The following is a 230,686-nucleotide window of genomic DNA, read 5'->3' on the forward strand; positions in this document are numbered from 1 at the left end:
ATTTTAAATCATTAATTTGTTCTTTCGTTAATGGATCCTTATATTGTACTGATGCCATCTTCGGATTTTCACCGTTAACGATAACATTTTCACTCGGAATTTTTAAAGTCTCAAGTTCTTTCTTTAAATCATCTACTTTTAACGCTTGTTCACTTTTAACGTCCACTCGCGAACCACTCTTAAAGTCGATACCTAAGTTTAATCCCGTCATCAGAACGATAATGCCACCAATAATAATTGAAGCAAGTGATAATCCAAGTAATGGTTTTGCTAATTTTACAAAATTAATATGTTCCCATGCTGACTTTAAATCCTGTACGTCTAATCCTTCTGCAAGATCATGACGATGTTTACGATTAACACCAAAGAATGAGAACTTCTTATCAAACATCCCTGAATTTACTGCAAGACGAAGTAAGAAACGTGATAAGAATACTTGCGTAACAAAAATCATAATAATACCGAGTAAGAGCATAGTAGCGAAACCTTTAACGCTACTTGTACCAAGGAAGAATAGGACAAGTGCAGCAAGAACTGTCGTTAAGTTCGCATCTAAAATTGTTAAGAATGAAGAACTAGACCCTTTCTTAAACGCCTGTTTAATGCTTCTTCCGATGCGTATTTCATCTTTAATACGCTCATACATAATGATGTTTGCATCTACCGCCATACCGACACCTAATACAAGCGCGGCGATACCAGGAAGTGTTAATACACCTGAAATCATATTGAAGGCAATCATTGTTAACCAAATATATGCTGATAATGAAATAACCGCAATAATACCAGGTAATCGGTAATAGAACATCATAAATAAGAAGATTAATCCAACACCGATAGCAGATGCAAACACTGTATCATTCAGTGCATCCTGTCCGAACTGTGCTCCTACTGATGTTGAATATACTTCTGTAAGTTTAACCGGAAGTGATCCTGAGTTTAATAAATCCGCGATTTGTTTTGCACGAATTAAACCGTCTTCACCGTTAAATCCACCTGAAATTTCAACGTTCTGGGAATTAATTTCCTGAGATACTCCAGCCGCACTTACATATTTCGGTTGTTTACCTTCTTTTTCTTTTTGTGCTTCTTTTTTGTAGCTGTCTTTACCTTCTTCAAAATCCATCCAGATTACCATTATGTTTGGATCTTGTTTAGAAATTTTCTTTGTAATATTTGCAAACTTTTCTGCAGACTTTAATTTTAACGTAACTACTGGTGCGTTACTCGTCTGATCAAAGCTTTGTTTTGCGCCACCTTGAACTAAATCTTTACCGCTGAGTAATAGTTTATCATCCGCGTCACGAATCGATAAGTTTGCGCTTGTCGATAATATTTTTCGTGCTTCATTCTGATTTTTAACACCTGCAAGCTGAACACGAATTCTATCTTTATTCTCGATTTGTATCTTCGGTTCACTTACTCCGAGAACGTTCACACGTGATTCTAACGTCTTACTTGTTGCTTTAACAATTTCCGGTGTAATTTTATCGTCTTTTTCAAGCTTTTCAACTTTATAAAGTACTTCAAATCCACCTTGCAAGTCCAATCCAAGATTGACTTTATTCATAATATCCTTTGCCGTTACGCCCATGCTACTGAATAATAATATTGTCAGCAGTAATAGCGCGACAACTCTGCTTCGTTTCTTCACACTTTCACCTCGATATTCACTTTGATGTAAAAAGTATACATCTAATTGTTGTCCGAATCAAAAATAATTCTAGCTTAAACCTTTAATTGCCTGTTTCTCAAATGTCATTTCTGTACCTTTATTGTTAACGATAATCGTAACAACTTTGTTATCGACAGTTTTTACAGTACCGTGTAATCCACCAATTGTAACAATTTTATCGCCTCGCTTTAAGTTTTTAAGTAAGTTCTGCTGTTCTTTCGCACGTTTTTGCTGCGGCTTAATCATAAAAAAGTAAGCGACAGCGAAAATCGCTACAAGTGGTAATAAATTTAATAGTAATGCTTGTGTTTCTGTACTCATTGAATTGCCTCCTAAAAGTTTTTCGGATTTTCTACATTTAATCCGTATTCTTCAAAAAATTCTTCTTTAAAATCTAATAATCTGTCATTACGAATGGCTTCACGTACTTGCTCCATTAAATTCAGTAAGAAATGCAGGTTATGAATTGTAGTAAGCCTGATACCAAACGTTTCGTCTGCTTTAATTAAGTGACGTAAATACGCTTTCGTATAGTTTTTACAAGTATAGCAGTCACACTTCTCATCAAGTGGTGTAAAGTCGCGTTCGTACTTCGCATTTTTCACGACGACACGTCCTTTAGATGTCATACATGTTCCGTTACGTGCAATACGTGTCGGTAATACACAGTCGAACATATCGATGCCTCTTATCGCACCTTCAATTAAAGCATCAGGTGAACCGACACCCATTAAATATCTCGGCTTGTTAAATGGCATTAATGGTGTCGTATGTTCTAACATACGATACATAATTGGCTTAGGCTCTCCAACTGATAGTCCTCCTATGGCATATCCAGGGAAGTCCATTGAAATTAAATCCTTTGCAGATTGTGTTCTTAAATCTTCATATTCTCCACCTTGTATGATTCCAAATAATGCCTGATCCTGTGGACGCTGATGCGCTTTTAAACAACGTTCTGCCCAGCGAGACGTTCTTTCGATACTCGCTTTTACGTATTCGTATGTTGCAGGCATTGGTGGACATTCATCAAATGCCATCATAATATCAGAACCAAGATCATTTTGAATATGCATAGCTTTTTCAGGACTTAAGAATAGTTTTGAGCCATTTAAATGATGCCTGAAATGTACGCCTTCTTCTTCAATTTTACGCATGTCACTTAAGCTGAATACTTGGAAACCACCGCTATCTGTTAATATCGGCCCATCCCAGTTCATAAATTTATGCAATCCTCCTGCTTCACGAATAATATCGCTACCGGGACGTAACCATAAATGATATGTATTACTTAAAATAATTTTAGCGTTCATTGCTTTTAGTTCTTCCGGACTCATCGTCTTAACCGTTGCCTGTGTACCTACCGGCATAAACATCGGCGTTTCAAATGAACCGTGAGGTGTATGCACAATACCGAGCCTTGCGCCTGATTGTTTACAAGTTTTTATATGTTCATATGTTACAGCGTTCATAATTCTCTCCTTTAATAAATAAACATCGCATCACCGAAGCTGAAGAATCGATATTCTCTTTCAACCGCTTCATTGTATGCTTTCATTATATATGCTTTCGTTGCAAGACTTGATACGAGCATCACTAATGTCGATTTCGGTAAATGGAAATTCGTAATCATCGCATCAATGGCTTTAAATTGATAACCAGGATAAATGAAAATATCCGTCCATCCACTTTGTGCTTTAAAGTGACCTGTCTCATCTGCAATTGTTTCTAACGTTCTCGTCGATGTTGTACCAACAGTAATAATTCTATTACCATTTGAACGTGTTTCGTTCAGTAAATTTGCAGTTGCCTCTGTCATTTCATAATATTCACTATGCATCTTATGACTTTCTACATCATCTACACTTACAGGTCTGAATGTCCCTAAGCCAACATGCAATGTTATATATGCAATATTTATGCCCTTTGCTTTTATCGCATCAAGCAATGCTTCTGTAAAATGCAATCCAGCTGTCGGTGCTGCAGCACTACCAGTAGCACGTGCATAAACAGTCTGATAACGGCTTTGATCATCGAGTGTTTCCTTAATATATGGGGGGAGTGGCATTAAACCGAGTTCATCTAGACGTTCCTGTAATATACCGTCATACGATAACTTCATAATACGGCCACCTTGCGACAGTTCCGCGACACATGTTGCGATAATTTTACCTTCTCCAAAAGTTACGCGTGTACCAATTGTGACGCGTTTTGCCGGTTTAATGAGTACTTCCCATCCATTATCATGCTCTGTTAACATAAGCATTTCAATTTTAGCACCCGTGTCTTCCTTTACTCCAAATAAACGCGCCGGCATTACTTTCGTATCGTTTAATACTAACGTATCTCCTTCGTTCAAATAATCAATAATTGATTTAAACGTTGTATGCCCTATTTCACCTGTTTGTTTATTCAGTGTTAGCAGCCTGCTTGCAGTTCTATCTTTAAGCGGCGTTTGTGCGATTAAAGCCTCAGGTAAGTTAAAGTCAAATTCATTTACATCCAAAATTATTTCCTCTTTTCGTTATCATATGGCACATTGAGATGTTCATATGCACGCACTGTTGCGACACGGCCTCGCGCAGTACGCTCAAGCAATCCTTTTTGAATTAAATAAGGTTCATAAACATCTTCTAACGTTATACGTTCTTCACCGATAGACACTGCAATTGTCTCTAAACCTACAGGTCCTCCGTTATAACGTTCAATAATGGCATTTAATATTTTATGGTCGATATGATCCAGCCCATATTGATCAACTTGCAATAAGTCGAGTGCGTGAGTTGTTGTTGCAATATCGATATGTCCATCATTTTTTACTTGTGCAAAGTCACGGACACGTCTTAATAAACGATTTGCAATACGAGGTGTTCCTCGACTTCTTAGTGCAATTTCATGTACTGACTGAGCATCGATCACAACATCAAATACATCCGCAGTACGCTTAACGATATGTGACAAGTCATTAATTTCATAATAATCCAGTCTTAAATGCACACCGAAACGATCTCTTAAAGGCGCAGATAAACTCCCTGCTCTTGTCGTAGCACCTACTAGCGTAAATGGCGGTAAATCGATACGAATACTTCTCGCTTCCTCACCTTTACCAACAACGATATCTAAGCAGAAATCTTCCATGGCAGGATACAGCACTTCTTCAACAACTCGGGATAATCGGTGTATCTCATCAATAAATAAAACGTCACCAGCATTTAAACTTGATAATATCGCCGCCAAGTCACCTGGTCTTTCAATAGAAGGCCCTGATGTAATTCGAATATTAACGTCCATTTCATGTGCGATAATATTTGCCAATGTCGTCTTCCCAAGACCAGGTGGTCCATATAATAACACATGGTCCAGCGATTCGTTACGTAACTTTGCAGCCTGTATAAATACATCTAAATTTTCTTTAATTTTATGTTGTCCAATATATTGTGACAGTCGCTCTGGACGTAAAGATAATTCATCTTCAATTTCTATATTGTTGATTGCGTTTATATCAACGATTCTATCATCCAAAAAAACACATCCTTTTTATGAAACAAGCATTTGTAACCCTAGTTTTACATATTCGTCGACTGTACTGAAATTTTTACCTTTCAGTTGTTTTTCAATTTTAGTGATTTCTCGTTTTGAATATCCTAAAGCTTCAAATACGAGAACAGCTTCGTCCAGTAAGTCGTTTGAAACGTGATCAAACACATCCGTTTCATCGGTAATGACAAGCTTACCTTTTAAGTCTAATATAATTTGCCTCGCAGTTTTCTTCCCGATACCCGGAAACTTAATTAAATAGCTTTCATTCTCTGATTCAATCGCCTTAATAATTTCCTGTGGTGTACTCGTCGCTAAAATCGCAAGTGCAGACTTCGGACCGATACCCGTAACTTTGTTCAATGAATTAAACATCGCTTTCTCTTCTTCATCTTTAAAACCATATAGCAGTTGCGCATCTTCTCTTACGACGAGTTGTGTCTGTAACGTAACAGATGCGTTTAACATATGATTAAAACGATAAGGATTCGGCGTTAAACATTCATATCCGATGCCACCGACTTCAATTACTAAATGCGTCGGTAATACTTTTGTTATATTACCCTTTAAATAAGCGTACATAGAACCTCCTACAAACTCATGCCCAGCAGTTTTACATCGTTTACATATTCTATTGCTGCAATCGCATCAATAAATTCATTAATTGTCATATTCACCGCTGTCGCATTGAGAGAAATTGTAATCGTTGTTTTTTCTTTAATTGGAATCGTCTGGTGTATTGTTAATACAGACCCATTATGCAGTGCGATAAATGAAAGTATTTTACTTAGTAATCCAACTTTATCATCGACCTGCATCATTATCGTAATGTTTTTCTCACGTGTCGTATCGTCCACCGGAAAAATTGTATCCTTATATTTGTAGTAAGCACTTCTTGATAAATCAAATTGTTTTACTGCATCAAATATTGACAGTTTCGGATTTTTGTCCAGTGCATCTTTTATACGTAACGTTTTCTGTACAGATTCCGGTAAAACATCTTCACGTATTAAATAAAATTTCTTCTGTGTTGTCATTCACTACACCTTCTATTCAATAAATTCAAATTCCCCACGTAGAATTCTTACTATATCACCGTTTTTAGCACCTCGTTCACGTAAAGCATCATCAATACCCATCGTACGCATTTGGCGTGCAAATCGTCTAACAGATGCATCACGTGTAAAGTCTGTCATCTTGAATAAACGCTCAATAGAGTTTCCACTCACGACATAAGCGCCATCATCATCACGTGTAATCTCAAAGTGGTCAACTGATTTTTCATGTTTGTACATAACACGGTGTACAGCACCAGCTTCTTCATCAAGATCATAGTCAACGTCTTTCGTTTCATCTAATAAATCTGCAGTTTTATACAGTAATGTGTCGATATTCTGATATGTTGCGGCACTTAGTTCTATAATTTCAACATCTTCTTCTAATTTAGATTTAAATTCCTGTAAATACTCTTCAGCATTTGGCATATCCATCTTATTCGCAACAATAATTTGAGGACGTCGTGCAAGTTTTTCATTATATTGTTTCAGTTCTTTGTTGATTGTCGTATAGTCCTCGTATGGATCACGTCCATCTGTTCGACCCATATCAATCATATGAATAATAACGCGTGTACGCTCAACATGTTTTAAAAATTGATGTCCAAGTCCTACACCTTCTGACGCACCTTCAATTAATCCCGGTAAATCGGCCATTACAAAACTGCGGTTATCTTTCGTCTGAACAACACCGAGATTTGGTTTAATCGTCGTAAAATGATATGCACCGATTTTCGGCTTCGCTTTTGAAACGATAGATAATAACGTTGATTTACCAACACTTGGGTAACCTACAAGCCCTACGTCTGCTAATAGTTTTAATTCTAGTGAAACTTCAATTTCTTCACCTGGTTCACCGTTCTCGCAAAAATCTGGTGCCGGGTTACTAGCTGATGCAAAGCGTGAGTTTCCTCGACCACCGCGACCACCACGTGCAACGACAGCGCTTTGTTCATGTGTTACTAAATCCGCAATAATTTCTCCTGTTTCAGCATTTTTAATTACTGTGCCAGGTGGAACTTTAAGAATTAAATCTTTAGCACCTCTTCCGTGCATGTTACTTGTTTGTCCGTTCTCACCTTTCTCTGCTTTAAACATACGTTGAAATCTGAAGTCTAGTAACGTTCTAAGTCCCTCGTCTACCTGGAAAACGATTGAAGCTCCTTTCCCTCCATCACCACCAGCTGGTCCTCCTAGTGGAACATATTTCTCTCGGCGATATGCAACGATACCGTTACCACCATCTCCTGCTTTTAAATTAATTTTGACCTGATCTATAAACATTTAGACACCTCTTTTAATTTCATATTTGTATTCTATTAATGATTCGCTCATTTCTGTAACATTTTCAGATGCTGATTGATTGATAATATCGCCAGTTAATACAAATAATAATTCAAAACTACTATTTGATTCAAACATACTAATCGTCAACAGACTTTTCGTCTCGATACGCGATTTGATATCTTCAAACACTCGACTGAATATTTCGGCAACGTGCTTATCATACGAACCAATTGCACTGGACAGCATATCGATTTCAAAGTCATAATCCAATAGCTCGAATGAAACACGATGCGTAATATATACTTCTATCGTCTGCGCTAATGGTAACTTTAAAAACTGCTGTTCGGCTTTAAAAGCTGAAACGAGTGATTGGATTAAACGATCACGCGCTTCATGTTTATCAAGACGCGTATATATATCTATCAACTGCAATTGGTTCGCAAAATCATGTTTAATCTTATAATAAATATTTGTGCTGTCCATCATCTACACCCCTACAATAGTATAACATGGAATAACACTTTGTATACGTCAGACGAACAACATTGTCTTCGTTAAAAAAAGGACAATGCACAAAATCAACGATAGATTCTGACGATGTCCTCATAATGTACGAAAAAAAAGACTTGAGACAATTGTCCCAAGTCCCGTAATTCACATTATTTCGCTTCAGCGTATACTGATACTTTCTTTTTGTCGCGTCCGAAACGTTCGAATTTAACAACGCCGTCGATTTTAGCGTAAAGCGTATCATCTCCACCACGACCTACGTTTTCACCAGCGAAAATTTTAGTACCGCGTTGACGGTATAAAATTGAACCACCAGTTACGAATTGACCGTCAGCACGTTTAGCACCTAAACGTTTTGATTCAGAGTCACGACCGTTACGTGTAGAACCTACCCCTTTTTTCGATGCGAAGAATTGTAAGTTTAATTTTAACATGAGTTACACCTCACTTATAATTTAATTTTATATACTGTCCGTATTCTGCTTCAATCGTCTGTAGTGACACGAGCATTGCCTGAATAATGAGTTGTGCTTCTTTATTGTTCAGATCTACAACCCTTGCAGTAAAGTAACCACCATCATCTGCATAATCAATGTCCGGTCTTTCATCCGTCAAACCTAATACTGCGTTCATACTACCGAATACGACTGCCGATGCTCCTGCACAAACAAGATCTTGTCCATGTGGTGCGCTATCTGCATGACCTTCCATAGTAAACTCAGTAACTTGCCCTTCGTCATTGACGAAGACGTTCACATTAATCATTACGCGTTAATCGCTTCAATAACTAATTTCGTGTATGGTTGACGATGACCTTGTTTACGTTTGTAGTTTTTCTTTGGTTTGTATTTGAATACAGTGATTTTTTTACCGCGACCGTGTTTTTCAACTTTCGCTGTAACAGTAGCACCTTCAACTACAGGTGAACCAACTTTAACTGTTTCTCCACCAACCATTAATACTTGATCAAACGTGAATGTTGAACCTTCTTCTGCGTTTAATTTCTCAACCCAGATTTCTTGACCTTGCTCAACTTTTAATTGTTTTCCACCAGTTTCAATAATTGCAAACATACTTGCACCTCCTATTATTTATAAGTCACGCCATCTTCAGGTGGATTGCTCACTTAAACCCAAAGTTGTGCGGTTGTATGTAGCCTGAAACTACTCAACTTCAATATAATATCATTTGTATTACTAATAGTCAATTTCTAATTTGAATATTTATCTAATAATTTAAGCAGTAACGGAAATACGATAACGATAAATAAAAAATTAAGTAAAAGCGTCGGAACTAAATGTGTCAATATAAACGTGAAGTACCCGGTACTAATAAAACCGAGAATCTTCATAATAATAAACATAAAATGTTCAAACAGCATAACAAAGAATAATAACAATACAATCATCATCATAATATCTTTATAGAAAACTTTAAACAACTGATCCATAAGTAATACTGAAATAATAAAACCAAATGTATACAATCCATATATATTACCAAGATAAACGTCGCATAAAATACCTGTAAAGATACTTAGTATAAGCGCAATTTTAGGGTTTTTGTAAACGGTAAGTATCAATAAATAAATCAGAAGTAAATGTGGTATGAAATACAAATCCGTTTGAAAAATACGTAGCGGCACATATGTAGTGATTAAATTATTGAGTAAAAGCAATATAATTGCGATAACCGGATAAATCATTACCTGCATTACTCGCCACTTCCTTCAAGCGAAACTGCTTTCGGGCTTTTTTTAGCAACATATACATGCGTTAACCCTTTTAAGTCTGCACTCGTTTCGATATATGCAATCTGACTTAAACCGTATTCATCATTTTCAACTTTTTTTACTTTACCGATTAATATACCTTTTGGAAATTGTCCACCAAGACCACTCGTTACAACTTTCGTACCTGATTTTACTTTTACGTTATTATCAATATCTGAAATGACAAGTAAATTTTTCTTATCATCAAAGTGGTCAACCATACCGAAGATTTCTTCACTGTCCTGTTGTAATGTGACACTAATTTTACTTGCTTTAACACTGGATGTAATCATTTCAACTTGAGCAGAATACTGATTCACTTTCTTTAATCTTCCAACTAAGCCTTCAGTCGTTATTACTGCCATATTTTCTTTAAAGCCAGTAGCTTTTCCTTTATTGATTACCATCGTATTCATCCATTGATCATGGTTGCGGCTAATAACTGTTGAAATTTCTGGTTCATATTCAGCAATGCTTTCTGTCTTTAACGCCTGGCGTAATTCCTGATTTTCTTTCTCGAGTCTATAATTATCCGCCTCTACTTGTGCGAATCCTTTAATCTTTTCCTTTAATTTCTTGTTTTCTTCATTCGCATCCCACATATTGACAACGTTTGCGAAATTCGTCGTAATAAACATCGCAGGATATGAAACAACGCGCTGTCCAGCTGCAACTGTATCACCTGCAAATGATTCTGCTGTTGTAGTCGTTCGTTCTCGCACCGATACACCTACTAGTACGATAAACACAATTAGTCCAAAGAGCATAAAGACTAATTTATTTCTTTTATAAAAGTTAGGCAAAGTTAACACCTCGTTATAGAATATTCAATATATTATAAGATACCATATTTAAGCTTTAATCTGATTATTTTTTCATTATTTTCGTCAATTATTTTTTCGTCTATCTTCCCATCTCTTACTGCCGCTTTAACTGAATGGATTAAAGCATCGACATCTCCAACATGACTGCCAATTAACACCATCGTCTCTCCTGCCTGAATAGCACGCACAACTGCCGTATTCAGATCATACTGATTCGTTATTGCACCCATACTTAAGTCATCTGTAATAATTACACCATTATAATTTAACTTGTCTTTTAATATATCATCAACGATTCGATTACTTAATGATGCGGGATTTTGACGGTCTATTTCAGGGTATAGAATATGACTGATCATCATCATATCAATCTTTTTATCAATCTGATATTTAAATGGGATAAGCTCAGATGCTTCAAGCTCGCTTAAATTTTTATTGCTGACCGGTAGTGCAACATGACTATCTGTCACCGTAGCACCATGACCAGGAAAGTGTTTCCCACTCGTAATAACACCTGCACTGTTGATTCCTCTTTTAAAAGCATCACTCATCCGAGTAACAGCTTTTGCATCTGTTCCGAAACTTCTATTACCGATGACTTTATTATTTGGATTACTCCATATGTCCAGCACTGGTGCAAAGTCAAGGTTAAAGCCGTGCGCTTTTACAGCATCGCCAACATATTTACCTCGACTAAAACTATAGTCCAGATCATTTGTTAACCCGATTTCATATGCACTTTCAATATTTTGAACAGAAGCTGGTAAACGATTAACAACGCCGCCTTCCTGATCAATACCGATAAACATTGGTAATCGTTGCGTCGATTCATTCAGTGATGAAGTTAACTGCCTCACTTGAGGTGTATTGGTGATATTGCGTTTAAATAGAATAACACCGCCAACATTTTTGTTCTGATATTGCTTCAATGTAGCGTTATAATCTGTACCATCGAATCCTAACAGCATCATTTGCGCAATTTTTTCATCCAGCGATAGCTGGTTTAAATAATAATATGTAAAATCTATTTGTTTCAGTGGTTTCACTGAAAGCGTAGAATTTTGTTCACTTTCGATTGAATGTGTATTACTACATGCTGTTAACAGCATGCATAAAACAACTACATAAAAATAAAAAAATCGCTTCACTAATATACCTCCATAAAAATAAAAAGAATAGGATGTCCCTATCCTTTACTCAATATAACATTAATATGAAGAAATATCTTTTAATTCAATGTGCTGATTTTTATCTAACAATGCTTGCTGTAATGAGCTTTCATCATTAAAAACAAGAACTTGGGAATCCCCGAACTTATACAGTATATATTGATCACCACGTTTACCAGCGAGATATTCATCGTTATATCCCATTAAAGATAAGCCTGAAACGGCCATAAATTCACTTTTATCCATAAAGTTAAATGCCGTTTTTACTTGTGATAACGGAATATTACGAAATAATGCATTATCCTCTAAAGTATATGTTGCAGCTGCCTGATTTGTCTCTTGTACATCAGAATGATGCTGAAAAGGATTTAACTGCACAACGAAATAAATAACGATACAAACAATTACAATTAATATTAATTTAATGATCATTTTTATGAACTTGAACACTTCATTCCCCTACTTTCAGTTATAACTATATATGAAGTCGTCCATTTGTTCATCCGTCTTTAGATTGAATTGATGTTCCATCACAAAAAATATATGAACTGTTCCGTCTTCAATCATCGTTATTTCACGAACAAACTTAAAGCCAAGCGCAATATACAGATGAATTGCCCTCTCATTAAATTTAGCAACTGTCAGACGGAATGTATGTACACCAGCTGTATCATAATAAAATCGCATAATCATACGAATAAACGCCCTTCCGTATCCTGACCCGATATAAACAGGATTTAAAGCAAACCCGATATCCAGCGTATGTGATTGTTCTGGCATCATCTCTATTTGTGCTTCATCACCATCACAGAAAAATCCAAACAAATCGTCACCTTTTAATACAGCATAATAATGACCATTTAAAAATACCTGAATGGCATGACGTTCGCCATTCAGGTTATAGTATTCATATTCTGTTCCAAAATCCCAATTACTGATTTCACTTGCCTTATCTTCATCCATCTTAACGATTTGTAACATATCATGACCTTCCTGACTGTAATGCATACATTTTAGCATATTGGCCATTCAGTGCAATCAGTTCCTCATGATTTCCATGTTCAATAATTTCCCCTATATCAAGAACGATAATTTGATCCGCCTGCTTTATCGTAGACAACCTGTGCGCGATCATAAATGTCGTTCTTCCTTCCTTCAGCACATCCATTGCTTCTTGAATCATCGCTTCTGTTTCAGAGTCAATGCTCGCTGTCGCTTCATCCAATATTAAAATTTTAGGGTTAAATGCAAGTGCTCTTGCAAACGAAATAAGCTGTCGCTGACCACTGGATAGTGTTGCGCCTCTTTCTACTACAGGTGTATCGATGCCTTGTTCTAACGACTGCAGCACACGATGCCCACCGACACGCATTAAAGCTTGTTCTGCAACGTCACGACTGATTCTCGCGTCACCGAGTGTAATATTACTTAAAATTGTACCCGTATATAAATATGGGTCCTGCAATACAATACCCATACCTTCTCTCATTGATGATTTCGTCACTGTAGATGTATCAATGCCATCAATCATAATTTTACCAGATGTCGGATCATAAAATCTGAAGAGCAAGTTCATAATTGAACTCTTTCCAGAACCGGTATGCCCAACAAGTCCGATTGTCTGGCCAGGTAGAGCATGAATATTAATATTTTTCAGTACGGGCTCATTTGGTTTATAACCAAATGATACATTATCAAATACAACGTCACCGTTCGTTATATTAATTGTATCTTTTTCAATCGGCTCAGGTGTTTCATCCATCATTTCAAACACTCTGTTACTTGATACACGGGCTTGTTCAAGTACATTCAGCTGATTCACGATATTAAACATCGGGTTGAATAAACGTGTCAAATAATCAACGAGAACATACATCATCCCTGCTGTTAATGTGGCCTGCTGTGATAAAAATGATTGCCCGAATATATAGATCATTATTAAAAACACGCCTGAACGAATGATTCCCATTAAGTTGTGACTCGTCAATGAGTCTAATTTAATGATACGCTCATAGTTTTTTAAGTACTCTCTATTCAACGCATCATATTCTGCTTTAATTTTTTCTTCCTGGTTAAATGCCTGTATCATCGTCATCCCATTAATCGATTCATTCAGCATCGCATTCATATCACTGTTACGTTCACGAACAATATGGTTATATCGGTCTGAAATTTTACGATAGAACATCAGCCAGAAAAATAATAATGGTACTACTATTAATGCGACGAACCCTACTTTTACGTTAAAGAAGAAAATCACGATTATAATACCGATAATATTTGTAAATCCTGCGATATAAGTCGGTAACATAACTGTAAACAGTTCTAATATCGTCTGTGTATCATTCGTAATTCTCGCAACAACTTTACCGGCTGGCAAATTATCGAAGTACTTAATCGGTAATTTCTGAATATGTTCAAATAAATTCGTTCGTAAATGCTTAATAACATTTGAACCTGCTGTCTGAAACACTAACGTCTGATAATAACTGAGTACTGCATATATTATTGCGATTATAAAATATACAGCAAGCAATTTATAAATAGGTATCATATTAATATATTCGCCCGCCGTTTTAATATGATCATCAATAATACGCATCCCGATAACCGGCCCGATAAGTTCTGCTGCAACGGCAAAGAACAAAATAATAAACCCGATTATAAAACGACGTCGTTCTTTTAATGCTTCCTTTAAGAGACGTTTCGTTGTACTCATTACGATACACCTCCTAACTGTTGTCTGTTAAATTGTTGCTTGTACCATCCATCCTGAGCGATAAGTTCCTGATGTGTACCTTCCTGAATAATAATACCGTCATGCAGCACGACGATATGATCTGCATGTTGTACTGCAGACAAGCGATGTGTAGAGATTATCGTCGTCTTTCCTAGTCTTTCTGATTGAATATTGTTAATAATTGCTGTTTCCGTCTTTGCATCTACTGCACTAAGAGAGTCATCAAGAATCAATATGTCCGGATTTTTAATCATTGCACGCGCGATTGAGATACGCTGCTTCTGACCACCGGAAATTGCGATTCCCTTCTCACCTACTAAAGTATCAAGCCCCTGAGGCAATCGTTTCACATCTTCAGTAAAATTCGCCAGACGTATTGCTTCTGCAATTTCCGACTCAGTAGCATCCTCTTTTCCGAATTTAATATTTTCTCGAACCGTTCTTGAAAATAATATATTTTCCTGAGAGACATAACCGATTTTATCTCGCACTTCTTTTCTTGTAAGGTGATTTAAATGAATATCACCGATTGTGATAGAACCGTTACCGAGTGGATATTCTTTTAATATTTGCTTTATGAGCGTTGTCTTACCACTTCCCGTTGGGCCGACGATACCGAGTGTCTCGCCCGTATCGAGCTTAATATTCACATCTGTTAAGTTAATCGATTCACTCGTTGGATACTGGAATGTTACACGACTGAACGTAACATTATGATCATCTGGTACGATATGATCGACTGGATCAACCATTATATCATCTGCATCAAGCGTTTCCATAACACGGTCTAAAGATGCATTACCGCGTTGCATAATATTAAATAACATGCCAATTGCAAACATTGGCCAAACGAGCATGTTTAAGTATACGTTGAATGAAATTAATTCACCGACTGTAATTTCACCTTTATTAACGAGTAAACTTCCGTAGCCTAAAGCAATAACAAAACTTAATGCCGTAATGATAATTGTTACAGGTTTAAATAAAGCATCAAGCTTTTCTACATGAATAAATTTTTGAACGACTTCACTTGTCATCGCTTTAAATCGATGATTCAAATGTTCTTCCTGCGCGAAAGCTTTCGATACGCGTATACCTTCAATTGATTCAAGTACACTGTCATTCATATCACCGAATGCATTCTGACTCACCGTATATCGCTCATGAATCATCTTACCGAGACGCTGCTCAATATATGCTAATAGTGGTAACGGTATTAATGCAACAAGCGTCAGTTTCCATGAAATGAGCACCGCCATTGTTGCAATAATCGTAATCATGTAAGTCGTACTATCAACTAAAGTTAATATACCGAAACCGACAGTCATTCTGATTGCACTTAGATCATTCGTCGCTTTCGCCATTAAATCTCCAGTTCTGTTCTGTTCATAAAAGCTCGGGCTCATCGTCAAAAACTTTGCCATCAATTTTCTGCGCATCATACTTTCTAACAACTGAGACCCATTAAATAATAAGTAGCGCCATAAAAAGTTAATCACATAACTTAATATAATCGTTACTGAGAAAACGATGAGAATAAACTTAAATTTATCTTCTGTCATCGATTTTAAATTGACAGCATCTATCGTCTGCCCGATTAGCCATGGCGGAATAATTTCCACAACATTTGCAATGAGCAATACGATTATTGCAATAATATAACGTTTTTTCTCCTGCTTAAAAAACCAACCTAATTTCCATAAAACACTAAACATAATTCATCTCCTTTCTCTTTGAATATAAAAAAGCACACACCTCCTTAAATGAAAGCGTGTGCGCCTTATATTCAGAGAGAGATCTCCCTGCAATTACACTGACATGTATGCCGGGAGGAAAATATTAGATTTGTCCTGCAATGTTACGAAATAACGTAATTTGTTCATTGTATTTTCCTCCTTTCCTTATAAGTTATGTTAATCATAATTTAATCTTCAGAAAATTTCAATAGTTTATACTAATAAATTTCGTTTTTCGAGATAAATTAATAATCAGCTTGATAAATTATACGGTACTTTGAACGGTCAAGTGTTATGAGACGCTTTAAATCTCTGTGCAACTGAAACATGTACTCAAAATAAATATCACCATATTCATACGATCCGAAAAACGGTCCAGTATAGTACGGTAATATTTTTGGTGCGCGTTCAGGACTTGAGTGAATTTCTCTTACTGCATTCATCAAATAATGCAAGTCGAATTCCGTCACTTCACATCGTCCTGGATTATCCAGCTTATATTTCTTATCAAAGTATCCATGTAAAGCATTGAACTTACGATAATATGCAAATTCAATCAATTCTTTCGTAGACATTTCCTCAACATAAAAATACATGTCTAATCCCATTAAAGTATCCCCTTTTCCTTTATACTGACAAAATTGCCATCACCAATAATAATATGGTCCAGAACATCGATTCCAAATAATTCTCCGCATTTAATCAGTCGTCTTGTTGCTTCTATATCTTCATAACTCGGCTCAGGATCACCAGACGGATGATTATGTACGATAATAATAGATGCAGCACTTCGTTTAACCGCTTCTTTGAAGACTTCCCTTGGATGAACAATCGATGCATTTAATGATCCGATAAATATCGTAGATTCATAAATAACCATATTTTTCGTATTAAGTGATAACACGACGAAATGCTCCTGCGTCATGTAACGCATACGTTCCATTAATAAGTTGGCTGCACATCCCGGAGACTTTATTTTCAATCGAGGATCGCTCGGAATAGAATGCATACGTATACCGAGTTCCACTACAGCAAGTATTAATGCTGCTTTTTTTTCACCAATCCCTTTAATCGCGATAAGCTCCTGAAATGTCATGTATCTTAATTCTTTAATACTTCCTGTATGGTGCAGTAACTTGTTCGCAACCATATAAACACTTTCATCTCGCACACCGCTGCCAATAATGAGTGACAATAATTCCTGATTCGTCAGTTGTGCTGCACCATGAGATAATAATCGTTCACGCGGTTTATCACTTTCTAAAGCAATCATATGCATTATATAAATCCTCCAAAATATATAATCTGAATGTCGCGGTATAGCTGTAAAACGATGAGAAAACTAGTCGTAATAAAAGGAACGAGCGGTATTTTTTTAACACGTTTTTTGTATATTAAAAAACAAATACTTGCAAAACCTCCAATTAAATACGTCATAAAAAACATCGCAATAAAATACGGTACAGGTAAGAACAATAAGAGGATAACAAAAAGTTTAATATCACCATAACCGATACTTTTCGTTAAATAATAAAAAATGTGTAACAACAATATAACAATGAGCTTCGTAATAATGTCACCTATTGTAATAACGGAAATCATTTCATTCTGAAAAGTAAATAAATATAAGTATGTGAATAATAGACTGAAAAAAAGAAGATGTAATAATACATTCGGGATTGTAAAAGTCTTAGTATCAATAATTGATAGCGGGATTAGAAAGATTGTTATCGTAATGACTGTAATGAAATGTATTGGAAGTTGTATTGACATAATATAGATAAATAATAATCCCATCAGTAGTTCACTTAAAAATAAATGAAAAGGTATCGGATGTTTGCAGTATCGGCAGCGCCCTCGCAATAAAATATAAGAAATTACAGGGAAAAGGTCATAAAAAGATAGCGTATGTTTGCATTGATTACACCGAGAACGTCGATTAAAAAAATCATTTTCTGTTAAACAGCACATAAATGAACTCATTATTGCACCAAGTGAAAACATTATAATTTCCATAACTCACCTCGCTTCCACAATTAATATATATTAAAGTTATTAATCTGTAAAAAACGCGTTTTTTAAAAATAGTGTGTATTTTAATACAGTAATTAAAAAATATAATAACCAAAATTAAAAAACTGCATAAAATTCATGCAGTTTTTTAATTTTGATATGATTTTTAAATATTTATACATACATATAAATGATGAGTCCAGTCAGACAAATGACAAGCCACAATAATGAAATTTTCCACACAAACTTCAACCATTTATTATATGGGATACCTGCAACAGCTAATAAGCCCATTAAACTCGCACTTGTCGGAATAATATTGTTACTGATCGCATCTCCATATTGAAACGCTAATACTGCAATTTGACGGTTAATGCCTAAAAGATCACTTATTGGTACCATAATTGGCATCGTCGTCATCGCCTGTCCAGAACCAGATGGAATAAAGAAGTTTAGTACGAGCTGCGTTAATAACATTGCCACAACAGAAAATGCGGCCGGTAAATGATCAATGAAATCTGTCATATAATACACAATCGTATCGATAATTTTACCCGACGAGAGCACGACAACAATTGCTTTAGCAAAACCAACAATCATAGCGCCGAATAATATATCTTTCATACCCGCTAATAGTGCATCAAACGTACCGTTAACACCTAGTCCTCCTACGAGGCCGACGATGATTCCCATAATAAGAAAGTTCGCACTCATTTCAGTTAAAAACCATCCATACTTAAATATACCGTATACATTAATTACAATCGTAAGCGTCAATATAATTAATATTACTGCATGACGCTTTCTGAACGAATCAAACTTCGTATCAAGGACATCATCATCCATCGTACGGCGTTCTTCTACATCAATGTCATGTAATAAACTTTTTTCCGGATACTTCTTCACTTTATTCGCATAACGCATCACATATAATATACCTGTAATAAGTACAATTAAATAGATGATAGTACGATATCCCCAACCAGAAAAGAGCGGTACTTCAGCAATGGACTGCGCAATCCCTACTGTAAATGGATTTAACATTCCCCCAAGAAAACCAATGCCAGCTCCGAGTGCAATCATTGCTGCACCAACCATCGCATCATAACCAAGAGCTGTCGCAAGCGCTATACCAATCGGTACAAAAATAATCGTCTCTTCACTTAATCCAATTGAAAACCCTAATACACTGAACAATGTCATCGTTATTGGTATGAGCCATTTTCCGTGATGTCCGACACGATTCATCAAACTATTGACACCTGTAGTAATTGCATCTGTGCGATGAATAACACCGAAAGCACCACCTACAATAAAGATATAGAAAATGATTTCCGCACCTTCGATTAATCCATTTGGGACCGCGCGGAAAATATCAATAAAATCAACGGGATGCTGCGCCACTTCATGATAGGATCCATTTATTACTTCTGTTCGGTTATCCACTTCTTTACGGTCAAATTCACCAGCCGGAATGATATACGTCATAAAAGCCGCAAAACATACGATGAACAGTAATAGCAAGTATGTATGCGGCATTTTTAACTGCTTTTTCATATAAATTTCCTCCCTTTTGAATACTATATTCCCTATTCACTTTAAAACATTCAAAATTTTTAGAAATTTATTACTAAAAAAGCCGACTGTTTAAACGTATTAAACAGTCGGTTCAGTATATTATTTTTTTAATTTGTCTTTCACTGCACTAATAAAATACAAGCTTCCGGTCACGAGCAATAAATCACCGTCATAATTTTTAATAAAGTCTGCATAATCTTTAACTTTAATACGCTTATCATGTTCTACACTTTCATATAAAGTATCAAGTGGTAATGCTTTCGGGAAATCAAATGTCGTAACGTAAAAATGTTCGCTAATTTCTTCAAGTGATTTTAACATGCGTCCAATTGGCTTACCATCAATTGCTGAGAATAACACATCAATTTTACGGTCTGGATAATATTGTCGCATCGTCTGTACAAGTACTTCAATCGATTCCAGATTGTGCGCACCATCCAGTATGATCGTCGGTGTCTCCTGAATTTTCTCAATTCTACCTGTCCATGTCGTATCTTCAATCGCTTTAACGGTATCATTAAAGTTGAGTAAAATCATGCCACGGTCATACATTTCAAGCAAAGTTGCGAGTGCGAGTGCTGCATTTTCCTGCTGGTGTGCACCTATCATATTCAGCTCAATCGCTTCTAGTTCATAATCTTTATATCGGAACGTGAATTCATTATTATTTGAGACGACTTGTATATCACGCCCAAGCTTAATCCCTTTAATATGTTTTTCTGCCACAACTTGATTAATAAATGCTTTTGCTTCTTCGTTTTTAACTGCATAAACGAGTGGTACACCAACTTTTATTACACCCGATTTTTCCCTTGCAATATCAACATACGTATCACCAATAATATTCGTGTGATCTAAACCGATAGATGTTAATACAGACATTACAGGAGTGAACACATTCGTTGAATCGTGTTTCGCGCCAAGACCCGCTTCAATGATTACAAAATCAACAGGACGCAGTTGTCCGAAATAAACAAACATCATCATCGTAATAATTTCAAACTCTGTCGCAGTTCCTAAGTCAGTTTCTATGTCCAGCTGCTCGCTTATCGGTTTTACAATTTCAACAAGTTTTACGATTTCTTCATCAAGAATCGGTTTCCGGTTTAAGCTGATACGCTCATTGAACGTTTCAATATAAGGACTTGTAAATGTGCCGACTTCATAATGATTCGCAAGTAGTGCATTTTTTAAATAACTGACTGTCGAACCTTTCCCGTTTGTGCCGACGACATGTATACCTTTAATATTATTTTGAGGATTATCAAGACGTTCAAGCATCCATTCCATACGTTTAACACCAGGTTTAATGCCGAATTTATAGCGTTCGTGTATCCAATATAAACTTTCTAAATAATTCATAGTCATTACTTCCTATTCAATTGGTTTAGACGTTCCTGAACACTATTGTATTTTTCTGTATATAGTGCCTGCTTCTCTTTTTCTTCGTTTATGATTTTTTCAGGTGCTTTAGAAACAAACTTTTCGTTGCTTAACTTCTTATTCACGCGATCAAGTTCTTTTTCCCATTTATCAAGTTCTTTTTGTAAACGAGCGATTTCTTTTTCCATATCGATTAAACCTTCTAAAGGTAAAATGACAGACCCACCTGTTACAGCTGTCGTAATAACTTCTTCAGGAATTTCTACTTCCGTTGAAATCGTTAATTCAGATGGATTACAGAAGCGTTCAATAAATGGACGTTCTGTTTCAAGTCGATTAGAAATTGCTTCAGAATTCGTTTTAATCATCATCGGAATTTGTTTGCTCATCGGCGTATTTACTTCACTGCGCGTATTACGAACGGCACGAATAATTTCCATTAATTGTTCCATATCACGTTTAGACTGTTCATTCGATAACTCAGGTTTAACAACCGGCCAGCTTGCAGTAACAATTGAATCACCTGTTACTGGTAAGTTCTGCCAAATACGTTCTGTTACAAATGGCATAAACGGATGTAACATACGCATAATTGAATCAAGCGTATACGCTAATACTGAGCGTGTCATTTGTTTTTGTGTCTCATCTTCACCGTTCATCGGAATTTTACTCATTTCGATGTACCAGTCACAGAATTCATCCCATATAAAGTTATATAGCACACGTCCTACTTCACCAAATTCATACTTCTCTGCAAGACGTGTAACGTCTGCGATTGTTTCATTTAAGCGCGTTAAAATCCACTCATCTGCTAATGATTTCTTACCAGACAAGTCAATATGTTCAGCTTTGAAATCATCACCGATATTCATTAAACTGAAACGTGATGCATTCCAGATTTTGTTGATGAAGTTCCATGCCGCTTCAACTTTTTCAGTAGAGTAACGTAAGTCCTGTCCTGGTGAAGAACCTGTCGCCAAGAAGTAACGTAAACTGTCAGCACCATACTGATCAATAACATCCATTGGATCAACACCGTTACCTAATGACTTACTCATTTTGCGACCATCTTCAGCACGGACTAATCCATGGATTAACACATCATCAAATGGACGTTTACCCGTAAACTCTAATCCTTGAAAAATCATACGCGCTACCCAGAAGAATATAATATCATACCCTGTTACGAGTACATTCGTCGGATAAAATGTTTTATAGTCAATCGCCTCAGTATCTGGCCAGCCAAGCGTTGAGAATGGCCAAAGTGCACTTGAGAACCACGTATCTAATACGTCTTCATCCTGCGTCCAGTTTTCAATATCTTCCGGCGCTTCTTTTCCTACATAAAGTTCACCTGTTTCATTATGATACCAGGCTGGGATTTGGTGTCCCCACCATAACTGACGAGAAATACACCAGTCATGAATGCCTTCCATCCAACGGTTAAATGTACCTTCAAAACGATTCGGTACGAATTCGATACGTCCGTCTGTTTTTTGATTGTTTAATGCTTGCTCAGCAAGTGGTGCCATCTTAACGAACCATTGCGTTGAAAGATAAGGTTCTACAACTGCGCCACTACGTTCAGAATGGCCGACTTGATGCATATGACGTTCAACTTTAACGAGTTCACCGCTTTCCTTTAAGTCAGCGATAAGTTGTTTACGACATTCGAAACGATCCATACCTTCATATTTGCCACCTAACTGATTGATTGAGCCATCAGTATTCATCACATTAATACGTTCTAAATTATGGCGGTTTCCGATTTCAAAGTCATTTGGATCGTGTGCAGGTGTCACTTTCATTGCACCAGTTCCAAAGTCCATTTCAACATATTCATCTGCAAGTACAGGAATTTCACGTTCCATTATCGGTAAAATAACGTTCTTACCAATCATATGCTTATAACGCTCATCTTCTGGATGAACGACGACAGCTGTATCGCCTAGCATCGTCTCTGGACGCGTCGTTGCAATTTCAATAAATCCTGAACCATCAGCTAAAGGATAGTTAATATGATAAAAAGCACCTTCCACCTCTTCATGAATAACTTCAATATCACTTAAAGCTGTACGTGCAGCGGGATCCCAGTTAATAATACGCTCGCCACGATAAATAAGACCTTTCTCATACATCTTAACGAACACTTCTTTAACAGCATCACTTAACCCTTCATCCAGTGTGAAACGTTCGCGAGAATAATCTAAACCAAGACCAAGTTTCGCCCACTGCTCACGAATGAATCCTGCATATTCTTCTTTCCATTCCATCGTATGCTCTAAAAACTTAGTACGGCCAATATCATGTCTGCTAATACCTTGTTCACGTAATTTAGCTTCTACTTTTGCCTGAGTTGCAATACCAGCATGATCCATGCCTGGTAAATATAATGTGTTATAGCCTTGCATACGTTTCATTCTCGTAATAATATCCTGTAAAGTAGTATCCCAGGCATGTCCAATATGTAACTTACCTGTTACGTTTGGTGGCGGAATCACAATCGTATACGGCTTTTTCTGACTATCACTCTCTGCTTTAAATAATTCTTTTTCTACCCATTCTTTATAACGTCCTTGTTCAACTTGCTGTGGATTATATTTCGTTTCCATCTTCATTCCTCCATTAATCGTCAAAATAAAAAATCCATCCTATATAAATAGGACGGATTTTCCGTGGTACCACCTAAATTCAGCATTGCTACTGCACTCAAAAGATTAACGCTCTTACACGTATTTACCTACTTTATTCAATAAATAATTATATCGGGCTACCTTCATAAATTAGTACTATGCATTCTCACCAACCATGCACTCGCTTAAAATACACCTTTACTACTCTTCCCATCAATATATGAACTTAAAATTATTGTATTAGATTCATGAAATATTGTCAATTTTTAATCGTGTACTTCTAATATCTCTCGCTTTTAGATACATCGAAATTAATGGTGTAACTATAAGTAAAATGATAAAGATTCTAAAGATATGATAGCTTGAAATCATTGCTACGTTTGCATGTGTTTCAATGCCTACAATAATAATCTGTGCCATGCCTCCTGGTGCTGCACTTAAGAATAAATCATTAAACGATTCATCCATAAATAAATTTAACATTACAACAATGATAAATGTACCTGCAATCAATAATAAATTCTGGATAAGTACACCTATAAATAAATTACGATTAATCTGTGATGATAAGTCATAAATTTGCAGTCCGATACGTATACCAAAAAACATTTGCGCTAAAATAATAAGCGGTGACGGAATTAAGAAATCTAATCCAGTATACAAGTTCCATATCATTAAAACAGCAATCGGCCCCATCATATCAGGAACAGGAAAATGAATCATCTTAAAGAAATATCCCGCGATGATCATTGCAATGACGAGCATGAATACTGTTCCAACATTCAGCACTTCAAACATTGAAGCGGTTTCTACTGCTGTATTACTGGAGTGCCCCGTCGGTAAAAATGAAGAAATAAACGGTACAATCATTACAACAATTAAAATTCTTGATGTTTGTGCTAATGTCACAACGAGTAAGTTAGCGTTTTTATTCTCTTCAGCCATCATAATCATCTGGTTCAGTGCACCAGGTATTGCAGCGAGTAATGCAGTTTCAGTCGTACAGTGTGTAAAACGCTTGAACAGTTGTGCAATTAATATCGCTAATATTATGACTAGGAGGCTCATTAAGAAAATATAAAATATCTCATCATGTATATCAACTACAATTTCTTTCGTAAATGAGGCACCAATTTGTGCACCTAAAATATATAAGCCTACTTCACTTAACCATTTCGGCCATTTGTATTCAATGCGAGTATACTTTCGCAGTAATATACTGGCTATAATCGGCCCAAAAAGCCATGGCAATATCATATGCACGAAAAAAAGTATACATCCAGCGAGTAAACTCGTGATAAACAATATTAAGTAATGCATCATTTCACCATCCTATATCGTCATATACATTATACCATACAGGGGTATAAGACCAACTTAACTGCTCACAAAAAAACCCTATCAATGATATATCATTGATAGGGTTAGTATGTTTATTTGGCTGAAATATCTTGGTTATCTTTTTTTGCTTGTTTTTCTATAATATCTTTTCTTAAACTAAGTGCAATAGGAATGCCTATTAAAAGAGTACCAATTTTAATTATTCTATTATCAAAAAGACCCGAAAAAAGTAACCAAATGCCAATAATACAAATAACAATCAGCAGTGCAATTTTAATCTTCATATATAGCCTCCTAGTTTAATATTTCTAGCACTTTAAACATTATCAATATTTTGTATATATTTCAATTTATTAAATCTGAACATTTAAAATATTACTCCCAATGATTTTTATATGTTAAAATGTAATTTTACAATCACATTCAAAAACTAATTTATATTTAAAAAGAGTGATAGCATTATCTTCAGCCTAACACTCCATTTTCATATACAATTGTTCCCCGATGTTGTTCCTGAAATTCTATTTAATTATTTCACTTTTAAAAGCGCTTTATCAAACGCATCAATCGTCTGTTTAATATCTGCTTCAGTATGTTCTGTTGATAAGAACATTCCTTCAAATTGAGAAGGCGGTAAAAATACGCCATTGTTTGCCATTTCTTTATACATTGCCGCAAATAATTTTAAGTCAGACTTTGAAGCAATTTCGAAGTTTGTCACTTTTTCTTCATTTAAGAAAAAGCCGATCATACTACCAGCACGGTTAATTGAAATCGGTACATTATGCTTAGCGAACACTTCTGTTAATCCCGCTTCAAGCATATCTCCTAAATGATTAAAGTATTCATAACTTTCAGGTGTTAATTGACTTAAAGTATAATAACCACCCGTCATCGCAAGTGGATTTCCACTTAAAGTTCCAGCCTGATATACTGGTCCACTTGGCGCAATATGTTCCATAATATCTTTACGTCCACCAAATGCACCGACCGGTAATCCACCACCAATTACTTTTCCTAAACATGTTAAGTCCGGTGTAACACCGAAGTATCCTTGGGCACAATTATAGCCTACTCGGAAACCTGTCATTACTTCATCGAATATTAATAATGCACCGTATTCCGTTGTAATCTCACGTAATCCTTCTAAAAAGCCTTCAACTGGCGGTACTACTCCCATATTACCTGCTACAGGTTCTACAATGACACCAGCGATATCATCACCAAATTGTTCAAATGCAAGTTTAACAGCATCCAGATCATTGTAATGAACTGTAATCGTGTTCTCTGCTGTTCCTTTAGGCACACCAGGAGAGTCAGGTAAACCTAACGTTGCAACACCACTACCAGCTTTAATCAATAATGAGTCACTATGGCCGTGATAACATCCGATAAATTTTAAAATTTTATTTTTACCAGTAAATCCTCTTGCTAAACGAAGTGCTGCAAGTGTTGCCTCCGTACCACTTGATACCATACGCACCATTTCAATTGAAGGTACACGTTCAATTACAAGTTCCGCCATTTTATTCTCAAGTTCTGTAGGTGCTCCGAAACTTGTACCATTAAGCACTGCTTTATTCAATGCACCAGTAACAGTTTCATTCGCATGACCTAAAATTAACGGTCCCCAGCTTAATACGTAATCAATGTATTCATTTCCATCGATATCGTAAATCTTTGATCCTTTACCACGTTCCATAAAAATCGGATCCATATCCACACTTTTAAATGCACGTACCGGACTGTTTACACCGCCTGGCATTAAATTTACTGCTTCACTGAATGCTTGTTTTGATTTATTATAATTCATTAGTAACCTCCTTCGTCTAAATATTTGCAAATGTCTTTAGCAAAGTATGTAATGATCATATCTGCTCCCGCACGTTTCATAGAGAGCATCTGTTCCATTACGATACGTTCCTCATCAACCCAGCCGTTCATACTTGCTGCTTTCGTCATTGAATATTCACCACTCACATTATACGCAACGATTGGTACATTTGAGTTATTACGTACATCGCGAATAATATCTAAATAAGAAAGCGCCGGCTTAACGATCATCATATCGCATCCTTCTTTTAAGTCACTTTCCAGCTCAAGCATCGCTTCAAGGCGATTTGCAGGGTCCATCTGATAAGTTTTACGATCACCATGACTCGGCGCACTTTCTGCAGCATCGCGGAATGGTCCATAAAATGCAGATGCATATTTGATGCCGTAACTCATTATCGGAATATTGACAAACCCGGCATCGTCAAGACCTTTACGGATTTCTTTTACGAAGCCATCCATCATATTACTTGGTGCGATAATATCCGCGCCCGCTTTCGCCTGTGACACAGCTGTCTGCACGAGTAATGGTAATGTTTCATCATTAATGACATCATGTGTATGATCATCCAGCACTCCACAATGACCGTGGTCTGTATATTCGCATAAGCAAGTATCTGCTAATACGAGCATATCAGGATAAAGTGATTTTACTTTACGTGTCGCTTTCTGAATAATTCCTTCATCATCATATGCACCTGTTCCACAAGCATCTTTATGATTTGGAATACCGAATAAAATGACTGCACGAATGCCAAGTTTATACGCTTCATGCACTTCATCATCCATGATGTTAAGACTCAGTTGATAAATGCCTGGCATTGATGGGATTTCTTTTTTTACATCGTCTTTTTCAACGACGAAAATTGGATATATTAAATCGCGTTTATGTAATGAAGTTTCTCTTACCATATTACGCATATTCACTGAGCTTCTTAATCTTCTATGACGATCAAAATTCATTGTTAATACCTACCTTTGTTTAATTTAGTAATAGTTTCAAACATATGCTGCATCGTTTCTTTTTCGCTAATGATATGTTCAATATTAAAGTGATCTAATGCATTGCTCGTTATTTGACCGATTGCAATTACACGCACACTTTCAGTAATCGTATACCGTCTGAAGTATGCCTGTACTGCAGACGGGCTTAAAAACATAAGCCAATCAACTTTATTATCTAGTATAAATTGATGCACACATTTGACGTTTTCTTCATTAGGTCTTGGTTCATATAACTCTATTCTATCGACAGTTGCAATATTTTTCAAAGTATCATACATATTTGTGCGTGCTTTTTTTGAAATTGGAAGACAAATTGTTTTATGATGAAACAATTCACCCATTTCATCTATAAAATGTTCCTGCTGATAGCGGGTTGGTATAAAATCAACATGTATGTTCAACTTTTGTAGCGCTTGTGCCGTTTTAATACCGATTGCAGCAACTTTATCAAAAGTAACGTTCGGATAATATTTAAAAAACAGTTGTACCGCATTTTTACTCGTAAAAATAAGCCAGTCATATTGCTCACGTATCGTAGATGTCAAAGGCAGCGCACAAATTTCAATCAATGGTTTATGCAATACTGTTAATCCTTCATATTGTTCATTACGACTTCCTGTGTTCAATACAACCGGCTTCATTTAGATCAATCCTTCTTATGCGTCTTGATTTAATGTTTCAATAATGGTCTTCGCACCATTTTGCTCCATCGCCTGAGCGACAAGCGTTCCAACTTCAACAGGGTCAGTTCCTGTTTGAGTTACTTTATATTTTTCTTTACCATCTGTACTCATAATTAGTCCGGTAAACTCGATATTGTCCTGTACAATCGTTGCATGGCCCGCAATCGGAACTTGACAGCTACCATCCATTAACTTTAAAAATGTTCTTTCCGCTTCTGTACAAACTTGTGTCGCTTCACAGTGTACAGATTGTAATAATGCAAGTACTTCTTCATCATCACTGCGACACTCGATGCCGAGCGCGCCTTGCCCGATTGCTGGCAGCATAAGTTCAGGCTCTAAATATTCTGTAACGATTGATTTATCCCAGCCCATTCGATTTAAACCTGCAGCAGCTAATATAATTGCATCATAATCTTCATCACGAAGTTTCTGTAAGCGCGTATCGATGTTACCTCGAATCCACTTAATTTCAAGATGCGGATATTGTGCTAATAACTGTGCGCCTCTTCTTAACGATGATGTTCCGATAATGCTGCCGGGTGCAAGGTCATTTAATGGAATGTGATTTTTTGCGATGTAAGCATCACGTGCATCTTCTCGTGCCGGAATACATCCTAACGTTAAACCTTCAGGTAATACGCTTGGAACATCCTTCAATGAATGAATCGCAAAATCGATTGTTTTATCGTAAAGTGCTTGTTCAATTTCTTTAACAAACAATCCTTTACCGCCAACTTTTGAAAGTTGGACATTCACAATTTGATCGCCTTTAGTGACGATTTCCTTAATTTCAATTTCAAGATCAGGATGCTTTTCCTTTAACTGATCGATAAACTGCTGACTTTGTGTCAGTGCAAGCTTACTTCTTCTAGACCCTACGATAATCTTTCTCATAACTTCCTCCTAATAAAATAACTGATGGAAACCTGAAAATCTCGAAACAACGATATAGTTAATCAGTAAAATTAAAAATAATATGATATTCGTATCCATAAGCTTCGACATGCTTATTTTGTTTACACGATGTACATAAATGTAAATAAAATATCCGACAAGTAAAACGAGCGAACCGATAACTTTCGAATCATACCAGATTGAAACACCTTCAAATGAAAGTCCCCAGTAGATGCCTAAAATTAATGAAATAAGCAGCATCACCGATCCGATAATCGCAAAGATTAATGCGAGTTGGCTCAAACTTGATAAATCACTGATTCTAAAAAAGTTACGATTGAATTTCTTCTTTTTAAGATAATTCATCTGAACGATATATAAAACAGCATGCAACGAAGAAATGAGAAACATCACATAGCTGATAATCGCCAGTGCAACATGAATCCATAAAAGTTCATTCATCATATGTGATACCGTCGTATCTTCATAAAACTCAACCGGATAAAACGTATGTATCATCATAAAAATAAAACCGATTAAGTTCATCATAAAAATAAAAAATTCTGTTTTAATGAAGCGCGATAAAACGATAGAAATTAATATAATCAGCCAAGTATAAAAGTAAAACCCTTCCGTTAGTGTTTCAAACGGCATTCGACCAACGATAATTCTAAACAAAAAGATAGAACATGTTTGCAATATAAAAACAAACCATAATATAAAATAACCAACTTGTTTCATCTTATTTGATTTCTGTACAAAATCAAAGAAATAACAAGCAATACTTATCATATAGATTATAAGTATTGCTTCGTGCATTCTCATTAATAATAATTCATTCATCACATCACCTATTGCTTAGGACTGAAGACAAAACTACTTTCTGATCGATGCACGATCGGTTCATTTTTCTGTACGCTTTCAACTTCATTCGTAATATTGAATATATCCTGGAAGAACTGCAATTCCTTCTCACGATTTTTAGAACCACTAATTTCCTTCGCTTGAGAAATCGGATCTTTTAACATTTGGTTGATGATGCTTTTCATATGTTTAGAAATGACTTTACGCTCTCTGTCCGTTAAATTCGGCATTTTACGGTCAATGCTTTCCATCGTTGTTTCCTGAATGCGCAATGCTTTCTCACGTAATGCCGTAATAACCGGAACGACACCGAGCATATTAATCCATTCAATAAACGCGATGACTTGTTCATCTATCATCGTATAGATGACTTGTGCCGCACGTTCACGTTCTGCTAAATTTGCATCTACTAAACCTTTTAAATCATCTACATCATAATTAAATACTAAATCCAGTTCATTTACTTCAGGGTCAATATCACGTGGTACTGCAATATCAATAAGTACGATTGATTTGTTTTTACGTAGCTGCATAATATCCTGCATCATCGGTTTCGTAATGATAAAATCTTTTGCGCTCGTAGAAGAAATGACAATGTCACTTTCTATTAATGCACATTGCAATTCCTGCATCGACTTCTGACTACCACCATAACGTTCAGCTAATGTCTGTGCCTTTTCAGCTGTTCTGTTGATTACCGTTATATCCGTTGCACCTGTTCCCATTAAATTCTGAAGTGCAAGTTCAGCCATCTCGCCGGCACCGATAATTAAGATCTTTCTGTCTTCTAAGTTGCCTAGTATTTTTTTGCTCAGCTCAACTGCTGCATAACTTACAGAAACTGCTTTAGAAGAAATGTCCGTTTCTGCGTGTGCACGTTTAGCAAGTGTAATTGCATCTTTAAACAGCTTATTAAAGATTGTACCTGTTGTACCTTCACTTTGCGCCAGAAGGAAACTATCTCTTATTTGCCCTAAAATTTGTGTTTCCCCAAGAACAATTGAATCAAGTCCTGTAATCACTTTAAACAGATGATTAATTGCTTCATTCCCCACTTTGACATCTGTAATTGATTTTACAGTTTCGATATCTACATCAAACCATTCTGCTAAAAATGATTTTACATAATATCTGCCTGTATGCACTTGATCCGTAACTGCATAAATTTCAGTACGGTTACATGTCGAAAGGATTACACCTTCTAATATTGATTTTTGATTAATAAGTGCAGACAGAGCCTGCTGAATTGATGATTCACTAAACGCCAGCTTCTCTCTCAAACTGACATCTGCTGTTTTGTGATTAACACTCACAACAACAATATGCATATTAACGCCCCCAATTTTGCCATTGTTTCTATTATAACATCTATGTCCAAATATGCCCGAAATCCAACTTATTTCACAAAAATTTCACAATTATAAATACTTTTCAATGGCATTGAAAATCATCGGATTTTTATCTCTGCTTAATGCTGTATAACTGATTAATGTATCTTCTGGATCCATATCAAGATCCTGTTTAATTACTTTTAAATGTTTCTGAATTTTCCCTTTAGGAATTTTGTCCTCTTTCGTTGCAATTACGATTGTAGGAATGTCGTAATGTTTCAGGAAATCATACATTAGTCGATCATCTTCAGTTGGATTATGACGAATATCAACGAGTTGAATTACGCATGCAAGCGATTCACGTGTCGTAATATACGTTTCAATCATTTTACCCCAGCGTTCGCGCTCGCTTTTGGAAACTTTCGCATAACCATAACCCGGTACATCAACAAACACAAGTTGATTATCAATGTTAAAGAAGTTCAGCGTTTGCGTTTTTCCGGGCTTTGAAGAGATACGTGCCATGCTTTTACGACCGATCATCGTATTGATAAATGAAGATTTACCAACATTCGAACGTCCTGCTAATGCAATTTCCTTTAAACCAGTTTCAGGGTACTGTTCTGGTTTTACAGCACTTATTAATATTTCTACGTTATTTGGATTAATATTCATATTGACTCCCTCTCTTTCACCTCATCTATTATACATGAAATATATTCAAGATGATAAAAAAACCGAACAATGCATCACTCATGCATCATTCGGATATCATTTATAATTCACAGCACTGTGTCATCAAAAACTACGCAGACGTTACAGCGTTGGCTAATAAATTACCTTCTGCATCGTACAGTTCAGGTGATGCGCCATCTTTAATAGATGATTCAGTAATAATCACTTTCGCTACATCATCCCTTGAAGGTACTGTAAACATAACGTCAAGCATACATTCTTCAATAATTGAACGCAGACCACGTGCACCTGTGTTACGCTCAATTGCAAGTTCACTAATCGCTGTTAAAGCTGTTTCAGTAAATTCCAGTTCTACATTATCGATTTCAAGCATTTTCTTATATTGCTTCACGAGTGCATTTTTAGGTTGTGTTAAAATGTTTTTTAGCGCACTAACATCTAACTGTTCTAAATTCGCAACGACTGGAATACGACCGATAAACTCAGGAATTAATCCGTAACTTTGTAAGTCTTCTGGTTTGATTTGTGACAGTAAAGTTTCCTCATCAAAACCTTGCTCCTTAATACCTGTAAAGCCGATCACTTTCTCACCTAAACGACGTTTAATGACTTCATCGATACCATCAAAGGCACCACCTAATATGAATAAAATATTCGTCGTGTCGATTTGAATGAATTCCTGGTTCGGATGCTTTCTTCCACCTTGAGGCGGTACACTTGCAACCGTACCTTCCAGAATCTTAAGGAGCGCCTGCTGCACACCTTCACCACTTACATCACGCGTAATCGATGTATTCTCTGATTTACGGGCAATCTTGTCAATTTCGTCTACATAAATAATACCTTTTTCAGCGCGTTCGATATCAAAATCAGCAGCCTGAATTAATCGTAATAATATGTTCTCAACATCTTCACCAACATAACCCGCTTCTGTAAGACTTGTAGCATCTGCAATTGCAAATGGTACGTTTAATGAACGTGCTAAAGTTTGTGCAAGCAATGTTTTACCGCTTCCGGTAGGACCGATTAATGCGATATTACTTTTTTGGATTTCTACACCATCGTCATCAGTTGATGGGTTAAAAATACGTTTGTAATGATTGTACACTGCAACAGCTAAAGCTTTCTTCGCTTTATCCTGTCCGATAACGTATGCATCAAGAAGTTCCATCATATCGTGAGGTTTCGGAATTTCAGTAATTTCCTCCTGTTCGACAGATTTTAATTCTTCAGCAACGATTTCTGAGCAAAGCTCAATACATTCATTACATATATAAACGCCACTTCCTGCGACTAATTTCTTTACTTGATCCTGATCTTTTCCGCAGAAAGAACATTTTAAGTTTTCATCTTCATTATTATACACTCAAAACACCCCTATTCTTAAAAGAATATACTAAACATTTACAATGATTGCAAATGTTTAAACTGAAATAAAAAACACGGACGAAACTCCTTAACAGCAGGATTCGCCGTGTTTTATTCATCCATATATGTTAATAAAGATTATTTTTCTTTAGATTCTGATACTAAAACATCGATTGCTTTTTGGATACGTAAGTCGTCTTTTAATACTTCTCCGTTACCAAGTGCCGCTTTAATATCTTCAACAGATAAACCGAATTGCTCACTCATTTTTGAAAGCTCAGCATCTACATCAGCATCTGATACTTCAATGTTTTCTGCTTTAGCGATTGCTGCTAACGTTAAGTTTGTTTTAACGCGTGCTTCAGCGTCCGCTTTCATGCTTTCTTTAAGTTGTTCTTCAGTTTGACCTGAGAATTGGTAGTAAAGATCTAAGTTTAAACCTTGTTGTGCAATACGTTGTTCAAATTCCTGCATCATGCGATCTAATTCTGTGTTGATCATCGCTTCAGGAATATCTACTTTAGCATTTTCAACAGCTTGAGCAATTAAGCTTTCTTTCATGTTGTTTTCTGCTTGTAATGCTTTTTGTTCTTGAAGATCTTTTTTGTATTTCTCTTTGTATGCATCAACTGAATCAACTGACTCATCTAATTCTTTTGCCATTTCGTCATCTAACTCAGGCACTTCTTTAGATTTGATTTCGTTGATTTTAACTTTAAATACAGCTTCTTTACCAGCTAATTCTTCAGCATGGTATTCTTCAGGGAACGTAACGTTAACATCTTTTTCGTCGCCAACTTTAGTACCTACTAATTGCTCTTCAAAGCCTGGAATGAATTGACCTGAACCGATTTCAAGGTCATAACCTTCTGCTTTTCCACCTTCGAATGCTTCATCGTTTACGTATCCGTCGAAGTCTAAGTTAACAACGTCGCCTTCAGCAACTTCGCCATCTTCTTTAACGACTAATTCAGCTTTACGTGCTAAATCTGCTTCAATCGCTTTGTTTAAATCTTCTTCAGTTACTTCAGTATCTTCTTTTTCCACTTCAAGACCTTTGTAATCTCCAAGTTCTACTTCAGGTTCAACTGTAACTTTAGCAGTAAAGATTAATTCTTTACCTTTTTCCATTTGCTCGATATCGATTTCTGGGCGATCAACCGGGTTGATTCCAGCTTCTTCAACAGCTGCAGCATATGCATCTGGTAAGATGAAATCTAATGCATCCTGGTATAATGCTTCTGCACCAAAACGTTGTTCGAACATTGGACGTGGCATTTTCCCTTTACGGAAACCTGGTACGTTTACTTGTTTAACAACTTTCTTAAATGCTTTATCTAATCCTGCATTAACTTCTTCAGCTGGTACTGTTACTGTTAATACTCCTTCGTTACCTTCTTGTTTTTCCCATTTAACTGACATGTGTTATTCCTCCACAAATTTCTGATTTTTTTCAACTCTTTCATTATAACATAATACATGATAGCTTCAACAATCTACAACTATTATTTTTTGCAATTGTATTATCTGTTCAATTTTTCGAGTTGTTCTATTTTGGTCATTATATCAACAGTTGGTGAATTACCCAAATCATCTGATTGTTCAAATCCAAATAAATTCAATATAAAGTGCGTATATGCAGCTGCAACTTCCTTCTCACTTGCGTCAAAGTATTCACTTTCAAAAGGATACATTATTAGTTGATGCTGTTTCATCAGCATAGAGACATGCGGTTTTACTGATGGCATTATTTCCTCGATACGCGTCTCAACTTGATGCATTATATTTTGGAATGGTGTTTGTTCAAGCCTTGTCAGATGTGTAATTTTTACTGATTCACTCATATTCAGCTTGTGTACTTTAACGCTACTTTCATTATTTGCCATCATTAAATATTGTAATATAAACGTGATGACGACAGGATGCAACGTACTCGATTCAAGTATATGAATAAATGACACTTGATACGCAAAGTCTTCACTTTGAATGAGCTTAATGATTAATGTACACTGCGCATCTTTATCGTCGCCCTTAAATGTTTGTATAAAATGTCTACTCGCTTTTCTGCGAGTCGAGAGTCCTTCTGATGCTTCATCATAAAAGGGCATTAACGTCATTAAAAGCTTATGATCCACATTTTCCTGTCTTAGCGCATCAATCAGTTCAATAACAGTCTGATACTGTTTATAATGAATTAAACATTCTATGAAGTACGGTACAATCTTATTATATGCAGGGTGTCCCTGGTTAAGTAATATACTCGCTTCCTCTCGTAATTCGAGATAACTTTCAAGCGCATATAAACAATCGAGCTTTAACAACTGATCATCTTCACTGAGTTCAAAATGTTTTTCCAGCGCATTGAATAAATCATATGCATCTTCATAACGTGCTGATTTCATCGCCTGTTTTATTTGACGACGTAAATGATCTTGTAACTTTGGGAAGATAATAATATCTGACATATTAATGCCCTACATTATAAATCGCTTCAATAATCAATCTTGACCATGACTCATAATTAGTTTCCTGCATTAACACATGCTCTTTTTTCCAGTCAATTTTTAAAGTATCCGTTTCGTTTACGAAAATTTCTGAAGCATTCACTTTAAGTTTAAATACTAAACCGATATGCACACGACCTACTTCAGTATCATCATCATTAATAAATCCGATCAATTCGAGCGCATTTAATGATACATCAGTAATCCCTACTTCTTCTTCCAGTTCACGACTGGCATTCTCTAGTAATACATCTTCAATTTGTGCATTATCAATACGATTCATATGACCGCCAATTCCAATAGAAGATAATCCGTGCAGACGGTTTTCCCCGCCACCTGAAAGTCGTTCATAAACAAGTACTTCATTTTGTTCATTTTCTAATATACAGTATGAAATTAACTGCTTATAATGCTCATCTTCTTCCATGTCTCCGCGACGTTTCACTTCATATTTACTCAACGTTTCATATATTTCAAGCGCACGCTGATCTTCCATAGAGATAAAACCATTAAAATGGTTCTTCTCGTGACTAAATATCGTCTCGCGATCAACAACGATAATTTGTTCATCAAATTTATTCATACTATTTCTCCTCATAACTAATTTATAGATTACTTTGATTTTATCGAAATTAATCTATGCTTTCAATCGATTTAGAAATGACTTACAAAGCATGATTATAATCTAAATGTAATCTTTGTGCAAAGGCTATAAAACAATATTTTAATCACTTAACACATTCATGATAAAATATACGTATAAAATTAATAAAGGAGCATTGTAAAATGGAACAGATCAATACATTAGAAACCGCTATTAAAGAAAGTAGAAATATCGTTTTCTTTGGCGGTGCAGGCGTATCAACAGAAAGCGGTATTCCTGATTTCAGAAGCGCTAATGGTATCTTTATGCAGGAAACCGGCAATGAACATTCCCCGGAAGAAATCATCTCTATCGATTTTTTCAAACAATTCCCGAAACAATATTTCGACTTTCATTTTAATAAACTTGTATATCCGGATGCTCAGCCAAATATTGCGCATCACTTCATAACACAACTTGAGCAAATCGGAAAAAATGTAACTGTCGTCACACAAAACATTGATGGTCTGCATCAATTAGCCGGCAACAGTAACGTCCTTGAATTACATGGAAATGTTCAGACAAATTATTGCACGCACTGTCGCAAAGTTTATATGCTGGAAGAACTAAAACGCGATGATGACGCTATACCGAGATGTCCTATTGACAATCATATCGTGCGACCGGATATTGTAATGTATGGTGAGGCACTGGATCAGACTGTCATTACTGAAGCAATCAAAGCAATACAAAACGCTGACTTAATGATCGTTGCAGGAACGTCACTCGCTGTTTATCCAGCTTCAACATTTGTAGACTTTTTTAACGGCAAAACGCTATCTGTTATTAATAAAACGCCAATTCGTACGATACGAAATGACGCTTTAATATTTGAAGATACTATCGGAAATATACTGAAATCAATAAAACTATAAAAAAAAACGCATCTCAACTGAGATGCGTTTATTAGCGTCCTGGGAGGGAATATGAACACTATTTATATAGAAGAAACTAATACTATTTTCGCATAAAATCAATAAAAATTAATTCATTGCAACATATATAAACATAACTAAACATAACTAATTTGACACGTGTCTGACACGTATAAAGCACCTCATCATTTAATGATCAGGTGCTTCGTTTATTTAGTCTAATTTTTGATAATTCGATTATTTAGTAGTATTTTTTTGCACTTACACATTATCATTCATCTCATCATAAAATTTACATAGTTTTTCACAAGTATCTAAAGTCAGTCCGCCAACTTCACGCTGCCCTTTTCTCAGTTTTGTAATTACAGCTCGACTTACACCAGTTTTGTTTTCAATCTCAGTTCCTTTAATATCGCTTTGTAACAGTTTTTCTATTTTTTTTCTCATATAATTTCAAATGCAATCTCGTATTTTATTATGATAGTAAACTTAATAATTTAATGATAATAAAAGTTATTAATAACAAGCTTAAAATCGATGATGTTTGTTTTCTTGTCATTTTTAACACCTCCATATATAATGAGGTAAAGGTCCCCTTTCGGGGAAGCCTTTAGCCTTTGAGATAATCAAGCACTGCAATTACTACTGCCGACCAAGCGAGTAAAGTGTTTGTTTTATCTCTTTTTTCTTGTTCTCGCTCTTTCCTGCGAGAATTACGAGATTGCATTTGTATCACCTCCATGTATATAATATACCATTATTGTAGACAAAAGTCAACAAAATATACTTATAATTTATCTTATGATTTATTTTTCTGCAAATAAAAAAAGCCTCATACTCATTAATTTGAGTACAAGGCTTATAATATTACTTATTTAATTGTTCCCCAAAGAACACCGTCTTTATTAGCGTTATGAGTTCTGATAGGCATATATATCCTATTTCCGTTTTCAGTCCAAGCTATCCAAACGTGACCGTCTTGTACCATAACTTCATCATATTTACGTGATTGACCTTTCTTTAATACTCCAGCTTGCTTCATGTTACGAAACGGTCCTGTATAACGTGTTCGAATGTTATGCGATGCTGTAAAAGTAGCGCTCTCTTTTTTCCATCGAGTACCGTATTTATTCGTCTGCCATATTGTAACATTTGGCTTGACTACAGATTTTTTAGGAGACTTTTTAACAGCTCTATTTACTACGCTAGTAACTTTATTTTTGGCATATTTAGGACGAATAAACCACATTTGAGTTTCATACGAATGCACTCGTTTAGTCGCTACTTCCCAGCCACGACCTCCTTTTACGATACCATCAGTCCAGCCACCATTAAGCCAGTTTTGCTCAATAACAGTTATGTTATAGTAATCTGCAGAGATTACGACACCAGTATGACCCCAACCATTCCCGAAGTTACTGCCCCAAACGACAACATCTCCAGGTTGAGCGATAAAGTTAATACTATTTTTATAAACAGTTGCAACACCTTTCAAATTATTAGCAAATGGTATATCTTTCGCACCTGCACCAGCCAGTCTAAAGCCTGTTACATAATGAAAATATGCTGCAGAATAATCGAAACATTGAAAGCCATAATATCCATCGAAGTCGTACTGTTTACCAATCGAATTATTGAGCCAGTTAATCGCTTCTTTTTTAGTTCTCATGTAATTACCCCTTTATATCATTATCGAGTTCATTTTTAATTTCCTGTGCCTTTACTGCTTTCTTAGTAACGTTGTTATTTTTCCACCACGACCACAGATAAGCACCAATTGCGACAATTCCACTAATCACAGTAGTGATTAACCCTTCGTCTAACTCAATAGGCTGATAACCTCTCGCTGCGAGTAATAAGTTAATGATCGTGATAAGTCCTACTACTAATCTAACGATTGCTAAAGTTTTTTCATTTTGCATAATTTATTTCCCTCCATTAAAAAGAGACATACTCGAGTGAGTACGTCCCTGTTATTTAAAAAATATTTGCGAAAATCCTAATGCTGCACTACCAAAAGTCGTAATACTACCTATTACTGCAACGATAATAGTAGTATTTGCATTTGAACGTTTTTCAAGTACTTCGTCATGTGCTGTAACTTTACCTTCTACTTTATCTACTCTTCTCGTGATATCTGTTACATTTGAATTTAACTTTTTAAGTTCATTATCAATGCTTTCTACCATTTTACTTAACGGCTTTTGAGTTTCAATAAATGTAGTGAGAATCAATTTTAAATCAGCATAATTAGTATCATGTTTATCTTCTACTTCGTTTATTCTCTGATATATCTTATTCTTATCACGTTCTAATATGATATGAAGTTGTTCTACAGTCTTAGCGTTTTCTGGCATAGTCGATACCTCCGACAAAACCACAGATTCCTAAACAGGAAGTCTGTATCAGAAATAATACGGGTGTAAGCCAATTTAATGAATCTGCCATACTCACGACCGTTAAGAAGAAGTAGAATATCGCACTGCCTGTACACCCTATTAGAACGAATAGAGAAAAATTTACAGACACAAGTCGCTTAGGTATAGCGTAACTTGCGAAAAGAATTATAGTCCCGAAAAGAAGTAATATGCACCCCCAAATCCACAGTGGTGCTACCTCGTTCAACTTCGAATAAAACGGACTGTCATTTATCGCATGCTTACTCTCAATGATCCAAAAAACTGCTCTCGCATCTATCATCAGCCCGAAAGCCAATAATAGAATACTCGATATGCGTTCTGATAAACTTAATGAATTATTCATAGATTCACTCCTTATTTACTTTCTAATTCAGCTAATCTTTTAAGTAGTTCTTCTTTTTCTAACTCTATTTTAGATTTTTCTGGAGCACTAACACTCATACCTTCTTTCTCGACTAAGTCTCCATCAACGAATTTAATTTTATCAATTTGATCAATCAGATATTCATCCACAATAAAAACCGTTCCAGGTTCATTAACTGTAAATGCAATTCCATATGCGAACGATTCTATATTTCCATTATCATCAACCTTTTTAATAAAAAGTTTAGTTCTTCCAGTTATCGCAACGCCGATTTCGTCATTGAGATTATCATATTTATTAATCAATCCATTCACCTCTATTCAATCTAAATATACCTTTCTTTTCACTCTCATTTACTAACTTGATTTTCACGTACCAGTCAAACCTTGAATAATCAACTACTTTTCCAAAATGCTGCTTCATATCTAACATAAACCTGAAACTATATTCGTTATAGCTATCAATATTTGTTATTTTTTCTCGTTGGACAAAATATGGTTCTGGATCATTTGCGCCAAAAGGAACAATCGCTATATCAAGATAGTTATATTCGCTTAAATCTGTAGTTGCATACCTGCATGAACCAGTGAGTTCTAGAAAATTGCCTCTATATCTATCTCTAATAACATATACAGATTCATAAGAGGTACTACCTGTGTAAACATTCATTCCATCGAACGAAGTATTAAATACTTGTATGTTCGCCATTAACTCATTCCGCATTTTTCCGTCTATTATCAATTCACGTCCATCGTATCCTGTTAAAGAAAATGCACCTTTATTAACGTGTACGCCACTAGGACTGATTTCGACATATTTATTTAAATCATCATAACTTACTGTTTTCAACATGTCTCCATCAATCCAAAAGTGACCTTCAGTACCTTGTACTTTAACGAGATTAGTATTTAATACGCCTGTATTAATTACATCAGCAACGATACCAGCACCAGTTATAGCAGTCTTATATGTTTTTCCTCCGTCTTCACTAATACCCATACCGTTATGCCTAATTTTAATCATCAACAGTGGATTGTTTTCGTCAATACCGATTACACCAGTAGGCAAATATTGAAAATATGATTTAGCTTCATTCAACAGATTTGTATAGTACATCACTGCGCCTGGTAAAACTGACTTAGGAAGTTTTCTATTGCCTTTCAAAGACGCAGTAAATTCATATAAAGCACTTCTTTGTTGAGCCTTATACGCTCTTGTTATCGCTTCATTTCCAACTGTATATTTTGCATCTATCAGTTCACCCTCTACATCGAAAATCTCTTCTATTTCGTTGATGCGAAGTTGTAGTTTAACTTTAAGTTTGTTACTAACACACCAAACGAAATCTCCTTCATTTATTTCAGAAGTCGTATAACCATGATGCTTTAAATCTACAACGTCAAAACTATTTGATATTTCATAGCTGTTCTCTACTTGTTTTTGACAAGCTTTACGAATGCTTTCTTTATCAGTAAATCTCTCATCTTCAATAGGCGGACCATCTATCTTACCGTAAATTTTAGCAAGAGGACTTAGATATTCAGATTCAGCCATATATGTACCGTCTTCATTTTGTTTACCAAATCCCCTACAATACGTGTGAAATCCACTTGAACTTATATCAATATTAAAATTACTCATGTTTAAATCTTCATGAAATACTTTATCTAACTCTCTGCCTACTTGATTATAGAGATAGACAGTTGAACTATCAGAAGAAACAACTTGTTCAGCATTGTAATACTTTAAACCTAAATTATGTCTTTCTTGCACCGTTTGACCTTTCGACAAATCAACAGATGTAGCATAGAAGTTATCAACTAGATTACATACTTTATTTGTACCACGATAAAGATTGTCGAAATACTCTACAGCAGTAAATGACTTTTTGGGCTCGTCATACTTTCTAACATCTGTATTATCAACAAAGAATTTTTTCACTGCTGTAATATCAACAGTGATGTTATTTCCATCGTCAGCATGTTTTTTAGGATCAATAACAACATAATCCTCGTTTTTAAATCGTATTAACCATCTGAAATCAATGTCAAAAATAAATGCATCATTTATTTTTGACGATAAAAAAGAGAGCGATATTTCACGCTCTCCGTTCAATCTTCTTGTTCTTTTTACTTCTGCATAACCAACGTATTGATTACCTTTTAAATCTGTAATTAAAAGCAATTACAACACCTACTTTGCAAATATTTCAATATTTACTTCTCTGATATAATATTCATCACCTATAACGCTATTAGGTAAAGATATGATGGGTCTAGGTTCAAATAAGTTATTACTTGCGTCTCTTGTCGGAATTTTAGCACAGTATACTTTACGTCTCCATCCTGGACGACTATCATAATACGCGATGTTCGACCATGTAGACTCCGAAATACCGCTTAACTGTAGTTGTACAGTTTTATTTTGCGGCGCTTTATACTCAATTTCTAATTTAACTATCGCCTCTTTCGAATTATAAGGTAATGTCTGCATGCCTAAACTACGATATTTATTATAGTTAGCTGTTGTTAGAGATGGATTTGTTAAATTATCTTTAACAGTAAATTTATGACCTAAAACGCCATCGTAAGCGACAATATTACCGTAAGTTAAACTATTGTGTGTCCAAAATGATGTGTCAGCTAAATCAGGTAAATCAAATCTTCTAGAATGCCCGAAAGCACCTGTTAAATTAACATATCCTCCACCTGAAATAATTTGACTATCAGAACCCATTTTTATAAATGCACTCGATACATAACTTGCCCCTTCGTCAACGAATACAGATGAATTTTCAGTATATCCACCAGTTACTTTCACTGTACTATTACCTTTGATTATCATTCCATACTTCATATAGTCACGACTATCGGCAGTTCCTAACAATTCGAATGTACAGTTAACAAAGTTAGTTGATTGATAACTATCTTTATCACTACTATCAATGTAGATTCGTCCTGTTTTCCCTGTCAAACTATCTCTAAAGTCACATTGCAAGAAATTTAAGTCAGTAGTATAACCTTTTTGAATTACATTGTAAGTATTTTGCCTAAATTTAACTTGATTGAAGAAACGATATGCACCACTCCAAGCATCGCCTATACGAGTAAAACTTACATAACCAACATCAAAGTTCTCAACGATCATATTACCAAATACACCTGCTGCACCACTTCCGAAATTGAACGCTGCATAACCAAATACATTATTAGCAATATCTATGTTTCCAGACTTATTACCTGTTAAACGAATGTTGTTGAAATCACAGTATTCTGCAGTATTCGTAAAATAGAACGCACTACAGTTTTCAAAAATGAATTGTGGTGCTTGATTATAGTTTGAGTTGTTACCGCTTGAAACTCCGAATATATTGACTGGTGCGTCAATAGTAATCATTGAAGTTATTTTATATTTTCCTGTTGGCACGTATATTGCATGTCCTGCAAACTGTCCGCCCTTTTTACAAGCGTTTATTGCATCCTTTAAAGCTTGAGTATCGTCAGTTACACCGTCCCCGACTGCACCGAATTCTTTAATATTAATAAATCCTGAAGTACGTTCGTCTACTTTACTAACATTTTCTTTTACAGTAACGACTGCTTGTTTAATAGGTTCCAATCCATCAAAATTTATGTTTGACTGTTTAACCCACTGTGTTCCGTCGAATACATAAACAGAGTTTTCATCAAGCACCCCACGCAATTCTTTTAATTCTGCATCTTGTGGCAAATCACTAAAAGTAGCAACTGCATCTTTCGGTTTGAATTCATTATTTTGTAGCCATTCTTCAAATGCAACACTCGATAATATTTCAACACCCTTACTCGCTATCATGTTTCTGATGACATCCCAATTGTTATTTTCAGAGTTATAATAATCAGAGTCTAACTTCGCATCAGTGTTTACAATCCAATTTTTAAATCTATCTTCATAAGTTGTCATGTTTATCCCTCTTTTTTAGTCATATTTAAATCTGAAATCTAATTCTATTTTTAAATTCGGACTGCACTTATATTTGTTCCATCCTTTAACGATTTCAAGCCATTCTATATTTGTACGATTCAATATATTTAAGTCATCCTTTTTAATATGAGGACCATTAATCGTGATTACATCTCCAGCCTTTAGATACCATTCAGATAATTGTTCAGGATTATATATAAATTCATTCCAATTATTATCTCTTATGAAAAATGTCGTTAATGGTGTTAATGCAGTAATTTTTATAATACAGTCTTGATATTCCTGTATCGTTTTTAAAGTCACATCTCCAGCATTCCAAAAACGTATATCAGTTGTATTTTCAAAAAGATATTTGTGCGTCGCTTCATCTTGTATGAGTCCCATACCTACATCCCATTTATCCTGCTTTAGATCAACACCATTATAGTGTATATCCATAGTCTTATATTGAGATATCTTATAAGGACTTCCGACTACATCTAATTCTATATTAAAATCAGACCATGTAAGAAGATTTGAAGGACGTTCTAAATCATATTTACCAGATACTCTTACCTTTAATAATTTATGTGGCATCATAGATTTTGAAACATAAAATACATCTAAATTGCGAAAGAATGAATATATTTCATCAACTTTTAAGTGGAAGTCTTTAGAATCTCTTGATTGTAAAAGCATATGAATAGAGGCACTACGCGAAGCATCACGAGTACCTCCATCAATATTACCTGGTAATCCAGGTAAAGTTTTATAGTGTGTTTCTTTCTCTATAGAAGAGACTAATAAATCTAAACTTTTAACGCCGTAACCTAGTTTGTCTTGAGGTAACTTAATTTCATTGAAATTCAAATCAAATATTTTAAACATTATAATGCACCTGCAATTCCATCAAATATTGATTGCTTCTTTGTTTGTTTACTATCATATTTGTCATAAGCACGTCCAATATCATCAGTAGATAATATTGGCTTAGCTTCAATACCTGTTAACTTTTGAAGCATTTCCATCAAGATACCATTCTGCTGAAGTACTGCATTTAACAATTCATCATTAGATGAATTAGGCATATTTAACTGATTAGGTCGTTTATTACCTATCGTTGCATTTCCTTGTATTTGATTTGCTGCCATAGCAATCATCTGCATTGCTTCACTTCGACGAGATGGGTCTGTTGGAATTACCCATTCAGGATAACCACCTTCAGCAATGTTATACCAACCGCTTCTTTTAATAAGGCCACCAGTTGCAAATCGTCTAGAACCTGTTGGTCCCCATCCACTACTTCCGCCTGGATTATCTCTTCTCCAATTTGAGTTATTGAAGAATGCTAACAGTTGGTCGTAACCACTTCTAATATTGGTATGTCCTTTAACTGCATACGCTCTAAACGTCTGTGGAATGTACTGTAATAACCCTTGTGCAGGATTACCACTTGCAGTATTCACATCCCATACTGCAGAAGATTGAACAATATTTTGATTACCACTTGATTCTCTCATGATTTGAGCCATGATTGAATTTACGTCTGCATTACTAACTGATACTTTCATCTGTTTAGCTGCTCTTCTAATCTCAGAAGACCAGTCTTTACCCATCGTATTTTTACCGTTTTTGACTACTCCAGAATAAAACTTCTCTGGATCTACTGTATTTGTATTCGTTATTGAATCTGTTGGACCTTTTTCAACTTGAACATGTAAGTGTGGTCCAGTTGTCCAAGCACCACTATTACCCGTCTTAGCAAATGCATCACCTTGATTAACTCTACCTGTCTTTAATACTTCAGATAAGTGTAGGAAGAATTGAGCGAACTTGCCACTTACTAATTTAGCGACTAACCCACCGCCATGGTTATGTTGTCGCGTTACAGTACCGCTTGTTGGTGCTTTTAATACTGTTCCAACTGGTGTTGCGTAGTCAATACCATAGTGTCGTCCACCGTTGAATGAAGATGGATAACCTGGTACAGCACCATTCGGACTATATGGTGTAGTTTTAGGGAATTTCATGAACGAAGAGGCATCTCCACCATTTCCGCCATCATCTAGCCATGTAGTGAATAATGCTTTTACACTTGATTTTAATTTTTTATACATACCGTTAATCATTCCGCTCAATATATCGCCTTTAGCAAAACTAAAGTCTACACCAAATGACTTAAGTACTTTATCTACTAACTTTCCAGGATTAGAAACGTAATCATATACATCTCCAATCGCATCAAGTGCCTGTTTACCGATATTTTTAGCACCTTTAATCGTTTTACCAGCAACATCTTTTGTAACATCGACACCAGTAGTAAAACCTTTACCTACTGCATCTCCAAGTTGGCTATACCATGGCTTACCTGTACCTTTTGCAAAACGTGGCGCATTTAAGAAGTTATAAGTGTCTTGACCATTTATAACCTGTGAGCCTTTAGGTAAGAATGTTTTTGTATCACGATTAGGTGTAAGTACTGTTTTCCCGTTTGGATAACGTATCATTTCATGTCTAAAGCCACCAGGACCGTTGCCACGTCCTTTATCTCCAACAGTCGCAAATGTATCACGTGTAAGTTTACCGTTTCTTGTGAGTGATCCTGTACCTGTGCTTAACTTGATTTCAGGTATCTTATCCATTCCGAGTTTAGCACCAACCCAGTTAACGCCACCGATTAACTTATTAAGTCCTCCTTTAACACCTTTAGTCATTCCACCGATATGACTCTTAACAGTATCTATATGACCTTTAATACCTTTACCCATCGATTTAAAAATACCAGTAACTTTATTTTTCATGGCCTCAGCTTTTCCGATGGTACTGTTTTTCATTCCATTCCATAAACCATCCATAGAATTCTTTAATTTTGTCATTGAATTCTTACCAGTATTATATATATTAGTGAAACGTTGCTTTGTACCATTATATATTCCAGTTAATGTATTTGTGAAAATATTCTTAATATTTGACCATGTATTAGATAAATTATTTTTCAAGGAAGTAAAAATATTTTTTCCAAAACTGAATATTTTATTGAAAGAATTTTTGGAGGTATTCCATATGAATGATAGCGAGACTTTAAAAATGTTTTTTACACCATTCCAAATCCCACTAAATAAAGACTTAAACAGTCCTCCGAATACTCGTACAGTACCAAGAATTTTCCCAACAAACCATAGATTTATTAAATTCCAAACTAACTGAATAGCACCTTTTGCAACTTGCTTAATTCCTTGCCATAAACCTTTCCAGTTACCTGTAAATAAGCTAGAAAAGATTTTAACAATTCCGAGAATAATATTGAGCGCTCCTTGAATAACTCCCTTAATATTATTCCAAGTTGAAATAATAATCGTTTTTACAAGGCCCCAAACAACTTTCATAAGTGGTAATATCAAAGTATTGAAAACAAAACTCATAACTTTGAAAATATTGTTCAAAGCGTTCATTATCTCAGTGCCATTTTGTTGCCAAAAAGTACGTATCTGATTTCCGATTGACATAATGAATATTTTTACTGCATTAAAGCCTGTCATCAGAATATTTTTAATACTTTTGACAACACCATCTACTACATTTCTAAATGTTTCAGACTTTTTATATGCTGTTACAAATGCGAATCCAAGAGCAGTTATTATTGCTATAGTAATACCTATTGGGCCTGTTAAAACACCTAAAAGCGTTCTTAATATAGCAAATTTACTTGTTAAAAATGCAAGTGGCCCTCCTGCTTGTGCTATTGCTGGTCCTAAAGGAGACAATAATTGCATTATAGAACCTAACGATCCTGCTAATATCCCTGCACCTGTAATAATAGGTCCTAAAGCAGCTAAAAACACACCGAATCCAATTACAGCTTTCTGAGCGCCATCACCTAAACCTGAAAACCAGGTTGATGCTCCTTTTACTGCTCCGCTCATACTTTTTAATATCTCTACTGCTGAAGGTAAAATCGGTTTTCCTATTTCTGCTAAAAAGTCTTTAAATGCAGTCTTAACATTACTTGTTTGAGTTGCTAAAGTATCAGATTCTCGTGACGCTTGACCTAACGCTCCAGATAATTTGTTACCATCTTCAACCATTTGCAATAATGTCAGTTGTTTTTGTTGTTCACTTAAATCAGCAAATGATTTACCATACAATTCATTAGCTTTAGCATTTCTTGTTGTCTCAGTTGACGATATACCTAGTGCAGAGTCGTTTTCATAGTTTTGTTTTAGATATGATTGTAATGAGTCTGTTACTTCTTCAATTGATTTGTCATAGAATGCAGCACTATCAGCAGCTGCCATTGTCGCTCTAGTAGTTAAATCTAGTGCATCTTCTGTATCTGCTCCTGTTGTTTTAGCAAATGCAGCCATTTGAGTAAATGAACCTCTTAGCGCGTTTGGTAATAATCCTGTTTTCTTACCTATTTCATCCAAAGAACCTTTTGCTTGCGCTTCGAGGTCTCCGAATACCTGACTAAACTGAGCGCCTGCAGCTTCATAATCTCCTGCTGCTTTTAATGCGCCTACGCCTACACCAGTTAAAGGTACAGTTAAGCCCATCGTTAAATTTTGACCGACACCGCGCATTTTATCTCCAACAGATGAAACCCTATTTCCTATGTTGTCTAATTGATTCCCTAAAATAGTCCATTTGCTTGAAGCAATCTCTTGTTCTCTTGTAAAATCTTTAAATTCTTGTGATGTGCTTTCGAGTTGATGCTCTAACATATTTAAATAATCAACTTGTTTGTTGTATTCTTGTCTAATTTTCGATGCTTCAGCAGTATGTGACTTGCCTGCTTGTGTTAATTCATCTAATTTTGACTTTAATCCACCAACGTTTTTTTGTTGACCCTTAATAGTACTTCCTAAATCATCAATTGCTTGTTCATAACTCTCTACACTTTTCTCTGTATACTTAAAATTATTTAAATTTGTCTTCAACGAGCCATTTAAATCTCTAAATGAACGCTTTATTGCACCTAATGATCTAGATATGCCTGTATCATCTAAATCTAAACCAATACTTAAACCTCTAATACGTTCTGCCATTTACTCACCTACCTTCGTTTTGACAAATAAAAAAGCCATTAACCGCCAAATGCTGCGATTAATGACTCTGTCTTTTTAGGTTTGTTCTTTTCTTCTACAATTTCCATGAAGAAAGAAAATGGCATGTCCAGTATTTCGTTTATATCTTTACCTGATTCGCTCATCATTTCATAAATCAACTTTTTCATATTTACCTTATGCTGAGCGTACGTTATACCTTCTATACCATTTTCGCTAGTTCCTTTTTTCTTTTTTCATCCATATGACCTTCAGCGATAAAAGCGATTTGACTCTGTAATTCTTGTACAGCATCTGGTGCATGCAATCCGTTCATTAACTGTTCTTTAGTGAATTGTTTGTTGTAAATATCTACAACCATATCAAACATCATATCGAATGCTTGTTTCTCACTTAATTTGTCGTTATTTTGCAGTTCATCCATAAGATCTACAGCTTCATACATTTTTTTAAACGGAATAAATGTTGGTGTTAAAAATGTGTCGAATACTGGTTTGTCATCTTTCATTTCTTTTACTAATTTAATAAAGTTTCTTTTCATGTTTATATACCTACCTTTTTATATTTTATAAATTAAATGTTTCTTTTAATGTTTTCTTAAAATCATCTGCGCTTGTATCAACGTTATTGATCACTGCATAAGCATTCACTAAACTATCTAAGTTATCTCGTTCTAGCACTGCGCCTTTGTGCTGCACTAAGATACTCGCATTGTTATAAATGCCTTCGAGCAACTTCTTATTTACTTTCTCTTTATCCATATATATGTCTCCTTAATTTTGCAAAATTATCAATCAAAAGATTGAAGGTACTCAAATTAATGAGTACCTAGTGTGTTATGCTCCTGGTAAAGTCTCTGTTTCAGTTGGATATGAAGTTCCAAAAATAGCTGTAAAAATTGCATCTCGTTGTGTTGTTGAACCTTTTTCATCTTTACCGAAAATAACAGATTTTTCTTCTGTAAATCCTGTAACTTTACGGTCCATAAATTCAGCTTTCATGTTGTCGCTTGAGAATTCTACGCCATCTTCTTTAGTTTTAGCGCTTTGTTCTGGCTTAGTGAACTTACCTTTAGGAAGTCCTACCCACTCTTTTGAGCCGTCTTCATGTGTTTTAGCAAATACTGCCCCAACATAAGGTGGATTATCCGTGTTACCGAAAGCGTAAAGCCCTGCTTCGTTCTTTTCTAAACCAAATAAAACGATCTTATCTTCTACAGGCAACTTATGGAATTGTGATTCAACTTCAACCGGTCCATTAGATGTCGCCATTTCAGCTACCTTGTTATCTCCATATGCTTTTTCGATAGATTGCTCTTGTGACACAGTGATTTCCTGTAAAAACTTAATACGTTCTGGTGCAGTACCAACGATTTTCGTTTCATCATTAGTATCTAATACACCATAGTAAAACTCATCAATACCAGTTGTTGCATGGTAATTTTTAGCCATATATTAATTCCTCCTAATTGTTCATTAAATTTTTTCGATAAAAAATACCCTCGTACCTTTTAGCACGACGGTATATTTTCAAATCCTTATCATATTCAGGTTGTGAATTTGATACGTTTTCCATATCTAATTGCTCTTTGATTAGTCTTGAAATGTAATAACTTAGATCCTTACAGACTTCTCTCGCATTGTAACTCGTTGAAAGTGGCGCATACACGTCTACCTGAATGAGATAGCTTAATGCGAGATTATCATTATCTGCATATTCTCTAGGTAATGTATCATCCACTTCACTCATTACAATGTAGGGCTTCGTCTGTTGTGATGGTTCTGGATAGTTATCAATCTTAATGCTTTTGTTGTCGACTAAAGATTTAACGTAAGTATCTGCAGACAGTAATATATATAATTCCATTAATATATCTCTCATCGAACATACCTGCTTATCTCTTTATTTAATACATCGTAGTATTCATTTTGTGCTGCACGTAATGCTCTTTCTACAGCACCTTTACCTTTTGGGTTAGGATTCTTAATAGTACCGAATTCATTCAAGTGAATAATTCTGAAACGATTATGAGGACCGCGCCAATGAATTTTGATAGTGCGTTTACCATTTAACCACATCGGATTACTTGCAGTGATTTCATCACGTGAATAACCTGTATCAGCGAATTCATCAAAGTTATCTCTTAAATACTTGATGAATACTTTAGATCCAGCTATCAAAGCCTTATCAATCCATCGTGTAGTATGCGCCCTGCCAAATTTTGAATTTAATTGTGACTCGAGTTCAGACAGTCCATTTACTTTAACCGGCATATGCTACACCTACAATCTTCATAAGCTCGTTTGATTCTCCTGTTAGTGAGAAGTGTTCAATGTTAAACTTGATACCTTCATACATCTCATCTAAAATTTCAAACACATCAGAACTATCTACTTGATAATCCTTACGTGGATTCCTGAAATTTAAGCTAATAATATGTTTTGAGTCAGTACCTTTTAAACGTTCTAAATCTTTAATACTCGATTCATATACGTCTGCTAACGTCATAAACACTTCTTTTTCACTCACAGTTGGGTACGGTCCATCATCTGTTACAGTACGATAAAACTTAACCGGTACATTTAAGTCTCCGTTAGATACTTTCGGACGGTTGTATTTCTGGAACATAATCTTTGTCATAATCAACCTCCTCCAAATTATCTAAAGCAAATGAAGTAATACGATGTAAAAAATTATCATCGAAGTACTCTAGTGCATCATTATAAGCGTATCTTGTACGCTCATAAACAAGTGAAGCACCTTGAGTATTAGTCATATCGAAAGGTTTGCATTTATTAACGATATCGTTATACGACTCTTCTAATAAAAATTTGATATGTTTATCTTCGAATGAGTGAAATATCTTTAATCGACCTTTCATTATCGCTACATGTTCATCAGTAATCATTCAATCACCTACTTCTTATCATCAACGCGAACTAAAGCAGTACCATGACCTTTTAACTTTTCGTTAATTTCATCAGCACGTTTTACAGTGCGGTCTACTTCTTCGCCCTTTTTTAATACTTTGTTTTCTTCTAAATCTTTAAAATCAAAACCAACTTTGAATTTCACCATCCTATTCACCACCTTTAAAATGAATTAAAAAAGGAGCGTGATATTACGCTCCTGGAAGTGTTTCACCTACTGCTTCTTCTGGTGCTGATGGCATACCTTCGATATTTAACGTATAAACATGTGCAACGTTATTATCTTCAGGTAAACCGTGCGCAAATTGCTTAGCAATAAATACATCACAATCTTCTAAAGCTAATGTTTGATCATAAGATTTAATTGATACTGCACCAGTTTGTACTGCGTAGTAACGACTTCCGACAAATGCGATTGCTTGACCATAAGGAACGAAATCAGATGGGACTACTTCGATTTGATATGGTAAAGCAGTTACCCATTGACCATTAGGTGTAAGGACAGTGTATTGCGCTTGAACAAAGAACTGTAAAGCTGGATGTACTGCAATAGCGATTTTACCTAAAACATTTAATGGCTTATTATTTTCATCAAATGATAATTTATTTGCTAAATTTGCTAATTCAGTAACGGTTGTTTTTTCATCTGCAAACGTTAATTCTCCGACTGGTGTTTTGTCAGCAGTTCCTGTAATATTTCCGTCTTCATCACGAGTGATTTCTTGATTTAATCCGTAAGGTTGATTAGCGCCTGAACCTTTACCAAGTACTACACCTTCTTCAATTTTAATTGCAATCGCTTCCGCTAACTGTTCACGCACATAACGTTCAACCCATTCAGGACCAAACTCAAGTAAATCTTTAGGTACGATAGCGAATGCAGTTAATTTATTTTGAGAGAATGAGTATTCAGTGAAGTTTGCAAGGATTTGTCCTTGAATTTTACCAAAGATTTCTCCCCATACTGCAGCACCCGATGGTTTACCAACAATGATACGTGTACGAAGACCAGCAACTTGGAAATTGATTTTAGATAATAATGGGCGGTTACGTTTAATATCTTCGAAAATACGTAATACAGTAGTTTCAGGCAAGATTTTTTCTTCTTTGAATGAATCATAGTTCGCTTCATCTTCAACTAAGTTAGTAAAGAATTGACGTTCTTTTGCAGTTAATACATTTAAACCACGATTTAAAGCAATTTCACCATCTAACTTTGCGTTTGCTACTTCTTGACGTGCTTCTACTAAAATACTTGCTGATAAATCTTCAGTATATGCTTTCATATACTCGTTATATTTTGCTTCTACTACTTCTGAATCTGCTCCATTACGAGCTGCTTCAAAGTATGCTTCTTTTAAATTCTGAATATTATTCTTTGTTTCATCTTTAAATGTAATTGTCATTTAAATTCCTCCTATAAATACAGTCTTTTGACTTTGTTTTTAATACTATTTTCTACTTTTTCTGGTAAATCGTACTTCTCTAATTCTTCCTGCACTACTTCTGTAACGATTTCTCTTACATTTTCTAAAGTGATTACGTCTTCATCTTTTGGCTCAGTTTCTTCAGGTGTTTCAACCATTTTTATCACATGATCTGGAGTTTTATTAAATTTAGTTAATTGCGACTTACTAGCACATGCGACTAATTTCTTCGAGGTGATAACTTCGTCAATTAATCCATAAGAAAAAGCCTCTTCTGCAGTCATCCATGTTTCCGCATCAAGTAAGGCTTTCAATGAATCAATATTTAATTTATCTGTCTTTGCTAGGTATGTTTCCATTAAAGTTCCCGTAACTTTATCTAATAGTTCTGCAATTTCTCGCATATCATTAGCGTTACCGAACATCCCACCCATAGCATTATGAATCATCATCATGCTGTTAGATGGCATTCTAACTACATCACCAGCCATTGCGATTACAGACGCAATACTCGCAGCTAAACCATCAATATTTACGATTACTTTCGCTTTATGGCGCTTTAACATATTGTGAATTGTAATACCTTCGAATACGTCTCCACCTGGCGAATTAATGTTTACAATGATTTCATCAACATCACCAAGTTTCGTTAACGTATCTTTAAAGTGGTACGCACTCTCTTCATCTGACCAACGCCACGATTCTGGAACGATTTCACCATAAATATCAATCTGACCAATATTTTCAGTCTTTGAAACATTTAAGATTCTTCCTGTCATTCGTTATCACCCCCTTTCGATGCTTCATTATCAGATTCATAGTTTTTAGTACGTAGGAATATATCTAATCCATCGAGTTGTTCGAATCCGAATAAGTCGCGTACTTCGTTAATTGTTGCAAAGTTTGAAGATATCAACTTATCAATAGATGTTGAATTCTTAACTGGATCTAATCTATTCAATCCAACTAATTTAATACGCTTACCTTTCAAAAATTCATCTTTAGTAAAGAATTTACTGTTTAACTCGTTTTCGATTTTCTTAACTAACGGTTTAATACAGAAATCAAGATACGCATCCATTGCATTTTCTAGGTCTGCCATATCGCCATGAATAAGTGACGGAGGTATACCGATTATTTTAGCGACATCATCGATAAATGTTTTTTTTACCTTACTGATATTCTCGGCATTACTATTACTTGATGATTGACCTTTTGTTATCTCTTCATATTCAAATCCAGGTATTCCAGGAATGATGGCCACACTACTTTTAGTAAAAGATTGATATATCTTATCAGCGTATTTCTGTAATCTCGACATGTTTTTATCATCAAGTTTACCGCCACCCTGACTAACCTTTAAAATACCTCTAATTTGATTATTCTTTAACTCTTGCTGCATCATTCTGCCGAATAACTCGCCATAATCACCAAACAGACCTTCTACATACTTTTGAAGTTTTTCATTGTTGTAATTTAAATAAATCACTTCGTTCATTTTGAATGATCGTTGGAATTTATAATCTTTTACAATCACATTTCTAAATGTATCATCATATAAAGCGAGTTCCACTCTTTCAAAGTCATCTGCTACAACTAAATCATCTGTATCAGTCTTGATAATTAGTACTTCATTATCATATATAAGTTTGTAGATTACTTTCTGCCAAAAGTCCGATGCACTGCTATCTGTATTTGGTCTAACGTTCAACTTATAATACAGTGTATTCTTAATGCTTTTATCTCCATCTTTTATCCAAAATTCCGTTTGGCTTATCGTCCTGGCAATAAAGTTGATACATGTATCTAAAGCTATTCGTTTTAAATATGACCTACTCGCTGAGTCTTCGTATATATCTAAATCAAGCATATCCCTAATTTCTAAATTACGTTTAAACACACCTTCAAATAGTCCCATAATTCACCTCCTAAAAGTATTTATCGATTAAATCAAATGCTTCTTCTAAATTTATGTCTACGATATCATCCGCTCTATATAAAGCATGAACAAACGCCATAAAACCGTCTGTTTTACGTCTAACTTCATCTTTTTTGATATATTCTTTGTTTCCGTTAGGTGTTATTTTTACAGCTACGTTATTCGTAAACCATCTCATCAAAGCATTGTCTCCATATATAACGTTATGCTTTGCAAAAGCTGTATCAATACGCGGCGCTAATAATCCGTGGATAGCTTTAGGATTGCGAATAACTTCTAACTCAATTCCTGCATCTTTAAATGCTTTTCTTACGATGTCTGTTCGATAGTTATCTGCTATGACTTTTTCTAGTCCATATTTTTCTCGCATACTTTCAAACCAGCGGACAATATAGTCAATCTCAATAACATCATCATCAACTATTGTAAGTAACCCTTCTTTCTCCCATTTTGGAATAGGAGGCTCTAAATTCACCGTGTCTAAGAACCCTTGTCTTACAAACGAATGACTTATCCAAATATAATCATCTCCATTCCGGAACAACAATCCTACACTAGCGAAATCTCGAATGTTAGCGAAGTCTAATCCGCCTATACAAGGTCTACCACTTAAATCTGGTATGGGTCTGTTTGTCGCTAATATTTCTTCCCATGGTGCTATAACTTTTTCAAGGTCTACTTCTGGCAAATTCATTCTTTTAGTCATAAATTCAGGACGATTCGAACGATTAAAAGGTAAATCATAATATTCTTCTTCAATCGTACTTTTCAATGTCTTTGCATAGTCGCTTAATGGCTTATGTAACATAGGATTAGCTTTTTCCCATTTCGTCATATCATCTACTTCTTTTGGATTGTCTAATTTACAGTAAAAAGGAAATAACCTACTATTTTTGACCTTGCCAGCTAAGACGCTTTTTATTTTGTCTTTCATAGAATCCATATAACCTTCACGTATAAAGCCATCAGTGCTGATATAGAATGTTCTACGATTCTTTTTCTTACCTAGACCACCACGTTTTACGTTTACCATTTCGGGACCCATGAAATAATGAATTTCATCAAAAATAACACATCCTTCACGACCACCGTCTTTTGTTTTCGTGTTTGATGTGTTATATCTTATTATCGACTTCGTAGACCTATTGAGTATTTCAGTCTTACTAACCTCATATGGTGCGTTCATTGTTTTCCCGGTCTTATTTCTATTATTTTCAATAAGTATATTTCTTATCTCGTCAAATGATGTTTTTGCTTGCTCTTCACTATTTGCCACGATTGATATATGGTATTCTTTAATGCCATGCAATGGTGTACTTAAAAAGTCACTTATAGCACTTATTAATCCGTTCTTACCACCGCCACGTCCCATGAATATCGCCAATTCTGTAAAGAATGCTTCATTCGTTGTTTTATCAATCAAGAAAATATTAGATATTATAAAGCGTTGAAAAGGCAATGTAGGGAAGTACCACCGTTCTATGAACTTGATACAGTTATCAATCATTTCCTCATCAAAGAAGACGTCATCTCTACTGTAAATGTATGTTTGAAGATAATTAAATAAATCAATACGTTCTTGATTTAAAATTATCTTTCCGTCCTTCCATTGATTTATATAGTAATCAACGTGCTTGTTTGTAATCATACATAATCATCAGACGGCGTGCTTAAATCCTCTTTTTCCTCTGGTAATAAATCAGAAAGTTGTTTGATAATCTTTTGGTATGCACCATCGCGAGCATTGAAAAGTTTTGCAACTGGACGTTCACGATCATAAGGCTCAACATTAGCGCTTTGTTGAAATTTCTCTACATCGCCATTTTCTCTTATATCCTCCCACATAAAATCTAGCAACACTCTTAATCGTGCAGCTTGTGTAATGAGACCATCCACAACTTTTAGTTTTTCTTGAGGTATATCTTTATATATTGCTTTTAAGCGATTCTTTTCCTGCACCACCAAAGATTCATCAATTTTCATTTTCATATTTATCACCTTCTTTCTGTCCATGGGGGTGGGGTTATACGCGAGAGACTGAAATTTCTTCGGAATCGAGCCCTGCCCCGTTTCCCACGAGTTCGCTTGAGGTCGAAAGTTTTTTGACGGGGGGTATGTTTTGATTTCTTGAAATTTCTCTTTTTGTTTTTATGTTTATATTTTGTGATTTACCATTTTTCGTCATTCCATTGTTTTTGACGCTTCTGATATCTATCATGTTTCTTGTTATGACACTTAATACATAACGTGATTAAGTTACTGTCTACTAATGCAAGTTCAGGTCTGTCTTGCAGCTCTTCGATGTGGTCAACGTCTAAGTACTTATGCTTAGTTCCTTGATTAAATCTATTCAAGTCAACTGTTACCTTGCCTTGCTTCTTGCACTCTTGACATTCATAGTTGTCACGCTTCAGTATCTCGTCTCGCTTACGTCTCCACGGTCTACTCTTATAAAACTTTATTCTTTCTTTCACTGTCTCATACATAAGAGTTAAGCTCCTTAATCTAGATACATAATGGATCACTATCCTTCCTGCTTATATCAAGCCAAAAGAAAAGACACGCATCAATAGGATTAAAATGCGTGCCTTCGTATATGTTATATCTTGTGTACAGTACCATAATATCTAACAATTGCGTAAACTTCTACATTATCGAAAGTTGATTTATACTATCCATCCAATCTTTAAAGCGAAGTTGTTTAACATCTTATTTCGTGCATGTAATGTAGCATTCTTACTAATTACTTTACCATCTGTGCGTAATGTAGTCAGATGGTGTGCGATATCTTCCCACTCGTACGCAGTATCAACTTCGTGCCAGTACCTGCATTCTATAATGACACGTTGTACATCAGTGCAATTACCATAAATATATTCTATTGCGTTAATAATTCTATCGATGTTTTGATATATTAAATCTGAATGTAGTTTAATCACTTGATTTTCAACTTGTGATTGAGGTAGTGCAGTAGACTTCGTACCTATGTTTTCGTCTACTTCTTTTGTAAGTAATGTATGCTTTCTGAGTTCTCGTTTAGACTTTAATTCATCGTATTTAATAAAGTATTCTTCTAACTTCTTAATGTCATTTGTGTTTAACATTTACTGACCACCTTTATTTAATATTTCTCTTACACGTTCTAGGATGTCTTTATCACAGGTCTTCTTCTTTGATGAACGTTCCATTAATCGTCTTACCTTTCCTACCTTTGATTTCGTCGTATGCATACTGTAGACACTCTTCTAAAGTCATACCATGTTGCATTGCTAAAATAATCAACGTTACTACTGTGTCGCCAATACCGTCTTTTAAAGCTGTTATATCTCCACGTGACATAGCAGCCGCAACTTCACCAGCTTCTTCATAAAATTTAAGCGCTTGTCTATCGGGATTACCATTATGTAAATCTTTATCCTTCGCCCACTGTTCCACTTGATTGATTAGTTTATTCATTATTATCGTCCTCCATCTTCCCACCAACAACATTCACGTCTGGTGCAATATATAATTTTGATTTAACATGTTTTACTGATTGATTATGTTCACGTACTAACTGTTTCGCTAGTTTGCGTGAAGTAACTGCATATACTAAATTGTCGTTAAAATCGTACACTGGCGTTACTGTCATTACGTTGTATAAGTCTGTCATAAGTTAGTCCTCCAATAATCTAATCGCACCAGCTACGTCCGGTGGATTAAGTTTTAATAATGCGACTACTTGAATGGTACGTTGCTTTGCTACTCTGTTGTATTGAATACTATCTACTAGCTCATCTAACTCATAATCGAGTAGTTCGTTAACAGATAGTGTAGAACGTGAGAGAGATTGACCGTATTCGGCTATCCCTTTAGCATTTTGTTTGTTTAAAGTTGAATGGAAGTCGTGTAGTATCTTATTTGGATCGTGCATTGTTGTCCTCCTCTAATTGCTGCATCAGTTTTAATACATCTGAAAAACCAAAGCCTTCTAAAAAATACTCACTATTTTCAAATGAGGCGTTTAATCTTTCTCTCAACTCACTCCATCGTTTTTCTAATCGGTCAATTTTCTCTTCCTGCAACTTCGCACATCTTCCTAAGTTGTCAATGACTTTACAACATTCATCAGCACGTTGTTTCTCATTCAGTAAATCTTCCACAAAATCAAAATGTTCATCGATTTCTGATTCATTAGCTACAATACCTAAATTCGTCCATTTGCCGTTTATATTCACACGAATGTAAGTTACTACTTCAGTCAACCAGTCCACGCTCCTTGTTCCAAATTAGGTCTCCTATGCTACCGTCTAAATTTTGCAGGTAGATGAATTTCGCTTGATATTCTTCAAATAAAGTATTTTCTTCTGATAATAAATCGTAAATGCTCGTGTTCTCATAAGCATAAGTTTCATGGTCATTAGATACTGTTACTATGTTTAATTTGGTTTCCTCCGTAATCTCAACTTCTTGTTCGACTTTAAACTTTGTTTCAAACTTAGGAATTTTCTTACCATTATCTGTTTGCACCCATCCATGATGCGCACTAATAAATACACGATAATCTTCATTAACACCATAGAAGTCTCCAGTCTTACCATTATCTTTAGCCCACGTTAATAGTTCTATTAAATCCATCTCTACTGTACGTTTAATTTTCATTCGTCATTCTCCTTTTCTCAATCTATAGTGAATATAAAAGAATTCTAAAGTTCTCCAATGGTCCCACTTGCGTTTTTTGCCAACCACAGACCAATATACTTTTCTGTATGGTGTTTTTCTCATCATTTATTCTCCTTTTCGAGTCGCTCCCCACTCGTGTTTTCAATATTTCGCACTACTTCAGCAAAATGTAGATATTGTTCGTAATCATCTTCAAAACCATTTTCATAAGCCTTAGACTTTATTGTTTCAATATGTTCTTTCAACTTATTCCACATCTTTTCATAGCCCACAATCCCTCTCTCCTTTCGTGAGGTTATCTATTAAACGATTCGCTCACTAGATGATTAAAATAATTCTTATTCACAACTGCATGATGCTCAGTATTTATAGCTTTAATTGGTCTATTAATAAGTGGCGCTGATGACATTGCAACTAATGATTTGCCGATTTTCACTTCTGTGTCTCCACTAATAACAGTTACCTCTCCATCATTCAAAAGTGTCTCAACATCATAATCAGTTAAATAGACAGTTATCTTTTTGTTTTTGAATTTATCAATCATCTATCATTTACTCCTTGTGATTTTGCGACTGACATTGATGTCACTCACAAAGTGTTTAGCACACGTTTCTAGTAGCTTTCTAGTTACTCTTCATCACTCCGTTCTACTCTGTTTTTCTAGAGGTTTGCTAGAGGATTTCTCTACAAACTGTTGATATAACTGGATTTATTCAAGTGGTTATTCAAGTGATAAAAGTTTAATTTTATTTCAATTCCATTCTTTTTTAACAAATTCATTAATTATTGTATATAAGTCACCAATTAATAATTTTTCGTATTTATTTTTCTTGTAGTCACTAGCGTGTGTTTGAATAATAGCACCGCTGTTATTTAGTACAAAAGTTACCCAAAATGTTTCTCTTACTGCTATTTCCATTGTAGGATTTCCTTTATAATCCCCTTCAAAGAAGGTTACACCTAAACCTTGTTTAATAAATGGTTCTGCTGTATTCATATAAATTTGTGCATTTGTTATCATTTTTATATCCTCCTCAATAAAACTTTTATTTTATCGTCCGATTGAACAGACGATTAAAGGACGTTAAAATAACTCCATCTGATCAACCTGCTGTAAAATACCTTTTTTATCTTTTGACCAAAGTAATATAAAATCATCATCTACTCGCTCGAATACCTGAATGTACTTACAGTCATATTTTTTAATACTTTCCAAAAATTCATTTACTGAACCTTTAAAGTCTCGACATGCAAACTGCTTTCTTAAACCGGTGCCATACTCAACTGATAAATTTCTGTATTTATCCATGTAGCACCTCTAGTATCCTCTGGCGTCATGTACCATACCTATGAAGTCTGTTTTGACATCGATAATCTCGCTTCTATTTTCATCAAATAAATCTTTCAATATATCAATAATTGGCGAAATTTCATGATACGACATTTTCTCAAGTTTTTTCTTTGAGTACTTTTCATCGAGTTCGATAACGAGCTCTAGGTCTTCTTGAAGTCCTAATACATAATTTATTTGTTTCTCTGTAGCCATATCTCCACATCCTAATAATCAAATATCGTTGCTTGTTCCATATCCGCCCTATGCAGTCCGTTTTCTTCACAGTATGCTATAAGTCCTTCTCCGTTCGTTATCGTTCCAGGATAGCGAATACGACCAAATTCAGTACGTTCTAACACTCTATACTTACCGTTCTGCATAGGAATGACTGTAGTTGCGAAATTACTCTCCTGATCAAGTAGCTTTATACGATGTAATAGTCCGTACATGATTACCACTCCTTACGACAACTTAATGTCGCCATTTGTCTGCTTACTAATCTTGATTCGTTCAGATTTCGGTAAATCTTTGTTATACAACGTTGCAATACGTTCTGCCATCAATGGTATTTTATTGATAAGCTCTAACTCTTCGTATAGTGCGTTTACACAACTTACTAAGCGTTTGTTATCAATACCAACGTTATATACTTTACGTATCGCATATACGATTTTATCGGTTGGTCTACTTGCTCTAACCTTAATCAGTACATCATCAATGAATGTATAAGCGTCTTCTTTATTCGTAACTCTAAACTTGCCATCAACAATTCCCTGTCCCGTACTTCTTCCATCCACCGTACCTAATGTTCTTGCTGCTGCAACTGCTCCAAGTTCGCTATACTCCATGAATGCTTTCAATTCCTTATAATGTTCGTTACCTTCTCTCATATGAAAATTGATATGGTCTTTAGTCGTCCACTTGCTGACTAATGTATTTGACTTCTGCAACGTATCCTGTTTAATTTCATTCTTGATAATAAACTCAATAGGACGTCCTAATATTTTTAGTGCTTCAAATCTATGCTGACCGTCTAATATTTCTCCATTAGGCTTTACGATAATCGGTGGCATTTCGTAACCATCTGCAATCTGTTGCGCTAGTTTACTGACATGTTTCAAACTTACTGCTCTGTTACTCTCGATAAACTTGAATAAATCATAGTTATCTGTCGTGTAAACACTGTATGCTGTTTCGCAATTTAATAGATTCATCTTTCTCCCCCTAATTAATATTTCGCTGACTTCCATATATGCTGATTAAATAGTCTTCCTACTTCGCCACCAGGATAACGTGTGCGTGGTTTAACAATGTTTCTGATTATGCTAGGTTTCATTCGCTCCTCAAACTCGCTATGCACCGGCTTACGTGCGTGTACGTGTCTGTTGACACGTCTATGTTGATATGTCATCTCAACCACTCCTTATATTCTGTTTTCAAATAACTCTGGAAATCTCTTCACATATTTCTTAGGCACTGGCTCTCCAGCATTTAATAAACTGATAATCATCTTCTTAACGTCTTTATCTGAATCTTTTTCGATAACCATATTTTTTTCTGTTTCTTTCTTGTATCGCTTCACTTTTTCTGTTGCTGCACGTTCGTATGACCAACCATACTCTCTAACTCTCTGCCAGAAGTATGCTTTATTAATTCCATTCTCGACTGCGATATTACTCCACCTCTTATATTCATCAGAAACATTATTCGTGCGTTTAGGTGGTGTCGTAAGCGCCTCTTCAAAAGTCATGCCGTCTCTTGAAATTCTCACTTTATAAGTATCAAGCGAAACAGCTGCTCTATGTTTATTCTCATCATAATAAATTCGTACTGCCGTTCTAGGTTTCATCCTGATCTATCCTTTCTTTCGTTTTCTTCGCACCTTCTTCAACTCTTCATAATCTATCCATTCTGTATTGTGTTCTTGTTGATAGTATTTCGGCGCTCTGCATATCCAAATTAATGTTTTATCTTGATATAAATATCTGAATAATTTCGCTTTTACTTTTGCGGTTTCTGTCGCCATTCCTTTGATGTCGATTACTTCGACAGTCCCGTCTGTATAAGTAACTTCGAAATCTGCGATGTACTCCATTTTTCGTTGCTTTTTAAATGCTGGTATTAATTCATATCTAGGTTGTAACTCGATATGTTCGATTAATGTGTTACGTTTTAAATAAACGTAATAGTCACGTTCTACTATCGAATCGAATATATGTCCGTCATACTCGACTTTTTTAGCGTTATATTTACTCATATTTCTGTCCTTTCAACATAGCGTTTAATTTAAAAGCGAAACTTTATACTCCTTATTTTCTCCACCAACTCTTAATAATTGTGTGAAATAATTTTTGCATTTGCCGATATATCTGGAAGCTTCTCTAGCAGAATTAAAAACAAGAATTTCGTTTGTTTCTTTTATTTCTAAAATCACCGGCTTAGCCCTATACTCATTACCTAAAAATCTATCTCTAGAGATTTTTTTGCTTTGTTCAAATAAACCAATTTCGTAAGCTTTACGTGTATTTTCCGAATAAGTAGCCCACTCCAAATTATCCACGTGATTATTTTCTTTATTTCCATCTATATGATTAACAGTCTCTTTATTGTATGGATTCGGGATAAAGGCTTCAGCTACTATTCTATGGATTCTCTTTGATGACTTTTTGCCACTCACGTTTAATCCGTATAAAACATAGCCCTTTTGATCTAAACGACCTTTAATTAACCTACTTTTATATTTAAAAGTTCTACCATCTTTGTAAGTTACTTTTCGTTCGACACTTCTAAGTCTTCCTTTATTACTAACTTCGTAGTATCCTTCATATCCATTCGCAGGTTTCCAAATCTCCTCCATTAACTTCGCCCCTTCAACATATTATTTAAACGTTCATCCACTTTCACCCAAGAATTTTCGAGATGATATAGTTTGTCGAAACTTTCTACACCCATCTGATGTTGGGAATAGTGGTGTTCTCTGCATAATGCGAGGACTTCATTTCCGTAATGATCTATATCGTTCCTGTTACGTCCTACACCAACTGCATAACGATGTGCAAGGTCAGAATTTTGTTTTCCACAAATCACACACGTTCGTTTTATCGTACTCATGTATAAGAATGTTCTGTCGTTTTTTAACATGTCACTCGTCTTATAATTCAGTGGTATATCATTCTCGAACACCCACATAATAATTAAGTCTATTAATTCGCTCGCTATCTTTCTGCTGCAATCACTTAATGACACGTTTAGATAGCCATTCATAAACGAAAGATAATCTTTGAACATTTCTCTCATGTATTCTCGGGGTTGCCCTGTAAATTGCTCTATGTCGTTGCATAGCGCAAATATCTTTCTTCGTTGCTTAACTGTTATCTTCTTACTGTCGATAATCTCTAAATTTACGTCTACTGCTATTTCGTTGTCGATTAATAGCATAGCTTCAGGTGTCATTTCGACACCTTCGACTAATGCTTGACCATTCTTATATTTCAGTATTCGTGGCATATCTACACCTCGATTAAAATAACCATCCATGTATCATTCAGTTCGCAATAATATATGATTCTTATGAGTTTTATATCATCTTGAATACATTCGCTAATTGTGTAAAAAATAGCGTTGCAACCAAAGTATTCATGTTGAACATGATTAATATACGTTTCCTTATTTATTTCTTTTAAAGTTACAAGCGTTTCAATTTCATCTCTATTTAATTCATCAAATCTACTACATATATGCACTATCCCTTCTCCGCCAGATGTAGCAGCGCTTCTAAATAATTCATTGTATTTTTCTAATGTTTTCATGTTTTTAAATCTTTCATCTAATTTATTCATTAACTTCTCCTCCTTATTAATTAGAATGGTAAATCATCATCGCTGATATCTATTGGTCCTGTAGCGTTCGCAAACGGATTGTTATTATTCGCATTTTGAGGAGGCGCTGCTGCATTTTTTTGTTGTGTCGTTTTCTGTTGAGCGTTCTCGTTCTTCCCTCTCGTTTCTAGGAATTGAACACTATCTGCTACTACTTCTGTTACGTATACTCTGCGTCCTTCTTGATTATCATAACTGCGTGACTGAATACGTCCGTCTACTCCTACTAATGAGCCTTTACTACAAAAAGTATTGACGTTTTCAGCTGTCTTTCTGAACGTCACGATATTAATAAAATCGGCTTCTGTTTCTCCGTTAGCGTTCTTAAATGTTCTATTTACTGCTAATGTGAAAGTCGTTACAGTCACTCCACTTGGTGTCACTCTCATTTCTGGGTCTTTGGTCATGCGTCCTACTAAAATTGTTCTATTTAACATATTCATTTTCCTCACTTTTAATTAGTATTTTTTCTAGCATTTCATCCGTAAATTCCTGAATTGGAATTACTTCTTTGTTATCGATCATCTGCTTGCAGGCAAGACCTAAAGAAACGATATAGTTATACGTTTCTCCGTCTCCGTCTTGCTTGAATTCCTTGCAAAGTTCTCTAAAGAATTGCATCGTTTCATTTACGTTCATCAGTAAAACCTCTGTATCTTTTTGTAGAATTCGAAATTCGCAGTACCTGTTGCACCATCTTTATTTTTGGCAACAATACACTCAACATCTGACTTCGAATGTTGCGCATCTTCTTGCTCTTTGTTGTAGTAATCAGGTCTGTATAACATAAATATCATGTCTGCATCTTGCTCTACTCCGCCAGCTTCACGTAAATCGCTCATTACTGGACGTTTATCGTTTCTACCTTCAACACCACGACTTAATTGTGAGAGTGCGATAATTACGCATTTATACTCTTTAGCGATAATCTTTAGCTTTCTCGATATATCCTCTACTTCAAGTCGTCTGTCTTTGATGTTTTCATCTGATTTCATCAACGTTAGATAGTCGATAATAATTACGTTATTATCTGATTCGTTCATCATTCGTGCTGCTTGATTCTGAATATCTTTAGGAGTTACCTTACTTCCATCGTTGATCGTGAAGTTCATTTTTTGGAATCTATCCATGAATTCAGTAATCTTTAACATTTCATCCTGATTAATCGACTCTGGATATTTAAACTTACTTAGATTTACTAATGTTCTTGATGCGATTACACGTTGTGTTATCTTCTTCGCAGTCGTTTCTAATGAAAACACTGCAACATTGCAATTATTACTTTCTAATTCGCATCCTATATTTAATGCAAAGGCTGTTTTACCCATCGATGGACGTGCTGCAACGATTACGAGTTGTCCAGGCTCGAAACCACTAATTAAAGAATCTAAATTCTTATAACCTGTCTTTAGTAATTTCGGTTTAACCTCTTGTAATAATTCTTCTTTAATCGTGCTTAAGGTTTCAGCTTTCGTATCCTTACGCTTTATCTCAATTTCGTTGAGATACTTCAATGTACTTTCTAAAAATAGTTGATTGTCACGAGTAGGCTGTTTTGAATAATTTTCAGTCGCTTCACGTATCTTTCGTTTTTTATATAATTCAAGTACGTCAATTTGATACTGAGTAAAGTGTGACTTCATTATCAACTTGTCATTTAATAACTTCTCCATTAATTTTTCGGGGAAGAAACTGTTGCCATATTTTTGTGATTGAGCGTATATGTCTGCTAAATCTATTTTGTTTTGTTGATTCGCATATTTAACAAAATTGAAACTGTAAGGGTCTGAGAACATTTCTTGTTTTAACGCTAGTTCTCCAAATAGTTCAGGGTTACGAAGTAATGCACCTACAACTAAATATTCAGCATTCGTTTCATTAATCATCTAAAGCACCTCTCAATCTCTTAAGATTAGCTTCGATGAGTTTCTGCTTCTCTGGATCAATAGGAGTATTCTTATTAATCTCGATTTCTTTCTGTATCTCCTCGTATTGCAGCAATGCATGATTTACACCTTTAATCATCTTTATTTCTGAAACTTTAGGCTCAAATTTACTCGTTCCGTAATGTTCGTATAGCTTTGCTTTAGTAAGTTCATAATCTGCATTCTGTAATACGTACAACCAGGCATCAGCTACTGTTTGATTAATATTGAATTTAGGATATAACTCTTTAACTAACTTCAATAATTCTGATACTTCTTTTTTATTCACTTAGACACCCCATTCATCTAAATTAAATTCATCGTTAGATGTCTGTTCTTTTTTATAACTAATATCTTGATTAAGATAACTTTCAAACTTAGTTGAGAATAATGTTTCAGGTCTTAGATATTTATTCATATCACTGTTTTTCCATTCACTACATTTGATGTCTATAACTTTCTTAAAATCATCTATAGTAAATCCTTCTTCTAATCTTGCATTTATAAATGATTGAGTTTTCTTAGTAGTGTGCTTGAATTCTTTCCCTGCTTTCAGGTTGAGATACGCGACTATATCTTTATTCTTTTCATTCTTCTCATTCTTTACATTCTTGTTTGTGTTGGTTTGTTGTTGGTTTGTTGTTGGTTTGTTGTTGGTTTGTTGTTGGTTATCATCGTCTTGCAATTGGTAAACTCCCCAATTAACAATGGTTACAACACTAAATTTGTTGTTGGAATTGATGTTGATAATTTGCAGACTTTCTAACGTCTTCATGTAGTCGTATAACGTTCTTTCTTTTATCTTTAAACGCTCTGACCATACCTTTCTACCGAATATAAATTGACCTGGTTTGAGGTGTACAATCTGATTTCCAACTAATTGATCGTGGTCTTTATGACTGGCAGACGTTAGGCAGTAGATGAAAACTTTAAGTATTTTTTCGTTATCAAATACTGCGCTGTCTGTAATCTTTCTGTGTAACTTAATCCAGCCACTCATTTAATCACTCCTGTTTCTTTTTAGAGTTGATTAATACTTCTAACTTCTTGATATATGCAGGTAAATCTTCTTTAAATACTTTCGTTTTATCTTCAATCTTTAACCAATGAAGTAACTTACTTTCCGTAGCGTCATCTCCACCAACTTTTACAGCTTCATCTAATTTCGTTTGTAATTCTTTGATGTCTTTATCATCTGCAGGTGTTTTCACTTGTTCAGGCTCTTTCTCGCCGTTATAAATATATAAACCTAGCCCGTGTAAAGCTGCTGCTTTAACGAAACAGCGCTTATGTGCTTTATTAATATCGAATGCTGCAACTGTATTTGGCGCAACTGGTTTATTGCGAAAATCTAATACTGGTAATAGTTCAGTTTCTTTCTTACCTTTTATCGTTACTGATACTTGAACAAAATAACCTTCGCTCGTTTTTAAATAAGGCACAAAAAAGTTATCAATAGGTACATCAGGATGAGGAAATTCTGTAATTTCAACTTTGAAATCAGGGTCAATCTTCTTTAGATATCCGTGCGCCCAACTCCACGAAAGGTAGCTTAATCCGTTCTTTTGTTCTACATGATCATTAACGTTGACTTTATTTAATTGCTCGAATAATGATTCAGTCATTATCTAATCACCAAACTTTCTGTAACCTTTAATTCTGCAGTTTCAATCTCTTTTCCTGCTTTAAGGTCGTTCAGTAGTTTCTTACTGTCTAACTTCGGCTCTTGTTCGATAAAATACTCGCTAGGCACTTTAGATACATCTAATTTTTCTCTATCGATTTGTGGAGCGTTATTCTTAATGTAGAAAGTGAATTCACTTGTTTTAAACTTCGTTTTACCTGTAAATAGCATTGCATCGTATAAGTAACGATTTAAACTTTCGATGCCACGTTCTTCCTGTTTGATACGTGCATCAATGACTTTCTTACGTTCTTTTAGTGCATCAATATGTGCTTTTTTCTCTAACATTACATATTTAATACCTTCTGCTTTTTTCTCGAATTCGAGTTCTAAACTATCTAATGTATCTTTTAAATCAACTTCGCTATATTCAGGGTCAATCATCATTGCTTTTACTTGTTCCAGATCACTGCTAATTCCGAATAAATTACTCATTTAAAAGACCTCCATTTTTCATTACATGCTTAATCTTTTCGTACTTACTGTATGCATCTTCTATACTTTCGCCTTCAGTTATGTTTAGACATTTGCATTTACATCTATATCTATCGTCGTGATGCCATACTTTTATATTCGCTAAATCTTCAATATTTTTATTGAATACAACTTCTATTTTTTCATCTGTGTAGCATCTTTCTTTAATCAATTCTTCTAATATGAAGAATAAATTTGGTAAATCAGTTATTTCATTCATATTTTCTCCATTTCCTACAGTCGTGAAATGTGCTACAATGTAAGTGTCTAATTTACTTGTGGCACATACTTAACTGTATGTGTTTTTTTATTTGTCCTCTTCTTCTTTCTCAACTACGATATAACTCTCATCTTCAACAGTTTTACTAAACTCTTCTTCCATCAACTGCCGCCAACTTTCGTTGTCGTGAATCATCTTCATCGCCACCTTTCAAAAAGCTACCGCCACCACCACATGTGTAATTCATACTCGCTCACATCCTTTATCGAACATACTGAAACTTAATCACTCCACCTGTATCATCAAATCTACTATGCACTACTCGTATATCTTCGTGCTTCGTATAATATTTCAAATCACGTTTATATCGCTTTATCTGACCTTTCGTGTAAGTTAGAACGATAATGTGACTAATCTTATTTATCGGTTTCGACAAAGTCGCTATTGATTACGAATAGTAGTGATAAACATGATAACGTGATGAATAAGCCTGAAGTTTCGAGTGACGTGAGATGAATACTTAATTGAGTAACAATGTAACTAACAGCTAGTAAAACAGTTGCAGTTGCTGTGAATAACTTCATCTGTCGCACTCCTTTATCATTAAATTTCGAACAAATACTCTCGCTGGCTCAACTTCGATGTAACGTTTATTACTGCCTTCAAAACGTCTGATGTACTGCTTAAATTCCTGATGTGAGTAGACTTTCTTCTCGAGATCAGCAAATGATATTCCGCAAATTCGAGGGAATTCATGTTTTGCGTCTGCAAAATCTGCATATTCTACTTTCTCAGCTTTTGGCAGTGCATTCTGAATAGCTGCAACGAGTTCAGCTTTAACATCTGATAAATCGATAGTTAGCATTTAAGTCACCTTCCTTTAAGCGATTTCTTAATTGCGCATATCTTTAATAAATTGAATTGCTCTGTCTACATCACGTCGTTTAATGTGATTATTAGGAGCATTACCTTTCATTCCTAAATACTTTTTAGTAGCAACTAATATTTTTGATTTAGCTTTACCGATGTCATAACGACGTTGTTCTTTTAAGCGTTTGTTGTGTTGTGCTAATTCGTAAATATCTGTAGTTGCGACATCTTCTAGTGTTAGTTGCGTTCCATTTGCATCCACATATTTTTCAGCTTTATCTTTTACCATGTATTTAATTGCTGTAATATCCTGTGGCGTTACGTACTCTCCTGTAAGTGTTTGCTTGATTTCTTTTAGTTCGTTTGATGTCTGCGTATTGTAATCAAGTTGTAAATTACTTACTTTCGCAATTTGTTCAACTAACATCGTTAATATTTCAGGATTGTTAATCATCTCAGTTGCTGTTGCTTTAGTGATGTACATTCCTTTGTTTCTGATTTGTGGTAACACTTCTGATGTCACCCAGCGTTTAAATCGTTTAGCCGATTCTAATTTGCTTCCAAAAATCATCGAATATAATCCTGATTCATTGATTAATATAGTTTTTGATACCAAAGTACCGTTTTGGTACTGCGGTAAAACTTGCACCATTCTATCTTCTTCATCTACGTGACGATTGATATCTCGACTGCCGTTTTTGTATCCTAAAATTTGAGCTACATCTTTACCTACAAAATATGGTTCGTTATCGATTTCTAAAGTCCTTACTGGTAATTCATCAAAATTAAATACTTGTAATTCGTTCATTTTCTATTCTCCTTTCTAACTCACTTCTTCAAACTCTAAGTTAAACTTAGATTTGTTCGCAAAAAAAATAATTTCGTCGGGTTCACAACCAAAAATAATACTTAGTTGAATGACTGACTTAACCCTGAACATAGAATTATCTTGTTCCCATGAGTTATAAGTAACTTCTGAAACACCTAGCTTTTCAGCTACTTGTTTCTGCGTCAACCCTAAATCAGCACGCCACGCTTTTATTGTTTTCTTCATTTTCTCCCCTCCTTTTTTGAAGTTAACTCTATATTACCCTAAGTAAAACTTAGATGTCAATAAAAATATTTTAGTTTTATTAAATTTATTTTTATTTTCTTATTGAAACTTAAATTAATTTAAGTATAATAATAAGTATAGGAGGTGTTAATAATGAGTTTTGCTACAACTATCAAAAGAATACGATTAGAAAAAAAGATGAATAAAACGCAGTTTGCTAAATTACTAGGCGTGAGCGATGCGATGATTCATCACTGGGAAAAAGGTACGAATGAGCCGCGAATGGGTAGAATTCAAAATATTTCTGAAATACTGAATGTACCACTAAGTGAATTATTAGATTTCGAGAACGAAGTTCAAAGTATTGAATTATCAACTGAAGAGACTGACATCGATTATTTCGGTAAAGTATCTGCTGGTAATTTCGAGAATGTTTCTATTGATGAAGGAACATTGAAAGTGCCATCTTCAATATTTAGGAGTTATAAACCTGAAGAATGCATAGGTCTTCAAGTTAATGGCGATTCGATGAATAAAGTTTTAGCAAATGGCAGTTATATAGTAGTAGTAGATTATAGAAGAACCGCTAATTATACTTTAAATACGAACGATATTTTAGTTTTGCGAGTTGGTAATGAATATACAGTGAAGCGCGTGAGAAAAACAGAAACTAAAATCCATTTAGATCCTGTATCGTTTTCAGATGAATTTAAAACAAACACATTCGACATCGACTCAGAAGACACAATTGAAGTTGTAGGAAAAGTGATATATAACTATCAGATATTCGATTGAAGAGGGTTCCCTCCCTCTCAATCTTTATCATAAATATAAATTAATATAAAGGAGATGTAAGAATGGCTAAGAAAGAAACTTATTATGATGCGAATGGTAATCCTGTTCAAGTCAAAAAGAAACGTAATCCATTTTTAATTGGATGTGGAGGGTTGTTGTTATTATTAATTCTTTTAGGTGCCTGCACTGCTGCTTTAGGCGGTAATAATGATGATGCAACAAAAGATACAAAGACAACAACGACTACGACAGATAAAAAAGAAGCAACAACAGAAGAAAAGAAAGATAATGCAACAGCACAACAGAAAGCAGCATTAGCTAAAGCTGAAACTTATAGCGATATGATGCACATGAGTAAAAAAGGTATCTACAATCAATTAACGTCTGAAGCTGATAAATTTAAGCCTGAAGATGCTCAATACGCAGTAGACAACTTAAAAGCTGATTACAAAGAGAACGCTTTAAAGAAAGCTGAATCATATCAAAAAGACCAAAACATGAGTGCCGATGCTATTCTTACACAGTTAACTTCTGAAATTGAAGGTTTTACTCAAGAAGAAGCGCAATACGCTGTAGATAATTTATCGAAGTAAAAATCGAATAATAAGGGTGTGTTTTGGCGTGCCCTTATTTTTTATACACTTTTTTATGAAAGGAGCTATAATATGGCTACATTTACAGTATATAAACGCATAAAAAAAAGCGGTTATTCGTGGCAGTATGACGTTAAGGACCCATCATTTAAAAACGGCAAGAAACGTAAGTCAGGCTTCAAAACAAAAGCTGATGCAACGAATGCTGCACTTGAATTGATTAAGCAGATTGATGAGGGTAATCATATTCAAGACGATAAACGATTTAAAGACTATTATAATAACTGGCTTGAAATCAATGGCAAACTCGAGTTATCTGATAAGCAAGTCTACTGGTATAAACGAGCTTTAACTTTATTTTTAGATCATTTCGGAGAAAATATACTCGTTAAAAACATTACACGTACAGAATATCAAAGTTTTATTACGAATTATTCAAAGGGGCACGTTACTGAAACAGTACGTAAAGTGAATAATTTACTTAAAGCATGTTTAAAAGATGCAGTATATGATGGCTACCTCAAAAAAGACCCTACACATAATATCAAATTTAAAGGTACTGTGGAAGCAAAGAAGGAACAAGCGAAGTATATGACTATTGAACAGTACGAAGCTGTTATAGACTATTTAAAAGACAAACACGAACGTAGTTCTATATTACTTTATATCCTAGCTATCACAGGCGCACGTTTTTCGGAAGTAAATAACTTAAGTTATTCTGACATCAGTATTAAGGATAGCACCATTCATTTACATGGCACTAAAACAGAAAATGCAGACAGAATTGTGGAAATATCAAAGAATGACGTTATTTTAATTAATAAGCACCTTTTAAGGCACGCTAAACGTTCTGATGATAAAATCTTCATGTTATCGCACACTGCTGTAAATAAGGTATTTAAAAAGCTAAAAACACATATCGGCATATCAGACGAAATTACACCTTATGCTTTAAGGCATACACATGCGTCATACCTCATTAGTAAACAGATACCAATCGAATATATTAGTAAAAGATTAGGACATGCTAACATATCAATCACTTTAGATATTTACACACATTTACTTGATGAACATAAAAAAATACAGGGTCAAAAAGTGAGAGAATTATTCTCTTGACACTTATTTGACACCTGCACTCTTGAAATAGCGTAACCACGCTAGGTTTTAGCGTCCTGGGAGGGATTCGAACCCCCGACCGACGGCTTAGAAGGCCGTTGCTCTATCCAGCTGAGCTACCAGGACAAATATTTAACACAAGATTAATTATAATCAACTTTAAGTCGTAAAGTCAACAACATTTAGAAAATAAAATAACTAATAATAACATCAATGATTGCGAATTACACAATAATAGGATTAATACATTGTTAAGCGACTGGAACAAAGGTGTTCTGTTGTTTCGTATGTTAATCGAAAGAAGATAGAGACTTATGTCTCTATTTCTTTTCTATAACAAAACGATTTCTTTATCAACAATCTCATGTTGTTGATTATAGAATGTAATCATCTGATTTTCCTCTTCGACTGTGAATACTGCATATGTTTCAGTGTCAGCACTTCTCGACTGAGCGATAGAGCCTGGATTGATACACACAACCCCTTCAATCGTTTCAACACGTTTTATGTGCGTATGACCATAAAATGCTATATTACAGTTCTCTAATGCTGCTGCTTCAGCAATGCGTTCACGATTTCTTCCTACTTGATAGAGATGTCCGTGCGTAATAAATGCATTAATATGCTGCATCTGTATTTTTTTTGAAGACTCAAACTGACTTCCAAAATCACAATTGCCAGCCACTTTTATATAGCATTTTAGTTCTGGGTCATGATAATCAAACTCTGAATCTCCAAGATGTATAAACAAATCAGCATCTTCATGAACAGATACGATATCCGTTAATATATTTTTCATATTATGATTGTCACTAACGATTACCCACTTCATAAGAACACCCCTTATAAAATTTGTGATTGCAATAACTTTTCAATCGCTTTCCCACGATGTGAAATTTGTGCTTTTTCTTCGCCTGTTAATTCAGCAGTTGTTTTCCCGAGACTTGGTACATAGAAGATTGGATCATATCCAAATCCATTATTACCACGACGTTCTGTTAAAAGCTCGCCTTCTACTTCACCTCTGAAAGTTTTTGTTACTTCTCCTGGAATGCTGACTGCAATTACACATACAAAACGCGCTTTACGGTCTGTCTGTCCTTCCATTTGCTGAAGTACAAGGTCAAGATTTGATTCATCTGTTGCATCTGCTCCTGAATAACGTGCCGAGTATACACCTGGTGCATTATTTAATTCGTCAACTTCAAGTCCTGAATCATCGCTAATTACAATTTTATTTAACAATTTACAAGCATGCTCAGACTTTAATGCTGCATTTGCTTCAAATGTTGTACCTGTTTCTTCAACATCAAAATCTTCAATCAGTTCTTTTATGCCAATGACTTTATGATTTTTAAATATGTGCTTAAAGTCATTAATCTTTCCTTTATTTCCTGTAGCGATTACGATTTCTTTCATATGTCCTCCAAATGTATAGATTCGACTTGTAGTTCAGGTTGTTTCAACCATTCTTGTGCAATTTCTTTAAAATGCGTTGCATCACCATTTACAAAAAATTGATGTTTCGTATATTGTGGTGTCGTCACATGTTCATTTCTGAACGTTAAAATGGCACTCACTTCTCTCGCAGTTTCAAGTCCCGAAGAAATTACTTTCTTTTCTCCATTAAAGTATTCCTGAATATAATGCTGTAATAATGGATAATGTGTACATCCTAATATAACAGTATCACTTTTATGCTTTTTATAATATGATAAAGTATTATCGATAACACGCATACTTTCGACCGGATCTTTATAACGTCTGCTTTCAACTAACGGCACAAAATCAGGACAGCTTATTCCATCTACATTTATTTTTGGATTAATCATATGTATTTTTTGTTTATATGCGTGAGAACGAATTGTCCCTTCAGTTCCAAGTACAAGGACATGATTATTGTTTGTTGTCATAATTGCAGTTCTTGCACCGGGTTCAATAACGCCTAATATGGGAATAGTGAACATATTACGTAACGTCTCTAATGCTGCAGCAGTCGCTGTGTTGCAAGCAATAACAAGCATCTTTATATTTTGTTCAATTAAAAATTCTGCCAGTTGAATCGTATAATTCAATACTTCTTCCTGTGAACGTGGTCCATATGGACAGCGCGCTTCATCACCTAAATAATAAATCGTTTCATTCGGAAGCTGTCGCATAATTTCTTTAGCGACTGTCAGACCTCCTACCCCTGAATCAATGACCCCTATCGGTTGATTCAATTTGTTCACCTTCTTCTGTTTTTCGGTAAAGCGCATGCGTATGTGCATAATAATCTGGCGCATCAAATTCAGAACAATTTACGAGTGATTGTAAATACTTCTGACGTTTTATAATAACATCATCGATTAACTTTTGCCCTTTTTTCGTTAAATGAATGTTTACTTTTCGTTTATCTTCATCGTCTTTTTTTCTAACTGCAAAGTCTTTCTGTACGAGTTGATCCACGAGTTCTGAAGTGGACGAAATAGCTAAATTTAAATGTTTGGATAACGCGCCAATTGTCATTGCGTCTGTTTCTTTAATCCATTGTACTGCCATAAATTGAATATCCGTAATATTATAGGCAATCAGTTCCTGACGCCCTTCATTTTTAATAATATCCGCTAATCTTCTCAATTCATATTCTAAAGCAATAATTTGTTGATCCATAACCTTCTCCTTTTGTATATAAAACTATCATATCAAATAAATACCCTAATTATTAATATTTATATCGCAATTTGATATAAAAAAGGAATGAGACATTGTCTCATTCCTGAATAATACTTTCATATTAATGTACTTGGTAGTCAGATCCGAAGAATGATTTGAACATCTGGAATGTTGCTTCTCTATTCATCGCTGCAATTGATGTCGTTAAAGGAATGCCTTTCGGACATGCAGTTACACAGTTTTGTGAGTTACCACATTCAGCAAGTCCACCTTCACCCATTAATGCATGTATACGTTCGTCTTTATTCATACTTCCTGTTGGATGTAAGTTAAATAAACGTACTTGTGAAATTGGTTGTGCACCCATAAATTTAGAATTTTTGTTAACGTTCGGACAAACTTCTAAACATACACCACACGTCATACATTTAGATAATTCGTAAGCTGTCTGACGTTTCTTCTCAGGCATACGAGGACCTGCGCCTAAATCGTATGTTCCATCAATCGGAACCCACGCTTTAACACGCTTTAAGTTATCGAACATTTTCGAACGATCTACCTGTAAGTCACGGATGACCGGGAATGTCGCCATCGGTTCTAAACGAATCGGTTGTTCTAACGTATCAATAATCGCAGAACATGATTGACGGGCTTTACCGTTAATTACCATTGAACATGCACCACATACTTCTTCTAAACAGTTCATATCCCAAGTAACAGGTGTCGTTTTTTCACCACGATCATTAATTGGATTACGCTGTATCTCCATTAAAGCTGCGATAACGTTCATGTTTGGACGGTAAGGAATGACGAAAGTTTCATCATAAGGTGCACTTGTTGCATCTTTTTGACGTTTAATATTTAATTTAATTGTTTTTTCTGCCATTACTATTTACCCCCTTTAGACTTCTTAGAGTAATCACGTACACGTGGTGGAATTAAACTTACATCAACTGGCGCATAAGAAAATTCTGGTGCTTCTTTTGGACCTTTGAATTTTGCCATCGTTGTTTTTAACCACTCTTCATCGTTACGCTCAGGGAATTCAGGCTTATAGTGTGCACCACGTGACTCGTTACGGTTATATGCACCGATCGTCATTACACGTGCTAACACTAACATGTTCCATAATTGACGTGTAAAGAATACAGCCTGGTTACTCCATAATGCTGTATCTTCCATATCGATATCATGGTAGCGTTCCATAAGTTCAACAATCTTCTTGTCTGTTTCAAGAAGTCTGTCATTATGACGTACAACTGTTACGTTCGCAGTCATAATTTCACCAAGTTCTTTATGAAGTTTATATGCATTTTCTGTACCTTTCATGTTCAGTAATGCATCGAAACGTTTTTGTTCTCTTTCTACTGATTCCTGATAAATCGATTCAGGAACATCTTCGTATGATTTTTCTAAACCTTTAATATATTTAATTGCATTCGGTCCTGCAACCATACCACCATAAATTGCTGATAATAATGAGTTTGCACCTAAACGGTTACCACCGTGTTGTGAGTAATCACATTCACCAGCCGCAAATAATCCAGGGATATTCGTCATCTGATCATAATCTACCCATAATCCACCCATTGAGTAATGCACTGCCGGGAAGATTTTCATTGGTACTTTACGTGGGTCATCTCCCGTAAACTTCTCATAAATTTCGATGATACCACCAAGTTTAACATCCAGCTCATGCGCATCTTTATGTGATAGATCAAGGTAAACCATGTTTTCACCGTTAATACCTAGTTTTTGATTCACACATACGTCAAAGATTTCACGTGTCGCGATATCACGTGGTACTAAGTTACCGTAATCAGGATACTTCTCCTCTAAGAAATACCAAGGCTTACCGTCTTTATATGTCCAGACACGTCCACCTTCACCACGTGCCGATTCACTCATTAAACGCAATTTATCATCACCAGGAATTGCTGTAGGGTGGATTTGAATAAACTCACCGTTCGCATAAATTGCACCTTGCTGATAAACAACCGATGCAGCTGATCCTGTATTGATCATAGAGTTTGTAGATTTACCGAAAATAATTCCTGGTCCACCTGTAGCCATGATTACTGCGTCAGATTTAAAAGATTGAATTTCAGATGTCGTTAAGTTCTGAGCTACGATACCACGCGCTTTACCTTCATCATCAATTACAGTACCAAGAAATTCCCATCCTTCATACTTCGTAACTAATCCTTCAACTTCAAATTTACGTACTTGTTCATCTAAAGCATATAATAATTGCTGACCTGTCGTTGCACCTGCATATGCAGTACGGTGATGTAATGTTCCACCGAAACGTCGGAAATCAAGTAAACCTTCTGGTGTTCTGTTGAACATTACACCCATACGGTCTAATAAATGGATAATACCAGGTGCTGCCTCTGTCATTGCCTTTACAGGTGGTTGGTTCGCTAAGAAATCTCCACCGTAAACTGTATCATCAAAGTGAATATAAGGTGAGTCACCTTCACCTTTCGTGTTAACTGCCCCGTTAATACCACCTTGCGCACAAACAGAGTGTGAACGTTTCACTGGTACAAGTGAGAATAAATCAACTGGTGTACCTGATTCTGCCACTTTAATTGTTGCCATAAGACCGGCTAGTCCCCCACCGACAACGATAACGTTACTTTTTGCCATTGATATGTCACTCCCCTAAATATCTATAAATTATACAAATGCGAATAATGCTCTTAAACCAATAAATGTAACGACGATAAATACAACTAATGACACGTAAGCCATTGCATTTTGAGATTTCTGTGATTGTGTAATACCCCAGCTCACTGCAAACGACCATAAACCATTCGCGAAGTGGAAGATTACGCTCACAATACCGACTACGTATAAAATTAACGTAATTGGATTACTGAATAAATCCGCCATCATATCATAATTGATATGGTGCCCAAGCGCTGCCTGTACACGTGTTTGCCATACGTGCACTGCAATAAAGATAAATGCAATCACGCCAGTAATACGTTGTAATAAGAACATCCAGTTACGGAATGTTGAATAACGTTGTACATTGTTTTTCGCCGTAAATGCAATAAAGATACCATAAATTGCATGGAATAAAATCGGCAAATAAATAACTAAAGTTTCTAAAGCAATCTTAAATGGTAAATTCCACATAAAATCAGATGCTTTATTAAAGCTTTCTGGCCCTGCTACTGCAAAGTGGTTAATAACTAAATGCTGAATTAAAAAGACACCTAGCGGAATTACACCAAGTAATGAATGTAGCCTGCGTAATGCAAAAGATTTGTCTGAACTTGCCAAGTGAGGTCCCCCCTATAAACTATTAATAATTTCACAAATTTAATAATACGCCTCTTAAGTAATGAAATCAAGAAACCGATTACATTTTATATTAAAAAAAGTTTGTGAAATTCATTGTTGCTCTTATTGTATCATTTATTAGTATAAATTTGGGCATGAAAATGATTCTCAATTAATGAATTTCACAAACAATTATTATGTTTTTATTCTGTTTTTAATGCATTATGAATTTCAACCGCCAACTTTTGTGGAATACCAATGGCACGAATCTCTTCGATTGAAGCTTCTTTAATTCGTTTAACCGAACCGAAGTGCTTCATTAGCATTGTTTTTCTTTTCGGACCCATGCCACTAATATTATCAAGTTGAGATGACAGGCCTGTTTTACGACGTGTATTACGGTGGAAGCTAATTGCGAATCGATGCACTTCATCCTGAATGCGTTGCAGTAAATAAAAACTCTGACTCTTTTTGTTCAAAGGAATGATGTCGTAATTTTCTCCATATATGAGTTCGCTCGTCATATGTTTATCGTTTTTCTTTAAACCCGCAACCGGTATATCAAGCGCAAGTTCATTCACCAATACGTCAATGACGCTTGTCATATGCCCTTTACCACCATCGACTATAATCAAGTCAGGTAACGGCAATCCTTCTTTCAGTACACGTGTATAACGTCGGCGCACCACTTCACGCATACTCGCATAGTCATCCGGTCCTGTAACCGTCTTAATCTTATACTTTCTGTAATCACGTTTACTTGGTTTACCGTCTATAAACGTTACCATCGCAGCAACAGGATCTACTCCCTGTATATTAGAATTATCAAATGCTTCAATTCGAATTGGTGTTTCAATTCCCATCGCATTACCCAATTCTTCAATAGCTTTAACTGTTCTTGATTCATCACGCTCAATAATATCAAATTTATTACTTAGCGCAATTTGTGCATTTTTAACTGCTAAATCAACCATTTCACGTTTTTTACCACGTATCGGCTGTAGCACTTTCGTATCTACAACAGAACGTACCATTTCCATATCAAGCCCGAGTGGAATGTGCACTTCACCAGGCAGTAAATTTTCTTCTAGTCTATAAAATTGGCCGATAAAGTTATAAAAATGACTTTTCGCATCATCAATTAAAGGAATCATCTGCACTTTACGTTCAATTAAGTTACCTTGTCGAATGAAGAAAACTTGAATGCACATCCAGCCTTTATCGACGCTAAAGCCAAATATATCACGCGTCGTCATATCACTTGTCATCATTTTCTGTTTAAACATTAATGATTCAATATGCTGTATAAGGTCACGATATTCTTTCGCTTCTTCAAATTCCAGGTTCTGAGCTTTAGCGCTCATCTTCGCTTTTAAATCTTCCACGATTGTTGTGTCATGGCCGCTTAAAAAATTAGAGACGATTTGAATATAATGCTGATATTCCTGCTGATCAACATCATATACACATGGGCCGAGACATTGTCCAATATGATAATAAAGACATAACTTATCCGGCATATGCGTACACTTACGGAAAGGAATAATACGATCTAATAACTTCTTCGTTTCATGGGCTGCGTATGCATTAGGATATGGACCGAAATATTTCCCGCTGTTTTTCTTTACTGTACGCGTAACGATCAACCTTGGATGCTTTTCGTTCGTAATCTTAATAAACGGATAACTTTTATCGTCTTTCAGCAATATGTTATATCTCGGATAGTGTTTCTTTATTAACGTCAGTTCAAGCAGCAGCGACTCTATTTCCGTACTCGTAACAATATATTCAAAATTACGAATTTCCATTACGAGTCGCGTTGTTTTCTCATCATGACTCCCCGTAAAGTAACTACGTACACGGTTTCTTAAGTTTTTCGCCTTTCCGACATATATGACTTGATCATTTCTATCTTTCATTAAATAACAGCCCGGTTCTGTCGGTAAAACTGATAATTTATGTTTAATATTTAATTCATACTGTTCCACATCATTCACCACACATTCCATTCATAAAAAATAGACAGAGACAATTGTCTCTGCCTGCACTTCAAATATTAGTAATGTTTTGCAAGCACTGCTTGTAATTGTTCTTTCGGTTGGAAACCAACAATTTTATCCACTGCCTGACCATCTTTAAATACGATTAAAGTTGGAATACTCATTACTTCAAACTTAGCAGCTGTTGCCTGGTTCTCATCAACATCTACTTTCACGATGTTCGCTTTACCTTCAACATCTTTTGCTAAGTCTTCTAATACAGGTGCAATCATTTTACAAGGTCCACACCAAGGTGCCCAGAAGTCAACTAATGTTACACCTTCTTTAATATTTTCTTCAAAGTTACTATCTGTTGCATTTATTAAAGCCATAATTAATTCCTCCATGTCAATTAAGTTTATAAATGGAGTATATCAAATAAAAATCATGGGGTCATTACTTTTGCTCACATATTATGCAATGAATAAATAAATGATTCCGCCTAAAAGCATTAAGACCGATACAACAATCAATACTTTTGCGAGTTTATACATATCAAAGTTATCCATACTGCCTCCTTATTTCAGTTCAACAACTGTAACACCGAATCCACCTTCCGCCGGCATACCTCCACGGAAGCTCGATACAGCTTTTGATCGACGTAAATATTGCTGCACACCTTTTTGTAGTGCACCCGTACCTTTTCCGTGAATAATCGTTACTTGTTCATAGTTGCTCAAAAGTGCCTGATCTAAATACTGCTCAAGTTTAATAAGTGCATCCTCATAACGTTCACCACGCAGGTCTAGTTCCATTTTAATCGTCTGGCGATTGCTTCTAGGAACGACGCGAATTTTATCTTCTTTTGGTGGTGCTTCTTTTTCCAGTTCATTTAACGGCAGCTTCATCTTAATGATACCCATCTGAACAACAGCTTCATCTCCATCGACATCAAGAATCACACCTTTTTGCCCATAACTGAGTACTTTAACGTGATCACCTTTAGCTATAACTTCATTTTTAGTCGATTTCTTATCCGCTTTTATTTTCGTTTCATGATACATTTTACCTAACTTAGAACGCTTTTCAATCAGTTCGTTCTCTTTAATATCAGCATTAGATTTTAAGTTACGCAATGTTTTGAGCAATGCATCAGCTTCTTTTTCTGCATTTTTAACAATTTTATTTGCATCCTGTTTCGCGCGTTCTATCAAGTTTTCTTTCTGCGTTAAATAGCTTTCAAAGTTTTTCTTCAGATCATTATGCAGTGACTGTACTTCCAGCTTCAGCTGTTCTGTGTATATACGGTCATCTTCCATCTGTTTAGCGTTTCTTTCTAAACTTTTGATCATATTATCAATTTCTGCATCGTCCATATGAATCATCTGGCGTGCATGTTTAATAATCGATAAACTCAAGCCTAACTTCTTCGCGATATCAAATGCATTACTTTTACCCGGTACACCCATTAGTAATCGGTATGTCGGACTTAAAGTTTCGACATCAAATTCAACACTTGCATTCATGACGCGGTCTCGATTATAACTGTATGCTTTTAGTTCAGGATAGTGCGTTGTTGCCATCGTCATTACATTTTGTTCAAGACACGTATCCAGTATACTCATCGCAAGTGCCGCACCTTCACTAGGATCTGTACCAGCTCCTAGTTCGTCAAACATAACGAAGCTATCACTTGTCATTTCATTTAAAATCGATACGATATTTGTCATATGACTTGAGAACGTTGAAAGTGACTGCTCAATCGACTGTTCATCACCGATATCACAGAACACCTCATCAAAGATACTGATTGCTGCACCTTCACGAGCAGGAATCATCATCCCGCTTTGCGTCATTAAAATAATCAGGCCAGTCGTCTTTAACGTAACAGTTTTACCACCTGTATTCGGACCGGTGATTATAACAGTTTGTGTGTCCCCAATAAAACTTATATTATTTTTAACGACAGTGTCTGAAGGTAATAACGGATGCCATGCACCTGGTAAATCAACTGTCCTTGTGTCTACAACATTCGGCATAACCATCTTATTACGATTACCATATTTCGCTTTCGCCATTAACACGTCTAAATCCGATAACACTTCAGTAGAATATGTCAGTGCGTTATCATGAACGGCTACTTCGTTCGTCAGTTCGTATAAAATCCTTTCAACTTCCTCTTGTTCACGATGTGTCACTGCACTCAGCTCAGTTGAAAGCTGTACGATACTGTTCGGTTCAATATAAAACGTCTGCCCACTACTTGAAGTATCATGTACGATACCTGGAAAATCCTGCTTATATTCACTACGTACCGGAATTACTTGACGGCCATTACGGATCGTGACAATTGCATCTGATAATTTTTTCTGATTATTTGAACTGCGCACAATATTTTCAAGTCGCTCTTTAATACGGCGATTAATACGATTCATTTCCTGACGAATCTCTGCTAATTTAGGCGAAGCATGATCAAATAAAGTCGTTTCATCACACTTCGACTGAATGCTTTCTGCAAGTTCTGTAACTTGAGGTAAACGTTTAAACGTTTCATACATCATCGGAATTTCAAGTTCGCGTTCTTCAAACAAGTTTGCAATATATGTTTTATAGCGATTTACAACTTTTATATTATTTTTAATTTTATTGAGTTCAGTAACTGACAGCACCGAGCCGATGACTGCCCGACGCACGAGCAACTGAATATCACTTAGCATACTCATACCTGGTTCTGTCTGGGTCATTTCGATTCGACGTGCCTCTTCCAGTTGTGACAGCATTTCGATTATTTGTGCTTTATCACGCGTTGGTGCCGTCATCATTACTTTTCTGCTTGATAATTCATTTTGTGTGAATGCATCTACACGCTCAATGATTTTATTATATTCTAATACATTTAAAGCTTTTTTATTCATAACATTACTTCCCATTCTGTATCCAAGATTTGAAGGCTTCACGTGACAGTGTGTTTATCACCTGTTCCTTTTTAACATAACCTTTAATCGCGGTGCTGACGCCATATTTCATTAAATCAAGCTGCTGAACGGCGTGTGCATCAGTATTGATAACAAGTTTTAAGTCTGGATATTGTTTTAAGATTTCACTCGATAAATCAAGTCGCATCGGATGCGCATTAATTTCAAGTACTGTGTTCGTCTTTTGTGCGATTTCAATAAGCTGAGCCATATTCACATTGTACCCATGGCGACGACCAATCAATCGTCCTGTCGGATGTGCAATATGTCTGACGTAAGGATTTTCACATGCATTGATTAATCGCTTCATAATTTCTGCTTCACTTTGATTCAGCGACTGATGAATTGCACCGATACAATAGTCTAACTGCGAAAGTACTTCGTTGCTGTAATCCATCTCACCATCAGCTAATATATCCATTTCAACTCCTGAATATATATCAATTTCTTTATATTGGCGGTTTAGTTCTTTAATGCGCTCATTCTGTTCTAATAATCTTTCCTCACTCAGTCCATTTGCAACGAACAAACTTTTGGAATGATCCGTAATCATCATATATTCATAACCTTTAGCAATACAAGCTTCTATCATCTGTTCAATTGTATGAGCCCCGTCACTATATGTTGTATGCATATGAATATCACCACGAATATCATCGTGTTTAATAATTTCATTAAAGTTGTCAAAATCAAATTCTGAGCCGTCATGACGCATTTCAGGTGGAATATATGGTCGGTTAAAATGATTGTAAATATCTGCTTCACGCTTCAGTTGTATGATGTTACCATCACTAGTTGTAATGCCATATTCACTGACTTTCTCATTTCTTTCCTTTGCAAGCTGACGAATTCTAATATTATGCTCTTTACTACCAGTGAAATGCTGCAGCATATGCGCATAGTTTGACCCATCTGTAAATCTGAAATCAACAGTCGTTACGACATCATCTTTAGCAACTTGAATGGTAACTTTTTCGTCTCCAGCAAGTTCTACTTTTTTAATAAATGGTAGTGCCGTCAATTGTGCTTTTACAATATCACGTTGATTTGTTTCTACAATATAATCGATATCTTTAGAATATTCATTACGTCGTCTAAAACTGCCTGTAACAGAATAACGATTGATTGCTTCAATTTCTTCTAGCGCGTTATTAATCATTTCAGTAAACTGATGTACTTGATAAATGCTTAACTTTTCAGTCATTGTCAGCATTTCATCTATACTAATCAGAATATTCTCCTCTGACTTCTTACCAAAACCAGGTAGTGCGCTAATTTCGTTATTGATACACGCATTTTTAAGTTCATCAATCGTTGTAATGCCAAGCGCATCATTTATTTTAACGATTTTTTTCGCACCAAGATTTCGAATTTTAAGCATATGAATAAGCCCTTCAGGAATTTGTTCCTTTAATGACTTAAGTAACGATGATTCTTGATGTAATCTAATGTCTTCAAGAACTTCTGCTACGCCTTTTCCGACACCTTTAATTTCTGTAAAGTCAGAAAGTGCATTAATGTCACCCTGAAAAGTCTCAAGATTTGCTGCTGCTTTACGGTAAGCTGATATTTTGAACGGATTCTCACCTGAAAGTTCAAGCAGCGTCGCAACTCGTTCAAGCTGTTTAATATAATCTTTCTTCGTAATATCCATAATACCCTCCAAAATAAAAGCCATAGACGATGTGCCTATGACTTTATGTAATAATAATACCTACATATTCAAACCAATGTTTTGCCAGTTGACTTAAAATCGGTGTATGATTTGCAATTAAATTTGCGATGAAGCTTTCTTCTAACTTTGCCTGTACACTCGTAACAGGTACCATTGATAATAAAAATATGACGATAAATAATAATAAATGAGATTCTATAAAGCCGAGTACTGCTCCGAAAATACGATTCATCTGATTTAACAGTGGAAGCTGTGCTATATAATCAAAAATCGTTGCAATAAACTGCAGTATTACTTTACATAGTATAAATATAATGATGAAGCTGACAACGTTATAAAATGTCATTTCATTCGTAATCATGTTTAAAAATTTCGACTCGTAGTTCCCTTCAGTAGATGGAAATGGAATCATTAACGTCATCTTCTGAGCAAGGTCCGCATAAAAGAGCTTTGCGATAATGAAAGATCCGAGCGTACCTATTAAATGCAGTGATTGTAAAATTAATCCTCTGCGTAAACCTATTACCGTACCTAAACATAAAAAGAAAATTAAAATTAAGTTAATCATTATCGTTGTTTCCCTCTAAACGACTGAGCTTTTGAAGTAGCAAATCGTGTTCTTCCTTTAATTTCACATAATCATCCATCACGTTGACTGCAGCGAGTACTGCTTTGCGTGACGTATCTAGCCCTGCATTATACTTTGCAATCTCACGAATACGTTCATCGACTAAACTTGCAACGTGACGAATATGGCTCGGTTCATCTTCACCGAGAATTGTATAGAACTGATCATATATATTTACAGTAATTCTATTCTTAAATTCTCCCATATTAACACTCCGTCATCGTTATTTATTTTAGTTTATGTTACCATTTTTACATAATGAATAACAATAAAAACATACTTAAATGTTAGAAAGTAGGCAAAAATGAGCAATAAAGTATATATATTGACTGAAAAAGAGGCAAAATTGATTGCGCAATCACTGCCACCTGCTGATAATACGCCATTACCTCAAGGTACAAAATATCGCACAAAAATTTCAGGTCATACTGTAACACTGTATCATTCAAATAAGCTGATGATACAAGGTGCAAACAGTGAAGCAATTGGCGCGTCAATTCTTACAAAAGCAGGCATTAATCATGCACAATCATCACAAAATAAATCCGCTGCAATAAAAACACATTCAATTCAATACGACAAGTTTAATTGTATTGGCAGCGATGAAGCCGGTTCCGGTGATTACTTCGGCCCGATGACTGTAGTTGCCAGTTACGTATCGAAGAAAAACGCTGAAATTTTAAAAGTGCTCGGTGTCATGGATTCTAAAAACTTGAAGGACAATCAAATTATAGAACTTGCCGAACAAATAATTCCAATCATCCCTCACTCACTGCTCGTACTTGACAATCCTAAATATAATGAGCGAAAACAGCTCGGCTGGTCACAAGTAAAAATGAAAGCTGTACTTCATAACGAAGCAATAAAAAATGTTCTGAAAAAAATAAATGAACCGCTTGATTACATCGTGATTGACCAGTTTGCAGTACAAGGTGTATATGAAAATTATGCAATCGGTACTATACCTGAGCGTAATAAAACAAAGTTCGAAACGAAAGGTGAATCTAAATCGATTGCTATTGCGGCAAGTTCAATTATTGCACGCTATGCATTTGTGAAATACTTCGAACAAATCATTAAAAAAACCGACATTTCGATTACAAAAGGTGCAGGTGCAAAAGTAGATGTTGAGGCTGCTAAAATCATAAAGCTAAAAGGTATCGATTATTTAGATTCCATTACTAAAAAAGATTTTAAAAATCGTGAAAAAGCAATAAAGCTCATAAAAAAATAAGCTGACACCGTCAGCTTATTTTTTATCCTCTTAATTTCGCACCATTTGCCTGTAGCTTTTCAATGACTGCTTCATAAATCGGTTTAATTTCTTCATCTGTTAACGTTTGTTCCGGATTTAAGAATTCCATACGAATCGCAACTGATTTCTTATCTTCAGCGATATGCTCACCTTCATACACATCAAACACTTCAGCTGATTTTAAATATTTAGAATCAACTGTCATAATTTCATCAATTAGCGCACCAGTGTCAAGTTTACGTTCTACTTCTAATGCAATATCACGGCTTGTTCCCGGGAACTTCGGAATCATATTGTAAATGATTTGTCCTTGATGTTCTGAAAGCAACGCTTTTAAATCTAATTCAAACACATATGTTTCTTTTAAATCATTAACTTTTTCAACAGTTGGGTGCAGTTGTCCGATAATACCGACTTTCATTTCATTTACGAAAATATCCGCACTACGCCCTGGGTGTAATAAGCTTTCACTACTTCTTACATAATTAAAAGTCAGACCAAGTCGCGCACTAATTGCTTCTACTATTCCTTTAACATGGAAGAAGTCTACTTGTTCTTTCTTACCTTGATGCATACTTGGCGTAACAAGTCCGGTAATGATACCTGCGACATGTTCTTCTTCAGAAGGTAGTAATCCATCCTGCTTAAAGAATGTATTACCAATTTCGTAAAATGCAACGTCTTTCATTTGACGTGCATTATTGTAGCTTACAACATCGATTAAATGAGGAAGTAAAGACTGACGTAACACTGCATGATCTTCACTCATCGGCATTAACAGCGCTGTTGTATCAGCTGATTTCAGTGCAAATTGTGTTGATTTTTCTGCTGATACGAGTGCATATGTGATTGCCTGATTCAACCCTAATCCTTGAAGTAAAGCTTTCACAGCGCGACGTTTCGTCTGGTAGTCAGTCAAACCAACTTGCTTATTCGTCATCGTTTCTGGTAATGTCGCAGGTAATGCATCATAACCGTAAATACGTGCAACTTCTTCAACTAAATCTTCTTTGATCGTTATATCTCCACGACGTGATGGGACGATAACATTAAACGCATCGCCATCTACTTTCGTCTCAAATCCAAGACGTTCGAATATGTTTTTAATTTCTGTGTTTGAAATATTAAAGCCGATCAGCTGGTTAATATCATCCGTCGAAATTTCGATACTAGTTGTGAAATCTGGTAATGCCCCCGCAGATACGACACCACTCATAACTTCGCCTTGCGCATTTTCCTGTAATAAATACGCTGCACGATCAAGTGCATCTAATACAAATTCTGCCGCAATACCTTTTTCAAAACGACTTGATGACTCTGAGCGTAAATTCAGTCGGTTAGCAGTTTTACGAATGTTCAGTGGTGCAAACATTGCAGATTCAATTAATACATTCACTGTACTGTCTGTTACTTCTGAAAAATCACCACCCATTACACCAGCAAGTGCAATCGGTTCTGAACCATTAGTAATAACGATGTCTTCATTTGTTAATGTACGTGATTTATCATCTAAAGTCGTCATCGTTTCCCCGTCAGCTGCAGCGCGAACTTTAATTGTAGTGCTGCCTATCTTGTCATAGTCAAACATATGTAATGGCTGACCGTATTCAAGCATGACATAATTTGAAACGTCTACTACGTTATTAATCGGACGAATACCCGCTTTAATTAATCGACCTTGAATATGAGCTGGCGATGGACCTATCTTTACATTTTTAACGATACGTGCTGCATAATATGGGGCAAGTTCAGCATTATCGATATGAATATCGATGAAGTTTTGTGCCTTTTCATCAGTTTCATTAAGATGCGTTTCTGGTAGTTTTAAAGGTGATTCATATAAAGCGCTCGTTTCGAATGCAGAACCTACCATACTCATACAATCACTGCGGTTTGGCGTTAAACCAAATTCCATAACTGCATCATTTAGAGAAAGTTCAGTTAACGCATCGCTACCTGGCGTAATACGTTCTTCAAATACGTATATGCCATTTTCGTATACTTCAGGTATTAAGTTAGATGCAATACCAAGTTCACTTAATGAACAGATCATACCATTTGATTCAACACCACGAAGTTTCGCTTTTTTAATTTTAATGCCACCAGGTAATCTACCTCCTGGTAAACAAACGATAACAGTCTGGCCAGTAGCTACATTCGGAGCACCACAGACGATCTGCTTAACTTCATCACCAACATTCACCTGACATACATTTAGCTTATCAGCGTCCGGATGTTTTTCAATTGACTCAACATATCCGATTACTAAATTTTTTATATCTTTCGTAAAGTCGATGATTTCTTCAATCTCAATCCCGCTTCTCGTAATTTTCTCAGCGAGCGTTTCTACCGGAACATCCACTTTAACATAGTCATCTAACCATTCTTTACTTACTAACATTAGGTTCTCCTCCATCTTCTAAACGTAAAAACTGACGAATAAATCTTAAATCATTTGTATAGAAATGACGTATATCTTCAATACCATACTTTAACATTGCAATACGATCTGGTCCCATACCGAAAGCGAAACCTGAATATTTACTTGAATCAAAACCTGCCATCTCAAGAACGTTCGGATGTACCATACCTGCTCCTAAAATCTCAATCCATCCGGTACCTTTACATACGTTACATCCTTTACCTTTGCACTTAAAACATGAAATATCAACTTCAACAGATGGTTCTGTAAACGGGAAGAAACTTGGACGCAAACGAATTTCACGGTCCTCACCAAACATCTTTTTCGCAAAGTATTCAAGCGTACCTTTTAAGTCGCTCATTTTAATATTTTCATCTACGACTAAACCTTCAATTTGTGTAAATTGATGTGAATGCGTCGCATCATCAGAATCACGGCGATAAACTTTACCAGGACAGATGATTTTTACCGGCCCTTCACCTTTACGCGCTTCTAATGTACGTGCCTGTACTGGTGACGTATGTGTACGCATTAACACTTCCTCAGAAATATAGAAACTATCCTGCATATCACGTGCTGGATGTGACTTCGGTAAATTTAATGCTTCAAAGTTATAGTGATCACTTTCAACTTCAAAACCTTCAACAATTTCGTAACCTAAACCGATAAATAAATCTTCAATATCTTCAACGATACGGTCTATAGGATGACTGCTGCCTGACGTTAATTTTTTACCTGGCAAAGTAATATCAATCGTTTCACTTTCTAAACGCTTATTCACAAGTTCCGCCTCAATACGCGCTTCCACTTCTGCAATTGCACTTTCTACAGTTTGTTTCGCATCGTTAACAAGTTGCCCGAACTTCGGTTTCTCTTCATTCGGTAAAGATTTCATCTCTTTCATTAAACCTGTGATTACACCTTTTTTACCGATATAAGATACTTTAATATCCTGTAGTGCTTTCTTATCTGTAATTTGTGATACTTTCTCAACCGCTTCAGCCTTTAATGCCTGCAATCTTTCTTTAAGTTCCATGATTTTCCTCCTTAAATTTAACCAATAAAAAAAGCCCTCATTCCTTATACAAGGGACGAAAGACTCCGCGGTACCACCCAAATTTGTGCATCATGCACACAACTCATTAAGTGATAACGGAACTACCGGTCTAACTTCTTATTAGACAGCCTCTCAGTTGAAAAGATATTAACAAATCGATTTCACTCGCACCAAATGTGAAACTCTCTGAACAATGTATTAACACCCCGACTGGTCATCGGCAATTTATTTCATTACGTATATTATATAGAATACACGATGTTTATTCAAGTGTGTAGCAAATCTGAAACAACAAACCATTAAATATATCAGAAAAATATTATGCTAAATTATAGCGAACATTTAACTATTGTATTATCATTAATTATTATACCAATAAACTTTAATGGAGGTTATACGATGATTAAGAAAAAAATTATTACATCCATCTGTACTTTCACATTAATCTACACTGTTCAGGCAAATGCACAAACGGTAAATACACAGTCACTACAAACGGTAAAGACGAATCTGGAAACACATCATGAAAATATTAAAACTGAAGTGAATACTGTTAAAGAAAATATAGACAACAAAAAGGAAACAGTAGAAAAAATTGAAAAGAAAGTCGAACAATTACCACAGGATGTAACAACAAAAATTAAAGATAATCAAGTTGAAAATCAGCCTATTCCTGAACAGAAGCTCGATACGTACATTCAGCTGCAAACATTAAAGGAAAAACAGGAATTAAGTGAACTCGAGTATAAAACTGAAGTATTAAAAATCGTAAATAAGACGCTATCACAATATTTATCAAGCCATGACAAAAATCAATTTGATTTCGAAGCGCTGAAGTTACAGTGATTTGATAAAAGTGTACTCTCTTCTTATCATAAAAAATTATTAAGCGACCTTGAAAAATTAAAGTTAGACGGCAAAATATCAAACGAAACATATAATCATAAAGTTTTTGACATCCTGCATGAACACTTACAGAACGATAACGAAAAAATAGTTCACGTTAACAATAAATTAAGTGAACATCAAGTGAAAGATAATCTGGCTGAAGGATTTATATCAAATCTATCAACACCAGTAAAAACAGAAAGTAAAAACGTTCAACCTACGAGTACATCAACTAAGACATTGCCTGAATTAGGAGAAGCGCAAAATAAACCGCTGATGATTGCTGCCGTAATCATCCTTATTATCGGTGGACTCATACTAATGCGTTCACGTAAGAAATAGTGAATTGCATTTATCACCTCCAAAAATCCACAAAAAAATGCTCACACACTTTCGTGCGTGAGCTATTTTATTACTCAATAATCCCCATCTCAAACGTCATACGTTTAAGCTTCTGAACGTCATCTTTCTTTCTGAACACAAGCGTACATATTGATTTATCCTCAATTAAATTAAAGTCTTCATCTTCCCTGGAGACTGTAACAATGACAATCTCACTTTGACGCTTCTTCCCCTTATAAATCACTTCAAAATTCCAATCTTGATCCATTTCGAATCTTTCTTTAAAAATTGCGAGTAATTCCTGTTTGTTTAACCGTACAATAGAGCCATCATCTTTTACAAACGTAGCAATCATTTCATCGTCAATAATTTCTTCAACCGCTTCGTAATCCTGGTTTCGCCACGATGCTAATAAATGTAAATAAGCCATCCCCTTCACTTCTCTCTATATATAATGTATTAACTTATAAACATTATATACATTTTATTAAATTAGGTATATAAAATTTTTATTTTAAATTAATACATCTTCATCAGGCGTTTTATAACGGTTATAAACTGTCGTACATAATGAACTCATACAAATGTAAACCGGAAATAATAAATCGTTATCTGTATAAAAGTATTGATATAAAAATATATTAAATGGTTCTATTTCACAAAGTGATACATTAATATTCCTGCACAAACCGCTACATTTAAACTTTCTGCTCTACCATGTATCGGAACGTATAAGTTTTCATCAGTTGCCGAAAGAATATCATTACTCACACCTTGTCCTTCATTACCTAAAACAATCATAAATTTATCAGCAGGTGTAATTTCTTTGTAGTCTCGCGCTGATTCAAGACTTGTACCATAAATTGTACCTTCAAACTTTTTCTTAACTTCTGCAAAATCCATCTCAACTACAGGTATATGAAACACACTTCCTTGAGACGATCGTAATACTTTATCGTTATAAATATCAACTGTTCCTTTTGCCATCATTACAGCATCAAGCCCTGCTGCATCTGCCGTACGAATAATCGTACCAACATTACCAGGATCTTGTATTCGGTCGAGATAAATGACACGATTCATTACAATCTCATTCATATCCTTCATATTACATACTGCATATATACCTTGTGGTGATTCTGTCTGTGATAATTTTTCAGCAACTTTAAATGTAATTTCATATTGCTGTTTACTACGTGCAACCATCGCTTCTGTTAATTTATCAGCATTCACTGTTAAAATCATTTCAATATCTACATTACTGTTTACCGCTTCTTCAACGAGATGTTCACCTTCGATTAAAAACTGATTCATTTTCTTTCTATCTTTACGGTTATGCAGTTTTGCAATCTGTTTAATTTTCTGATTTTGTACTGATTCAATTATTTCCATCTCTATACCTCTTCTTCTTTTATTAAAGTGAATCCTGGGCGTTCATGCGCCAATGACTCCATTACAGCTATCCAGTTTTCCCCTGCTTCATTAAATGTTCGTTCAAATAAATTGCGCTGTGCTTTATTTAACGTATCAATGAGTTCAATTCCTTTATCTGTCGGATATAATTCTTTCAATCTTTTATCCTGCGGCGCATATCGTTCTGTTATCAATGCTTTCTCTTTCAATACTTTTAATGTGCTCTGTGATCCTTGTTTTGATATTTCTAGTACTGTCAGTAGTTCCTTTACAGTAATACCAGGCTTCTTACATATAAAGAATAAAAAACGATGATGCTGGCGTTGCATACCGTATTGTTCAATTATTTCGTCTGCAGCACCGATAAAGGTTTTATATGCAAAATAAAATAACATATGTTCATAATCTTTGTTCATCGTCTAAAGTCCCTTCAATATATTAATTTCATTATACTAGGAAAAACTGAGAATACAACAAATAGGTCAATCATATTGACTTAATAAAATGATACGTTTATATTTATTAATAAAGGGAGGATGAGGTTAATGAAACAAAGAATTGGTCAATATTTATTAGATAGTTTACATGTAAACGGCGTAAATAAAGTATTTGGTGTTCCAGGTGACTTTACACTTGCGTTTTTAGATGACATTATTCGTCACGAAGGACTTGAATGGATTGGTAATACGAATGAACTTAATGCGGCATATGCTGCTGATGGTTATGCACGTGTTAATGGGTTAGCTGCTGTTAGCACTACATTTGGAGTTGGTGAATTAAGTGCTGTCAATGGCATTGCAGGTAGTTATGCAGAACGAGTACCTGTCGTTAAAATTTCAGGTGGTCCATCATCTATCGCTCAACAAGAAGGACGTTATGTACACCACTCATTAGGAGAAGGTGTATTTGATGCTTATAGTAAGATGTATGAACATATTACAGCAGCAACGACAACATTAACTGCTGACAATGCAATTGAGGAAATTGATCGCGTAATTCATACAGCATTAAAGGAAAAACGTCCAGTTCATATTCATCTGCCGATTGACGTTGCCTTAACAGAAATCGAAGTTGCATCACGTCCTAAAGCATATGAACATACGCCGCAAAACATAGAAAAATTCATTCAAGCAGTAGAAGAAAAATTAAAAACTGCTAAGCAGCCTGTCATTATTACCGGTCACGAAATTAACAGCTATAAACTACACGAACAACTAGAAGCATTCGTTAATAAAACGAACATTCCAGTTGCGCAGTTATCGCTCGGTAAATCAGCATTCAATGAAGAGAATGAACGCTATTTAGGCATATACGACGGAAAGATTGCTGAAGAAAATGTAAGAACATATGTCGATAACGCCGACGTTATATTAAATATCGGCGCAAAACTGACAGACTCAGCTACAGCAGGTTTCTCTTATAAATTTGATACAGATAATATTATTTATATTAACCAGAATGATTTTAAAGCAGGAGATATTGTAACCAACGATATTTCAATCGTCGATCTCTTAAATAGTTTAGCAAATATCGATTACAAAAACGAAACACAATACCCGACGTATAAACGCTCTGACATGCAGTATGAATTAAGTGATGCACCACTTACTCAAAGTAATTATTTTAAAGTGATGAATGCATTTTTAAAGAAAGATGATATCATTCTTGCAGAACAAGGTACATCATTCTTCGGTGCGTATGACTTATCACTGTATAAAGGCAATCAGTTTATCGGTCAGCCATTATGGGGATCAATCGGTTACACGTTCCCTGCATTACTCGGCTCATCATTAGCAGATACGAACCGTCGTAACGTACTGTTAATCGGAGATGGTTCATTGCATTTAACAGTTCAGGCATTATCAACGATGATAAGAAAAGATATTAAACCTGTCATCTTCGTTATTAATAATGACGGTTATACTGTTGAAAGGTTAATTCACGGAATGGAAGAAACATATAACGATATTCAGATGTGGGATTATAAGAAACTTCCAGAAGTATTCGGCGGTAAAGATAAAGTGGCTGTGCATGATGTTAAAACTTCTAATGAACTGAAATCTGTTATGGATAAAATCGATGCAGATACACACCATATGCATTTTGTTGAAGTACATATGGCAGTTGAAGATGCACCGAAGAAATTAATAGATATCGCAAAAGCATTTTCAGATGCAAACAAATAATATAGCACATTGCCCGGAATAGTAGTTCCGGGCAATTTTCATAGTGAATAATATTTCAGTACAAAATGAAATTTTGATATAATTATTATATAAAAATCTTTAAGGAGTGATCTCATTAATACTGAACTTATTATTTTAGTTCTCGGCTTACTGCTCTTTATCGCAGTCATGACCACAACATTATCAAGTAAACTTGGCCTCCCCTCTTTAATCGTCTTTCTTGCTGTAGGTATGGCACTCAATTCATTCATTATGTTCGATAATGCATTTTTAGCACAACTTATCGGAACGATTGCGCTCGTTATTATATTATTCGATGGTGGTATACAAACGACGAAAGTAACAGTAAAGAATGCAATTTCATACGCATCAATACTAGCGACAATCGGCGTATTGATTACAAGTGGTATCGTAGGTGCAGCAACTGTATACATATTAGACTTATCATGGAAGCAAGGACTGTTATTCGGTGCAATCGTCGGTTCTACTGATGCTGCAGCAGTATTTAGTATATTAGGTAATAAACGCATTAAACAAAAAATTAAAAGCATCTTAGAAGTAGAATCTGGTACAAATGATCCGATGGCGTTATTTTTAACGATTACGATGATAAACTTACTTACGATGCCAGATGCATCAATACTGACAAGTGTACTGCTCTTTATATGGCAGATGATCGGTGGTGCAATGTTAGGACTATTAATCGGATACGTTGCAGTGAAACTCATTAACTTTGTTGAACTTGAAGCGACAGGATTATACCCGATACTTGCATTAACTTTAGCATTTTTAACGTATGGTTTGTCTTCACCACTTAAAGTAAGCGGGCTGCTTGCAGTTTATGTATTTGCTTTATATTTAGGCAATCATCCACTCAGTTATCGCGCAAACATCATCAGATTCGGTGAAAGCTTTGCCTGGATGGCACAAATGACAATGTTTATCCTTTTAGGATTACTTGTATTCCCGAATCAACTACCAAGTATAATGATTCAGGGCTTACTTATTGCAATTATTCTCATGTTTGTTGCGAGACCAATCAGTGTATGGTTAACACTTTTCTGGACAGACTTAACAAAAAGAGAACTTACATTTATTTCCTGGGCAGGATTAAGAGGCGCAGTACCCATTATCCTTGCAACGTACGCACTACTTGCTGAAGTAGAAAACTCAGATATCATCTTTAACGTTGTATTCTTCGTCGTACTACTGAGTGCATTACTGCAGGGGATGACACTTGTTCCACTCGCCAATAAACTCGGCCTCAATCAAGGCGAAGCACATACTAGCCCGTATCGCTTTGATATGGTTGCAAGTGAAATTACTGAAGTAGATATACGTGAATATCTTGTTAAGTCTGGATCACCTTGGTCAAAGAAAAAAATTCACGAACTTGGTCTTCCTCGACAGTCAAATATTAATGCGGTAGTGAGAGACGACAAGTTGTACGTGCCTGATGGTAATTTTGAAATTCAGACGAACGATATACTATATATTATCGCAAGCAAGAAACTGCACTTAAGCATTCAGAAAGAACTTGCAAAATTAAAAGCGAAAAAAGAACGCCCTGTCAAATAGACAAGGCGTTTTATTATTGCTTCACAACTTTAAAGATGACAAATGACGGACGATGATTAATTTTCTCAATATCAACATGGCTCATTTGTTCACGAGAAAGGTCAGTATTCCCTGTTTCAACGATACGCTCAAGTTTAAAACCTGTATCAAGTAACGTGTTGAGCAACTCTTCCATCGTTCTGTGATATTTAGTTACATCCTGCTGTAACCATCTTATCGTACGTTCACCACTTTCAAAATAATGATCCATTTTATAATGATCATACATATCCGGAACATGAGACCACAAATCATCAGAACGCGTTGCAGTTGCAATAGGATGTTCACATGAGAAAATGAACACACCATCTTGCTTCAAATGATTATAAACTTTTTGAACCGCACCTTTATAATCTTTAATATAATGAAATGCAAGTGATGAAACGATCACATCATAATCCGCAATAGAATCAAATTCCATGAAATCAGCATTTAAGAAAGTAACATGTTGATCCTGTATATTATCTTTAGCAGCCTGAATCATATTATCCGAAATATCAATCCCCGTAATCTGAATCGGCGACTGCTCCATCATATACTGTACAAGCTGACCCAAACCACAACCTATATCAAGAACAGTCTTATTATACAAATTTGGGAGCAGCTCTTTAATTCTCGGCATTTCAATCATATCATTGTAGCTCGCTGGATTTAATCTGACCTCTTTGTAAGATTTAAAGAAATCATCATTATCATAAATGTTGTGCATATGGATTCTCCTTGAGTGATTATGGGTTACGAAAACAATTCATCTACTGTAACATCAAATTGCTTTGCCAGTTTAAAAGCTAATGACAATGTCGGATCATATTTGTCATTCTCGATTGCATTTATTGTCTGGCGCGATACACCCACACTTTTACTAAGTTCCGCTTGTGAGATATTTTTCTTTTTTCTTAATTCTCTAATTTTATTCTTCAATGATATCATTCCCTGAAACTATACTTATTTCTAATATAAAACAAATTAATAACAAATAATACAATAATAATTAATATATACCCTACTTCAGGATAGTCGCTAAACCATAATTTTCTATTATCCGAAAGACCTGTCAGTCTTAGCAATATCGCTAGAATTAATGCGTAGACAGTCCAAACTAAAGTGTTAGAAAAAACTTCTAACAGTATTTTAGATTGTCTTTCATCAAAATTTTCATTAGTAGAATCATTAATTTCTTTTGGTAAATAAATTTTAGTCACAAACCCCCAGATACATGCAAATAAAAACACTAATAAATAACCAAACATAATTTCCCCCCACTAAGAATATTTACGTTTAACAATGAAATAATTTAATAACAATAAAATAAGCGTACATGAAAAGTTAAAAACTTCAGTATTTCTAGAATAAAAATCTAAATCTAAATGCTTGAATACCATTAGTTTAATGATAAAAACTACAGACCATAAGAAGAGCAAATAAAAAAAGTATTTGAAAAAACTTCTACACCAATCCTAGCCCCTCTTTCATCATAAACAGAGCTATTTGAATCAAAATTTAGAAACTTAATAAAAAAATAGATAATGTTACGATTGCTATAAACCCTAATAATAATTCTAAACTATTTTATCACCTCAAATGTCAAATTCTTTTTACATTTTAATTTTATGTTTAGAACATAAAAATGTCAAATACTTTTGACATAATATTTAAAAACAAAAACGAGCTTCAATCAGCTCGTTTTTTTAATAAACATACATTTTTTAATTACGAACTTCTTCATAGTTCGGTACTTATAGCCTTGGATACTGCTTCTACCTTGTGTTAAGTGGTGAACTTCAACTAAGTTCGACACATATAGCCTCATTTACTGCTTCAGCTGCACCCTAAGTGGCGAACTTCTTCATTGTTCGACACCTACGTACTTAGTTACACCTTCAACCGCTCTCTAGGTGCCGAACTTCAACTAAGTTCGACACCTACGTACTCAGTTACACCTTCAACCGCTCTCTAGGTGCCGAACTTCAACTAAGTTCGACACCTACGTCCTCAGTTACTCCTTCAAATGCACTCTAAGTGCCGAACTTCTCCATTGTTCGACACCTACGTACTCAGTTACTGTTTCAACCTCACCCTAAGTGGCGAACTTCAACTAAGTTCGGCACCTATGTCCTCAGTCACACCTTCTAACTCGTACTAAGTGACGAACTTCACCATAATTCACCACTTAAACTATCAGCAATCTCCTTCTCTTAAATCAAATCCAACTTTCTATATCTCTTGTTTAATAATACGCTCAACCGTTGCATCATCCAGGCTTTCTACTACTTTCTTTAATAACATTACTGCTCCGTTATAATCTTCACGATGCATCATCGATACATTGCTGTGAATGTAGCGTGTTGGTACAGAAATTGTAATCGCTGGTACGCCATTGTTGCTTACGGCTACATGTCCTGCATCTGTATATCCACCTGTCAGATGATCATGCTGTACTTTAATTTCATTTTCCTGCGCAATTTGTTCAACATAGCGTCTGAATGAAACATGTCCGATATTCCATGCATCTGATAACAAAATGACTGGTCCTTCTCCCATCTTCGCTTGTCCAGATTGTTCCATGCCTGGCGTATTTGAACAAATACATACATCAATTGCTATTGCTAAACTTGGTTTCAGTAAATTCGCAGCAGTAATCGCGCCTCGAGATAATGTCTCTTCTTGTGTCACTGCTCCTGAATATAATGTGATGTTATGCTTAATGTCTTTCATCACTTCATATGCTGCAGCGCATCCAAATCGATTATCAAATGCTTTAGCCAGCAGATAATTCAGGTTTGCCATTACTTCAAACTCAGAATACGGTGTTATCGCATCTCCTACACTTACACCTGCATTTAATGTTTCTTCTCTATTCGCTGTTCCGATATCTATAAACATCGCGTCCGGATTTACTTTATTTCGTTCATCAGCTGGTAGTACATGCGGTGGCTTACTACCAATTACGCCTCGTACTTCACCTTTACGTGTTAATATCGTTACTTTCTGGCTTGTCATTACTGTACCAGACCAGCTGCCTAAATTCGTAAATTTAATAAATCCTTTTTCAGTTATCTCAGTTACCATAAATCCGATTTCATCAAGATGTCCAAGTAGCATTATCGAATGATTTGATGCCGCTTCTTTAACACCAAATATACTACCGGTATTATCCTGAATTGTTTTAATACCGTCATTCTCAAATAATCTTTTCATAAACTGCGTCATCGGCTGTTCAAATCCTGCCGGCGCGTTTACATCTGTCATTTCTTTTAATAATTGTAATTGCTGATCCATTATCTTATCCCCTTTATTTATATAAACTTACTTAACATTATACCAATTATCGTACCAACATAATTCCCAATAATGTATCCTAGCGTCCCTACAACTAGTATCGGTCCTATTAACTTATGCCAACCTTTTGCAATAGCTAATGCAGCGGCAGTTGTTGGACCACCGATGTTTGCATTGCTCGCGAGTAATATCTCTTCTAAATCTGCACTGATCCATTTACCCACGACTAAACTGATAACTAAATTTATAACTGCAATTATAAATACGAAGAGTAATAGCAATGGTGCATTCTGGATAATTAATGGGATTGATGCAGGGATACCTAATACAAAGAAAAATAAATATATTAAATATGTTCCAAATTCACTACTACCGTTCATTCGTTTAAAGAAGTTCGGAAATGTTAATATCAATAAAAACGTGAGTGTCGTTAAAATTAAATACTTATCCGTTACGAGCCCCGTTAACATATCATATGCTATATTACTATCGCGCTTCGGAAATAATGTCGCCAACCATTCTGATAGTTTAAATGAAACAGCTACAATAAAAAATGCTGCTCCGAAATTAAGTGCGATATCAAGTAACGATATTTCCTTTCTACCGAAATAATCTTTCTGCCCATCATTATGATTACTTTCAACAGCTTCGATATGCGGTGTTTTAAAACTTTTTCTGAAAAACTGAATAGTCGGTATAAGCATTAGCATTAATATAAATAATGCTGTCATTAAATTATCTGCAACGACTGCAGCAGATACAACATCTTTTGGTGGATTAAATTTCAATGTCATCGCCGCAAAATTAACACCCCCACCGATATAACTAGCACTCATCATACCGCTCAGTTTATCAAGATGTGGGATATGATCTTTTAATAGAAAAAATGCAACTATCGTTCCTGCTATCGTTCCTACTGAACTAATTAAAAATATTCCGAGTAATCGCCCGCTTTCTTTCCATATACCTTTAATATCTATTTGGAATAGCAGGAGTGGTAATGCGAGCGGAATAATATATGTCCATATTTGATCATAAACGACAGATTCTGTAGGTATAATTTTGAAATTGGAAAGCATTAGTGCAAATATTAATGCAATAATTGCACCAGATAATTTAGATGCCCACTTGTACTTTAATTCTAAAAAAATACTCAAACTACTGAAGATAACAATAATCGCCCATAATGTTAATATATCTTCTCCTGAAATTAACGCATGCATAAAAATACCTCCTCACTCAAATTTCATTCTCATTTTAATTTATCAGAATTTTCTTTGAATTAGAAGGTATTTATTTCGATTATTGAATGTTTACTACAAACTTAAGTTTTTTCGGTTAAACAATACGAGATTAATAATAAATAAACAAATAATGAAAATTATGCATATTCCGTAACTGAGCGAAACGTTCGCATCTCCACTCGCAATTTTTGCGCTATCATATAAACTGAATATTGTACCGTACTTCATCCATTTAATGTCACTCTTACAATTGTTCCATCAATTTTACGCTCTTTATATAAAGTATGAAACATTTGTGCATCTTCTTCTGTTTCAAACGTAATACTGTAATGCTGACGTGCATTTGTCTGAACATTATTCATGTCATCGATATCTACAATATGTCCATCTTTTATAATACATATCGTATCACAAGTACGTGCCACTTCCGTAAAACTATGAGAACTCATTAATATCGTAGTACCATTCGCTTTTTCCTCCTGAATAAGCTGCAGAAATATTTGCTGTACGAGGGGATCAAGCCCTTACGTTGGCTCATCCAGAATTAATATTTCAGGATGATGCATTAAGCTCTGAATAATTGCGACTTTCTGTTTCATCCCTTTACTCATCTTTCCGATTTTAATCGAATCATCAAGCTGTATACGACGTATAAGCTCGTCCTTTCTACTATGGTCATGTATACCACGTGCTTTTAACATAAAGTTTAAATACGCTTTTCCGGTCATATCATTCATTAAACTAATTTCACCTGATATGTAGCCCACATTAGATTGTATTTGTGCGCGGTCTTTAAATGCATTCAAATGATTGATTGTAATCGTACCTATATCTGGCTTTATAAATCCCATTAACATGCGGATTGTCGTCGATTTCCCTGCTCCATTCGGACCAAGAAATCCAAATACTTCTCCTTTTTTAATTGTGAAATTAATATTAAATACACCTTTGTTGTGCTTGAATGCTTTCGTTACTTGATTTACTTGAATCATTTGACCACCCCATTTCACTTTCAATATACGCTTCGTTCATGTTGTGGTCAATATAAAAAACGAAACATAAATGTTTTATGTTTCGTTTTAATCAAATTTTATTTCTTCTTACGCTTTTTATATGACACTACACGTGACTTCTTCTGGTGTTTATATTCAGGCATTTCAATCACTTTATATCCACCAATACGCCATAACCTAACTTCTGTATACAAAGTTTTAAGTAGTTGCGTTAACCTTTCAGTCGGGACTATCGATACCATTTGTCTTGCACCTAAATCGGCAACAAATTCAAATGCCGTTTCAAAACTGTCTGTCACACGAAAAGTTTCAACAATTTCATTGAACAGTGCTTCCACTTGTTGCGAATATATTTTTTCACCTTTCATATTACGTTTGAGTTCAACTTTTACTTCTTCCTTTGACTTCATATTTTCTACATATGAATTCTGAACGTATTTATAAATCTGCTGTGCATTTATTGGCATATAATATTCCATATTACTGAACATAACGTCAAGATCCATCTGCTGATGAGAATAAATTTCATGTTTTACCCAATTTCCTTTTACATTTGGTACTAAGTTAGGAAAGTACGTTGAAATGTCCTGTTTAATTGTATCAACTGTTATTTCTTTTCGATAAACTTTTTTATATACTTTCTGTATGAAATCAAGACGTACAAAGCCATATAAATTCATCATCCCGCGGTAAAACTTAATCTTCTCAATTTCAGGATTCATTATGCCCGATGCTTTTAACTTTTTGAAGTGTTCCAGCACATCTTTCGGTATGAACAGTATTTCATTGAATTCATGACTAAAAGCAAATATTTCTCGTGTTGCACCTTTCATATATGTAAAGTTATCATAGTTAAACTGCAGTGCATTTTCAATATTTAACTGTAATTCAAAGTCCATAAACTTTTGCATCTTCTGAATCATCGTAAAATCTTTGAAGAAAGCGTCGTTTATTACATTTATATTGGATAACTTATCTCCTTGATCTTCAAGTTGATAAAAACGAATGATACCGATAATATCTTCATCACGCAACGTCTGTAAATGTGATACCAACTTTTGATTCGACCAAGTTTCAATCATTTCATTAATCTTTGTTTCAATCTCAAGTTGTGTTTCATATTGATTCAGATTCTGTTTTAACATATCACTTTCATATGCAATTTCATCTTCTGTCGGCGCTTTTATTAATTCATATGCCCCTTTTAAATGTATTGTGTTATAAAGATTTATTAATTCAGTTTCAACCTCAAAAATTTTGCCGTTACTTGCCTCAACGAGACCCGCTTCGACTAAATTTGGTAATATATATTCTGTTTGAATACTATCTTTATTAATGGTATTTCCATTTGCAGCAAGTAGTGATAAATATAAATGTTCTGTTTCATTCAATAATGGAATGACTTTCTGCACTCTTTCTGTAGTAATCTTCATATGCTTCTCCTATGTATAAAAAGACTGAAAAAATTCAGTCTTTTATTGTAATGATATTACGATCAAATTTTATATTGTAAGTTGCTTCAAATGATTGTAATGCTTCTTGACTTGATGCATGCACGTGCGTAAACATTCTATCTCTTAATATATCTTCATGCACGTCTCTAAATTTATTCTGAACTTGTGAATCATTGATTTCATCTATCGCATAATAAAATCCGCCACGTTCATACTGTTCTATTAAGTCGTGTGTATCAATTTTCTCTTCACTGATGTACAGATGAGATTGTTGAAATTCAGGAAGTGTTTCAAACCATGATGCACCTTTTCTGCAGTTTACAACATCTCCGATAATAATCATTGCAGGATGCGTCACTTGTGCTTTTTGTACACGTGAAATAATATTCGTTAAATCTCCGGTTACTGTCTTCTGGAAACCATAACTTGCATGTCCGATGACAGCAATCTTTATATGTGCGTCATTTCTTGATAATACTTCAACAATTTCAGGTAAAGCTTTCATCCCCATATAAAGTGCAAGCGTTCCACCTTTCGCAAGTGCTTCAAAGTCAATTTCTCTTACACTGTCTTTTTGTAGATGTCCTGTTGAAAATGTTACATGCGGTGAATACGCGCGATCTGTTAATGGGAACCCTGCATAGAGTGCAGCCGCTGAAGCACTCGTAATACCAGGGATAATTTCGTACGGGATATTCGTAATACTTTCAACTTCTTCGGTCAGACGGCCAAATATTCCCGGGTCGCCTCCTTTTAAACGGACTACTGTCTCATATTGCTCTGCACATTCGTTTATAATCGCATTAATTTCATCTTGTTTCTTATACTTTACATCAGGATTTTTTCCTACATATATAAGTTTACATTCAGGTTTACTCAACTTCAGTAAAACTGGATTAACGAGCCGGTCATATATAATAACATCTGCCTGTTCAATTTTACGCATCGCCTTATAAGTAACAAGACCAGGGTCACCTGGTCCTGCACCGATAAAGTAAACTTTACCTAAATCCATATATAAAGTACACCATCTTCAACTTCTGTTTTATATGTTTTAACACAGCCATCCGCTTCATCTGGTGCCTGAACCTGGCCATCATTTAAATCAATTTTTCTGTCATGTAACGGACAGAATACATAATGTTCACTTACTGTCCCTTCAGATAAAGGTCCATTTTTATGTGGACAACGGTTACTGATTGCTTTAATATCACCAGATTCTAATAAGAAAATAACGATTTCTTCGTCTTCAACAAATACTTTCTTACCGATTTGAGGTTCTAGTTCAGATACATTGAATAATTTGATTTTTTCCATGACTATACGCGCTCCACTTCATACATTTTTCGTTTCTCTTCGTCTGATGCAATTGCCTTCCATGGCTCTTCCTGACGTGCTTTATTGGCATCCATTAAACGTTCAAATAATTCCTTTTGTTTCGCTTCATCAAGCAATACATCTTTTACCTGGTCGAATCCTAGACGTTCCATCCATGGTGCAGTACGTTCAGCATAAATACCTGTTTCACGGTAGTATTGCATCATCGCACCACATAATTGAATCACATCGTCTTCAGTTGCTACAGTTGTAAGTAATGTTGCAGCTTTAACTTCCGTACCACCGTTACCACCAACAAAGATCTGGAAGCCATTCTCAACACCGATGACACCGAAATCTTTGACACCAGATTCTACACAGCTACGTGGACAACCTGATACCCCGATTTTAAATTTATGAGGTGTATCGATATATTCAAATGTTGATTCAAGTCGAATTGCAAGTTGTGTCGTTAACTGCGTACCAAATCGACAGAATTCTTTACCGACACATGATTTAACAGAACGTAGTTTTTTTCCGTAAGCAGATGCTGAACGCATGCCTAAATCTTCCCACACTTGAGGTAATTCTTCTTTTTTAATACCATATAAACCGATACGCTGTGCCCCAGTGATTTTCACTAACGGTACATCATATTTCTTTGCAACTTCACCTAACTTAATTAACTGATCAGGATTTGTAACCCCACCTTGCATCTGTGGAATAACAGAGAAAGTACCATCATTTTGAATGTTTGCATGGAAACGTTCATTTGCATAACGTGAATCTTTTTCATCTTCATGCTCATGTGGCCAGCACATATTTAAGTAGTAGTTGACTGCCGGACGACATTTCGGACATCCACCTAAGTTTTTAAATCCTAATACGTGACGTACTTCTTTAGACGTTTTTAATCCTTTAGCACGAATTTGCGTTACAATCTGGTCACGTGAAAGGTCGGTACAGCCACAAATTCCAGTCGGTCCGCCCGCTTCAAATTTATCACCTAATGTATGAACGAGTAAATCTGCGATTTGTCCTTTACATTTACCACATGAACCGCCGGCTTTCGTATGCGCTGTAACTTCAGCTACAGTCGTTAATCCTTTTTCGTGTACTGCTTTAACAATTTGTCCTTTTGAGATTCCGTTACATCCACAAATCGTTTCATCATCACTCATCGTTTCAACACTTATTGCATCAACTTCCCCTGCTTTGTGTAATAACGATACTAATGTGAATTCTTCTATATCATCGTTTTTCTTCATCATATTGTAGAAACGGTTGCCTTCTTCAGTATCTCCATACAATACAGCACCTACAACTTTACTGTTTTCTACGAATACTTTTTTGTATACATTGTCAACACCGTTAAAAACTTCTATACCACGGATGTTTTCACCTTCGTATATTTTACCTGCTGAGAATAAATCACAACCAGAAACTTTAAGTGATGTAAATGTAGTAGAACCATGATAACCATCTGTTTCTCGACCTGTAATATGGTCAGCTAACACTTTACCTTGTTCATAAAGTGGCGCAACGAGCCCATAAACTTTAGAGTTATGTTCACAACACTCACCTACTGCATATACATCAGGGTCACTCGTCATCATATAGTCATCAACAACAATGCCTCGCCCGATTTCCAGTCCTGCTGCACGCGCCTGCTTAGTTACTGGACGAATACCTACAGCCATAACAACTAAATCAGTTTCAATAACAGTACCATCGCTTAAACGAATCGCTTCAACTCGGTCTTTACCTAATATTTCCTGAGTATTCCCCTGAAGTTTAAACTTCATGCCTTGTTTTTCTAAATCAGCTTTTAACATTTCGCCTGCTTTACGGTCTAACTGCATGTCCATTAACCACTCACCTAAATGAACGACTGTAACTTCCATACCTTGATCGATTAAACCACGTGCACATTCTAAACCGAGTAATCCACCACCGATAACGACAGCTTTTCTATGTGTTTTCGCCTGTTCAATAATATATTCCGTATCTTTAATTGTGCGCCATCCGATAACACCATCAAGCTTCACACCATCAATCGGTAGCATAAATGCTGTAGATCCAGTTGCGATTATTAATTTATCATAATCAACCTTAATCCCTTTTTTCGTTTCAACAAACTTCTCTTCTTTATTAATAATTTCAACTTTATCATCATTAATTAATGTGATACCTTGTTCTTTATACCAATCATAATCATTTAAAATTGTTTCTTCTACAGTCATCTTTTTCTGTAAAATATTAGAAAGCATAATACGGTTATAGTTCGGATATGGTTCCTCACCTATAACTGTAATATCAAACATATCGGGTTCACGTTCAATAATTTCTTCTATCGTACGAATTCCTGCCATACCATTTCCGACCATAACTAATTTCTGTTTCATTTGATTTGCTCCTTATTTAAAATTTCTTTTAGTTTATTTTTAAAGTTTTTACTCTTAACCGGGTTACTACCTTCTGTTGAAATCATGATACGCATCTCTCCATATATTAACGATGCCATATTAAAAAAGTTTGAGCGTTGCTGGTTCGTACAATCATTAACGAGCTGATGTTTTTCTATACGTTCCATTACGGCATCGTTCACTGCTTTGTCATTAGTAGCAATAAATACGATATCAAACGCGCTAATGTCCTGATGTTTAAACGGCTGTTGCACAATTGTCACATCACTTTGTTGTATAACGTCTGTAACTTCAGGTGCAATGACCGTCACGTTTGCACCTTCGTTCATTAAGCCCTGGACTTTACGTGTTGCGACTCGTCCACCGCCGACGATAAGTATATTCTTCTCATTTATATCTAGCATTACTGGATACATGTTACGCCACCTCTTGAATTTTCTGTAACACACCGCGTGTCATATCGAAATGTAAGTCGAGCGTATTTGTAAAGGTAATGTTGTAACCTGCCTCTATAAAAGGCTTACTTAATCGCTTAATTTTTCTGACGAGATGCCCATCAAATAAAAAGTATGGCATCAAAACAATCGGTGTTTCTTTATCCATCTTCTTCAGCATCTCTTCAAAACTTAAATTACCATATAGCATTGCAGGTATTAAGTTTTGGCCTGTTCGAACGCTCATCTGATTAACCATTTGTGTCAGTCGTACGTCGGGTTCTGTAAAACGTTTATTACCGTGTGCAGTAATCAATATCGTTTCATTTTTATACTGTGCGATAATGCGTTCTGCTACTTCATATACAAATGCCGTATCACCGAAGCAATCGGCAATAACATACGGAATATTCGTAGATGACAACACTGATTCCAATTGTGCTGGTATATCTTCTACCGCATGCATTGCTGGAAACAGAAGCATTGGTACGACAATAAGTTCCGTCATTCCTTCGGCAACCATGCGCCGTAACACAATCGGCACATTTTCGTCATCTTTTTCTAAAAATGCAACATGCTGGATTGGTTCAGGCCGTTGTTCAATTATATGTTGTACGAACGCCCGAAACCGCTCATTCTTATCCGGCATCTTTGAGCCATGTGCGATATAGATGATTCCTTTCATGTGCATTCCCCCCTTTAATAAAGATACATCTACATTATAACTTAATATGTTGTGAATATGTTCACATTGAGCGATGAATAGGGATTTCCCTATATAATTTATTTTGCAAGAAAAAACAAAAAAACCGTTCAATGATGAAAATCATCATTGAACGGTTATATTTGTTATTATTTTAAAGCAGCTTTCGCTTGGTTTACTAACTCAGCAAATGCTTTTTCGTCAGAGATAGCGATCTCTGATAACATTTTACGGTTAATATCGATACCAGCAACTTTTAATCCGTTCATTAAACGGCTGTAGCTGATATCGTGCTTACGTGCTGCCGCATTGATACGTGCGATCCATAATTTACGGAATTCACGTTTCTTTTGACGACGGTCACGGTATGCGTATTGACCTGATTTCATTACTTGTTGTTTTGCTACTTTATATAATGTATGTTTAGAACCAAAGTAACCTTTAGCTAATTTAATAACCTTCTTACGACGGGCGCGTGTTACTGTTCCACCTTTAACTCGTGGCATTATAATTCCTCCTTAGAAATATCCTATTATTATTTTACGTACGTTAACATTTGTGCTACGCGTTTTTGATCACCTTTAGAAACTAAAGCTGCTTTACGTAAACCGCGTTTTTGTTTTGTTGATTTGTTTGCAAATAAGTGTGAAGTGTAAGCTCTAGAACGTTTTAATTTCCCTGAACCAGTTCTTTTAACACGTTTCGCTCCACCACGGTGAGTTTTCATTTTAGGCATGTTTTTGTCCTCCTAGTTTTGTTTTTTTTCGACGATTGGCGCTAACATTAAGAACATTGAGCGGCCATCCATCTTTGGTTTTTGTTCAACAGTCGCAAGATCTTTACATTCTTCTGCAAATTTCTCTAATACGCGTTGACCGAATTCTTTGTGCGTAATTGCACGTCCACGGAAACGAATAGATACTTTAACTTTATCTTCTTTCTCTAAGAATTTACGTGCATTCTTAAGTTTCGTATTAAAGTCATGATCTTCGATTGTAGGACTTAAACGAATTTCTTTAATCGTAACAACTTTTTGCTTTTTACGAGCTTCTTTTTCTTTCTTCTGCTGTTCAAACTTAAACTTACCGTAGTCCATAATTTTAGCAACGGGTGGTTTAGCGTTTGGTGCAACAAGAACAACATCAAGATTTACGCGTTCAGCAATTTCGATTGCTTCAAACTTAGTTTTAACACCAAGTTGTTCACCATCATGTCCAATTAAACGTAATTCTTTCGCGCGAATTCTGTCATTGATTTGAGTTTGATCTTTAGCTATGGTTGACACCTCCTATATGATTTACGAAGACAAACAAAAAAGCGAATGCATTATGCACCCGCTATAAAATAGACATGTCTAACCATGTTATTTAAAACCCCGTAACTGCTTATGCGTCTTCAGGGCGAGAAGCGGGATGCTTCTACTTGTCCGTTTCGTATTCAACAGACTTAATAATAACAGGGTTATGCATCAATGTCAACATCTATTTTTTCATATTCGCTCATATCGTGATTTTGTGATAAATCAACTTTATTTAAAGGTATCTTTTTCGTTTTATATCTTAACTTATGATAGAAGAAAAATGCTAAGAAGATTGGAATTCCCATATACGTAATCATAAAGCCGTTAATATCAAAGTTACCATTTAATATCAGATCCGTATCCTGACCGATAATAACAAACAGGCATAATACAAATGCAAAGATCGGACCGAATGGGAACCACATTGCTTTATACTTCAATACCGATAAATCTTTATTCTGAGCATAAAATGCACGACGGAATCTGTAATGACTGATTGCGATACCAAGCCATGCGATAAATCCAGTCAATCCACTTGCTGCTACGATATATTCATACGCTCCACTCGCTACACGTTCAACTAAGAAGATAATCAGTACAACTACAAATGTTGCGAGTAAACTCGGAATCGGCACACCTTTATGATTTGTTTCTGAGAATTTACGTGATGCTAATCCATCTTTCCCCATCGCATATAACATACGTGTTGAAGCGTACATTCCAGAGTTACCTGCTGATAATATAGACGTCAAAATTACTGCATTCATAAACGATGCTGCAAAGGCAAGTCCTGCATTTTCAAAAACTAATGTGAACGGTGACTTCGCAACACTATCGCCGCCCATTAAATTAGGATTTGTATAAGGAATGATTAAACCGATGACTAATATCGATAAAATATAAAAGATTAAAATTCTCCAGAATACTTGTTTAATTGCTTTTGGAATTGTTTTTTCCGGTTCTTCAGACTCACCAGCTGTAATTCCTACAAGCTCTGTTCCCTGGAAACTAAATCCTGCAACTAGGAATACACCAAGTATCGTTAAGAAACTTCCCGTTAATCCGTGACCTACAAACGGTGCATCACCAGCTGTAAAGTTTTTAAATCCTAAATATTCTCCTCCGAGAATCCCGAAGATTGTCAGTAAACCGATTGCTAAAAATAATAAAACTGTTGCAACTTTAATGATTGCAAACCAATACTCACTTTCACCATAAACGCGAACTGATAACGTATTTAAAAATAATATAATCGCTAAAAAGATTAAACTCCACGCCCAACCCGGTAAGAAATTCATCGGTTCCCAGTATTTAATAACACTTGCTGCAATACTTACGTCAGCAGCAACGGTGATAACCCAGTTAAACCAATAGTTCCAGCCCAGTGCAAATCCTAGTGAAGGATCTACAAATCGTGTTGCATACGTTGAGAAACTTCCTGATATCGGTAAATATGTTGCCATCTCTCCGAGTGATGTCATTAAGAAAAATACCATTATACCGATAATCGTGAATGCGAGTAACGCACCACCTGGCCCGGCATCGCGAATCGCGCCACCACTTGTCATAAATAATCCAGTACCGATACATCCACCGATTGCAATCATGGATATATGTCTTTGTTTCAATTTCCTTTGTACTTCATTTGCACTCGACATAATAATACTTCCCTTCTCATTTAAAAATAAAAAAACTGGATGCACAATTGTGTGCATCCAGAAAATTATTGTTCATAATTTAGTAGCGCATCACAAATTGTGACAGTCTGTTACATATTATGCAACAGCCCAGAATTTAAGCTCATACACTTATCTTCTTCGGCGTCATTTCCTTTTACCTAGTTTCATATACGTGTATGACGTATCCACTTGGCTACTCTTAAATAACGCGACCTCTACCTCAACGAGGAATATTAAGTTATTGATAAATATACATGAAATAATTTGATAATACAAGCATAAATTTTATGCGATTAAATTTTTTTGTCATACACACTTATCTTTACCCTATTACTTCTAGTAGTATTCATTATTTTTTCAGACGAATTTCATCAACGATTGACCAGATAAATTCATCGCGCTCCATCGTTTTTGACTCTTTCTTACCGTATTGACGTACATTTACTTCTTTGTTTTCAATTTCTTTATCCCCTACAACGATTTGATAAGGAACTTTGTGCATTTGTGCTTCTCGGATTTTATAGCCCATCTTCTCTTCGCGGTCATCAATATGACAACGCACACCGTGTGACTTTAATTCGTCATATAAACTTCTCGCATAGTCATAGTGTACTTCATTAGATACCGGGATAATTTCAATTTGATTTGGCGCTAACCATAATGGGTATGCACCTTTGTACTCTTCTGTTAAGAATGCAACGAAACGTTCCATCGTAGAAATTACTCCGCGGTGAATGACTACTGGACGATGTTTTTCACCATCGCTACCGATATATTCTAAATCGAAACGTTCAGGTAACAGGAAGTCAAGCTGAACAGTAGATAATGTTTCCTCTTTACCTAATGCAGTTTTAACCTGTACATCCAGCTTAGGACCGTAGAATGCCGCTTCACCCGGCGCTTCTTCATAATCAAGTCCCATTTCATCAACTGCTTCTTTCAGCATTGCTTGTGCGCGTTCCCACATTTCATCATCCTGGAAGTACTTCTCAGTATCTTCTGGATCACGATAGCTTAAACGGAATTTATAGTCTTTAAATTTAAAGTCTTTATAAACATCGATTACAAGTTGAACAACGCGGATAAACTCTTCTTTAATCTGATCGGGACGTACAAAAATGTGTGCATCGTTTAAAGTCATACCACGAACACGCTGTAACCCACTCACAGCCCCACTTGCTTCATAACGGTGCATCGTACCAAGTTCAGCAATTCGAATCGGCAATTCACGATATGAATGTGGTTTGTTTTTATAAACCATCATATGGTGTGGACAGTTCATCGGGCGTAGTACAAGCTGTTCGTTTTCCATATCCATTAATGGGAACATATCTTCCTGATAGTGATCCCAGTGACCTGATGTTTTGTACAGATCAACTGAACCCATTACAGGTGTATATACGTGGTCATAACCTAATGCTACTTCTTTATCAACGATGTATCGCTCTAACTCACGACGAATCGTTGCACCGTTAGGTAACCATAACGGTAAACCAGCACCTACGAGTTGATTCGTAGTAAATAATTCTAATTCTTTACCAATCTTACGGTGGTCACGCTCTTTACGCTCTTCTAACATTTGTAAATGCGCTTTTAACGCTTTCTTATCGAAAAATGCAGTTCCGTACACACGCTGTAACATTTTGTTATCGCTGTCACCTCTCCAGTAAGCACCAGCAACTGATAATAGTTTAAATTCTTTAATCTTAGCAGTTGAAGGGACATGTACACCACGGCAAAGATCCGTGAACTCACCTTGAGAATAAATCGTTACGTTTTCATCTTCTGGAATTGCATCGATTAACTCTTGCTTATATGGATCATCAGCGAAAATTTTCTTTGCTTCATCGCGACTTACGACACGACGCTCAATCGCAATATTTTCACCAACGATTTGACGCATCGTTTTTTCGATTTCAGATAAATCTTCGCTTGAAATTTTGTGGTCAGTGTCTACATCATAATAGAAACCTTCTTCAATGACCGGTCCTACACCGAAGTGAACGTTACCGTACATGCGCTTTAAAGCTTGCGCCATTAAATGCGCTGTTGAGTGACGTAATACTTCAATACCTTCTTTAGATTCAGGTGTGATAATTTCGATATCACCATCAACTTCAAGCGCTGTAGATAAATCAACCATCTTACCGTTGAATTTACCAGCTAACGCTTTTTTCTTTAAACCTGGACTGATTGAAGCAGCTATCGCTTCAGTCGTAATACCACGCTCAAATTGTTTTACATTACCATCTGGAAACTTAACATTAATTTCACTCATTGTATACGCCTCACTTTTTATTTATTTAACAACAAAAAAGACCCCATCCCAAAAAGGGACGAAGTCTATTCGCGGTACCACCCTAATTACTGATTACTCAGCAACTCTGCATAAGATAACGGTCTTGAGCCGGATAGTGATTAACTACCATTCAAATAAGGGAGTAACATGTGATATTAATTACTGATTCACACCACCATCAGCTCTCTATAAATTAATGTGTCACTGTCATATCCTTAAGATGTTTTTATATAAACGAATGTATTTGTTGTTTGATATATATTATTATACACATTTCGTTGCAATTTTCAAATTTTATTTTTCTCTTCTGTAATTTTTTCCGTCTAACATATAAGCATCACTTAACGTTTCGATGCGTTCCATTATACGGCGTGCTTTCGTTAGTTCAGATCCTTGTTTCGTCATCGATAAATGATGCGACAGTTCTTTAAAGTCAAAGTTTGAACTGAAAAACGTCGGCATATTATTCATCATACGATGATTTAAAATCGGCCCAAGCACTTCGTCACGCACCCATGGCGTTAAATCTTCAGCACCGATATCATCTAACATTAACACCGGTGTATTTTTCACACGATTTAACCGTTCATTATATGTACCATCTTTAAACCCATTTTTAAGTTCACGTATAAATTCAGGAAAGTAAAGTAGCGTCGTATAAATATATCGCTCTTTTAATTCATTGGCAATCGCACCTAATATAAACGATTTCCCTGTACCGAATGGTCCATGAATATACATCCCTTTCGTATCATTGCCTTTTGCGATATCGATACAGACTTTATTCGCTTGACGCACGATATCTATACGACCTTTATTATCAAGATGAATATTCGAAAGTTTTGCATTTAGCACATCTTTAGGCATATGTATTGCTGTAATAAACTGTTTCATCTTCTGTGCTTCATCATAGGCAAGTTTAGATGGACATGGTAAGTGTCTGATTTTTATTCTATTGTTTTCAATATAAAGTTCAGGTGTATGACCCGGCACAAAGTTTTTACATTGACCGAAAGACTCACATTCACTGCACATTTTAGATGAATCTTTGAATTCCTGAAGGACAGTTAAATCATTATCAATCATCTTATCTGTTACGTCATTCGCTTCAATGAACGCTTTTATTTCCGGTTCATTTATCGTTTCTAATTTAATGCTTTCAATTCGTTTAAAGATATCACTGTTCGCATTTAATATCGACCCCATATGCTTCATTACTTATCCTCCTCCCATGATTGTTTCAGTTCTTCCATTAATTTCTGTCGTTCTTTTTCTAAATCAACATTATCTTGTTCTCGTGTTTCTGTCTTATGATTATCTTCTTCCAGCAGCCACTTCGGTGTCATTTCTTTTTGAACTGTATTTTGTTTATTAAAAGTATTTGTTCGTTTATTCGATTTTTCTTTTTTCTTCTGTTCAAAAGATTTTACATAATTATATGCTGCTTCACTACTTGTTAATTTCTGCTTTTTCCAGTTTGACGCGATTTCTTCAATATAGCTTTGCGGGAGTTTCATATCATTTGTAAACATGACATACTGAAGGAGTATATTCATGACGCCAAATGGTAGCTGCTCACGTTCAAGAATGGATTCAATCATACGTTTTTGCTTAATCGTCGGCTCCGATTTACTGAATGATGTCAGCATATCAATCGGGCTCGTCGTATCCATCAGCTCGAACCACGTAAGTTTCGTTTCTGGTTCTTCATGCTGCGTTTTTTGCAGTGTAAGTTGCGGAAGTTTCCCGTCGTGTTCAATCTGATAAAAATCTCTTGCATTTTTGCGCAAGTCTTCATGGGATATTTTCTGATCACTTGTTAGTGATTTCAATATAATCCCGCGCATATCATGAGCTGCAATATCATACAATGTCGCCAGCTGCACAATTAAATGACGTGTCGCTTTAGGGAGCTGACTTTTCGTAATTAAGTTCTGTGCGAGAAGCATTTCAAGTAAATCGAAGTCAAATGTATGCTGATGTACAGGAATCCCGTATGATTCATTTTGTTTCACAATATGTTCATTACCTTCAAAAACGACTTTATCAGGTGTTTTCGGTGTACCGAATACATCCATGTACTTAACCGATACATCCTGGTAACCATCTAAATTAAACATTTCATTACAAAATCTTGCCTTCAGTTGCTGGTATCGCGGTTTACCAACTTGCTGGAACAAAAACACCGACAACATCGGATCATTAAAAAACTGTGTTGGCATTACAGGTGCTATCAATTTATAAACAAACTTCTGATTATCCTCAATACGCATATATGTTTTAAGCAATCCAATTGCTTCTAATCGTTTACGAACAACTTCAAAGTGCGCTAAATTCATCTTCAGCTCACTTAATATAATGTAATGATTAAGTACACCGCTCGTCTGCTCATATCCTGTCAGAAACTGACGTAGAAATTGATATACACCGATACATTCAACACCAATCAGTGGCGTATATAAAGTCGACAATACATCTTCAGTAACTTGTGTTGCGACATAATTACTTATAACAATAAATTCATCCGTTCCATTAAGTTCAGTAAAATAACGTTCCATTAAGGCACCTACTTTTTGTTCTTATCATTTAATATATCCGTCATCGTACGGAGCAGTTGATCGACATCTTTAAACTCTTTATATACTGAAGCGAATCGTACATATGAAACTTGGTCCAGATGCATTAAATGATCCATGACAATCTCACCTATATCTACAGATGAAATTTCAGTTTCACCCTTTTCTCTTAATGCATTTTCAACAGCATCTGTAATCTGCTCAAGCGACTCATATGGAACGGGACGTTTTTCACATGCACGTACTAAACCATGCACAATTTTATCGCGATTAAACGCCTGTCTCGTACCATCTTTTTTAACGACGATGAGCGGTTGTAATTCTATACGTTCAAATGTCGTAAAGCGCGTACCACATTGTTCACATTCACGACGCCTTCTAATTGCATTTACATCATCTGCGTGTCTTGAATCTACTACTTTCGATTGATTATAACTGCATTTCGGACATTTCAAGACAATCACCTCATTTTATAATTCTATAATTTATATACATTAAAATTTAATTTTTTCACGCTCAAATACTATATGATTATCTCTCAATTATACATTATCATATATATTAACTAAACCTTTAAGTTTACACCGGCTATTATTCGAAGTTATTAAAACAGAGGATTATTACATAAAAAAAGAGACAATTGAATGTCTCATTTAACTTAATAATTTTAATCCTATTGTTGCTCCGAGAATGACTGCAATACAAAGTAAACGCATCGGGTTTTTAGATTCCTTATAAAACACAATACCAATTAGTGTTCCACCTACAGCACCGATTCCGGTCCAGATAGCATATGCTGTACTCATCGTAATGCCTTGTAAGGACAGCGATAAGAAAAATAGACTAAACCCAAACGTAATTATTAAGTATACAATATAAATACGCTGATTATGCTTCGCATACATATTCATCCATAATACACCCAGCATTTCGCATAAACCTGCAACGACAAGATATATCCAGAAAATCATACTGTCTCCTCCTCTGTCGCAAGCTTAAGTCCGATAACGCCTAATATAAGAATTGTAATTAATAATACTTTCTGCCATCCGAGTGGCACTTCATAAACTGCTACATCAACAACCGTTACGAGTGTTGCCCCGAGTCCTACAAATATTGAATAAGCTGTTCCGACAGGTAAATACTTTGTCGCATTTAATAATAAATAAAAACTGCACGTCACACTCACTAAAGTGATCAACCATTCGACTGCGCTATCAGCATGCGCTAACCCGATAACCCACCCAGTTTCAAACAGTGCAGCAAGAATAAGTTTAATCCAGTTCATCATTACCTCCTATGTCATACTTATAAAGAATAACATAAAAGGCCGTCCAAATAAATTGGACGGCGTTTATACTTATTTCTTTAATTGTTCACCCATTAATGCCGCAAGTTCAACGACACGTGTTGAGTAACCCCACTCATTATCGTACCAAGATAATACTTTAACTTTCGTACCTTCCATCACAATTGTTGATAAACCATCAACGATTGAGCTATGTGGATTTGTGTTAAAGTCTACAGATACAAGTGGCTCATATGTTACATCTAAAATACCTTTTAATTCATTATCTGCAGAAGCTTTAAGCGCATCATTTAATTCTTCAACAGTTACTTCTTTTTCTAAATCTACAACTAAGTCAACTAATGAAACGTTTGTTGTCGGTACACGTAAAGCCATACCGTGCAGTTTACCTTGTAATTCAGGTAAAACAAGTGCTAATGCTTTAGCTGCACCTGTTGATGTCGGGATAATACTTTGTGCACATGCACGCGCACGACGTAAATCTTTATGTGGATTATCTAAATTCTTCTGATCGTTTGTATAAGCATGAACCGTTGTCATTAAACCATTCTTAATACCGAATTTATCGTTTAATACTTTCGCAACAGGCGCTAAACAGTTTGTCGTACAAGATGCATTTGAAATAACGTCATATTTCTCAACATCTAATTGTGCACAGTTAACACCGCGAACGATTGTTTGAACATTTCCTTTACCTGGAGCAGTTAATAGTACTTTTTTAGCACCTGCTTTAATATGTGCTGCTGCTTTTTCAGCATCATTAAATTTACCTGTCGCTTCAATTACGATATCGATGTTCATTTCTTTCCAAGGTAATAATTCAGGATTACGTTCAGATACTAATTCAATTTTCTTGCCATCTACAAGTAAACCATTCTCAGTTGGTTCAATATTAAGTTCAAACTTACCATGAGTAGTATCATATTTCGTTAAATGAGCTAATGTTTCAGGTGGGTAGCTTGCATTAATTGCTACAACCTCTAAATTATCATCTAATAATGCTGCACGAAATACCATTCTTCCGATTCTTCCTAGCCCATTAATTGCTACTCTTGTCTTCATTAAATAATCTCCCCTTCAAAGTGTTATACTAATACTTAGCATTAGTATATCACAATGAAAGCGCTTGTGAAGAGCAATTTTTACAAAATAAATAATTTTAATTTTTCGAAAATTTATATTGATGTATACTTCCTGATTAAACTGTCCAGTTGTTGATATAACGCGCATAAATCATCACTATTATCAATTACGACATCTGCCTTTTTTCGTTTATCTTCCATCGGCATCTGACTATTAATACGTGCATCTGCTTCTGACTCACTTAAATTGTTACGTTCCATTAATCTTGACTTCTGTATATAGTATGGCACATATACGACCCATACTTCATCAACAGTATGTTCAAGATGATTCTCATATAGTAACGGAATATCCATAATAACAGCTTTTCCTCGTTTCAATGCTGCGTCTTTTTCTTCGTCCATAATATTTCGAACGATCGGATGAACAATCTGATTCAGTATTTCACGCTTTTCTTTGTCGTTAAATATAATTGAACCGAGTAGCTTACGATTCAATGTGCCATCTTCATTTAAGGTACCGGGAAATGCTTCAGAAATTTGCTGTAACCCGTTTGACCCTTTCTCAACAGCTTTACGTGCTGCAATATCAGCATCTATTACTGCAAACCCATGTTCACTTAAATAATTTGCTACCGTCGTTTTACCGCTTGCAATTCCACCTGTTAAACCAATGACTGTCATAGTGCCCCCTACTTTTGACAATGCGTACAGTAATGTGTATTTCTCGTAGCAATGACTTTTGTCGTAATTGCATGTCCACAAGTACCGCACACTTTTTTGCCATATACATTAAATCTGTTCTGCATCGTACCGCTCTCACCTTCGGCATTACGATAATCCGAAATCGTAGATCCTCCGTAACGTATACCTTCTTCCAGCACAAACACAATTTTTTCATATAGTAATAACTTTTGTTTCTTACTTAATGCTTTTACTTTAGTATTCGGATTAATACGGGCAAGGTGTAACGCCTCACACGCATAAATATTCCCACAGCCACTTACTACTGAGTGCAGCATAATGACTTGTTTGATCGGTTTATTCTGATACTTCTGTAATAATAATTGGGATAAATAATGTGCCTGACCTTCTGCGCTAAATGGTTCAGGTGCAATTTGTGCATTGAATGTTTCAAACATTGCTTCATCCATCATTCTGAGTTCACCGAACCTTCTGATATCTGAATAGATGAGTTTATTACCATCGTTTAAAGAAAATGCAGCATGCCAATGTTTTCTATAATTTAAAACTGGAATCGATTCGATTGATGATACAACAAAATATGCGCCGGTCATCCCGAGATGACCGACCATATACTGAATATTTTCTCTGTTTATTAATTTAAAGATAATATATTTGCTGCGTCTAAAAACACTGTCAATTCGGTAATTTACACACATATCAGTAAATTGTTCAATCGTTGTTCCTTTAATAATTGTTGCTTTATTATTTGCTTTACCAGAATGTACTGCATCTGAAAACTGCACATCATTTATGATTAAATTCGTAATGCGCGGTTCTATACCACGCTTCACATGTTCTACTTCAGGTAATTCAGGCATAATTCCTCCTACTTCGCCTCGTACCAACTCTCCCCTGAATTATATTCAACTTCGAGTGGTACGTCTAAATCCATTGCGTTTTCCATAATATTTTTTACGAACAAACTAAATGCTTCAAGTTCTGCTTTAGGCACTTCAAAGATTAATTCATCATGTACTTGTAATAATAATCGCGCTTTAAAGTCTGTTGCTTTAACTTGTTCATTGTAATGCACCATCGCAAGTTTAATAATATCTGCTGCACTACCTTGAATCGGTGTATTCATTGCTGTACGTTCCGCAAATCCTCTTAAGTTGAAGTTACGACTCGTAATATCAGGAATATAACGGCGTCTATTAAGCAACGTCGTCACATAACCGTTTTGTTTCGCTTCCTGAATGATATCGTTCATATACGCTTTTACATTTGGGAAACTTTCCAGATAATTATCGATAAATTCCTGTGCCGCTTTTCGCGTTATTCCTAAACTCTGACTTAATCCATAATCACTGATTCCGTATACAATACCGAAGTTTACAGCCTTTGCCTGACGACGCATATTGCTTGTAACATCCTCTTTACTGACATCGAAGACTTTCATCGCTGTTTTCGTATGAATATCAATGCCTTGATTAAAAGCGTCAAGCATTCCTTTATCACCAGTAATATGTGCGAGAACGCGAAGTTCAATTTGTGAATAATCCGCTGCAAATATAACAGAATCTGGTTCGCTTGGCACAAATGCTTTTCTTATCTTTCTACCTTCATCCAGTCTGACTGGTATGTTCTGTAAGTTCGGATCAATTGATGACAGTCGTCCTGTCTGTGCAATAACTTGATTGAATCGCGTATGAATTTTTCCATCTTCTCCGATTAGTTTCTGCAAACCTTCAACATATGTTGACTGTAACTTAGATAATGTTCTGTAAAGTAATATATCTTCGATTATCGGATGTTTACCTATTAACGATTCCAGTACATCTACCGCTGTTGAATAACCTGTTTTCGTTTTCTTCTTTTTCGGTGAATCGAGCGCTAAATCTTCAAATAACACAACTCCAAGCTGTTTCGGAGAATTAATATTAAATGTGCTACCAGCATGATTGTGAATACGTGTAACAAGTTCATCAAGACGCACTTGTATTTCATTCTGCATATCCTTTAACGTCTCTTTGTTCACTTTAATACCTTGCATTTCCATTTCAGCAAGTACTAAAGCAAGCGGAAGTTCAAGTTCGGTTAATAATTCAAGCTGTTCCAGTTCTTTTAACTTTTCTATCTGAATCGGTGTTACTTCATGAATCGCATTTACTTCTGCTGCGATATGTTTGAATAATATGTGCTGTTCTGGCACATGCATCTTTGCACCTTTACCAAATATCATTTCGTCAGATTCAACATAATGCACGTTATGCAATTGGGCGCTTTGTGCAACATCGATAATTTTAAGCGCAGGATCTAGTAAGTAAGTAGCAAGCATCATACAGTGCGCAATACCTTGAATTTCAATGTTCAGTCTATTGAACAGTACTTTCGTTTCCTTCGCATCATAAACAAATTTATTAACATCGCTGCTTTTCAAAGCTTCTATAAATGAAGTGTTGTGCACTAATGCATCAGGTTCAACGACAAATGTCTCACCTTGAACGCATATTCCAACACCTATAATTTCATTTTTTAAGTAATTATCCTGAAAACAGCGAATGCGTATATCCATCGACTGTACACTAGAGAAATCAAACGAATTGAATGCCTCATTAATGATAATTTCCTTCTCTTCCTTAACTTGTGTCGTGGAATCGAGCTGCTCTAACATTTGTTTAAAGTCCAGTTCCTGGAACAGTGCAATTTTTCTACTCTCATCTTTTTCAGGTAGCAACGTATCTGCTAACGTGACATTTATCGGTGCGTCTATGTTAATCGTCGCAAGCTGTTTACTCATTAATGCATCTTCTTTATGATTCGTTAAATTTTCATTTAACTTTTTACCTTTAATATGTTCGAGATTTTCAAGGACAGCTTCGACAGTTCCATATTCATGCAGCAGTTTAAGTGCAGTTTTCTCACCAACACCAGGCACTCCCGGAATATTATCTGATTTATCTCCCATCAATCCTTTCAGATCTATAATTTTTTTCGGTTCAAATCCATATAAATCTTGAATGAATTGTGGTGTATATTTGTCAATTTCCGTTACACCTTTTTTCGTGTAATAAATGGTTACATAGTCACTCGCAAGTTGTGTTAAATCTCGGTCACCAGTAACGATAATCGTTTCAAGTTGCTTCTTTGTTGCTTCTTTCGCTAGCGTACCGATAATATCATCCGCTTCATACATATCCTGTTCATAATGTTTAATCTGATAAGCTTCAGCAAGCTTTCTAATGTACGGAAACTGTTCACTTAACTCTGAAGGTGTCTTTTGACGACCACCTTTGTAATCTTTATATGTTTCATGACGGAACGTTGTTTTCCCGGCATCAAATGCAATTAAAAAGTGTGTCGGTTGTTCTTCTTTAATTAATTTTTCAAGCATAAGTGTAAATCCGTATATTGCATTTGTGTGTAAATTAGATTGATTTTTTAGAAGTGGTAATGCATAGAATGCACGGAATGCAATACTATTACCATCAATTAATATTAGTTTATCAGCCATAATTTCCTCCTGAACTGTAGTACTCATAGTTTACCATAAATTAAACACAAAAACGCCTGACGTGGTTACGTCAGGCGTTCAAGCTTCAAAATGAAAGGGTCTTTATTTATTATAAATGAGAAATATTAATTTATAGTAAATCTTACGTAAATTAAATATTAATAAAGAAATTGTTTCAGTTTAATTCTAAACGTCGAACCTTTACCAAGTTCACTTTCGACTTCAATTTCTCCATTAAACACTTCAATAATATGCTTAACGATTGCAAGTCCAAGTCCAGTACCACCTGAATCTCTACTTCTCGCTTTATCCACACGATAAAAACGTTCAAATATTCGTTCTGTCTCATCTGGTGCGATTCCGATACCTTCATCTATAATTTCAACGATACATTCACCGTCCATCAAAAATGTTTTAACGGTTATTTGTGCGTTTTCCGGAGAATAGTTTACTGCATTCGATAATAGGTTAATCATTACTTGCTTCAGTTTACTCGGCTCAGCTAACACATATAAATCTTTTTCCAGCTGCAGATTAAATTTAATATTTTTCTTCTCAGCTAACGGATGCACCACTTCAACACTATTAAAGACTTTCTGTGGCACGTTAACTTTAGACATTTTGAAATGATTTGCCTGTTCGATTTTAGATAACTCGAGCAGTTCACTTACGAGCACCTGTATTCTGTTCGATTCTTTCAATATAATATTTAAGAACATTTCAAGTGTTTCTGGTTCTTCTTTCGCGCCGTCCAGTAATGTTTCTGCAAATCCTTTAATACTTGTAATCGGTGTTTTTAATTCATGAGATACGTTTGCGACAAAATCTTTACGCATTTGTTCAAGTGTCTTTAGTTGTGTAATATCGTGAAGTACGATAACGATTCCTTCAATGCGCTTACGTTTTTTAGAAAGTACAGGTACGACAGAAACATCGAAGAACTTTTTATGGACATTTACTTTCATTTCAAGCGCTTCACTAACCGGTTTCTCTGTAGCGATTGCTTCTTTAATCATCCGTTTAACATCCGTACTTTCAACTACATTGTCATAATGATCACGTGCAATCGGATTACCACGATTAAATTGCTTTAAATACGTTTCGTTCGCAATTAACACTTCACCATAATTATTGACGAGCATCGTTGCTGAAGGTATGTTCTGCAATATCGTTTCAAGTCGATTACGCTGTAGCTTCTGTTCATTCATAAAGTCCTGTAGCGTTCTTGCAAGAATGTTCGTACTGATAAATAAGTCTTTCGTTTCAGTAACATTACTTTCAGGCACTCTTACTTTATAATTTCCGCTCGCCAGAAGTTTAGAAGCGTATGTCACTTCTTTAATCGGCTGTATATAACTTTTATTAATATATCTGACAATAAAGTATAAAATCGGCATAATTGTAACGAGTATGAGTGTGATATATTTCCATGAAGTCGTATTTAATATCGATAACATATTAGACTCATGAAGTAAATAAATAACTGAATCTCCATATGATACTTTATATATTCCTATACGCTCTTCAGTATCATATCTGAAATCATTATCATCAGACAGTCCTGTCGTATATTTAGATAACATTTTTTCAAAATCCTGTGGCTTGAGCCCATCAGATACAAACAGCGTCTTATTGTTTTTCTCAACTAAAATTTTATATGCATGTTCACGTTCATAAACTTTCATCAATGCATTAAAATCTGCATTTTTACGATAGGCGTTTATTACTTTTGCATCTTGAGCCATCGTTCGCTTAATTGAAACTTTCATATCATTTGAGATGGATGCTGTAATAAACATCCCGACTAAAAGAAAGCTCACAACAAATAATGTTGTAAGCATAATTAAAAGCTTTCGCTGGAAACTAATCATTACGTTTCGGGTAATCCAGCTTATATCCTAAACCACGTACGGTTTTAATATATTGTGGCTGCTTTGGATTTTCTTCAATTTTCTCTCTCAAATGACTGATATGTACGTCAACAATACGCGAGTCTCCTGCAAATTCATAATTCCATACAGAATTTAACATATGTTCACGCGTAATGACACGTCCCTGACGTTCAATTAAGTAAATAAGTAACTCAAATTCTTTCGGAGTTAAATCAATCAGTTCATCATTTCGGTAAGCTTCAAAGTGTTCAGGTAAAATCTTTAACTTACCAATAATGATTTCTTTATTTTCTTTCGAAGTATCTGATTGTTTTATTGATTGTGAACGCCTTAAAATCGCTTTAAGTCTCGCCGTTACTTCTCTAGGCGAGAAAGGTTTTGTCATATAATCATCCGCTCCAAGTTCTAATCCTAGAACTTTGTCAAATTCATCATCCTTTGCTGTAAGCATTAAAATCGGTACCTGGTTCTTCTCACTTCGAACAGCTTTACAAACTTCAACACCATCCATCTTCGGTAGCATCAGATCAAGAACGACAATATCCGGATCTTCAGAAAATATTTTATTCAAACCATCTTCACCATCGAATGCTGTTACCACTTCAAACCCCGATTGTTCAAGATTATATTGTAATAACGTAACAATCGATTGTTCATCATCTACAACTAATACTTTCTGACTCATCCAATCCCTCCAAAACCATATATACAAACTCATTATATATTACAATAAATATATATGGCTACACCTAATCAACAATCTTCACAAACTCGTATTAATGTTTACATAAAATTAACAAACTATTTTAATGCTTTCATAACATCTCGAACTGCAGCTGCAGATTTACTGAATGCATCCTTTTCTTCATCAGTTAATGAAAATTCAATAATACGCTCAACACCATCACTACCAAGTGATGCCGGCACTCCAATATAGAGATCCTTCTCATCATAATCGCCGTCTAAATGTGCGATAACCGGTAGTATACGTTTTTGGTCGTATAGAATTGCTTCCGCCATTTCGACCATCGCTGCAGCAGGCGCGTAATACGCAGAACCATCTCCTAATAATTTAACAATCTCCGCCCCACCTTTACGTGTGCGTTCAATAATTTGATCAATCATCTGCTGCTCCATTATTTCATTAATCGGCACCCCACCAACATGTGAATGACGGATTAATGGTACCATCGTATCACCATGCCCACCAAGAACGACACCATGAACGTCCTTAACAGATACATTTAAAGCTTCAGAAATAAATGTTCTGAAACGCGCTGTATCCAGTACACCAGATTGCCCCATTACTCTCGAATGCGGGAAACCTGTTACTTTTTGAACTGTATATGTCATAGCATCAACGGGATTTGTTAATACGATAATTTTGCATGCTGGGGCATGTTCTTTAATTTGCTCACTTACGTCAATCATTACTTGCTGATTAATCTGTACGAGATCATCTCTCGTCATACCTGGCTTACGTGCAGCACCTGCAGTAATCATAACGATATCAGAATTTGCAATATCTTCGTACTGACTCGTTGCGTGGATGTGCACACTGTTATTAAACACAGCCATTGACTGCAGCATGTCTAATGCTTTCCCTTTTCCTTTTTCAAGGTTACGTTCTAAATCTACGAGTACGATGTCAGCAAGCCCTTTTTGAGCCGCGATAAATGCAGCCGTCGCACCTGTAAATCCACTACCGATAATACTAATTTTCTTATTCACAATTGTTGCCTCCCTTTAAAAAAAGCAGTTAAATGAATAAAATTCAAATAACTGCTCATTAATATTACATATTTTTAATTAACTTATCTGCAAATTCGCTACATTTAACTTCTGTAGCACCATCCATTAAACGTGCAAAGTCATATGTTACAACTTTAGATGCAATCGTTTTTTCCATTGATTTCGTAATTAAATCCGCTGCTTCTTTCCAGCCAAGATGTTCTAATAATAACACACCACTTAAAATAACTGATGATGGGTTTACTTTATCTAATCCAGCATATTTCGGAGCTGTACCATGTGTCGCTTCGAAAATTGCATGACCTGTCTCGTAGTTAATGTTTGCACCTGGAGCGATACCAATACCACCTACTTGTGCTGCTAATGCATCAGAAATATAATCTCCATTTAAGTTCATTGTCGCAACAACATCAAATTCTGCAGGACGTGTTAAGATTTGCTGTAAGAAAATATCAGCAATTGAATCTTTAATTAAAATTTTACCAGCAGCTAATGCTTCATCTTGCGCTTTATCTGCAGCTTCAGTACCTTCTGCTTCTTTAATCTTATCGTATTCAGCCCAAGTAAATACTTTATCGCCAAATTCACGTTCAGCTAAATCGTAGCCCCATTGCTTAAATGCACCTTCAGTAAATTTCATAATATTACCTTTATGCACTAATGTTACTGACTTACGACCTTCTGTAATTGCATAGTTAATCGCTGCACGGACTAAACGCTCAGTTCCCTCTTTAGAAACTGGTTTAATACCGATACCTGACGTTTCAGGGAAACGAATATTTTTAGCACCCATTTCATCCTGAAGAAATGCGATAACTTTCTTAACTTCTTCAGTACCTTCTTTAAATTCAATACCTGCATAAATATCTTCAGTGTTCTCACGGAAAATGACCATATCTGTATCTTCTGGACGTTTTACTGGTGATGGTACACCTTCAAAGTAACGAACTGGACGCAGACAAGTAAACAAATCTAACTGTTGACGTAATGCAACGTTTAATGAACGAATTCCACCACCGATTGGTGTTGTTAAAGGTCCTTTTATTGCAATTAAATATTCATCGATAACATCTAATGTTTCCTGTGGTAACCACTCACCTGTCGAATCGAATGCTTTTTGACCAGCTAAAACTTCTTTCCATTCAATTTTCTTATCACTATTATATGCTTTTTCAACTGCTGCATCTAAAACACGACTTGCAGCATTCCAAATATCAGGACCAGTACCGTCTCCAATAATAAATGGTACTACAGGATTGTTCGGTACGTTTAATACTCCGTTTGAATTTGTAATTTTCTCAGCCATTATTAATTCCTCCAGTTATATTATTATCTTTCTTCGATTGGTACGTATTTTCTGCCTACTTCACCGACATAGTTCGCACGTGGACGAATAATGCGATTGTCGCTATATTGTTCTAAAATATGTGCAATCCATCCAGACGTACGGCTCACTGCAAAGATAGGCGTAAATAAATCATGCTCAATTCCCATTGAATGATATACAGTTGCTGAATAGAAATCTACGTTTGGTAATAATCCTTTTTTCTCTTTTAAGATGTCTGCAATTTTAACTGACATATCGAATAATTCTTTCTGACCTGTTTCATCAGTAATTTTACGTGACATTTCCTTTAAATACTTCGCACGTGGATCACCATTTTTGTAAACGCGGTGACCGAATCCCATAATTTTCTCTTTGTTTTCAATCTTCTCATTAATATAAGATTCAACATTTTCAATTGAACCGATTTCAGTTAACATCTTCATTACTTGTTCATTAGCACCACCATGTAATGGTCCTTTTAATGCGCCTGCTGCTGCAACAACACCTGAATACATATCAGATAATGTTGACACTGCAACACGTGCTGTAAATGTTGACGCATTTAATTCATGATCTGCATGAAGGATTAATGCCTTATTGAAACCTTCTTCCTGAACTTTCGTAGGCTCCTCGCCGAATAACATATATAAGAAGTTCGCTGCATAACTTAAATCTTTTTTCGGTTTAACTACTTCCTTACCTTGACGTACACGTGCAAATGCTGCAACAAGAGAAGCAACTTTAGCCTGAATGCGCATCGCTTTATTCATATGAGCATCTTCGTCAAACTCATCAGCACGTGGATCGAAATGTGCTAAATAAGAAAGTGAAGTACGTAGTCCTGTCATTGGATGAACTTCATCAGCTGTATAATCTTCAAAATGACTGTACATTCTAGGATGTAAATTCATAAATTCAAATAATTGTGATTTTAAATCTTCTAGTTCTACCTTAGTTGGTAATCTAAAGTTCCATAATAAAAAAATAACCTCTTCAAACGAAGCATTTTCAGTTAAATCATCAATATCGTAACCAGCATATGTCAACTGGTCGCCAACGATAGAACTAACTTTTGTATTCGATGCGACAATTCCTTCAAGACCTTTAACTAATTCCGCCATTCTTATTTCCCCTTTACAACAAGATTTTGCTACGCCCAATGTAACGGCTTTCACACTTACAATTATATCTAATCGTCACTATTTTGTGAATGATTATGAATTATATTAGTTTTTTATTGAAAGTGATAAGTTTTAATTATAATAAAACCCAAAAAATAGTTTGAGTTTTTTGATAATTCGATACATAATAGACAAATACTAATGAAAGAAGGAATATTTGTGGAAAAAAAATTAAATAATAATGCTTCTAATGATTTACAACGTTCATTATCAAATCGCCATATACAGCTTATTGCAATTGGTGGGCTATCGGAACTGGATTATTTTTAGGAGCAGGTAAATCTATCAGCTTTGCCGGACCGTCTATATTACTGACGTATTTAATCATCGGACTTTTCTTATTTCTATTTATGAGAGGGCTTGGTGAATTACTGTTATCAAATACAAACTATCATTCCTTTACAGATATAGCACGAGATTATTTAGGTGACTTTATGGGTTACATAACTGGCTGGACATATTGGTTCTGCTGGGTTGTAACTGGGATGGCCGAAGTTACAGCTGTAGCAAAATACGTACAGTTCTGGTGGCCGGACTTCCCGACATGGGCATCATCATTTATTTGTATCATCATTTTGATGGGCCTGAACTTATTAACTGCTAAATTATTCGGTGAACTTGAATTCTGGTTTGCGATTATAAAAGTAATTACAATTGTAGCATTAATTTTAGTAGGTATTGTATTAATCATCATCGGATTTGAAACGAAATTTGGCCACGCATCTATTTCGAATATATGGTCACATAACGGGATTTTTCCGAATGGTATGAACGGATTTTTACTGAGCTTCCAGATGGCGATTTTCAGTTTCGTAGGAATTGAGTTGATCGGTGTAACTGCCGGCGAGGCACAGGACCCTAAAAAAACATTACCACGTGCGATTAACAGTGTACCAATTCGTATCGTATTGTTTTATATCGGATCACTTATCGTATTAATGAGTATAACACCGTGGGATAAGATAGACCCAAATGAAAGTCCATTCGTTAAGTTCTTCGGACTTATCGGTATAGGGATTGCAGCAAGTTTAATCAACTTTGTCGTAATAACTTCTGCATCTTCATCTTGTAACAGTGGAATATTCTCAAACAGCCGTATGTTATTCGGTTTAAGTAAAAACTTCTCTAAAGGTAATGACAGCTTCTTCCAGCGTACGAATAAAGCAGGTGTACCAGCGAATGCCGTTGTATTCTCAAGCGTATTACTTTTAATCTCAGTTTTACTGAACTACTTTATCCCGAATGCAAATGCTGTATTCACGCTTGTGACAACAGTCGCAACGGTTTTCTTTATCGTAGTCTGGTCAATTATAATGATTGCGTACTTAAAGTACTTAAAAACACGTCCTGAGTTACACAAAAACAGCATTTACAAAATGCCTGGTGGAAAATTATCAGCATATATCGTAATTGCGTTTTTCGGATTTGTGTTCCTGTTATTGTTCATGGCAGAAGATACACGTATGGGACTATTAGTATCACCATTATGGTTTGTGCTGCTTGCAATTATGTACTACGTTCAAGGTGGATTTAAAAAAGATAATTTTGAAAAACATAATTATAGATAAAAAAGAAGATAGAGACTTATGTCTCTATCTTCTTTTTAGTTTACTTTTGCATGTCCGATATATACTTTATTCTGTTGTGCATCAACTGTAACTAATGCACCATTTTCTAACGTATTCATAACGTCCTGTACACCTACTATTGTAGGTTTACCTAAATTAAGTCCAACAACAGCGGCATGTGACGTTAAGCCACCTTCTTCAGTTACGATTGCAACTGCCTGCTCAAGGTATGGTACCATGTCTGCATCAGTTTGTGGTGCTACGACAACTTTATCTGACATATCAATGCCATGTAAAGCCTCTGCACTCTCCGCTTTAATAACTTTACCATGTGCAGCTGTTCTGCCGATACCCGTACCTGCGGCAATAACATCTCCAATTAAGTGAATCTTCATTAAGTTCGTAGTTCCCGCTTCACCTGTTGGGATACCAGCTGTTATGATGATTAGATCTCCATTTTCTACAGTACCCACTTCAATTGCAGCTTGAACAGACTTATCTAATAATTCATCCGTTGTAGATTTACCTGTTTTAACAACTGGAATTACACCCCATACGAGCGCTAAATGTCTTGCAGTTTCTTCATAAGGTGTAACCGCAATAATATGTGCGTGCGGACGATATTTAGAAATAGTTTGCGCAGTCGTACCACTTTCTGTTGCAGCAACTATCGTCTGAACGTTTAAGTTTAATGCTGTATGTGCAACAGAAACACCGATTGCATTCACCATTGAAGGTTGGTTTAATTTCGTACGATCTGAAAGCATACGTTTATAATCTTGTGCTTCTTCAGCTGCAAACGCGATGTTATGCATCGTTTTCACCGATTCTTCCGGATATAAACCTGCAGCAGTTTCTCCAGATAACATTACCGCATCACTGCCATCATAAATTGCATTTGCAACGTCACTTGCTTCCGCTCTCGTACAACGTGGATTACGCTGCATAGAATCTAACATTTGCGTTGCTGTAATTACCGGTTTCCCTAATATATTACACTTTTGAATGAGTTCTTTTTGTACTAACGGTACTTGCTCAGCTGGAATTTCAACACCCATATCCCCACGCGCAATCATTAATCCGTCTGATACTTCAAGAATTTGGTCAATGTTTTTAATACCTTCTTCATTTTCAATCTTCGGAATGATATTAATATAATCACAGTTATGCGCTTCTAATATTTCACGAATTTCAAGTACATCACTTGCACGACGTACGAAAGAAGCCGCGATAAAGTCAACACGTTGCTCGATACCAAACTTAATATCAGCAGCGTCTTTATCTGTAATACCAGGTAAGTTTACTTTAACACCTGGTAAGTTAACACCTTTTTTATTCTTTAGTTCCCCTGCATTGATAACGTCACATACAATTTTACCTTCATTATGCAGAATGTCCTTTACTTTAAGTTCGATTAAACCGTCATCTAATAAAATTGTAGAACCGACATGAATATCGTTAATTAGATCTGAATATGTTACTGAAAACTCAGCTGGTGTACCTACAACTTCCTGCATGTTAATAGACACTGTTGACTCTTTTACAAGTTCAATCTTGTCATTTTCCATATTATGCGTTCTAATTTCAGGACCTTTCGTATCTAATAAAATCGCAACTGTCTTATTTAATTTTTGAGCTACTGAACGAATTGTTTCGATACGTGCCTGATGTTCTTCATGAGAACCATGAGAGAAGTTCAAACGCGCAACGTTCATTCCTGCATTCATTAATTTCTCCAGCATTTCTGGTGATTCAGAAGCTGGTCCAATCGTACATACTATTTTAGTTTTTCTCATATTATATGAGCCTCCATTTTTTGTTACATCATTTGTTTAATACATTGTAAATCATTGTTACATAGCTTTAAATTGATAATTCATTAGATAAGTGATACATCTTATCATCTAAATGATGAACTGCTGAGAAGATATCATCAAATTTCGTTTTAGATAACTGGTTGTTCTGAATCCCTACTGCAAGGCCTGATTCACCTTCCATTAATAATTCAACTGCAAATCCACCAAGTCGGCTTGCGAGTACTCTATCCAGTCCTGAAGGTGATCCTCCACGCTGCATATGGCCAAGTACAGATATACGCGTATCTACATTAATATATTTTTTCAGTTCGTTACCACATTCTTCACCCGACATAACACCTTCTGCAACAACGATGATTGAGTGTTTCTTTCCACGTTCAATACCTTGCTGAATTTTATCCGCAATCACCTTAACGTCTTTACGGTGTTCTGGACATAATACTGTTTCAGCGCCTCCTGCAAGACCTGACCATAATGCTAAATCACCTGCATCACGTCCCATTACTTCTACGATAAATGTACGTTCATGACTTGAAGCAGTATCACGAATTTTATCGATTGCTTCTACAATAGTGTTAAATGCAGTATCAAAGCCTATCGTAAAGTCCGTACCATTAATATCATTATCAATCGTACCCGGAATACCGATTGTTTTAATGCCTTCTTCGTTTAAGCGTTGTGCTCCACGGTAGCTACCATCTCCACCGATAACGACTAAACCTTCAATACCGAGTTGTTTTAAGTTTTCAATCGCTACTTTACGTACTTCAGGGTCCTTAAATTCTGGGCAACGTGCCGATTGCAGGAACGTTCCACCGCGTTGAATTTTATCCCCAACAGTACCGCGTTCCATTTTTTTTATGTTGTTATTAATTAACCCTTGGTAACCTTGATAAACACCATATACTTCCATATCGTGGAACATCCCTTTACGTACAACTGCACGTACTGCAGCGTTCATTCCTGGTGCATCGCCACCACTAGTTAATACAGCTATCTTTTTCATATGTATTCCTCACTTTGCGTATTCTTTATCTTTAAATTAACACATTACTATGACATTATCCATTAATATCACATGTTCGTAACAATGAAAACGTTTTAAATTGCAATAATTGAAAAACGTTGCCAAAGTATTGATTTGACAACGTTTTCATAAGTTTTAAAGATTGATTTTTATCACGCAGTTTAAAGCGTTCCAATTGCACGATACTTATCGTAACGCTGAGCTATAATTTCTTTATCTGACATCGTTTTTAACTGTTTTAAGTAAGTTTCAATTGAAGAATCGATACGCTTACTTTGTGTTTCAACATCACGATGTGCCCCACCAAGAACTTCTTCTATTACTTCTTCAACAATACCGAGTTCAAGTAAGTCAGGTGCTGTAATTTTCATCGTCTCAGCTGAAAGTTGTGCGAGCGAACTGTCTTTCCACAACAATGCTGCTGCACCTTCTGGGGAAATAACTGAATACGTTGCGTTTTCGAGCATGAGCAGTACATTACTCACACCTAATCCGAGTGCACCTCCACTACCCCCTTCTCCGATAACGATTGAAATGACCGGTACACGCAATGCAGACATCTCGACTAAGTTGCGGGCAATAGACTCACTTTGTCCACGCTCTTCTGCCGCTTTACCAGGATACGCACCTTTCGTATCGATAAAACAAATAATCGGACGATTAAACTTATCTGCCTGTTTCATAAGGCGCATCGCTTTACGATAGCCTTCAGGATGGGCCATTCCAAAGTTACGGTATATATTATCTTTCGTTTCCTTCCCACGTTGATGACCGATAACTGTTACAGGCTGACCATTAAATGTAGCAATGCCTCCTATTATCGCCGGATCATCCCTAAAATTACGATCGCCGTGTAACTCAATAAAATCATCAAATATATATTGAATATAATCGAGTGTCGTCGGACGTTCTGTTAGACGGGCAATCTGCACGCGCTGCCACGGTGTTAAGTTTTTATGAATCTCAGTAAATCGCTCTTCCTTTTTTGCTTTTAACATTTCCAGTTCCTGCGATAAATCGACTTGAGATGCTTTCATATATTGTTCAATATCATTAATTTTCGTTTCTATATCTCGTATCGGTTGTTCAAAATCTAATGGCATTATGCTTCACCTCTGTTATGTAACTTAAGAATTGTTGTTAATACTTCTTTCATTTCATTGCGGTGTACGACTTTATCCAGCTGTCCATGCTCAAGTAAAAATTCTGCAGTCTGAAAATCGTCGGGCAGTTTTTCATTAATCGTCTGCTCTATAATACGTCTACCTGCAAAACCGATTAAGCTTTCAGGTTCTGCTAAATTAATATCTCCAACTGATGCGAAACTTGCAGATACACCGCCTGTAGTCGGATGTGTCATATAAGCGATATAGAGTAATCCCGCTTCACTATGGCGATTAAGCGCCACGCTAACTTTTGCCATCTGCATTAAAGAAAGTATACCTTCCTGCATTCTGGCACCACCACTTGCCGTAAAAATAATAAACGGCATATTGTTACGTGTTGCATGCTCAATTGCACGCGTAATCTTCTCACCAACGACTGTACCCATTGAACCCATTCGAAATCGCGAGTCCATAACCGCAATGCCTGTTTTATACCCGTTAATCGTTCCGCTACCAGTAACAACCGCTTCGTTCAGATCTGTTTTCGCCTTATCTTTCTCAACTTTCTCTTCATAGTTTGGAAAATTTAACGGATTTACAGTTTCAACGTGCGCATCCAATTCTACAAATGAGCCCTTATCCATAAGTGCATCAATACGTTCATATGCGTTAATTGCCATATGGTGATCACAATGAAAACATACATTTAAATTTTCCTGTAATTCTTTCGTGTACATGATTTTTTCACATTTCGGGCATTTCACCATTATCCCTTCAGGTACATCATTATCTTTCATATGTTTGACTGTCACATACTTTTTCTTTTTGCTTTTTTTGAAGATATCTTTAAACAAATCACTTACACCTCTTCCTTATACGTTGCTTCATAATGCTTCAGTAATCGCCATACTCTATACATTATTGTATTGCGATTATTCAATCGTTCTTCGATTGTTTTTGAATCGTCTTGTGGAATGCTCTGTTCAATCATATGTATAAAATCTTTAATTTCACCTTTTTGTGCTCTTGAAGTAATTAAATAACCACTAATTAATTCAAAAAACTGGTTATTGTCCATATCTGATAAAAACGTACCTTCACCGCGCCTCGTTTCAATGACACCTAATATTTCAAGTGCACGTAATGCTTCACGTATACTTGAGCGACTAATGTTCAGCAAGTCACTTAAATGACGTTCTGAAGGAAGTTTATCACCAGACTTTAATCCATCATTTTTTATCATGCGGTCAATTTCTTCTAAAACGTTATTGAACCCTTTATGGGGCGTGTTCACATACATTTCCTCCTAACAAAAAATCCTTAGTGGTCTGACCACTAAGGATAAATATATCATAATGTTAAATTTTTAGAAAGTTTATATGATTCGAATATCTTCAGAATTGTAATTTTCTACAAACGTGTGTATCATCTCTTTTGAAACAGTACCGAGTATAGTTTGTGTTCCATCAAAATGAATGACACTTATCGGCCCACCGTCTAGTAACATGTTATCTTTAAGGGGCTTTCTAATATAAATGTGCTGCGCATGCTCAAATATAAATGCCTTAAATGCCTCTATTTCCAGTATTGTATCTGCTATATAGTTTTCTTTCCCATTACGTTTATCAAACTTTCCTTTTACAACGATCATTGCGTGATCCTGAATGAGTGATTCATATTTTTTGAACACTTCAGGGAAACATACGATATCAATAACGTCCATACCGTCAAAACCACTAATAAACGCCATCGGTTGACCTTTTTTTGTTCGTATTCTGCGCACACCATCTATAAAAATGAGCATATAATGATGATCTAATTGCTGTGCCACTTTAAATAGCGGCAAATATTGCAGACTGTTAAACTTCGTTTCAACTGGATGATACGTTAAATAAAATCCAAGCACTTCTTTTTCGTATTCTGCTTTTTTCATATCTGACATTTCTTCATGTATGATATAGTCTTTCTTCTTGCTCAGGCCAAGCGACTGCAGAAAACTATCTTCTCCATCACCCGTACGTTCAACATCGAGTACCATATCAAGGGTCGCAAGTAACGTTGCTCGTGTATGTCCGAACGAATCAAAGCTTCCGGCATGTATGAGTGACTCCATTAAAGCTTTCGTGGCAATTCGTGACGGTATTCGTGCACAAAAATCATATATATCTTTAAAAGGTCCTTGTTTACGCGCTTCAATGATTTCCTGAACACTTTTATATCCGATTCCTTTAATCATACCAAGCGAATTTAAAATGCCGTCCTTATACGTTCTGTAATACCAGTGCGCCTTATTAATATCAGAAGGATAAATCGAAATACTGCGCTTTTTTACTTCATCGATGATTTCTTTCGTTTTTAGCTCACTGCCAATTTGATTACTTAATATGGCCGCATAAAAAATATTAGAATAGTGCACCTTTAAGTACATCATCCAGTAAGCAATTTTCGCATATGCAACTGCGTGCGCTTTCGGAAAGCCATAGTTTGCAAACTTTAAGATTAAATCATAAATTGCCTCAGCAGTTTGTGCATCATATCCGTTTCGGATACTACCTTCGATAAAGTGTGATTTCTCAGTTAACAGAACAGACATATCTTTCTTACTCATTGCACGTCGTAATATATCTGCTTCACCGTAACTAAATCCGGCAAACTGATTAGCGATCTGCATAATCTGTTCCTGATATATAATAACACCGTATGTATCTTTCAGAATAAATGCCAGATCATCGTGAATATATTCAACTGTTGTATACCCATGCCTTCTATCAATATATACCGGTATTTGTTCCATTGGGCCTGGACGATATAATGCGAGTACTGCAACGATATCATTAAAATTATTCGGTTTCAGACGTTTCAGTACATTTCTGATTCCGTCTGATTCAAGCTGGAATATTCCTGTCGTATCACCTTCAGAAAGTAAGGCATACACTTTTTCATCATCTAAAGGTATATCATTTAAATTAACTTGTTGATTAAACTGTGCTGCAACTTGATTTTGTACATTATGAATAATTGATAAATTCTTTAATCCAAGAAAGTCGATTTTAAGTAGTCCGATTGCTTCAACTTCAGTCATCGTCCATTGCGTAAGTATAGTCCCATCACCTTGAATAAGTGGTACGTAATCCGTCAGCAGCTGATCATGAATAATCACACCTGCTGCATGCGTCGAAGTATTTCTTGGGAGCCCTTCTAATGCATAAGCGATTTCAAACCATTTCCTACGTCGCTCATCCGCTTCAATAAACGACATAAACTGTTCGTTTTCCATCACATCATCGAGCGTTATGCCGACTCTTTTTGGAATGAGCGCGCTTACTGCTTTTAAATCATCTTCCGAAAACTGAAGAATACGTCCCGTATCGCGCATAACCGCTCGTGCATTCAAATGACCAAACGTTACGATACCACTGACATTATATCCTCCGTATTTATCAACAACATACTGGATGACTTGATCTCGCTTCGTATCTTCAAAGTCAATATCAATATCCGGCATCGTCACACGGTCAGGATTTAAAAAGCGCTCAAATAGCAAATTATACTGAATCGGATCGACTTCTGTTATGCCTAATACGTAACTAATAAGTGAGCCACTCGATGAACCACGTCCAGGTCCTACTAATATGCCATTTGATTTAGCATATTGAATAAGATCTCCGACAATTAGGAAATAATCTGAATAACCCATGTTTTTTATCACTTCATACTCATAACGCAGTCGCTTTTCATACGTGTCATCAAAATGAGGCAACTGCGTCTTCTTCTGTTGCAATAATTCCAGTAAATATTCATCACTCGTCATATTGTCAATTGGATATTTCGGCATTGTTGCACGCAATGATGATAAATCCACATTGCATCGTGATGCGATTTCATGGGTTGCTGCGATAAACGTTGGATCTACGCCAATATCAAGAATCTGTGCTTCTTCTTTAAAGTTTGCTGTACCAGCCTGAATACGTAATGTTTCAAGCGGGAGTTTTCTGTTCTCTTCAATCGCATTTAAAACTTCTAAATGCTGTACGTCTTCAGCATTTAAATATAACACATCTGCGATATAGACTTGTTTGCCACAATTAATGCTTTCATGGCATACATATACATCTTGAACAGCTTCGACGAAATGTTGCTGACCTTCCTGCACAGCTTTGAATATGAAAATCATACCCGTCTCATATTGCTTCAGCCAGTTCAGTGGCGTATGTACAACACCTTTTAACTGAATACGTGATGATAACTTAAAAAGATTGAGTAATCCTGTATTATCTTTTGCAAGACAAACCGCACGCACTTCATGCAAACCGTCCGTAACAGATATTTCCATACCGATAATCGGCTTTATCTCATTAAGAACACATGCTTTATAAAATGATTGCACACCAAATAATACATTAAAGTCTGTAATTGCAACTGCACTTTGCTGCTCTTTTTTCACTCGTTGAACAAGCGCATCAATTTCGACCGTTGAATGTAATAAATCATATGCTGAATGTACATTTAAATGAACAACCATTTATTTCACCTACTCGTTTACGATTTTTTTCAGATCAATTAATAACTGCTTTAATTCCGCTTCGCTGTATACTGATGCACCGCTTGCGAGTGGATGCCCCCCACCATTATATTTCGCAGCAAGTTCATTGATTACAGGACCTTTACTTCTTAACCTTACACGAATCTCTTTATCTTCATCTACTGCAAATGCCCACGCACTCATATCTTTAGCATCTGCAAATGCATTTACAAAAAGTGATGCGTCACTTGCGGAAATATCGAACTGCTGTAATATCTCTTTTGTTATGAATATATGACCTACACCATCTTCAAGTTTAAAGTTCTGCAGTACAAATCCTTGAAACTGCATGCCTTTCGCATCACGTTCCTGCATTTTATTAATCATTGCTGTATGATCAATATCATAAGCTAGTAAAGATGCTGCGATTTCCATTGTTCTCGGTGATGTATTGCTGAATAAGAAACGTCCTGTATCACCGACAATCCCGATAAATAAGCATCGTGCGACCGATGCATCAATATAATCCTTACCGTATCCTGCAAAGGTGAGGATTTCGTAAATCATTTCACTTGTCGAAGATGCATGAGTATCTACAATATTTAATGTACCATATTGATCTACAGGTGGATGGTGATCAATTTTAATGACTTTATCACATAATGAATAACGCGCATCATCTATTCTCGGTGCATTTGCAGTATCAAGAACGAGTGCGAGCGCACCTTTAAATCTGTCATCAGTGAGCTGATCCATTTCACCGATAAATTTTAAATTATCGATTGTTGTACCTACAACAAAAACAGATTTATTTGGGTGCATTTTTTTTATAGCTTGCTGCAGTCCGATTTGTGAACCTAATGCATCAGGATCCGGTCTTACGTGTCTGAATATAATAATTGTGTCAAAACTGTTAATCTCGTTAATAAGTATATCGATTTGTTGTTTATTCATAATAACTCCTTTATTTACTAATTTTCAATTCGTTGATATAATCGGAAAGACTGGAGGTTATTATATGGAGTATATTTTTCCGATTATTATTTCAGCAACCGTTACAATAATGCTGTTTTCATTTATGTTTACGATTTATAATATTGCAATGTATTTCAGAACGGTGAAAGAAGTTCGTCGCGCCTGGTACCGTGCACGTGCACGTCAATACTTTGCAATCGTCATGTTTGCATTTGCAATCAATCAGATGATGCTATTTAATTACTGGTATACGTATGTCATCTGCGCAATTTTAATTATCTTCGCAATTGCAAACTACCAGTATGCAATTCGAGCGAAACGTTACTTTGAATCACACTTTGATGAAGAAGATGCAGCTTGGGATGCATTAAAGAAAAAGCAGCAGCAAAAGGTACGTTAAAATAAGAAAACTACATGAAAAAGGGGATGGGACAAATTGTCTTATCCCCTTAATGCTTCATGTAGAAAACGTACTTTATTAATAAAAGTGCTCTATCACCTGTACCGTACATAAAGATTTTGCGACCGGTTGATTCTGAACGCTTAGTGTCACTTCAACTTTCGCCGCTTTACGTCCAAGGTCCAACAAGCTGAAAGTAACCGTCACTTCACTATCCATCTGTACTGTTTTAATGAAAAATATATCAATGTTATCAATTAATATATCGCCTTTTATATGTTTTTTCATTTCGTAGTTAATCGTCTCTTCAATAATCGCTAAATATACAGATTTGCTTAACATACCGAATTGATTCGACATTTGAGGTGAAATTTTTACGTTGATGAAATCATCTTCAAACGTCATCTTCTTTAATACCTGGTCGTTAATCGTATCTCCCATATGCGGCTGACGGTCAACAATCTGCATCGCCTTTAATACATCTTCTCTTGAGACGATACCTAACAAGTTGTTATAGCGTGAAACGACTGGTAACAACTCGATACTCTCCCATATCATAATGTGTGCACAACTCGCTACCGTTGAGTTTAAGTTAACAGAAACCGGGTTTTTCGTCATTACTTTTTTAATTTTTTCATTCATGCTCTGACCGAGTACATCTTTACTCGTCACGATACCACTAAGTTTATTGTTATCATCCAGCACCGGAAAACGCGTATGCTTTGAAGACTCTGATATATGATGCCAATCGCTTACAGTATCATTTTCTCTTAAATAAATTGTATCATCCGGTTTAATCAATATATCTTGCGCTGTTAAAACTTCCTTTTTAATTAACTGATCATAAATCGCACGATTGATCATGTTTGCGACTGCAAATGTATCAAAATTTGATGAAATGATTGGTAGTTCAAGTCTGTCTGCCATCTGTTTTACTTCATCTGTTACATCAAATCCACCGGTAACAAGTACAGCAGAGCCTTTCGAAAGTGCTAGTTTCTGCACTTCACTTCTATTACCGACAATCAGTAAAGTGTTTTCACCGATATACTTCTCTACATCGTGCAGCTCCATCGCTCCGATTGCAAACTTCGTAAGTGACTTATGCAGTCCTTCACGACCACCGATAACATGCCCGTCAATAATATTTACAATTTCAGCAAATGTTAAATTATCAATTGTGTTACGTTTTTTCTTCTCGATTCGAATCGTCCCGACACGCTCAATCGTTGAAACGATACCATTATTCTCCGCTTCTTTAATTGCACGATAAGCAGTACCTTCTGATACACGTAATACTTTCGCGATTTGTCTGACAGATATTTTTGAACCAATCGGTAAATTATTAATATGTTCTATTATTTGTTCATGCTTCGTCAATGTGCCACCTAGTTTCTACTATATTGAGCTAAAATGAAACAGATTGACCGCTCTCTAATACTTCAACCTGAGTGTTCACTTGAGTTACGAAGTCATTAACATCGACTTCTATATACGGAAATGTATTATAGTGTATTGGAACCGCAATTTTCGGTTTAATCAGCGCATTCACCGCATAAGCTGCATCACTTGTTCCCATCGTGAAATTATCACCAATAGGTACGAAACATACATCTACAGGATGATGTTCTGCAATTAGTTTCATATCAGAGAATAAACCAGTATCTCCGCAATGATAAACCGTTTTATCTCCAAGTGTGAATACGAGTCCACATGGCATACCTAAGTAGATAATTTCACCGTCTTCAGTAATCGAATTACTATGGAACGCCTGTACATATTTGACTTTACCGAATTCAAAAGCAATATTACCACCAATATTCATCGGATGCGTATTCGTAACACCTTTAGCAGATAAATAATCACAAAGCTCTGGCGTACCGATAACTTTCGCACCTGTGCGTTTTGCAATCGCAACTGTATCACCAAGATGATCTCCGTGTCCATGCGTCAGAATTATAAAATCCGCTTCTACAGTATCCGCATTTAAATCTGATAATTTATTGCCTGTAATAAATGGGTCTACAATGACTTTCTTTCCATTGTGCTCAAAACTGATACAAGATTGTCCATGAAAAAAGATTTCCATTATAACACCTCTCTCTTATTATTAACTCTATTATACATGAATAAAGCTTCAATTAAAAAGGCGACCACTTAAAATTGAATAATATACGAATGTCTACTAAACTAGAGTTATTATGATAAAAGGAGCGACATAGATGAAAACGATAGAAAAATTACAAAGTTATATGGAATCTCATAATATTGATTATGTCTGGATTACTACACCAGAAAACATCAATTATTATAGCGGGTTTCTATCAGATCCACATGAAAGACTGACAGCATTGTATGTTTCAGCATCATTAACAGCGTTAGTCGTACCAGGCATGGAAGTAAACGATGCAAAAGCTGCCTCAAATTTAACTGTAATCGGATACTCAGATACAGAAAATGCATTTGAAGTTGCAAAGCTTGCATTACAAATTCCAGACAGTATTGATTTATATATTGAAGAAGAACACGTTACAGTTAAGCGTGAGAAATTAATTAACGAACATTTTAAAACGAAAAGCTTACAACCGATAGATCAAGTGATTAAAGATATGAGAAATATTAAATCAGACGAAGAAATTGACCTGTTAAAAATCGCTGCTCAATATGCAGATAAAGCTGTAGCAATTGGTGTGGATGCACTTAAAGTCGGTATTTCTGAATCTGAAGTTGTACAAATTATCGAAACAGAAATGAAACGTATCGATGGCATATCAGGTATGAGTTTCAGTACGATGGTACTCTTTGGCGATCATGCGGCAAGTCCGCACGGAACTCCAGGCAGCCGTACTTTACAAAACGACGAATACGTCCTCTTTGACTTAGGCGTAATCTATAAAGGCTACTGCTCTGATATTACGCGTACAGTCGCTTTCGGAAACCCTCCGAAATTACATCAGGAGATTCATGCAATCGTTACAGAAGCAAATAAACGCGCAATTAAAATCGTGAAACCGGGTGTAACAATAAGTGATATTGATCGTACTGCCCGAGACTATATTACAGAACAAGGATACGGTGAATACTTCCCGCATCGTTTAGGTCATGGTCTTGGCATAAGTGTACATGAATTCCCGGATATTTCTTCAAGCAATTCAGATACATTAAAGCCTGGAATGGTCTTTACAATCGAGCCTGGCATATACTATCCGAATGAAGTTGGCGTACGTGTCGAGGACGATATATTCGTTACAGAAGACGGATACGAAATTTTAACAGGCTATAAAAAATGATAAAGTATACGATCGCAGAAAACTTTAACGATTTATTCCAATACGTTAATAATGGCGCAACACATATCGCCATACAACAAACAGGTTTGACTGCAAGTTACGGTTTTATGAAACTTGCAGTTGAATACTGTCACCCACTGAACGTTAAAGTATATGCAGTAATTAACCCACGCATTGAAAGTCATTGCTATACGTTATTTGATACAGAAATGATGCGCGAAGACATCATCCAGTTTAATAAGCTCCACGTAGATGGCTTTATATTCGGTGCATTAGACCGAGATAACGGGCTTGATATTAAAACGATGCGCACGCTTGTTCAAACTGCCGGAAGTACACCTGTTATTATGAGTACTGCATTTGATAAAATTCCGATGCGTACACAGTTAAAAGCAATGGATGCACTTATCGATATGGGCATATCTGCATTAATGACGCATGGAAGTGCTTCGTACTTAAGTTCTGTAACTGAAAACATACATCAACTCGGACGACTGCTCAGACATTCAAAAGGGCAAATCGAAATTATTCCAGAAGTTATGTCTGATTCAGAAATTAAGAAATTAACAGAATGGATACCGTTTCAATATGTATACGGAAGAGATATTTAATATGAACAACGGCCATACCGATATCGGTATGGCCGTTTGTTTAATAAAAGACCAGCAATATATTACCGGTCTCAAAATGTATTATTTTGTTAATAATGTTTTTGCATCAAAGTACTCTAAACCTTGATCTTGTGCAACAGCTTCAAATGTAACATGTCCATCTAAAGTGTTGAATCCTTTAAGAATTGCTTCGTTATCTAATGCAGCTTGTTTATATCCTTTGTTTGCAATTTGAATCGCATAAGGAATTGTAGCATTTGATAATGCCATTGTAGAAGTACGTGGTACAGCTCCTGGCATATTCGCTACTGAATAATGTACAACATCATGTTTTACGAATGTTGGATCATCGTGTGTTGTAATACGGTCTGAAGTTTCGAAAATTCCACCTTGGTCAATCGCAATATCGATTACAACTGAACCTGGGCTCATTGATTTGATCATTTCTTCAGTTACAAGTTTCGGTGCTTTCGCGCCTGGAATTAATACTGCTCCAATGACTAAGTCACTTTCACGTACACTATCCGCAATATTTAATGGTGTAGACATTAATGTTTGAACTTGGTTTCCGAATAAATCATCTAATTGCTGCAAACGTACTGGGCTTAAGTCTAAAATTGTAACTTCAGCACCTAAACCTACTGCCATCTTCGCAGCGTTCGTTCCAGCTTGTCCACCACCGATAATTGTAACGCGTCCTTTTTGAACTCCAGGAACACCTGCTAATAAAATTCCTTTACCACCGTGAATTTTCTGTAAGAACTGTGCACCGATCTGTGTCGCCATACGTCCTGCAACTTCACTCATTGGTGATAATAATGGAAGACCACCTGTTGGTAATTGAACTGTTTCATATGCAATACCAACTACTTTATTATCTAATAACGCTTTCGTTAACGCTGGTTCTGGCGCTAAGTGTAAATAAGTAAATAAAATTAATCCTTCTTTGAAGTATTTGAATTCAGGTTCTAATGGTTCTTTAACTTTCATAACCATATCAACGTTCCATGCCTCTTCAACTGATCCGATTTTCGCACCTACTTCGATGTAATCTTCATCAGTAAAGTATGAACCTAAACCTGCCCCTTGTTCAACGATAACGTCATGTCCGTTTTCAACTAAAGCATGCACACCGCCTGGCGTTAACGCAACACGATTTTCGTTATTCTTAATTTCCTTTGGAATACCAATTAACATTTGTAACACTCCCTTTATTTAATCCTTATACACAATATATTAGCACTTTAAAATGAAAACGCAATCATTAAATTTGGCAAGAATATTCAGAATATATAAAAAGAAACTTTTTATTCTGTTACAATGTAAAAAATTAGTGATATAATATAAGTGTAATAAAGAACGTAAATGGAGGGATATTTATGTTAGTGTACAAAAATATTTTAATTGCAGTTGATGGATCAAGCGAAGCAGAATGGGCTTTTAATAAAGCAGTTGAAGTGGCAAAACGTAACAATGCGACGTTATCGATTATTAACGTAATTGATACTAGAAGTTATGCAAGCGTAGAAGCGTATGACCGTTCTATTTCAGAACGTGCAACTCAATTTGCAGAGTCTTTACTTGATGGGTATAAACGTGTAGCTGAAAGTCGTGGTGTTAACAAAGTCGATACTTTAATCGAATATGGTTCACCAAAAACAATCATCCCTAAAAAAATTGCACAAAAAATAGGTGTTGACTTAATTATGTGTGGTTCTACAGGATTAAATGCAGTAGAACGTTTTATCATCGGTTCTGTATCAGAAGCAATCGTACGTCATGCAGAATGTGACGTTCTCGTTGTAAGAACTGAAACAATGCCGCATAACTTCCAGCCAGAAGTTGCGACTAAAAAGCTGTTAGATGAACATAAACAATAATGAAAGTATTCTATTTATTAAAGGAATGTGCATAAGCACTTCCTTTTTTTATATTAAAAAGGAGTTGTTATTTTTGATACCATTAATATATGACCAAATTAATAAATGGAGCATTGCTGATGACTTTTATGTAAAATTATTAAATAAAATAGATGTTAAAGAAATAGCCGATTTAGGATGTGGTACTGGTAGATTAACCACAAATATTGCAAATGAAAATAACAATATTACAGGTATAGATCCTGATTCAGTTGCAATTAAATATGCAAAAGAAAAAAAGTCAGCGAATTTTGTTAAATGGATAGTAGGTGATAGTAGTAACCTAAAAGATTCAAATTATGAAGCCGTAATTATGACAGCGAATGTAGCACAAGTATTTATAGAAGAAGAAAATTGGGATCAAACGTTAAATAATGTGTATAATTCACTAACTCATAATGGTCATTTTATTTTTGATGTACGAAACCCTCTAGTTAAATCATGGATTGAATGGGAAAATGATGAAACACCAGATATAGCTTTTCATCCTATAACAGATGAAGTGCTTGAAATATGGACAGAATATGAAGGATTTAAAAATAATGTCTATACATTTTATGAGACTGTCAAAAATAAAAATACTAATGAAATAATAATAAAAAAACAAATGCAGTTAATTTTTAGAGATTATGATGAAATAATGCATTCTTTATTTAATATAGGATTCAAACAAATTAAATGTTATGGAGACTGGAAGTTTGAGGATGCCACAAATACTTCTAAGTCATTTATTTTTCATGCTATAAAATAAACTGGACTCACGTTTAGCGAGTCCAGTTTAATAATTATTTTAAATTACCATAAGTCATTGTATCACGCGCGATCATCACTTCTTCATCTGTCGGAATAACCATAACTTTAACTGGTGAATGTGGGTAGTTAATAAATGCTTCTTTACCACGTAAGCCTGCATTTAATTTAGGATCCCAGTAAACACCCATGAATTCTAATCCTTCTAATACACGAGCACGTACAACGTCAGAGTTCTCACCAACACCTGCAGTGAATACGATTGCATCTAAACCTTTCATACGCGTTGCATATGAACCGATATATTTGTGGATACGGCTTGCAAATACATCTAAAGCTAAAATAGCACGTTTATCGCCTTCTTCTGCTTTTTGTTCAATATCACGTAAGTCACTTGAAATTCCTGAAATACCAAGTAAACCTGATTCTTTATTTAATACATTAATAACTTCTTGCGCAGTTTTTCCAGTTTTCTCCATTAAGAATGGAATAATCGCAGGGTCTAAGTTTCCTGAACGCGTACCCATCGTAACACCTGCAAGTGGTGTGAATCCCATAGAAGTATCTACTGATTTACCACCTTCAACTGCTGCAATTGATGCACCGTTACCGATATGACAAGTAATGATTCGTAACTGTTCAATTGGACGGTCTAATAATTCTGCAGCACGCTCAGCTACAAACTTATGACTCGTACCATGTGCACCGTATTTACGGATTCCATAATCCTCGTAATATTTGTACGGTAAGCTGTATAGGAATGCTTCTTCAGACATCGATGTATGGAATGACGTATCAAAGATTGCAACGTGCGGGATGTTCGGTAACATTTTACGGAATGCACGAATACCCATTAAGTTTGCTGGGTTGTGTAACGGTGCTAATTCACATAAGTCTTCGATTTGTTTTTCAACTTCGTCTGTTACTAAGGCACTCGTTTCAAAGATGTCTCCACCTTGAACAACACGGTGACCTGTACCATCTAAATCGTTAATATCTTTAATGATACCGTGTTTTTTCATTTCATCAAGCATCATATCTACTGCTTGCTCATGGGTTTTAATATCTAAAGTTTGCGTAATTTTCTCTCCATTAACTGAAATTGTGAAGATTGAATTTGGTAAGCCGATACGTTCAACTAACCCTTTCGTTAATACTTTCTCTTCAGGCATTTCGAATAATTGGAACTTTAATGATGAACTACCGGCATTAATTGCCATAATTTTTTTCATGGTTTTCCTCCTAAGTGATTGAATACTTATATTTAATCATTAATACAGATTATAATCAAGATTAATACAGAATTAATTTTTACGATTTTCTGAATGCCATACTTCTAATTCATCAATAAATGATTTCATATTACGTTCATCTTTAAAATCAGGAATATTTGCAAGTAATACTTCAACTGTTTTGGATTTCGAACTATCTTTGCGTTCCAGAACAAGTAAACTTTTACGCATTGCTTCAGTTTTGAATAAGCTTGTTGAGAAGTTCAGAAATGCCTGCATTATACTTTCTGTTGCAATGAACTTTTGTAACTGTTCTACATTATCTCCTTCAAATAATTGCGTAGGAACGATTAAAAATGCAAGACCACCTGGCTTTAAGCTGTTTACTGCCTGTTCGATTAATAAGTGGTGGCTATAACTATGTCCCTCTTTAAATCCAAGTTTCATTTCATGACTTCGTGCATCGTTCGGATAATATCCAACCGGGAAGTCACCAGTTACGACGTCAAAGTCACCTTCAGGCAACGGCATAATCGCATCCTGCGGAAATATATCAAATGGAATCTCTAAAAAATTTGCTAAATGCACGCTTAATCTCGATAATACTGGATCGACTTCAACAAGCACATGATCAAATGTTTTTCCTGGATTCTGTTCATGAATCGTTGCAGATAAATGTCCTGTACCACTAGTTAAGTCCAATAATTTAACAGTTTCATCTTCAACAAACATATTCATAACAAATGCCGTTAAATAGCCGATGCTATCAGGTGTCATCTGATGATTCGGTTGAATCATCTCCTCTTTCAGCATACTTAAGTAGCTGAACTGAAATGCTTTCCTACGGTCAATCATTGTGCTTTTCTCTAATAAATCGCGCTGATTGACATATACATCTTCTAAACTTAACCCTAAGTTTTCAATAAAACTATGACCGTTTTCTTTTTGCAGCGCTTTTGCTTTCTCATCTATTACTTTAAATAATTCTTCTATCATAATTATCCTTTCAAATAAAAACTGCCCCTAATAAAGGGCAGTAGTTAATGCATTAATTAAATTGACTTTAAAGCTTCGATTGCTTTATCGTAATCTGGGTGATCTGTACCTTCAGCAACAACTTCAGTATAAACAACTTCATTGTTTTCGTTTAATACGAATACAGAACGTGCAAGAAGACGTAAATCTTCCATTACAACACCATAATTAGTACCAAATGATAAATCTTTATGGTCACTTAATGTTACCACATTTTCTAAACCTTCAGCCGCACACCATTTTTTCTGTGCGAAAGGTAAATCTACTGAAATAGTTAATACGACCGCATTGTCAATTCCAGCAGCTTCTTCGTTAAATTTACGTGTTTGTGTGCTGCACACACCAGTATCAATTGATGGTACAACGCTGATTAATTTTTTCTTACCTTCATAGTCCGCTAATGTACGCATTGATAAGTCGTTTGCTAATACTGTAAAGTCAGGTGCTGCAGTTCCAACTGTAACAGGCTCACCTGATAATTTCATTGGATTATTTTTAAATGTAACTTGTGCCATTATGATACCTCCTAAATTGGTTTACATTATTAATTTAACATGTTTACCCGATAAAACGAATTAATTTGTTTGATTAAATTCTAATTTCTCGTTTCACAAGTTTTTCTCTTAATAATGCGCTATCCTCTTTTACTACGAGTGTATCGCTTAATAAATCGTGGATGCCACGTTTATTCGGATTGAATAGCACGACTAAATATAACAAGTACAGAAAGAAATTAGAAATATATCTTCCGAATAATTCTCTCGTTAATACTGTTCCTATCGTAAGTTTATGACCGTTTTCATGAACTACCTTTAACTTCAGTATCATCTTTCCTAAAGTAGCATTAAAGAAATATGTCAATAATACAAAGTAGCTGAAATATATAACGGCACTTAAAACATTATATACAGAGAACAGTGGTATAAACGCATGCATAGACTGTAAATCAAATGCTGAATCAAGTGGATTCAAAACAATATTCTTAATTGATCCGACAATAATCAAGTCAATCATAAAAGCGATAAAGCGAATACCAAACCCCGCTTCTGTAGCATGAATTAACTGTCGGCGTAATTTATGATCCATATACTTGTGACTGCTTACTTCCTGTACCTCTTCATTATATACATGTACATTGTCAGTTTCCGGTTCATACATATTGCTCACCTACTCTCCATATAAGTACATCGGTTGGATGCCTTGACGTTTACTTATTAATTCTTTAATAGCTGCAACGTCATTTTTACCCATTAAGTTACTTACAAATGATTGTGCTGAGAAGAAGCTTGAACCGAAGAAATCAGTCGGTATAGAAAACTCAATAACTTCCGCATCTTTCGCTTTTATTTCTTTTTTCAATGCTTTCATTGCATCACTTTCATTACCGATTTCATCAACTAATTTCAAGTCTTTCGCCTGCTGCCCTGAATAAATACGGCCATCCGCAATTTTCTTAACTTGTGCTTTATCCATATGACGCCCTGAACTAATAACATTTACGAAACCTTCGTAACTTTCATCAACGAATTTCTGTAAAATCGCGCGTTCTTCTTCATCCATTTCTTTCGTCGGACTCATAATATCTTTATGTGGCCCGCTTTTTATCGTATTAAATTTAACACCATATTTGTCTGCAAGCTCTTTGTAGTTCATTGATTGCATAATCACACCTAAAGAGCCTGTTAACGTTTCTTTCGATGCATAAATTTTATCAGCAGGTGCTGAAATGTAATATCCACCTGACGCTGCCATGTTTTCCATCGTCACGTATACTTTTTTCCCTGCTTTTTTAATCGCTTCAATTTTGTCATGAATTTCAGCACTTTCATAAACGCCACCACCAGGTGAATTCACGACTAACATTAATGCTTTAATATCATCATTATCCTTCACTTCGTCTAATGAATCTAAAATCAACTGGTGATTATAACTTTCACCTGACCATAGTGACGGTGAACCCATATCCATAATCGTACCATCAACTTCAATACGTGCGATTTGATTAGAAACATCGCTTCCTTCTAAAACAGTCGTTGTCATTCCTTCTTCACTTAATGACTCTAAACTCGAAGTAAAGTCTGTAGACACTATGTTCGTAATGAAACTCATCGTTGAACCTACAATAAATAAACCAAGTGCAAGTAATATTGCGATAACCCTTTTACTCATCTTATCTTCCTTTCAAATTTAATATTTAACACTTATAATATATATTAACAAAAATAAATATAAGTGAACAACAAGGAGTGGTTAACATATGGAAAAAAGAAATAAAATTTACTTTTTTACGAATAGAGAACCATCTGGCTTGAATTCAAAATCGCAAATGGAAGCGTTAATTGGCAAATATGATTTCGAAGTGACCGAAAACGCAAACGACGCAAATATCATCGCTTCAATTGGAGGTGACGGCGAATTTCTCCAGGCCGTCCGTAAAACGAAATTCCGACAGGACGCGATTTATGTCGGAATCGCGACAGATGATAAAAAACACTTCTATACTGACTTTCATATAGATGATGCTAAACTGTTAAATAAAGTATTAAATAGCGAAGATGACACAATTGAAGTGCGCAAATATCCGTTACTTGAAGTCAATATTAATAAAGAGATGCGCTACTTATGTTTAAATGACTTCTCAATAAAATCATCTATCATTAAATCAATGTCGATGGATGTTTATATTGATGATGACAAGTTTGAATCATTCAGAGGAGACGGTATGCTCATTTCTACACCGACAGGATCTACTGGTTATAGTAAATCACTGGACGGTGCGATTATCGATCCACTTACACGTTGTTTTCAGATGACCGAAATTGCCTCATTTAACAATAACAACTATCGTACAATCAGTAATGCCATCATATTAAGCGAAGAGCGTAAACTTTCAATTGTTCTCGATAAAATGGAAGACTATTATCCGATTATGGGGCTCGATAATGAAGCATTATCCATCCAGAACACCGATACAATCGATGTCACACTAAGCAAAAACATCATAAAAACGGTAAAAGTAAAGGAAAATTCATTCTGGGATAAAGTAGAACGAACATTCCTATAGAAAAAACTGCTTATAGCGTTCGCTATAAGCAGTTTATTTATAGAAATAATTTTGTACGTAATCGACGATATTTTTACCAATAAGTATTACTGTTACACAAATAAATAATACACGTACATATGACACACCATATTTAATAGCGAACTGACTCCCCGCATAACTTCCAGCAACCATTGCAGCCCCCATACTAAGACCGTACAAATAATTGACCTGCCCAAGTGCCATAAACAAGAGTAGCGCACCTAAGTTACTCGCAAAGTTTAAAAACTTCGCATTCCCTGCAGCTCTTAAAAAGTCAAATCCGATAATCAGTAAAGTAAACATTAAAAAGCTACCCGTTCCGCCACCTAAAAAACCATCATAAAATCCGATAAATGTGATTGCACAAATAAATAAAATCGACTTTTTCTTATCTAACTTCTTATATGTAGAAATACTTCCCCAGTCTTTTTTAAATAAAGTATAAACGAGCACGAGGCTTAAACAGATAATTGCAATCGGCTTCAAATATTCAGGTGGCATCTTAGTTGCAACGAGCGCACCGATAATAGACCCGAAAAATGATAATGGAAATAATTTACCGACAATATTTAAATCAACTTTCTTTGAACGTAAAAATGATACCGTTGAAGTAAACGATCCAAATGATGAAGCCAGCTTATTCGTTCCAAGCGCAATAGATGGCGGCATACCTGTCGCAAGTAATGCAGGAATACTAATCAGCCCACCGCCTCCAACGATCGAATCAATGAATGCCGCTAAAAATCCAAAAAATATTAATATAAGTAAAATATTTAAATCCATGTTGCCCTCCCCTACAGAAAGAAAATTGCATATATAGATTACGTATCATCTATCTCAACGTATTGATACTTTATTCAAACACTTCTCCATTATCTAGTCTGAACTGTTTTCGCAATAAATCCGGATAATTTGTAAATGCTCCATCTATCCCTGCATTGATAAATCGTTCCATATCTTCCTCTTTATTCAGCGTATATGGAAATAATAAAAATCCAATATTATGCATGCGCTCAATTAATGCTTCATCCAAGTCAGCAATGCTCGGTCCGACCGCATATACAAATTTATGTATTTTGCGCAATTCATCATCTGACATATTACGTAAAACACCTTTTTTCGCAAGCATTAATAAAGGAAAATTTGGCTTAATTTGATTAACTTTTATCAAACTTTCCACACTGAATGACTGAATGACTGAATGACAGTCTGACGGTTCTGCAATCGCGCTTCGCTCACTAAACCAAATGCATTCAAAGTGTCAATCAGCAACTTTTCCATTCCCGGATATATATCCGGAGATTTCGTTTCTATATAATAATTCGCATCTCCATATCGTTCAAATATATCCTTTAATGTAGGGACTACTTGTTCTTCATAATACGCTGACTTCAGTTCAGGATACTTTTCGTTAAACCATTTGCCGATTGTCAGTTGCTTAATTTCCTGTAACGTCATCTCTTTAATAATACCAGGTGTCAACGCAGTACGTTCAATGGATTCATCATGCATTACGATAATTTCACCGTCTAAAGTCATATGCACATCGAGTTCTATATAGTCCGCATGCATATCAAAATGACTTTTATCGTATGATGCAAATGTATGTTCAGGTGCATATCCACTTGCACCACGATGCGCGATTACTACGTTTTTATCGAGCATTGTATCATCCCCTTATAATAAATCGTCAAATGTATCCGTCGTTGTATGCTTTGAAATCGTTAACGTCTCAATGCCTTCGATTGCTTCATCAATCATTGCATCAAAGTCGGTACTCGCTTCAAAGCTTTCCACTTTATCTAATCTCGGATTTGTTTTAGGGTTTTTTGGCGTAAAGATTGTACAGCAATCTTCAAATGGCTGTATTGATGTTTCAAATGTTCCAATTTCTTTCGCTTTAATAATGATTTCATCTTTGTCTAAAGTAAGTAGCGGTCTTAATATCGGTAAAGTTGTAACTGCGTTAATTGCATACATGCTCCCGAGTGTCTGACTCGCGACTTGGCCTAAGTTTTCTCCATTTACTAATGCTTTTGCGTCAATTTTGCGTGCAAACTTATCCGCAATCTTTAACATCATACGTCTTGTTGATGTCATCGTTAAATTCTCAGGCACTTTCTTATGGATCATCTTCTGAATTTCAGTAAATGGTACAAGATGCAGTTTAATCTCACCTGTCGTCTCTGCCATAATACGTGTTAAGTCTATTACTTTCTGCTTTGCTTCTTCACTCGTAAATGGTGGTGAATGGAAGTGAATCGCTTCAATCGTTACGCCACGTTTCATAACTTCAAGCCCTGCAACCGGAGAATCAATCCCTCCAGACAGCATGAGTAATGTTTTACCGCCAGTGCCAACGGGTAACCCTCCTGCTCCTTTAATCACGCGTGAATAAAGGTATGCAGCATCGCGTCTGATTTCAACGAGTAATTTATAGTCCGGATTGCGTACATCAACTGTTAAGTGTTCAATATTAGATAGTATTTCTCCGCCTAGTTCCTGCTGCAGCGCAAATGTGTCGTACGGAAATCCTTTGTCTGAACGTTTTGCATCTACTTTAAACGTAACGCCCGGTCCATCGATATCCTGGGCGAGTCGTACTGCACTTGCTTTAATTTGTTCGATGTCTTTTTCTACTTTTACAACCGGGCTTACAGAATGTACACCAAAAACTTTACTAATACGTTTCATAATTTCCTCAACGTCTGCTTCTTCAGTTATTTCAACGTACATTCGATCTCGGTTTGCATTCACTTTATATCCTGTTAAAGGAATAAGTGCATATTTAATGTTTGACTTTAGTTGGTTGACGAACGTATTTCGATTACCAGACTTTAATGTTAATTCTCCGTACCTTACTAATATATGATCATACTGCATCTTTTATTAACTCCTTCATATCGTTATAAATTTTGTTTAATACATTGATAAATTGATTGATGTCATCTTCTGTCGTGTACTTATCAAAAGAAATTCTTACACTTCCGGCGATTACAGTTTCAGGCACATGCAATGCATTTAATGCTTCATTAAATTTCGCACGTTTTGATGAACATGCACTCGTCGTTGATATACATATATCTGCTTTAGAAAAAGCATTGACAATCACTTCCCCTTTCACACCCGGGAATCCGATATTTACAATATGTGGTGCACCGTCCGGCAATGAATTGACGACAAGTCCGGGAAGCTTTTTAACCTCTTCTTCTATCATCATTTTAAATTTACTTGTGCGTTTGACGAGTTGTACTCTTTCATTTTCAGCGATACGAATCGCACGACTTAGTGCAACGTCATTCGCAACGTTCACAGTACCACTTCTGAACCCATATTCCTGTCCGCCACCAAACATCGTATGCGTAATCGTCTTCAACTGATCAAATACAAGTATGCCCTGTCCTTTTAATCCATTGAATTTATGTCCACTCAATACAAAACTATCCATTGCATGTACAGGTAATGCTAATTTTCCGAATGACTGCACACAGTCAACATGGAAATGAACTTTTGGATAATCCTTTAATATTTCATGTATTGCTGTAATCGGTAAAATAGCACCCATTACATTGTTTACATGCATTAAGCAAACTAACGTAACATCACTGTTTAATAACGAACGGAAATGTTCTAAGTCAAGTTTGCCTTCATTAAATTGAACATACTTCACTGTAAAACCTTCATTTTCAAGTGCACATACAGTTTCCAGTACAGAAGGATGTTCCAGATGTGATGTTATTATTGTTTTACCAAATGGCTTCTTACTTCTTGCCATACCCGTAATGAGCAAGTTGTTCGATTCTGTTGCACCACTCGTAAAGACTACTGATTGATGATTCAGTTTTAAAATTTCTTTAATTTGATTTCTCGCCTGTTCTAATAACTTATTCGTTTCAAGCCCTTTATAATGTGGACTGGATGGATTGAAATAATACTTTTCATTTACAGTATTGAAAGTTTTCATTACGTCTGCATCTGGTTTTGTCGTTGCACAATTGTCTAAATAAATCATTCGTTCACCTCAATAAGTAAACCCGGCACACGTATCGCATGCTCGGGTTTATAATTTGTCTTATTATACAACATTTTCAGATCGATATACTATTTAAATGCGCTTATGTTTCAGAGCGATTTCTTCTATGCGTTCTGTTGCACCTGGTTCAACGCGCTCTAAAGCTGCTTCAGCAACTTCAACAGCACGTTTATATCGATTGTTAGTAAATAATCTTTCCGCTTCATTTAAGTCTTTGTTTACATCTGCATGGTCTTTTCGGTATCGATTACCGTACTGAATTAACTGTTCAGCATATTGCGCATACTCCAGTACTTCCATTGCTTCTGCTTCGAACGTATTCATTGTCGCTAATACTTTATTTACTTTATCGCGAACTTGCGTCACATTCATCGGACGCTTGTTGAATAACTGGTGCACTTCGCGTGTTTCAACATCAATTTCATTTTTCATGATGATAAAACGCTCAGGTACACTTGATAAATTTGATGCTAACAGCTTACGATACACTTCTTCTTTTTTGCTTTGAATTTTAAGTGTATTGCGCTGTGCTTCCTGTTCATCTTCTCTTAAATTCGTTAAATAATTTTGGATTTTTTCCTGTTTTTCATTAATTACTTTTACGTGAGTTTCAATATACTTTAAGTTATCTTCCACTTCAGTATAACGGATACTTGACTTAGCAGTTTCCATTAAAATCTCATCATAAACGGTAATTAAACTTTGAATTTCATTGTCATATTGTCGTACGTTCTGAATATCTTCTTCGTTAATATAATATGTATCTTTAACATACTCAATTTCCGTACGTATCATGTAGTTCGTATCTTTCGCGTGGAACAGTTGATCTGTTATTTCCTCTTTCGTTAATTCAACATTGTTCTTTGCTTTAACTTCTAATTCAACAAGTTCAACCATTTCATCAATACTATCGTTAATTTCATCGATGATTGTCTCTGCTTTATCTAATTCAAGACGCGCAATTAGTGGCTCAACTAAATTCAATTTACCTTTCAATGTCTGAAGTGTGCTATCAACTTTAACATGTTCTAAATTATAACCTTCTAACTTCAGATCACGACAACCAAATCTAATATCCTGGAACTGTGCAGGTAATTCTTTCTGAACATCTCGAATCAATTCAGGAATCTCTTCCATATCTTCTTTAAGACGCGTCATCTCCTGATGCAGTGCAGTAATATGCTGATGTGCATCATCATAATTACCTTCGTTCACATGTTGCTGATAAACATCAATTTGAGGTTCATACGTTTCAATCTGTGCTTCAAGCGGTCCTGCTGACTCCCCGTACTGATGACGGTTTGCAAGCACATCACGCTTAGACTCACGGTAAATAATCCTGCAGTCATCATATTTACGTTCATCTTCTGAAATCTTTGCCATATAATCTTGAATTTCATTTACAGATACTTCATATTTCTTCTCAATTTGATTTAGCAGCACATTTGCTTCCTGAACTTTCTCTTCACTCTCTTTAAATTTAAATTTATCGAGTGCTTCATCTGCATCATTAATAATAAGTTCACATGACTTAAGATCTTCATTCAACACTGTCTGCCATTCTCTTTTCCACTTATCAAAGTGCTGAACAGTCTGGCCTTTTAAGTTTAGTGCCTTAACTTTAACCAATTCATCCTGAAATGGTAACTGCTGAATTTCATTTTTACGTTGCTCAATTGTTTCAATGCTCGAGCGCCTCTGATTCCTCATATAGAACAGTACGCCTATTACAATCAATATTAATACGATGATTCCGACTATGACATATAACATTATGTAAATTCATTCCCTCCAAAGTACTATTCATTATTATAACGTAAAATGTGCATTTCAAAAACAATTTCTTGTTAAATTGTGAACATTTACGTTAAACTATTGCTATTCTAAATATATTTAAGTAATGGAGGTCATCATATGTTTGATAATACACCGATTAAAGATTACAACATGCTCGCGCAAATGTTAGATGGATTACTGACGGGTGAGGATGATAATATCAGTAATTTATCCAATGCAAGTGCATTATTAAATTCATTCCTGACAGACGTTAACTGGGTCGGTTTTTACACGATGAAAAACGGTCAGTTACAACTTGGACCATTCCAGGGGTTACCAGCCTGTGTACAAATTCCTGTAGGTAAAGGTGTATGTGGCACAGCAGTAAAAGAACAGAAAACGATGGTTGTAGATGATGTTCATCAGTTTCCGGGACATATCGCATGCGATGCAAAATCACAATCTGAAATCGTCGTCCCAATATTGAAAGACGGAGAAATTTTTGGTGTACTTGACATCGATGCCCCGATTAAATCACGCTTTACAACAGAAGATCAGACTGGCATTGAACAATTCGTGAAAGTTCTCGAAAAACATTTATATTAATATTGACTTCTTACATTAAAGTCACTATAATGAAATCTATGTGAATAAACGAAGATAGCAGATAAATATTAAGACGCTCTATAGTATCCCCTATGTTGGCGTGTTGTGTAACTGAAGCTATAAGGCGAAGACACGGAATGACACTATATCGACTTAAGCATTTATCATATTTTTGTTTTTTACATAAAAAACAAAAAGAGGAGGAGTCACAATATGGCTCGTTTTACAGGTTCAACTTGGAAAAAATCTCGTCGTTTAGGAATTTCTTTAAGCGGCACTGGTAAAGAATTAGAAAGACGCCCTTACGCACCAGGACAACACGGTCCTAACCAACGTAAAAAATTATCTGAGTATGGTTTACAATTACAGGAGAAACAAAAATTACGTTACATGTACGGAATCAACGAACGTCAATTCCGCACTATCTTCGACCGTGCTGGTAAAATGAAAGGTATCCACGGTGCTAACTTCATGGCACTTTTAGCATCTCGTTTAGATGCAGTAGTATACCAATTAGGTTTAGCACGTACACGTCGTCAAGCACGTCAATTAGTTAACCACGGTCACATCATGGTAGATGGTGCTCGCGTAGACATCCCGTCATACCAATTAAAACCTGGTCAAGTAATTTCAGTTCGTGAAAAATCACAAAAATTAAACATCATCGCTGAATCAGTTGAGTTATCGAACCACGTTCCTGAATACTTAACATTCGACGCTGAAAAATTAGAAGGTACTTTCGTACGCGTTCCAGAACGTAGCGAATTATCTGCTGAAATTAACGAACAATTAATCGTTGAGTACTACTCACGTTAATAAGTACTTTGAGAGACTTATTTCTTTCTATTACCCGAACACTACAGAAATCTATTTCTGCAGTGTTCGGTTTTTATTTTATTTGTAATGTATAAGGAGAATGTAAAAATGAAGCATCTATTCAACTGTACTGCAAAATTTAACGGAGGCTATAATGGCGTAGGAACGATTGAAAACAGGAACCTCAAGACCGAGATATCAATACCGAAAGAAATGAATGGCCCTGACATTGGTACTAATCCCGATGAGATGCTGTTATCAGCTGCGGTTACATGTTTTATTATAACTTTAAGTTCTATGTTTGAACGTAATCATATTCCTGTTGAGATTGATTATGTACATGCTAGCGCAACGATTAATAATGAAAAACAAGTATTAACGTATGAAAGTATTACTTATAATGTATATTTGATTTCGACAGAACAATTAGACGAAAAAAAAATTGTAAGATATGTTAATAAATCAGAAGAAAGTTGTATGATTACACGTGCTTTAAAAGGGAATGTGTCCGTTTCAATTGAAAATATTTATTTGAATAATAGTATATTAATATAATAATAAAACGATAAAACTATTTCGTCATCCGGAATAGTTTTATTGATACTTTAAGTAACTACTTATTATATTATGCAAATAATAATATTTATGATAGCGTTTACAGTGTTTTTCAGAAACATTCATACATCTATAGCTACTCTACTTTCCGTGATGATGATTATAGTTCAAACAGTATACAATTACAATATTATTAAAACATAATGAGTATTAAAGATTTCTGACAATTACAAAAAAATTAAATTGACAGAACTATCAATAACACATAAAATACATTAGTACGAAAGAAAAGAGGGATGTTATGAGTTCAGTTACGGAAATTAAAAAACCAAAAAAGAAAAAGTTTATAAGTTTACCGATGCAAATATTACTTGCATTAATACTCGGGGTTGTTGTTGGTGCCCTGCTTAACGGTCAAAAAGAATACGTTAACTACTTCCAGCCACTTGGCGATATATTTTTACATTTAATTAAAATGATTGTAGTACCAATTGTATTCTGTTCATTAGTAATTTCAATTGCTGGTACAGGCGATATGAAAACGGTTGGTCGATACGGTTGGAAAACATTATTATACTTTGAAATCATTACGACTGTTGCAATCGGTTTAGGTATTATTTTTGCTAACATCTTTAAACCAGGTGCTGGTATTAATAAAGATTTACTACCTAAAGGTGATGTAACAAAATATACGACAAATGCAGAAGCTGCAGCACATTCAACTTATGGAAATCACATGATTGATACAATCGTTAATATCATTCCGACGAATATCGTCGATTCAATGGCTCAAGGTCAGTTATTACCAGTAATCTTCTTCTCAGTGTTCTTCGGATTAGGCCTTGCAGCTATCGGTAAAAAAGGTGATCCAGTACGTGCTTTCTTCGATGGATTCCTTGATGTTATCTTCTGGATGACAAATCAAATTATGAAATATGCACCAATTGGTGTATTCGCATTTATGGCAGTAACGATTATTAACTTAGGTTTAGGTGCATTAGTACCACTTGGAAAACTCGCGCTTGTCGTTGCAGGATCAATGGTGTTCTTCATTGTTGTTGTCCTTGGTTCTATAGCAGCAATGTGTAAAATTAATATTTTCCACCTGCTGCGCATATTAAAGGATGAATTATTACTTGCATTCTCTACATCAAGTTCAGAAACAGTACTACCTGTCATTATGGACAAGATGGAGAAATTCGGTGCACCGAAAGAAATCGTATCATTCGTAGTTCCTACTGGGTATACATTTAACTTAGACGGTTCAGCACTTTATCAATCTATTGCAGCTCTTACAATTGCACAAATGTATGGCGTACACTTATCAGTGACAGAACAACTTGTATTATTATTAACACTGATGTTAACGTCTAAAGGTATGGCTGCGGTTCCGGGTACTTCGATTGTTGTATTAATTACGACATTAACAGCGATGAATATTCACCCAGAAGGGCTAGCACTGATTATCGGTATTGACCGTATATTAGATATGATGCGTACTGTCGTTAACGTTGTTGGTAACTCATTATCAACACTTGTAATTGCGAAATGGGAAAAACGTTTAGATTATGAAAAAGGTCGTAAATATTACGAATCATATTTAAATAAATAAGACACTAAATGAAAATAGTTCAAGGCGTTTGCCTTGAACTATTTTTTATATGCACTCATTTTTAAGTAATCTGAAACGACTTTAATATCTTTGTGGAACTGTCTATCTGCTGTAATTGAAGGTACGATGTTTCGATATTCATCGTACTTTGCTTTTGTTTTCGGCGACAGTTTATCTATTCCTTTAAGTTCTACTGCCTGCAGAGCAATTACACATTCAATCGCAAGTACATTGCGTACATTTTCTACGATTTGATACCCGTGGCGTGATGCAATTGTTCCCATGGATACGTGATCCTCCTGATTCGCAGAAGATGGAATAGAGTCTACACTTGCAGGATGCGCGAGCGTTTTATTTTCCGAGACGAGACTCGCAGCTGCATACTGCATTATCATCGCGCCACTTTGAAGTCCAGGTTCCGGACTTAAAAATGCAGGCAAGTCTCCATTCAATTGCGGATTTACAAGTCGCTCGATACGGCGTTCTGATACGTTTGAAAGTTCACTCACGCCGATTTTTAAGAAATCAAGTGCGAACGCAACTGGCTGGCCGTGGAAATTCCCTCCTGAAATAACGAGCGTTTCATCCCCCTTATCGAATATTAACGGATTATCATTTGCTGCATTCATTTCATTTTCTAATTTCTCTTTAACGTAGTTAAGCACCTGGAAGCTTGCACCGTGAATTTGTGGAATACAACGCAATGAATAAGCATCCTGAACACGAATTTCCCCTTGTTTTGTTGTAAGTGATGAGCCTTCTAACCAATCCAGCATTCTGTTTGCAACTTGTAACTGTTCATTAGAATTTCTGACAATATGTACGTTTTCATTATATGCATCGACAATTCCATTTAATGATTGATGTGTGAGTGATGCAATCCACTCTGCATCATACGCTAAACTTTCAGCTTCAATATAACTGATGACACCTTGACTCGTCATAGCCTGCGTACCATTAATGAGTGCAAGCCCTTCTTTAGCTTTTAAATGATGGATATTTCGATTTAATGACTGTAACACATCGCTACTATTACGACGTTCTCCATTAAAGATTACTTCTCCTTCACCTACTAAAGCAAGCGCAAGATGAGAAAGCGGTGCTAAATCACCTGAAGCTCCGAGAGATCCTTGAGCTGGAATAACAGGAATAATGCGTTCATTAATAAAGAATACGAGTTGATCTACAAGTTCTCTACTTACACCTGAATGACCTTTTAACATCGTATTCAACCTTAAAATCATCATTACGAGTGACACATGTTCATGAAATGGCTCCCCTACACCACATGCATGTGAACGAATTAAATTAAGCTGTAAATCTTCATATTTACTTTTATCGATTAATACATCACTAAACAACCCAAAACCTGTCGTAATACCATATACAGTCTCTTCATTTTCAATAATTCGTTCCACGATTTTTCGACTGTTTTCTACACGTAACATCGCTTCATTGCATACACTTACTTTTAAATCATCTGCAATAAGCGCTTTAATATCCTATATCGATAAATCGTTCCCATTTAAAACTATCGTCATTGTCATACCCCTTCGTTTTAATTTTCTAATAATTCTAACAATTGAATTATATCGAATTTAAATTTAGAGTACAACAGTATTTACAAAATTTGTATTATGATAATAAGTTAATTCATTAGTACTTTAAATAAATAAAACAGACCGCATATAATGCAATCTGTTTTATATTTATCTTATAGTTTCTCGTCGACGACATCTGCTACTTGCTGCACATGTGTTCCAATAATGACTTGGGCATTTTTACATCCAACAATCATTACTCCTGTCGCACTGGCCTTTTTAATACGCACTTCATCGACTAATGTGTTATCTTTAAGTTCAAATCTCAGACGTGTTGCACAGTTTGTTACTGTTTCTATATTTTCTTTTTCACAAATGGTATACTTAACACTTTAATCAACGAAATTATTTTCAAAATATAAACGATTTGAAATTTTTATCGAATACGCTTTATTTATATGCAAAAGTATTATATAATGAGTTAACACAAACAATGAGGGTGATTACATGCAGACATTGCCTCAACTTTTCAAAGGTAAATTGACAGCATATCAGATTTCTACAGCGACAGATATCGATATCGCAACAATCGAATCCCTTTTTAAAGACGAAGGACGCGTTTCATCTCTTGATGAAACAACATTCAATACGTTAAAACAATTAGAATTAGAGCTTTTTAATATTGAACATCAATAAGAGATTAAGACAAATTTATGTCTTAATCTCTTTTTTGTTTGAAACGATATATACCGGGTATAAAATAATATGATAAAGAATAGAAAAGAAAGTAGGTGTGATGAATGGGAGTTATACTGTTAAAAACTTCTTATCCTGACACATCTCAAGAACATGCAGAATATAAACTTGTCCAAAGTGAGAATGAGAAGCAACGATTGATTAATGCTGCGAAAAATAAATTATGTCATGATGATAATAATACGTCACAATTCATAAAGTTACAATTTATTTATCCAGACGAAGTTGAAACACATTACTTAAAAACAATGCTAAATGCCCTTCAACTGGACATTTAGCGTTGTTTTTATGTACGCATTGAATGTATTAACGCTTTCGTTTCGCTTTCAAGCTTTAATGTTATTTGTTCAATCGCGTCATTTTTATTGTATTGATCTAAATAAGTGTTCGTATTGATTGGTTGACCAAACTTAATAGTACATTTCTGGTTACCGAATAAGACATCACGAAACTTCAATGGTCCCGTATATGCAGCAGGTACGATTTTCTTTTTTGATAAAACAGCAATCGTCGCTGCCCCTTTTTTCATTGGGGCATCTGAATGACGATGTCCGCTTGGAAATATTCCAACAATCTTCCCTTCTTTAAGTAGTTTAACCGGTACCTTTAATGTTGATGGCCCAGGGTTCTGTCTATTAACAGGGAATGCATTAACGGATTTAAAGAATCGATCCAGTAACTTGTTTTTGAACAGTTCCTGTTTCGCCATATAATGAATTTCAGATGGATATAAACTCATCGCAAGCATAATAATTTCAACCATACTTTCATGATTGCACGTTACAATGTATGACTCATTTTCAGGTATTTGATGTTTATCAACTGTTTTTAATTTACGCAGTAGTTTTGTTAGTGTGAATAGTAATGTCGCAATAATCTTATACATAATTTACTCCTTATACAAATATGATTAATACTATTTTATCATAATGTATATAAAGTGCGAGAGTGCATTTACTTGAACTCTTATATGAATGAGGCTTATACTTCTATTATCGCTATTAGCAGGAGGATTATAATGGAACAATATCACAATGAAAATCAACATAATATTAATGAAAACAATGCACAACAAATACATAGACAACAACCGCATAAGAAGCAAAGTTCTGGATTCATGAAAATGGTTCTTGCAGGTGTCGTCGGTTCTGCATTAACTTTAGGTGTTACAGAACTCCCTGAATTATTATCAAATGATAATAAAACGATTTCTCCAGTTACTGTCGATCATACAAAGCAGGATAAAAATGCTTCAAACTTATCACAAATGCTTGAACAAGTTTCCCCTGCTATTGTCGGCGTAATCAATATGCAGCAGGCACCAAGCAGCATTTATGATATATTATCTGGAAATCACTCAAGCGATATTACGCCTGCTGGTACCGGATCTGGCGTGATATATCAAGTTGATGGTAATGATACTTATATCGTTACGAATAATCATGTAGTAGAAGATGCAAAAGAAGTTAAAGTTAAACTTTCGAATGGAAAAACAATTGATGCTGAATTAATGGGAACAGACGCATTAACAGATATTGCAGTACTTAAAGTTACCGGCAATTTAAATATTAAACCTGTAGCATTTGCTAATTCATCAAAAGTACGTATCGGAGAAACTGTTTATGCTATTGGTAGCCCTCTCGGACTTGAACTCGCGGGTACAGTAACAGAAGGTATTATCAGTTCTAAAGAACGCACGATGCAAGTAGAAACTTCTGCTGGTAACGCAAGCATAAAAGTAATTCAGACAGACGCTGCGATAAACCCAGGTAACTCAGGTGGCGCTCTAATTAATACAGATGGACAATTAATCGGAATTAACAGCATGAAAATTTCAGCAAATCAAGTTGAAGGAATCGGATTCGCAATTCCTTCAAATGATACGAAAACGATTATCGAACAACTCGTAAAAAACGGCAAAGTTAAACGTCCATATATGGGGCTTGGATTAATCGGCATCCAGGATGTTCCAGCGTCTTATTTACAGGAATTAAAGATTAATCAGGATGAAGGTGTCATCGTAGCACGTACCGATGAAGTATCAAGTAAAACATTTAATAAAGGTGATGTTATCACTGAAATTGAAGGACATAAAGTAAGCAGTGATAGCGATGTCAGAAATTACATTTATGCGCATCATAAAGTCGGAGACAGCGTAAAGTTTACCGTTTACCGCGATGGCAGTAAAAAAGAATTAACAATGACGTTAAGAAGTACGAATCATAAATAAAAAAAGAAACTGATACAAAACAATGTATCAGTTTCTTTTTTTGTTGATGTTAATTTAGAAGCTTCTTCCGGCACCGCCGCCATCAAAGCCGCCACCACCAAAACTACCACCGCTGAATCCACCGTCAGAAAAACCACCTGACGAGAATCCGCCGCCTGTCGGGAAGAAGACAATCGGACCTGAAGCACGTCCACCGCCTCCACCACCGCCGCGTCCACCATTTGAAAACATAGAGAAGATTAATATTAAAAAGAACAGTGCAATAATAATTTCAAATACACTTATATTCTCATAACTGTCATCCTCTGTTTCAATTGGTGTATCACGTGTATATTTCTCACCATCAAAGCCATAACTTTTACTAATTTCAGTAAAGATGGCGTCATATAGCTTCGACATCGCCTGTGCATAATATTGTTTTGAAGTTCTATTACCAGCATTCGGATCTGACTGCATTGCTTTTTGGATATCCGGCATAGCATATGTATCTATTAAACGACCAACTTTAGCATCATTCAGTACACCTTGCAATCCAGGACCTACCATCACTTCAATCCCACGATTATTATGCTCGTTATTGTTATCTAAATTGAGTAATATAACGATTCCGTTATTCTTCTCTTTATTACCTACACCATATTCACGACCTGCGCGTAGTGCATAATCACTTTTCACTTCCTGCCCGATACTTGGCATCGTCATCAGTAAAATTTCAGCAGTCGTTCCACTATGAAGTGTTTCACCCTTCTGATTTAATGACTGCTTCTCACTTTCACTGAAAATCCCGATATGATCCTGAACAAATCTCGGCTGCTCAAGTTTCGGCAATGGTTCAGCTGCACTAACCGGAAGTGCGATGAAGAATATTAATACACTCACGAATAATATCGCGAATCGCTTCATTATTCACTATCCTTATCAGAATTAAAATCTATCTTCGGTGCATCTTTTGCAGCACTTTCCGCTTTAAAGAATTCCTTCTTCTCAAAACCAAATAATCCAGCTACAATACTTCCAGGGAATCGTTTCACAACTTTATTATATTCAGTAACGATTGCATTATAGTCATTACGTGCTACTGCAATACGATTTTCCGTACCTGCAAGTTCATCACGTAAACCTGTAAACTGGCTATCTGCTTTTAATTCAGGATAGTTTTCCTGAATTGCAATTAAACGTCCTAAAGCAGAATTCACTTGCGCGTTCGCTTCTGCTTTTTCTTCCATCGTACCTGCACCTGCTAACTTTGCACGTGCATCAGAAACATCTTTGAACACTTTCTCCTCGTGCTTAGCATAACCTTTAACTGTTTCTACTAAGTTTGGAATTAAATCGATACGACGTTGTAACTGTGTATCAATATTTGCCTGATACTTATCAACATCAGCATCTAAATCGACTAATTTGTTATAAGGACCAATGAGCATGCTCCCAACAATCATCAATAAAATGACTAACCCGATAATCGGTACTAATAATTTTTTCATTGAATTACTCCTTTTCATTAAATTACAATTCTATACCCTAAGCGATTTACCATTAAACGTGTACTAGAACGTAATCATGAAATACTTTTTCTTACCACGGCGAACAATCATAAACTCATCATCTATTTTATCTGACGCCGTAATTTCATAATTTGTATCCTGAACTTTTTCACCATTTATAGAAATTGCGCCATTCGTAATATCTTCTCGTGCTTGACGCTTACTAGGTGAAATTCCAGCTTCAATTAATAGTTCTACTAAGTTCGACTCTGTTACTTTCGCTTGTGGCACGTCTTTAAAACTCGTGCGTAACTGTTCTGCTGTTAAAGCTTTTAAATCACCTTTAAATAATGCGTTTGTAATATTAATCGCTTCTTCTAATGCAGCTTCATCATGTACATACTTCGTCACTTCTTCAGCAAGTCTCTTCTGTGCAAGTCGTAAATGCGGTTCATTCTCTACAGACTGTTCAAGTTGTTCTACTTCCTCGCGCTCTATAAATGTAAAGTATTTAATAAATTTAATAACGTCACTGTCCGGCGTATTAATCCAGAATTGGTAGAACTCGTACGGAGTTGTTTTCGTACGATCTAACCAGATTGCACCACCTTCAGATTTACCAAATTTCTTACCGTCTGATTTAACGACTAATGGTACTGTCATACCGTATGCTTCAACTTCACCGTACATACGACGCATAAGTTCCATACCACTCGTAATATTTCCCCATTGATCACTTCCACCAATCTGAAGTTTTACATTTAACGTTTTGTTTAAGTGACCAAAATCAATTGCCTGTAAAATTGTGTACGTAAATTCAGTAAATGAAATTCCAGTTTCAAGTCGTGAAGCGATACTATCTTTACTTAATAAGTAATTTACACCTACGTGTTTACCATAATCTCTTAAGAATGTTAATAAATCAATTTCTCCGAGCCAGTCTTTATTATCAACACGAATTGCGCCATTTTCTGTACCAAAGTCAAATAATTGCTCCATTTGTTGACTTATGCCATCAACGTTGTGCTGTACTTGTTCTAATGTTTGTAATGTACGTTCATCAGTACGACCAGAAGGGTCTCCAATCATACCTGTTGCACCTCCAATTAATACGACTGGACGGTGTCCGTGTGCCTGGAATCTTTTCAATGTCATAAACGGTAGTAAATGACCGATATGTAAACTGTCAGCTGTCGGATCTGTACCACAGTATACACTTACAGATTCCTTGTTCAATAATGCTTCCATTTCTTCTGGATGTGTTTCCTGATAAATTAAACCTCTCCATCTTAAATCTTCTAATAATGCACTTGTCATAATTTATTCCTCCTCTTTTAATTTACAAATAAAAAAGCACCCTCACAAAAAATGTAAGGGTGCTTGAATGCACGGTACCACCAAACTTATGATTACTCATCACTTTGTAATGAATACGCTCATTACAACGCAGACTTCGGTATTGTCAGGTGTATTCACGAATCAACATGCTTAGTTTGCACCAACCACTAAGTCTCTAAATTCACGTTCAATCACTACTTTTCCTGAAAAGTCTTTCTATTTAGTTACATTTCGATTATGATACTAGTGTATAAAATTGGATGAATGAAGTCAAGCGCCTGAAATTATGATATACTAAAAAAATATTCAGGAGGAATAATAATGGCAGATAAAACATCATATAAAGATAAATTAAACCATTTATTAAAGCGTTATAAAGATGGCTTTAAAAGTATTAAATATACGCCATACGTCATCTTTAACGGTTTGTATGAAACAATCACTAAAACTACTCTTTTTATTATTACTGCATGCATTTTAGTCGCTACGCTCATATTAGGAATTGGTAGCGGGTATTTCCTTGCACTCGTCAAGGACGAACCTGTCAAATCCAATAGTGAACTTAAAAAATCGTTGTATGAAATGACACAAAGTACTACTGTTTATTTCGGAACAGGAGAAACGCTCGGTAATTTAAATGCAGATACACAACGTGATGTAATCAAATTAAAGGACATGAGTCCACATGTCATCGATGCATTAATTGCGACTGAAGATGAAAATTTCTATAACCATAAAGGTATCGTACCGAAAGCGTTTTTACGTGCGACAGCACAGGAATTTTTAAATTTAGGACCTTCAAGCGGTGGGAGTACATTAACACAGCAATTAATCAAAAACCAGCTATTAACGAACGAAACATCATTCCAGAGAAAAGCGAAAGAAATGATGCTTTCATTTAAAGTTGAGAAATCTTTAACGAAAGATGAAATTATAGAAGCTTATTTAAATGTTGTAAGTTTCGGGCGTAATACGAACGGTCAGAATATCGCTGGTATCGAAGCTGCTGCACAAGGGATATTCGGTATAAAAGCGAAAGATTTAAATATCGCTCAAGCTGCTTTTATTGCTGGACTTCCCCAAAATCCATATACGTATACGCCATTTCTACAGGATGGCAGTTTAAAATCCAAAGACGATTTATCATATGGTTTTACGCGACAAAAATATGTACTGTCACGTATGTATCAGGAAAACAAAATTTCTAAAGCTGAATATGAAAAAGCAAAAGCTTTTAATTTAACAAAATCATTCGCGAAAGATGTGGAAACACCGAATGAAAATTATCCGTTCTTAGTTCAGGAAGTTGAAGATGAAGCTGTTAACATTCTGAAGTATCACTTTGCATCTAAAGATAATATTTCAAAGTCAGAGTTAGACGACACACCAGTCCTTCAGGAAAAGTATAAAGGCATCGCTGAACGTGCTGTACGCAATGATGGTTATATCGTTGAAACTACGATTAATAAACCAATATTCGATGCGATGAATGCAGTTAAAGATAATCCAAACTATTATTCATATGACAGACAAGTTAATGTTAACGGTAAAATGGAAACATTACAGCAGGAAGTCGGCGTGCTCTTAAAGGAAAATAAAACTGGTAAAATCATTGCATTCGTCGGTGGTCGTGATCATGAAAAATCACAGAACAACCATGCAATGAAAACGAAACGTTCACCAGGTTCAACAATCAAGCCATTATTAACATATGCACCTGCAATGGAGTATGGAATGACAACGCCAGAAACGATGCTCCTTGATAAAAGGTTTGATTATAATGGGTATTCACCTGAAAACTATGCGCGCATGGAATACGGTAATGTTACAACTCGATATGCATTGGAGAACTCATTAAACTTAAGTACACTTCGTTTATATTCTGGCATACAAGATAAAAAGCCTTGGGAATTACTGAATAAAATGAACTTTAATATCCCTTCAAACGAACAGGAAAACTTATCATTAGCTTTAGGAGCAACAGATATTACGTTAAAAAATAATGTTGATGGATTCTCAACATTAGCAAATAATGGGAACTACCAGGAAAGCTATATGATAGAGCGTATTAAAACGAAAGATGGCAAAGTGCTTTATCAACATGAAGCGAAACCTGAACGTATATACAGTGATGCTACTGCTTATATGACAACGGACATATTGCGCGGCGTTTTAGATACAGGTAGTGCGTATATATTAAAAGGTGCATTCCTATATAATCAGGATTGGGCAGGTAAAACAGGTACGACTCAAGATGCGAAAGATAGTCTTTTCGTTGCATATAACCCGAAAGTTACGATGGGAATATGGATGGGATATGATGTTCCTACAACATTTGATGAAGAAAACCATTATCAATTAAAATTATGGCGAGATATCGTCAATCAAATCTCATCTGTTGACCAAAATCAAATGGGTGTCGGAGAACAATTCTCAGTACCTTCATCAGTTTCTAAGCAATCTATATGTCAGTTTACGATGAGTACATCAGGTTGTGCATCCGGAGAATCTATGAAAGAAAGCTTAGTTTCAAATAAATCTGACTTGAGCAGCAAATCACTTGATGACCAGAGAGTACTTGCACGACTCGGTATTAATATTGATTCTGCTACACGAAGTAAAATATTCACTAAAGCACCAACTGCAGCAAAGAAAGATAAGAAGAAAAAGCCAAACTAAAAAATCTTCCGGCACATTAGTGCCGGAAGATTTTTTATTAATTTAATTAGAATAATCCAACTGCATTTCCGTCTTGATCAACGTCCATACGTATTGCTGCAGGCTCTTTCGGTAGACCAGGCATTGTCATAATGTCTCCAGTTAATGCTACGATAAATCCTGCACCTGTTTTAGGAATTAATTCACGGATTGTAATATTGAATCCTGATGGACGACCAAGTTTCTTTGGATCATCCGAGAATGAGTATTGTGTTTTTGCCATACAAACTGGATATTCATTCCATCCATTATCAGCGATTGTTTTTAATTGTTTTTGTGCTTTATCAGCGAATACTACATCATCTGCACCGTAAATTTTCTGAACGATTGTACGGATTTTTTCTTCAACTGGTAATGATAAATCATATAGTGGCTTGAAGTTTTGTGGCTTTTCTAACACTTCTAATACTAAGTTCGCTAAATCTTTTCCACCTTCTCCACCATGCTCCCATACTTCAGTTAAAGCAATTTTAACACCGCGCTCTTTCGCCCAGTTCATAACGAATTCACGTTCAGCGTCCGTATCTGTTACGAAGTTGTTTAAAGCGATTACTGGCTCTACACCGAATTGGTGTAAGTTCTCAATATGCTTTTCTAAGTTCTGGATACCTGATTTTAATGCTTCTACGTTTTCAGTACTAAGTTCAGTCTTCGCTACGCCACCATGCATCTTAAGCGCACGAATTGTCGCTACTACTACGATTGCATCCGGTTGAATGTCGGCTTTACGTGCTTTAATATCCATAAATTTCTCAGCACCTAAATCAGAACCAAAACCTGATTCAGTAACAACGATATCTGCTAGTTTACGTGCAGTTTTTGTTGCAATAATTGAGTTACAGCCATGCGCAATATTCGCAAATGGTCCACCGTGAATAAGTGCTGGTGTTCCTTCAATTGTCTGTACTAAGTTCGGTTTTAATGCATCCTTTAAGATTAATGCTAATGCACCTTCTACACCTAATTCCTTAACTGTTACTGGTTTACGGTCATAAGTGTAACCAATCGTCATGTTACCTAAGTTTTCCTTTAGATCTTCGATGTTGTTTGATAAACAGAATACAGCCATAATTTCACTCGCAACTGTAATATCAAATCCATCTTCACGAGGTACACCTTTGAACGGTCCACCTAAACCAACAACGACTTGACGTAATGCACGGTCGTTCATATCAATAACACGTTTCCATTCAATACGTCGTGGGTCGATATTTAATTGGTTACCTTGATAAATATGGTTATCAATAAATGCAGCAAGTGCATTGTTCGCAGTTGTAATTGCGTGTAAATCACCATTGAAGTGAAGGTTTATTTCTTCCATCGGTAATACTTGTGCACGACCTCCACCAGTCGCTCCACCTTTCATACCGAATACAGGTCCTAAACTTGGCTCACGTAATGCAACCATTACGTTTTTACCTAACGCTTTAAATGCATCTGAAATACCTACAGTTACTGTAGATTTACCTTCTCCAGCCGGCGTTGGGCTCATTGCAGTAACTAAGACTACTTTACCTTGTTTATCTGTCGTTACTTTAGACGTATCGATTTTCGCTTTGTAGTGCCCATAAGGTTCAACTGCATCAGCAGGAATTCCTGCAGCATCCGCAATTTCTGCAATTGGCTTAATCGTTGCTTGATTAGCAATTTCTAAATCTGATAAATATTTCGTCATTTTCACATTCTCCTAATCATTTAAAGTGTCTTTACATACCTATAATAAGATAACGCTTACATAATGTCGAATATTTTCTCTTATAATTGATGAAAATTGTGAAAAAAATATAATATAGCACGCATATGTTATATTTCAGTAAGAAAACGGACAAGAACAATAAATCATAACGATTTATAAATCTCATCCGGTTCAAATTTAACTTAGTTTTTATTGTATTAATCTTCCATCGTACTTAAATCACCTGTTGGTAAATCAAGTTCCCATGCTTTAAGTACACGTCTCATAATCTTACCCGAACGCGTCTTCGGTAACTTATCTTTAAACTCAATTTCTCTAGGTGCAGCATGTGCTGCAAGTCCTTCTTTTACGAACACACGAATTTCCTCTTTCAGTTCATCTGTCGCTTCGTACCCTTCACGTAGTGCAATAAATGCTTTAATAATTTCACCGCGTACCGGATCCGGTTTTCCGATAACCCCTGCTTCTTGTACTGCTGGATGTTCAACAAGCTTCGATTCAACCTCAAATGGACCGACACGCTCTCCTGCAGTCATAATAACATCGTCTACACGTCCCTGGAACCAGAAATAGCCATCCTCATCCACATACGCAGAATCTCCTGAAATATACCAGTCACCCGGTAAGAAATATGACTTATACTTTGCTTCATTGTTCCAGATTTCCTTCATCATTGAAGGCCATCCTGCTTTCATCGCTAAATTACCCATGCGGTTTGGCGGTAGTACGTTTCCTTCATTATCGACAATTGCAGCTTGTACACCTGGTAATGGTTTACCCATTGAACCTGATTTAATGTCCATCGCAGGGAAGTTAACAATCATATGCGCTCCTGTTTCAGTCATCCACCATGTATCATGAATACGCAGTTTGAACACATTATGTCCCCATTTGATAACTTCAGGATTTAAAGGTTCACCTACTGATAAAATGTGGCGTAAGCTTGATAAATCAAACTTATTGATCACTTCATCGCCCGCACCCATGAGCATTCGGAATGCTGTCGGAGCTGAGTACCATACCGTTACTTTGAATTCCTGAATCGTTCTATACCACCCTTCAGGAGAGAATCTGCCACCAGCAATGACATTCGTTACACCATTCAACCATGGTGCAAATATGCCGTAACTTGTCCCTGTTACCCATCCTGGGTCAGCTGTACACCAGTAAACATCATCTTCTTTTAAATCAAGTACATAATGACCAGAAATGTAATGCTGAATCATTGCTTTTTGAACGTGCAGCACCCCTTTAGGCTGTCCAGTAGATCCTGAAGTGTAATGCAGTATTAACCCATCATCAAGCGTTAACCACTCAATGTCAAATTCATCAGACGCTGCTGTGAACTTTTTATTGAAATCAATATATTCTTCTTCAACATTATCATCTACGACAACAATATGTTTTAAATGCGGTAATTCATCTTTCGGAATACGCCCGAGTAAACTATTCGTCGTAATAATCACACTTGCTTCACTATTTTCTAATCGGTCGCGTACAGCTTTTTCCATAAATGCTTCAAATAATGGTCCGACAATCGCACCGATTTTTAATGTTCCAAGTAGTGCAAAGTATAGTTCAGGTGAACGTGGCATAAAGATAAATACACGATCTCCTTTTTTGACACCCGCTTCCTGAACGAGTACATTCGCTGCTTTATTGGAATTATGTTTCATTTGTTCAAACGTATATGATTCTTGTCGATTAGCATCTTTATAATATAAAGCTACTTTGTCCCCTTTACCATTATCGACATGTTTATCAATACATTCATAAGCCATATTTACTTTTCCTGTATCGTGCCACGAGAAGTTTCGTTCAACCGCTTTCCAGTCAAAGTTTTGATAAACTTCTTCATAGTTAGATAGATTATGATTGCCTTGTACTGCTTCAAAAATTTCTGTTTTCATTTTTTATCCCCCTATGTAATCGTTTTCAATATTACTTTTATATTATATAATAAAGTTAACTGATTTTTCAAAAAATAAAAATAATTTAAATTAAGGAGTGGCTATGAAACATATTAAAACATATTATAAACGCACACTCGATATTAACGGTAAACATATTATTGTTGAAGGCCCGGTAGATAGTAAAACATTAAAACAATATACGTTTGATTCAGGACTTGTTGCATTTAGAATGCCTTCAGAGCAGTTTATTGCAATACAGGAAATTGCTGATTTAGAAGAAGGACGTATCATTATATGTCGTGATAAGGACAATATTATCGGTTATACAACTTACCTTTATCCTGATCCTCTAGAGCGCTGGAGCGATGGACAACTCCCTTACTTACTTGAACTCGGGGCAATTGAAATTAGCGTAGATTATCGCGCAATGGGTCTCGGGAAAGCGATGCTTGAACTCTCAATGTTAGACGATATGATGGAAGATTACATTATCATTACGACTGAATATTACTGGCACTGGGATTTAAAAAATAGTGGACTGGATGTATTCGAATATAAAAAGATTATGCAGAAAATGATGGCTGCAGGTGGAATGGAAGTCTTCTCAACAGATGACCCAGAGATTACGAGTCATCCCGCAAACTGTCTCATGGCTAGAATCGGTAACCGCATTACTAATGATCAAATTCAGGCTTTTGATAATATCCGATTTCAAAATCGATTTTTCTTATAGGAGGACATTATGTTAGTAGAACGTATTATGACATCACCTTGTATTACATTTCATGTGAACGATTCAATTGAAGACGCGATTAAACTTATGCATGATAAAAAAATTCGTCACTTACCAATTGTAGATGACGCACAACACTTACTAGGTATTATATCGGATAGAGAAATTAAAGAAGTACTGCCTTCATTGCTGAAACAGGACGTTGAAATTGATTATGACGTACCGATTTCTAATATTATGCAGCAAAACGTAATTACATGTCACCCACTGGACTTTGTAGAAGATATCGCAATCGACTTCTACGATTCTTCTATCGCGAGTATTCCTGTCGTACAAAATTATAAAGTAATTGGTATCGTAACGAGCAAAGATATGCTGAACACATTTATCGAACTGACAGGCGTAACGAGGCCTGGTACGACAATTCAGATCAGTATTCCTGATGAAGCTGGTATTATGCATGAAGTTACAGAAGTATTCCATCGACATAAAATTAGTATCGAGAGCATTCTCGTATTCCGGGATAAAGAGCAGGCCGGTAAAAAAATCGTCACGTTACGCATGCTCGCAATGAATCCGAACATTGCCATTTATGATCTGGAGCAAAAAGGATTTAAAGTATTAAATCCTTTTGAACTCGGCCTATGACGAAATTCGTATATTCTGAACAACTTCTGCAATATAGATTTCGTGACGATCACCCGTTTAACCAGATGCGTTTACTGTTGACGAAAACGTTACTGGAGCAACTGAAACTATTAAATCAGGAAGATATCATATCACCTCGTATCGCAACGGACGAAGAATTAATGCTTATCCATCAGGCAGAATATATCGAAGCGGTAAAACGTGCAGGATATGGTGAGCTAAGCGACGAGGAATGCGATAAGTTCGGACTCAACTCTAATGACACGCCAAACTTTCAGAATATGCATGAAATGAGTGCCGCACTTGTTGGTGCGACGCTAACTGCATGTGATATCGTCATGAAAGGAATTGATCATACCGCATGCAATTTTGGTGGTGGGCTACACCATGGGTTTAAAGGGCGTGCTTCTGGATTTTGTATCTATAACGACTCCGCAGTCGCAATTGAATACATGAAACAAAAATATCATCAGCGCGTGCTCTATATTGATACTGATGCACATCACGGTGATGGTGTACAGTTTTCATTTTATAATGACAATGAAGTGATGACATACTCTATTCATGAAACTGGTCGTTACTTATTCCCTGGAACTGGCGCAATTACCGAAAAAGGTGAAGGCGACGGTTACTTATACAGTATGAACATCCCGATAGATGCATACACTGAAGATGATTCATTTCTTGCGTGTTTTGAAGAAAGTTTACGTGTCGCATGTGAATTTTTTAAACCGGATATTATACTCAGTCAAAACGGTGCTGATGCCCATTATCTTGATCCGTTAACACATCTTTCATGTACACATAAAACATATCAGCACATTCCACAAATCGTACATCGACTTGCACAGGAGTATACGAACGGAAAATGGATAGCTGTAGGTGGCGGTGGATATAACGTCTTTCAAGTTGCCCCGCTTGCATGGGCGCAAGTATATAATGCGATGCTTGGCAATACGTATCTGGAAGGCTTTATACCTCGTGATTGGATTGACATGTGGCAAAGTAAAGCACATATTAAAATACCCGACACCTGGAATGAAGATTTAGAAGAATATAAAACAATACCGAGAAGGCATGATATTGAAGAGAAAAATAAAATGATGCTCGCACGAGTTATTCAGCATTATTAAGAAGATTCAGGTTGAGTCAAGGTGGCACGTGTTTTTTATATACGTGCCACTTTGATTACTTTAGCACCTCGATCACGCTCAAGGTGGCACGTGTTTTTTATATACGTGCCACTTTCATCACTTTAACACCTCTATCACGCTCAAGGTGGCACGTGTTTTTTATTTACGTGCCACTTTAGTCACTTTAACACCTGTATCATGCTCAAGGTGGCACGTGTTTTTTATTTACGTGCCACTTTAGTCACTTTAACACCTGTATCATGCTCAAGGTGGCACGTGTTTTTTATTTACGTGCCACTTTAAAGAAGTTTCCATCCAATAAAAAAGAACCTGGCAAAATCACCAGGTTCTTATTTTTTCGTCGTACCACGATATTCAATTCTATACGGTAATACAACTTTCTGATCTTCTATCGGTTCATCGTTCATATACTTCGTAAGTAGACGCATGCCCACTGCTCCAATATCATAAAGCGGTTGCATTACACTTGATAATTTTGGACGAACCATCTTCACTAATCTTGTATTATTAAAGCTGATTACTTGCAGGTCATCCGGTATCACTTTTCCGTCATCCTGCGCTGCATGAACAATGCCAATCGCCTGCTCGTCACTAATACATAACACAACTTCAGGATTTGTATCTTTAATCGCTGCATAAGCTTTTTCACCATCTAAATACTGCTCTGTACCGATATATTGTGCAGCTTCAGGTAACGTAATACCATGTTCAGAAAGTAATGTCTGCATGCCTGTTAATACATCAATTTGTGCTTTTTCTGAATAGCCGCCTCCAACAAATGCAAAGCGTTTTATACCCGTTTCAATAAACTTATTTGTAATCTCTTTACTTGCATTTACATAATCAATATTTACTGACGGTAAACTTTCATCCTGATCCAATGTTCCGGATAACACAACAGGTACACTCGATTTCTGAATCATTTCTGCAGTTTTATCTGATAATGTCCCACCTAAAAAGATAATACCATCTACTTGTTTTGATAATAAATTATTGAATATTTCTATCTCTTTTACCGCATCGTTATCAGAGTTTGAAATGATTGTCTGATACTTGTACATTTTTGCGATATCTTCTAAACCACGCGCAAGTTCGGAGTAATACATATTAGAAATATCCGGTATAATTACGCCCACTGTCGTTGTTTTCTTACTTGCTAGTCCACGCGCAACAGCATTTGGACGATAGTTTAATCGTTCGATTACTTCATTAACACGATCGCGTGTTGCTGGTTTCACATTTGGATTGCCATTTACAACACGAGATACTGTTGCCATTGATACTTTAGCTTCACGTGCTACATCATATATTGTTACGGTCATGTTTACCTCCTGAAAACGTTTTATTTCTTATTCTAACACGTTTTCACAGACTTTTCATTCTAAATGATTTTTTTACTCAAAAAAATTATTGTTAAAATTTACTTTTAAACTCATTTAACGCTTTATAGAAACTTTCAAACTCTTCAAAGTTCATTTGCTGACCTGCATCACTTAATGCAACAGATGGATTTGGGTGTACTTCTGCCATAACACCGTCTGCACCTACTGCAAGCGCGGCACGTGCTACAGGTAACATAATATCTTTACGTCCAGTTGAATGTGTCACATCAACCATAACCGGTAAATGTGTTCCTTGTTTTAATATCGGTACTGCAGATATATCCAACGTATTACGCGTTGCTTTTTCGTACGTTCTAATGCCGCGTTCACATAAAATGATTTTAGAGTTGCCCTGTGCGTAAATATATTCCGCTGCAAAGATAAACTCTTCAATTGTTGCACTGAGTCCACGCTTAAGGAGTACCGGTTTGTTTGTACGACCTGCTTCTTTAAGTAGTTCGAAGTTCTGCATATTACGCGCTCCGATCTGGAACACATCCACATATTGATCCGCAAGTTCAAAGTGTGCCGGATTAACGATTTCACTCACGACATTTAAATTATATCGCTTACCAGCTTCATGTAATATTTTAAGTCCTTCTTCCCCAAGACCTTGGAAGTCATATGGTGACGTTCTCGGTTTAAATGCACCACCGCGAATAAATTTTTCGCCTTTTTCGTATAAGTTTTTAGCAACTGCTTCAACTTGTTCCTTTGATTCGACAGAACAAGGACCAAATACGAATGAAGTCGTACCTACTCCGATAATGCCACCGTTATCAAATTGAACGATTGTATCTTCTTGTTTTAGCTTTCTTGATACTAATAAATGTTTCTCACTTTCAGACTTCTGAAGTTCCGTTGATGCTTTAAAAATCTCTTTGAACAATTGCTTTATCACATTATCATCAAATGGCCCTTCATTTAAATCCTGCAGTTTATTAATCATTTCCTTCTCACGCTCAGGATCATAAATTGCGCTGCCTTGTTTACGTTTTTCATGACCAATCTGTTTTGCGATTTCGCCACGTTCACTTAATAAATTTAATATTTCAATGTTTATTGTTTCTATACGTTCTCTTAAACTATTTAAATCGTTCATGATTAGACCTCTTTTATTATAAATTAAAAAATAGTAAACTATAGGCCTACTATTTTATCATATCATAAAAAGATATTGTGATTATTTGTTTTTAGGTGACAGATTTTTTGCGATTTCAATCGTTTTTTCTTTTTCATCAAGTGCTTCAGACTTATTTTTTAAGTCTTTATCAACGACTGCATCCGGTTGTTTTAATGTATCATCGTTTACTTCTGATTTAATCGCATCTTTTTGTAACGCTAAATCTGATTTATTATCTTTAGACATATCATTTTTAAATTGCGCTGCTTTCTCTTTAAAACTTTCTGCATTTTTAATTTGGTTGTTATACGTTTGTGCAGACTTTTCCTTTAATGCCTCTACCTTGCTACTAATATCAGACTGTAATGCTTTACCTGACTTCGGTGCTGCAAGTAATCCGATAAATGAACCGATTGCAAGCCCTGCTACTAAACCAATTGAAAAATCACGTGCTGAAGTATCTACTTTCATTTCGTATTCTTTTACTGTATGTGTATGTAAATCCCTATTGTAAGTTTCCATCGTTATTCCTCCTAAAAAAAGAATGTACATAATGTACATTCCCTTAATGGTTTACTTTAAACCTGCATTAATTTTATTCTGATCTAAATGATCACCTTTAGTTTGTGTTGCATTAAAGTTGTTTTGTGGTGTGCGATAAATATCGTCGTTAAAGTTTACTGAATTACGACGCTGCTTTCTCATTTGCCATTTATCAGCTACTTCCATTGCAACGTTTGACCATTGAACAACTTGAGAAATTTTGTCTTCGTTTTGTGAGATGTTATGTGTAATTGAAGAAGTGATATTGTTAACAGAGCTGTTTAAGTTCTGTACTGAGTCACCAATTCCTTTAACTGCATCTACAACTGAGTTTAAACGTTGAGATTTGTCCTGAACATCTTCAGCTAAACGGTTTGTTTTGTGTAATAAGTCAGTAGATTCACGTGTGATTCCCTGAATTTGTCCTTCAACACCATCTAAAGTTTTAGCTACGTGGTCTAAGTTTTTCTTAACTGACATTAATGTAATGCCGATGAACACACATAGAATTAAAAATGCAATCGCAGCGATTAATCCCGCAATCGGTAAAATCCATTCCATAAAAACGCCTCCTAATTGATTAACTTGTTATACTGTAAATTACCCTAAACATTTATCATTAAACATCATATCACAATTATTACAATTTTTCATAAGATGCCTGAATTTTTTGTATATCTCCTGCGCCCATGAAAATAATAACGGCATCGTAATGCTGTTTTAATAGATTAACGTTAGATTCATTAATCAGTTCTGCACCCGGAATTAATATTTGCAGGTCACCGATCGTAAGTTCTCCGCTTTGTTCGCGAGCTGATCCGAATATATCACATAAGTATACTTTGTCCGCCAGTTTTAAACTTTCTGCAAAATCTTCTAAAAAGGCGCTCGTACGTGAGAAAGTATGTGGCTGGAATACAGCAACAACTTTACGTTCAGGATACTTTAAATGTGCAGATTGAAGCGTTGCTTTAATTTCAGTCGGATGATGTGCATAGTCATCAATAAGTACTTGCTCGTTCTGAACCTTTTCGCTAAAGCGACGCTTTACGCCTCCGAATGTGCTCAGTGCATGTTTTACTCTATCTCTATCCAAACCTTCTAAAGTACAAATCGTTACAACAGCAAGTGCATTTAATACTTGATGATCCCCATACATTGGCGTTGTAAATGTATCGATGAATTTGCCATCAATATATACATCAAAATTTGTCCCTTTTGGAGATGTCTCAATGTTTTTAGCGACTACTTTATTATTGTCACCAAAACCATAATAATAAATCGGAATTTCCGTTTCAATATCACGTAAATTCTCATCATCACCACATGCGACAATTGCTTTCTTTACTTTCTTCGTCATTTCCTGGAATGCATTGAATACGTCACTCATTGAAGCAAAGTAATCCGGATGATCAAAGTCTATGTTCGTAATAATCGCATAGTCCGGTGAGTAACTTAAAAAATGTCTGCGATACTCACACGCTTCAAACGCAAAGTACTCACTGCCCGGCATACCCATGCCTGTACCGTCACCGATTAAGTAAGAAGTTTTCTTGTCTCCGTTCATCACATGTGATAATAATCCAGTCGTAGATGTCTTACCGTGAGAACCTGTAACAGCAACTGACGTATAGTGACTCATAAAGTCACCTAAGAAATCATGGTAACGTGTCACTGTCAGACCTAGCTCATGCGCACGAACGATTTCTTCGTGATCATCATTAAAGGCATTACCGGCAATAATCGTCATACCTGCTTTAATATTATCTTTATTAAATGGTAAAATCGTAATGCCTTTTTCCCTTAAAGCTTTTTCCGTGAAAAATTCTTTCTCGATATCCGATCCTTGTACTGTCTCACCCATATCGAATAAGATTTGTGCTAATGCACTCATTCCTGAGCCTTTAATACCAACGAAATGATATAAAGTCATAAAGTCATCTCCTAATAGTCTTCTTGTTTTTCTGTAATTAATACATCTCTCGGTTTAGAGCCGTTCTGACCGCTCACATAACCGAGTTCTTCCAATTGATCAATAATACGTGCTGCTCTATTATATCCTATTTGGAAACGCCTTTGAATTTGTGAAGTCGAAATATGGCCTTCTTCAATCATAAAGTCACATATTTCATTGAACAGCTCATCTTTAGGTTGCTCTGATAATTTCTTTAACAGTGTCTTCTCATGGAATAAATAATTCGGCTCACCTTGTGATTTTATGTAGCTTACAACTTCGTCAATCTCTCTGTCAGAAATGTAACTACCTTGAATTCGTATCGGTTTATTCATACCATTACCTAAATACAGCATATCTCCATTGCCGAGTAACTTTTCAGCACCGCCGCTATCAAGAATTGTTCTGGAATCTACTGAAGAAGAAACCATAAATGCAATACGTGTCGGCACATTTGCTTTTATAAGTCCTGTTATGACATTAACAGATGGTCGTTGCGTCGCTAATATTAAATGTATGCCTGCTGCACGTGCTTTTTGTGCAATACGCGCAATTGAATGTTCAACATCTTGTGGTGCCATCATCATTAAATCAGCCAGTTCATCAATAACTACGACAATCTTCGGAATTCTATCCTGATAACTTACTTTCTGATTGTATGCAGTAATATTGCGTACATGTACATCAGCAAAGATCTGATATCTACGTTCCATTTCACCTACAACCCATTTTAAACTTTCAGTTGCTGCTTTCACATCTGTTATAACAGGCGCAATTAAGTGCGGTAAATCATTATATGGTGCAAGTTCCACCATTTTAGGATCGATTAATAATAACTTTAATTCGTTAGGATTATTACGATATAAAAGCGAAATTAAAATCGAGTTAATACATACAGATTTCCCTGAACCTGTAGCACCGGCAATTAATCCGTGCGGCATCTTAGCTAAATCCATAATCATCGGTTCGTTATTAATTCGCGCACCGAGCGCTACCGATAAGTTACTATCTGAGAACTTCATCTTTTTACTGAAGACGATTTCACTTAAATTAACGTTACGTGTTTCAACGTTAGGCACTTCTACTCCAACGAGTGATGTACCTGGAATCGGCGCTTCAATACGAACATCTTTCGCTGCGAGTGCCATCTTGATATCATCCTGTAAGTTCGTAATACGTGAGACTTTAACACCTTTTTCAACAGACAGTTCAAAACGTGTTACTGAAGGACCTACGACAACATTTTCAACTTTAGCCGGTACATTAAAGTGATAAAACGCATCATCTAGTTGCGCTTTATGTTCTTCAACCCATGATTCATCGCGCTCCATATTGTCCGCAGGTGCGAGTAAGCTGACAGGTGGAAGTAAATATTTCGGTCCTTTACGCTTAATTTGCTTCGCCTTATCAAGCTGTTTCTGTTCAGTTGAAGCTTTAGTTGTCTGTTCGATAACGTGTGCTTTTTCTTGTGGTTCATCAATGACACGCTCTACTGAAGATTCACTCGTTTGTCGTTGCTGCATTAAACGTTTTTTATCACTTGGCGTCATCACAACATTGAACGGTGTCACTTTTTCCTTTTTAATTTCAGGCATCAATACGGGTTCTAATGATTTAGTGTCTTCAACTGTATCTTCGTCTTCAACTGCACCCTCGTCTATGTCTGTTTGTGTATCATTATCGTCAAATACTACTTCATCAAAAGTAACATCTTCAAATTCGTCATCAACAATATCCGTTTCATCTAAATCAATGATATCCTGAACATCTTCTGCCACTTCTGGAACTTCGTCTGTATCTTCATCCAACGCTGTTTCAAACGCAATATTTTCGTCCATATATTCCGTTTCATCTTCGTTTTCATTTGAAGTAAATGTATACGTTTCACCTTCTGATAATTCAAACACATCTTCATCATCATTTACTTCAACTTTAATTGGAGATGTTGTTACGCCATCAAGAGATTCATTTGATACGATTACATCATCTGATAATGTTACGACATCATCACTTACTTTGTTTTCTACAACATGATCATCTACTTCAATATTACGTTCTTCATCACGATGAATGTATGACTTTATTGCTTCTTGTTGTGCAGTTATCTTTGCACGCTCTTCCTGAAATGCTTTTTGACGTTGTAGCTTTTTCTCACGTTCTTTACGAATTTCCGCTACAATTTGAGATGCATATACGTTTTCAATATTCACTGTATTATCCGATTTGCGATAAGTCGGCGTTTCAGGTCGTTCATTTGTAACTTTCTTAGCAACTATTGGTGGTCTCTGTTTTAAATTTGATGGATCTTTTCTGCTCTTTGTGCCATATATTGCTGAAGGAACTTCTGATGCTTTAAATTTCGGCTGATGCACTCGATATGCTTTATCTACTTGTGCATCGTAAGAGCTTTGTGACGTTTCAGATTTTGGTCTGCCTAAAGGTGATGTTTCAACTTTATAGCCAACACGCGTACTTGTTTCATGCGTTTTACTTCGTACACTTTCACGATGAACAGGTACACTTTCTTCACGCATCCTGCGACGTTGACGACGTGGTACGTACGTCTCATCAAACGATGAAGGACGGCGTCTGTAATGTGTTTGTTCCACTACTTGTTCATCATGCATAGATTCATCGTAAGTAAGCGCATCTGTATGAGAATGTTCAATATCGCTATCTTTCGTCTTAATATTATCGACATTTAACGGAAATCTGAACTTACCACGCGGTCTGCGATATACATCATTTTCTGTTTCTGATAATCGTTCAGCTCTTATTGCTTCGGTATCTTGTTTTGTTTCTCCGAATATTTTATCAAACCAGCTCATGTGATCACCTTACTTCTCTTTAAAGAAGTCTTCGCCGATTGTATAGTCGTCATTTAATACAAGAATACCTTTTTTCTCTTCTGAATCAGTAAGCCCAAGTTCACGCTCAGAACAAATCATACCTTTTGACGGTACGCCGCGTAGTTCAGCATCTTTAATCATCATACCGCTTGGCATTACAGCACCAACTTTGGCAACAACAACTTTCTGACCTTGTGCAATATTTTTAGCGCCACAAACAATCTGTAACTTTTCAGTACCAACATCAACTTGTGTAACATTTAATTTATCTGCATCCGGATGTTTTTCACATGATTCAACAAAACCTACAACAAATTTCGGAGATAAATCTACTTCAAGTGGTGAAGTTAAACCTTTCTCCTGAAGTAATGCGTTAATTTCATCAACAAGCTTTTCTGTAAGCTTCAATTCACCTTTTGATTCAAGATTTAATGATTTTACACCTTTAACGTTATATCCAACGACTTTTTCATCTTTTTTTATCGTAATAATATCTCCATTTTTTTCATAAGTAAATGGCCCTTCTACCGGCTCTAATGTAATAAATAAGTAATCTCCAACAATCTCATTATAAAAAATATTCATCTTATTGCTCCTTATCCTTTTTTTCTTGTTCAAATTTTTTACGATTTGCTTCAATACGCTGAATCGCTTCCTGATTACGCTTTGCATTATTTTTCCCAAGAATAAATACAGGTGTTAAAGTGCCGTCTTCATACTGGAATGACAGTGATGTTATTGGCACTAATCCATTTGCAAAGAACTGCATCGTCATTTGTGCTAATACATCATAACCTGTTTCATTCTGAATATCTGCGATGATGAGCACATCACCATGTGGTACTGCGACTAACATCTCACCTGTTATTTTATCACGGAATGACTTTAAAAGTTGCTTGTTTAATAAACGACTTGCGTCATAACCATCGTTTGAATTAAAGAAATAATATGTATTACCACTCACAGTATCTGTTTTATACGGATTACTTAATCCATTCAGATTAAATAATGCCTGTTCTTTCACATGTGATTCAGATAAATTTAATTTCTCCAGTACTTCCTCATCGATTAATCGATACGTATTACCTAAATCGACTGCGTAATAAATGTTCGTCTCTGCAGTATGCTCCGTAATTAGAAATGGAATACCGTTTTGCTCTTTCTGAAAACTTGTCGCACGCACAACTGGCATTATTATCGGTTTGCCATCGAATGGATTTGCATCCCCAAAAGCATGTATCGTTTCTCTAATGTAGTATAAAACTTCTTCTAATATCTTCTCTTTCTTTTCTTTATACTTTGCTGCTACAGGTGCAAGCTTTAACGTTAATCCTTTTTGATTATCGTTACGTTCTATTCTTAGCGTCTCTTCTTTACGATCAAATTGGAACGTTACAGCTTCATCCTTTAAAGCATCTTTTAAGTAATCTCTTATTTCAAAAACATTCATTGTAACACTCCTCACATAACATTCATTGTACAATAAAACCACTGCATATAAAAGCAGTGGTTACTCATAAGGTTATCTTAAAAGTGATAATTTATAATCCTCTAATAAATGTATCGATTTCTTCTTTTGTTTTTCTATCTTTAGATACGAAGCGGCCGATTTCCTCACCTCTATCAAACGCGATAAAGCTTGGAATGCCCATCACATCATAATCTACAGCAAGGTCGATAAACTGATCTCTATCGACTGAAACGAACTGATAATCATTATGCATATCTTCAATTTCAGGTAAGTGTGGTGCAATAAAGTGACAATCCGGACACCATCCTGCTGTAAACATTGCAATTGTTGGTTTTTGAATACTTTCTTTAAACATCACAACTGACGTAATTTCTTTCATTATCTTTCTCCTCCTGTCGAAATTTTCTGGTCACCCGGCTTAATTAAATTAGCGCGTAACATCATCATATAAATAATATAACTGATACCACCCGGTAAAATAAAATGAAATAGTCCGATTTGCATCCACGTTTGTAATGATGCACCCATCGTTTTAATCGTCATGATCTGACCTACAAATCCACTCGTTCCCATACCGGCACCTGCAGCAACATTGTGCATCGGCCAGAGCGTCGTCATTATTGGTGCGATTATGATACTTGCAATTACAGGTGGCACAAGTATTAATGGGCGCATCATATAGTTTGGAATTTGAATTTTACTCGTTCCGATACCATGTGCAACGATACTTTGAAACCCATTATCCTTATATGCTGTTACTGCAAACCCAACCATATGACAACAACAGCCGATCGTAGCTGCAGCTGCAGCTGTGCCGTTAATATTTAACATTAAAGCAAGCGCTGCACTGGAAATTGGGCTTGATAGTGTTAATCCAAATACGAGTGCAACAAGCATGCCCATGAGTAGTGGTTGCTGCTCCGTTGCAAATGAAATAAACTCTCCAAGTGACAGCATTACTTTCTGAATAAATGGTCCAGTAAGCTTTGCGATACCACCCCCGATGAGTAACGTTAAAAGCGGTGTTAATATAATATCGATTTTCGTTTTCCCGCTATAGAGTCGACCGAGTTCACTTGTCGCTAAACTTACGATATAAGTCCCGGCAGCGCCACCTAATTCATACCCATACATACCGGTCACAGCACTTGAGAATATGACCATTGGCTTAGCACCGAGTCCATATGCTACAGCAACCCCTACTGCTGCACCTGTATAACTTTTTGCGAGTTTACCGATTTCGATTAACATTGATGTATCAAACAATGGCTTTAATTCTGTTCCTAACGTTTCCAGTATTAATCCGATAATCAACGAACAGAAAAGTCCAAGCGCCATAAAGCTCATACCATCAACGAACCATCGCTTTAATAAATTTTTCAATATTCCAGCCCCTTTAAGTTTTCATTTTTTACAGACATATTACAATTATAATAGCATAACGTGTATTACTACTTAATAATTTATTTAAAAATAGCGCCCAGTGAATAATCACTAGGCGCTATTGTACCGCTTATGCGATGACGTTTAAAAATTTCTTCAGATGTTCTGATTGTGGTGCATTAAAGATACGTTCAGGTGTATCAATTTCTTCAATATGACCGTTATGAATAAACGCAACTTTATCCGCTACATTTTTAGCGAAATTCATCTCATGTGTAACAATGACCATCGTCATACCTTCATCTCGGAGGTCTTTAATGACGTTCAGCACATCCTGAACAAGTTCCGGATCAAGCGCAGATGTCGGTTCATCAAAGAGCATGACTTTCGGATTCATCGCAAGTGCTCGGGCAATTCCAACACGTTGCTGCTGACCTCCACTAAGTGATACCGGGTATTGATCCTTAACATGTATTAAGTCGACTTTCTGTAATAAGTTCAGCGCAATTTGTTCCGCTTCACTTTTTTTCATCTTCTTAACCTGCACTAACCCTTCCATTACGTTTTCCAGCGCTGTCATATGCGGGAACAATTGAAAGTTCTGAAATACCATTCCTGACTTTTGTCGCACTGCAATTTGAGATTTTCTGTCATCGTTCTTATACGTTAATCCATCTACCGTAATCGTACCTGACGTTGGTAATTCAAGCGCATTTAACATACGGAGTAATGTCGTTTTGCCTGAACCACTTCTACCGATGAGCACAACCACTTCACCGTTTTTCACATCCAGATCTACGTTTTGAATTACTGTTTTAGTACCAAATGTTTTTACTGCATTACGTACTGAAATCATCGCTGATACTTCCTTTCTACGTGCATCTCATATCGACCTTGTACGATTGAAATGATAAAACATACTACCCAGTACATTAAACCGACAAGCACATATATCGATAAGAATTCATAGCTTGTTGCTGCGATTTCCTGTGCTTTTCGGAACATTTCAGCGACAAGAATAAATCCTAATAGTGAAGTATCTTTCACTAAACTGAGTAAAGTATTGCCGAGTGCAGGAACTGAAACACGCATCGCCTGTGGTAACACGATACGTTTCATCGTCATCCACTCACTCATCCCGATAGAATACGCGGCTTCTTTCTGACCTTGTGGGATCGATAATATACCACCACGAATAATTTCAGATGCATATGCACCTACGTTTAAGCTCAGACCGATAATCGCAGCAACTACTGGTGCGATATTCAGTTTAATATCCGGATTCCCTGTAATAAGACGTCCTACTTCAGGTATTCCGTAAAATATAATAAATAACTGAACGAGCATTGGTGTTCCACGAATAATCGAAACATATACCCTTGATATTCCTTTTGCAACTTTACTTCGTGACACACGCATCAGTGCAGTGATAATTGCGATGATTAAACCGAGAATAAATGTAGCTATAGTAATAGGGATTGAATAATTTATCAATCCCCATAACATCGGTTTAAAAGCTTGTCTCGCCGCATCCAGTGCATGGTATTGCTCTTCATTAAGCTTTAGAAACATCTTCACCAAACCATTTCTTACTTATTTTTGTTAATGTACCGTCTTTTTGTAGCGCATCAATTGCTTTGTTAATATCTTCTATGACTTTTTTATCTGTTTTCTTCGTAAATACAAATCCAGATTGACTCTTCTCTGCATTACCTGTAATTAATTTAATGTCTGCTGATTTCTTTTGTTTCTGATAATCTAAAACTGATAATTTATCATTGAATGTACCTTCAACTCGGTTCGATAAAACCATTTCCATCGCTTGGTTGAAACCTTCTACAGATGTGATTTCAGCGCCTTTGTCTTTCGCTAATTTACCGTAGTTTGAAGTTAATGTCTGAGCTAATTTTTTACCTTTTACATCATCAAATGATTTAATTGTATCATTGTTTTTACGCACTACAAGTACACCTTCAGAATACGTATAAGGATTTGAGAAGTTATATTTTTCCTTACGTTCTGCATTAATTCCTACTTGGTTTGCAACTGTATCAAAACGTCCTGCATTTAAACCTGAGAACATTGAATCCCATTGTGTTTCAACAAATTTCACTTTATAACCTGCTTTTTTTGCAACAGCTTCTGTAACTTCTACATCGTATCCAGTTAACTTACCATCTTTATCATGGAACGTAAATGGTGCATAAGTTCCTTCAGTTCCGACTGTTAATGTCTTACTATCCTTCTCTTTACTTTCATTGCTGCCACATGCTGCTAATACAAATATAAACGCTGTAAGTAACGCTAATAATTTTTTCATTCTTCCATTCTCCTATTCATATCATTTTACTCGGAATAGGTTTTATTTTATACCATTTCTCATTTAAGTCAACAAAAAGATACTTAATTACTCGGATTAATTTTTCTTTAGAAATGCAATTACTTCATCATCAAGTTTTTTAAGCAGTGCCATCATTCCGTCGCGCGCTGCTTCGTAATCTCTAATATCAAAAATCGTATGGTTAGAATGAATGTAACGTGCCGGTACACCGATTACAGCAGTCGGAACACCTTCATTAGAAATATGAATCTGACCGCCATCAGTACCACCTGGTGATTGATAATACTGATAGAGAACATCGTTTTCTTCATATACATCAATTAATAACTGTTTGAACGAAGGTTTTAAAATCATCGTTCTATCAATAATACGCAGTAATGTACCACCGCCAAGTTTACCGTTGTCACTTTCCTTACCTGCCATATCATTTGCCGGAGAACAGTCAACGACGAGCGCAACATCCGGTTGAATCATATTTGCAGCTGGTCCTGCACCACGCAGTCCGACTTCTTCCTGAACATTTGCTCCGATATACAGATCAAACGGTAAGTCTATATCTTTCAAACGTTCCATCACATCTACAATAATTGTACAGCCGTAACGGTTATCCCATGCTTTACATAAAAAACGATGTTCCGTTAACTGTTTAAATTCTACTTCCGGAACGATTACATCTCCTATATTAACACCCATCTCGAGTACCATCTCTTTACTTTCAGCACCGATATCAAGCATCATATCAGAAATTTGAGGCGTGCCTTCGTTTCCTGTTCTGAAATGTTTCGGTAAGCTTCCGATGATCCCCGTAAACGCTTTACTATCTTTCGTTAACACTTTCATACGTTGTGCCTGCAGTACATCTTCCGGCCATCCACCAAGTGAAGTAAATTTGAGCATACCGTTTTGAGTAATATGTGTAACCATAAATCCAACTTCATCCATATGTGCTGCAATCATTACTTTTTTAGCATTGTGCTGTTTGCTTTTCTTAACGAAATAAATGCCACCTAACCCATCCTGGATGACCTCGTCTGCTAATGGTGATAATCTATCTCTTAAATAATTTCGAACTAAATATTCATGTCCAGGTGCACCGTGAAGTTCTGTTAAAGTACGAATTGTTTCTGTTAATGTTGTCATGATGTTTCTCCTTTATGATAAAATAATGTAAAAATGGAGGGATATAATTATGAAAAAACGTTATTTATTAGTCATTCCCGTTGCAATCGCTGCACTATATTACAGCAGGAACAACGTTGCAATGAAACACCCAAAGAAAGTACTTGAAGAAACGAAACAGGCGTATCGTGATGTAACAGGTTCTGCAATAAACTATACCCCGGAAAAAGTTATTAAGTTTGGTGCAATCACTCACGTATATCGCGGAATGATCAACACGCCGAAATCAAATCATGAATTTATCGCTGATTGTTATACAGGTGAATTAATAGATGTACAGGAAATCGTTTTTTAATGTTGTTCGGATTTTAAATGATTAAATGCTTTCTCTATCGCATGTAACCCTTGCATTAACTTCTCCTTACTACAAGCGACATTTAACCTGAAGTGCGTACTTGCAGCCATTTCGTAAGTATTACCGATACCTGTTGCAATACGCCCTTCATTTTGTAATGCATCCTGTACTTCCACTTCAGAAAAACCGCTCTTTTCAAAGTTTATCCATGCAAGAAATGTACCATCTGGTTTACGGAAAGATAATACATCATTTAAACGTTCTTGAATAAATGTTTCTGTAAGCTGCATATTCGTTTCTATATGTGCATTCAGCGCATCAACCCATTCACCACACTGCATATACGCAGCACGTATCGCAGTTAATCCAAGCATGTTCGGTGCACCTATGCCATATACACCGGCAATCTTTGTCTGAAGTAATGTTTTCATATAATGATCTTTCGTTACATAGTACGCATGTGGAATGCCGGATATGTTAAATGTCTTTCCTAAACATGTAGTGACGATAATTTTATCATAATCAGACATGTATTTTATTAAAGAATGATGCACACCTCGACGTACGAAATCCATATGAATTTCATCTGAAATAATATATACATCATGTTTTTTGCATATTTCAATGATCTTTATTATTTCTTCTTCTCTGAAAACTTTCCCAGTAGGATTATGAGGATTGCAGAATAAAAACACTTTGTTGTGAGGCATTTGACATAAATATTCAAACTGCACAAAATCCATCGAATACTGATCCTCATCATCAAACAAATCACAACCCACAATCATACGTTTATTCCCCTGAATTAAATTCAGGAAATTATTATAGGAAGGTATGTTTACGATAACGCCATCACCTTCATTCGTAACAGAGCGTATCACTTCTGTTACCGTAAATAATACACTCGGACTATATGCGATATCCTGTTTTAACACATTCATATTAAAGCGTGTACTGAACCAATGTCTGATAGGCATATAAAACTGATCATTATTCCAGTTTGTATAGCCATATATCGGATGTTCTAATCGTTTTTGCAATGCTTTTGTTATCACTTCCGGCGTTACAATATCCATATCTGCAATCCAGAATGGCATGAGGTCTTTACGCTGATACATTTGAGAAAGTAGCTCATAAGCTACTGCGTTTGTCGCACTTCTATCAATATGTGCATTAAAATTCACGACGATCTCCCCTTTTCTTTCACATTCCTTATTCTTAGTCTACATGAATCTTCCCAATAAAAAAAGAGAGAGACTGACCATAAAATGGTTAATCTCTCTCTCTGAATTTCGCTTCTAAACGATTTATTCTAAATCCTTTATTTGAAAACTTCTCTTCATATTCAGTTCGAATATTATCAGTAGGTTCCTGCTCATGTAAATTTAAATTAATATTTTTAAGTTTCATACCGTAATGACTCATACTCTCGATTGAATATTCGAATAAACCTTGATTATCAGTCTTAAAATGAATCTCTCCATCATTATTCAATACAGTTTCGTAAACTTTAAGGAAATTTTCATGTGTTAAACGTCGTTTCGCGTGACGCGTTTTAGGCCAGGGATCTGAGAAATTTAAATAAATTCTATCGATCTCACCTGGATTAAAAATGTCTGTTAATTTCTCTGCATCTACAGTTAAAAGACGTAAATTTTTAATGTTTTGGTCCACAGCTTTCTCAACGATTCGTATCATTACATTTTTATCGCGTTCAATACCGATATAGTTAATATGTGGATTTGCTTTTGCCATTTCGGTAATAAAGCGTCCCATACCGCTTCCAACTTCAATATGAATCGGTTGCTTCTCTTCAAACCAATCGATGATATGGTCCTTACGTGTAAGGTCGATACTCACGATATCATCGTGTGCAAGAAGATAATCTTCTGCCCACGGTTTATTTCTCATTCTCATAATGTTGCTCCTTTAAATAAAACGATTCAAGTTCAGTACTTCATCTAAAAATTTAAGCCATTCGTTTAAGTCGTGATAACGACTTTTCTCTTCATACCATTCAATCATTGCAATCGCTTGAATAATCGTGTACCACTTCATACGTTTTTCAAGGTCTGTCGTATACGTAATTCCGTACGTATCCAACCAGACTTTCCAGTCTATCGAGTCACGATATGTATATAAAATCATACCGATATCAATCGCAGGGTCAGCGATCATCGCACCTTCCCAATCAACGAGAAATAGTTCATCCTGATCTGACAACAGCCAGTTATTATGATTCACATCACCGTGACAAACCGTATAAAATTTACGATCAAGCTTTGGCATATGCTCCTCAAGATAAATAAGCGCTTTACGTACAGTATGATGTGTCAGTACATTACGTGAAAGCGATGCATTTATCTTTTTCAGAAGAATTTCAGGGTCCATCGGTTTCATTTCAAGACGCTTTAACATATTCAGAAGTGGCTTTGAAGTATGTATTTTCTTCAGTAGCGATGCAACACGTTGTGATTTCATCTCATCATGTGTTAACGATCGACCATTCTTCCAGTGTTGTGCAGTAACGACTTCACCTGTTTCTATTCTTTTCGTCCATACAAGTTTCGGCACGATACCTTCTGCAGAAAGTGCAGCAAGGAACGGTGAGGAGTTACGCTTTAAGAAAAGCTTTCTGCCGTCCTGTTCTGCCATATATGCTTCTCCAGATGCACCACCAGCTGAATCTAATGTCCAACCGAGCTGATAGAAATGTTCCAACGTGTTTCACCTCCTGTTTCAAGAAAAAAGAAAAGGCACGAGAAAAAATCTCTTGCCTTATTCAGTCCGAACAATTTAATGTCTTATTTAAATTTTATAACCTTTTACGTTTTAATTCAAGTATTACTTTAAATGATATGATGAACTTTTGTTCATATTACAATAAATGGTTCATTGTAATAAATTATTCACCTTCAACACATACTGAATGAATCGCTTCTAAGTAAATTGCAGTCGCATCAAACAGCTGCTTTTTCGTAATATATTCATTTTTCTGATGCATTAAATCTTCTGAGTCTTTAAACATTGCACCGAATGCAACACCTTTTTCCATAGTACGTGCATACGTACCGCCACCAATCGTATAAGGTTCTGTCATGTCACCTGTCTGATTACGGTATGCCTGCAATAATTTCTGTACGAATGGGTCGTTTTTATCAACGTAGTGCGGTACTTGATGTTTCGTCACTTCAACTTCAAACTGAGGAGCGATTGCACTAGATAACTTGTCGATTTCATTATCGAATTCAAATCCGTTTGGATAACGTAAGTTAACGCCGTATACGCCACCATCCACGTCTGTATAACTAATAATACCGATGTTCGTTGTAAGTTTACCTAATTCAGGCGTCTCCATTTGTACACCTAACTTTTCACCGAAGTGAGAATCAAATAGTTGCTCATCTCCTAGCTGAACAAAAGTTTTTGACTTTTTATCAAGGTCTAAACTGTTCAGGAAGTGAATTAAATACAGTCCGGCATTAATACCTTTGAATGGTTCCATACCATGAACTGATTTTCCTTCAACTTCTAACTTCAACTGACCGTTATCTACATAATGTTTACCTTCTAAACTATGTTCCTTTAAGAATCCTTCAAAGCTTTGAATAACGAATGCCATCTGCTCGTTAACTATAAGTTGTGCTTCAGCATGATCCGGTACCATGTTGTAACGTTCACCTGACTTTAATGCTTTTAATACGACTTCAGGTGTCGTTTCACTTTCTTCATCGCTAACTTGAATAATATCAAATGATGAAAATCCTTTTTCACCATGAATTAACGGGAAGTCAGCATCTGGTGCGATACCTAAGTCAGGCATCGGCTCTGTTTCAAAGTATCGATCTGTACATTTCCACTCCGACTCTTCATCAGTACCGATAATAATATGAATACGCTTTTTCCAGTCCACTTTCATATCTTCTAAAATTTTTACTGCATAATACGCTGCAATCGTCGGCCCTTTATCATCTAAAGTCCCACGTGCGATAATGCGATCTTCAGTCACCGTTGCATTGAATGGATCTGTATCCCATCCACTCCCTTCCGGTACTACGTCAACATGACCAAGAATACCGAAAATTTCGTCGCCTTTACCCGCTTCAATACGGCCTGCAATGTGATCTACGTCATGTGTATTAAAGCCGTCTCGCTTTGCAAGTTCGTACATATAGTCGAGTGCAGCGCGTGGACCAGGACCAACTGGATGTTCTGCATCTGCCAGACTATCGTCACGTACACTTCGAATATTAAGCAGACCTGTTAAGTCTTCTATCATTTTATCTTCGTATTGTGCTACTTTTTCTCTCCACATAATAACGCCTCCTTAAGTATTAACAACTCTATTATACAGAAAACACCATAAAAAAAGAACACATCGGTTAGATGTGTTCAAATTATATTATTTTAAGTCGTCTTTACTTACTGCATTCGGATTTTTAGCAGCAACATCTGCATCTGTTACGATATGGATATTATTAGCGCCACCTTCATCGTCGAAGTTCTGAACGTCTTCTTGTACGTTATCATTTTTAGATAACTTTTCTTTAATTGGTGCAGCTTTTTCCTGAACCTTTTGTGTTAAGTTTGCTTTGTAGCTTTCTGGATTTTCTTTCGCTTTGTTGATTTCTTCTTTAGCAACTTGCTGTAAATTCGCTGCTTTTTCTTTAGCGTTATCAGCATAAGCTTTAGGGTCCTGTTTCGCTTTGTTGTATTCTTCTAATAATTTATCTCTGTTTTCTTTTTTAGAAAGTAACGCTGCTACTGCAGTACCTCCAATTACTAATGCTGCTCTTAATAAACCTGCTTTTTGTTTCGCCATAATAATAACACCTCTTTGTTTTATTTGTACTCTATTTATACCCATAACAATTTACGTTAAACATGAGATATTATTTTTACTAAATTAATTTCATGCTGCGATAACTTTCTATACTCACCGAGCGCTAAATTTTCATCTAAAGTTAAGCTTCCCATCTTAATACGTTTTAAATAAATGACTGTCATTCCGACAGACTGGAACATGCGTTTTACTTGATGAAATTTACCTTCCTGTATTACGAGTGTAATTTCAGAAACTGTATCTGACTTAATGATTTCAAGCGTGGCAGGCATCGTTTCATATCCGTCATCCAACGTTACACCTGCTTTAAATGCTTTAACAGTTTCTTCTGTAACAACACCTTCAACATGTGCATAGTACGTTTTATCAACGTGTTTTTTCGGACTGAGCACATCATGTGAGAACTGACCGTCATTCGTTAATAATAGTAAACCTTCAGTATCTTTATCGAGACGTCCAACTGGATGCAGATCATAATGGTCAAAACCCTCAATCAATTGTAATACGGTCTGATCTTTGTAATCTTTCGTACTTGAAATGTAACCGGATGGTTTATGCAGCATAATGTAGACGAAAGGCTCATAGTCTACTTTTTCACCTCGTACCGCAATATGATCCCGCTCAGGATCAATTTTAATGTCTGCTTTCTTTATCGTTTTGTCATTTACTGAAACTCCACCATGCTTAACGAGTAACTTAACTTCTTTTCTTGACCCGTAACCATGATTACTTAAAAATTTATCAAGCCTCATCTTACAAATTTCTCCCTTAACTTTTGAACACGTTCACCAAAGAATGCATCTGCTAAACGTGATTTCATTGAAAGATATGCATATATTACTGCACCTGTGAACGCACCAACGAATAATATAATAAGTGCTTCTAATTTGTGTGAAACATGTAAAAATTGAATCAGCACTACCATAACAAGCTCGACGCTTACAACCATAATTAAACTATATAAGAAAATATGAAGCATTTGTTTATACGTTGAACGGAATTTAAAGCCTGCATACTTTTTGATGACATAAAAATTGCACAAAATATTTACAGTTAATGCAATCGCTGTTGCAATAACCGCACCTTCAGTATGGAACAGATAAATCATCGGATAGTTGATAACAAGCTTTACAAATAATGATGCGAGTACGATATAAACAGTTAATGCCTGTTTATCAATCCCTTGTAACATTGCAGCTGTAACACTTACAAGTGCTAACAGAATTCCAACTGGCGCATAGAAAAATAATAAGTGGCTCGCGACAGCATTATAACTGTAGAAAACTGTATATAAAGGTGTTGCTAAAATCATAATACCGAGTGATGCAGGTACCGTCAGAAACATTAATATACCTAATGACGTCTTAATTTGATGATGCATTTCCTTTATTTGACCTGAAGCGTGCGTTCTCGTTATTGAAGGCACGAGACTAATTGCAAATCCTGCTGCAAGTGATGTCGGAATCATCACAAGTTTATTCGTCGTCGTATTCAGCATCGTAAGCAGCATATCATGTGTTTCACCTGGAACGCCTGCTGCTGTTAATGCTCTATTGTGCGTAAACTGATCGATAATTTGATACAAAGGAATCGCAAGACTTACGATAACAAACGGAATACTGTACATTAATATTTCTTTATACATACTTTTGTATGAAACGTCTGTATTAGTTACATCACTATTTACCATCTCATCGATAAACGGCTTACGTTTTCTCCAGTAATACCATAGCGTTAATATTGCGCTGAATGCACCGATAGCTGCAGCAAATACTGCAATTTCATTTGCTAATAGTACAGATTTATTCATTACATTCAACACTAAAAATGATCCTGCTAATAAAAACGCAATACGTGCGACTTGTTCTACCACTGTAGACACTGCAGTAGGTCCCATTGAATCATACCCCTGGAATATACCGCGCCATGTTGCAAGGAACGGTATGAATATAACAGCAAATGATACGACGCGTATAATTTCAGTAATTTGTTCTACAGACCACATACCTGAATCCGACTTCGATACAGATGCTTCTGCGATTAATGGACTTACTGCATATAATATAATAAATCCAAGTATCCCTGTAATGCCCATTACTAAAAGTGAAGACTTATAAAGTTTATAACTCACTTTATATGCACCTATCGCATTGTATTTAGATACATACTTTGCAACTGCAAGTGGTACCCCACCAGCTGCAATAACAAGCATAACTGTATATGGTGGATACGCCATATTATACGGTGCTAAATTTGCTTCACCACCGATAATAGCGTAAAACGGTATGATATACAGTATCCCTAAAATCTTTGTAATAAATATACTTGCTGTCAGAATAAATGTACTTCTGACGAGCGAATTTCCTTGTGACATATCTTCATCCCTATCTTAATTTTTTTACAATGCTGTTTAATGTTTAATATCATAACACCATTCAAAATTATTAACTACTGAATTCATACATTTTACTATAAATTAAATGTATAATAATTTTGAACAGGAGGTCAAATATGTATCATACAATCGTAATCGGTGGCGGACCGAGCGGACTCATGGCAGCAATTAGCGCATCTGAATCCGGAAAGTCCGTACTATTAATAGATAAAAAAGACAAGCTCGGAAGAAAGTTACAAATATCAGGTGGCGGCAGATGTAATGTGACAAATCGCGTTTCTCACGAGGAACTGATTGCGCACTTACCCGGCAACGGTAAATTTTTATATAGCGCGTTTAATACATTTGATAACTTTTCTATCATAGCGTACTTCGAACAACTTGGTGTCGCACTTAAAGAAGAGGATCATGGTCGAATGTTTCCAGTATCTGATAACGCAAAGGATGTTGTAAACGCATTAAAAACGAAACTCGAAGAAAACAATGTAGAAGTCAAAACTAACAATAAAGTCGCTTCACTCTATATAGAGGATACGATTAAAGGTGTTATTTTGACCGATGACACAATTATTCAGTCAGAGAACGTTATTATTGCAACCGGCGGCAAAAGTGTACCACACACAGGTTCGACTGGAGATGGCTACGTATTCGCTGAACAGGCAGGACATACAATTACTGAATTGTTCCCTACGGAAGTGCCGATTACTTCAAGCGAACCATTTATTAAATCAAAAACATTACAAGGGTTAAGCTTACGTGATGTAGCATTAAGTGTATTGCGTAAAAACGGTAAACCACGTATTACACATCAGATGGATATGATTTTCACCCACTTTGGAATATCAGGTCCTGCAGCACTGCGCTGTTCACAGTTTGTATACAAAGAACAAAAGAGCCAGAAAAAACAAGATATCACGATGATGATCGATTGCTTCCCTGATGAGACAATCGGCGCAGTCAAAAACAGAATAACGAAACTAATTGAATCCAATAAAGATAAAGCGATTAAAAACAGTTTGAAAGGCGTTATATCAGAACGATATTTATTATTTTTATTTGAACAGGCAGAACTGAATCCAGAACATAATGGCCATCATTTAAAAAAGGAAGCAGTAGAACTGTTTTGTGAATTATTAAAAGGGTTCAAGTTTAAAGTATACGGAACACAATCAATTGAAAAAGCATTCGTAACTGGTGGCGGTGTATCCGTTAAAGAGATTGTGCCGGCAACGATGCAGTCAAAGCTACACGACAATTTATATTTCTGTGGAGAAGTTTTAGACATTCATGGTTACACTGGAGGTTATAACATTACGAGCGCTCTCGTAACCGGATACGTTGCAGGTATGAACTGCAGATAATATACAAATAAACAAAAAGGATTGAAGCGAACGCTTCAATCCTTTTTGTTATAAATATTGCTCTATTTCCGCCATGCCACCTTGTACATTGACAGCTTTAAAGTCATGTTCCATCAAATATTCTGTAACGCGCTCACTTCTAACGCCATGCGCACATACAATATAATATGTTTCATCGATTTTAAGCTCATGCATATGGTCCGGAATTGTATTCATCGGAATATGCAATGCACCTTCTATCATTCCCATCTGTACTTCAAAATCTTCTCGTACATCAATGACATTTAATGATTCGCTCTGTAATTTTCTAACAAAATCTTTACTGCTGATCTCTAGCATAAATCCTCCTAGTTCGCTACGATATTGACAAGTTTATTCGGTACTGCGATGACTTTACGTACTGTTTTTCCTTCAATTGCAGCTTGTACCGCTTCAAGTGATAAAGCGAATGTTTCCATATCTCTTTTGTCCATATCTTTTGCAATCATTGCTTTTTGTTTCACTTTACCGTTTACTTGAATCACGATTTCAACTTCATTATCTACTAGTTTACTTTCATCGTATTCTGGCCACGCTTCATAAGTAATCGTATCCGTGCCGCCAAGCTTCTCCCAAATTTCTTCCGTAATATGCGGTGCAATCGGATTTAATAATTTTACGAAACCACGTATATGATCGATATTCAGTGCTTCTGATTTATATCCTTCATTGATGAATACCATCATTTGTGAAATCGCTGTGTTGAATCCTAATGTTTCATAGTCATCTGTCACTTTCTTCACAGTCTGGTGATACACTTTATCCATCGCTTCAACAGGTTGATCCGTAATTTTTTCACTTAATGTGCCATCTTCATTAATGAGTAAACGATAAACACGGTCTAAGAATCTGCGTGCACCATCTAATCCATTTGTACTCCATGCGATTGAAGCATCAAGTGGTCCCATGAACATTTCGTATAGACGTAATGTATCAGCCCCATGACTCGCTACAACATCGTCAGGATTAACGACGTTACCTTTAGATTTACTCATCTTCTCATTACCTTCACCAAGAATCATACCTTGGTTGAATAGTTTCTGGAATGGTTCTTTCGTGTGTACAACGCCTAAGTCGTAAAGTACTTTATGCCAGAAACGTGCGTATAGTAAGTGAAGTACCGCATGTTCTGCACCACCGATGTATAAATCTACCGGAAGCCATTTTTTCAGAAGTTCAGGGTCTGCGATCATTTCTGAATTTTTCGGATCAATATATCGTAAGTAATACCAGCAGCTTCCTGCCCATTGTGGCATCGTATTCGTTTCACGGCGCCCTTTCATTCCTGTAACAGGGTCTGTGACGTTGACGAATTCATCAATATTTGCAAGTGGTGATTCACCTGTCCCTGATGGCATAATTTTATCTGTTTTCGGTAACATGAGCGGAAGTTCCTCTTCCGGAACAGTCGTCATCGATCCGTCTTCCCAAGTAATAACAGGAATTGGTTCGCCCCAGTAACGTTGACGAGAGAATAACCAGTCACGTAATTTATATGATACTTTCTTTTCACCAATCCCTTTAGCTTCAAGCATTTCAATCGCACGACGAATACCGTCTTCTTTGTTTAATCCATCAAGTTCACCAGAATGAATATGAATGCCATCTCCAGTGTACGCCGACTCACTGTCTCCACCTTCAATAACAGGTTTAATGTCCAGACCGAACTGTTTCGCAAATTCAAAATCACGCTCATCATGTGCCGGAACGGCCATAATTGCACCTGTACCATATGATGCTAATACGTAATCTGAAATCCAGATCGGCATACGTTCTCCGTTAAACGGATTAACAGCATAGCTTCCTGTAAATACGCCCGTCTTATCTTTTGCAAGATCCGTTCGTTCAAGATCAGACTTACGTGCTGCCTGTTCCTGATATGCTTTAATTGCTTCAGCTTGCGCATCTGTCGTAATAGATGCAACTAATTCATGTTCCGGTGATAATACTGCATACGTCGCACCGTAAATAGTATCCGGACGTGTCGTAAACACTTTGAATGATTGCGCTGTATTTTCAACTTCGAAAGCTACTTCCGCACCTTCAGAACGTCCAATCCAGTTACGCTGCATATCCTTTAATGACTCAGGCCAGTCAAGGTCATCTAAATCTTCAAGTAAACGATCTGCATATTCTGTAATTTTTAATACCCATTGACGCATCGGTTTACGGATAACAGGGTGACCGCCACGTTCTGATACACCATCAATAACCTCTTCATTTGATAATACTGTACCAAGTGCCGGACACCAGTTAACCGCAACTTCATCAACATATGCTAAACCTTTTTTATACAGCTGGATAAAGATCCACTGTGTCCACTTATAATATTCAGGATCTGTCGTATTAATTTCACGGTCCCAGTCATAACTAAACCCAAGTTCCTGAATTTGACGTTTAAACGTCGCAATATTTTTCTCAGTAAATTCTGCAGGATCGTTCCCAGTATCAATTGCATACTGTTCTGCAGGTAAACCGAACGCATCCCACCCCATCGGATGTAATACGTTATAACCTTGCATGCGTTTATAACGTGAAATAATATCTGTTGCAGTATAACCTTCCGGATGACCTACGTGAAGTCCAGCGCCAGACGGGTATGGGAACATATCTAACGCATAGAAATTCTTCTCTTTATGCTCAGTCGTTTTAAATGTTTGGTGATCTAACCAGTACTTTTGCCATTTCTTCTCAATCGTTTGATGATTAAAACTCATTATTATTCCTCCTTTAATATAAAAAAGACAGTCATCCCAACAATAGGGACGACTGTCATATAGACAACCGCGGTACCACCCGCAATTCACTTTAAAAAGTGCAGCTTTAATTCATTCAATTCATACACCAGCAAGTTCGCATTGCACGTTTACCAGTTCACAGCAACCACTGGCTTTCTTAAAAACGATTCATGTTACTACTCTAGTTAAATCTATCATAAAGGTTCTACATTTTTTTCGCAACCCTTTTCACGAAAGTTACATTTTTTAATTTAACACTATTATTTTTAATTGTGCGAATATTTTAAAAAATCGGTGCAATTTTTCCCTTATTCATATAAGTTAATGCGTCGATCAAATACATATAAAAATATAAATCCGATACAAATAAATATAATCATCGCAATAAACATTATATTCATATTATATTGATCTACTAAAAATCCACCGAGTAGCGGTCCGATTGCACGTCCAAGTGTCGCCGTTGAATTCACAATCCCCTGATACACACCTGTACGACCTTTTGGCGCGAGCATATTAGCAATTGTCGGTACTGCCGGCCAGACGAACATCTCGCCGATTGTTAATATAATCATACCTGCTGCAAACATCATAAATGACTGCGCAAAGCTCGTTACGATATAAGAAATGATAAAGATGACAAACCCTATCGCAATTTGTGCTTTTATTCGTGTCTGGAGTCTGTCGATAATAGGCGCAATTAATGGTTGTCCGGCGATGATTAAAACACCGTTAATCGCCCAGAGTGAACTGTATGCTTTAAGCGGGATTCCTAAATCCTGTGTATAGCTTGAAATCGTTGATTGCCATTGTACGTATCCAATCCAGCACATGCAGTATGCAGCACAAACTAAAAGTAACGCATTAAATTTAGTTTTATCCTTAATATTACCGACGTCGCGCATAACATTACTGCCAGATATGACCGGTTTAGCTGAACGGTAACCGAACAGTGCGATAAAGAAAAATACTGCATACATTAAGAAGTTTAATATAAAAATATACGTAAAACTTAGATCCGCTATAAACCCACCGAGCGCAGCACCGAGTGCGACACCGATATTCTGCGATAAATATATTGCGTTGAACGTTTTACGTCCCCCTTCTGGCCAGGCGCTTCCTGCCATCGCATAAATCGATGGGAATACGATACCAGAACCGAATCCGAGTATAACAAGCCATATTGCATACCATGGCCAGCCATGTAAAAAGATAATACCGAGTAAACTTAGCCCAGAAATAATAATTCCAATTAATATCGAGCGATAACCTCCGATTTTGTCAAACAACGTTCCACCTAATAAATTACCAAGTACCGATGCACCAGAATTGAGCATTAGTACAAATCCTGCGAGACTTAGGCTTTTGCCGAGTTCATTATGCAAATAAATTGTATTCAGTGGCCAAATTAAACTTGCACCAGTTACATTAACTGCCATACCGATGACAAGCAACCATACAATCTTTGGCATTTTCATAGATTTACCTCACCTTCTGTATGTATTTATCCCCAAATATCTCTATTATATGTTAAAATCCTTATATTAAGAAAGAGGGAAGATTTATGAAACCATTTAAATATGCATTTGATGAAAAAAGATATCATACATGGAACTATCATTTACGTAATAAATTCGGCAAGAAAATATTTAAAGTTGCACTTGAAGGTGGATTTGACTGTCCGAACCGTGATGGTACTGTCGCATTTGGCGGTTGTACGTTCTGCTCAGCAGCAGGTAGCGGTGACTTTGCAGGAGACCGTGTTGACTCGATTCCGGTTCAGTTCGAAAAAATAAAAACTAAAATGCACGAAAAGTGGCAGGATGGAGAATATATCGCATACTTCCAGGCATTTACTAATACGCATGCACCGCTCGAAGTGTTAAAGGAAAAATACGAGGCGGCACTCGCAATTCCTGGTGTTGTCGGTCTGTCCATAGCAACGCGTCCGGACTGTTTACCGGATGATGTCGTAGAATATTTAGCAGAACTTAATGAACGCACTTATTTATGGGTGGAGCTCGGATTACAAACGGTACATGAGAAAACATCAAATATTATTAACCGTGCACATGATATGCAATGTTATTATGATGGCGTTGCAAAGCTGCGTAAACATAACATTAACATATGCACGCATATCATTAACGGCTTACCATTAGAAGATTACGATATGATGATGGAAACAGCACGCGTCGTGTCACAAATGGATGTTCAGGGCATTAAAATACATCTGCTGCATTTACTGAAAGGAACACCTATGGTTAAGCAGTACGAGAAAGGCATGCTTGAATTTATGGATCAGGAAACGTACGTTAAACTTGTTGCTGATCAACTTGAAATATTACCTGAAGAAATGATTATTCACCGCATCACAGGTGATGGACCAATTGATTTAATGATTGGACCAATGTGGAGCGTGAACAAATGGGAAGTTCTAAACGGAATTGATGATGAATTAAAGCGACGTAACAGCTATCAGGGCAAATATTTTGGAGTACAGCAATGAAAGCACTCGGCATACTCCCATTTGCACGCAACTTAATTGATACGTATATTGATGAAGCCGTTACAGTCATTGATGCGACTTGTGGCAACGGTAACGATACTTTATATTTAGCAAAGCAATTAAACGGAACGGGCCATATTCATGCATTCGATATACAGCAGACAGCTATTGATAATTCCAGAATTAAGACCGCTGAATATCATAATATTACATTCCATCTTGATGGACATGAAAATGTACTGAATTATGTTCAGTCGCCAGTCCGACTTGCAATTTTTAATTTAGGCTATTTACCTAAAGGTGATAAATCTATCGTAACTTTACCTGATACGACAATTTTGGCGATTGAACGTATTTTTTCTATTCTGGAAACTGAAGGCATTATCATACTCGTTATTTATCCGGGCCATGCTGAAGGTAGAATAGAAAAAGATGCAGTATTAAATTACTTAAAGCAGTTTGATCAGGAAAAAGCACATATATATAAATATGAATTTATTAATCAGAAAAACAATCCACCCTTTATATGCGCAATAGAAAAACGCTGATCAATTGATCAGCGTTTTCATTATTCACAAATATCCATAATCGCATCAAAATGTGCTTTCATTTTATCTTTCTTTCTTTTTAAAGCATCACACGCACAGTTTACGATTTCTTCCTTAACAGCTAATTTATCTTCATTATAATAAATCATTACCGTTCGTTCATCATCTGCCGGGCGCACCTTTTTTATCCAGCCATTTTCAACTAATGTATTATAAAATCTCGTACGTTTATATGGCTTAATATTTAAATATTCATCAAGTGCTTTCATCGACATCGGCCCTTTTTCCCAGAGCGCTACCATTACGATGTATTCTTCCTTCTTTAAATTAAACTGATTGCTAATCAGATCAAATACTTCATCTATTTCTTTTTGAAGTTCATTAAGTAATACCATATCACTTACTTCATTTTTAAACTTTGACATAATTCCACCTCATAAAAACCAATATCATACTATATACCCGTTTCTTCCGTTATCAACCCAATATAATTCATTCTGTTGTTCATAAACGATTCAATGTAGTATAAAACATTCTCGCGTTCTGGTTCATTGTGTAATTCATGATATAATGTTCGCCAGTTTTTAATATAAATCTCTGAAGAATTAATTTCTCGTGTAAATAATTTTATCTGTTCAACATCAGCAACTTTATCTGCATCACTATACATGATCATCATCGGAATATCACCGATTTTATGAATGTGTTCCATCGTTGTTTTCATCGTTTCGATAATTGATTTATATAAATTAAAACTTACTTTTTGAACCATTAACGTATCCTTTTTAAGTTCATCTATATTTGATTGATCACGCGTTAAATTTTCAAGCGGAATATTCATATCAAACTTCGCTTCTTTTGAAATTGAGCTGAGTCCTGAAGCTAAAAAGTTCTTTCGTGTTGTAACTGTATTCTGGAACCCGAATAGTGGTGAAATAAATACTATGCCTTCCAGCTTTAAATTTACGCTTTCCAGTAAGTTCGTAATAATAAGACCACCAAGTCCGATACCAACTAAAAATACAGGTAAATGATATTCTTCAGCGACATCAATCCACTCTAATACTTTTTCTCCATACTCATCAAATGATTCAATATGGCCACGATTAACACGTGATGTCTGTCCTTGTCCCGGTAGATCTCCCATAATGACATGATAACCATCCCGACGCAATCGTGTAATAAACCACGCGTATCTTCCGTGATGTTCTAATATATTATGAACGACGACAACAACGCCTTTAGGTGTACGTTCTGTTTCCCACTTCCACATAGTTATGCTCCTTTAATGTTTCTAACCTCTGTATATTAATGATAAAATCATTATAACAAAAAAAATTATTTAATGGAGGGAAATATATGCTATATGAGTATGATGGCATGATGCCTGAAATTGATGTCAGTGCATTTGTTGCACCGAATGCAGTTATTACCGGTGACGTTAAAGTAGGACGCGACGCTACGATTTGGTATGGGACTGTTATTCGAGGAGACGTAGCACCTGTATCGATTGGAAACGGAACGAATGTACAGGATTTATGCTGTTTACATCAGTCTGGTGGAAAACCACTTATCATCGAAGACAACGTAACAATTGGTCACCGTGTTACACTTCATTCACCAATCATTCGAAAAAATGCATTGATCGGGATGGATTCAACAATTCTTGACGGTGCTGAAATTGGTGAGAACGCGTTTATCGGTGCAGGTTCACTCGTACCACCCGGCAAGAAAATTCCACCGAACACTTTAGCGTTCGGTCGTCCTGCTAAAGTGATTCGCGAACTAACAGAAGAAGATAAAAAGGAAATGGCTGCAAATATTGAGCGTTATATCTCAAAAGGAAAGCAGTACAAAAAAATTCACGAACAATAAAAAGGTGATGTGAGACAAGTCTCACATCACCTTTTTATTAAGCAATTCCAAATTTTCTATGCATGAATGGTGTAGCAGCAATAATGAAGCTTAATAAAAATTCATAGAACATAGAGAAAAAATTCGTAAAGAAGAATGTTACGTTATGAAATAATACCGCTCCGATACCTTCTGCACCGTATAAGAAGTTTACATCGATTGCATTATCAATTAAGTTTAATACGATGATAACAACAGCCATCGTCCATGCTTTTTTCGTAAAAATTGCAACGATTAACGCAATAATCGTAATTAAAATTGGTTCAAAAACGAACATCTGGAAAAATGGATCGAGTGGAGTTCCAAAAATATAAAACGCCATATCTTTAAACATATAGACACCTCTTCATTTATAAATCTAAGACATCTTTATCTTAACACCATTCAATCAATTTAGATGTTAAGATTTCTTAAAGATTGGCGTATTTCTTTACATTAAATTAACAATTAAAATGTTGTAACGACATCATCGTAATCACGACGTACTTTCGGACGTTTCGGTCCTTCTGCACGATAGCCGAAAGCGACCATTACTGAAATGCCTTCTAATTCAGGGTTCATAACACCATGTTTCGCTAATATGTCGTTAACAACTTCATAATTAAATCCTTCAATCGGGCATGAATCAATACCAATTTCAGCTGCTGCTGTCATCATGTTTCCGAGCGCAATATACGTCTGTTTACTCGCCCAGTCAAATAATGCGCGTTCATTATTTGCAACATCAATATCATTCGTCTGGAAGCTTTCATATATGCCAATCATCTTCTGTAATATTTCGTTGTTGTTTACACGTGGTCCGAAATGATTTTTAAATAATTCAGAATCATAACGTGCATTTCGTTTCGCTAAAATTAATACGAAGTGACTCGCAGTATCTAACTGACCTTTCGCTGCACCCCAGCCTACTTGTTTAATTTCTTCTTTAACCGTTTCATTTTCTAAAATTATGAAACGCCACGGCTCTAAACCAATTGACGATGGACTCAGGCGACCGACTTCTAGAATGAATTTCATATCACTTTCATCAACCGGTTTATCCTTATCAAATACTTTCGTAGCAAAGCGATAATTATGCGCTTCTAAAATTTGTGCTTTTAATTGTTCATTATTCATATTATCCCTTCTTTCATCTTGATAATATGTAATAAATGCATGCATGTAAAGTAGAACGAATTATAAAAAAAGAAGCCCTGAATGGACTTCAAATTATTTTTCTTCAATTACCGCAAAATAATTGCCTTCATAATCCGAGAAATTAAATACAGTTCCATGTGGTAATTCCATTACATCACCGACTGTAATCCCCTTACCATGCATATGCTCACGTAATTTAATCGCGTTGTCTGTTTTAAACATGAGTGATGGCGTTTCTAGACTAACCATCGGGCTGTATTTCTTAATAAATTCCTGGTCAAATATTACGATAGAAGTTTCGTTACTTTCCTGTGGTGCAATTTCAAACGAACGGTATCCTTCTGGTAGTCCCTCTTCCTTAATGACATGAAATTGAAGCGCATCATTAAAAAACTTGATTGATTGTTCCTGGTCTTTAACGTAAAGCATTACTTGATTTAATTGTGTTATCATATATTCACCTCTTGTACATCATATAATATCACACAACATTTTACGAATTTAAAGATACAGATTCATTAAAATCGCATCTTTATATACTCCATTCACTTTAGAAAAATTTTTAAAATAACCAATCTCTTCAAAACCGAACTTCTTATAGAGTTTAATTGCCGGTTCGTTATCACGATATACTTCAAGTGTAATAATTTCGATAGCTTCTGACTTCGCAAAATCAATAAGCGCCTGCATCATATTGCTTCCAATACCCTGACCCCAGTGTGACTGGCGTATTGAAATTGCTAGTCGTGCCTGATGACTGATTCTCTCACGCATATTACCACCTATATTACCAATCCCGACGACTTCATCATCATCAATCGCAACCAGCATAATATCCTTCTCTCGTGAAGCGATGTTTGATAAGATAATGCGTTCTGATTCAACTGAAATATTCAGCCCTTCACTACCGAACAATAAATTATCTGTCTCGCTACCGACAATTTTGCAATAACGAAGAATACGTTCAGCATCACGCACTTCTGCACTTCTGATTTCTACCATAAAGCATCCCCCTTATAAAATGTGCTTAATCTCATCCAGATGCGCTATACAATACGTTGCATCGACTGTTTTAGAGCCGTAGTAACAACTATCTATCCCAAACTGATTCGCACCGATAATATCAGAAGAATAAGTATCACCGATCATTAAAACTTCTGAAACATCTGTAACGCCAAGCTTCTCAATACAATGCTTGAAAAACTGATGATGCGGCTTTTCAAAACCGATTTCTTCAGATATGAAGTGATGAGAGAAATAATCTAATATACCCGCATCCTTCATACGTTTCATCTGTGTGTAGAACACACCATTTGTCGCAGAACAGATGATGTAACCTTCAGCCATTAAATAATCAAGAAAATCACGTGCACCTTCAACTAAATCATGACTATTATTAATATGAGTTCTGAAAATCTGCTCTTTCTCCGCTCCATCAACATCAATATTAAGCGTTTTGAAAAATGCTTCAAAACGATGCGTCAGCACGTGACGCTTATCAACCTTACCCGCTTCAAGCTCACGCCATAAACCGATATTGATATCATGATAACGTGCATATAAATCTTCATTAAACGTAATCCCCTCAGACTCGAACACATGTTTAATCGCTGTTTCCTCACCCTGTTTAAAATCTAGAATCGTATTATCTAAATCACATAAAATATATTTGTACATCATAAATTCCTGACTGCAAATTATTTAGAGATTACATTCATAATCTCCTGAAACTTTACACGAAATGACTTCCCTTTTGAAAAGAGAATATTTAAAATCTCCACCTGCTTCTGATTATTGATAATCTGCATTGTTTTTCTCCTTATCGAAAGATTTTTTAAAGTATAGGATAACTAATGTTCCTATGATAACGTTTAAAGCAGTAAATGTAATTGTAGATATTGTAACATATTCGTCGCGTATATTACTCTGGGGAAAGATGTGGCATGAGTTTTATTTTTACGTGCCACTTTGAGGGCTTTTTCTCTGTTGCACATGCCAAGGTGGCACGTGTTTTATTTTTACGTGCCACTTTGAGGGCAGTTGCTGGGTTGTAATTATCTATATGGCTCATGTTTATTTTTTATGAGCCAACTCACCAGAATTCCCTGCAAAATAAAAAAACCGGCGACTGCCGGTTTCATTTTAAGATACAAAATGAATGTTCTGTAATTTTTTCCAGTTATAATATCCATAAACACTGTTAATTAATGAAGCAAACCACATAACTGCCATAGTTACACTCGTTACATCTACTTCACCTTTTAACACCATTGCTCTAACCCATAATGAAATAGATACTACATTAACTGCCATCCAGAAGAACCATTGCTCTTTAAATCTTAATGTCATCAATGTTTGTCCGATAATGTTTAAACTTACATTCAGACTATCTAAATATGGCTGTTTTGCATTTATCATCGTTAACACTGTGGATACTGCTGCATACAATATTGCTGTAAAAATTGCTGTTGATATCCATCCTTTAGAATCAAGTCCTTTAGTATCGACATCTTTAACTTCTGGATCGTCGGTAATGTGATCTGAGTGTCTATTTTTAACCCAAGTTGCGAAACCTAAGAACTGAAACACGATAAAGACAACTTGTAATCCAACTTCTCCATATAGTCCATGTTGGTAACTAATCCATCCATACAAAGAGACGCTGATTAAACCATATACGAATGTTGATAATCTTCCTTTTGCGCTCATAATAAGACATAGTACCAATGTCACACTCGCCACGACATTCAGCCAATCTGTGCTGCCATCAACGATTCTGAAGTAAACGAGTATTGCAACTTGAACGAGCATAAAAAGGCCGAAAAATAGTTTTTCATATGTTGTAAATCCTTTAAAGTCTTTTATTAAAAACATATGTCCTCCTAGTTATCTTTACCATCTGCAAGTATTTCGTCAACGAGACGATGTGCTTCTTCGTATTTCTCCTGGAAACTTTCTCCTTTAAGTACAACCATTCTATCTTCAAGTCCTTGATATTTAATTTCGTCAAGGAACATCTGATGCATATCAAGGCGTGCTTTTTCATCTGCCATCGACATATCGCGGAAGCCATCATCTACATATTTTGTTGTCGGTGGTAATACGATAATCAGCGCCCACGTTTGCAATGAGATGTAATAATCAAACACCGGTGCAATTTTTTCGTAATCTTCTTTTGGTGCATACAGTTTCGTATAAAGTTTCGTCGTCATTACGTCTGTATCTGCAAAGAATACTTTTCGTGTCCCTGGTGAATGAATATGTTTTCGGTTCAGTTCAAACTGACCAATTCCGATTGCATGTAAGTCTTTAATATCCAGTTCATCATCGCGTACTTGTCTCGTCGTCTGATATTCTCTTGAATATTCTAATGAATAGGACGTTGAATATCTTCTCGCTAAATCTCGTACGAGTGTTGTTTTCCCTGTACTTGCAGTTCCGATAACTAAAATGTTTTTAACGAAAAATCTTCTGAATGGACGCGTGACATAATCCCAGTTGAAGATTGGATTTTCGCGGATTGATGTTCCACTGATCCCTGTAATTCTTCTATCTACTTTCGTAATTTGAACGTCTGTAGTATAAAATGCTTTCGTAAAGTACGTTTCTAGTGGTTCAATGTATTCTTCTTCACCTACATAGAACGTTACCGATTCCATAGGTAGTTGTAAACTTTCAACTTGTGATGTGATTTTATCACGCAATAAATCTAACCACGGTGCCCATCCAGCAGGATATCTCGGAACGTTCGTTTCATCTAATGTGACAACTGTTACATTCTCATCATCTTTCAGTAATTCACGCATTGCTTTTACGCGATTTGTCAAACTCATTCCTGCTTTATCTCCACGATCATCATCATAGCCTGATACAATTACGAGCGCATTTTTATTCTCACGTTTCGCTCTGATTATTTGTTCCAGATGCCCGACATGACATGGTGCAAATGTTCCAAAGTATACCCCTAAGTCTCTCATTCTATTTCTCCTTTTTTATATTTCTTTTATTATAACAATTAAATTAAATCTTGCACTTTTAAATTTACAAAGATATACGATAAATTAATACAAGTTTTATAATCCTTTAACAATTACGTATTACAATGTAATTAATTGAGGAGGCGCAAGATGAAATTATTAAAGAAAGTGGTTATCGCTTTTTTCGTTATCATCTCTTTACCCGTTTTTATAGAAGTTAGTTCAGAACCTATCAATAATGATTTAATTGCTGAACAAAAAAAAGCTCTGTCAAATGACTAGAGCTTCTCTACTTTAAATAATTTAGGTGCCACTGTAAATAATATTAATAAAATGACGATACATGTAACACCGTTAATAAGTGCAACTTGTCCGTTATACACTAATGAATACAACCAAGCTGGCTGCCCTTTCGGCGCATATGCACCGAAATATACCCATCCCGATATAAAGTGAATAAAATAACGGGCAAAGATGCCGACTGCACTGAATAATATTACTTTCAAATGTGTAACGGGTAAGCTTCTTAATCCGGCTAGTCCAATTAATGTGAACGCAAATGCGTAATCAAGAAAGCCCTGCAATGGGTGTACAATACTTCCTGCTGCATCCCCTAATGCAATTTGGAGCAATCCCCATAAGAAACCTGCTGCCATACCTGCTTTAACACCACGTCTTAATGACAATAGCAGTACAGGCACCATTGAAAAACTTAAACTCATCCCGAAAAATACCATCTTCATTTGAGAATCAATAAAATCCAGCACCATCGCAAATGCCGCCATCATCGCGATTTCTAATAATACAACCGTTCTTCCTCTGTTCATAACCAACATCCTTTCTATTGCTTATGAACCAGAAGCCACATTCCTGCGCAAGCATTACCTTACAGGTTCAAGCGTTTAATCTCAGCACAATCGGCACCGCTTGTGGTTCATAGCACCTCTATTTTACACAAGTTAAATATTTTTTCAATACATGCATTAATATTTTGAAAAAAGATATGCGTTAAACAAGTTATTTTACACAAAAATAATAAATAATTAATAAATTTGTTTTGACGTTTTAAAGCGTTTTCATTATCATTGATAATAATGGAAGAAAAAAATGGAGGGTGAAAATTATGGGTTTAACAAGAGATTTTTTTATTAAATTAAGTGAGAACGAAACTTTAAATTCAGCAGCAAAGAAATACGGTTTAGCATTAGGAGCACACAAAGTTGTTGCAGGTACAGACGTTGAAACGACGATTAAATCAATTCGTGCATTAAACGCACAAAACATCTCTGCTACAGTAGATAACTTAGGAGAATTCGTATTCTCTAAAGAAGAAGCGACTGAAGCGAAGGAAAATATATTAGAAATGATTCAAGCTTTATATGATGCTGGTGTTGATGCACATATGTCTATTAAATTAACACAGATTGGTCTAGATGTAGACCCTGAATTCTGTTATGAGAACGTACGTGAAATCTTATTAAAAGCGCACGAATGCGGTAATATGCACGTAAATATGGATACAGAAGATTACAATCATACTGTACAGACATTTGAAATGTTAGATCGCTTAAAGGGCGAATTCAAAAATGTTGGTACAGTAATTCAGGCTTACCTTTTCCGTGCATCTGAAGAAATCGATAAGTATCAGGACGTGCGTTTACGTCTAGTTAAAGGTGCTTATAAGGAAGATGCTTCTGTTGCTTACCAATCTAAAGAAGATATTGATGCAAACTACATTAAGATTATCGAGCAACGTTTATTAAATGCTAAAGCAATGACATCTATTGCTACGCATGATCATAACATTATTAACCACGTTAAGAAGTTTATTGAACAGCACAACTTAAACAAAGATTTAATCGAATTTCAGATGTTATATGGATTCCGTACTGAATTACAAGTTGAAATTGCAAATTCAGGTTATAACTTCTGTACGTATGTGCCATACGGTCAGGATTGGTACGGATACTTCATGCGTCGTTTAGCAGAGCGTCCGCAAAACTTACAACTTGTTTATAAATCAATCGTAACACCAGAAGTTAAGAAAAATGCCGGCATCGTTGCTGGTGCAGCAGTTGGTGTGATTGCATTATCAAAACTATTTAAACGTAAATAAAAATATCCCCCATGTGATTACATGGGGGATATTTTTATATTTCATCCATCATCTTATTTAAGTTCGCCATTTCGATTGCACTAATTGCTGCTTCTCCACCTTTATTACCTGCTTTCGTTCCAGCACGTTCAATCGCCTGTTCAATACTTTCTGTCGTAACAACACCGAAAATTACCGGCGTTCCATATTCTCCTGCTTTTGCGATTCCTTTTGCCGCTTCGTTACATACATAATCATAATGCGTTGTCGCACCACGAATGACACATCCTAATGTAATTACTGCATCGTACTTGTCCTTTTGCGCAAGTTTTGACGCAGCAAATGGTAATTCAAATGCACCCGGCACTAAAAATGTATCGATATCTTCTTTTAATACACCGTGACGTTCTAAAGTATCAATTGCACCTTCCGTCAGACGGTCAGTAATAAAATGGTTGAATCTTGATGTAATAACTGCGATTTTTAATCCTTCACCTGTTAATTTTGCACTATAGTTCATATTAAATTCTCCTTTAGTAAATGTCCTAGTTTTTGTTTTTTTGTTTCTAAATAATTTTTATTTTCATCAACACTTTGAAATTGATGCGGAATACGTTCAATCACTTCAATACCATAGCGTTTTAAACCTTCGATTTTACGCGGATTATTCGTCAGCAATTCTACTTTATGCACGCCGAGATTACGTAGCATTGATGCTGCAACGGCATAGTCACGTAAATCACTGCCAAATCCAAGCGCGTGATTTGCTTCTACTGTATCCATGCCCGCTTCTATTTTTTCATATGCTTTCAGTTTATTAATCAGACCGATACCGCGTCCTTCCTGACGCAAATAAAGTAATATACCGCCATGCTGTTCAATATGCTGCATCGCTTCTTCCAGCTGCTTACCACAATCACAACGTTTACTATGGAAGACATCACCTGTCAAACATTCTGAATGCATGCGAATATGCGGGATACCTTTATATGGTTTAACGTATGCAACATGTTCTTTATCAGAATAGATTTCTTTAAATCCATACATCTGGAATGTCCCGAAATCAGTTGGCATATGCACTTTCGCTTCACGTGTTACAAGTGGTTGTGTTGATTTAATATAATCAATAATCGCATCGATTGTAATCATCTTCAGCTCATGCTTTTCTTTATAAACGACTAAATCATCACGTCTTGCCATCGTACCATCATCTTTAATAATTTCGCATATAACACCCGTCTCACTTGCACCTGTCAATTTCGCTAAATCAACACAAGCTTCTGTGTGGCCTTTACGATGAAGTACGCCACCTTCCTTTGCAATTAACGGGAAAATATGCCCTGGCTGATTGAAGTCGGATAACGATACATTATCATCTGCGAGTGCTTTCACTGTCATATAGCGTTCCTTCACACTAATGCCTGTCGTCGTATCGCGGTGATCAATACTAATCGTAAACGCTGTTTTGTTCGGATCCTGATTGTTTATCGTCATCGGTAATAATCCAAGCTTTCCGTTTAATGCGTGAGAAATCGGTGCACATACAAGACCTCTTGCATGCTTGATCATAAAATTAATTGTTTCTTCAGTCATATAGTCTGTTATTGCAATAAGGTCGCCTTCATTTTCACGATCTTCGTCATCGACTACTATAATGGGTCTCCCCGCCTTTAAATCTTGCAGCGCTTCTGTAATTGAATCAAACATTACATCATCATCTCCAGTTTAGATAAAGTGAGTGTGTCACTCGACTTCATTTGATTAATTATATATTTGCCGAGCATATCAAATTCAATATGAACTTTGTCGCCAGTGTTAAGCGTGTTAAGCATCGTACTACGAACCGTTTCAGGAATAATGTTCAATGTGATCGTATCGCTCAGTTCAAAAATCGTGAGAGAAATTCCATTCACAGCAATTGAGCCTTTCGAAATGACATTTTGTCTATATTGTGGTGGACAATCAAGCTCAATAATATATGTGTTGCGTTTTTGCTGAATGCGTTTTACAACGACACTCGTATCGATATGACCACTGACAAAATGACCACCAAGACGCGTTGTCGGCAGCAATGCACGTTCTAAATTAACTTTCGTCCCAACTTTCATCGTACTGAATAAAGTAATTGAACGAGTACCACGTACGATATCTCCAGTAAATGATGTACTATTAAATGACGTTACCGTTAAACATACACCGTTTACGCTAATTGAATCACCAATATTTATATCGGATAATATTTTTTGACAGAGAATCGTCATTTCTGTCGTTTCACTTTTCTGTTTCATTTGAGAAATTGTACCGACTTCTTCTACGATACCTGTAAACAAGAGATCACGCCTTTCTGTAAATTAAGAGTACGTCGTCATCGAATTGATTTACAGAGACAAGATTAAATTGCGTCATATCACGCATTGAGGAATGAGTATCAGTTGTTAAAAACTGATGTTTTGAAGTTCCACCTAACAGTTTCGGGGCAATGTAGTGGTGTATTTCGTTATAACACTTTGCTTCTATAAATGTGCGGATTGTCTGCATACCGCCTTCAATTAATAAATTACGGATGCGCTGTTTATATAGCGCTTTTAATATATGTTCTGGACTTAAATGCGGAACATGGATGACAGTCACGCCTTCGATATGCTGCTCGATGGCTGAAACTATGATTAAACGCGACCTATCATAATCGTTATCATCTTGCGTATTTAATACAAATGGACCATTTGTAACGATGACTTTTTTTATGTATTTATCTTTATAAAGTCTCGCGTCAAGTGTCGGTGTATCTTCTTTATATGTATTGTACCCGACCATAATCGCATCCATCCCGTAACGCACTTTATGTGCATGCGCACGTGACTTCTCATTTGTAATCCATTTGCTTATGCTTTCATCATCTGCAGTTTTACCATCAATTGTCGTTGCCATCTTAATTGTGACATATGGCAGTGAAGCTGTTTTACTCGTGAAAAATGGCGCATAAAAGTCATCAATTGCTTTACATTCCACTTTTTCAACTTCAACGCCTTCTGACTGCATATACTTCACACCTGAAGATAACGTCACATCAGACGCTGCATATACGACCTTTTTAATTCCTGCATTGACGATTTTTTCAGTGCAAGGTGGCGTTTTCCCGTGATGAGAACACGGTTCAAGTGTACAGTAGAGCGTTGCACCTTTCGCATGAATGCCTGCCATATTAATTGCATTCACTTCAGCATGCGCCTCACCTTCAGTCAAATGTGCACCAATCCCGACGATACGATCGTCTTTTACGATGACACAACCGACTGCCGGATTCATGCCAGTCTGTCCCTCAGTCCATTTTACTAATTCAAATGCTTTGTTAATATACATCTGTTCCTCCTATAAAAAAATCTCCCGAACAAAATATGCTCGGGAGATTGAAATTTAGGTTCAACAAATAAGACCAAAAAGTAGTTTGATTGTGATTTTAGACATCAACAAATAAACCATTGCTTAATGGTGTCCTATTCTTTCTCCCATCCAGACTTTAACTGTCGGCCTCTGATTTTCAAAGAGTCAGCCTTATGCACTGCATAAGGGTCGCGGGCTATCACCGCCGGTTGGGAATTTCACCCAGCCCCGAAAGAATGTTATTAACTTGTCTGTCAATTACGACAATTTAATCGTATCGAAGTTTGACAGAAAAATCAATGGAAAGATTTCTGGATGATGTAGGTGGATGTTGATGAAGCGTGAAAATTGCTGAGTGTTCATTATACGAAGTGAACATCATCTTGACATGATCATTTTCAGCAATAGAAACGAAAGTGGCACGTGTTTTATTTTTACGTGCCACTTCAGCACACTTTAGCTCACGTTCTTTTTCAAAGTGGCACGTGTTTTATTTTTACGTGCCACCTCAGCACACTTTAGCTCACGTTCTCTTTCAAAGTGGCACGTGTTTTATTTTTACGTGCCACTTCAGCACACTTTAGCTCACGTTCTCTTTCAAAGTGGCACGTGTTTTATTTTTACGTGCCACCTCAGCACACTTTAGCTCACGTTCTCTTTCAAAGTGGCACGTGTTTTTATTTTACGTGCCACCTCAGCACACTTTAGCTCACGTTCTCTTTCAAAGTGGCACGTGTTTTATTTTTACGTGCCACCTCGCTTCTCCCTCTCCACTTCCCAATATCATTCCACAAAAAATCACCCTCAACTTAATGCTGAGGGCGACTTTCACTATTTCAATTTAAATTCATTTTCTACTATTACTTTACCTTTATGAATTACTTTTTCTGCATGGTTTACGCCGTAATGATATGGTACGTACTCATGGTTTTTCGCATGCCAAATGACTATGTTCGCTTCGTCTCCTGTATTGATCGTTCCAGCATCTAACCCGATTGCTTTTGCTGCGTTTACTGTAACAGCATTCCATATTTCTTTCGGTGATAATTTTAATTTCAATGCTGCGATACTCATCACCATCTGTAAGTTGCTCGTTACACAACTTCCCGGATTGTAGTCTGTTGCAATCGCAATTGCGCCGTTATTATTTAACATACCTCGTGCATCTGCGTATTCATTTTTATCGAGGTAGAATGTCGTTCCTGGTAATAATACTGCTACTGTATCGCTATCTTTCAGCATTTGTTTACCTTTTTCGCTCGCTGCGACTAAATGGTCAGCACTTATTGCATCTTCTTCAATTGCAAGTTCTAACCCACCGAGTGGATCAATTTCATCAGCATGAATTTTCACTGGCATACCGAGTTTTTTCGCTGCCTGCATATATTCACGAGACTGATCGATTGTAAATACTCCTGTTTCACAGAATATATCTGCAAAGTCTGCTAAATCCTTCACTTGTTCCAGATCATTAATGCATTCTTTAATAAATGTGTCGCTGTCTTTATCTTTCGGTACAGCATGTGGGCCTAAGTACGTATGTTTCATATTAATGCCGTACTTTTCCTGTAATTTTTTCGATACGCGTAACTGCTTAAGTTCATGTTCTAAGCTTAAACCGTAACCACTTTTACTTTCAACGCTTAATACACCGTGATGAATCATGCGTAATAATTCATGCTCTGCTTTTTCGAATAATTCTTCTTCAGTTGCTTCACGTGTTGCTTTCACTGTTGAGTGAATGCCGCCACCTTGTTCTAATATTTCAAGGTATGATACGCCTTGACGTTTCAGACTCATCTCATGCTCACGTGAGCCACCATGTACTAAGTGTGTATGTGCATCGACGAGTGCTGGCGAAACAGTCTTACCTTGTGCGTCAATTGTTTCAGCCGCAACATACTCATCGTTAAATTCACCGGCATATACAATTTTGCCGTCTTTAATTACAACTGTTCCGTTTTCTATAATTTTAAGGTCTGCAAGTTCTGCACCTTTTAAAGGTTTGTCTGTCTTCTTCGGTAATATCAGTTCACTAATGTTTTGAATTATTAAATCGTTCATCATAACCATCCTTATCCATTATTTGTCAAGCATTGGTACATTGATGCCTTTTTCTTTCGCGACATTAACTGCAATATCATAACCTGCGTCAACATGACGAACTACACCCATACCTGGATCCGTTGTAAGCACGCGTTGTAATCGTTCTTCTGCGTTTTTCGTACCGTCTGCCACAACGACCATACCAGCGTGTAATGAGTATCCCATACCAACGCCACCACCGTGGTGGAATGAAATCCATGAGCCACCTGCTGCTGTGTTGATCAATGCGTTTAATACTGCCCAATCTCCTACTGCATCACTGCCGTCCTGCATACTTTCAGTTTCACGGTTCGGGCTTGCAACGCTTCCTGCATCTAAGTGGTCACGTCCGATAACAATCGGTGCTGAGATTTCTCCTGTTTCAACAAGTTTATTCAGTGCTAATCCCATTTTAGCGCGTTCACCGTATCCGAGCCAAGCGATACGTGATGGTAACCCCTGGAATGCAATCTTTTCACTTGCTAAGTCTAACCAGCGCATTAATTTCTTATTGTCTGGGAATAATTTACGCATCTCTTCATCTGCACGTTCGATATCTTTCGGATCTCCACTTAATGCTGCAAAGCGGAATGGTCCTTTTCCTTCGCAGAATAACGGACGAATATATGCTGGTACGAAACCTGGGAAGCTGAATGCATCTTTAACACCTTCATCAAATGCAACTTGTCGAATATTGTTACCGTAATCAAATGCAACTGCACCACGCGCTTTATATTCAAGCATGTACTCAACATGTTTCGCCATTGATTTTTTCGCTAGACGAACGACTTCTTCAGGATTTTCTTTACGCATTTTAACAGCTTCTTCAAGTGTGTATTCCACTGGTACGTATCCGTTTAACGGGTCATGTGCACTCGTCTGATCCGTCACGATATCTACTTTAAAGTCCTTGTCTAGCAGCTCTTTATACACATCTACTGCATTACCTACAAGACCGATTGATAGTGCTTCTTTTTTCTCTTTCGCTTCGTTTGCTAAACGAATCGCTTCATCTACACTGTCTGTTTTCACATCACAGTAACGCGTTTCAATACGCTTATCGATACGGCTTTCATCCACATCAATACCGATGACTACCCCACCATTCATCGTTACAGCTAAAGGTTGCGCACCACCCATACCGCCAAGTCCTGCAGTAAGTGTAATTGTACCTGCTAAATCTCCACCGAAATGCTGGTTCGCAAGTTCACCGAATGTTTCATATGTCCCTTGCACAATCCCTTGAGATCCGATATAGATCCAGCTACCTGCTGTCATTTGTCCATACATCATTAACCCTTTTTTATCTAGTTCGTTAAAGTGCTCCCAGTTCGCCCATTTCGGAACTAACACTGAGTTTGATAGTAATACACGTGGTGCCTGATCATGCGTTTTAAATACAGCAACTGGTTTACCAGACTGTACGAGTAATGTTTCGTCCTTTTCTAAATTGCGTAAACTGTCCACAATCGCATCGAAACTTTCCCAGTTACGTGCAGCTTTACCGATACCTCCGTATACGACAAGGTCTTCGGGATGCTCCGCAACTTCTGGATCTAAGTTATTATAAAGCATTCGTAATACCGCTTCCTGCTCCCAACCTTTACATTCGATTTCTAACCCTTTTTTCGCTCTAATATTTCTCATTTTAATAGCCTCCTATGTTATAAATTAAAAAATTAATAATGCAAGTGGAATTGTAATGATTAATGTTAGTAATACACGTTCAAACCATATAACAACGAGTTTCCATATCGGTATTTTTATATCCGTTGATAAAATAACCGGTACAACGCTTGAGAAGAATACAATTGCTGAAATACTCATAACACCTGTCGTAAAGCGTGTAACTAAGTCAGCTTCCTGTGCTATTGCAGCAGGTAGCAGCATCTCGATAATAGATATCGTTGATGCTTCAGCAAGCACCGGAACATCTATACCTGGAAACAGTGATAATACCGGATAGAAAATAAATGATATGTATTTAATAATCGGCGTGTACTTCGCAATGATTAGTCCGAGCAAACCTACCGACATAATTGACGGTAATATTGCCATCGTCATAACGACGCCATCTTTAATATTGATTTTTACGTTTTCCCATAAGCTGTTACATTGTTTTACAGCATCTTTTGCGTCCAGCCACGCTTCATTTAAAAGTGATGTCCCACGAGATACTTCTTCTTTATATGGCTGATTGTTATACGTTTCAGTCGATTCAAATCGAATCGGTGGAATATGAACCGTTATCGCAGTTACGATAAATGTGACAATGAGCGTAAACCAGAAGAATAAATTCCAGTGCTCCATAATGCCGAGTGTATTCGCAACGATAATCATAAATGTAGCAGATACTGTTGAGAAACCTGTTGCAATAATGACAGCTTCTTTATGATTATAATGTCCATCTTTATACACTTTATTTGTAATCATCAGTCCAATTGAATAACTTCCGACGAACGATGCGACAGCATCAACAGCTGATTTTCCCGGCGTATTAAATACAGGACGCATAAACGGTCTGCACAGTACACCGATAAATTCAAGCAACCCGTATCCGACTAGAAGTGATAAAAATATCGAGCCGATTGGGATGAGAACACCTAACGGAATTGCAAGCTTTTCATATAGAAATGGTCCTAAGTCTTTACTCAGTACAAATGACGGTCCGAAGTTAAATACAACCATCAAGCTGACGACTACGCCGAGTACTTTTAACATTGAAAATGATAAATCTGTAAAACTTTTATTCCACGTTCCTTTAATAAATGGATAAATTGCTCCGATAAAAATTAATACGAGTGCATAATACGGTAATACCGGCGCAAAAAACTGCTTCACCCATCCAACGAGATGATCAATCATTATCGTATTCGTTTCTCCAATCGTTATAGGAACAAAGAAAAAGAAAATTCCGATAAAGCTATAAACGAAGAACTTCCACACATGGCCACCTCCAAATTAATTCAATTTTCTGAATACATTTTCATTATAGTCTGATATTATATAGTTATCTAATATGAATAAACTAATTATTAATAGTTTTAAACTATAAAATAAGGAGAAACGTTATGAAAATACTACATTTCGAATATTATATTGCCGTCGTAGAACATCGTAGTTTTACGAAAGCAAGTAATTATTTACATATTAGCCAGCCTTCATTAACGGCTGCCATTAAAAAGCTGGAAAACGAAATCGGATATAAACTGCTCATGCGCAGTACGAAAGAAGTAAAAATTACAGAACGCGGCATCCTCTTCTATCAGTATGCGAAAGAAATTGTCCATAAATATCATCAGACGGTAGAAAATATGTACGACTTAAACTACAGCAATAACCCTAAAATAAAAATTGGAATTCTCGAGTCTACGAGTAAATGGGTCAGTGTAGTTGTACGTGAGCACTGTAATCATTATGAGGACCAACACTATATGATTCGTGAAATTTTAAGTACTCCAGCGATTACGAAGGCGATTACGAATTATGATGTACATATCGCACTTTCTAACGAACAAATTGTGCATGACGATATTATTTCACATGCAATTTATAGTGAAGACTACATATTAGTTGCACCAGATGATACGTTTAATAAACAGAAGACCGTACAGCTACATGATTTGCCGCTTATATTACCGAATGATACGTTTCAAGTACGCAAACATTTAAACGACTACTTTATGCGACATAATATAAGACCTCAAATTGTGCTTGAAGTCGATCGCTTTGAAACAGCACTGAACTATGTACATGCACGTATGGGATATGCTGTTATACCTAAAATTTATTATCAGTCAAATAACGCGTCGCACTTGAACGCTATCGCGATAAGACCGAATATTAAGCGCACAATATACATTAATTACAATAAAAAAAGAAAGCACTCAAAACGAGTCCTTTCTCTTATCGATTCATTTATAAAATATTGGGATTTCGATGCACCGCATGAAAACTAATATGACCGACGAGCTTTGCGGTTCTGCCGTCAATATCGTACTCCGGATTCATCTCAGCAATACTTAAGTGACGCGTCTTTCCATATGATAAAACTTCTCGGATAAGGCGTTCCACTTGCTGTGGTGTTAATCCGAAACTGCATGGCGCACTTACGCCGGGTGCAAACGCACTATCCAGCACATCTAAACATAATGTCAGCATAATAACATCATACTGTTCGATAAATGACTGAATAATTTCATCGGTCGTATCATAATCGATATCTTCTGCCAGCACATACTTCACATCATACTGTTCAGCGACATTAAAGAGATACTGTGTATTGCCCACTTCCTGCAGCCCAAGTACGAGGTAACCTGCATCTGCATCTTCATCCAATATTTGTTTGAAGCCAGTGCCACTTGTCGCATATTGTGCGTCACGTAAATCAAAGTGTGCATCAATATTAACCACACCGATTGTCTGATCCGGATAGAGTGCTTTTAACCCTTTGAAGTGTGCATAGGCAATGTCATGACCACCGCCAATGAGGAGATGAAACTTAGCATAGTCATTCGTCTTACTGATAAGTTCTGCATATTCCTTTTGAACGGCCTCAACATACGGTTCATCTGTTGACACGTTGCCAAAGTCCGCAATTGAAATATCTTTCATTAAAGGTAAGTTTCCGAATTTCGTTCTTACAGCATCCGGACCGTGTTTCGCACCTACTCTACCTTGATTCATATGTACCCCACGGTCCACTGCATACCCGAGTATCCCAACGTCATAGCGCTCTGTTAAATCTCCGGTTGCATCAATGACATCGACAGCCTGAAAGTTTCTAAAATGATCACGATTTTCTTTATCGTCTATTCTCCCGTGCCATAATGATTCATCACTTACTGTATACATCATTACCCCTCCTGAACACTATTTGCTAATGCACTGACTGTTCGTTTACCTTCATCTATCAGTTCCATTACTCCGTTATTTAAGAAGTTCACACCTGACGTTTTCTGACCGAGCATAAAACAGTTCTGAAGCACCCCATCCTTTGATATTACACGGTTATCAATAGGTGTCACATAAAAACCACCGTCAGGATGCTCAATAAGCAGATCCTGATTCAATAAATTTGCGATTAATGGATTCGGTTCAACCGCATCCTTGAAATGTTTCGCCGGCCCTGTCGCATTAATAACATAATGTACACGATACTCATCGTTTTTCGTATAGATTCTGAATTTATTATATTTATATGCTACATCAGTCATATCGCTTACGATTTCAATTTGACCGCGTGCTATCGCTTCAAGCAGTTCAGCAGCTGTTCCTTCTGGCATCGGGTTGGCATACGCATCAAGAATGTGTGCGTATTTATTCAAATATATTGCTTTATCACTGCGCGTCATAAACGGCCATATATATGAAGCAATATGTACGATTTCCAGTACGACAGATTGCATCAGTCCTACAAGCTCAGCATTTTTCAGATCAAACGTCATCGCACGTACTGGATTTTGGCGATTAATTTTTAATTTTTCAAGGTCAATATTTAACGCATCTAATTCTTTATTAAAACGCGTCACAAGTTCCTCAAGTGGTATAAAACCATTGTTTTTCGCTTTAACTTTTTCTAATTTTTTCAGCGTTAAATATTTAAATGAAATTTGGTGCATCGTACCACGTACGGATTGTACTTGCCCATCACGACTGAAAAGCAGCAGTTTATTATTAGAATGAGCAATAAAATAGCGCGCGATATCGACACTCGATAAACCTGTGCCAATAACTGCATAGTCTTTATTCTCCTCAATTTCAAGCGTATGCATCGGGTATGGCCATTTCATATAGCCTGGCGTCCCCGTTAACTGATAAGGATCCATCGGGCCGAATTGTCCTGGTGAAATAAACAGAGCATCGAAAGAATATTTTTCATTTTGAGTTGAAATAACATATTCCTGATTAAGAAACTCAACATTTCTCACATGTTCTGTTATAATAGATACGTTACCTTTACTTGCAAACTTCTCGAAATGTTCTTGCATATATTTCCCGAAAAGTTGGCGCGAAAAGTATTGGTTCCCTGAAACATTCTCTGCATCATCTAAATGTTTGTCCATATCAGCATTACTCTTTTTTACCCAGTCGACGAAGTCCTGCGGTTTATTCGGTTTCATACTAATAAGATTACCTGGATAGTTCATTAACAGTTCAGGATCGTCATATTGGAATGCACGCCCATTCCCCATATATTGATTATCATCAAAAACTGTAATTTCGGCTTTCAGCTTTTTTTCTTTTTGTAAGTATTTAAGTACAGATATGCCACCAATACCTGCACCAATAATTGCAATTTTCATTTTATTCACTCCCTTATATATATATTATCAAAAAATAGGGTACACAAACTTAGTACATATATATTTTCTAAAAATTTTTTTATGAGGTGACGACATGTTAGAAATGAACAACGTATCGAAAGTTTATAAAGGCGGTAAAAAAGCCGTATCTGATTTAAACATTTCGATTGAACAAGGTGAGTTTATCGCCTTTATCGGAACGAGTGGTTCCGGTAAAACAACAGCCATGCGTATGATCAATCGCATGATTGATCCAACGAGCGGTACAATTACGCTGAACGGGAAGAACATTAAAGATTTAAATCCCGTACAACTGCGTAGAAAGATTGGATATGTTATCCAGCAAATTGGGTTACTACCCCATATGACAATTCGTGAAAATATTACGCTCGT

250 protein-coding genes, 1 tRNA gene, 3 pseudogenes, 2 riboswitches and 3 other annotated features (2 of these 259 cut by a window edge) are annotated in these 230,686 nt (G+C 36.0%); of the genes and pseudogenes, 36 read left to right on the forward strand and 218 right to left on the reverse strand.

Annotated elements, in window-relative coordinates; translation table 11 throughout:
- The 39 genes and pseudogenes from secDF to LAU42_RS07050 form a co-directional block, all read right to left on the reverse strand.
- Positions 1-1,654, reverse strand: partial view of a protein translocase subunit SecDF gene (gene secDF, locus LAU42_RS06865; protein WP_224182890.1) — the 5' portion only. 638 nt of this gene lie to the left of the window's left edge; only the first 1,654 of its 2,292 coding nucleotides appear in the window; the start codon lies at positions 1,652-1,654; its stop codon lies beyond the left edge, outside the window.
- A 69-nt stretch (positions 1,655-1,723) separates the two neighbouring features.
- Entirely contained in the window at positions 1,724-1,996 is a 273-nt protein-coding gene (yajC, locus tag LAU42_RS06870; protein ID WP_224182891.1) for a preprotein translocase subunit YajC, read from the reverse strand.
- A gap of 11 nt (positions 1,997-2,007) precedes the next feature.
- Positions 2,008-3,147: a tRNA guanosine(34) transglycosylase Tgt gene (gene tgt, locus LAU42_RS06875; RefSeq protein WP_224182892.1), complete on the reverse strand. Its 1,140-nt coding sequence runs from the start codon at positions 3,145-3,147 to the stop codon at positions 2,008-2,010.
- Positions 3,148-3,158: 11 nt separating this feature from the next.
- Entirely contained in the window at positions 3,159-4,181 is a 1,023-nt protein-coding gene (queA, locus tag LAU42_RS06880; RefSeq protein WP_224182893.1) for a tRNA preQ1(34) S-adenosylmethionine ribosyltransferase-isomerase QueA, read from the reverse strand.
- 2 nt (positions 4,182-4,183) lie between these two features.
- Entirely contained in the window at positions 4,184-5,197 is a 1,014-nt protein-coding gene (gene ruvB / locus LAU42_RS06885; RefSeq protein ID WP_224182894.1) for a Holliday junction branch migration DNA helicase RuvB, read from the reverse strand.
- Between the two features lie 15 nt (positions 5,198-5,212).
- Positions 5,213-5,794 (reverse strand): Holliday junction branch migration protein RuvA, encoded by a 582-nt coding sequence (ruvA, locus tag LAU42_RS06890; RefSeq protein WP_224182895.1) that lies wholly within the window; start codon positions 5,792-5,794, stop codon positions 5,213-5,215.
- Between the two features lie 8 nt (positions 5,795-5,802).
- Positions 5,803-6,249 (reverse strand): ACT domain-containing protein, encoded by a 447-nt coding sequence (locus LAU42_RS06895; protein ID WP_224182896.1) that lies wholly within the window; start codon positions 6,247-6,249, stop codon positions 5,803-5,805.
- 12 nt (positions 6,250-6,261) lie between these two features.
- Positions 6,262-7,551: a GTPase ObgE gene (gene obgE / locus LAU42_RS06900; RefSeq protein WP_224182897.1), complete on the reverse strand. Its 1,290-nt coding sequence runs from the start codon at positions 7,549-7,551 to the stop codon at positions 6,262-6,264.
- Entirely contained in the window at positions 7,552-8,040 is a 489-nt protein-coding gene (locus LAU42_RS06905; protein ID WP_224182898.1) for a Spo0B domain-containing protein, read from the reverse strand. It abuts the gene before it with no gap.
- Positions 8,041-8,213: 173 nt separating this feature from the next.
- The gene (gene rpmA, locus LAU42_RS06910) at positions 8,214-8,498 is read right to left on the reverse strand and encodes a 50S ribosomal protein L27 (RefSeq protein ID WP_041636048.1); all 285 of its coding nucleotides are present in this window, start codon (positions 8,496-8,498) and stop codon (positions 8,214-8,216) included.
- A gap of 10 nt (positions 8,499-8,508) precedes the next feature.
- On the reverse strand, positions 8,509-8,829 hold the full coding sequence (locus tag LAU42_RS06915; RefSeq protein WP_224182899.1) for a ribosomal-processing cysteine protease Prp: 321 nt from the start codon (positions 8,827-8,829) through the stop codon (positions 8,509-8,511).
- The gene (gene rplU, locus LAU42_RS06920; protein ID WP_012657190.1) at positions 8,829-9,137 is read right to left on the reverse strand and encodes a 50S ribosomal protein L21; all 309 of its coding nucleotides are present in this window, start codon (positions 9,135-9,137) and stop codon (positions 8,829-8,831) included. Before rplU ends, LAU42_RS06915 begins: the two co-directional genes overlap by 1 nt.
- Before the next feature lie 13 nt (positions 9,138-9,150).
- Positions 9,151-9,222: a sequence feature (ribosomal protein L21 leader region), on the reverse strand.
- Positions 9,223-9,274: 52 nt separating this feature from the next.
- Positions 9,275-9,778 (reverse strand): rod shape-determining protein MreD, encoded by a 504-nt coding sequence (gene mreD, locus LAU42_RS06925; RefSeq protein ID WP_224182900.1) that lies wholly within the window; start codon positions 9,776-9,778, stop codon positions 9,275-9,277.
- Positions 9,778-10,647: a rod shape-determining protein MreC gene (mreC, locus tag LAU42_RS06930; protein ID WP_338147525.1), complete on the reverse strand. Its 870-nt coding sequence runs from the start codon at positions 10,645-10,647 to the stop codon at positions 9,778-9,780. The genes mreD and mreC overlap by 1 nt, the downstream gene beginning before the upstream one ends.
- 23 nt (positions 10,648-10,670) lie before the next feature.
- Positions 10,671-11,807, reverse strand: a complete 1,137-nt coding sequence (gene nagZ / locus LAU42_RS06935; RefSeq protein ID WP_224182902.1) for a beta-N-acetylhexosaminidase — start codon at positions 11,805-11,807, stop codon at positions 10,671-10,673.
- Positions 11,808-11,867: 60 nt separating this feature from the next.
- Positions 11,868-12,260, reverse strand: a complete 393-nt coding sequence (locus tag LAU42_RS06940; RefSeq protein WP_224182903.1) for a DUF4930 family protein — start codon at positions 12,258-12,260, stop codon at positions 11,868-11,870.
- 33 nt (positions 12,261-12,293) lie between these two features.
- Positions 12,294-12,809, reverse strand: coding sequence for a GNAT family N-acetyltransferase (locus LAU42_RS06945; protein ID WP_224182904.1), 516 nt, complete (start codon positions 12,807-12,809; stop codon positions 12,294-12,296).
- A gap of 1 nt (position 12,810) precedes the next feature.
- Entirely contained in the window at positions 12,811-14,547 is a 1,737-nt protein-coding gene (locus LAU42_RS06950) for an ABC transporter ATP-binding protein (RefSeq protein WP_224182905.1), read from the reverse strand.
- Positions 14,547-16,283, reverse strand: coding sequence for an ABC transporter ATP-binding protein (locus tag LAU42_RS06955; RefSeq protein ID WP_224182906.1), 1,737 nt, complete (start codon positions 16,281-16,283; stop codon positions 14,547-14,549). The genes LAU42_RS06950 and LAU42_RS06955 overlap by 1 nt, the downstream gene beginning before the upstream one ends.
- A gap of 266 nt (positions 16,284-16,549) precedes the next feature.
- Positions 16,550-16,912: a hypothetical protein gene (locus LAU42_RS06960; RefSeq protein ID WP_224182907.1), complete on the reverse strand. Its 363-nt coding sequence runs from the start codon at positions 16,910-16,912 to the stop codon at positions 16,550-16,552.
- Positions 16,912-17,583, reverse strand: coding sequence for a RadC family protein (gene radC / locus LAU42_RS06965; RefSeq protein ID WP_224182908.1), 672 nt, complete (start codon positions 17,581-17,583; stop codon positions 16,912-16,914). The genes LAU42_RS06960 and radC overlap by 1 nt, the downstream gene beginning before the upstream one ends.
- Positions 17,583-18,077: a prepilin peptidase gene (locus LAU42_RS06970; RefSeq protein WP_241426516.1), complete on the reverse strand. Its 495-nt coding sequence runs from the start codon at positions 18,075-18,077 to the stop codon at positions 17,583-17,585. Before LAU42_RS06970 ends, radC begins: the two co-directional genes overlap by 1 nt.
- 9 nt (positions 18,078-18,086) lie before the next feature.
- Positions 18,087-18,320 (reverse strand): annotated as a pseudogene (locus tag LAU42_RS11980) (prepilin peptidase); the annotation flags it as partial.
- Between the two features lie 171 nt (positions 18,321-18,491).
- Positions 18,492-19,874 carry a YfcC family protein gene (locus LAU42_RS06975; RefSeq protein WP_224182909.1) on the reverse strand — a complete coding sequence of 461 codons (1,383 nt, stop codon included), beginning with the start codon at positions 19,872-19,874 and terminating at the stop codon, positions 18,492-18,494.
- Positions 19,875-19,994: 120 nt separating this feature from the next.
- Positions 19,995-21,257 carry a bifunctional folylpolyglutamate synthase/dihydrofolate synthase gene (locus LAU42_RS06980; protein WP_224182910.1) on the reverse strand — a complete coding sequence of 421 codons (1,263 nt, stop codon included), beginning with the start codon at positions 21,255-21,257 and terminating at the stop codon, positions 19,995-19,997.
- Between the two features lie 5 nt (positions 21,258-21,262).
- Positions 21,263-23,896, reverse strand: coding sequence for a valine--tRNA ligase (locus LAU42_RS06985; RefSeq protein ID WP_224184771.1), 2,634 nt, complete (start codon positions 23,894-23,896; stop codon positions 21,263-21,265).
- A 39-nt stretch (positions 23,897-23,935) separates the two neighbouring features.
- Positions 23,936-24,137 (reverse strand) — a binding site (T-box leader).
- Between the two features lie 20 nt (positions 24,138-24,157).
- Entirely contained in the window at positions 24,158-25,234 is a 1,077-nt protein-coding gene (locus tag LAU42_RS06990) for an AbrB family transcriptional regulator (protein WP_338147628.1), read from the reverse strand.
- Between the two features lie 110 nt (positions 25,235-25,344).
- On the reverse strand, positions 25,345-25,536 hold the full coding sequence (locus LAU42_RS06995; RefSeq protein WP_224182911.1) for a hypothetical protein: 192 nt from the start codon (positions 25,534-25,536) through the stop codon (positions 25,345-25,347).
- A 245-nt stretch (positions 25,537-25,781) separates the two neighbouring features.
- A complete protein-coding gene (gene hemL, locus LAU42_RS07000) occupies positions 25,782-27,065 on the reverse strand; it encodes a glutamate-1-semialdehyde 2,1-aminomutase (RefSeq protein ID WP_224182912.1) in 1,284 nt (427 codons plus the stop codon).
- Positions 27,065-28,048, reverse strand: coding sequence for a porphobilinogen synthase (gene hemB, locus LAU42_RS07005; RefSeq protein ID WP_224182913.1), 984 nt, complete (start codon positions 28,046-28,048; stop codon positions 27,065-27,067). The genes hemL and hemB overlap by 1 nt, the downstream gene beginning before the upstream one ends.
- Positions 28,049-28,050: 2 nt before the next feature.
- On the reverse strand, positions 28,051-28,731 hold the full coding sequence (locus LAU42_RS07010; protein WP_224182914.1) for a uroporphyrinogen-III synthase: 681 nt from the start codon (positions 28,729-28,731) through the stop codon (positions 28,051-28,053).
- A gap of 15 nt (positions 28,732-28,746) precedes the next feature.
- Complete coding sequence (hemC, locus tag LAU42_RS07015; RefSeq protein WP_224182915.1) at positions 28,747-29,670, reverse strand: hydroxymethylbilane synthase; 924 nt, start codon at positions 29,668-29,670, stop codon at positions 28,747-28,749.
- Between the two features lie 9 nt (positions 29,671-29,679).
- Positions 29,680-30,513, reverse strand: coding sequence for a cytochrome c biogenesis protein CcsA (ccsA, locus tag LAU42_RS07020; protein WP_224182916.1), 834 nt, complete (start codon positions 30,511-30,513; stop codon positions 29,680-29,682).
- Between the two features lie 8 nt (positions 30,514-30,521).
- Positions 30,522-31,862: a glutamyl-tRNA reductase gene (hemA, locus tag LAU42_RS07025; protein ID WP_224182917.1), complete on the reverse strand. Its 1,341-nt coding sequence runs from the start codon at positions 31,860-31,862 to the stop codon at positions 30,522-30,524.
- Between the two features lie 90 nt (positions 31,863-31,952).
- Complete coding sequence (gene yihA / locus LAU42_RS07030) at positions 31,953-32,540, reverse strand: ribosome biogenesis GTP-binding protein YihA/YsxC (RefSeq protein ID WP_224182918.1); 588 nt, start codon at positions 32,538-32,540, stop codon at positions 31,953-31,955.
- Positions 32,541-32,670: 130 nt separating this feature from the next.
- A complete protein-coding gene (clpX, locus tag LAU42_RS07035; RefSeq protein ID WP_224182919.1) occupies positions 32,671-33,927 on the reverse strand; it encodes an ATP-dependent protease ATP-binding subunit ClpX in 1,257 nt (418 codons plus the stop codon).
- 140 nt (positions 33,928-34,067) lie between these two features.
- The gene (gene tig, locus LAU42_RS07040) at positions 34,068-35,351 is read right to left on the reverse strand and encodes a trigger factor (RefSeq protein ID WP_224182920.1); all 1,284 of its coding nucleotides are present in this window, start codon (positions 35,349-35,351) and stop codon (positions 34,068-34,070) included.
- A 101-nt stretch (positions 35,352-35,452) separates the two neighbouring features.
- A complete protein-coding gene (locus tag LAU42_RS07045) occupies positions 35,453-36,394 on the reverse strand; it encodes an outer membrane protein assembly factor BamD (protein WP_224182921.1) in 942 nt (313 codons plus the stop codon).
- A gap of 1 nt (position 36,395) precedes the next feature.
- A complete protein-coding gene (locus tag LAU42_RS07050; RefSeq protein ID WP_224182922.1) occupies positions 36,396-37,016 on the reverse strand; it encodes an NUDIX domain-containing protein in 621 nt (206 codons plus the stop codon).
- A 203-nt stretch (positions 37,017-37,219) separates the two neighbouring features.
- Between LAU42_RS07050 and LAU42_RS07055 the strand changes: the two genes are divergently transcribed.
- Positions 37,220-37,951 (forward strand): NAD-dependent protein deacylase, encoded by a 732-nt coding sequence (locus tag LAU42_RS07055; protein ID WP_224182923.1) that lies wholly within the window; start codon positions 37,220-37,222, stop codon positions 37,949-37,951.
- Between the two features lie 261 nt (positions 37,952-38,212).
- On the opposite strand, the gene LAU42_RS07060 is transcribed toward LAU42_RS07055, so the two are convergent.
- From LAU42_RS07060 to LAU42_RS07335, 56 genes are all read right to left on the reverse strand, one after another.
- Positions 38,213-38,398, reverse strand: coding sequence for a helix-turn-helix domain-containing protein (locus LAU42_RS07060; protein ID WP_224182924.1), 186 nt, complete (start codon positions 38,396-38,398; stop codon positions 38,213-38,215).
- Positions 38,399-38,822: 424 nt separating this feature from the next.
- Positions 38,823-39,620, reverse strand: coding sequence for an SH3 domain-containing protein (locus tag LAU42_RS07065; protein WP_224182925.1), 798 nt, complete (start codon positions 39,618-39,620; stop codon positions 38,823-38,825).
- 4 nt (positions 39,621-39,624) lie between these two features.
- Positions 39,625-39,873, reverse strand: a complete 249-nt coding sequence (locus LAU42_RS07070) for a phage holin (RefSeq protein WP_224182926.1) — start codon at positions 39,871-39,873, stop codon at positions 39,625-39,627.
- Positions 39,874-39,924: 51 nt separating this feature from the next.
- Entirely contained in the window at positions 39,925-40,308 is a 384-nt protein-coding gene (locus tag LAU42_RS07075) for a hypothetical protein (RefSeq protein WP_224182927.1), read from the reverse strand.
- A 417-nt stretch (positions 40,309-40,725) separates the two neighbouring features.
- On the reverse strand, positions 40,726-41,040 hold the full coding sequence (locus LAU42_RS07080; protein ID WP_224182928.1) for a hypothetical protein: 315 nt from the start codon (positions 41,038-41,040) through the stop codon (positions 40,726-40,728).
- A complete protein-coding gene (locus LAU42_RS07085; RefSeq protein WP_224182929.1) occupies positions 41,033-42,919 on the reverse strand; it encodes a phage tail protein in 1,887 nt (628 codons plus the stop codon). The genes LAU42_RS07080 and LAU42_RS07085 overlap by 8 nt, the downstream gene beginning before the upstream one ends.
- A gap of 9 nt (positions 42,920-42,928) precedes the next feature.
- The gene (locus LAU42_RS07090; RefSeq protein ID WP_224182930.1) at positions 42,929-44,677 is read right to left on the reverse strand and encodes a glycosyl hydrolase family 28-related protein; all 1,749 of its coding nucleotides are present in this window, start codon (positions 44,675-44,677) and stop codon (positions 42,929-42,931) included.
- A 15-nt stretch (positions 44,678-44,692) separates the two neighbouring features.
- A complete protein-coding gene (locus LAU42_RS07095; protein WP_224182931.1) occupies positions 44,693-45,547 on the reverse strand; it encodes a phage tail domain-containing protein in 855 nt (284 codons plus the stop codon).
- Between the two features lie 17 nt (positions 45,548-45,564).
- Entirely contained in the window at positions 45,565-49,722 is a 4,158-nt protein-coding gene (locus LAU42_RS07100; RefSeq protein WP_224182932.1) for a peptidoglycan DD-metalloendopeptidase family protein, read from the reverse strand.
- A 38-nt stretch (positions 49,723-49,760) separates the two neighbouring features.
- Entirely contained in the window at positions 49,761-49,910 is a 150-nt protein-coding gene (gpGT, locus tag LAU42_RS07105; RefSeq protein ID WP_224182933.1) for a phage tail assembly chaperone GT, read from the reverse strand.
- Positions 49,911-49,942: 32 nt separating this feature from the next.
- Positions 49,943-50,281, reverse strand: coding sequence for a phage tail assembly chaperone G (gene gpG, locus LAU42_RS07110; RefSeq protein ID WP_224182934.1), 339 nt, complete (start codon positions 50,279-50,281; stop codon positions 49,943-49,945).
- Positions 50,282-50,306: 25 nt separating this feature from the next.
- Positions 50,307-50,501 carry a hypothetical protein gene (locus LAU42_RS07115; RefSeq protein ID WP_224182935.1) on the reverse strand — a complete coding sequence of 65 codons (195 nt, stop codon included), beginning with the start codon at positions 50,499-50,501 and terminating at the stop codon, positions 50,307-50,309.
- Positions 50,502-50,576: 75 nt separating this feature from the next.
- Positions 50,577-51,191 (reverse strand): major tail protein, encoded by a 615-nt coding sequence (locus tag LAU42_RS07120; protein ID WP_224182936.1) that lies wholly within the window; start codon positions 51,189-51,191, stop codon positions 50,577-50,579.
- Positions 51,192-51,204: 13 nt separating this feature from the next.
- Positions 51,205-51,621: a hypothetical protein gene (locus LAU42_RS07125; protein WP_224182937.1), complete on the reverse strand. Its 417-nt coding sequence runs from the start codon at positions 51,619-51,621 to the stop codon at positions 51,205-51,207.
- Positions 51,618-52,013 (reverse strand): hypothetical protein, encoded by a 396-nt coding sequence (locus LAU42_RS07130; protein WP_224182938.1) that lies wholly within the window; start codon positions 52,011-52,013, stop codon positions 51,618-51,620. Before LAU42_RS07130 ends, LAU42_RS07125 begins: the two co-directional genes overlap by 4 nt.
- On the reverse strand, positions 52,003-52,380 hold the full coding sequence (locus LAU42_RS07135; RefSeq protein WP_224182939.1) for a hypothetical protein: 378 nt from the start codon (positions 52,378-52,380) through the stop codon (positions 52,003-52,005). The genes LAU42_RS07130 and LAU42_RS07135 overlap by 11 nt, the downstream gene beginning before the upstream one ends.
- The gene (locus LAU42_RS07140) at positions 52,334-52,648 is read right to left on the reverse strand and encodes a phage gp6-like head-tail connector protein (RefSeq protein ID WP_224182940.1); all 315 of its coding nucleotides are present in this window, start codon (positions 52,646-52,648) and stop codon (positions 52,334-52,336) included. The genes LAU42_RS07135 and LAU42_RS07140 overlap by 47 nt, the downstream gene beginning before the upstream one ends.
- 8 nt (positions 52,649-52,656) lie before the next feature.
- On the reverse strand, positions 52,657-52,818 hold the full coding sequence (locus LAU42_RS07145) for a hypothetical protein (protein WP_224182941.1): 162 nt from the start codon (positions 52,816-52,818) through the stop codon (positions 52,657-52,659).
- A 43-nt stretch (positions 52,819-52,861) separates the two neighbouring features.
- Positions 52,862-54,076: a phage major capsid protein gene (locus tag LAU42_RS07150; protein WP_224182942.1), complete on the reverse strand. Its 1,215-nt coding sequence runs from the start codon at positions 54,074-54,076 to the stop codon at positions 52,862-52,864.
- A gap of 11 nt (positions 54,077-54,087) precedes the next feature.
- The gene (locus tag LAU42_RS07155) at positions 54,088-54,876 is read right to left on the reverse strand and encodes a head maturation protease, ClpP-related (RefSeq protein ID WP_224182943.1); all 789 of its coding nucleotides are present in this window, start codon (positions 54,874-54,876) and stop codon (positions 54,088-54,090) included.
- Positions 54,873-56,015: a phage portal protein gene (locus tag LAU42_RS07160; RefSeq protein ID WP_224182944.1), complete on the reverse strand. Its 1,143-nt coding sequence runs from the start codon at positions 56,013-56,015 to the stop codon at positions 54,873-54,875. The genes LAU42_RS07155 and LAU42_RS07160 overlap by 4 nt, the downstream gene beginning before the upstream one ends.
- A 10-nt stretch (positions 56,016-56,025) precedes the next feature.
- Positions 56,026-57,684, reverse strand: a complete 1,659-nt coding sequence (locus LAU42_RS07165) for a terminase large subunit (protein ID WP_224182945.1) — start codon at positions 57,682-57,684, stop codon at positions 56,026-56,028.
- Positions 57,681-58,025 carry a hypothetical protein gene (locus LAU42_RS07170; protein WP_133433636.1) on the reverse strand — a complete coding sequence of 115 codons (345 nt, stop codon included), beginning with the start codon at positions 58,023-58,025 and terminating at the stop codon, positions 57,681-57,683. Before LAU42_RS07170 ends, LAU42_RS07165 begins: the two co-directional genes overlap by 4 nt.
- A gap of 179 nt (positions 58,026-58,204) precedes the next feature.
- On the reverse strand, positions 58,205-58,522 hold the full coding sequence (locus LAU42_RS07175) for an HNH endonuclease (protein WP_224182946.1): 318 nt from the start codon (positions 58,520-58,522) through the stop codon (positions 58,205-58,207).
- Between the two features lie 180 nt (positions 58,523-58,702).
- Positions 58,703-59,140, reverse strand: coding sequence for a DUF722 domain-containing protein (locus LAU42_RS07180; RefSeq protein ID WP_224182947.1), 438 nt, complete (start codon positions 59,138-59,140; stop codon positions 58,703-58,705).
- Positions 59,141-59,192: 52 nt separating this feature from the next.
- Positions 59,193-59,492 (reverse strand): MazG-like family protein, encoded by a 300-nt coding sequence (locus LAU42_RS07185; RefSeq protein ID WP_224182948.1) that lies wholly within the window; start codon positions 59,490-59,492, stop codon positions 59,193-59,195.
- Positions 59,485-59,688, reverse strand: a complete 204-nt coding sequence (locus tag LAU42_RS07190; RefSeq protein WP_224182949.1) for a hypothetical protein — start codon at positions 59,686-59,688, stop codon at positions 59,485-59,487. Before LAU42_RS07190 ends, LAU42_RS07185 begins: the two co-directional genes overlap by 8 nt.
- Before the next feature lie 3 nt (positions 59,689-59,691).
- A complete protein-coding gene (locus LAU42_RS07195) occupies positions 59,692-59,949 on the reverse strand; it encodes a hypothetical protein (RefSeq protein ID WP_224182950.1) in 258 nt (85 codons plus the stop codon).
- Positions 59,933-60,280, reverse strand: coding sequence for a hypothetical protein (locus LAU42_RS07200; RefSeq protein WP_224182951.1), 348 nt, complete (start codon positions 60,278-60,280; stop codon positions 59,933-59,935). Before LAU42_RS07200 ends, LAU42_RS07195 begins: the two co-directional genes overlap by 17 nt.
- The gene (locus LAU42_RS07205) at positions 60,273-60,677 is read right to left on the reverse strand and encodes a hypothetical protein (RefSeq protein WP_224182952.1); all 405 of its coding nucleotides are present in this window, start codon (positions 60,675-60,677) and stop codon (positions 60,273-60,275) included. The genes LAU42_RS07200 and LAU42_RS07205 overlap by 8 nt, the downstream gene beginning before the upstream one ends.
- Before the next feature lie 122 nt (positions 60,678-60,799).
- Positions 60,800-60,970, reverse strand: coding sequence for a hypothetical protein (locus tag LAU42_RS07210; protein ID WP_224182953.1), 171 nt, complete (start codon positions 60,968-60,970; stop codon positions 60,800-60,802).
- Between the two features lie 23 nt (positions 60,971-60,993).
- Positions 60,994-61,242, reverse strand: coding sequence for a hypothetical protein (locus LAU42_RS07215; protein WP_224182954.1), 249 nt, complete (start codon positions 61,240-61,242; stop codon positions 60,994-60,996).
- Positions 61,243-61,449: 207 nt separating this feature from the next.
- A complete protein-coding gene (locus LAU42_RS07220; protein WP_224182955.1) occupies positions 61,450-61,719 on the reverse strand; it encodes a hypothetical protein in 270 nt (89 codons plus the stop codon).
- Positions 61,720-61,782: 63 nt separating this feature from the next.
- Entirely contained in the window at positions 61,783-62,007 is a 225-nt protein-coding gene (locus LAU42_RS07225) for a hypothetical protein (protein ID WP_224182956.1), read from the reverse strand.
- Positions 62,008-62,016: 9 nt separating this feature from the next.
- A complete protein-coding gene (locus tag LAU42_RS07230) occupies positions 62,017-62,244 on the reverse strand; it encodes a hypothetical protein (protein WP_224182957.1) in 228 nt (75 codons plus the stop codon).
- A gap of 11 nt (positions 62,245-62,255) precedes the next feature.
- Positions 62,256-62,480 carry a hypothetical protein gene (locus LAU42_RS07235; protein ID WP_224182958.1) on the reverse strand — a complete coding sequence of 75 codons (225 nt, stop codon included), beginning with the start codon at positions 62,478-62,480 and terminating at the stop codon, positions 62,256-62,258.
- A gap of 12 nt (positions 62,481-62,492) precedes the next feature.
- Positions 62,493-63,245, reverse strand: coding sequence for a ParB N-terminal domain-containing protein (locus LAU42_RS07240; RefSeq protein WP_224182959.1), 753 nt, complete (start codon positions 63,243-63,245; stop codon positions 62,493-62,495).
- A 14-nt stretch (positions 63,246-63,259) separates the two neighbouring features.
- Positions 63,260-63,442, reverse strand: a complete 183-nt coding sequence (locus LAU42_RS07245) for a hypothetical protein (protein WP_224182960.1) — start codon at positions 63,440-63,442, stop codon at positions 63,260-63,262.
- 12 nt (positions 63,443-63,454) lie between these two features.
- Positions 63,455-63,880, reverse strand: a complete 426-nt coding sequence (locus LAU42_RS07250; RefSeq protein ID WP_224182961.1) for a hypothetical protein — start codon at positions 63,878-63,880, stop codon at positions 63,455-63,457.
- Between the two features lie 6 nt (positions 63,881-63,886).
- Positions 63,887-64,288: a DUF1064 domain-containing protein gene (locus tag LAU42_RS07255; RefSeq protein WP_224182962.1), complete on the reverse strand. Its 402-nt coding sequence runs from the start codon at positions 64,286-64,288 to the stop codon at positions 63,887-63,889.
- 24 nt (positions 64,289-64,312) lie between these two features.
- A complete protein-coding gene (locus LAU42_RS07260) occupies positions 64,313-64,888 on the reverse strand; it encodes an NUMOD4 motif-containing HNH endonuclease (RefSeq protein ID WP_224182963.1) in 576 nt (191 codons plus the stop codon).
- On the reverse strand, positions 64,888-65,538 hold the full coding sequence (locus tag LAU42_RS07265) for a putative HNHc nuclease (RefSeq protein ID WP_224182964.1): 651 nt from the start codon (positions 65,536-65,538) through the stop codon (positions 64,888-64,890). The genes LAU42_RS07260 and LAU42_RS07265 overlap by 1 nt, the downstream gene beginning before the upstream one ends.
- Before the next feature lie 2 nt (positions 65,539-65,540).
- Positions 65,541-65,870 (reverse strand): hypothetical protein, encoded by a 330-nt coding sequence (locus tag LAU42_RS07270; protein WP_224182965.1) that lies wholly within the window; start codon positions 65,868-65,870, stop codon positions 65,541-65,543.
- Between the two features lie 20 nt (positions 65,871-65,890).
- Positions 65,891-66,346: a single-stranded DNA-binding protein gene (gene ssb, locus LAU42_RS07275; RefSeq protein ID WP_224182966.1), complete on the reverse strand. Its 456-nt coding sequence runs from the start codon at positions 66,344-66,346 to the stop codon at positions 65,891-65,893.
- Entirely contained in the window at positions 66,336-66,548 is a 213-nt protein-coding gene (locus LAU42_RS07280; protein ID WP_224182967.1) for a hypothetical protein, read from the reverse strand. The genes ssb and LAU42_RS07280 overlap by 11 nt, the downstream gene beginning before the upstream one ends.
- A complete protein-coding gene (locus LAU42_RS07285) occupies positions 66,548-67,795 on the reverse strand; it encodes a replicative DNA helicase (RefSeq protein ID WP_224182968.1) in 1,248 nt (415 codons plus the stop codon). The genes LAU42_RS07280 and LAU42_RS07285 overlap by 1 nt, the downstream gene beginning before the upstream one ends.
- Entirely contained in the window at positions 67,788-68,123 is a 336-nt protein-coding gene (locus LAU42_RS07290; RefSeq protein WP_224182969.1) for a replicative helicase loader/inhibitor, read from the reverse strand. The genes LAU42_RS07285 and LAU42_RS07290 overlap by 8 nt, the downstream gene beginning before the upstream one ends.
- Positions 68,124-68,834: a conserved phage C-terminal domain-containing protein gene (locus LAU42_RS07295; protein WP_224182970.1), complete on the reverse strand. Its 711-nt coding sequence runs from the start codon at positions 68,832-68,834 to the stop codon at positions 68,124-68,126.
- Between the two features lie 4 nt (positions 68,835-68,838).
- Positions 68,839-69,459, reverse strand: coding sequence for a Sak single strand annealing protein (locus LAU42_RS07300; RefSeq protein WP_224182971.1), 621 nt, complete (start codon positions 69,457-69,459; stop codon positions 68,839-68,841).
- Positions 69,459-69,953 carry a siphovirus Gp157 family protein gene (locus tag LAU42_RS07305; RefSeq protein ID WP_224182972.1) on the reverse strand — a complete coding sequence of 165 codons (495 nt, stop codon included), beginning with the start codon at positions 69,951-69,953 and terminating at the stop codon, positions 69,459-69,461. Before LAU42_RS07305 ends, LAU42_RS07300 begins: the two co-directional genes overlap by 1 nt.
- Positions 69,946-70,212: a hypothetical protein gene (locus tag LAU42_RS07310; protein ID WP_224182973.1), complete on the reverse strand. Its 267-nt coding sequence runs from the start codon at positions 70,210-70,212 to the stop codon at positions 69,946-69,948. Before LAU42_RS07310 ends, LAU42_RS07305 begins: the two co-directional genes overlap by 8 nt.
- Before the next feature lie 262 nt (positions 70,213-70,474).
- Complete coding sequence (locus tag LAU42_RS07315) at positions 70,475-70,648, reverse strand: hypothetical protein (RefSeq protein WP_224182974.1); 174 nt, start codon at positions 70,646-70,648, stop codon at positions 70,475-70,477.
- On the reverse strand, positions 70,629-70,796 hold the full coding sequence (locus tag LAU42_RS07320; RefSeq protein ID WP_224182975.1) for a hypothetical protein: 168 nt from the start codon (positions 70,794-70,796) through the stop codon (positions 70,629-70,631). The genes LAU42_RS07315 and LAU42_RS07320 overlap by 20 nt, the downstream gene beginning before the upstream one ends.
- Positions 70,793-71,077: a hypothetical protein gene (locus LAU42_RS07325; protein ID WP_224182976.1), complete on the reverse strand. Its 285-nt coding sequence runs from the start codon at positions 71,075-71,077 to the stop codon at positions 70,793-70,795. The genes LAU42_RS07320 and LAU42_RS07325 overlap by 4 nt, the downstream gene beginning before the upstream one ends.
- A gap of 27 nt (positions 71,078-71,104) precedes the next feature.
- Positions 71,105-71,890, reverse strand: coding sequence for a BRO-N domain-containing protein (locus LAU42_RS07330; protein WP_224182977.1), 786 nt, complete (start codon positions 71,888-71,890; stop codon positions 71,105-71,107).
- A gap of 15 nt (positions 71,891-71,905) precedes the next feature.
- Positions 71,906-72,136: a helix-turn-helix transcriptional regulator gene (locus LAU42_RS07335; protein WP_224182978.1), complete on the reverse strand. Its 231-nt coding sequence runs from the start codon at positions 72,134-72,136 to the stop codon at positions 71,906-71,908.
- A gap of 153 nt (positions 72,137-72,289) precedes the next feature.
- Between LAU42_RS07335 and LAU42_RS07340 the strand changes: the two genes are divergently transcribed.
- The 3 genes from LAU42_RS07340 (at position 72,290) to LAU42_RS07350 (ending at position 74,643) form a co-directional block, all read left to right on the forward strand.
- The gene (locus tag LAU42_RS07340; RefSeq protein ID WP_086042890.1) at positions 72,290-72,931 is read left to right on the forward strand and encodes an XRE family transcriptional regulator; all 642 of its coding nucleotides are present in this window, start codon (positions 72,290-72,292) and stop codon (positions 72,929-72,931) included.
- Between the two features lie 62 nt (positions 72,932-72,993).
- A complete protein-coding gene (locus LAU42_RS07345) occupies positions 72,994-73,524 on the forward strand; it encodes an Ltp family lipoprotein (RefSeq protein WP_224182979.1) in 531 nt (176 codons plus the stop codon).
- A 72-nt stretch (positions 73,525-73,596) separates the two neighbouring features.
- The gene (locus LAU42_RS07350; protein ID WP_224182980.1) at positions 73,597-74,643 is read left to right on the forward strand and encodes a site-specific integrase; all 1,047 of its coding nucleotides are present in this window, start codon (positions 73,597-73,599) and stop codon (positions 74,641-74,643) included.
- Positions 74,644-74,695: 52 nt separating this feature from the next.
- Here LAU42_RS07350 and LAU42_RS07355 read toward each other — a convergent pair.
- The 14 genes from LAU42_RS07355 to zapA form a co-directional block, all read right to left on the reverse strand.
- Positions 74,696-74,769: transfer RNA gene (locus tag LAU42_RS07355), tRNA-Arg, on the reverse strand.
- Between the two features lie 205 nt (positions 74,770-74,974).
- Positions 74,975-75,475 carry a metallophosphoesterase family protein gene (locus LAU42_RS07360; RefSeq protein ID WP_224182981.1) on the reverse strand — a complete coding sequence of 167 codons (501 nt, stop codon included), beginning with the start codon at positions 75,473-75,475 and terminating at the stop codon, positions 74,975-74,977.
- Positions 75,476-75,486: 11 nt separating this feature from the next.
- Positions 75,487-76,062: an XTP/dITP diphosphatase gene (locus LAU42_RS07365; RefSeq protein ID WP_224182982.1), complete on the reverse strand. Its 576-nt coding sequence runs from the start codon at positions 76,060-76,062 to the stop codon at positions 75,487-75,489.
- Positions 76,059-76,865 (reverse strand): glutamate racemase, encoded by an 807-nt coding sequence (racE, locus tag LAU42_RS07370; RefSeq protein WP_224182983.1) that lies wholly within the window; start codon positions 76,863-76,865, stop codon positions 76,059-76,061. Before racE ends, LAU42_RS07365 begins: the two co-directional genes overlap by 4 nt.
- Complete coding sequence (locus tag LAU42_RS07375) at positions 76,840-77,295, reverse strand: MarR family winged helix-turn-helix transcriptional regulator (protein ID WP_224182984.1); 456 nt, start codon at positions 77,293-77,295, stop codon at positions 76,840-76,842. Before LAU42_RS07375 ends, racE begins: the two co-directional genes overlap by 26 nt.
- Positions 77,296-77,419: 124 nt before the next feature.
- The gene (gene sdhB / locus LAU42_RS07380; RefSeq protein ID WP_224182985.1) at positions 77,420-78,184 is read right to left on the reverse strand and encodes a succinate dehydrogenase iron-sulfur subunit; all 765 of its coding nucleotides are present in this window, start codon (positions 78,182-78,184) and stop codon (positions 77,420-77,422) included.
- Between the two features lie 2 nt (positions 78,185-78,186).
- Positions 78,187-79,950, reverse strand: a complete 1,764-nt coding sequence (sdhA, locus tag LAU42_RS07385) for a succinate dehydrogenase flavoprotein subunit (RefSeq protein WP_224182986.1) — start codon at positions 79,948-79,950, stop codon at positions 78,187-78,189.
- Between the two features lie 30 nt (positions 79,951-79,980).
- The gene (locus LAU42_RS07390; protein ID WP_224182987.1) at positions 79,981-80,592 is read right to left on the reverse strand and encodes a succinate dehydrogenase cytochrome b558 subunit; all 612 of its coding nucleotides are present in this window, start codon (positions 80,590-80,592) and stop codon (positions 79,981-79,983) included.
- 203 nt (positions 80,593-80,795) lie between these two features.
- Positions 80,796-82,580: an excinuclease ABC subunit UvrC gene (gene uvrC / locus LAU42_RS07395; RefSeq protein WP_224182988.1), complete on the reverse strand. Its 1,785-nt coding sequence runs from the start codon at positions 82,578-82,580 to the stop codon at positions 80,796-80,798.
- Positions 82,581-82,648: 68 nt separating this feature from the next.
- On the reverse strand, positions 82,649-82,963 hold the full coding sequence (gene trxA, locus LAU42_RS07400) for a thioredoxin (RefSeq protein WP_224182989.1): 315 nt from the start codon (positions 82,961-82,963) through the stop codon (positions 82,649-82,651).
- 186 nt (positions 82,964-83,149) lie between these two features.
- Positions 83,150-85,486, reverse strand: coding sequence for an endonuclease MutS2 (locus LAU42_RS07405; protein ID WP_224182990.1), 2,337 nt, complete (start codon positions 85,484-85,486; stop codon positions 83,150-83,152).
- A 4-nt stretch (positions 85,487-85,490) separates the two neighbouring features.
- Positions 85,491-87,194 carry a DNA polymerase/3'-5' exonuclease PolX gene (polX, locus tag LAU42_RS07410; protein WP_224184773.1) on the reverse strand — a complete coding sequence of 568 codons (1,704 nt, stop codon included), beginning with the start codon at positions 87,192-87,194 and terminating at the stop codon, positions 85,491-85,493.
- A 49-nt stretch (positions 87,195-87,243) separates the two neighbouring features.
- Complete coding sequence (locus LAU42_RS07415) at positions 87,244-87,789, reverse strand: CvpA family protein (RefSeq protein ID WP_224182991.1); 546 nt, start codon at positions 87,787-87,789, stop codon at positions 87,244-87,246.
- Entirely contained in the window at positions 87,782-88,054 is a 273-nt protein-coding gene (zapA, locus tag LAU42_RS07420; RefSeq protein ID WP_224182992.1) for a cell division protein ZapA, read from the reverse strand. Before zapA ends, LAU42_RS07415 begins: the two co-directional genes overlap by 8 nt.
- A gap of 99 nt (positions 88,055-88,153) precedes the next feature.
- Between zapA and rnhC the strand changes: the two genes are divergently transcribed.
- The gene (gene rnhC, locus LAU42_RS07425) at positions 88,154-89,083 is read left to right on the forward strand and encodes a ribonuclease HIII (RefSeq protein WP_224182993.1); all 930 of its coding nucleotides are present in this window, start codon (positions 88,154-88,156) and stop codon (positions 89,081-89,083) included.
- A 22-nt stretch (positions 89,084-89,105) separates the two neighbouring features.
- Here rnhC and pheT read toward each other — a convergent pair whose 3' ends face one another.
- Both pheT and pheS read right to left on the reverse strand, forming a co-directional pair.
- Positions 89,106-91,505 carry a phenylalanine--tRNA ligase subunit beta gene (pheT, locus tag LAU42_RS07430; RefSeq protein ID WP_224182994.1) on the reverse strand — a complete coding sequence of 800 codons (2,400 nt, stop codon included), beginning with the start codon at positions 91,503-91,505 and terminating at the stop codon, positions 89,106-89,108.
- Positions 91,492-92,562 carry a phenylalanine--tRNA ligase subunit alpha gene (gene pheS / locus LAU42_RS07435; protein WP_224182995.1) on the reverse strand — a complete coding sequence of 357 codons (1,071 nt, stop codon included), beginning with the start codon at positions 92,560-92,562 and terminating at the stop codon, positions 91,492-91,494. Before pheS ends, pheT begins: the two co-directional genes overlap by 14 nt.
- 420 nt (positions 92,563-92,982) lie before the next feature.
- Between pheS and LAU42_RS07440 the strand changes: the two genes are divergently transcribed.
- The gene (locus tag LAU42_RS07440) at positions 92,983-93,429 is read left to right on the forward strand and encodes a hypothetical protein (RefSeq protein WP_224182996.1); all 447 of its coding nucleotides are present in this window, start codon (positions 92,983-92,985) and stop codon (positions 93,427-93,429) included.
- A gap of 183 nt (positions 93,430-93,612) precedes the next feature.
- A complete protein-coding gene (locus LAU42_RS07445) occupies positions 93,613-93,813 on the forward strand; it encodes an LPXTG cell wall anchor domain-containing protein (protein WP_224182997.1) in 201 nt (66 codons plus the stop codon).
- Positions 93,814-93,883: 70 nt separating this feature from the next.
- On the opposite strand, the gene LAU42_RS07450 is transcribed toward LAU42_RS07445, so the two are convergent.
- The 3 genes from LAU42_RS07450 to LAU42_RS07460 all read right to left on the reverse strand — a co-directional run bounded on the left by LAU42_RS07450 (position 93,884) and on the right by LAU42_RS07460 (position 95,642).
- The gene (locus tag LAU42_RS07450) at positions 93,884-94,243 is read right to left on the reverse strand and encodes a hypothetical protein (protein WP_224182998.1); all 360 of its coding nucleotides are present in this window, start codon (positions 94,241-94,243) and stop codon (positions 93,884-93,886) included.
- Between the two features lie 221 nt (positions 94,244-94,464).
- A complete protein-coding gene (locus LAU42_RS07455) occupies positions 94,465-95,205 on the reverse strand; it encodes a TrmH family RNA methyltransferase (RefSeq protein ID WP_224182999.1) in 741 nt (246 codons plus the stop codon).
- Between the two features lie 2 nt (positions 95,206-95,207).
- Positions 95,208-95,642, reverse strand: a complete 435-nt coding sequence (locus LAU42_RS07460; protein WP_224183000.1) for a MarR family winged helix-turn-helix transcriptional regulator — start codon at positions 95,640-95,642, stop codon at positions 95,208-95,210.
- Positions 95,643-95,771: 129 nt separating this feature from the next.
- Between LAU42_RS07460 and LAU42_RS07465 the strand changes: the two genes are divergently transcribed.
- Together LAU42_RS07465 and LAU42_RS07470 are read left to right on the forward strand one after the other, a co-directional pair.
- Positions 95,772-97,412 carry an alpha-keto acid decarboxylase family protein gene (locus LAU42_RS07465; RefSeq protein WP_224183001.1) on the forward strand — a complete coding sequence of 547 codons (1,641 nt, stop codon included), beginning with the start codon at positions 95,772-95,774 and terminating at the stop codon, positions 97,410-97,412.
- A gap of 129 nt (positions 97,413-97,541) precedes the next feature.
- The gene (locus LAU42_RS07470; protein ID WP_338147541.1) at positions 97,542-98,990 is read left to right on the forward strand and encodes a potassium/proton antiporter; all 1,449 of its coding nucleotides are present in this window, start codon (positions 97,542-97,544) and stop codon (positions 98,988-98,990) included.
- A 13-nt stretch (positions 98,991-99,003) separates the two neighbouring features.
- Here LAU42_RS07470 and LAU42_RS07475 read toward each other — a convergent pair whose 3' ends face one another.
- The 32 genes from LAU42_RS07475 to LAU42_RS07630 all read right to left on the reverse strand — a co-directional run bounded on the left by LAU42_RS07475 (position 99,004) and on the right by LAU42_RS07630 (position 131,437).
- Positions 99,004-99,738, reverse strand: coding sequence for a class I SAM-dependent methyltransferase (locus LAU42_RS07475; RefSeq protein ID WP_224183002.1), 735 nt, complete (start codon positions 99,736-99,738; stop codon positions 99,004-99,006).
- A gap of 26 nt (positions 99,739-99,764) precedes the next feature.
- Positions 99,765-99,950 carry a helix-turn-helix transcriptional regulator gene (locus LAU42_RS07480; protein WP_164953650.1) on the reverse strand — a complete coding sequence of 62 codons (186 nt, stop codon included), beginning with the start codon at positions 99,948-99,950 and terminating at the stop codon, positions 99,765-99,767.
- Between the two features lie 5 nt (positions 99,951-99,955).
- Positions 99,956-100,279, reverse strand: coding sequence for a hypothetical protein (locus LAU42_RS07485; protein ID WP_224183003.1), 324 nt, complete (start codon positions 100,277-100,279; stop codon positions 99,956-99,958).
- Between the two features lie 964 nt (positions 100,280-101,243).
- A complete protein-coding gene (locus LAU42_RS07490; protein WP_224183004.1) occupies positions 101,244-102,308 on the reverse strand; it encodes a M42 family metallopeptidase in 1,065 nt (354 codons plus the stop codon).
- A gap of 17 nt (positions 102,309-102,325) precedes the next feature.
- Positions 102,326-103,531 carry a DUF819 family protein gene (locus LAU42_RS07495; protein ID WP_224183005.1) on the reverse strand — a complete coding sequence of 402 codons (1,206 nt, stop codon included), beginning with the start codon at positions 103,529-103,531 and terminating at the stop codon, positions 102,326-102,328.
- 245 nt (positions 103,532-103,776) lie between these two features.
- A complete protein-coding gene (locus LAU42_RS07500; protein ID WP_224183006.1) occupies positions 103,777-104,001 on the reverse strand; it encodes an ATP-binding cassette domain-containing protein in 225 nt (74 codons plus the stop codon).
- A gap of 75 nt (positions 104,002-104,076) precedes the next feature.
- Positions 104,077-104,544 (reverse strand): ABC transporter ATP-binding protein, encoded by a 468-nt coding sequence (locus tag LAU42_RS07505; protein WP_224183007.1) that lies wholly within the window; start codon positions 104,542-104,544, stop codon positions 104,077-104,079.
- 98 nt (positions 104,545-104,642) lie between these two features.
- Positions 104,643-105,998 carry a hypothetical protein gene (locus LAU42_RS07510; RefSeq protein WP_224183008.1) on the reverse strand — a complete coding sequence of 452 codons (1,356 nt, stop codon included), beginning with the start codon at positions 105,996-105,998 and terminating at the stop codon, positions 104,643-104,645.
- A 34-nt stretch (positions 105,999-106,032) separates the two neighbouring features.
- A complete protein-coding gene (gene cobA, locus LAU42_RS07515; RefSeq protein WP_224183009.1) occupies positions 106,033-107,034 on the reverse strand; it encodes a uroporphyrinogen-III C-methyltransferase in 1,002 nt (333 codons plus the stop codon).
- Positions 107,025-107,336, reverse strand: a complete 312-nt coding sequence (gene nirD, locus LAU42_RS07520) for a nitrite reductase small subunit NirD (RefSeq protein WP_224183010.1) — start codon at positions 107,334-107,336, stop codon at positions 107,025-107,027. The genes cobA and nirD overlap by 10 nt, the downstream gene beginning before the upstream one ends.
- Before the next feature lie 2 nt (positions 107,337-107,338).
- Complete coding sequence (nirB, locus tag LAU42_RS07525) at positions 107,339-109,741, reverse strand: nitrite reductase large subunit NirB (protein WP_224183011.1); 2,403 nt, start codon at positions 109,739-109,741, stop codon at positions 107,339-107,341.
- Positions 109,738-110,178, reverse strand: coding sequence for a precorrin-2 dehydrogenase/sirohydrochlorin ferrochelatase family protein (locus tag LAU42_RS07530; RefSeq protein ID WP_224183012.1), 441 nt, complete (start codon positions 110,176-110,178; stop codon positions 109,738-109,740). Before LAU42_RS07530 ends, nirB begins: the two co-directional genes overlap by 4 nt.
- Position 110,179: 1 nt before the next feature.
- Positions 110,180-110,881: a sirohydrochlorin chelatase gene (locus LAU42_RS07535; RefSeq protein ID WP_224183013.1), complete on the reverse strand. Its 702-nt coding sequence runs from the start codon at positions 110,879-110,881 to the stop codon at positions 110,180-110,182.
- 167 nt (positions 110,882-111,048) lie between these two features.
- Positions 111,049-111,405: a 50S ribosomal protein L20 gene (gene rplT, locus LAU42_RS07540; RefSeq protein ID WP_086042946.1), complete on the reverse strand. Its 357-nt coding sequence runs from the start codon at positions 111,403-111,405 to the stop codon at positions 111,049-111,051.
- Positions 111,406-111,434: 29 nt separating this feature from the next.
- Positions 111,435-111,635 (reverse strand): 50S ribosomal protein L35, encoded by a 201-nt coding sequence (gene rpmI / locus LAU42_RS07545; RefSeq protein ID WP_086042947.1) that lies wholly within the window; start codon positions 111,633-111,635, stop codon positions 111,435-111,437.
- Between the two features lie 12 nt (positions 111,636-111,647).
- Positions 111,648-112,184, reverse strand: coding sequence for a translation initiation factor IF-3 (gene infC, locus LAU42_RS07550; RefSeq protein ID WP_224183014.1), 537 nt, complete (start codon positions 112,182-112,184; stop codon positions 111,648-111,650).
- A gap of 18 nt (positions 112,185-112,202) precedes the next feature.
- Positions 112,203-112,329, reverse strand: a sequence feature (ribosomal protein L20 leader region).
- 31 nt (positions 112,330-112,360) lie between these two features.
- Entirely contained in the window at positions 112,361-113,857 is a 1,497-nt protein-coding gene (locus LAU42_RS07555) for an amino acid permease (protein ID WP_224183015.1), read from the reverse strand.
- Between the two features lie 75 nt (positions 113,858-113,932).
- Positions 113,933-114,104: riboswitch (Lysine riboswitch) on the reverse strand.
- A gap of 123 nt (positions 114,105-114,227) precedes the next feature.
- Positions 114,228-116,156 (reverse strand): threonine--tRNA ligase, encoded by a 1,929-nt coding sequence (gene thrS, locus LAU42_RS07560; protein ID WP_224183016.1) that lies wholly within the window; start codon positions 116,154-116,156, stop codon positions 114,228-114,230.
- A gap of 315 nt (positions 116,157-116,471) precedes the next feature.
- On the reverse strand, positions 116,472-117,392 hold the full coding sequence (dnaI, locus tag LAU42_RS07565) for a primosomal protein DnaI (RefSeq protein WP_224183017.1): 921 nt from the start codon (positions 117,390-117,392) through the stop codon (positions 116,472-116,474).
- Positions 117,392-118,735 carry a replicative helicase loading/DNA remodeling protein DnaB gene (locus tag LAU42_RS07570; RefSeq protein ID WP_224183018.1) on the reverse strand — a complete coding sequence of 448 codons (1,344 nt, stop codon included), beginning with the start codon at positions 118,733-118,735 and terminating at the stop codon, positions 117,392-117,394. Before LAU42_RS07570 ends, dnaI begins: the two co-directional genes overlap by 1 nt.
- An 8-nt stretch (positions 118,736-118,743) precedes the next feature.
- Positions 118,744-119,208 (reverse strand): transcriptional regulator NrdR, encoded by a 465-nt coding sequence (gene nrdR / locus LAU42_RS07575; RefSeq protein ID WP_224183019.1) that lies wholly within the window; start codon positions 119,206-119,208, stop codon positions 118,744-118,746.
- A gap of 198 nt (positions 119,209-119,406) precedes the next feature.
- Positions 119,407-119,724, reverse strand: a complete 318-nt coding sequence (locus LAU42_RS07580) for a DMT family transporter (protein WP_420908200.1) — start codon at positions 119,722-119,724, stop codon at positions 119,407-119,409.
- Entirely contained in the window at positions 119,721-120,041 is a 321-nt protein-coding gene (locus tag LAU42_RS07585; RefSeq protein WP_224184776.1) for a DMT family transporter, read from the reverse strand. The genes LAU42_RS07580 and LAU42_RS07585 overlap by 4 nt, the downstream gene beginning before the upstream one ends.
- A gap of 72 nt (positions 120,042-120,113) precedes the next feature.
- Positions 120,114-121,124 (reverse strand): glyceraldehyde-3-phosphate dehydrogenase, encoded by a 1,011-nt coding sequence (locus LAU42_RS07590; RefSeq protein WP_224183020.1) that lies wholly within the window; start codon positions 121,122-121,124, stop codon positions 120,114-120,116.
- 113 nt (positions 121,125-121,237) lie between these two features.
- Positions 121,238-121,828, reverse strand: coding sequence for a dephospho-CoA kinase (coaE, locus tag LAU42_RS07595; protein WP_224183021.1), 591 nt, complete (start codon positions 121,826-121,828; stop codon positions 121,238-121,240).
- Positions 121,829-121,836: 8 nt separating this feature from the next.
- Positions 121,837-122,709 (reverse strand): bifunctional DNA-formamidopyrimidine glycosylase/DNA-(apurinic or apyrimidinic site) lyase, encoded by an 873-nt coding sequence (mutM, locus tag LAU42_RS07600; protein ID WP_224183022.1) that lies wholly within the window; start codon positions 122,707-122,709, stop codon positions 121,837-121,839.
- An 8-nt stretch (positions 122,710-122,717) separates the two neighbouring features.
- Positions 122,718-125,345, reverse strand: a complete 2,628-nt coding sequence (polA, locus tag LAU42_RS07605; protein ID WP_224183023.1) for a DNA polymerase I — start codon at positions 125,343-125,345, stop codon at positions 122,718-122,720.
- Between the two features lie 158 nt (positions 125,346-125,503).
- Entirely contained in the window at positions 125,504-127,216 is a 1,713-nt protein-coding gene (pnpS, locus tag LAU42_RS07610; protein ID WP_224183024.1) for a two-component system histidine kinase PnpS, read from the reverse strand.
- Entirely contained in the window at positions 127,209-127,922 is a 714-nt protein-coding gene (locus LAU42_RS07615; protein ID WP_224183025.1) for a response regulator transcription factor, read from the reverse strand. Before LAU42_RS07615 ends, pnpS begins: the two co-directional genes overlap by 8 nt.
- A 116-nt stretch (positions 127,923-128,038) precedes the next feature.
- The gene (gene mdh / locus LAU42_RS07620; RefSeq protein WP_224184777.1) at positions 128,039-128,971 is read right to left on the reverse strand and encodes a malate dehydrogenase; all 933 of its coding nucleotides are present in this window, start codon (positions 128,969-128,971) and stop codon (positions 128,039-128,041) included.
- Positions 128,972-129,032: 61 nt separating this feature from the next.
- A complete protein-coding gene (gene icd / locus LAU42_RS07625) occupies positions 129,033-130,295 on the reverse strand; it encodes an NADP-dependent isocitrate dehydrogenase (RefSeq protein ID WP_224183026.1) in 1,263 nt (420 codons plus the stop codon).
- A gap of 23 nt (positions 130,296-130,318) precedes the next feature.
- A complete protein-coding gene (locus LAU42_RS07630; protein WP_224183027.1) occupies positions 130,319-131,437 on the reverse strand; it encodes a citrate synthase in 1,119 nt (372 codons plus the stop codon).
- Between the two features lie 201 nt (positions 131,438-131,638).
- Between LAU42_RS07630 and LAU42_RS07635 the strand changes: the two are divergent.
- A pseudogene (locus LAU42_RS07635) lies at positions 131,639-133,065 on the forward strand (amino acid permease).
- Between the two features lie 35 nt (positions 133,066-133,100).
- Here LAU42_RS07635 and pyk read toward each other — a convergent pair.
- From pyk to LAU42_RS07670, 7 genes are all read right to left on the reverse strand, one after another.
- Positions 133,101-134,861, reverse strand: coding sequence for a pyruvate kinase (gene pyk / locus LAU42_RS07640; RefSeq protein WP_224183028.1), 1,761 nt, complete (start codon positions 134,859-134,861; stop codon positions 133,101-133,103).
- A gap of 67 nt (positions 134,862-134,928) precedes the next feature.
- The gene (gene pfkA, locus LAU42_RS07645; RefSeq protein WP_224183029.1) at positions 134,929-135,888 is read right to left on the reverse strand and encodes a 6-phosphofructokinase; all 960 of its coding nucleotides are present in this window, start codon (positions 135,886-135,888) and stop codon (positions 134,929-134,931) included.
- Between the two features lie 182 nt (positions 135,889-136,070).
- Positions 136,071-137,012, reverse strand: a complete 942-nt coding sequence (locus LAU42_RS07650) for an acetyl-CoA carboxylase carboxyltransferase subunit alpha (protein ID WP_224183030.1) — start codon at positions 137,010-137,012, stop codon at positions 136,071-136,073.
- Positions 137,012-137,869 carry an acetyl-CoA carboxylase, carboxyltransferase subunit beta gene (gene accD, locus LAU42_RS07655; RefSeq protein ID WP_224183031.1) on the reverse strand — a complete coding sequence of 286 codons (858 nt, stop codon included), beginning with the start codon at positions 137,867-137,869 and terminating at the stop codon, positions 137,012-137,014. Before accD ends, LAU42_RS07650 begins: the two co-directional genes overlap by 1 nt.
- 5 nt (positions 137,870-137,874) lie before the next feature.
- Complete coding sequence (locus LAU42_RS07660) at positions 137,875-138,309, reverse strand: FadR/GntR family transcriptional regulator (protein WP_224183032.1); 435 nt, start codon at positions 138,307-138,309, stop codon at positions 137,875-137,877.
- 81 nt (positions 138,310-138,390) lie between these two features.
- On the reverse strand, positions 138,391-141,537 hold the full coding sequence (locus LAU42_RS07665; RefSeq protein WP_224183033.1) for a DNA polymerase III subunit alpha: 3,147 nt from the start codon (positions 141,535-141,537) through the stop codon (positions 138,391-138,393).
- A 9-nt stretch (positions 141,538-141,546) separates the two neighbouring features.
- Positions 141,547-142,491, reverse strand: a complete 945-nt coding sequence (locus LAU42_RS07670; protein WP_224183034.1) for a DHH family phosphoesterase — start codon at positions 142,489-142,491, stop codon at positions 141,547-141,549.
- 64 nt (positions 142,492-142,555) lie between these two features.
- Between LAU42_RS07670 and LAU42_RS07675 the strand changes: the two genes are divergently transcribed.
- Positions 142,556-142,912: a YtpI family protein gene (locus LAU42_RS07675; protein ID WP_224183035.1), complete on the forward strand. Its 357-nt coding sequence runs from the start codon at positions 142,556-142,558 to the stop codon at positions 142,910-142,912.
- A 78-nt stretch (positions 142,913-142,990) separates the two neighbouring features.
- On the opposite strand, the gene LAU42_RS07680 is transcribed toward LAU42_RS07675, so the two are convergent.
- Together LAU42_RS07680 and LAU42_RS07685 are read right to left on the reverse strand one after the other, a co-directional pair.
- Positions 142,991-144,292 carry a DRTGG domain-containing protein gene (locus LAU42_RS07680; RefSeq protein WP_224183036.1) on the reverse strand — a complete coding sequence of 434 codons (1,302 nt, stop codon included), beginning with the start codon at positions 144,290-144,292 and terminating at the stop codon, positions 142,991-142,993.
- A gap of 28 nt (positions 144,293-144,320) precedes the next feature.
- Positions 144,321-145,001 carry a metal-dependent hydrolase gene (locus tag LAU42_RS07685; protein WP_224183037.1) on the reverse strand — a complete coding sequence of 227 codons (681 nt, stop codon included), beginning with the start codon at positions 144,999-145,001 and terminating at the stop codon, positions 144,321-144,323.
- 133 nt (positions 145,002-145,134) lie between these two features.
- Here LAU42_RS07685 and LAU42_RS07690 point away from each other — a divergent pair, with 133 nt between their 5' ends.
- Positions 145,135-146,202 (forward strand): M24 family metallopeptidase, encoded by a 1,068-nt coding sequence (locus tag LAU42_RS07690; RefSeq protein ID WP_224183038.1) that lies wholly within the window; start codon positions 145,135-145,137, stop codon positions 146,200-146,202.
- Entirely contained in the window at positions 146,199-146,813 is a 615-nt protein-coding gene (locus LAU42_RS07695) for a copper homeostasis protein CutC (protein ID WP_224183039.1), read from the forward strand. Before LAU42_RS07690 ends, LAU42_RS07695 begins: the two co-directional genes overlap by 4 nt.
- A gap of 81 nt (positions 146,814-146,894) precedes the next feature.
- On the opposite strand, the gene ald is transcribed toward LAU42_RS07695, so the two are convergent.
- On the reverse strand, positions 146,895-148,010 hold the full coding sequence (ald, locus tag LAU42_RS07700; RefSeq protein ID WP_224183040.1) for an alanine dehydrogenase: 1,116 nt from the start codon (positions 148,008-148,010) through the stop codon (positions 146,895-146,897).
- A gap of 182 nt (positions 148,011-148,192) precedes the next feature.
- Between ald and LAU42_RS07705 the strand changes: the two genes are divergently transcribed.
- Positions 148,193-148,693 (forward strand): universal stress protein, encoded by a 501-nt coding sequence (locus tag LAU42_RS07705; protein ID WP_224183041.1) that lies wholly within the window; start codon positions 148,193-148,195, stop codon positions 148,691-148,693.
- A 73-nt stretch (positions 148,694-148,766) separates the two neighbouring features.
- Positions 148,767-149,483 (forward strand): class I SAM-dependent methyltransferase, encoded by a 717-nt coding sequence (locus LAU42_RS07710; protein WP_224183042.1) that lies wholly within the window; start codon positions 148,767-148,769, stop codon positions 149,481-149,483.
- A 34-nt stretch (positions 149,484-149,517) separates the two neighbouring features.
- On the opposite strand, the gene LAU42_RS07715 is transcribed toward LAU42_RS07710, so the two are convergent.
- The 5 genes from LAU42_RS07715 to sppA all read right to left on the reverse strand — a co-directional run bounded on the left by LAU42_RS07715 (position 149,518) and on the right by sppA (position 153,918).
- Positions 149,518-150,714 carry an acetate kinase gene (locus tag LAU42_RS07715; RefSeq protein WP_224183043.1) on the reverse strand — a complete coding sequence of 399 codons (1,197 nt, stop codon included), beginning with the start codon at positions 150,712-150,714 and terminating at the stop codon, positions 149,518-149,520.
- Positions 150,715-150,786: 72 nt separating this feature from the next.
- On the reverse strand, positions 150,787-151,710 hold the full coding sequence (locus tag LAU42_RS07720; RefSeq protein WP_224183044.1) for a class I SAM-dependent methyltransferase: 924 nt from the start codon (positions 151,708-151,710) through the stop codon (positions 150,787-150,789).
- Between the two features lie 56 nt (positions 151,711-151,766).
- Positions 151,767-152,264, reverse strand: a complete 498-nt coding sequence (tpx, locus tag LAU42_RS07725) for a thiol peroxidase (RefSeq protein WP_224183045.1) — start codon at positions 152,262-152,264, stop codon at positions 151,767-151,769.
- A gap of 73 nt (positions 152,265-152,337) precedes the next feature.
- A complete protein-coding gene (locus LAU42_RS07730) occupies positions 152,338-152,907 on the reverse strand; it encodes an RDD family protein (RefSeq protein WP_224183046.1) in 570 nt (189 codons plus the stop codon).
- 9 nt (positions 152,908-152,916) lie between these two features.
- A complete protein-coding gene (gene sppA, locus LAU42_RS07735) occupies positions 152,917-153,918 on the reverse strand; it encodes a signal peptide peptidase SppA (RefSeq protein WP_224183047.1) in 1,002 nt (333 codons plus the stop codon).
- Between the two features lie 88 nt (positions 153,919-154,006).
- On the opposite strand from sppA, the gene LAU42_RS07740 reads away from it, so the two are divergent.
- Positions 154,007-154,813 carry an NAD kinase gene (locus tag LAU42_RS07740; protein WP_224183048.1) on the forward strand — a complete coding sequence of 269 codons (807 nt, stop codon included), beginning with the start codon at positions 154,007-154,009 and terminating at the stop codon, positions 154,811-154,813.
- 33 nt (positions 154,814-154,846) lie between these two features.
- Here the strand turns inward: LAU42_RS07740 and LAU42_RS07745 are convergent, their stop codons facing one another.
- From LAU42_RS07745 to ezrA, 6 genes are all read right to left on the reverse strand, one after another.
- Entirely contained in the window at positions 154,847-155,617 is a 771-nt protein-coding gene (locus tag LAU42_RS07745; protein ID WP_224183049.1) for a sulfite exporter TauE/SafE family protein, read from the reverse strand.
- A gap of 70 nt (positions 155,618-155,687) precedes the next feature.
- The gene (locus LAU42_RS11800; RefSeq protein WP_241426518.1) at positions 155,688-156,005 is read right to left on the reverse strand and encodes a glycerophosphodiester phosphodiesterase family protein; all 318 of its coding nucleotides are present in this window, start codon (positions 156,003-156,005) and stop codon (positions 155,688-155,690) included.
- Positions 156,002-156,499: a glycerophosphodiester phosphodiesterase family protein gene (locus LAU42_RS11805; protein ID WP_241426519.1), complete on the reverse strand. Its 498-nt coding sequence runs from the start codon at positions 156,497-156,499 to the stop codon at positions 156,002-156,004. The genes LAU42_RS11800 and LAU42_RS11805 overlap by 4 nt, the downstream gene beginning before the upstream one ends.
- 12 nt (positions 156,500-156,511) lie before the next feature.
- Positions 156,512-157,717 (reverse strand): tRNA uracil 4-sulfurtransferase ThiI, encoded by a 1,206-nt coding sequence (gene thiI, locus LAU42_RS07755; protein WP_224183050.1) that lies wholly within the window; start codon positions 157,715-157,717, stop codon positions 156,512-156,514.
- Entirely contained in the window at positions 157,707-158,846 is a 1,140-nt protein-coding gene (locus LAU42_RS07760) for a cysteine desulfurase family protein (protein WP_224183051.1), read from the reverse strand. Before LAU42_RS07760 ends, thiI begins: the two co-directional genes overlap by 11 nt.
- A 93-nt stretch (positions 158,847-158,939) precedes the next feature.
- Positions 158,940-160,643: a septation ring formation regulator EzrA gene (ezrA, locus tag LAU42_RS07765; RefSeq protein WP_224184778.1), complete on the reverse strand. Its 1,704-nt coding sequence runs from the start codon at positions 160,641-160,643 to the stop codon at positions 158,940-158,942.
- Between the two features lie 138 nt (positions 160,644-160,781).
- On the opposite strand from ezrA, the gene LAU42_RS07770 reads away from it, so the two are divergent.
- The 4 genes from LAU42_RS07770 (at position 160,782) to LAU42_RS07785 (ending at position 164,232) form a co-directional block, all read left to right on the forward strand.
- Entirely contained in the window at positions 160,782-161,249 is a 468-nt protein-coding gene (locus LAU42_RS07770; protein WP_224183052.1) for a GAF domain-containing protein, read from the forward strand.
- 213 nt (positions 161,250-161,462) lie between these two features.
- Entirely contained in the window at positions 161,463-162,065 is a 603-nt protein-coding gene (rpsD, locus tag LAU42_RS07775; RefSeq protein ID WP_219492567.1) for a 30S ribosomal protein S4, read from the forward strand.
- A 108-nt stretch (positions 162,066-162,173) separates the two neighbouring features.
- On the forward strand, positions 162,174-162,620 hold the full coding sequence (locus LAU42_RS07780) for an OsmC family protein (RefSeq protein ID WP_224183053.1): 447 nt from the start codon (positions 162,174-162,176) through the stop codon (positions 162,618-162,620).
- 301 nt (positions 162,621-162,921) lie between these two features.
- Positions 162,922-164,232: a cation:dicarboxylate symporter family transporter gene (locus LAU42_RS07785; protein ID WP_224183054.1), complete on the forward strand. Its 1,311-nt coding sequence runs from the start codon at positions 162,922-162,924 to the stop codon at positions 164,230-164,232.
- Positions 164,233-164,270: 38 nt separating this feature from the next.
- On the opposite strand, the gene hutH is transcribed toward LAU42_RS07785, so the two are convergent.
- Both hutH and LAU42_RS11985 read right to left on the reverse strand, forming a co-directional pair.
- Entirely contained in the window at positions 164,271-165,731 is a 1,461-nt protein-coding gene (gene hutH / locus LAU42_RS07790; protein WP_224184779.1) for a histidine ammonia-lyase, read from the reverse strand.
- Between the two features lie 344 nt (positions 165,732-166,075).
- Positions 166,076-166,150, reverse strand: a pseudogene (locus tag LAU42_RS11985) (PTS sugar transporter subunit IIB); the annotation flags it as partial.
- 130 nt (positions 166,151-166,280) lie between these two features.
- Here LAU42_RS11985 and LAU42_RS07800 point away from each other — a divergent pair.
- Positions 166,281-166,469 (forward strand): hypothetical protein, encoded by a 189-nt coding sequence (locus LAU42_RS07800; RefSeq protein WP_224183055.1) that lies wholly within the window; start codon positions 166,281-166,283, stop codon positions 166,467-166,469.
- A 104-nt stretch (positions 166,470-166,573) separates the two neighbouring features.
- Positions 166,574-166,807, forward strand: coding sequence for a hypothetical protein (locus tag LAU42_RS07805; protein ID WP_224183056.1), 234 nt, complete (start codon positions 166,574-166,576; stop codon positions 166,805-166,807).
- Positions 166,808-166,815: 8 nt separating this feature from the next.
- Here the strand turns inward: LAU42_RS07805 and LAU42_RS07810 are convergent, their stop codons facing one another.
- Entirely contained in the window at positions 166,816-167,415 is a 600-nt protein-coding gene (locus LAU42_RS07810) for a lysophospholipid acyltransferase family protein (RefSeq protein WP_224183057.1), read from the reverse strand.
- A 132-nt stretch (positions 167,416-167,547) separates the two neighbouring features.
- Between LAU42_RS07810 and LAU42_RS07815 the strand changes: the two genes are divergently transcribed.
- A complete protein-coding gene (locus LAU42_RS07815) occupies positions 167,548-168,759 on the forward strand; it encodes a S1C family serine protease (protein ID WP_224183058.1) in 1,212 nt (403 codons plus the stop codon).
- A gap of 54 nt (positions 168,760-168,813) precedes the next feature.
- Here LAU42_RS07815 and LAU42_RS07820 read toward each other — a convergent pair whose 3' ends face one another.
- From LAU42_RS07820 to tyrS, 3 genes are all read right to left on the reverse strand, one after another.
- Complete coding sequence (locus tag LAU42_RS07820) at positions 168,814-169,662, reverse strand: TPM domain-containing protein (RefSeq protein ID WP_224183059.1); 849 nt, start codon at positions 169,660-169,662, stop codon at positions 168,814-168,816.
- The gene (locus LAU42_RS07825; RefSeq protein ID WP_224183060.1) at positions 169,662-170,246 is read right to left on the reverse strand and encodes a LemA family protein; all 585 of its coding nucleotides are present in this window, start codon (positions 170,244-170,246) and stop codon (positions 169,662-169,664) included. The genes LAU42_RS07820 and LAU42_RS07825 overlap by 1 nt, the downstream gene beginning before the upstream one ends.
- 63 nt (positions 170,247-170,309) lie before the next feature.
- Complete coding sequence (gene tyrS, locus LAU42_RS07830; protein WP_224183061.1) at positions 170,310-171,563, reverse strand: tyrosine--tRNA ligase; 1,254 nt, start codon at positions 171,561-171,563, stop codon at positions 170,310-170,312.
- A gap of 342 nt (positions 171,564-171,905) precedes the next feature.
- On the opposite strand from tyrS, the gene LAU42_RS07835 reads away from it, so the two are divergent.
- Positions 171,906-174,263 (forward strand): transglycosylase domain-containing protein, encoded by a 2,358-nt coding sequence (locus tag LAU42_RS07835; RefSeq protein WP_224183062.1) that lies wholly within the window; start codon positions 171,906-171,908, stop codon positions 174,261-174,263.
- 46 nt (positions 174,264-174,309) lie between these two features.
- Here LAU42_RS07835 and LAU42_RS07840 read toward each other — a convergent pair whose 3' ends face one another.
- Both LAU42_RS07840 and acsA read right to left on the reverse strand, forming a co-directional pair.
- Positions 174,310-175,977 carry a formate--tetrahydrofolate ligase gene (locus tag LAU42_RS07840; RefSeq protein WP_224183063.1) on the reverse strand — a complete coding sequence of 556 codons (1,668 nt, stop codon included), beginning with the start codon at positions 175,975-175,977 and terminating at the stop codon, positions 174,310-174,312.
- Positions 175,978-176,195: 218 nt separating this feature from the next.
- Positions 176,196-177,908: an acetate--CoA ligase gene (gene acsA / locus LAU42_RS07845; protein ID WP_224183064.1), complete on the reverse strand. Its 1,713-nt coding sequence runs from the start codon at positions 177,906-177,908 to the stop codon at positions 176,196-176,198.
- Positions 177,909-178,011: 103 nt separating this feature from the next.
- On the opposite strand from acsA, the gene LAU42_RS07850 reads away from it, so the two are divergent.
- The 3 genes from LAU42_RS07850 to LAU42_RS07860 are packed head-to-tail and all read left to right on the forward strand — an operon-like array spanning position 178,012 to position 180,425.
- Positions 178,012-178,644 (forward strand): GNAT family protein, encoded by a 633-nt coding sequence (locus LAU42_RS07850; RefSeq protein WP_224183065.1) that lies wholly within the window; start codon positions 178,012-178,014, stop codon positions 178,642-178,644.
- A 9-nt stretch (positions 178,645-178,653) separates the two neighbouring features.
- A complete protein-coding gene (locus tag LAU42_RS07855) occupies positions 178,654-179,292 on the forward strand; it encodes a CBS and ACT domain-containing protein (protein WP_224183066.1) in 639 nt (212 codons plus the stop codon).
- The gene (locus LAU42_RS07860; RefSeq protein ID WP_224183067.1) at positions 179,289-180,425 is read left to right on the forward strand and encodes an acetoin utilization protein AcuC; all 1,137 of its coding nucleotides are present in this window, start codon (positions 179,289-179,291) and stop codon (positions 180,423-180,425) included. Before LAU42_RS07855 ends, LAU42_RS07860 begins: the two co-directional genes overlap by 4 nt.
- Positions 180,426-180,775: 350 nt before the next feature.
- On the opposite strand, the gene ccpA is transcribed toward LAU42_RS07860, so the two are convergent.
- The 14 genes from ccpA to LAU42_RS07930 all read right to left on the reverse strand — a co-directional run bounded on the left by ccpA (position 180,776) and on the right by LAU42_RS07930 (position 194,632).
- Positions 180,776-181,768, reverse strand: a complete 993-nt coding sequence (ccpA, locus tag LAU42_RS07865) for a catabolite control protein A (protein ID WP_224183068.1) — start codon at positions 181,766-181,768, stop codon at positions 180,776-180,778.
- A 91-nt stretch (positions 181,769-181,859) separates the two neighbouring features.
- Positions 181,860-182,933 (reverse strand): bifunctional 3-deoxy-7-phosphoheptulonate synthase/chorismate mutase, encoded by a 1,074-nt coding sequence (locus tag LAU42_RS07870; protein WP_420908216.1) that lies wholly within the window; start codon positions 182,931-182,933, stop codon positions 181,860-181,862.
- Between the two features lie 78 nt (positions 182,934-183,011).
- Positions 183,012-183,473: a YtxH domain-containing protein gene (locus tag LAU42_RS07875; protein ID WP_224183070.1), complete on the reverse strand. Its 462-nt coding sequence runs from the start codon at positions 183,471-183,473 to the stop codon at positions 183,012-183,014.
- Positions 183,474-183,524: 51 nt separating this feature from the next.
- Entirely contained in the window at positions 183,525-184,055 is a 531-nt protein-coding gene (locus LAU42_RS07880; RefSeq protein WP_224183071.1) for a DUF948 domain-containing protein, read from the reverse strand.
- Between the two features lie 79 nt (positions 184,056-184,134).
- Positions 184,135-185,427 carry a UDP-N-acetylmuramate--L-alanine ligase gene (gene murC / locus LAU42_RS07885; RefSeq protein ID WP_224183072.1) on the reverse strand — a complete coding sequence of 431 codons (1,293 nt, stop codon included), beginning with the start codon at positions 185,425-185,427 and terminating at the stop codon, positions 184,135-184,137.
- 11 nt (positions 185,428-185,438) lie between these two features.
- Positions 185,439-188,276, reverse strand: a complete 2,838-nt coding sequence (locus tag LAU42_RS07890) for a DNA translocase FtsK (RefSeq protein WP_224183073.1) — start codon at positions 188,274-188,276, stop codon at positions 185,439-185,441.
- Between the two features lie 9 nt (positions 188,277-188,285).
- On the reverse strand, positions 188,286-188,882 hold the full coding sequence (gene ytpR / locus LAU42_RS07895) for a YtpR family tRNA-binding protein (protein WP_224183074.1): 597 nt from the start codon (positions 188,880-188,882) through the stop codon (positions 188,286-188,288).
- A 1-nt stretch (position 188,883) separates the two neighbouring features.
- Complete coding sequence (locus LAU42_RS07900; protein WP_224183075.1) at positions 188,884-189,747, reverse strand: DUF1444 family protein; 864 nt, start codon at positions 189,745-189,747, stop codon at positions 188,884-188,886.
- Between the two features lie 91 nt (positions 189,748-189,838).
- Entirely contained in the window at positions 189,839-190,147 is a 309-nt protein-coding gene (locus LAU42_RS07905; protein WP_224183076.1) for a thioredoxin family protein, read from the reverse strand.
- Positions 190,147-191,151, reverse strand: coding sequence for a PTS sugar transporter subunit IIC (locus LAU42_RS07910; RefSeq protein ID WP_224183077.1), 1,005 nt, complete (start codon positions 191,149-191,151; stop codon positions 190,147-190,149). Before LAU42_RS07910 ends, LAU42_RS07905 begins: the two co-directional genes overlap by 1 nt.
- Positions 191,152-191,281: 130 nt before the next feature.
- Positions 191,282-192,007: an amino acid ABC transporter ATP-binding protein gene (locus LAU42_RS07915; protein ID WP_224183078.1), complete on the reverse strand. Its 726-nt coding sequence runs from the start codon at positions 192,005-192,007 to the stop codon at positions 191,282-191,284.
- Positions 192,004-192,723, reverse strand: coding sequence for an amino acid ABC transporter permease (locus LAU42_RS07920; RefSeq protein WP_224183079.1), 720 nt, complete (start codon positions 192,721-192,723; stop codon positions 192,004-192,006). The genes LAU42_RS07915 and LAU42_RS07920 overlap by 4 nt, the downstream gene beginning before the upstream one ends.
- Entirely contained in the window at positions 192,707-193,471 is a 765-nt protein-coding gene (locus LAU42_RS07925) for an amino acid ABC transporter substrate-binding protein (protein WP_224183080.1), read from the reverse strand. Before LAU42_RS07925 ends, LAU42_RS07920 begins: the two co-directional genes overlap by 17 nt.
- A gap of 96 nt (positions 193,472-193,567) precedes the next feature.
- A complete protein-coding gene (locus tag LAU42_RS07930) occupies positions 193,568-194,632 on the reverse strand; it encodes a M42 family metallopeptidase (protein WP_224183081.1) in 1,065 nt (354 codons plus the stop codon).
- 49 nt (positions 194,633-194,681) lie between these two features.
- On the opposite strand from LAU42_RS07930, the gene LAU42_RS07935 reads away from it, so the two are divergent.
- A complete protein-coding gene (locus LAU42_RS07935; RefSeq protein WP_224183082.1) occupies positions 194,682-194,966 on the forward strand; it encodes a hypothetical protein in 285 nt (94 codons plus the stop codon).
- Here LAU42_RS07935 and LAU42_RS07940 read toward each other — a convergent pair.
- From LAU42_RS07940 to LAU42_RS07970, 7 genes are all read right to left on the reverse strand, one after another.
- On the reverse strand, positions 194,963-196,150 hold the full coding sequence (locus LAU42_RS07940) for a MalY/PatB family protein (protein WP_224183083.1): 1,188 nt from the start codon (positions 196,148-196,150) through the stop codon (positions 194,963-194,965). The genes LAU42_RS07935 and LAU42_RS07940 overlap by 4 nt on opposite strands.
- A gap of 88 nt (positions 196,151-196,238) precedes the next feature.
- Positions 196,239-196,883, reverse strand: coding sequence for a tRNA (guanosine(46)-N7)-methyltransferase TrmB (gene trmB / locus LAU42_RS07945; protein WP_224183084.1), 645 nt, complete (start codon positions 196,881-196,883; stop codon positions 196,239-196,241).
- A gap of 12 nt (positions 196,884-196,895) precedes the next feature.
- Positions 196,896-197,687, reverse strand: coding sequence for a phosphotransferase family protein (locus LAU42_RS07950; RefSeq protein WP_224183085.1), 792 nt, complete (start codon positions 197,685-197,687; stop codon positions 196,896-196,898).
- Positions 197,688-197,871: 184 nt separating this feature from the next.
- The gene (gene pepV / locus LAU42_RS07955) at positions 197,872-199,281 is read right to left on the reverse strand and encodes a dipeptidase PepV (RefSeq protein WP_224183086.1); all 1,410 of its coding nucleotides are present in this window, start codon (positions 199,279-199,281) and stop codon (positions 197,872-197,874) included.
- Between the two features lie 87 nt (positions 199,282-199,368).
- Positions 199,369-199,788 carry a YtxH domain-containing protein gene (locus tag LAU42_RS07960; RefSeq protein ID WP_224183087.1) on the reverse strand — a complete coding sequence of 140 codons (420 nt, stop codon included), beginning with the start codon at positions 199,786-199,788 and terminating at the stop codon, positions 199,369-199,371.
- A gap of 56 nt (positions 199,789-199,844) precedes the next feature.
- On the reverse strand, positions 199,845-200,561 hold the full coding sequence (locus LAU42_RS07965; protein ID WP_224183088.1) for a pseudouridine synthase: 717 nt from the start codon (positions 200,559-200,561) through the stop codon (positions 199,845-199,847).
- The gene (locus tag LAU42_RS07970) at positions 200,558-202,183 is read right to left on the reverse strand and encodes a putative polysaccharide biosynthesis protein (protein ID WP_224183089.1); all 1,626 of its coding nucleotides are present in this window, start codon (positions 202,181-202,183) and stop codon (positions 200,558-200,560) included. Before LAU42_RS07970 ends, LAU42_RS07965 begins: the two co-directional genes overlap by 4 nt.
- Before the next feature lie 137 nt (positions 202,184-202,320).
- On the opposite strand from LAU42_RS07970, the gene LAU42_RS07975 reads away from it, so the two are divergent.
- Positions 202,321-203,565: a BaiN/RdsA family NAD(P)/FAD-dependent oxidoreductase gene (locus LAU42_RS07975; protein WP_224183090.1), complete on the forward strand. Its 1,245-nt coding sequence runs from the start codon at positions 202,321-202,323 to the stop codon at positions 203,563-203,565.
- A 48-nt stretch (positions 203,566-203,613) separates the two neighbouring features.
- Here LAU42_RS07975 and LAU42_RS07980 read toward each other — a convergent pair whose 3' ends face one another.
- From LAU42_RS07980 to LAU42_RS07990, 3 genes are all read right to left on the reverse strand, one after another.
- Complete coding sequence (locus tag LAU42_RS07980; protein ID WP_224183091.1) at positions 203,614-203,904, reverse strand: rhodanese-like domain-containing protein; 291 nt, start codon at positions 203,902-203,904, stop codon at positions 203,614-203,616.
- Between the two features lie 8 nt (positions 203,905-203,912).
- Positions 203,913-206,321 (reverse strand): leucine--tRNA ligase, encoded by a 2,409-nt coding sequence (leuS, locus tag LAU42_RS07985; protein ID WP_420908201.1) that lies wholly within the window; start codon positions 206,319-206,321, stop codon positions 203,913-203,915.
- 329 nt (positions 206,322-206,650) lie between these two features.
- Entirely contained in the window at positions 206,651-207,820 is a 1,170-nt protein-coding gene (locus LAU42_RS07990; RefSeq protein ID WP_224183092.1) for an MDR family MFS transporter, read from the reverse strand.
- 86 nt (positions 207,821-207,906) lie between these two features.
- On the opposite strand from LAU42_RS07990, the gene mnmL reads away from it, so the two are divergent.
- On the forward strand, positions 207,907-208,851 hold the full coding sequence (gene mnmL / locus LAU42_RS07995) for a tRNA modification radical SAM protein MnmL/YtqA (RefSeq protein ID WP_224183093.1): 945 nt from the start codon (positions 207,907-207,909) through the stop codon (positions 208,849-208,851).
- Positions 208,848-209,399: a tRNA 5-(aminomethyl)-2-thiouridylate-methyltransferase MnmM gene (gene mnmM / locus LAU42_RS08000; protein WP_224183094.1), complete on the forward strand. Its 552-nt coding sequence runs from the start codon at positions 208,848-208,850 to the stop codon at positions 209,397-209,399. Before mnmL ends, mnmM begins: the two co-directional genes overlap by 4 nt.
- Positions 209,400-209,419: 20 nt before the next feature.
- Here mnmM and LAU42_RS08005 read toward each other — a convergent pair whose 3' ends face one another.
- Both LAU42_RS08005 and LAU42_RS08010 read right to left on the reverse strand, forming a co-directional pair.
- Entirely contained in the window at positions 209,420-209,824 is a 405-nt protein-coding gene (locus tag LAU42_RS08005; RefSeq protein WP_224183095.1) for a transcriptional regulator, SarA/Rot family, read from the reverse strand.
- A gap of 29 nt (positions 209,825-209,853) precedes the next feature.
- Positions 209,854-210,672, reverse strand: a complete 819-nt coding sequence (locus LAU42_RS08010) for an alpha/beta fold hydrolase (protein ID WP_224183096.1) — start codon at positions 210,670-210,672, stop codon at positions 209,854-209,856.
- Between the two features lie 86 nt (positions 210,673-210,758).
- Here LAU42_RS08010 and LAU42_RS08015 point away from each other — a divergent pair, with 86 nt between their 5' ends.
- Positions 210,759-211,274 (forward strand): gamma carbonic anhydrase, encoded by a 516-nt coding sequence (locus LAU42_RS08015; protein WP_224183097.1) that lies wholly within the window; start codon positions 210,759-210,761, stop codon positions 211,272-211,274.
- A gap of 37 nt (positions 211,275-211,311) precedes the next feature.
- On the opposite strand, the gene LAU42_RS08020 is transcribed toward LAU42_RS08015, so the two are convergent.
- The 7 genes from LAU42_RS08020 to LAU42_RS08050 form a co-directional block, all read right to left on the reverse strand.
- Positions 211,312-211,647 (reverse strand): hypothetical protein, encoded by a 336-nt coding sequence (locus LAU42_RS08020; protein WP_224183098.1) that lies wholly within the window; start codon positions 211,645-211,647, stop codon positions 211,312-211,314.
- Positions 211,648-211,760: 113 nt separating this feature from the next.
- The gene (locus LAU42_RS08025; protein WP_224183099.1) at positions 211,761-212,429 is read right to left on the reverse strand and encodes an NAD(P)H-dependent oxidoreductase; all 669 of its coding nucleotides are present in this window, start codon (positions 212,427-212,429) and stop codon (positions 211,761-211,763) included.
- A 93-nt stretch (positions 212,430-212,522) separates the two neighbouring features.
- A complete protein-coding gene (locus LAU42_RS08030; protein WP_224183100.1) occupies positions 212,523-212,903 on the reverse strand; it encodes a VOC family protein in 381 nt (126 codons plus the stop codon).
- 48 nt (positions 212,904-212,951) lie between these two features.
- Positions 212,952-213,452: a GNAT family N-acetyltransferase gene (locus LAU42_RS08035; RefSeq protein ID WP_224183101.1), complete on the reverse strand. Its 501-nt coding sequence runs from the start codon at positions 213,450-213,452 to the stop codon at positions 212,952-212,954.
- A gap of 12 nt (positions 213,453-213,464) precedes the next feature.
- On the reverse strand, positions 213,465-214,130 hold the full coding sequence (locus LAU42_RS08040; RefSeq protein WP_224183102.1) for a YjjG family noncanonical pyrimidine nucleotidase: 666 nt from the start codon (positions 214,128-214,130) through the stop codon (positions 213,465-213,467).
- A gap of 462 nt (positions 214,131-214,592) precedes the next feature.
- Positions 214,593-215,324, reverse strand: a complete 732-nt coding sequence (gene pnuC / locus LAU42_RS08045; protein ID WP_224183103.1) for a nicotinamide riboside transporter PnuC — start codon at positions 215,322-215,324, stop codon at positions 214,593-214,595.
- Positions 215,325-215,332: 8 nt separating this feature from the next.
- On the reverse strand, positions 215,333-216,427 hold the full coding sequence (locus LAU42_RS08050; protein WP_224183104.1) for an AAA family ATPase: 1,095 nt from the start codon (positions 216,425-216,427) through the stop codon (positions 215,333-215,335).
- Between the two features lie 150 nt (positions 216,428-216,577).
- Between LAU42_RS08050 and LAU42_RS11855 the strand changes: the two genes are divergently transcribed.
- Entirely contained in the window at positions 216,578-216,709 is a 132-nt protein-coding gene (locus tag LAU42_RS11855) for a hypothetical protein (protein WP_277602363.1), read from the forward strand.
- On the opposite strand, the gene thiT is transcribed toward LAU42_RS11855, so the two are convergent.
- Positions 216,706-217,254, reverse strand: coding sequence for an energy-coupled thiamine transporter ThiT (gene thiT, locus LAU42_RS08055; RefSeq protein WP_224183105.1), 549 nt, complete (start codon positions 217,252-217,254; stop codon positions 216,706-216,708). The genes LAU42_RS11855 and thiT overlap by 4 nt on opposite strands.
- Before the next feature lie 296 nt (positions 217,255-217,550).
- Here thiT and LAU42_RS08060 point away from each other — a divergent pair, with 296 nt between their 5' ends.
- Entirely contained in the window at positions 217,551-218,543 is a 993-nt protein-coding gene (locus tag LAU42_RS08060) for a proline dehydrogenase family protein (protein ID WP_224183106.1), read from the forward strand.
- 34 nt (positions 218,544-218,577) lie between these two features.
- On the opposite strand, the gene ribH is transcribed toward LAU42_RS08060, so the two are convergent.
- The 7 genes from ribH to LAU42_RS08095 form a co-directional block, all read right to left on the reverse strand.
- Positions 218,578-219,042, reverse strand: coding sequence for a 6,7-dimethyl-8-ribityllumazine synthase (gene ribH, locus LAU42_RS08065; RefSeq protein ID WP_224183107.1), 465 nt, complete (start codon positions 219,040-219,042; stop codon positions 218,578-218,580).
- A complete protein-coding gene (gene ribB, locus LAU42_RS08070) occupies positions 219,039-220,229 on the reverse strand; it encodes a 3,4-dihydroxy-2-butanone-4-phosphate synthase (protein WP_224183108.1) in 1,191 nt (396 codons plus the stop codon). Before ribB ends, ribH begins: the two co-directional genes overlap by 4 nt.
- Positions 220,229-220,852, reverse strand: coding sequence for a riboflavin synthase (locus LAU42_RS08075; protein WP_224183109.1), 624 nt, complete (start codon positions 220,850-220,852; stop codon positions 220,229-220,231). The genes ribB and LAU42_RS08075 overlap by 1 nt, the downstream gene beginning before the upstream one ends.
- A gap of 4 nt (positions 220,853-220,856) precedes the next feature.
- On the reverse strand, positions 220,857-221,882 hold the full coding sequence (ribD, locus tag LAU42_RS08080) for a bifunctional diaminohydroxyphosphoribosylaminopyrimidine deaminase/5-amino-6-(5-phosphoribosylamino)uracil reductase RibD (RefSeq protein ID WP_224183110.1): 1,026 nt from the start codon (positions 221,880-221,882) through the stop codon (positions 220,857-220,859).
- Between the two features lie 134 nt (positions 221,883-222,016).
- Positions 222,017-222,143: riboswitch (FMN riboswitch) on the reverse strand.
- 591 nt (positions 222,144-222,734) lie between these two features.
- Positions 222,735-223,967, reverse strand: coding sequence for an imidazolonepropionase (hutI, locus tag LAU42_RS08085; protein ID WP_224183111.1), 1,233 nt, complete (start codon positions 223,965-223,967; stop codon positions 222,735-222,737).
- Between the two features lie 18 nt (positions 223,968-223,985).
- A complete protein-coding gene (gene hutU, locus LAU42_RS08090) occupies positions 223,986-225,635 on the reverse strand; it encodes a urocanate hydratase (protein WP_224183112.1) in 1,650 nt (549 codons plus the stop codon).
- 24 nt (positions 225,636-225,659) lie between these two features.
- Positions 225,660-226,934 carry a YjiH family protein gene (locus LAU42_RS08095; protein WP_224183113.1) on the reverse strand — a complete coding sequence of 425 codons (1,275 nt, stop codon included), beginning with the start codon at positions 226,932-226,934 and terminating at the stop codon, positions 225,660-225,662.
- Positions 226,935-227,059: 125 nt separating this feature from the next.
- Between LAU42_RS08095 and LAU42_RS08100 the strand changes: the two genes are divergently transcribed.
- Positions 227,060-227,947, forward strand: a complete 888-nt coding sequence (locus tag LAU42_RS08100; RefSeq protein WP_224183114.1) for a LysR family transcriptional regulator — start codon at positions 227,060-227,062, stop codon at positions 227,945-227,947.
- On the opposite strand, the gene hutG is transcribed toward LAU42_RS08100, so the two are convergent.
- Complete coding sequence (hutG, locus tag LAU42_RS08105; protein WP_224183115.1) at positions 227,907-228,845, reverse strand: formimidoylglutamase; 939 nt, start codon at positions 228,843-228,845, stop codon at positions 227,907-227,909. The genes LAU42_RS08100 and hutG overlap by 41 nt on opposite strands.
- Positions 228,845-230,293 (reverse strand): FAD/NAD(P)-binding protein, encoded by a 1,449-nt coding sequence (locus LAU42_RS08110; RefSeq protein WP_224183116.1) that lies wholly within the window; start codon positions 230,291-230,293, stop codon positions 228,845-228,847. The genes hutG and LAU42_RS08110 overlap by 1 nt, the downstream gene beginning before the upstream one ends.
- 94 nt (positions 230,294-230,387) lie before the next feature.
- On the opposite strand from LAU42_RS08110, the gene LAU42_RS08115 reads away from it, so the two are divergent.
- Positions 230,388-230,686: the beginning of a betaine/proline/choline family ABC transporter ATP-binding protein gene (locus tag LAU42_RS08115; RefSeq protein WP_224183117.1), read on the forward strand. It continues 832 nt past the right edge of the window; only the first 299 of its 1,131 coding nucleotides appear in the window; it begins with the start codon at positions 230,388-230,390; its stop codon lies off the right edge, out of view.

It is taken from the genome of Macrococcus armenti, from assembly GCF_020097135.1.
Lineage (GTDB): Bacteria > Bacillota > Bacilli > Staphylococcales > Staphylococcaceae > Macrococcoides > Macrococcoides armenti.

Bases quoted from the DNA above. Each gene is read 5' to 3' on its own strand.
- LAU42_RS07160 (WP_224182944.1), bottom strand. From the start codon at position 56,015: ATGGGACTATTTGAAGGTGTGTTTAAACGTAATTTAGAAATTAGGGAT.
- LAU42_RS07330 (WP_224182977.1), bottom strand. From the start codon at position 71,890: ATGAACGAATTACAAGTATTTAATTTTGATGAATTACCAGTAAGGACT.
- LAU42_RS07155 (WP_224182943.1), bottom strand. From the start codon at position 54,876: ATGACAGGAAGAATCTTAAATGTTTCAAAGACTGAAAATATTGGTCAG.
- tgt (WP_224182892.1), bottom strand. From the start codon at position 3,147: ATGAACGCTGTAACATATGAACATATAAAAACTTGTAAACAATCAGGC.
- mutM (WP_224183022.1), bottom strand. From the start codon at position 122,709: ATGCCTGAATTACCTGAAGTAGAACATGTGAAGCGTGGTATAGAACCG.
- hutI (WP_224183111.1), bottom strand. From the start codon at position 223,967: ATGAACGATTTAATAATTCAAAACATTAGTGAACTGATATTACCGAAG.
- LAU42_RS06950 (WP_224182905.1), bottom strand. From the start codon at position 14,547: ATGAGTACAACGAAACGTCTCTTAAAGGAAGCATTAAAAGAACGACGT.
- LAU42_RS06985 (WP_224184771.1), bottom strand. From the start codon at position 23,896: ATGAAGATGGAAACGAAATATAATCCACAGCAAGTTGAACAAGGACGT.
- LAU42_RS06970 (WP_241426516.1), bottom strand. From the start codon at position 18,077: ATGTCAATACAACTTCCAATACATTTCATTACAGTCATTACGATAACA.
- nirD (WP_224183010.1), bottom strand. From the start codon at position 107,336: ATGGAAAAAATCAAATTATTCAATGTATCTGAACTAGAACCTCAAATC.
- hemA (WP_224182917.1), bottom strand. From the start codon at position 31,862: ATGCATATTGTTGTTGTGAGTGTTAATCACAAAACAGCAGATGTCAGT.
- LAU42_RS08050 (WP_224183104.1), bottom strand. From the start codon at position 216,427: ATGAGAGACTTAGGGGTATACTTTGGAACATTTGCACCATGTCATGTC.
- LAU42_RS07475 (WP_224183002.1), bottom strand. From the start codon at position 99,738: ATGCACAACATTTATGATAATGATGATTTCTTTAAATCTTACAAAGAG.
- LAU42_RS07190 (WP_224182949.1), bottom strand. From the start codon at position 59,688: ATGACAGACTTATACAACGTAATGACAGTAACGCCAGTGTACGATTTT.
- LAU42_RS07115 (WP_224182935.1), bottom strand. From the start codon at position 50,501: ATGGATAAAGAGAAAGTAAATAAGAAGTTGCTCGAAGGCATTTATAAC.
- LAU42_RS07960 (WP_224183087.1), bottom strand. From the start codon at position 199,788: ATGGCGAAACAAAAAGCAGGTTTATTAAGAGCAGCATTAGTAATTGGA.
- LAU42_RS07090 (WP_224182930.1), bottom strand. From the start codon at position 44,677: ATGACAACTTATGAAGATAGATTTAAAAATTGGATTGTAAACACTGAT.
- LAU42_RS06895 (WP_224182896.1), bottom strand. From the start codon at position 6,249: ATGACAACACAGAAGAAATTTTATTTAATACGTGAAGATGTTTTACCG.
- LAU42_RS07450 (WP_224182998.1), bottom strand. From the start codon at position 94,243: ATGGCTTATTTACATTTATTAGCATCGTGGCGAAACCAGGATTACGAA.
- LAU42_RS07045 (WP_224182921.1), bottom strand. From the start codon at position 36,394: ATGTCAGATATTATTATCTTCCCAAAGTTACAAGATCATTTACGTCGT.
- LAU42_RS07800 (WP_224183055.1), top strand. From the start codon at position 166,281: ATGCAGACATTGCCTCAACTTTTCAAAGGTAAATTGACAGCATATCAG.
- icd (WP_224183026.1), bottom strand. From the start codon at position 130,295: ATGGCTGAGAAAATTACAAATTCAAACGGAGTATTAAACGTACCGAAC.
- rpsD (WP_219492567.1), top strand. From the start codon at position 161,463: ATGGCTCGTTTTACAGGTTCAACTTGGAAAAAATCTCGTCGTTTAGGA.
- acsA (WP_224183064.1), bottom strand. From the start codon at position 177,908: ATGAAAACAGAAATTTTTGAAGCAGTACAAGGCAATCATAATCTATCT.
- LAU42_RS07100 (WP_224182932.1), bottom strand. From the start codon at position 49,722: ATGGCAGAACGTATTAGAGGTTTAAGTATTGGTTTAGATTTAGATGAT.
- rplT (WP_086042946.1), bottom strand. From the start codon at position 111,405: ATGCCACGAGTTAAAGGTGGAACAGTAACACGCGCCCGTCGTAAGAAG.
- ribD (WP_224183110.1), bottom strand. From the start codon at position 221,882: ATGTATATTAACAAAGCATTTGAATTAGTAAAATGGACTGAGGGACAG.
- LAU42_RS07320 (WP_224182975.1), bottom strand. From the start codon at position 70,796: ATGAAGTTATTCACAGCAACTGCAACTGTTTTACTAGCTGTTAGTTAC.
- LAU42_RS11805 (WP_241426519.1), bottom strand. From the start codon at position 156,499: ATGCTCGATAAAAACGTAGTAATCGCGCATCGTGGTGCAAGTGGATAT.
- mnmL (WP_224183093.1), top strand. From the start codon at position 207,907: ATGAAACCATTTAAATATGCATTTGATGAAAAAAGATATCATACATGG.
- hemC (WP_224182915.1), bottom strand. From the start codon at position 29,670: ATGAGAAAGATTATCGTAGGGTCTAGAAGAAGTAAGCTTGCACTGACA.
- leuS (WP_420908201.1), bottom strand. From the start codon at position 206,321: ATGAGTTTTAATCATCAAACGATTGAGAAGAAATGGCAAAAGTACTGG.
- LAU42_RS06990 (WP_338147628.1), bottom strand. From the start codon at position 25,234: ATGATGCATTACTTAATATTGTTTATCACGAGTTTACTCGCTGGATGT.
- LAU42_RS07225 (WP_224182956.1), bottom strand. From the start codon at position 62,007: ATGGATAAATACAGAAATTTATCAGTTGAGTATGGCACCGGTTTAAGA.
- LAU42_RS07220 (WP_224182955.1), bottom strand. From the start codon at position 61,719: ATGATAACAAATGCACAAATTTATATGAATACAGCAGAACCATTTATT.
- LAU42_RS07760 (WP_224183051.1), bottom strand. From the start codon at position 158,846: ATGATTTATTTAGACAATTGTGCAACGACAAAACCAGATGCAGACGTA.
- LAU42_RS07535 (WP_224183013.1), bottom strand. From the start codon at position 110,881: ATGAAAGGAATCATCTATATCGCACATGGCTCAAAGATGCCGGATAAG.
- LAU42_RS07685 (WP_224183037.1), bottom strand. From the start codon at position 145,001: ATGGAAATCTTTTTTCATGGACAATCTTGTATCAGTTTTGAGCACAAT.
- tpx (WP_224183045.1), bottom strand. From the start codon at position 152,264: ATGGCACAAGTTACATTTAAAAATAATCCAATGAAATTATCAGGTGAG.
- LAU42_RS07180 (WP_224182947.1), bottom strand. From the start codon at position 59,140: ATGTTAAACACAAATGACATTAAGAAGTTAGAAGAATACTTTATTAAA.
- polA (WP_224183023.1), bottom strand. From the start codon at position 125,345: ATGGCTGATAAACTAATATTAATTGATGGTAATAGTATTGCATTCCGT.
- LAU42_RS07820 (WP_224183059.1), bottom strand. From the start codon at position 169,662: ATGAAGCGATTCGCGATATTATTCGTGAGTGTATTAATATTCTTCATC.
- LAU42_RS07555 (WP_224183015.1), bottom strand. From the start codon at position 113,857: ATGTCGAGTGCAAATGAAGTACAAAGGAAATTGAAACAAAGACATATA.
- thiT (WP_224183105.1), bottom strand. From the start codon at position 217,254: ATGAACAGAGGAAGAACGGTTGTATTATTAGAAATCGCGATGATGGCG.
- coaE (WP_224183021.1), bottom strand. From the start codon at position 121,828: ATGACAGTCATTGGTTTAACAGGTGGAATTGCAAGCGGTAAAACGACG.
- LAU42_RS07490 (WP_224183004.1), bottom strand. From the start codon at position 102,308: ATGGATCAGCAATTACAATTATTAAAAGAAATGACAGATGTAAACGCG.
- cobA (WP_224183009.1), bottom strand. From the start codon at position 107,034: ATGGATTTAGGTAAAGTTTACTTTATCGGTGCAGGACCAGGTGACCCT.
- ald (WP_224183040.1), bottom strand. From the start codon at position 148,010: ATGTTAATTGGTATTCCAAAGGAAATTAAGAATAACGAAAATCGTGTT.
- LAU42_RS07650 (WP_224183030.1), bottom strand. From the start codon at position 137,012: ATGCCATTAGATTTTGAACAACCGATACGAGATATAGAAACGAAAATT.
- LAU42_RS07860 (WP_224183067.1), top strand. From the start codon at position 179,289: ATGACGAAATTCGTATATTCTGAACAACTTCTGCAATATAGATTTCGT.
- LAU42_RS07465 (WP_224183001.1), top strand. From the start codon at position 95,772: ATGAAACAAAGAATTGGTCAATATTTATTAGATAGTTTACATGTAAAC.
- LAU42_RS07245 (WP_224182960.1), bottom strand. From the start codon at position 63,442: ATGACATATCAACATAGACGTGTCAACAGACACGTACACGCACGTAAG.
- LAU42_RS07970 (WP_224183089.1), bottom strand. From the start codon at position 202,183: ATGTCACAAGGAAATTCGCTCGTCAGAAGTACATTTATTCTGACAGCA.
- pnpS (WP_224183024.1), bottom strand. From the start codon at position 127,216: ATGATTAGTTTCCAGCGAAAGCTTTTAATTATGCTTACAACATTATTT.
- LAU42_RS07235 (WP_224182958.1), bottom strand. From the start codon at position 62,480: ATGTACGGACTATTACATCGTATAAAGCTACTTGATCAGGAGAGTAAT.
- dnaI (WP_224183017.1), bottom strand. From the start codon at position 117,392: ATGAAGCATATGGGGTCGATATTAAATGCGAACAGTGATATCTTTAAA.
- LAU42_RS07665 (WP_224183033.1), bottom strand. From the start codon at position 141,537: ATGGTTGTTCATTTAAATGTACATTCAGCATATGATTTATTACATTCA.
- LAU42_RS06955 (WP_224182906.1), bottom strand. From the start codon at position 16,283: ATGTTTAGTGTTTTATGGAAATTAGGTTGGTTTTTTAAGCAGGAGAAA.
- LAU42_RS07335 (WP_224182978.1), bottom strand. From the start codon at position 72,136: ATGAAGAAAACAATAAAAGCGTGGCGTGCTGATTTAGGGTTGACGCAG.
- pfkA (WP_224183029.1), bottom strand. From the start codon at position 135,888: ATGAAAAAGATAGCTGTATTAACTAGTGGTGGCGATGCACCAGGAATG.
- mnmM (WP_224183094.1), top strand. From the start codon at position 208,848: ATGAAAGCACTCGGCATACTCCCATTTGCACGCAACTTAATTGATACG.
- LAU42_RS07855 (WP_224183066.1), top strand. From the start codon at position 178,654: ATGTTAGTAGAACGTATTATGACATCACCTTGTATTACATTTCATGTG.
- LAU42_RS07585 (WP_224184776.1), bottom strand. From the start codon at position 120,041: ATGAACTGGATTAAACTTATTCTTGCTGCACTGTTTGAAACTGGGTGG.
- LAU42_RS07915 (WP_224183078.1), bottom strand. From the start codon at position 192,007: ATGATTTCAGTACGTAATGCAGTAAAAACATTTGGTACTAAAACAGTA.
- LAU42_RS07060 (WP_224182924.1), bottom strand. From the start codon at position 38,398: ATGAGAAAAAAAATAGAAAAACTGTTACAAAGCGATATTAAAGGAACT.
- LAU42_RS07135 (WP_224182939.1), bottom strand. From the start codon at position 52,380: ATGACAAAGATTATGTTCCAGAAATACAACCGTCCGAAAGTATCTAAC.
- LAU42_RS07965 (WP_224183088.1), bottom strand. From the start codon at position 200,561: ATGAGGCTTGATAAATTTTTAAGTAATCATGGTTACGGGTCAAGAAAA.
- rpmA (WP_041636048.1), bottom strand. From the start codon at position 8,498: ATGTTAAAATTAAACTTACAATTCTTCGCATCGAAAAAAGGGGTAGGT.
- rnhC (WP_224182993.1), top strand. From the start codon at position 88,154: ATGAGCAATAAAGTATATATATTGACTGAAAAAGAGGCAAAATTGATT.
- ruvA (WP_224182895.1), bottom strand. From the start codon at position 5,794: ATGTACGCTTATTTAAAGGGTAATATAACAAAAGTATTACCGACGCAT.
- LAU42_RS07745 (WP_224183049.1), bottom strand. From the start codon at position 155,617: ATGGATTTAAATATTTTACTTATATTAATATTTTTTGGATTTTTAGCG.
- yajC (WP_224182891.1), bottom strand. From the start codon at position 1,996: ATGAGTACAGAAACACAAGCATTACTATTAAATTTATTACCACTTGTA.
- LAU42_RS07730 (WP_224183046.1), bottom strand. From the start codon at position 152,907: ATGTATGAACCGGAAACTGACAATGTACATGTATATAATGAAGAGGTA.
- LAU42_RS07360 (WP_224182981.1), bottom strand. From the start codon at position 75,475: ATGAAGTGGGTAATCGTTAGTGACAATCATAATATGAAAAATATATTA.
- hemB (WP_224182913.1), bottom strand. From the start codon at position 28,048: ATGAATTTTGATCGTCATAGAAGATTAAGAAGCTCAGTGAATATGCGT.
- thrS (WP_224183016.1), bottom strand. From the start codon at position 116,156: ATGAGTGAAATTAATGTTAAGTTTCCAGATGGTAATGTAAAACAATTT.
- LAU42_RS07205 (WP_224182952.1), bottom strand. From the start codon at position 60,677: ATGAAAATTAAACGTACAGTAGAGATGGATTTAATAGAACTATTAACG.
- pnuC (WP_224183103.1), bottom strand. From the start codon at position 215,324: ATGTTTTTAATAAAAGACTTTAAAGGATTTACAACATATGAAAAACTA.
- LAU42_RS07415 (WP_224182991.1), bottom strand. From the start codon at position 87,789: ATGATTAACTTAATTTTAATTTTCTTTTTATGTTTAGGTACGGTAATA.
- LAU42_RS07130 (WP_224182938.1), bottom strand. From the start codon at position 52,013: ATGCCGGTTAAAGTAAATGGACTGTCTGAACTCGAGTCACAATTAAAT.
- thiI (WP_224183050.1), bottom strand. From the start codon at position 157,717: ATGCAGTATGATCATATATTAGTAAGGTACGGAGAATTAACATTAAAG.
- LAU42_RS07980 (WP_224183091.1), bottom strand. From the start codon at position 203,904: ATGCTAGAGATCAGCAGTAAAGATTTTGTTAGAAAATTACAGAGCGAA.
- hemL (WP_224182912.1), bottom strand. From the start codon at position 27,065: ATGAATTATAATAAATCAAAACAAGCATTCAGTGAAGCAGTAAATTTA.
- LAU42_RS07825 (WP_224183060.1), bottom strand. From the start codon at position 170,246: ATGAAAAAATTATTAGTACCGATTATCGGGTTAGTCATTTTATTGATG.
- ribH (WP_224183107.1), bottom strand. From the start codon at position 219,042: ATGAACTATAGTGCAAAATTAACAGGTGAAGGATTAAAAATCGCAGTT.
- LAU42_RS07925 (WP_224183080.1), bottom strand. From the start codon at position 193,471: ATGAAAAAATTATTAGCGTTACTTACAGCGTTTATATTTGTATTAGCA.
- hutG (WP_224183115.1), bottom strand. From the start codon at position 228,845: ATGATGTATACAGTAAGTGATGAATCATTATGGCACGGGAGAATAGAC.
- yihA (WP_224182918.1), bottom strand. From the start codon at position 32,540: ATGAATATTAATCCAAATAACGTAGAAATATTAATAAGTGCTGTAAAA.
- LAU42_RS07455 (WP_224182999.1), bottom strand. From the start codon at position 95,205: ATGGAAATAATTGAATCAGTACAAAATCAGAAAATTAAACAGATTGCA.
- LAU42_RS07530 (WP_224183012.1), bottom strand. From the start codon at position 110,178: ATGTATCCAGTAATGCTAGATATAAATGAGAAGAATATACTTATCGTC.
- LAU42_RS08025 (WP_224183099.1), bottom strand. From the start codon at position 212,429: ATGAATAATGAACAATTAAAAGCACAAATTTTAGAAGCGCATAATTAT.
- LAU42_RS08110 (WP_224183116.1), bottom strand. From the start codon at position 230,293: ATGAAAATTGCAATTATTGGTGCAGGTATTGGTGGCATATCTGTACTT.
- pyk (WP_224183028.1), bottom strand. From the start codon at position 134,861: ATGAGAAAAACTAAAATAGTATGTACGATTGGACCAGCTTCTGAATCA.
- LAU42_RS06940 (WP_224182903.1), bottom strand. From the start codon at position 12,260: ATGATCATTAAATTAATATTAATTGTAATTGTTTGTATCGTTATTTAT.
- LAU42_RS08005 (WP_224183095.1), bottom strand. From the start codon at position 209,824: ATGTCAAAGTTTAAAAATGAAGTAAGTGATATGGTATTACTTAATGAA.
- LAU42_RS07810 (WP_224183057.1), bottom strand. From the start codon at position 167,415: ATGTATAAGATTATTGCGACATTACTATTCACACTAACAAAACTACTG.
- LAU42_RS07740 (WP_224183048.1), top strand. From the start codon at position 154,007: ATGGAAAAAAGAAATAAAATTTACTTTTTTACGAATAGAGAACCATCT.
- pheT (WP_224182994.1), bottom strand. From the start codon at position 91,505: ATGTTAGTAAGTAAAGAATGGTTAGATGACTATGTTAAAGTGGATGTT.
- LAU42_RS07905 (WP_224183076.1), bottom strand. From the start codon at position 190,147: ATGAAAGAAATTACGTCAGTTGTGATGTTTAAAGAAAGTATTCAAAAA.
- LAU42_RS08040 (WP_224183102.1), bottom strand. From the start codon at position 214,130: ATGATGTACAAATATATTTTATGTGATTTAGATAATACGATTCTAGAT.
- LAU42_RS07270 (WP_224182965.1), bottom strand. From the start codon at position 65,870: ATGAATAAATTAGATGAAAGATTTAAAAACATGAAAACATTAGAAAAA.
- LAU42_RS07850 (WP_224183065.1), top strand. From the start codon at position 178,012: ATGAAACATATTAAAACATATTATAAACGCACACTCGATATTAACGGT.
- LAU42_RS07010 (WP_224182914.1), bottom strand. From the start codon at position 28,731: ATGAAGCCGGTTGTATTGAACACAGGAAGTCGTAATGAACAATATGAA.
- LAU42_RS08015 (WP_224183097.1), top strand. From the start codon at position 210,759: ATGCTATATGAGTATGATGGCATGATGCCTGAAATTGATGTCAGTGCA.
- LAU42_RS07780 (WP_224183053.1), top strand. From the start codon at position 162,174: ATGAAGCATCTATTCAACTGTACTGCAAAATTTAACGGAGGCTATAAT.
- sdhB (WP_224182985.1), bottom strand. From the start codon at position 78,184: ATGGCAGAAAAAACAATTAAATTAAATATTAAACGTCAAAAAGATGCA.
- LAU42_RS06995 (WP_224182911.1), bottom strand. From the start codon at position 25,536: ATGAAGATTAAAATTGCACTGCTGATTGTTATTTGTATTATTGGCATT.
- LAU42_RS07185 (WP_224182948.1), bottom strand. From the start codon at position 59,492: ATGAATAAACTAATCAATCAAGTGGAACAGTGGGCGAAGGATAAAGAT.
- LAU42_RS07880 (WP_224183071.1), bottom strand. From the start codon at position 184,055: ATGGAATGGATTTTACCGATTGCGGGATTAATCGCTGCGATTGCATTT.
- rpmI (WP_086042947.1), bottom strand. From the start codon at position 111,635: ATGCCTAAAATGAAAACTCACCGTGGTGGAGCGAAACGTGTTAAAAGA.
- LAU42_RS07125 (WP_224182937.1), bottom strand. From the start codon at position 51,621: ATGAGAGATATATTAATGGAATTATATATATTACTGTCTGCAGATACT.
- ccpA (WP_224183068.1), bottom strand. From the start codon at position 181,768: ATGACCGTAACAATATATGATGTAGCACGTGAAGCTAAAGTATCAATG.
- tyrS (WP_224183061.1), bottom strand. From the start codon at position 171,563: ATGACAAGTGCATTATTAGAAGATTTAAGATGGAGAGGTTTAATTTAT.
- LAU42_RS07240 (WP_224182959.1), bottom strand. From the start codon at position 63,245: ATGAATCTATTAAATTGCGAAACAGCATACAGTGTTTACACGACAGAT.
- LAU42_RS07805 (WP_224183056.1), top strand. From the start codon at position 166,574: ATGGGAGTTATACTGTTAAAAACTTCTTATCCTGACACATCTCAAGAA.
- LAU42_RS07615 (WP_224183025.1), bottom strand. From the start codon at position 127,922: ATGAGTCAGAAAGTATTAGTTGTAGATGATGAACAATCGATTGTTACG.
- tig (WP_224182920.1), bottom strand. From the start codon at position 35,351: ATGTCAGTTAAATGGGAAAAACAAGAAGGTAACGAAGGAGTATTAACA.
- LAU42_RS07930 (WP_224183081.1), bottom strand. From the start codon at position 194,632: ATGACAACATTAACAGAAACAATTCGTACTTTAACAGAACTTCACGGT.
- LAU42_RS06905 (WP_224182898.1), bottom strand. From the start codon at position 8,040: ATGATGGACAGCACAAATATTTATTATAAGATTAAACATGATTTTGCG.
- LAU42_RS07785 (WP_224183054.1), top strand. From the start codon at position 162,922: ATGAGTTCAGTTACGGAAATTAAAAAACCAAAAAAGAAAAAGTTTATA.
- LAU42_RS07150 (WP_224182942.1), bottom strand. From the start codon at position 54,076: ATGACAATTACATTTAAAGATGAAACAAAGAATAATATTCAGAATTTA.
- LAU42_RS06915 (WP_224182899.1), bottom strand. From the start codon at position 8,829: ATGATTAATGTGAACGTCTTCGTCAATGACGAAGGGCAAGTTACTGAG.
- LAU42_RS07770 (WP_224183052.1), top strand. From the start codon at position 160,782: ATGTTTGATAATACACCGATTAAAGATTACAACATGCTCGCGCAAATG.
- LAU42_RS07255 (WP_224182962.1), bottom strand. From the start codon at position 64,288: ATGAGTAAATATAACGCTAAAAAAGTCGAGTATGACGGACATATATTC.
- LAU42_RS07495 (WP_224183005.1), bottom strand. From the start codon at position 103,531: ATGCATGCGTTAATTTCAGGAGAAGATATATTAACATTATGGGCGATT.
- LAU42_RS07260 (WP_224182963.1), bottom strand. From the start codon at position 64,888: ATGGAGGAGATTTGGAAACCTGCGAATGGATATGAAGGATACTACGAA.
- LAU42_RS07325 (WP_224182976.1), bottom strand. From the start codon at position 71,077: ATGCTAACTATCGATTTATCAGATGTTAAAGCTGAACTCGTTGCAGCT.
- nirB (WP_224183011.1), bottom strand. From the start codon at position 109,741: ATGAAACAGAAATTAGTTATGGTCGGAAATGGTATGGCAGGAATTCGT.
- obgE (WP_224182897.1), bottom strand. From the start codon at position 7,551: ATGTTTATAGATCAGGTCAAAATTAATTTAAAAGCAGGAGATGGTGGT.
- gpGT (WP_224182933.1), bottom strand. From the start codon at position 49,910: ATGAAAAAGTTGATTTATGAAATGATGAGCGAATCAGGTAAAGATATA.
- rplU (WP_012657190.1), bottom strand. From the start codon at position 9,137: ATGTTTGCAATTATTGAAACTGGTGGAAAACAATTAAAAGTTGAGCAA.
- LAU42_RS06975 (WP_224182909.1), bottom strand. From the start codon at position 19,874: ATGAAAAAGCAGTTAAAAATGCCGCATACATACTTGCTATTACTGTTC.
- LAU42_RS08100 (WP_224183114.1), top strand. From the start codon at position 227,060: ATGAAAATACTACATTTCGAATATTATATTGCCGTCGTAGAACATCGT.
- LAU42_RS07265 (WP_224182964.1), bottom strand. From the start codon at position 65,538: ATGCCACGAATACTGAAATATAAGAATGGTCAAGCATTAGTCGAAGGT.
- LAU42_RS07340 (WP_086042890.1), top strand. From the start codon at position 72,290: ATGAGTTTTGCTACAACTATCAAAAGAATACGATTAGAAAAAAAGATG.
- LAU42_RS07505 (WP_224183007.1), bottom strand. From the start codon at position 104,544: ATGATTCAAGTAAATCAAGTAACGAAAGCATTCAAGCACAACAAAGGT.
- LAU42_RS07460 (WP_224183000.1), bottom strand. From the start codon at position 95,642: ATGAACAAAGATTATGAACATATGTTATTTTATTTTGCATATAAAACC.
- LAU42_RS07050 (WP_224182922.1), bottom strand. From the start codon at position 37,016: ATGAATAAATTTGATGAACAAATTATCGTTGTTGATCGCGAGACGATA.
- LAU42_RS11855 (WP_277602363.1), top strand. From the start codon at position 216,578: ATGAAATTATTAAAGAAAGTGGTTATCGCTTTTTTCGTTATCATCTCT.
- LAU42_RS07815 (WP_224183058.1), top strand. From the start codon at position 167,548: ATGGAACAATATCACAATGAAAATCAACATAATATTAATGAAAACAAT.
- radC (WP_224182908.1), bottom strand. From the start codon at position 17,583: ATGCATATGATTGCTTTAGAAAGTGATAAACCGCGTGAACGATTATTA.
- LAU42_RS07215 (WP_224182954.1), bottom strand. From the start codon at position 61,242: ATGATTGATAAATTCAAAAACAAAAAGATAACTGTCTATTTAACTGAT.
- LAU42_RS07975 (WP_224183090.1), top strand. From the start codon at position 202,321: ATGTATCATACAATCGTAATCGGTGGCGGACCGAGCGGACTCATGGCA.
- LAU42_RS07280 (WP_224182967.1), bottom strand. From the start codon at position 66,548: ATGAACGTAAATGAAACGATGCAATTCTTTAGAGAACTTTGCAAGGAA.
- LAU42_RS07670 (WP_224183034.1), bottom strand. From the start codon at position 142,491: ATGAATAAACAACAAATCGATATACTTATTAACGAGATTAACAGTTTT.
- LAU42_RS07485 (WP_224183003.1), bottom strand. From the start codon at position 100,279: ATGTTTGGTTATTTATTAGTGTTTTTATTTGCATGTATCTGGGGGTTT.
- LAU42_RS07590 (WP_224183020.1), bottom strand. From the start codon at position 121,124: ATGAAGACAAGAGTAGCAATTAATGGGCTAGGAAGAATCGGAAGAATG.
- trmB (WP_224183084.1), bottom strand. From the start codon at position 196,883: ATGAGAATGAGAAATAAACCGTGGGCAGAAGATTATCTTCTTGCACAC.
- LAU42_RS07350 (WP_224182980.1), top strand. From the start codon at position 73,597: ATGGCTACATTTACAGTATATAAACGCATAAAAAAAAGCGGTTATTCG.
- LAU42_RS07890 (WP_224183073.1), bottom strand. From the start codon at position 188,276: ATGAGCTGGTTTGATAAAATATTCGGAGAAACAAAACAAGATACCGAA.
- LAU42_RS07510 (WP_224183008.1), bottom strand. From the start codon at position 105,998: ATGAAGATTACTACAGAAAGAGTGCAGAAAGTCATTCCATTATTGAAT.
- LAU42_RS07140 (WP_224182940.1), bottom strand. From the start codon at position 52,648: ATGATTACTGATGAACATGTAGCGATAATGAAAGGTCGATTAAAGATA.
- trxA (WP_224182989.1), bottom strand. From the start codon at position 82,963: ATGGCTTTAATAAATGCAACAGATAGTAACTTTGAAGAAAATATTAAA.
- LAU42_RS07195 (WP_224182950.1), bottom strand. From the start codon at position 59,949: ATGCACGATCCAAATAAGATACTACACGACTTCCATTCAACTTTAAAC.
- LAU42_RS07720 (WP_224183044.1), bottom strand. From the start codon at position 151,710: ATGATAGAAGAATTATTTAAAGTAATAGATGAGAAAGCAAAAGCGCTG.
- LAU42_RS08035 (WP_224183101.1), bottom strand. From the start codon at position 213,452: ATGGTAGAAATCAGAAGTGCAGAAGTGCGTGATGCTGAACGTATTCTT.
- LAU42_RS07500 (WP_224183006.1), bottom strand. From the start codon at position 104,001: ATGAGTTCTCATAGTTTTACGGAAGTGGCACGTACTTGTGATACGATA.
- pheS (WP_224182995.1), bottom strand. From the start codon at position 92,562: ATGGAACTTAAAGAAAGATTGCAGGCATTAAAGGCTGAAGCGGTTGAG.
- LAU42_RS07990 (WP_224183092.1), bottom strand. From the start codon at position 207,820: ATGAAAATGCCAAAGATTGTATGGTTGCTTGTCATCGGTATGGCAGTT.
- LAU42_RS07440 (WP_224182996.1), top strand. From the start codon at position 92,983: ATGATTAAGAAAAAAATTATTACATCCATCTGTACTTTCACATTAATC.
- LAU42_RS06980 (WP_224182910.1), bottom strand. From the start codon at position 21,257: ATGAATTATTTAGAAAGTTTATATTGGATACACGAACGCTATAAATTC.
- LAU42_RS07120 (WP_224182936.1), bottom strand. From the start codon at position 51,191: ATGGCTAAAAATTACCATGCAACAACTGGTATTGATGAGTTTTACTAT.
- LAU42_RS07405 (WP_224182990.1), bottom strand. From the start codon at position 85,486: ATGAATAAAAAAGCTTTAAATGTATTAGAATATAATAAAATCATTGAG.
- LAU42_RS07230 (WP_224182957.1), bottom strand. From the start codon at position 62,244: ATGGCTACAGAGAAACAAATAAATTATGTATTAGGACTTCAAGAAGAC.
- LAU42_RS07170 (WP_133433636.1), bottom strand. From the start codon at position 58,025: ATGAAAATGAAAATTGATGAATCTTTGGTGGTGCAGGAAAAGAATCGC.
- LAU42_RS07295 (WP_224182970.1), bottom strand. From the start codon at position 68,834: ATGAGTGGCTGGATTAAGTTACACAGAAAGATTACAGACAGCGCAGTA.
- LAU42_RS07285 (WP_224182968.1), bottom strand. From the start codon at position 67,795: ATGATTAATGAAACGAATGCTGAATATTTAGTTGTAGGTGCATTACTT.
- ribB (WP_224183108.1), bottom strand. From the start codon at position 220,229: ATGTTTGATTCAATTACAGAAGCGCTGCAAGATTTAAAGGCGGGGAGA.
- LAU42_RS07055 (WP_224182923.1), top strand. From the start codon at position 37,220: ATGGAACAGATCAATACATTAGAAACCGCTATTAAAGAAAGTAGAAAT.
- zapA (WP_224182992.1), bottom strand. From the start codon at position 88,054: ATGGGAGAATTTAAGAATAGAATTACTGTAAATATATATGATCAGTTC.
- LAU42_RS08010 (WP_224183096.1), bottom strand. From the start codon at position 210,672: ATGTGGAAGTGGGAAACAGAACGTACACCTAAAGGCGTTGTTGTCGTC.
- LAU42_RS07175 (WP_224182946.1), bottom strand. From the start codon at position 58,522: ATGTATGAGACAGTGAAAGAAAGAATAAAGTTTTATAAGAGTAGACCG.
- hutU (WP_224183112.1), bottom strand. From the start codon at position 225,635: ATGAGAAATATTAGAGCGAAAAAAGGGTTAGAAATCGAATGTAAAGGT.
- LAU42_RS07580 (WP_420908200.1), bottom strand. From the start codon at position 119,724: ATGATTTTCTGGATATATCTTGTCGTTGCAGGTTTATGCGAAATGCTG.
- sppA (WP_224183047.1), bottom strand. From the start codon at position 153,918: ATGAGTAAAAGGGTTATCGCAATATTACTTGCACTTGGTTTATTTATT.
- LAU42_RS08060 (WP_224183106.1), top strand. From the start codon at position 217,551: ATGGGTTTAACAAGAGATTTTTTTATTAAATTAAGTGAGAACGAAACT.
- LAU42_RS07375 (WP_224182984.1), bottom strand. From the start codon at position 77,295: ATGGATCAACAAATTATTGCTTTAGAATATGAATTGAGAAGATTAGCG.
- LAU42_RS07935 (WP_224183082.1), top strand. From the start codon at position 194,682: ATGAAAAAACGTTATTTATTAGTCATTCCCGTTGCAATCGCTGCACTA.
- LAU42_RS07840 (WP_224183063.1), bottom strand. From the start codon at position 175,977: ATGACGAAATATTTATCAGATTTAGAAATTGCTAATCAAGCAACGATT.
- mreD (WP_224182900.1), bottom strand. From the start codon at position 9,778: ATGCAGGTAATGATTTATCCGGTTATCGCAATTATATTGCTTTTACTC.
- LAU42_RS07630 (WP_224183027.1), bottom strand. From the start codon at position 131,437: ATGGCGGAATTAGTTAAAGGTCTTGAAGGAATTGTCGCATCGAATACA.
- LAU42_RS06960 (WP_224182907.1), bottom strand. From the start codon at position 16,912: ATGGGATTAGACATGTATTTTTATGTTGAGGAAATGTCTACGAAAGAA.
- LAU42_RS07875 (WP_224183070.1), bottom strand. From the start codon at position 183,473: ATGGAAACTTACAATAGGGATTTACATACACATACAGTAAAAGAATAC.
- LAU42_RS07920 (WP_224183079.1), bottom strand. From the start codon at position 192,723: ATGTTTCTAAAGCTTAATGAAGAGCAATACCATGCACTGGATGCGGCG.
- LAU42_RS07145 (WP_224182941.1), bottom strand. From the start codon at position 52,818: ATGGTGAAATTCAAAGTTGGTTTTGATTTTAAAGATTTAGAAGAAAAC.
- LAU42_RS06945 (WP_224182904.1), bottom strand. From the start codon at position 12,809: ATGTTACAAATCGTTAAGATGGATGAAGATAAGGCAAGTGAAATCAGT.
- ccsA (WP_224182916.1), bottom strand. From the start codon at position 30,513: ATGAATGAATTATTATTAATGAGAATGCACGAAGCAATACTTATAATC.
- LAU42_RS07365 (WP_224182982.1), bottom strand. From the start codon at position 76,062: ATGAAAGAAATCGTAATCGCTACAGGAAATAAAGGAAAGATTAATGAC.
- murC (WP_224183072.1), bottom strand. From the start codon at position 185,427: ATGACTTTATATCATTTCGTTGGTATTAAAGGCTCAGGAATGAGTGCA.
- LAU42_RS07690 (WP_224183038.1), top strand. From the start codon at position 145,135: ATGAAAACGATAGAAAAATTACAAAGTTATATGGAATCTCATAATATT.
- LAU42_RS07165 (WP_224182945.1), bottom strand. From the start codon at position 57,684: ATGATTACAAACAAGCACGTTGATTACTATATAAATCAATGGAAGGAC.
- LAU42_RS07305 (WP_224182972.1), bottom strand. From the start codon at position 69,953: ATGAGTAATTTATTCGGAATTAGCAGTGATCTGGAACAAGTAAAAGCA.
- LAU42_RS07075 (WP_224182927.1), bottom strand. From the start codon at position 40,308: ATGCCAGAAAACGCTAAGACTGTAGAACAACTTCATATCATATTAGAA.
- pepV (WP_224183086.1), bottom strand. From the start codon at position 199,281: ATGTGGAGAGAAAAAGTAGCACAATACGAAGATAAAATGATAGAAGAC.
- LAU42_RS07310 (WP_224182973.1), bottom strand. From the start codon at position 70,212: ATGAATGAAATAACTGATTTACCAAATTTATTCTTCATATTAGAAGAA.
- ytpR (WP_224183074.1), bottom strand. From the start codon at position 188,882: ATGAATATTTTTTATAATGAGATTGTTGGAGATTACTTATTTATTACA.
- LAU42_RS07250 (WP_224182961.1), bottom strand. From the start codon at position 63,880: ATGAAACCTAGAACGGCAGTACGAATTTATTATGATGAGAATAAACAT.
- LAU42_RS07835 (WP_224183062.1), top strand. From the start codon at position 171,906: ATGGCAGATAAAACATCATATAAAGATAAATTAAACCATTTATTAAAG.
- LAU42_RS07345 (WP_224182979.1), top strand. From the start codon at position 72,994: ATGGCTAAGAAAGAAACTTATTATGATGCGAATGGTAATCCTGTTCAA.
- LAU42_RS07695 (WP_224183039.1), top strand. From the start codon at position 146,199: ATGATAAAGTATACGATCGCAGAAAACTTTAACGATTTATTCCAATAC.
- gpG (WP_224182934.1), bottom strand. From the start codon at position 50,281: ATGAAAAGAAACTTTATTAAATTAGTAAAAGAAATGAAAGATGACAAA.
- LAU42_RS07675 (WP_224183035.1), top strand. From the start codon at position 142,556: ATGGAGTATATTTTTCCGATTATTATTTCAGCAACCGTTACAATAATG.
- LAU42_RS07900 (WP_224183075.1), bottom strand. From the start codon at position 189,747: ATGAATGTTTTTGAAATAAGAGATTACTTAAAAGATGCTTTAAAGGAT.
- sdhA (WP_224182986.1), bottom strand. From the start codon at position 79,950: ATGGCAAAAAGTAACGTTATCGTTGTCGGTGGGGGACTAGCCGGTCTT.
- ssb (WP_224182966.1), bottom strand. From the start codon at position 66,346: ATGTTAAATAGAACAATTTTAGTAGGACGCATGACCAAAGACCCAGAA.
- LAU42_RS07715 (WP_224183043.1), bottom strand. From the start codon at position 150,714: ATGAAAAAAATTATGGCAATTAATGCCGGTAGTTCATCATTAAAGTTC.
- LAU42_RS07705 (WP_224183041.1), top strand. From the start codon at position 148,193: ATGTTAGTGTACAAAAATATTTTAATTGCAGTTGATGGATCAAGCGAA.
- LAU42_RS07065 (WP_224182925.1), bottom strand. From the start codon at position 39,620: ATGAGAACTAAAAAAGAAGCGATTAACTGGCTCAATAATTCGATTGGT.
- LAU42_RS07570 (WP_224183018.1), bottom strand. From the start codon at position 118,735: ATGGAACGTTATTTTACTGAACTTAATGGAACGGATGAATTTATTGTT.
- LAU42_RS07300 (WP_224182971.1), bottom strand. From the start codon at position 69,459: ATGACTGAATCATTATTCGAGCAATTAAATAAAGTCAACGTTAATGAT.
- LAU42_RS07070 (WP_224182926.1), bottom strand. From the start codon at position 39,873: ATGCAAAATGAAAAAACTTTAGCAATCGTTAGATTAGTAGTAGGACTT.
- LAU42_RS08020 (WP_224183098.1), bottom strand. From the start codon at position 211,647: ATGTTTAAAGATATGGCGTTTTATATTTTTGGAACTCCACTCGATCCA.
- LAU42_RS08030 (WP_224183100.1), bottom strand. From the start codon at position 212,903: ATGATAACACAATTAAATCAAGTAATGCTTTACGTTAAAGACCAGGAA.